Here is a 225,241-nt window from a genome sequence, read left to right as displayed (position 1 = left end):
AAGCCCCGGCCCATCATAAAAGCAGCGCTGGAGCTTCACCGCCTCCCTGCAGCCGGCCATTTCGGAAAGGAGACGTGCTGATGCGCCTCACCCGCGTCCTGACAGTTCTGCTGCTCGAGCCGTTCGTATCGGATGCATCGATGACGCTGCTGGATTTTCTGGAAATCAGTTGGTCCATCGGGGCCGCGGGCCGTGTCGCCACCGATGTCAAAGAGGTGCTGGCTACGCTAGGCAAACCCAATCATGCGCATGTGCTGGTCATCGACTCCATGGACGCCCCGGACCATGACATGCCAGCCCTGATAAAGCAGCTGAAATCCCAGCACAGGACCGGCGTCGTCGTGGTGGTCAAAGACCCTGCGCAACGCCGTCAGGCGCTTGCCGCAGGTGCGGACGAATGCATCCTCCTGCCCATGCACAAGCAGAAATTCTTGAAATGCATGCAGGACCTGCTGAGCCGCTACGACACCGCGCCCCTGACGGCAGATCCGCGTCCGCCGGAAGCCCGCAGGACAAGCCGCCCGCTTTCGCATGACGCTCGCCGCGCCGCCAAGGCGCCGCCCAAGCGGCAGGGCGCGGGCACGACGGCCTGCAGGGAAGGCCTGCCGCAGTCCCGCCCCCTTGAACATGCGGACGCTGGATACAAGCAGGCAGCAGTCCCGTGGCTGCTGGATGAGGACCACAGCCGGCTGACCATGCCAAATGGGCGGGATGTCTTTCTGACCCAGGACGAGAAGAAATTTCTCGGCCTATTGTTTCGTACCGAGCATGGGTGCCTTGGATGGGCCCAGCTTGCGCACGCGAAAAAATGCATCGGCGAACTACGCGACACTTTTGCCACCACCGCCGGCCTATTGCACCGCAAATGCCGGGATGCCGGCTGCATGCTGCCCTTGCATTGCGACTGGCGGTATGGCTATGTTTTTTTCAAACCTTTCGCCATTTGGAAGCCTTCATTAATGCGCTGAATTTTCAACTTGGGAAATGGCGATTATTTTCATGGCGACAGAAACAATTCAGCAACAAATATGGCCAAATAGATCGCTTCATGCCCATGAGTTACATTCAGTCACCAAACTATCGCCGCTTTGACGCCTGCCACGATGCTTTGCCGTCCCGCCCAACATGGTCCACGGACTGGCAGAGTGCACTGTCGTGCACTCCAGCATCAAGGCCTGAACCCCCTCTGGTGGATGATCGGTGCAAAGCCGGACCAGCTTGTTGATTGACATCGGCTCGGCGGTTTTCCAACCCCTGTTCAGGAGCTGCGGCCTATCAAGGCATGACACGATCTGGCGGACCGGGACGCGATCATGTGCCTTGCGACGAATAAAGAAATATGAATGCGAAGAGGTACTGGACCGGGTGATGGGAACAAAACCAGCATCCAATCCTTTAATAATAAAGGGACACCCTCGTTAGAAAAACGAGTTTGTACCGCATTTTTTACCAGCTTCGTGCATGCTGGCAAGACGAAGACTGGTGTTCATCAGTGTCGCGTGCCACCATCGCTCGAAGCGCTTACATTGAACGTAGCTAATCATTTAGCATTCCCTATAGGAAGTTTAAATATCATAAACGTCCCCTTAGGAGTGCCTGACTCTAATCCACTAAAATTTTAGATATAATGACTCTCTTGAGGGCGCAAAACTATTTTTATGACTCTACTGAGAGTACTTGTGCCTCAATTAACAGCCCCCATACCCGTTGAACGCGCCATCCGGAAACTCGGCAGCGACATTTCCTTGGCTCGCCGGCGCCGCCACATCTCCCAGGCTTCTCTGGCCGAGCGCATGGGTGCCTCCTTGTCCACCGTGCGCCGCATGGAGAAAGGCGACATGCGCATTCCCATCCACTTTTTCGCCCGCGCACTGCATGTCTTCGGTGAAATCCAGACGCTTGAGCACCTGCTGGATACGCCAAACGATGAAATCGGCCTTACGTTGATGGACGAGCGCCTACCCAAACGGATTCGCAGCAAGCCCGGCGGCATGAACTGCCCCCGAAAGTTGGACATGAATCCAACCTTCGGGGGGCAGTTCACTAGAATCTGTCTATCAGTTGTTTTTGATGCGTGTATGCGTCGTGTTGTGACAATCACAAGGCGGGCGAGACGCGCACTTGGAGCACAGGAGTGAAAGCAGACAAAGCCATCGCGACGTACCGGCGCATGCGGGCGCAGCCGCTGTGGCGCCTGCTTGCCTCGAACACTGGACCTACCGTCATCGGCCTGCTTCAGGCCCATCTTTACGAGAGAGAGCGAAGTCTTCCTGCCTCCATTTTTCACGAACGAATCGCAAGAGATCTGGAAGAGCTACGCGCCCAAGGCGAAGACTTCCCCCAAACGGCACAAGCGTACGTCGCCAGCTGGCTTGCCGATGGGTACCTGGAGCGACGCTTCCCGGCTGGGGCTTCAGAAGAGGAATATGAACTCTCCACGGCCGCCGTCGAAGCCATTCGATTTGTCTCCGGCCTGGAGCAGCCGCACTCAGCCGCAACCGAAAGCCGCCTGACGCTTGTTATCGAGGCACTAGCCCGGCTTGCCGAGGACACCGACACCAACAAATTCCGTCGCATAGACCGGCTCATGGCCGAGCAAGCCCGCATCGATAAGGAGATAGACGTCATCCAGAAGGGGCAGATGCGCGTGCTGCCCCACGCAACGGCGCTGGAGCGCACGCGGGAGATCATCACGTTGGCTGATGATCTTGCAGGTGATTTCCGACGCGTCCGCGATCAGTTCGACCAGCTCAATCGAGATCTCCGTGAACGCATCATGGACAACGATGGCAATCGGGGGATGTGCTGGATTCACTGTTCGCCGGAATCGACCTGATTTCAGAGAGCGACGCCGGAAGGACTTTCTCCGCTTTCTGGCGATTGCTTACGGACCCAGAACAGGCCGCTACGCTTGATCAGGCCCTTGATAGCGTCATGTCGCGGGAGTTCGTGGGGCAGCTCGAAGCCAAGGAGCGACGATTCCTTCTTCGGCTGACGCGGACCCTTCTCGAGCAGGGCGGCATGGTTCACGAGGTGCTCCAGACCTTCGCGCGCAGCCTGAAGCACTTCGTCCAGAGTCGTGAATACCTCGAGCAACGCCGACTCAATCACCTTCTGAAAGACGCTCAGCGAGCAGCACTCGCCCTGAAGGACGAAGTCAGGGCCACAGAAACCCTCCAGTACACGCTTGAGCTCACGAGCAGCCGTTTGCGCTCCTTGTCTCAATGGGTGCTGTACGACCCCTCCCTACAAGCTTTGCCCGGCCAAATGGCGGAAGGGGATGCCCCACCAATCGACCTGGAGTCCGTCAGCGAACTGGTCGCCCAATCCGAGATCGACTTCCGAATATTGAAGGCCAACGTGCTGGCGGTCCTGGAGCAACGGTCCCAGGCATCCATCGCTGACGTGCTGGAGCAGTTCCCCGCTGCACAGGGTTTGGGCAGCGTCGTCGGCCTGCTTGCATTGGGCAGTCGGCATGGTTTCAAAGCCGACCATAGCGAAACCGTAGGCTGGGTTGGAGGCGACGACGAGCGTCGTAGCGCCCGAATTCCAAAGATCTTCTTTTTGAGGGAGCGGGCCAATGAACTGGTCTGAGAACGACGAAGCGGCAATGCCAGCCGAAGCACAAGCGCCAGATGCTTCGCAGGCATCTGCTAACACCCTTTTCATGGGTGACAGCGGCGAGTTGGCGCTGGATACCCGGCGCGCCCTGGTGCAGCTACTGGCGGGACCTTCGCTCGACGGACGTCGGCATCCAAAGCTCTGGCCGATATTGGTGCGAGACGAAGCGGTGATACGTCGGCGCCTTGCCGAACTGTTTCTCGAACTGGTCATCGACCGGGACGTACAAGTTGCCTTCACCCGTCAGGCTGATACCGGCGACCTTGAAGTGCCACTCCTGCTGCGTCGCGCGCAGCTGACCTTCATTGACTCCATTCTTCTGCTTCACCTTCGCCAGCGATTGACCCAAGCGGACTCGCAGGGCGATCGTGCCGTGGTGTCGACTGACGAGATCATGGAGTTTCTTACCCTCTATGAGCGTGCCTCCAACACCGACCGCGCAGGGTTCGTGAAACGTGTTCATGCATCCATCGAGAAGATCAAGAAGCACAGCATCCTCCAGAGAATTCGCTCGAGTGAAGATCGTTTCGAGATTTCGCCAACGCTGAAGCTCCTCTTCTCTGCAGAAGAAATACAAGCCCTGACCCACTTGTATCAGCGCATGGCCGCCGGTGAGACGCCAGCGCAACTGGCTCAGACTGAGTCCGATGAGGAGGCCGACCAATGATCTCGGCCCCCCAAACCGCGTCCTTGTTCGCCCGGGAGCAATTCCGGATGACTCGCCTGCAGGTTTACAACTGGGGCACTTTTTCTGACCTGCATGACATACCGATCAGCGAACGAGGCTTTCTGTTTGTCGGTCGATCAGGGGCTGGGAAATCGACGCTTCTCGACGCTTTTTCGGCGTTGCTGGTGCCACCTCGCTGGATTGACTTCAACGCTGCCGCGCGGGAGGCTGACCGTAGTGGCCGTGACCGAAACCTCGTCACCTACGTACGTGGGGCATGGGCCGAACAGAAGGATGGGGAGTCGGGTGAGATCGCCACCCGCTACTTGCGCTCGGGGACAACGTGGTCTGCCCTGGCACTGACCTACCAGAACGCATTGGGCCAGTCTGTGGTGCTGGTTCAGGTGTTCTGGCTTCGCGGCAATGCGAATGGAAGCACCGACGTCAAACGCCACTACCTTGTCCTGGAGCGGGCCTTTGACCTGCGCGAGCTGGAGGACTTCGGTCAATCCAACTTCGACATCCGAAAGCTCAAGCAGTCTTTCCCCGAGGCGTTCGCTCGCGACGAGTTTCGTCCCTATTGCGAACGATTCTGCCGCCTGCTCGGTATCGAGAGTGAAATGGCGTTGCGTTTGCTGCACAAGACCCAGTCGGCCAAAAATCTCGGCGACCTCAATACCTTCCTGCGCGACTTCATGCTCGACAAGCCCGAGACCTTCGAGGTGGCGGATCGCTTGGTCAGCGAATTTGGTGAACTCAATGCTGCCCACCAGGCGGTAGTGACAGCTCGCGAGCAGGTTCAAACGCTCGCGCCAGCGCGGGAGCAGTATCAGCGCAGAGATTCGTTGATGCTGCAACGCAATGGGCTGGATGAGCTTCGGCTGGGCGTTGATGGCTACCGCGAAACCCGTCGCATTGAACTCCTCAAGCAGCATGTCGAGTCCCTGGAGGTGCAAGCCAGCGGCTCGGAAGGTGAAGTAAGTCGACGTCAGAGCATCCTGGATAACCACACCACAACCTTGCGCAATCTGGAGCGACAGCACCGTGAAGCAGGCGGTGATCAGATCGAGCAATGGGAAGCAGAGAAATCTGGTCTGGAGGGCCAGCGCACGGATCGCCTGCGCAAACGCGGCCAGGCTGAAGATGCGTGCACGAAGCTTGGCTGGAGCCTCCCGGATTCGCCTCAGGCCTTCGCTGAACTGTTGGGCAACGCGCGGCAGGAAGTCGAAAACTGGGAGCAGCGCAGCAACGAGAACCGCGAAAAACAGTTCCGCTTGGCAGGTCAAAAGAAAGACGCTGAGACGGCATTTTCGCAAGCGGTGAAGGAGGTGCAGGCACTCCAGCGCCAGCCATCGAGCATTCCTGCCGATATGCTCGAAATGCGCCGAGACATCACCGCAGCTATTGGGATATCGGAATCGGCTCTGCCCTTCGTCGGCGAACTCATTGAGGTGAAGTCTGACGAGGCCGAGTGGCAAGGTGCCATCGAGCGCGTACTGCACGGATTTGCGCTCTCACTCTTGGTGGACGAACGCCAGTATTCGGCGCTGGCCAATTACATCAACAACACCCATCTTGGGCAGCGTCTGGTGTACTACCGAACTGGCCGCTCGGAGACCTGGCAGGCGAAGCCCATCGGCGCTAACTCGCTCGTCCTGAAGCTGAGCGTCAAGGAAGGTACGTATGCCGATTGGCTGCAGGCCGAGCTACGGCAACGATTCGATTACGCGTGCGTCGACTCCATTCAGTCGTTCAGGAGCGCTGATCGAGCCATCACCCGTGAGGGCCAGGTCAAGCACAGCAAAACCCGGCACGAGAAAGACGACCGGAGAAGTGTCGGCGACCGACGAAACTGGGTACTCGGGTTCGATAACCGCGAGAAGCTTGGGCTCTTTCAAGCACAGGCCCAGGAGCTGGCTGCGACGATTACGCGCCTCGGGGGAGAAATCGAAACCCTCGCCGACCAAGACAAGAATCGTGCGACCCGAGCGATTCAGTGCCAAACCTTGGTGAATCTCCAGTGGCAGGAAATTGATGTAGTACCGTTGCTTGACCGCATTTCCACCATCGAACAACAGATTCGCGAAGCGCGGGAGGGCAATACAGCCCTACTGCAAATCAGTGAGCGGATCGACAAGCAAAAGAACTTGGTTGATCAAGCAGACAAGGATCTCCGAGAAGCCAAGGTCGCGCATGACTCAGTTCTCAAGCAGATCAACGACGGCACGCAGAAGCTTGAATCGCTCCTTCAAGATGCTTCCAGAGTTCCATTGACTCCCCACCAGATCCAGGGGCTCGACGAACGATTCACCAAGCAGTCAGACGCGATCAGGCTCGAAAGCCTCGACAAGGTAGCAACCGCTGTTGAGAGAGGGCTCAACACAGAAATCGGTGAGATCAAAGATGAGATCGGCAATTGCGAGAAGGAAATTGAAGCACGTTTTGCCGATTTCAAACGGCAGTGGCCAATGGATGCTGTGGACATGGACACGAGCCTAGCCAGCGCAGCGGACTTTTTCGCCAAGTTGATTCGACTGGAAACGGATGGCCTGCCCGCCTATGAGCAGCGATTCTTCGAACTGCTGCAGAACCAAAGCCACCAGAATCTGGCGGCACTGTCCACCTACCTGAACGATGCGCGCAAAGCCATCCTAGAGCGGATGGATCTGGTCAACGACAGTCTTGGCCAGGTGCCGTTCAACCAAAGCGCCAATCAACGTACCTATCTCCACATCGACGCCAGTGACCGGCAGCTTGTCGACGTCAAGGAGTTCAAGCAGGAGATCCAGCAGGCACTTAGCCATGCGTGGACGGAGGATCGCGAGTTTGCCGAGGCGCGGTTCCTGGCCCTGCGGCGACTTGTTGATCGACTCGCCAGTCAGGACCCCGAGCAGAAACGCTGGCGCGAGACTGTGCTCGACGTTCGACAGCATGTTGAGTTTATCGGACGGGAGATTGATGAAAGCGGCGTGGAGGTCGAAATTTACCGCAGCGGTGCTGGCAAATCAGGCGGTCAACGGCAGAAGCTGGCCACCACGTGCTTGGCCGCGGCCCTGCGGTATCAGCTGGGAGGGAACGACCACGGCGTGCCGATGTATGCGCCCGTCGTGCTTGATGAAGCCTTCGACAAGGCCGACAACGAGTTCACCGCTTTGGCGATGAACATCTTTACCAATTTCGGATTTCAAATGGTGGTCGCTACGCCGCTGAAGTCCGTCATGACCCTCGAACCATTCATCGGTGGCGCCTGCTTCGTAGATATCAGCGACCGGCGGGTGTCAGGCGTCCTGTTGATCGAGTACGACGGCGACCGCCAGCGGTTGAAGCTGCCGAAGCACGCTCGAGAGGAGGCTAGCGTTGAAGCTTCCTGAAGATGTTTGGCAGTTTCTTGCCCGTCGCTTTCAGAGCAAACACCGCGAGTGGTTGATCGGTGATGCTAGCGAGAGCCAATGGCCGCTGGAAGTTCCGCTCGGCATACCGACGGAACAGGCTGCGCTAAGGCAAGTCGACGGCGTTCGCGCTTGGGTGAGTGCATGGCAAGGCTGGCAAGGAGTCGGCACCCTGTCCTGGTGTGAGCGCCGGTGGAAAGCGCTTGGCGTCCAGCGACTGCCTGAGAAACTGGCGTTACGAGGCCCTGAAGATGTTGCCCTGTGGATTGGGGAATCCGCACGGTGGGCGCGTGCCCAGTCTCGCTATCAGACGCTCACTGCTCGCTGGCCGGTACTGGCGCAGCAGTTGCCGAGATATTTTGATGTCCTCGCTGACTACGGCGATGCCGATTTTAGTCGGCTGGCAGAAATGCTGGATTGGATCAGTCTCAATCCGAAATCAAATCTCTACCCACGACAAATGCCGGTTGCCGGGGCCGACAGCAAGTGGCTGGATTCTAGAAAGGGCCTCATCTCTGACTTGGTTGCGACGCTCCAAGGTGACCCGACAGGAGAGCGCGACTTTTTTAGACGCTGCGGTTTGAGGGCACAGCCGCAGTTAATGCGCATGCGCGTTCTAGACCCAGAGCTGAGAGCCCGTTTGGGCGGTCTTGGCGATATCTCTGCTCCTTGTGAGGAGGTGGCAAGCATTGGCATACGACCAAAGAATGTCTTCGTTGTTGAGAACCTTCAAACCGGACTTGCTTTTGATGACCTGCCAGGGGCGGTTGTGATCATGCGATTGGGTTACGCGGTTGACGTTTTGGGACAGCTTCCATGGCTACAACAGGCGCAATGTATCTACTGGGGTGACATTGATACGCATGGCTTTTCCATTCTTAATCGAGCCAGAACATACATCCCTAGCCTGAAGACTGTGCTTATGGATGAGTCAACGCTGATGAGTCATCGTGATTTATGGGTCGAAGAGAAAGACCAGCACTCTTCCACAGAACTCCCACTACTCAAAAGTACCGAACAAAAGCTCTATCAGTCGATCAAGGGAAATGCCTGGGGTCAACAAGTCCGCCTCGAACAGGAGCGGATACGCTGGGATGTGGCGTGGAATGCCATACAGGCAAGTATTCGATGACCCGGGATCGAGAGGTCAGTCGTGAATGGAAATCGATGGGACCAGCCGGGCGTGCCCCACAAGGGATGGCACTGCGTGGATGTCGTCGATCTGCGGGCCGACGGCGAGCCGGCAGACGAAACCGATTACGCGACCTGTCAGATCTGCGGCAACGAGAAGATCCGCTACGTCCACATCATGGAGCACCCGGATCTGGACGAGAATTTCGAAGTCGGGTGCGTCTGCGCCGAGAAGATGAGCGGCGACTACGAGGGGCCGAAGCGGCGTGAGGCCAAGCTGCGCAACCGCGCCGTCCGACGCACTCGATGGCTACAGCGCAAGTGGCGGGTCTTCGCCAAGGGCAACAGCTTTCTGAATGTCGACGGCCATAACCTCGGCGTGCAGCCGACGAAGACAAAGCGATGGGGAGATCAGATCGACAGCCGTTTCAGTGCAAAGACCTATGCCTCCAAGGACGAGGCGAAGCTGGCGCTGTTCGATGACTTCCGGGCGGCGACCCGGGATGACGAGCGGTTGTGGGCTAGCGACCGAGCAAGGAAATAGTTTGATGGTCGAAGCGGGTAAGGAGGGATTGCTTGCCCTGCTACGTGACAGTAGATGGAGCGTTGGCTAGCAGATCAAGCAACACTTCTGAAATACGGTTGACCACCGGTTCCGTTTGATTGCGGCGCGAGTCGAGCAAGGGACACAGCATCAAGGCCATTCGCTTCACTTGGGAATGGCACGATGGGACAGACCAACCGCCGCGCATCCGCCTGGCCTTCGCTGGCCGTGTCGCTCTCGGCCCTGCAACCCGCCATTGCCGAGGACACTCCGGAGCGTGAGCAGATCGCCGCGCTCGCCCGCCAGCTCAATCTGATCGACCGCCTCGCCGAGCACGCCGCCAGTACCGCTCCGCAGGAACGCGCCCGCTATCACTTCGACTACGCCCGACTGCGCTCAGACCTGAAGCGCGTTCGCGCCGGCCTGCAGGACTACCTCGTGCCCCAGCGCGCCCAGCCGCGCGATCCCGTCCCGCTGGCCGGCGATTACGTCCGCCGTGACGGCGCCGCCGACGACGAGGAGCCATCGCCATGACGCCCTCTGCCGATCAGGTCGCCGCCTTCCAGGCCAACGGCGGCTTCGCGCCTTCGGCCGTCTCTGCCGTGGTACTCGCTTTCGTGTTCGCCGTGTTGCTGCCGTGGGGCGTGTGGGCCATGCGCACCGCCTACGTCGGCTGGGCCGAGCACCGCATCACCGAGCGTCAGTTTCTCGCCGTCGTCGTGCGCTTCGTGACGATTTACCTGGTACTGACCTTCTTCCTCCTCTCCTGACCGTCACGAAAGGCCAAACGCCATGAAGAACTACGGCTACGACATCGTGCTGCTGATCGCGCTGCTCGTGGTCGCCTCGATGTTCGTCGGTGTCTGCTATCACGCCTACACGCGCTACTCGGAGATCCACACCGGCCGCGCCACCTGGGGCCAGTTCGGCCTGACGGTCGCCGTGGGCGCGATCCTGCTGGTGGTCGGCATTTGGCTGCTCACCAAAGCCACCGGCGTGCTGTAAGGGTGGCAAGCGATGGCCGTCCCTTCGGAGCCTCCGCGCGACACGTTGGTGACCTTCCTGCCGCCTCGCTGCGCCCCCTGGCCGGCCGGCGTGCTGATGGAGACCGACGCCTCGACGGACCACTCCCGCACGCCGCGCACGGCCTGGCCCTACGACGCGACCCGCGATGCGGGGCTGGCACAGGTCGACCCGGACCTGCTGACCCGCGTCGGGCGCTGAGCGGGCTTCCTGTCGCAGAGCGAGGTCAATGACTCGGCGATCCGCGCCGTCGTCTCGCCGCGACAGCAGAAGATGAACCGGGGCGCCGTCTACACCGATTACGGAGGTCAGATCGACAAGACGCTGCCGAACGTCGTCACGCGCGGCGCGGGCGACCTGGGGCCGACCGTAGGCTCGCTGGCCTTCTTCCCCGCGATGGACGTGGTGCGCCAGGCGCTGCCGATGGCGCTGACGATGCTCAAGATGACGCTCGTCATCTGCATCCCGCTGGTGCTGCTGATCGGCACCTACGCCTGAAGACGGTGATGACGGTGAGCTGCGTCCAGTTCGCGCTGTTCTTCGTGGACTTCTGGTTCCAGCTCGCGCGCTGGATCGACAGCACGATCCTTGATGCCCTCTATGGCTGGAGATTCGGGGCAAATCGGCCGCACACCAACTTCGATCCCCTGATCGGCCTGAACAACGCCTTCGGGGACATGCTGCCGAACTTCGTCATAGCAACGATGTTCAGTTGGTGGTCATGCTCATATGCCTCGGCTTCAGTGGTGCCTCACCTCGCGGAGCGGCCGGCCGTGGCCTGCCCTCCAGCATAGACCGCGATCAGGAGGGCGGGTTGCGGCCGGCAGAGGCGGGTGGCTCGATCCGCAGATCGATTAGATTCCGCACGATAAATCAAACCTTATGCTACTTTCCCTGCGCGTTCTTGCAATGGCTCTAGGGGTCGATTGGATTTTGTGTTATTTTTATAACATGAATGGAAATTCTCGGCACCAGGTAATCAAGCGACTGCAGGCAGGACTCCCCCGCGGGGCGCCGTTCGACCTTGCCACCCTGAGCCAGTTCGGGGTGTCGCCCCAGCTCGCCGCCCACTATGCCGACGGCGGGTGGCTCGTGCGCCTGGCCCATGGCGTCTATGCCTTCCCGAACGATGAGTTCGGGGTCTACGGTGCGCTGAAGTTTCTGCAACAACGCGTGCCCGGCCTGCACGTCGGCGGCAAGAGCGCCCTGGCCCTGCAGGGGGTGCGGCACAACCTGGGCAGTCGGGAGGCGCTGGTGCTGTGGGGCGACGGTCGCTTCGCGTTGCCGGCCTGGTTCACTTCGCGCTTTCCGGCCCGCTACGTCCACGCCCGCCTGTTCGACTGGCCGGACACGGCGCTGGCCGGCAAGACCCTGACCACGCCGCCTGGCCTGCCCGAGGATCTGCGGGTGGCAGCCCCCGAGCGTGCCGTGCTGGAGCTGCTGTACGAAGCCGGCGTCAAGCAAAGCCTCGAAGAGGCCCGCAACCTCTTCGATGGACTGCGTTCCCCCCGCAAGGACTTGCTCGGGCAACTGCTGTCCTGTTGCGCCAGCGTGAAGGCCGTGCGCCTGTTCCTGACCTGGGCGCGCGAGACCAGCCTCGTGAATGTCAATGCCCTGCTGGAGCAGTACCCGGTTCGCACCGGCAGCAACACGCGCTGGATGAGCCGGCTCGATGACGGCACCCTGCTGAGCCTGAGACCTCATGGATAAGACCTACGCGGACACCGTTCGCCTGCTGCTGGCCGTCGCGCCCGACGTGTTCGCCAACGACATCTTCGCCATGAAGGGCGGCACGGCCATCAACCTCTTCGTGCGGGACATGCCGCGCCTGTCGGTGGACATCGACGTGGTGTACCTCCCGTGACAGACGCCGCGCGACGAAGCGCTGCAAGCCATCAACCAGGAGCTGGCCGCCATCACCACGCGCCTTGCACCGCTGGGCGTGCAGACACGCCTGGTTCGCGCCAAGGACCTGGGGGACACCAAACTGATCGTCGAGAACGATGCCAGCCAGGTGAAGATCGAGGTCAACGTCGTGTTCCGAGGCAGCGTGCTGCCCGTCGAGCGGCGGCCGCTGAGCGCCAAGACCAGCGATCTGTTCGGCGTCGAGCTCGAGCTGCCGGTTCTGGCACCGGACGAGCTGTACGCCAGCAAGCTGGTGGCCGCGCTGGATCGGCAGCACCCCCGCGACCTGTTCGACGTGTGGCAGCTCTACGAATCGGGCGACATCAGCGACGGCATGGTCGAGTGCTTCGTGATCTATCTGGCGGGCCACAACCGGCCGCCCCACGAAGTGCTGTTCGGCAACGACAAGGACATCGCCGGCGAGTACGAGCGGGCCTTTGCCGGCATGACCGAAGTGGGCTGCTCCCTGGAGACACTGCTCGACGCTCGCGCCAGGGTGCGGCGCGAGCTGCCACAGCGACTGAGCAGCGCGCACAAGCAGTTTCTGAGCGGGCTGGTGCGCGCAGAACCGGACTGGTCGCTGGTGCAATGCCAACACGCCGCTCAACTGCCGGCACTGCGCTGGAAGCTCGCCAATCTCGAAACCTTCCGCAAGCGCCGTCCCGACGACTTCGCAGCGCAATCCGCCGCTCTCGACACCGGCTTGGGCCAGAGCTGACGAACATCCCGCAGCGCCCCAATGCCGGGATTGCCCCATGCCGCATTCATCGTGGCACCCGCGCAGCTGCGGCCCTATACCCAAAGGCTTCCGACAAAGGCCAAAGGGCTGAGAAGGGGCAAAGGAAGGGCGCCAAGGGGAAAGGCCCTATCCTGAAAAGGCCAAAGGCGCCCCCGAGCAGCCCGTCATCCCGGGTTCGCCATGCTCTCGCTGTTCCAGCGCAAAAGGGTGCCACCCACCGCCGCGCAGTCCACGGCCGATGAACCATGGCGCATGACCGTACAGCGCGTGTTCGAGAACGCGCTGCAGGAGCGAAAGCAAACGGCGGAAACATTCGATGTGGCGATGACGCTGGTTGCCGCCGGGTATGGGGTCGCCATTGCGCCTGCCGCGAGACTGGCGAGCTACCTACGCCGAGGCATCGCCGTGCGGCCGCTGGTCCGCGCACCAACGATCGTGATGGCTTACCTGCTCCGCCACAACGCTTCCTTGTCGGACACACAGGCAAGATTCGCTCGCCGCGCGCGCTTGGTGTCCTGACAGACGCGCGGGGATCGCGGTTTCGCCACGATCCCGCATTCCTGCCGCTAGGCGACTCCGACTCGCAGCGGGATCCATTCGCTTTCCTTCACGGCTGTGCTCACTGCCATGACGAGCTTGTCGAGACTGCCGGCCGTCACGCCCTCCAGTGCCGAACGCCCCCTCAGCATCGAGCGCAGTTGCAGCCGTGCATAGTAGATCTGCCAAGGGTCCGCGCCCCTGGTCAGCTTCGGGACGGACTGGGTCAGCTCCTGCTTGAATGGGTCGAGGTGCCAATCCGGCACGCGCTGGCCGCGGTTGCCCACGTTCAACGCCAGCAAGTTGCCTGCCTTGATCTCGTAGCTGATCCACCTGCGGGATTTGCCCGCCATCTTGGCAAACGCAGCGACGGGAAGGTTGTGCGGCGCCTCGAAGACATCGAACAGCTCCATTCTCTCGCGCTGAATGTCCGAAGGCACCAGCGGCGCGGCCGCTCTAGGGGCCGGAACCGCCGGCAGCCGATGTACCGCAGCCCATACCAACGGCATGGCGTCACCCGGCCTCTTCACGAGCAGGATTGGCGAAGCGGCAACCGGCGTGGAGGGTGCGCTTGCGGCTTGCTCACTCGGGAATGCGGGCACGCCTTCCAAATGCACGGTGAGCGGCATGCTGGCCGCCTCGACCTGGTTCTGCTCGAAGAGATCGAGCCGATCGGCCCAGTCCTGCATCATGCGGCGACGCTGCTCCACGTACTCGGCATGGTTGTAGGTCGCGCTTACCTTGTTGGGATCGACATGCGAGAGCTGTGCATCCACCCAGACCTTCGGGTAGCCGATCTCGTTGAACGCAGTGGACATCGTGCTCGACAGCGGCACGATGTAGGGCGGGATGTCCTTCGGCTGCTGCCGCTTCTTGCGCATATCCAACTGGAGTTGCTTCACGACGTCGGGCGGGATGATCCACAACCGGGCCCGGCACGATCACCAGCGCGTAGCGGAACAGTTGGTTGAACCACGTCCTGACTTTCTCGGCGACGGAACGCGCCTTGCGCTTCTCGATCTTGGCGATCACCTCCAAGAGGTCGGGACGCTTGATCTCATAGACCGACCGCTTGCCCAAGGCAGGCAGCACATCCTTGTCGAAGATGCGCGGAAGTATCGAAAGGGTCGTCTGCCGGCCTTCCTTGAGGCTGAGCCCGCGATGCTTGAGCCACTTGCGATACACCGCCTCGAAGGTGTTCTCGTCGGCGAGCCGGACAGCGGTGCGCTTCTGCTTGCGGTGAACGCGAGGATTGGTGCCTTTGGCCAGCGGGGCGCGCGCTTCGTCGCGCAGGCCGCGGGCCTCGCGAAGCGTCGCCTCCGGGTAGGTGCCGGGCGACCTCCGCTTCTGCTTGCCCGCGGAAGTGCCAAGTCCTGCCCCCTGCAGCCGTGACGGCCAGGGAGAGGCCATTCAAGTCAGGGAGGGTGTGTGCCTTGCCAGTTGCCCTGGCCTGTCGAACGGCCAGGCCTGAGCGTGCCATGGTCTTGCTCCTGAACATGAGTCAGGAACCAGATGCTGGTCACGTCGACCTCGCCCCTCCATCAACAATCCGGAATCAGCCGCGTCCGCAAAAATGGGCTTGTTTGTGGACTTAAAAGTCCCGGCTGTAGGCGGTTCGCAGTGGACCACGGCAGAACGTCAAAGAGAGGAAAATCCCTTGTATGGCAATGACTTGCAGACTCTCTTGGACTTCTGCGGAAGTCCGCAGAATGATGCGGTGGAGCGGGTGATGGGAATCGAACCCACGCTTGAGGCTTGGGAAGCCGCCGTTCTACCATTGAACTACACCCGGCCTGAATTGCGCCGCAAGAGGCCGAGCGGCCGGACGCGAAGGGAAAAAAATTATAGCGCGATCTTCGCTCCGTGCGCACGCGGAAAAAGCGGTTTTTTCATGCGCGGGAGCATGAAATCGGCGGCAAGACTCACTACAATGAAGGTTTCCCGATTTTTAGCTGATACGCGTGTCATCGCCGATGTCCCGCGCCTTATCCCATGACCTCGAGCACCGAAAAACAATCACTCCTGTCGCCCAGCGTATCAACCAGCAATTCGGGCGAAACGCACATCCGCAGCTTCGTGCATCGGCGCGCCCACATCACGCCCAGCCAGGAAGAAGCGCTGGCGCGCCTGCTGCCGCAGTGGTCCGTGCCCTACCGCGACGGCACGCTGAACCTGGAGGCGACCTTCGGCAACGCCAACCCCGTGATCCTCGAAATCGGCTTCGGCATGGGCGAGACCACCCAGACGATCGCCCAGGCCCGCCCCGGCGACAATTTCCTGGGCGTGGAGGTGTTCAATGCCGGCGTAGGCGCCCTGCTCAAGCGCATCGACGAAAACCAGATCAGCAATATCCGCATCATCCAGCACGACGCCGTGGAAGTGGTGCGCGACATGATCCGCCCCGGCACCCTGGCCGGCATCCACATCTACTTCCCCGACCCCTGGCCCAAGAAGCGCCACCACAAGCGCCGCCTGGTGCAGCCGCCCTTCATCCAGCTGCTGGTCAGCCGCCTGCAGAAAGGCGGCTACATCCATTGCGCCACGGACTGGGAGAACTACGCCGAGCAGATGCTCGAGGTGCTGTCGGCCGAACCCATGCTGAGCAATACCCACGAGGCCTATGCGCCGCGCCCCGACTTCCGTCCACTGACCAAATTCGAGAACCGCGGGCTGCGCCTGGGCCACGGCGTCTGGGACCTGATCTTCACCCGCAACGACGAACCCGTTCCTGAACTCACCTGGCCGAGGAAAGAACCATGACCGCGCGCCTGTCCCCCCCCATCGAACCCTACGCCCAGGGCATATTGCACACGGACGACGGTCACCACATCTACTGGGAGCTCTGCGGCCACCCGCAGGGCAAGCCGGCCATCTTCCTGCACGGCGGCCCGGGCTCGGGCTGCTCGGTCGATCACCGCCGCCTGTTCGACCCGCAGAAATACAATGTGCTGCTGTTCGACCAGCGCGGCTGCGGGCGCTCCTACCCGCACGCCAGCCTGGAAAACAATACCACCTGGCACCTAGTGGCCGACATCGAGCGCCTGCGCCAGGAAAAGCTCAAGGCCGACAAGGCGCTGCTCTTTGGCGGCTCCTGGGGCTCCACGCTGGCGCTGGCCTATGCCCAGACCCATCCCGAACACGTCAGCGAACTGGTCGTGCGCGGCATCTTCATGGCCCGTCCGCAGGAGCTGCACTGGTTCTACCAGGAAGGCGCCTCGCAGCTCTTTCCCGACCTGTGGGAGCGCTACCTTGCGCCCATCCCCGAGAATGAACGCCAGGACCTGATCACGGCCTACCACAAGCGCCTGACCGGCGACAATCCAGCCGAGCAGCTGCGCGCCGCCCATGCCTGGTCCCAGTGGGAAAGCAGCACCATCACCCTGCTACCCAGCCAGGCGCACATGGATGCACTTTCCACCGACAAGGCGGCGCTGGCCTTCGCGCGCATCGAGAACCACTACTTCATGCACCACGGCTTCCTGGAGCCGGACCAGCTGCTGAAAAACGCCCACCGGCTGCATGGGATTCCCGGCGTGATCGTGCAGGGACGCTATGATGTCTGCACGCCCGCCCATACCGCATGGCAGCTGCACCGCGCCTGGCCACAAGCCGAATTCCACATGGTGCCCGATGCCGGCCATGCCTACGACGAACCGGGCATCCTGGCGCAACTGCTGAACGCCACCCAGAAATTTGCCATCTGAAACACCTGCCCGGACCGATGCCGGGCCACGTCCAGAGACAATCATGAACATCATCCTGAACGGCCAGAACAAGACACTGGCGAACGCCGACACCATCTCCGCGCTGATCGCCCAGCTGGGCTACGAGAACAAGCGCATCGCCGTGGAACTGAACGGCGACATCGTGCCCAAAAGCCAGCACGCCACCACCGCCATCAAGGACTCGGACACCATCGAAATCGTGGTGGCCGTGGGCGGAGGCTGATTTTCCAGGGCGAAAATGCACAATTGCTGACATTCGCGCAGAGCGACGCTCCCTAGGAACGGGCATAATGGACGGGTCGGCGCCGACAGGCGGCCGGTCAGACACCACCCTTACTTAGGAGCAGAACAATGGGCGTATTCAGTTTTCTAAAAGAAGTCGGTGAAAAGATTTTCGGCGCCAACGAAGCCAAGGCCGCCACCGCCGACGAACTCCGGAAAGAACTGGACAAGCACCAACTGTCCGCTGAAGGTCTGAACATCGCCGTGGACGGCGACAAGGTCACCGTCAGCGGCCAGGCGGCCTCGACGGAACAGGCCGAGAAAATCGTACTGGCCCTGGGCAACACGCTGGGCGTCTCCCAGGTGGACAACCAGTTGAGCGTCGCGCAGCCCGCCCCCGAAGCCACCATGTACACCGTGCAAAAGGGCGACACCCTGTGGAAGATCGCCGAAGCGCACTACGGCAAGGCCAACGGCGCCAAGTACAACGTGATCTTCGAGGCCAACAAGCCCATGCTGAGCCATCCCGACAAGATCTACCCCGGCCAGGTGCTGCGCATCCCCGCGCTGTAAGACCACTTGTTCGCCAGCAGCAAAAACGCCCGCGGTCGCGGGCGTTTTTTCATCAGGGCGTCTATGGGTCAGCGAAAACCCTTGAAGCCGTTCTTGGCCAGGCCCTTGAGCGCACCCATGCCGCCCAGGCCGCGCATCATCTTGGCCATGCCGCCTTTCTTCATCTGCTTCATCATGCCCTGCATCTGCTCGAACTGGTTGAGCAGGCGATTGACCTCCTGCACCGTGACGCCCGAGCCGGCGGCGATGCGGCGCTTGCGCGATGCCTTGAGCAGCTCGGGCTTGGCGCGTTCGGCTGGCGTCATGGAATTCAGGATGCCTTCGGTGCGGCGCAGCTGCTGTTCGGCCTGCCCGCCCTGCAACTGGGCGGCCGCCTGGGAGAACTGGGCGGGCAGCTTCTCCAGCAGGGAGCCCATGTCGCCCAGCTTCTTGACCTGCTGCAGCTGGTCGCGGAAATCGTTCAGGTCGAACTTGTCGCCGGACTTGATCTTGTCGGTGATCTTCTGGGCTTCGGCAATGTCGATATTGCGCTGGGCCTGCTCCACCAGGGACACGATGTCACCCATGCCCAGCACGCGCTGGGCCATGCGCTCGGGGTGGAAGGGCTCCAGGCCGTCCAGTTTCTCGGACACGCCCACGAACTTCAGGGGCTTGCCCGCGACGTGGCGCACCGACAGGGCTGCACCGCCGCGCGCGTCGCCGTCCAGCTTGGTCAGCACCACGCCGGTCAGCGGCAGTGCGTCCGCAAAGGCCTTGGCCACATTGACCGCGTCCTGGCCCTGCATGGCGTCGACCACGAACAAGGTCTCGATGGGAGTCAGCAGATCGTACAGGGCGCGGATTTCGCGCATCATGGCCTCGTCCACGCCCAGGCGGCCGGCCGTGTCGACGATCAGCACGTCGAAGTGGTGGCGCTTGGCATGGTCCAGCGCGTTGCGGGCGATATCCTCGGGCTTCTGGCTGGGGTCGGACGGCAGGAACTCCACGCCGACCTGGCCCGCCACGGTCTTGAGCTGTTCGATGGCGGCCGGACGATACACGTCGGCGCTGACCACCAGCACCTTTTTCTTGCCCGTCTTGCGGCCATGCTGGATGTGCCCGCCTTCGGACAGCCACTTGGCCAGCTTGCCGGTGGTGGTGGTCTTGCCGGCGCCCTGCAGGCCCGCCATCAGGATGACGGCCGGGGGCTGCGCGGCCAGCGACAGTTCGCTGGCGGCCTCGCCCAGGTCCCCGCCCATCAGGGCGGTCAGCTCCTGGTGGACCACGCCCACCAGCGCCTGGCCGGGGTTCAGGCTGTCGGCCACCTCCAGGCCCAGCGCCTTCTCCTTGACCCGCGCCACGAAGTCGCGCACCACGGGCAGCGCCACATCGGCCTCCAGCAGGGCCAGGCGGACTTCCCGCAGCATGTCCTGGGTGTTGGACTCGGTCAGGCGAGCCTGTCCGCGCATGGTTTTCACCACGCGGGACATACGCTGGGTCAGATTTTCAAACATAGGGGTGGGTTCGCTTAAACTAGGTTATCGTGTGGTCTACGAATAAGAATAAAATGGCCGCTTGGGGTACGCCCCGTACTGTCTTTCAGGAAATCCGGGACTTATGTCTGCAAGTATTGTATTTCACTTGCTCGCCGCGCTGGCATACATCGTGCTTTCGATCTCGCTGTGGCGTCCGCTGACACAAGGCAGCGCCCGCACGGCGCTGAATGCGCCCAGCCGGGTCGCGCTGCTGTGCGCCATCATCGTGCACGGCGCGGGCCTGCTGCTGACCATCGTGCTGCCGCACGGCCTGCACCTGAGCTGGGCGCTGGCGCTGTCGGCCGCCATCTGGCTGGGCATGGTGGTCTTCTGGTTCCAGAGCCTGTATCTGCGGCTGGACAGCCTGCTACTGATTCTACTGCCTGCGGCCACGGTGGTCAGCCTGCTGGCCATTGCTTTTCCGCAAGGCCACATCGTCAACCATGCCGGCAACGAGTGGCTGCGCATCCACCTGATGATCGCCCTGGTGGCCTACGGCCTGAGCACGGTGGCCGCCCTGCACGCCATCCTGATGACCGCGCTGGACCGCCAGCTGCACCGCCCCATCCAGCAGGAAGAGCATCGCGGCCTGCTCAGCCGCGCCCTGGACACCATGCCGCCCCTGCTGGTCCAGGAAGAACTGCTGTTTCGCCTGATCCGCGTCTCCTTCTTCATCCTGACCCTGACCATCCTCAGCGGCGCCGCCGTTTCCCTGGCCGTGGACGGCAAATTGCTGCCTGCAGACCACAAAACCATCTTCACCCTGCTGTCCTGGGTTACATTTGGTGGCTTATTATGGGGACGAAAACAGTACGGATGGCGCGGCCGCATCGCCTTGCGCTGGACGCTGGCAGGCTTTGCCTTCCTGCTCCTGGCCTACACGGGCAGCCGTTTCGTGCTGGAAGTGATTCTGCAGCGAGGGACAATTGGGTAAAGCGTTATTCTGGGTGATCGTCATTCTGGCGGGCATGATCATTGCCCGCATCGTGTCGCAAAGCAGGGCCCGCAAGAAGAACCCGCCCAGCCCCGCCATGCGCCCGCCGCGCGCGCGCGGCGGCACCGAACCCATGGTGCGCTGCGCCCACTGCGGCATACACCTGCCCCGCTCCGAAGCACTGATGAGCAACCATCACACCTGGTGCAGCCTGGAGCATGCCAAGCGCGGTCCGCGTCAATAGAACGCCATGGCCCGCATGCACCACGCCTACGACCTGGACCGGCAGGGCTGGCTGATGCCCCACGCCAACGTGACGCGCGCACTCTCGCCCAACCACGACGAGCGGCCCGAAGGCGACGCCCCGACGCTGCTCGTGCTGCACAACATCAGCCTGCCGCCCAACGAATTCGGCGGCCCCTACATCCGCGACTTCTTCCAGAACCGCCTGGACTTCAGCGCTCATCCCTGGTTCGAGAACATACGCGAGCTGAAAGTGTCGGCGCACTTCCTGATCCAGCGCAACGGCCACATCATCCAGTTCGTGCCCACCACGCGGCGCGCCTGGCACGCCGGCGTCTCCCGTTTCCAGGATCGCGAACGCTGCAATGATTTTTCCATCGGCATAGAGCTGGAAGGCAGCGATTTCGTGCCCTTCACGGAAGCGCAATACCGGGAACTGGCGCGCCTGAGCCGCGCCCTGCGCATGCGCCACAGCCTGCGCCACGTGCGCGGCCACGAACACATCGCGCCCGGCCGCAAGACCGACCCCGGCCCGCATTTCGACTGGCGCCGCCTGGCGCGCGAGCACGGCTGGCCGGCGGCCGCCCTGCCCGAGGACGCTCAGGACCGGTAAAGCACATCCGGCCCGATGGCCGCCAGGTCGTTGCACCCCGTCAAGGCCATGGCCACCTCCAGCTCCGCCCGCAGAATGTGCAGGACATGAGCCACCCCGGCCGCGCCCGCGGCCGCCAGGCCGTAGACATAAGGCCGGCCCACCAGCACCGCCTTGGCGCCCAACGCCAGGGCCTTGAGCACATCCGTCCCGCGCCGTATGCCGCCGTCCATCAGGACCGGCGCGCGCCCCTGGACGGCTTGACACACCTGCGCCAGCACATCCAGGGCCGTGGGCACGCCATCCAGGTTGCGGCCGCCGTGATTGGACACCACCACGCCCGCCGCGCCGCTCTCCAGCGCCCGTACGGCGTCCCTGGGCCGCATCACACCCTTGACCAGCACCGGCAGGCGGCTTTCCCGCGCCAGCCAGGCCAGATCATCCCAGGTCGGAGCCAGATCCAGCAGGCCGCTGCCGAACAGCGGGCTGCTGCCGGCCGCGCCCAGCACCGCGCCCAGCGTGCCGGCGCCGCGCAGATTCACGGCCTCGACATCCGGCGGCAAGGCGAAGCCGGCGCGCTGCTCGCGATTGCGCACGCCGTTGACGGCGGCATCCACCGTGAACACCAGCGCCCGGTAGCCTGCCGCCTCCACCCTGCGCAGCAGCTCCAGCATGAAATCGCGATCCGCGTGCCAGTACCACTGCGCCCACAAGGGCGCGTGGGCATGGGCGGCGATATCCTCGAAGGAATGGCTGGCTTCCATGCTGATGATGCTGACCGCGCCCATGGCGCCCGCCCCCAGCACGCTGGCCAGCTCGCCTTGCGGGTGCGCCAGGCGCTGATAGGCCACGGGGGCGAGCAGAATGGGGTAGGCCAGGCTCTGGCCCAGCAGCTCCAGCCGCGTCGAGGGCTGGTCGAACTGGCCCAACGCCGCCGGCCACAGCTTCCAGCGACGGTAACTGTCCAGATTGTCCCGCACAGTCAGCTCGTCGGCCGCACCGCCGCTGATGTAAGCCCACGCGCCTCGCGCCCTGCGCTCGCGGGCACTAAGGTTCGTAGTCGGCCAGGCTGGCGATGTCGGCGGGTATGCTGGCCAGAGGCGGGAGACGGTCTTGCGGCATGGTCTTCAGGCTCCAGTGGATCAGACGTCGCTCCATTCGCGCAGCAGATTATGGTAGATGCCGGTCAGGCGGGACAGCTCCTGCGGGTCGGCCCCCTGCCCGGCCAGTTGCTGGATGCTTTGGTCCAGCTCCCAGAGCAGCTTGCGCTGATGCGCGTGGCGCACCATGCTCTGCGTCCAGAAGAAGGACGCGTAGCGCGTACCTTTGGTGACCGGCTCGACACGGTGCAGGCTGGTGCCCGGGTAGACCACCATGTGCCCGGCGGGCAGCTTGACCGACTGGCTTGCGTAGACGTCTTCGATGATCAGCTCGCCGCCTTCGTATTCGTCCGGGTCGCTGAAGAACAGCGTCGCGGACACGTCCGTGCGCAAGCGCTGGCTGGTGCCCGGCACGGTGAAGATGGCGTTGTCGATGTGATTGCCGTACTGTCCCCCGCCCTCGTAGCGGTTGAAGCGCGGCGGCAGCATGCGCAGCGGCAGGGCGGCGGCGATGAAGCCGCTGTGCTGGCCGAGCACATGCATCAGGAATTCGCCCATCTGGCGGGCCATGGGATGATCCAGCGGCAACTGCAGGTTGCTCTTGCTCTGCTGGGCCAGGTAGCCCGCCGTCTTGCGCCCATCCTCCCACTGCGCCTGCTCCAGCGCCTGGCGGCATTCGCGCAGTTGTTCGGCGTTCAGGACATCGGGGCGGGTGATCAGCATGGGGCACCGGCAGGACAAATATGAAAAAGGCCTTGGCCGGCCCGAAAAAGGACGGGCCGCCCCGAAGGGCGGCCCGTCCCGCTCTACATCGAAACGACGTGCTTACTCGAAGCGGTAGGTCGCATTCAGCATATAGGAGCGGCCGGGGCCCACGTTGGCGAAAATGCCGACGTGGGAAGCATCATACATGCGCACGTTGCTGATGTTGTTCACATTGAACTGCAAGGCGATGTTCTTGTTCACGTCGTAGCGCGCCATGGCATCGTAACGCCAGTAGGACGGCAGCTTCAACTCATTGGCGTCGTCCACGAAGCGCTTGCCCACATACGTGGCGCCCGCGCCCAGCGTCAGCTCGGGCAGGACCTTGTAGGTCGTCCAGACGTTGAAGCTCTGCTTGGCGATGAACTTCATCTGATTGCCGTCATAGACGTTGGCGCCATTGCGGTACTTCTTGATCTTGGGATCCAGGTAGGTATAGCCGGCCCAGAGGTTCCACTTGGGCGTGATGGCGCCGGCCGCGCCCAGTTCCAGGCCGCGCACCCGGTTGCTGCCGCTCAGGGACACATCGCCCGTCAGCGGGTCGGTGGAGCGCGCATCCTTCTTGTCGGTCTGGAAGATGGCCGCCGTCAGGGACAGTTTCTCGTCCGCCACGTCCCACTTGGTGCCCAGCTCCCAACTCTGGCTGCGCTCAGGCTTCAGCTCGCGTATGGCTGCTCCCCCCGCAGGGCCGTCAGCGCCGCCCGCCTGCCCCAGGTTCTCGCCGGTCGGATTGGACGAAGTGCCGTAGCTCAGGTAGATGGATCCATTGGGCGCCGGCTTGTACACCACGCCCAACTGGTAGTTCCACATGTCGTCCTTGCGCGAGTCCTTCGTATTGTCCGCTTCGAAACGATCAAAACGCAGGCCGCCGTTCACCATCCACTGGTCATTGATGGTGATGGTGTCAAAGACATAGGCCGAACGCGTTTTTATGTCGCCGGTCTTGGTCTTGGGGCCGTATTGCAGGGAGTAGCTGTAATCGCGGTTGGGGTTCGGGTTGTAGAAGGAATCCGTGTCGCGGCCCGGGCCGCCCGTCATGGCCTTGTTGAAGATTTCCTCCTTGCTGAATTCCACGCCGGCCACGATGTCATGCTTGAGCGAACCCGTATTGAAGCTGCCGTAGATGTCGGTCTGGTTGACCAGGGATTCGGACACGCGATAGTTCAGGCGGTCGTCGCGGCGGAACTGCAGGCCTTCGCCTTCGGTCGCGCAGGCGCCGCCCGAAGCGGCCGTGCAATTGTCGAAGGACGGGCGCGTCATCAGGTAGTGGTTCAGCGTCTTGCTGTAACGCGTCACGTTGCGCACGGTGAAGCGGTCGTTCAGGTCGTGCTCGATATCCGCCGAGGCGGTATCCGCGGTGTACTTGCGGAAGTCCACATTGCGGCGGCCGTAGAAATTGTCACGGTCCGCCTCCAGGGGCGTGACGCGGCCGGGATTGGCGGCATTCTTGAACGGGAAGCCCAGGTCCGGCATGTCCTTGTTCTCCAGTCGGGAATAGGACAGGGTGACGCGGGTCGGCGTGCCCAGGCCGAAAGCGATGGAAGGCGCGATGCCCCAGCGATCGATCTTGACGCCGTCGCGGCCGGGAACGTCCCCGCCCATGCGCATCAGGTTCAGGCGGATGGCGCCCGTTTCGGAAAAGGCGTAGTTGCCGTCGGCCGTGAACCGGTGCTGGTCGGAGGTGCCGTAGCCTGCCTGCACTTCGAAGAAGTCCTTCAGCTTGGGAGTTTTCGTAACCAGGTTCAGGCTGCCGCCGGTGCCGCCGCGCCCGGTAAAGGCCGAGCTGGGCCCCTTGAGGGCTTCCACGGACTCCAGGTTGAAGGTGTCGTGCGAGGCGCGCGCGTAGTCGCGCACGCCGTCGATGAAGATGTCGGTACTGGCTTCGTAGCCGCGAATGAAGGGGCGGTCGCCCACGGGCGTGCCGCCCTCGCCGGAACCCAGCGTGATGCCGGGCGTCGTGCGCAGCACATCCTGCAGGGACGTGGCGCCGCGGTCCTTGATGACCTCTTCGGGAATCACGGTGATGGAGCGCGGCGTGTTCAGCAAGGACTCGGAAAACTTGACCGATTGCGCCTTGTGGGCCTGGAAGCCGTCAATATCGTTGGCGCCGGAGGAACCCTGCACACGGATGGATTTCAGTTCGGTCACGCCGGGGTCGGCGGATTGGGCCAGGGCGGGGCTGGCCAGGGCCGTGAAAAGAGCAGCGGACAAGACCGTCTCGGCAAATCGGCGAGGCGGCTGGGCAGAGATAAAAGACATCACCAGCTCCGGGATAGGTATACCGCTTTTTAAAGGCAAAAGCTCTCCCCTTACACGCCGAAAGCCGGGTGATGGAAGATGTTTGCGTCTAAAGCGTGTGGTTGGTATTAGCGACGCTAATGTTAATCATTCTTATTATCGAACCCAAGCAGAAATTGACGTTTTCCTGAATTCAGGCATTTGAAAGCTGCTTCTTATCTGAAAATGTTGCGGATACGCATCAAAATACGTATGAAAACGACTCTTGTTCCTTGTCAATTCCAAACCCTGCGATGAAGGGGCTGAGCACTTGAACACGGCGTCCTCCTGTCACGCAAGCATGGAAAAGCCCCGCTCCCTTTTCAGGAAGCGGGGCCTGGCCCGTCAAGACGGAAGGGGCTTTACAGGTTCAGCAGCAGTCGATTGACGCGCTTGACGAAGCTGGCGGGATCCTGCAGGGATGCGCCTTCAGCCAGCATGGCCTGCTCCAGCAGCAACAAGGCCCATTCGTCGAACTGGGCGTCGTCGGCAGCCTGCACTTTGGCGATCAGTTCATGGTCGGGGTTGATCTCCAGTATGGGCTTGACCTCCGGCGCCTGCTGGCCGGCCGCCTGCAGCATGCGCAGCAGGTGCGGGCTGAGCTCGTTGGCATCCACCACCACGCAGGCGGGCGAATCCACCAGACGCGCCGTGATGCGTACTTCCTTGACCTTCTCGCCCAGGGAGGCCTGCAGGCGCTCCACCAGAGGCTTGAAGGTCTCGGCCACTTCGGCCTGATGCTTCTTTTCCTCTTCGTCGGCCAACGCGTCCAGGTCCAGGCCGCCCTTGGCCACGGACACCAGGGGCTTGCCCTCGAATTCGCGCAGGTAGGACAGCATCCATTCGTCCACGCGGTCGGACATCAGCAGCACTTCGATGCCTTTCTTGCGGAACACTTCCAGGTGCGGGCTGTTCGCGGCGGCGGCGAAGGAATCGGCCGTGACGTAGTAGATCTTGTCCTGGCCTTCCTTCATGCGGCCTATGTAATCGGCAAAGGACACGGTCTGGGCCGAGCCCTCCTGGTGCGTGGAGGCAAAGCGCAGCAAGGCGGCGATGCGCGCCTGGTTGCCCAGGTCCTCGCCCGTGCCTTCCTTGAGGACCTGGCCGAACTGGCTCCAGAATTCGGCGTACTGTTCGGGCTGGTTCTCCGCCAGGTCTTCCAGCAGGGACAGAACGCGCTTGGCGCTGCCTTCGCGGATGGCGCGCACGTCACGGCTTTCCTGGAGGATTTCGCGCGACACGTTCAGCGGCAGGTCGGCCGAATCGATGACCCCGCGCACGAAGCGCAGGTAGGCGGGCAGCAGTTGTTCGGCGTCGTCCATGATGAAGACGCGCTTGACGTACAGCTTCACGCCGCGGCGCGCGTCCCGGTCCCACAAGTCGAAAGGCGCATGCTTGGGCACGAACAGCAACTGGGTGTATTCGCTGCGGCCTTCGACGCGGTTATGCGTCCAGGCCAGGGGATTGTCGTAGTCGTGGGCGATGTGCTTGTAGAACTCCTGGTACTGCTCGTCGGTGATCTCGGACTTGGATCGCGTCCACAGGGCGCTTGCCTGGTTGACGCTTTCCCACTCGTCCCCCTTGACCTGCTCCTTCTTGTCCTCGTCCCATTCTTCCTTGCGCATCTGCACGGGCAGGGAAATGTGGTCGGAATAGCGGCGCAGCACGCTGCGCAGGCGCCAGCCGTCCAGGAAATCATCCTCGCCCTCGCGCAGGTGCAGGGTGATGGTGGTGCCGCGCTCGGCTTTTTCCGCGGCGGCAATGGTGAATTCGCCTTCCCCGGTCGACTCCCACAGCACGGCTTCCTGGTCCTGGCCGGCGCGGCGCGTCAGCACGGAGACCTTGTCGGCCACGATGAAGGACGAATAGAAGCCCACGCCGAACTGGCCGATGAGCTGGGTGTCCTTCTGCTTGTCGCCGGTCAGCTGGGAAAAGAATTCCTTGGTACCCGAACGCGCAATGGTGCCCAGGTTGGCGATGGCTTCCTCGCGCGACATGCCGATGCCGTTGTCGGCGATGGTGATGGTGCGCTGTTCCTTGTCGAAATCCACGCGGATGCGCAGCTCGGCGTCGCCCTGCAGCAGGGCGGGATTGTCGAGGGCTTCGAAGCGCAGCTTGTCGCAGGCGTCGGACGCATTGGATACCAGCTCGCGCAGGAAGATTTCCTTGTTGCTGTACAGCGAGTGGATCATCAGGTGCAACAGCTGTTTGACTTCAGCCTGGAAACCCAGGGTTTCGGACATATTCGCAGTGTCGGTCTGGCTCATGGTGATGAAGCAAAGAATGGTTGAATGCCACGCGCCTTCAGCGCGCCCTATCTCAGGCAGATAGGGGCGGGGCGCGGTATTTCAAGAGGGGGACTCAGGCGGAAGGGCCGGAAGTCAGGGCGACCACTCCGCCCACCATGACCAGGCAGCCCAGCAGGCGCCAGGCGTTGACCTTTTCGCGCAGCACCACCATGCCCAGGATGGCGCCGGCCATCATGGACATCTCGCGGGCCGGGGCCACCATGGACAGCGGCGCGCCCATGCCCAGGGCCTGCAGCACCAGGATGTAGGACAGGGGCGAGAGCAGCCCCACGCCGGCGGCCAGCTTCCAATAAGGCTTGAGGCGGACGAAGCCCGCCCGTCCCTGCCGGGCGATATAGGGCGAGAGCATGCTCACGCGCAGCACATTGCTGAACCAGTCCAGCAGGAAGGGGGAGATCAGCAGCACCTTGACGCCATAGGCGTCGACCACGGTGTAGCCGGCGATCAGCAGGCCGGTCTGCACGCCCCAGCGCACGCCCTTCAAGGCGGCGGGATTCAGGAAGCGGCGCAAATGGCCCTGGGTGGCGATCAGCAGGATGCCCGCCACCACCATCAGGATGCCCAGCACGCCCAGCGGGCGCACCGGCTCGCCCAGCAGGATGAAGGCGCCGACCGAGGACAGCATGGGCCCGGTGCCGCGCGCGATGGGATAGACCACGGACAGGTCCGCCACCTGATAGCCTTTCTGCAGGCTGAGGCTGTAGCCCATGTGAAGCAGGGAGCTGAGCACCAGGCAGGCGACCGTGGCCGTGTTCCAGGGCATGTTTCCCTGGGTGACGAGCACCCAGACCATGACGGGGAAATAGAACAGGATGGCGAACAGCGAGTAGGCGAAGACGAAGTGCGCCCCCGCCGAGGCGGCCCGCTTGGACAGGAGATTCCAGCTCGCATGGATGAACGCGGCGACGATCACCAGCAATAAAGCGGACCAGGACATGAAGTTTTCGCAAGCCGACGGCAAAACGAAAACTATACGCCTCCTTCAGGCCGCAGGCCACCGCTCCAGGCGCTGGCGGATCCGGGATTCGAATGCGCCGATCCGCCGGGGCGTCAGCGTTTCGCTGCGGTACAGGGACAGAAAGTCCAGCCGGGCCTGCGGCGCGCACGCTCCCAGCAGCGCCCGGCGCAAGACCCGGCGCACGGGCTGGCGCATCAGCAATTGGTCCACCCAGCCGGCCGAGCCCAGCGTGGTGATGGCCGCAACGTGACGCAGGTTCTCCAGGCGCGGCCGTATGGGGCCCAGGTCGTCGGCATGGTCGAAGGCCACGCCGGGGCTCCAGACCCGGTCGAACCAGCCCTTGAGCATGGCGGGAAAGCCGAACCACCAGGTCGGGAAGCACAGCACCAGGCCTTCGGCCTGGAACAGTCCCTGGTGCAGATGGTTTCGCTGCACGGACGCGTCCTTGCTGTAGTAGGCGCCGCGCTCCATCGCGCTGAGCGCCGGATCGAAACCATGCGCATACAGATCCAGCAGGTCCACGCGGTGGCCGCCGCGACGCAGTTCATCCGCCGCCACGCCGGCAAGGTGATGACAGAGACTATGCCGCACGGGGTGGGCCAGCACGATCAGGCAACGCATGGATCAACGCTCCTTGAAAACCGGATCCAGTCTGTTGTACGGCGCGTCGAATCCGCGTAAAGACGGCACGCTGCCGCCGCAAGCCGACAAGAGTAAGATGAATGGGATCTGTTTTCAATGGAGGCACGTATGAGCACGCTGCTGTATGTCGATTTTCCCTACGCCGGCCCCTGGGGCGCGGACATGAGCGCCGCCATGCGCGAGCTGGCCGAATCCATCGCCCGGGAGCCGGGCCTGATCTGGAAGATCTGGACCGAGAACCAGGCCGAACGCAAGGCCGGCGGGGTCTACCTGTTCACCGACCGGGCCAATGCCCTGGCCTACCTGGACATGCACACGCGGCGGCTGAACAGTTTCGGCATAGACGGCGTGGACGGCCGCCTGTTCGACGTCAACCAGCCCCTGAGCGACATCGACCACGGGCCGGTCTGATCACCCGGTGACGTCCGGCCGCGCGCCCTATACACTGGCGTTTCGCCCGCGGCAGACAAACCAATGCGCCCACACACATTGCACGCCATAGACACGGAGTCCATATCATGAGTCAACTGGAAACCATCAAGGTCCTGGGAATTTGCGGCAGCCTGCGCAAGCAGTCCTTCAATGCCGCCCTGCTGCGCTGCGCCGAACGCCTGGCGCCCGAGCACATGCAATTCACCCATGCTCAGATCGGCGACATCCCCCTGTACGACGATGACGTCTTCCAGCAAGGTTTTCCGGAACCGGTCCAGCGCCTGCGCCAGCAGATCGCCCAGGCCGACGCGCTGCTGTTCGTCACGCCCGAATACAACTACTCCATGCCCGGCGTGCTGAAGAACGCCATCGACTGGGCCTCGCGCGGCGCGGACCAGCCCTTCGCCCACAAGCCGGCGGCCATCATGGGCGCCAGCGCCGGGCGCCTGGGCACGGCCCGGGCGCAGTATCACCTGCGCCAGACCCTGGTCTTCCTGAACGTGCATCCCCTGAACCAGCCCGAAATCATGATTCCGACCGCGCAGAACCTGATCAACGACCAGGGCGAACTGCACGACGAAGCCACCGAAGGCTACATCCGCAAGCAATTGCTGGCCCTGGAGCACTGGACCCGCCGGCTCCAGTCCCGCTGACGTCCTTCACGCCCTAAAGCCCGCCCAGCAGATCGTTTTCGTTCAGGAGATCGAAGACGATCTGCACATTGGCCTCCAGCCCGCGCCGCACGGCGGCGGGCACGGTCTGCCGCGTCTTGCGGCACAGCCCCGGCATGGGCTGCAGCTCTATCGTCAAGCCGCGCACGGTGCGCACCTCCGCCGCGCCTATTTCCACGCGCAGCTCCACCCCCAACAGATCCTTCAGCCTTTGCTGCATGTGGCGCAGGTCGTCCAGGCTGCGCAGGGCTTCCAGCCGCGCCAGCAGCTTTTTTTCTTCTTCGCGCGTCAATTGCAGGATGCGCATATCCTGGCCGGCCTGCTCCAGCAGCAGTTCGCGCTGGCATTCACAGGCGCCGGGAGGACAGGGCTGGCGCAAAGGCATGATGCTCACTCTCCGGACAAGACGAAACGGGCTTACGGCGATCCGGGCCTGACGGCCCCTATGGACTGATTCTAATCAAAGCGCGCGCCGGGCGCAGCCTGCGCGCCGGCAGCCTTGACGGCTGTTTCACGGACGGCTGGCTACATTCAGCCTGCGTTCATCTGCAACGCCCTCCTGCTTTCCAGAATCAACCATAGGATGACGTCTCGTGACCACCCCCCCCCCCCCTGCCCCGCCTGCGAGTCCTTGCCGCCCTGCTGGCCTCCTCCTGCGCCGGCGCGGCCCATGCGGTCGATTTCAGCCTCGGCGCCGGCGTGGGCTATGCCCCGAAATATGAAGGCGCCAGCAAGTACGAATTCAGCCCCTTCCCCGTCCTGAGCATCAGCGGCGAGAACTGGTTCATCGGCGGCAAAGGCAACGGTCCGGCCGCCGGGCTGCAATACAGCATCACTCCGGAATGGACGACCGGCGTCTTCGTCGGCCTGCAGGGCGGGCGAAAGGAAAAAAACGGCGACCGCCTGTTCGGCACCGAGGAAATCAAGAACCACGGCGTGGGCGGCGTGTTCACGGAATATCAAATAGGCCGCTTCGGCGTGGGCCTGACCTATTACCAGGCCTTCAAGCGCCAATCCGGCAGCGGCGCCCTGCTGGACCTGTCCTACCAGGTCTGGGAATCGGCCTCGGGCGACACCTCGCTGAGCTTCGAGGCCAACGCCCACTGGAGCAGCAAGAAAGCCATGAATACCTGGTTCGGCGTGACCCAGGCCGAGGCCATGGCCAGCGGCGGAAAGCTGACTCCCTATGAACTGAAAGGCGGCATGCGCTCTTACGGAGTGTCGGCGACCCTGAGCCATCAGTTCGCCCCGCGCTGGAACGCCTCCCTGAGCGTGGGCATGCAATCGCTGGCCGGCAAGACCAAGGACAGCCCGCTGGTGGAAAAACGCAATGCCGCGGTGGGTTCGCTGAGCATTGCGTATCAGTTCTGAGCCTGGGCGTCGCGGGCCCGGCAGGACAATTTGCGCCCGAAAAGGCTGCCCGCCCGCGCCAGGGCGGGCAGCCACATGGCGTTCAGGCCGTCAGTTCCACGGCCTTGAAGTCCACCGGCACGTCCAGCGCCACGTTCACGTAGTTGGTGAACAGGTTCAGCGCCGTCACGGCGATCAGCTCCACCACCTGGCCTTCATCGAAACCGGCCTGGCGCACGGCCTGCACGTCGGCCTCGGATACCTGGCCGCGCTTGTCGACCAGCTTGAGCACGAAGGCCAGCGCGGCCGCGGTGCGCGGGTCGTCGGACTGGCCTTTCTGGGCCTTGGCCAGCGTTTCCTCGCTGAGCCCGGCCTTGCCGCCCAGGGCGGTGTGCGCAGCCAGGCAATATTCGCACCGGTTGCGGTCGGCGATGGCCACGGCCAGTTGCTCGCCCAGCCTGGCGCCCAGGGTGCCGCTGCCCAGCGCGCCGAACGAGCCCCACATGCTGCGCAGAGCGGCGGGCGACAGGGAAACCGTGCGGAACATGGCAGGCACGGCGCCGAATGCTTTCTGGATATCCTGCAAGGCGGGCTGGCTGGCGGCAGGGGCCTGGGCGGGCTCGGGCAAAGACAGACGGGACATGATGTTCTCCTGGTAAAGCGGGCCGGCGGCCCGGAAAGACGTCCGGATGGACTGGAAACAGTGTCTCGCCAAATTCGAGACCATTGGATAACATTCATCCATAGAAGTTATCTTTCCATCCAAGGACTGGGGCATCATGAATCTGGACCGACTCTCGCTGCTGCTGGAACAATTCCGCGTGCGCGCCCACCTGTTCCATAACGGCCCCCTGTGCGGCGTGACGCGCTTTGCCGCCCAGCCGGGCCGGGCCTTCCTGCACATCCTGCGGTGCGGCGAGCTCACCGTGCGCCATGATGCGCGCGATCCCTTGCCCCGGACCCTGCGGATCGAGCGGCCCAGCCTGATCTTCTACCCCCGCCCGCTGGAGCACGCTTTCCACAACCCGCCGCAGGACGGCTCGGACTTCACCTGCGCCACGCTGGACTTCGACGGCGGCGAGCAGCATCCCCTGGCCCGTTCCCTGCCCGACCTGATCGTGGTGCCGCTGGACGACATTCCCGGCCTGCGGCAGGCGCTGGAGCTGCTGTTCGCCGAAACCGAGTCCGTGCGCTGCGGACACCGATTGCTGGCCGACCGACTGTTCGAGATCGTGCTGCTGCAGCTGCTGCGCTGGCTGTTCGACCATCCCGACCGCTGCGCCATCCCCGTGGGCCTGTTCCGCGGGCTGTCGCATCCGCCGGTCGCGCGCGCCCTGCTTGCCATCCAGGCGGATCCCGGGCGCAACTGGACGGTACAGTCCCTGGCCCGGGAAGCGGGCCTGTCGCGCAGCGCTTTTGCCGCGCAGTTCAAGCACTGGGTCGGCGACACGCCCGCCGACTATCTGGCCCAGTGGCGCCTGGCCCTGGCCTGCCAGCGGCTGGGACAGGGCCAGTCTGCCAAGCGCATCGCCATCGACCTGGGCTACGCCAACCCCTCCGCGCTCTCGCGCCTGTTCCGCCAGAAGACGGGCCGGTCCATCCGCGACTGGATGGCTTCACGCCGCACGGGCTGATCGATTGCGCTCCAGCACGGCCAGGAAATTGGCGACTGCCGGATTGGGGTTGTCCCAGACACATGCGCACATCAGCCCCGCCCCGCTATCGCCCGCCTCCAGCAGGGGCAGATAGACCAGGGTGTCGGTGCGCAGGCGCGCCAGCGACGCCGGCACCAGCGCGGGCGCGATGCCGGCCTCCACCAGGGTCAGCACGGTGGGCACCAGACTTTCCTGCACGAAGCGGGGCAGGCAGCCGGAGCGCTGCAGCATGCGCTGCAAGAGCAGATGAAAGTAACGCGATTTCTGGCGCGAATATGACACCAGTTCATAGGAGAAGGCCTGCGCCAGCGTCAGCCCCTGCGCATGCAACGCGGCGCGCGGATCGTCGCGCCGCAGCACGAACCTCATGGGCTCGGATTCCACCAGTCGCGGATTCAGATCCGGCACGGCGAAGGACGGGCGTATCAGGGCCACGTCCACCCGCCGCTCGTACAAAGCGGCAGGCATGTCGCTGGAATTCATCTCGTGCACCTGCATGTCCACTTGGGGATAGGCCTGGCGGAAACAGTACAGGTGCCGCGAGACCCCCGCATAGGCGCTGCTGGGCGTCAAGGCGATGCGCAACAAGCCGGTTTCGCCGCGATGAACCTGCTGCACGGCCTGCACGGTCTGTTCCAGCTCGGCGCCGATCAGGCGCAGGCGGCGCTGCAGTTCTTCGCCCGCGGCCGTCAGGCGCACCGAACGGGTGGTGCGCATGAACAAGGTGGCGCCCACCTGCTCTTCCAGACGCCGGATGGCCTGGCTGAGCGGCGGCTGCGTCATGAACAGGCGCTGGGCGGCGCGGCCGAAGTGCAATTCCTCGGCCGCCACCATGAACATGTCTGCCAGTTTCGAATCCAGCATATCGCCTCCAATTAAGTCTTTTAAGATATCAATTTTGATTATTTTTAATATTAGACAACATAATTTTACATCTCTACCATGGCCCCTGAATCATATGAACAACGGGGCCGGCCGACGCGCCATGACGCGCAAACCAGCCCATCGCAGGAGATGAACATGATCCCATTCACCCATCGCGCCGCTTGGCTGGCAGGCCTGCTGTCGGCCGCCTTGCTCGCCCCCGCGGCCGCTTCGGCCCAGGCCGCCTACCCATCGCAGCCCATCACCTTCGTGGTGCCTTACGCCGCGGGCGGCAGCTCCGACACCCGTTCGCGCCAGCTGGCCCAGAAGATGAGCGAAACGCTGGGCGTGACCATCGTGGTCGAAAACAAGCCCGGCGCCAGCGGCAACATCGGCACCAGCATGATTGCCCGCGCCAAGCCCGACGGCTACACGATAGGCCTGGGCAACTTCGGCCCCATGTCCGTGAACAAGGCCCTGTACGGCAGCAACCTGCCTTTCGATCCGCAGCAGGACCTGCAGCCCATCGCCCTGATCGAGCGCGGCGCCCTGGCGCTGGGCGTGAACAGCGCCTCGCCCTACAAGAAGCTGGCCGACCTGATCCAGGACGGCAAGCAGAACCCCAACAAGCTGGACTACGCCTCCACCGGCGCGGGCGGGGCCTCGCACCTGCTGACCGAACAGTTCAAGAGCACCGCCGGCTTCGATGCCGTGCACGTCCCCTACCGCGGCGGCGCCCCCGCCTCCAACGACTTGCTGGCCGGCAACATCTCCTTCTACCTGGAGCTGGCCAGCCTGTTCCTGCCGCACATGCAGGCCGACGCGCCGCGCCTGCGCATCCTGGGCGTGACCTCCGAAGAACGCGTCAAGGCCCTGCCCGACACGCCTACCTTCAAGGAGCAGGGCGTGGACCTGGTGGCCTCCAACTGGTTCGGCGTGGTGGCCCCCGCCGGCTTGCCCGCCGACATCGTGGAAAAGCTGAACCAGGCCGTCAACCAAGCCTTGCAGGACGAGAGCTACCGCAAGATCGTGGAATCGCAGGGCGCTGAAGTCGTGGGCGGAACGCCGGAGGAATTCGCCGCATTCATCCAGCAGGAGAGCGAGCGCTGGGGGAAACTGATCTCCGAGCAGAACATATCCATCCAGTAAGCGTTCCGGCATAGCTTCATGACTTCCAAGCAGCAAACACTGGCCGACCAGGACCAGGCCATCAAGGCCTGGGCCTGGCTGGCCGAGCCTGCCGACCGCCTTCCCGGCTCCTCGGACGGCCCCTTGTCCGGCGTCACCTTCGGCGTGAAGGACGTGATGGACGTTAAAGGCATGCCCACGCGCTATGGCGCCAAGCTGCCCCATGCACTGCCGGCCGAGCGCGACGCCGCCTGTGTGGCCCTGCTGCGCCGGGCCGGCGCCGTTCCCCTGGGCAAGACCGTCACGGCCGAGTTCGCCTACGCGGCGCCCGGCCCGACCCGCAATCCCCTGAACCTCGAACACACGCCGGGCGGTTCCTCCAGCGGCTCGGCCGCCGCCGTGGCCGCCGGCATGGCGGACTTCGCGCTGGGCACCCAGACCGGCGGCTCCATGATGCGTCCGGCAGCCTTCACCGGCGTGCTGGGCTACAAGCCCAGCTTCGGTGCCGTGCATCGCGGCGGCCTGTTCCTGCTGTGCGACAGCCTGGACACCATAGGCTGCTTCAGCCGCGACCTGCCCCTGCTGCGGCGCGTGGCATCGGTGCTGCAGCCCTTGCCGGCGCCCGTGGCGCCCCGTTCGCCCCGCATCGCCGTGCTGAGCGGACAGGAACTGGGGCCGATCGAGCCCGCCGCCCTGCAGGCCCTGGACCAGGGCTGCCTGCATCTGGAGAGGCAAGGAGCGGTGATCCAGCGCCTGGCGCCGGATCCCCAGCTGCACGAATTGCTGGAGCTGCACGGCCGCATCATGCTCTATGAAATGGCTCGCAGCCTGCTGCCCGTCTGGCAGGCCGCGCCGGACGCGCTGAGGCCGGTGACGGTCGATGCGGTGCGCAAGGGCCTGGCCCTGGATCCGCTGGACTATCACGACTGGCAGGCCCGGCGCCGCCTTCTGCAGCGCGAATGGGAACAACGCTACGGCGACTACGACGCCCTGCTGACGCCCGCCGCGCCCGGCCCCGCTCCGCAAGGCCTGCACAGCACCGGCTCCTCCGTGCTGAACCGCCCCTGGTCGCTGCTGGGCTGGCCCACCCTGAGCCTGCCCGCTCCGGCGCCGCACGGCCCTCTTCCCCTGGGCCTGCAACTGATAGGCCGCCCCCAGCAGGACGGCGCCCTGCTGGACCTGGCCACGCTGCTGGTCTGATCCCTCCTGCCCCGGCCCTGCGCGGGCCGGGAAATCGGCGCTTTCTTGAGCCTGCTCAAGACACCCTGAATCCCGAACATTTCAAGCGGCAAGCAGTGCTCTATCATTGAAGACATGGCCGCTGCAGCGCGCGTGCGCCTACTTTCTCCCGTGCCCTGCGGCGACCGGCCTCCTGTTCAAACCGGATCCCTGTCATGCGCCGCCCCATTCTTCTCGTACTATCCGCCTTCTTCCTGATCTGGGCCGTGGAAGCCCTGTGGCTGTCCCCGTCGCCGCCGGGAGACGGACTGTGGGTGATGCGCCAGGAAGGCATGCTGCTGACCGGCATCCTGGCGCTGGGCGCCATGACGGCCATCATGATCCTGGCCTTGCGCCCCCGCCGCCTGGAACCCTGGCTGGGCGGCATGGACAAGGCCTTCGGACTGCACAAGTGGCTGGGAATCATCGCCATACTCCTGAGCCTGGCCCACTGGCTGGCCAAGCAGTCCAAGCCCGTGATCACCGCCGCCATCGGCACCACGGGCAGGCTGGCCAAGACGCCCGTGCCCGAGTGGGTCAGCCTGCTCAAGCCCTACGCCAAGACCGTGGGCGAATGGACCTTCTACGCCCTGATCCTGATGCTGATCATCACGCTGGCGCGCCGCACGGTCTCCTACAAGCGCTGGTACTGGCTGCACCGCTTCATGCCTCTGGCCTATCTGCTGCTGGTGTTCCACGGCGTGGTGCTGACCCCGCCCGGCTACTGGAGCGGTCCGGGCGGCTGGCTGCTGGCGCTGACCATGGCGGCCGGCACGATCGCCGCGCTGGTGCAGCTGGCGCGCGACCTGCGGCCCGCCTACCCTCATGCGGGCACGGTGCGGTCCTGTACGCTGCGCGGCGACGTGCTGGAACTGCAATGCCGCATGGATGAATCCTGGCCCGGACACCAGGCCGGGCAATTCGCCTTCCTGCGCCTGGCCGGCGATCAGGAATCCCACCCCTTCACCCTGTCCGACGCGGACCGCGGCGACCACACCGTCCGTTTCCACATCAAGCAGCTGGGCGACTGGACGCGAGGCCTGCCCGGACGCCTGCAGCCAGGACAGGCCGTGGAGCTGGACGGGCCCTACGGCCGCTTCGTGCCTCCCGACCATGACGACGGCGCCGTGCACGTCTGGATAGGCGCGGGCGTGGGCGCCACGCCCTTCCTGTCCTGGCTGGGACAGGTCCACCAGGACGGCCACGCACCCCAGGCCTGGCTGCAATACGCCTGCCGGCGCCCCGACGATCCCCTGGCCGAAGCCCTGAAAGATGCAGCCGCCGCCCATCCCGATGTGCGCCTGGACATCTATGCCGAAGGCCGCCGCTGGACGGCGCAGGAAGTCCTCAAGCTGTTCCAGGCCGGCAAGCCGCTGCACGTCTGGTTCTGCGGCCCGGCGGCCATGGGCCGTCAGTTGCAGCAGGCGCTCAAGCAAACCCTGCCGCCGGGTTCCTGGACGCTGCACAAGGAGCATTTCGAGTTCCGCTGAGGCGCCGCGCGACGGCGCACGGTCATGAACACGACATCAAACTGACTTATTATCTGTCCGGACTGCCGCAGATCATCGTCAGGAGGACGCCATGCACGCATTTCAGACCATCAATCCGGACGAGATCCTCAACACCCTGGTCAGCCTGACCGTCGCCTTCCTGATGGGCGGCATCGTGGGCTTCGAGCGGCAGTACCGCCAGCGCACGGCCGGCCTGCGGACCAATGTGCTGGTGTGCGTGGGCGCGGCCATTTTCGTGGACATGGCCTTTCGCATCGCCGGTGCGGACGGCGCCGTGCGCGTGGTGGCTTATGTGGTGTCGGGCGTGGGCTTCCTGGGCGCGGGCGTCATCATGCGCGAGGAAGGCCATGTGCGCGGACTGAACACGGCCGCCACGCTCTGGGGCTCGGCCGCCATCGGCGCCTGTGCGGGCGCGGACCTGATCGTGGAGGCCGTGCTCGCCACCCTTTTCGTGCTGGCCGCCAATACCTTGCTGCGCCCCGTGGTCAACGGCATCAACCGGATGCCGGTGGACGCCCAGGCCAGCGAAATCACGCACATCATCCACATCATCACGCCGGCGACGCAGCGCCAGGCCGCCACCCAGGCGCTGGAAGAAGTGCTGGAGCACGAAAACTACCCGCTGGGCGAACTGGAAATCAGCCCCTTCGCCGACGAGCTGGTGGAGATCAAGGCCACGCTGATGGCCACGTCCATAGACCCGCGCGACAGCGACCGCCTGCAGGCCCTGCTGTCCGCCCATCCCGCCATCCAGCAGGTCTACTGGGAGACCAGCACGTCGGAGTGATCGCCCACCGGCACGTGGACTTGCAGGCGCAAGTGCTTGTCCTGGTCCACGATCAGCGTCGTGTGCTCGTACTGGCGCGCCGGCTCGCCCTCCAGGCGAAACCAGGCCTTGCCGTGGCAGGGCTGGTGCACCTCGTGCTGGCGCCACAGGCTCTTGAATTCCGGTGATACGCGCTCCAGCTCCGCGACCAGTTCGACGAAATCGGGAGCCTGCTGGGCGGCCGCGAAATCGCGGCGGAACCCGGCCACCAGGTTCTGCAACTGTTCGTCCCTGTCCTGCATGCGCTCGCGCGTCAAATCGTCGGTGAACAGCATCCAGAGGCGATTGCGCCTTCCGGCCGGCTGGCGCTCGAAATCGAACAGGGCCTGGGCGGCCTGATTCCAGGCCAGCACGTCCCAACGCAGGTTCAGGATGTAGGCGGGGTGGGGATGCAGATCGTGCATCAGGCGCTGCACCAGAGGCGGCACCTGGCACCAGGTCTTGGCGGACTCCACGGGCGGACGCTGGCAGGCCAGCAGGAACAGATGCCGCCGTCCAGCCGCATCCAGACGAAAAACCTGGGCAAGTCGCTCCAGGAAGGCTTCGGACACGCCGATCTCGCGCCCTTGCTCCAGCCAGGTATACCAGGCCAGGCCCACGCCGGCCAATGCGGCCACTTCCTCGCGGCGCAGGCCGGGCGTGCGCCGGCGCGCGCCCACCGGCAGGCCGTAGTCGGCCGGCTCCAGGCTGCGCCGCCGGGCCTGCAGGAACTGGGCCAGGGCATGACGGGTTCGGGGCTTGCTCATCTAGTGGGATCCATGGCGCGGGGACAATCAGGGAGTGACTTTCAGTAATAGCATAAACAAGTAAATTGTAATAGCTATCAGGCTCTCCCAGAATGGAATTCCTACAAGGAGTTCCCATGGTTTCACGTTCCGCTTCCCCTCTGGCGCTGGCGCTTCTGATGGCCGCCGCCTTTCTGTCTGTCTTCGATCTTTTCGTGGTCAACGTCGCCTTGCCCAGTTTGCAAACTTCCCTGCAGGCCAGCCTGGGTCAGGCCGGCCTGGTCGTGGCCGCCTACGAGCTGAGCTTTGGCATGGCGCTGATCAGCAGCAGCCGGCTGGGCGACCGCCATGGCCGGCGGCGACTGTTCGGCTGGGGAGTGGCCAGCTTCAGCGCGGCTTCCGTGCTCTGTGGCCTGGCGCCCGACATCACGCTGCTGATCCTGGCCCGCATCCTGCAAGGCGCCACCGCGGCGCTGATGTTTCCGCAGGTCTACGCCATCCTGAGAGTCAGCGTTCCGGCCGGACGGCAGCGCGCAGCCTTCGCCTGCCTGGGCGCCGTCCTGGGCCTGGCCGCCCTCAGCGGCCAGGTGGCGGGCGGGTGGCTGCTGCAGGCCAATATCCTGGACCTGGGCTGGCGCCTGATCTTCCTGATCAATCTGCCGGTCGGCCTGTTGATACTGCTTCTGTTGCGCCGCATTCCCGAAAGCCGCGAGCCCGACGGCGCCCGCCTGGATCCCTGGGCCGCGGCCGCGCTGGCGCTGGGCGTCTTCGGCGTGCTGCTGGGCCTGATGGAAGGTCCCGCCCGCCACTGGCCCGCCTGGAGCCTGGCGAGCCTGCTGGGCGGCGCGGCGGTGCTGCTCCTGACCGCCCGCCGGCAGCAGGCGTTGCAGGAGCTGGGGCGCCCCGTGCTGCTGGACATGCGCCTGCTGCGCCGACCCGACTTCAGCCAGGCCAGCGTGCTGGTGGTGCTGCTGTACTCCACGGCGAGCTCTTTCTTCATCAGCTTCGCGCTGCTGAGCCAGGGCGGACTGGGCCTGACGCCCATGCAGGCCGGCCTGCTGTTCGCCCCCGCCAGCGCGGCCTTCATGCTGGCGTCCCTGGCCGCCCCCGTGCTGGTGCGGCGCCTGGGCAACGGCGCCATCCTGCTGGGCGGCCTGCTGCACATCGCTGCGTTCGGCGGGCTGCTCGCCCATGCCTGGCCTGGAGACGCCTCGTCCGGCACGGGCGCGTTGCAGGTCCTGCTCATCGCGCTGGGCTGCGCCCAGGGCCTGACCATGACGCCCTTGCTGAACCTGGTGCTGGGCCGGGTGCCCGTGGAACAGGCGGGCTCGGCCGCGGGCCTGCTGTCCACCTTGCAGCAAGTGGGCGCGGCGCTGGGCGTTTGCGCCATCACCCTGCTCTATGCTCCCGCCCTGGCGGCCGGCCCCCGGTTGACCAGCCATCTGGACGGATTCCTGCAGGTCCAGGTCTACAACGTGCTGGCGGCCGTGTGCGTGACCTTGCTGCTGTTTCGGCATACCCGGCCCGCCGCCGACACGCGTCCAAAGGATGCGGGCTTTACTTCGACCTGCTCGAAGGCTGGAACGACCCCACCTTGGCGCCCAGGCCCACGGCAAAGCGATTCCAGCTGTTGATCTGCGTGATGGCCAAGGTCAGGTCGGCGATCTCCCGGTCCGAGAAATGCGTTTTCAGCTCCTGCACCAGGGCTGGATCAGGATGCCTCCGGGCCAGGGTGGTCAACGCCTCGGCCCAGGCCAGGGCGGCGCGCTCGGCGGCGCTGTAGAACGGCGCCTCGCGCCAGGCGGCCAGCAGGTGCAGGCGCTGCTCGGTCTCGCCGCCGGCGCGCGCGTCCTTGGAGTGCATGTCCAGACAATAGGCGCAGCCATTGATCTGCGAGACGCGCAGCTTGACCAGTTCCAGCAGGGGCAGGTTCAGGGCCTCGGTGCGCGCCGACTCCAGGTACGCTTCCACGCCGTGCATGACATTGACGGCTCCGGGCGCAGCCTGATAATAATTGACGGATATAGTCATGATGATCTCCTTGGATGGTTGAAGCCGGCCCCTCGGCCGGCCCGCATTCATAGCCTACCCGGCCCCATCGCCGCCCGATTGTACTTTTGCGACAGACACGACATGCTGACTGCCCGGCCCCTGCTGTATCGCTGCTGCCCGCCCAGCCCGGACCTGGCGCCGCATGTGTCCCTGCACTGGAGCATGCAGGGCGACCTGCCTGCCGGCGTGGTGCGCGAAGAGTACCTGCACCCCGAAGGCGGCTGCGGACTGATCTTCAACCAGGGCGATTCCATGCAGCTCAACGGCCGCGTCCATGGCGCCCGCCGGTGGATCAACGGACCGTCCAGCCGCAGCGCGGTCATCGCCTTGCAAGGCCGGGTGCGCCTGGCCGGCGTGCGCTTCCTGCCCGGCGCGGGCCGCCTGCTGTTGCAGGCCCCCTTGCATGAACTGCTCAACCACAGCCTGGACAGCGGCGATTTCCCCTTGCCGGCCGCGGCGGAAGCCCTATGGCAGGAGCTTCCGCTGGACGATCTGGCGCAACAGAAGCAGCGCGTGGAACAAGGCCTGCGACTGCTGCTGGCGCGCCCGCAAGCCACGGCGGAGGCAGCCTCCCGGCAGGTCAGCCAGGAGCTGCAGAACCTGTCGCAGCGCCTGCGTCATCCCGCCCTGCCCGTTGAACGCAACGCGCCGGCCCAGCCGCGTCAGGTTCAGCGTCTGTTCCGGGACCACGTGGGCATTGCGCCCCATCAGTATTTTTCGCAATTGCGGGCTCAACTGGCGCGCGAACGCATCAAGGCGCTGGGGCCGGACGGCACCCTGACCGAGATAGCCCACGAACTGGACTTCCATGACCAGGCCCATTTCATCCGCGACTTCCAGCGCATCGTGGGCCTGACGCCGGGCCAGTATCGTCGCCGGCAGGACCGCAAGCGCCAGCCCTAGGATGAGCAGGACAAGCGCCCGTCACGACGGCGAAGGCATTTGAAGATCGACGCGGCTCAGCCTTCGAGCCGCGCCGCCGGATCCTGGCGGGAGTAGCGGCGCAGCAATTCATACCATTGCGGCAAGGCTTCGGCCAAGGGAATGGGGTCGATGAAAAAAGCCTCGGAACGGACGGCGAAGAACTCGGCGTGATCGGTGGCGGCATAGGGGTCCAGCGGCAACTGCTCGTACCAGGGCAAGGCGGCCTCGGACTCGGGATCCACATCGGGCGGGATGGCATCCTCCACGGCGGTCAAGGCCCGCTCGAAGGCCTCGAAGGATTCTTCCAGGACCTGCCGCCAATGGCGCACGGACAGGTCCGCATAGCCATGCAGAGGGGGCACGCCGTCGGCCTGCCCGCCCAGCAGGTCCAGCTTGTGCGCGAACTCGTGGATGACCACGTTCATGCCCGTCTCGCCATAGGGTCCGCTCTGCTCCCAGGAAAGAATCACCGGCCCGCCGTCCCAGGCCTCGCCGGAGGCCGGCATCATGTATTCGTGGACCACGCCGGCCTCGTCCACGTCCTGATGGGGAATCATGAATTGCCCGGGATACAGCACGATTTCCGTCCAGCCCTCGTACAGGGCCGGATCCAGGTTCAGGATGGGCAAGGCGGCCTGCACCGCGATGGACAGCATCATCTCGTCCGTGACGACCAGGCCCCGCACGCCCGTGAACTGCTTGCTGGCCAGCAGCCAGGCGGCGCGCTGGCGCAGGCTGTCCAGCTCCGACGCGCTCAGCCCGTCCAGGAAATCGTGCTCGCGCACGGCCTGCTCCCATTGGGCCTCGCCAATCGACGCCAGGGTCTGCTCCACGCGGCTCTGGCGCGCCCCGCGCCCGCTCAGCCAGGCAAACATCAGCTTATCTCCACGGGCGCATGGCCCGACATGAATCCGGACGGATGAAAACGAAAAACACGTCTGTCCGGCAGGACGTGGCCCCGCTATTTTATCCAGTCGCCTGCCTTTTTGACGGCCGGCCGGATCCTGTCATGCGTCGCCATCCTCCCGGACAGCGGGATAACGCTGGATTAGAATACGTACATGGACAAGCTACGACTGGACAAATGGCTATGGGCGGCGCGCTTCTACAAGACACGCAGCCTGGCTTCGGAGGAAATCAGCAAAGGCCGGGTGCTGGTCAACCAGCAAGCCGCCAAGCCCGCGCGCGAAGTCGCGCCCGGCGACCTGATCACCCTGCGCAAGGAGGACCCGCCCATGCACGTGCGCGTGACGGCCCTGAGCGGCGTGCGTGGACCGGCGCCCGTGGCCCGCCAGCTGTACCAGGAAACAGAAGAAAGCAGCGCGGCCCGCGCCCGCGCCGCCGAAATGCGCCGCCTGGCGCCGGAACCCGCCCTGGACTACGACGCCGGCCGCCCGACCAAGCGCGACCGGCGCCAGATGCAGATCCTGCGGGGCAAGTAGCCTGCGCCTACCGGTCCGCCGGCTTGAACCCGTCCCGGTTGGGCATCTTCACCTGCGGCAGGCTGGCCTGGTCCATGACCTGGTCCGGCTGGATGGCGCCCGCCCTGGACAGAATATAGGCCGCCAGGGCATAGACCTCGTCGTTGCTCAGGCTGCCCGGCGCGGTGAAGGGCATGGCGCGTTTGGTGTAGTCGAACAGCGTGGTGGCGTAAGGCCAGTAGCTCTCCACCGTCTTGACCGGGGGCCCGCTTGCGGCGGCCAGGGTGCCGCGCCCGCCGATCAGCCGGTCGCCGATGCCTCCCTCCAGATTGGCGCCGTGACAGGCCATGCAATGCTGGGCGTACAGTTTTTCACCCTGCTGCACCGTGCCCGATCCCTTGGGCAGGCCTCGCCCGTCCGGCAGCGGCGAGACGAAATGCTCCAGCTCCGCATCGGTCGCGGGCTGGCCGAACCCGTAGACATGCGCCTGCTGCGCCGATGCCGCGCCACAGGCCGCCGCCAGGAGCGCGGCCAGACAGGTTCTAGTCATGATGAACATTGGACACCTCCCCGGATGACGCGACCTTCCAGCTCTGTATGCCGTTCAGGTGATACACGGACGCCAGCCCCCGCTCCTTGACCAGTTGGGCAATGCTGGGCTGCACATAGCCCGTCTCGTCCGTACAGCGGCTTTGCAGGACGGCTTCCTTGCCATCCCATTCCCAGGGCAGGGAGAAGCGCGTATGGCAGATGGGCAGCACAGGACCGTGCAGCACGGCGTCGCGCCAGCTTCGCCCGCCGTCCACGGACACTTCGACCCGCTTGATCGCGCCGCGCCCCGACCAGGCCAGCCCCGAGATCTCATAGAAACCGGGCTCGCGCAGCACCATTTCCCCGGAAGGAAAGGTGATGACGGACTTGGCCTCCATCAGGAAGGAAAACTGCAGGGCGCTGCCGTCGGGCATCAGATCGGTGTACTTGGACGTTTCCTCGCGCGTCATGAAAGGGGTGTCGGAAACCTCAAGCCGCCGCAGCCACTTGATGGACATATTGCCCTCGTAGCCCGGCACGAACAAGCGCAGGGGATAACCCTGCTCCGGCCGGAGCGCTTCGCCGTTCTGCCCGTAGGCCAGCAGGCAGTCATGCATGGCTTTCTCCAGCGGAATGCTGCGCGTCATGACGGCGGCGTCCCCGCCTTCGGCCAGCAGACATTTCGCCCCTGGCCTCACTCCCACTTCATTGAGCACGGTGGCCAGCGGCACGCCCACCCACTCCGAGGTGGACGTCAGCCCATGGGTTCCCTGCACGGTCTTCATTGTCGGCTTGGACCATTCCGTCAGGCCATTGCCCGAGCATTCCATGAACATCAAGCGCGACAGGGCCGGAAAGCGGCGCAGGTCCCCCATGGAATATTTGCGCGCCTGCTTGACCATGCCATGCACGAACAAGGTGTGCGTGGCCGGATCAATGGTGGCGATGCCGCCGTGGTGCCGTTCATAATGCAATCCGGAAGGCGTGATGATCCCCATGCTGTTCTGCAAGGGCGTGAAGCTCCAGGACGATTCGGTGGTCTTGGTTGCGTAGCGAGTGCGCACTTCCTTCTCGACCTGCGACCGGGCGCCATAACCACCATCATCCACCCCCACCCCGACGCCCTGGACTCGCGTGGCGTCCGGCGGAACGGTTCGCTCTATGGCCCCCGGCGTAGCCGCCTGCGCCAGGCCCCCGGCCGTGCCGGCTACGGCCAAGGCTCCCAGCATGAAGCGGCGGCGCGGCGGCAGGCTATGGGGATTGGGGCCGTCGCCGTGGAAATAAGGCGATGCGGGGTCCTGGCGTTCCTGCTCCAGGAACTGCGCTTCCAGCTGCTGCAACTGGACATGGCTGCGCTTGAGGGTCGCGCTGTCGCCATGACGGTTTGCGTCACTCATAAACGTCCTCCCTTCGGGTTCAGGTACGGCTTATGAACTACAAAACGTGCAGGCGAGCGCGCCCTGCACCATCCCGCGCACGACGGCGAGATGGCGTCAGCGTAGTCCGCAATAGTTGAACTGCCAACTATTGAATACCCAGGTATACAGCGCCACGAAAGCGCAATCTGCCACCTGTTGTCGGCACTGCAAAACTTGTTACCAGCCATCTCCCCAGGGGGCTGGAGCGCTCTTCCTGTTGCACGCCGTTGCTCATGCAACGGCTCGGCCGGGAAGCAGGCCGCTAGGATTAGAGCCGCCTTGAACCGGCACGGAATCATCACCTTCTCCTGGGGAGAACCACATGTCCTGCACCACTTTGCGCGCCCGTCTCGCCCGCCTGGCCTTGCTGGCCAGCGCCGCCCTGGCCCTGACCGCCTGCGCCTACGAAGACCCGTACTACGGAGGCTACTATGAAGGCGGCTATTACGAGGACGGCTACCACGGCGGCCGCCACTACGATGACGAGGACTGGCGGATGCGCGAATACCGCCGCCAGCAGGCCGAACACCGGCGCGAGATGCGCCGCCATCAGCAGGAACGGCAGCGCCATATCGAACGCCAGCAACGCGAACAGCAGCGCCAGATCCGTGAACAGCAAGCCGAACACCGGCGCCAACAGCAGGAAATGAATCGCCAGCACCGGGAGTGGCAGCGCCAGCAGGAAAAACGGCGCCGGCAGCAGGACGAAGCGCATCGCCGACACCGTTGGCAGGGCTAGAAACGGCCTTCAGCACAAGGCTATAGCCCCCGGCTGATATATCAAACCTCCCGTTAATATATGAGCAATATCAAGGGTTTACACCATTGATCGATCTTCACCGCTAAAGCTATAAACCTAAATCAATTACATGCATACGCATGGAAATGCTTTTAGGAGACCTGGGCATGAAGATCACTGCGGTACGCGCCATTCCCTTGAACGTGCCATTCGAATTCAACGGCGGCGGCATACGCAAGCCCTCCAACCTGGCGGTCTGCCATGTGGAGATCGAGACGGACGAAGGCATCACCGGCTACGGCCTGACCGCCATCACCGAAGAACATCCCGTGGCCAGCGCCGTGAACGACATCCTGGCCGCGGACCTGATCGGCCAGGATCCGCTGAACACCGAACGGCTGTGGGACCGCATGTACTGGAACGTCTGCCCGCGCGGCCAATCCGGCTACGGCATGCACGCCATCTCGGCCCTGGACATCGCCCTGTGGGACATCAAGGGCAAGGCCCTGGGCCAGCCCGTCTGGAAGCTGCTGGGCGGCGCGCGTGAACAGATCCCCGCCTACGCCACCTTCGGCTTCTCCTTTCTGCAGGACGAAGAGCTGGTGCAGGTGGCGCGCGCCTGCGTGGACCAGGGCTTCCGGGGCCTGAAGATGGTGGTGGGCCACAACGGCCTGCAGCGCCGCGACGAGCCGCGCCCCCTGCCGGATGTGATCCGCCAGGACATCCGGCGCATGAGGCTGGTGCGCGAAGCCATCCCCGCCGAAGTCGGCCTGTACATCGACGGCAACTGCAGCCTGGACTACTTCCACGCCCAGGAGATCGCCCGCGCCGCCCGCGACCTGGACGTGGGCTTCTTCGAAGAACCCATCACGCAGAACGATGCCGGCCGACTGCGCGAACTGCGCCGCCAGACCGGCATCACCATCGCCGCCGGCCAGAACGAGGGCCAGGCCTATCGCTTCCGCGACCTGCTGATGCACCAGGCGGTGGACATCGTGCAGCCCAATGTGCTGATTTCCGGCGGCTTCACGCAATCGCGCAAGATCTTCGGCCTGGCCGAAAGCTTCAACGCCTCGGTGGCCAACGGCGGCGCCTTCCCGTCCCACAACGGCCGCCTGCACAGCGGCCTGCTGAACGGCGGCGAAGTCGAATGGCACCTGGCCGCCAGCGCCATGATGGCCGAGATCTACACCGGACTGCCCCAGCCCGACCAGGGCTGGATGCGCATGCCGCAGGCGCCCGGCCTGGGCCTGACGCCGCGGCTGGACCAGATCGACAAGCTGCGCCGTCTTCCCGGCAGTCTCGGAAACGGCAAAGGCTGACCAACCCCACCTGAGAGGTAAGCAGACATGAAACCGTGGTCCCGTGTTGTTGTTGTCCTCAGTCTTTTCCTGGCCGGCGCGCAAGGCCCTGGCCGCCCCGCCCGCCTGGGCCGAACGACCGGTGCGCCTGATCGTGCCCTCCGCCGCCGGCGGCTCCGGCGACACACTGGCCCGCCCCTGGCCGAGGCCCTGGGCCAGCAGATCGGCCAGACCGTGGTCGTGGAAAACAAGGGCGGCGTGGGCGGCGTGCTGGGCGCGAGCATGGTGGCCAGCTCCAGCCCCGCCGACAATCAGCTGCTGTTCGGCGCGGTGCACCACACCATCGCCCCGGCCGTGCTGAAGAACTTCCCCTACGATACCCGCAAGGACCTGAAGGCCGTGACCCTGATCGCGGCCATGCCCAACGTGCTGGTGGTCAATGCCGCATCGCCCTACCACAGCGTGAACGACCTGCTGGCCGCCGCGCGCCAGGGCAAGGGCGTGAACTACGGCACCAGCGGCGTGGGCACCATGCTGCACCTGATGGCCGGCAAGCTGGAAAAACTCTCCGGCACGACCATGACGCCGGTGCACTACAAAGGCAGCGGACCGGCCGTCATGGCGCTCATCGGCGGGGACCAGATCGACTTCATGTTCGAGACCATGCCTTCGGCCGTGGCGCAGATACGCAACGGCCGCCTGCGAGCCCTGGCCGTCTCCAGCCCCGAGCGCGCCCGGGCCCTGCCCGACGTGCCCACCTTGAAGGAACTGGGCATGGACGAGCTGAGCGCCCAGACCTGGTACGGCATCTTCATGCAGGGCGAGGTTCCGGAGGCCACCGTGCAAAGCGTGGCCGGCGCCATCCACCAGGCCCTGCAGACCGAAAAAATCCAGGCCATCTGGCAGACCAACGGCGCGCAGGTGCAGTCCAACAGCCCGGCCGAGTTCACGGCCTATGTGGACCAGGAGCTGAATTACTGGGCAGATACCGTGCAGACGCTGGGGCTGAGCAACTTCTGAGGCCCTGCGCGCCTGCGGGCCGCGTCTTCCGGCCTTGCCTTTGGGCCTGGCTATTCCTGACGCTTTGGCGCTGTTCAACCACCCCCGCGCCTGCCATGCCCTCCACCTTTCACCCCTACCCCGAACTCGCCGCCCAACTGCTGCCCCACTCCAGCGGCTGCGACGGCGACGGCTCGCACGATCTTTCCCATCTGCAGCGCGTCTGGAAGAACGTGTGCGCCATCCAGTCGGAAGAAGGCGGCGATCTGCGCCTGCTGCTGGCCGCCGCCCTGCTGCACGACTGCGTGGCCGTGGAGAAGAGTTCGCCGCTGCGCGCCCAGGCATCCACGCTGGCGGCTGAGAAAGCCGGGCGCATCCTGGCGGACCTGGGCTGGAGCGCGCCGGACCAGGAAGCGGTCATGCACGCCGTGCGGACGCACAGCTTTTCCGCCGGGCTGCCGCCCCTCAGTCTGGAAGCCCGCATCCTGCAGGATGCGGACCGCCTGGACGCCATCGGTGCGCTGGGCATCGCCCGCTGCTTCTATACGGCCGGGCGCATGGGCTCCAGCCTGTATCATCCGCAGGATCCCGAAGCCCAGGACCGCCCTCTGGACGATGCGCGCTATGCGCTGGATCATTTCTCCGCCAAGCTGCTGAAGCTGGCCGAAGGCTTTCAGACGGAAACCGGCCAAAGGCTTGCCCGGGAACGCCAGGCGCGCATGCAGCGCTACCTGCGGGAACTGCTCGACGAATTATGACGCCCGCCAGGCCACGCGGACCTTGATCGTCCGGCAGGCCTAGAGTTCGGTGTATTTCTTGTTCGTGCCGCGCACCTTGTCGGCAGGGTACTTCTGCGCGTTCTTGGCGATCTTGCGGGTGACCGCTTCGTTCATGTCCACGCCCAGCACATGGGCCAGCCGGCTCAGGTAGATCTGCACGTCGGCCAGTTCGTCGCGCACCGCCTCGGCCGTGCGCGGATCGGCGCCTACCCCGCGCGATTGCTCTTCCGTCAGCCACTGGAAGATTTCCACCAGTTCGCCGACTTCGTTGGTCAGGGCCATGGCCAGGTTCTTGGGGCTGTGGAACTGTTCCCAATCGCGTTCGCGCGCGAATTCGGCCACTTTGGCGTTCAGGGCGGACAATTCGATCAGGAGACGATCGGAGGACGGATCAGGCACGGCGCAAATCATAAAAATTGGGAGACTAACGCATACTAAGACCAGCGGCGGCGCGGCGCAATGCCGGCCTGGACATTTGACGACTGAAACGATTTGCCACATAATCAGGAATGATTCTCATTCAAAATCATGTCTTCTGCATCCTCCGATCAATGGCACATCCACGCCGGCACTCCCGAGCTGAACATCAGCGGCGGGCTGCTGCGCGTGCAGCCGGGCCAGACCATCACCGAGGAAAATGAGGCTGGCTTGAAACTGGTGCTGTTGCTGGGCGGCGGCGCCGTGCGCTACCGCATGTCCCAGGCGCCCGCCGCCCAGTTGCAAGGCCCGGCCCTGCATTTGAGCCTGAGCAGCCGGCCTTTCGTCGTCAATCACAGCTTCCATGCCGATACGCCCGTGCATTATGTGGCCATACGCATGCCCGAGCAGGCCCTGGAGAATTGGCTGGACATGGACGCCGCGGACTGGAGCCGTCGCCAGGGCTCGCCCGCAGGGCCGTTCATCCTGGACAGCCAGGCCGACAAGCCCCTGCAGGCTCTGGCGCGCCAGCTACTGCTGTGCCCGCTGCAGGGCGGCTTGCGGCAGTTGTACCTGTCGGGCAAGGCGCTGGAGCTGACCGCCACCGTGCTGGCGACGCTGGACGCGCGATCGACAGCGAGCTCTGCAGCGAGCATCAACTTGCCGGCCCGGCAGCGCGACTGCCTGCAGCAGGCGCGCGCGCTCTTGCTGCAGGAGCTGTCCCAGCCGCCTGGCCTGGATTGGCTGGCCGCCCGGGTCGGCCTGAGCGTCACGCTCCTGACGCGGGGCTTTCGTCAGATGTTCGGCATGAGCGTCTACGAATTCGTGCGCGAACAACGCCTGGAACAAGCCTACCGCATGCTGGCGACCGGCGCCTGCAGCGTATCGCAGGCGGCCGGCGCCTGCGGTTACAGCGATTCGCACTTCTCCAAGATTTTCCAGAAACGCTACGGCGTCCCTCCCCGCGCCCTGCGCCGCTGAACCACCTGCATACCGGCCAGCGCCAGACAAATACCGGCCAGAGCCAATGGTGGCGGCACGCTCTACATAGAATAGATGAGATTGATTATCAATAACAATTTCATGTAGAGAGAAGCTTTCGTGGACATCTTCCCGTCTCGCCGCCCGTCCTGCGCTCCCGCGGGCTTGTCGGCCCTTCTGCTGATCAGCCCCGCTGCGTTCGCCCAGGCCAATCCCGAAGTCAGCCAGTTGCCCGGCATCGTGGTCTCCGCCCAGCGCGACAACGCTCCCACGCTGATGAAAGGCGCGCAAACCCTGAAGGAAACCCCGCAGTCGGTGACCATCATCACCCGCGAGCGCATGGACCAGCAGAACCTGCAGAGCCTGGACGAAGTCCTGCAGCATGCGCCCGGCATCACCGTGCAGCCTTACCAGTTGCTGACGACCGGCTACTATGCGCGCGGCTTCAAGATCGACTCTTTCCAGCAGGACGGCGTGCCCATCCAGATGGGCCAGATGGCCAGCCCGCCCCAGGACATGGGCATCTACGAGCGCGTGGAGATCCTGCGCGGGGCCAACGGCCTGATGCAGGGCGCCGGCAATCCCGCCGCCACGGTGAACCTGGTGCCCAAGCGTGCGCCGCGCGAGTTCCTGGCCCAGGGCGAGCTGTCCGCAGGCAGCTGGAATCGTTATCGCGGCCTGGTCGACGTGGGCGGCCCCGTCAACGAAAGCGGCAGCCTGCGGGCCCGCATCGTGGCAAGCCATGAGGATCGCGGATTCTTCTACGATGTGGCGGGCCAAAAATCCAGCAATTTCCACCTTCTCTTATACACATCTCACGCTCCCGTCGGCCCCTTCCGACGAGTAGCTGACCCTGGGGCTGCAACACCAGCGCATCCGCTCCACCACCACGATGGCGGGCGTGCCCTTCTACCGCGACGGCACGGACATCGGCCTGCCGCGCTCCACCTATCTGGACGTGGACTGGGACCGCTTCGACTGGGACACGACCCGCGTCTTTGGCGGCATCGAGCACAACTTCAGCAATGAATGGACCGCCAGGCTCAACCTGAACCACCAGAAAGGGGATTCCGCCCTGAAATACGCCGGCGCCAACGGCGCGGTCGACCCCTTGACCGGGACCGGTCCGCGCCTGACGGGCGGAGCCTATAAGTTCGAGAACAGCCAGACCAGCGCGGACGGCTACCTGACCGGCCCCTTCACCCTGCTGGGCCGCCGTCACGAAGCCACAGTGGGCATGAACTACCAGCGCACCAGCCTGGAGCAGTTCTCGGGCAACTTCCTCACGCCCGTGAACCAGCCGGTGAACATCTGGGACTGGAACCCCGGCAGCATCCCCGAACCCGCCGTCGGCCCCTATGTCTCCCGCGGCCCGACGACAACGACGCAATCGGGGCTTTATGCGGTGGGCCGCTTCTCGCTGGCCGACCCGCTCAAGCTGGTCGCGGGCCTGCGCCTGAGCCAGTGGAAGCAGGAAGGCGCGGGCGTCTCCAGCAAGGTCAGCAATGAATGGACGCCCTATGGCGGCCTCATCCTGGACATCACGCCGCATTGGTCCGTCTATGCCAGCTATGCGCAGGTCTTCCAGCCGCAGACGCAGACCACCTGGGACGGCCAGGCCCTGGATCCCGTCAAGGGCGCCAACCTGGAAGCCGGCATCAAGGGCGAATTGCTGGACGGCCGCATCAACAGCAGCCTGGCCTTCTTCAACATCCGCCAGCGCAATCGCGCCCAGGTGGATCCGGCCTACCCTTGCGCGGGCATGAGCTGCTTCTATGTCAGCGGCGGCGAAGTGGAAAGCCAGGGCGTGGAAGCCGAAATCAGCGGCCAGCCCCTGCCGGGCCTGGACCTGTCGCTGGCCTATACCTACAACACGACCAAATACCTGAAGGATGCCCAATCGCAGGGCCAGCCCTTTGCCAGCTTCACGCCCAAGCATATCGCACGGCTCTGGGCCAACTACACCTTTCCCTGGGACAACGGCCGCCTGAGCGCCGGCCTGGGCGTGCAGGCGCAAAGCGCCTACACCGTGCAGTCCGGCGGCTTGACCCTGCGCCAGGGCGGCTACGCGCTGGCCAACGCGCGGCTGGGCTATCGCATCAACCGGAGCCTGAGCGCCGCCCTGCATGTCAACAACCTGTTCGACCGGCGCTACTACCAAAGCCTGTCCGGGCCGCAATGGAACAACCGCTATGGCGAGCCGCGCAACGTCATGCTGACGCTGCGGGCCGAGTACTGACATGCGTCTTCCCGGCTTTGGTGGCCGGGCCCGGGGCCTGCTGGCCCTGGGCCTGGCGCCGCTGCTCAGTACGGGGCTGGCCGCGGGCGTCGCCGCCTGGGGTCCCGGCTCGGACGCCCTGAACCGGCTGTACGCCGGCCTGTTCATCGGCGTGCTGGCCCAATGCCTGCTGCTGGCGGCCTGCCTGACCATCCGCCGCCCCGCCGGCCTGCCGCTGCGCCGCGCGCTCTCGGCCAGCCACGCCTGGACGGGAGCCGTCCTGGGCGCCATGCTGTTCGTCATCTGTTTGAGCGGGGCGCTTGCGGTGCTCAAGCCCGAGCTGCACAACTGGGAAATGCCCTCTGAGCGCCGGCATCCATCCGTCACGCTCGATCTGGACGACATGCTGGCGCAAGGGCTGGCGGCCTTCCCCCATGCGGACGTCCTGCAGCTGGACCTGCCCGCAGATGGACAGGTACAGGCGCGCGTCCAGCCGGCCGGGCCGCCGCAAGGCGCCCAGAACGCGTCCGCAGCCCTGGCATTTCCGCCCCAGGCTCCGGTCCACGGCAAGCTGACCGGGCTGCTGACCGGATTGCACAATACCTTGTACGCGGGCTTTCCCGGCCGCATCCTGGTCAGCCTGTTCGGCTTCGCCCTGGGCGCGCTCGTCCTGGGCGGGGTGTTGCTGCACCCGCGCCAGGGCGCCGGCCTGCTGCGCCTGCGCCTGCGGTCCGGCCTGCGCGTCCTGGCGTATGACGCCCACAAGCTGCTGGGCCTGTGGCTGGCGCCCCTGCTTTTTCTGATCGCCGCCACCGGCATCTTCTCCGGCCTGGGCGCGCTGGCCACCGTCCAGCTGGCGCCCTGCGCCTTCCCGGAGCAACCCCGGCAAGCCATGCAGGCGCTGATGCAGCCCTACGAACGGCCCGCCGCCGGCCAGGCCGCGTCCATGTCCAGCCTGAACGAATTGCTGGACCGCCACCGCCAGGCCCACCCCGCCTTCCTGATCCAAGGCGTGACCGTCCACCACTGGGGCGACGCGCACGCCTACGCCACGCTGCGCGGGGCGGCCCGCGGGCAATTGAGCACCGCCCTCTTCGAACGCTATCACTACGCCCTGACCGACCTTGCCCTGCTGCGGCACGACAGCGCGGCCCAGCGCGGCGCGTTCACCCAGGCCTTCATCGCCGTCCAGCCCCTGCATTTCGCCCAGTACGGCGGCGCGGTCAGCCGCTGGCTGCACGCCCTGGCTGGGCTGGCCGGCGCAACATTGGCCGCCAGCGGAGTCTGGCTGTGGCTGGCGCGGCACGGCGCGAATTCATTCCGTCGACCCTGGCTCAGCGGCGCGATGCTGGGCCTGCTGCTGGCCTGCTGCACCCTGTTCGCCATCACGGCCCTGACGCCCGACTCCTGGCCTGCGCGGGCGCGCTGGCAGGCCTGGAGCTTCGGCCTGGCCTGGTTCGGCGTCCTGCTGTACGGCCTGCTGCCGGCCCGGCGCCGCGCCTCTCGGCCGGCCGGCCTGTTGCGGCTGGCCTCCCTGCTGCTGAGCGTGGCCGTCGCCGCCAGTCTGGCAAGACAGTGGGGCGGCGCGCTGCAAGCCGAGCTGCCGGCCCTGTTCATCAATCTTCTCCTGTCGGCGGCCGCCGCCTCGCTCTGGCGGCTGGCCCGACGCCTTTCTCTTGGAACGCCATGACATCCAGATCCTCCACCCCCGCCGCCTTCACCCTATCCCAGACCCTGGCCGCGCTGCAGGCCGACGCCACAGTGCAGCTCCTGCCCTTCCACGAGCGCGGCCGGGCCCGCGCCGACTGGCTCATCGGCATCCGCATGTTCTCGGACAACGCCTCCGTGCACGGCAGCCACTGGGAACGCCACCCTCGGGGCGATGAAATCCTGACCCTGCTGGAAGGCTGTCTGCACGTCATCCTGGAAGGTTCCCAGGCCGATACGCGCCTGACCCTACAGCCCAACCAGTCCTCCGTCGTGCCGCGCGGCTGCTTGCACCGCCTGGAAGTGGCCGAGCCCGGACGCCTGCTGTTCATCACGCCCACCACAGGCAGCGAGCACCGCTTGCGCAAGGAAGCCTGACATGACCAAGACCGCATCAAACCGGCCCGCCCTGCTCTGGCCCCTGATCGCCTGCCTGTACATTTCCCAAGGCGTCCCGTTCGGACTGGCCATGGAAGCCCTGCCCGCCGCCTTGCGCCATGCCGGCGCCGAACTGGCGGCGCTGGCCTGGCTGCCGCTGGTCGGCCTGCCCTGGGTGCTGAAATGGAGCTGGGCCTCCCGGGTGGACAATCATTGGCATCAACGCCTGGGACGCCGCCGCAGCTGGATCATTCCCATGCAGTCACTGGTCCTGGCCTGCCTGCTCGGGGTCTGGATGCTGGGGATCTCGGCCGCCACCCTGCCCTGGCTGCTGGCGCTGGCGGTGGCCGCGTCCCTGGCCAGCGCCACCCAGGACGTGGCCACCGACGCGCTGGTGGCCGAGCAGTTCCCGGCCTCTTCCCTGCCCGCGGCCAACGCCGTGCAGGTAGCCAGCACCATGGTGGGATTCTTCTACGGCGGGCCGGTATTCCTGATGATCTACGGCAAATTGGGACAGGCGGCGGCCATGCTTGCGCTGGCGCTGCCCATCTCAGCCAGTCTCTCGCTGGTGCTGGCCTGGCGCGAGCCGGCCGTGCAGGCATCGGGCCAGTCGGGCAAGGCCAGCCTGCGGCATTTCCTCCTGTCGGGCCGCAGCGCCTGGGGGCTGATCGCCGCGGCCTTCCTCTCCGCCGTGACCGTGGTCGCCTGCCACGGCCTGGGGAAACTCCTGCTGGTCGATGCGCATTGGCCGCTGACCAAAATCGGCCAGATCGGCATGCTGGGCGGTGCGGTGACCATCGTGCTGGGTTGCGGCGGCGGCGCCTGGCTGGTGCGCCGGCTGGGCGCCTGGCCGGCCTTTCACGCCGGCATCGCCGCTGCCGGAACGGCCGCCGCCATCTGGGCCTGGCTGGCATGGCAAGCGCCGGCGCTGCCGCTGGCCGCGGTCTGGACGGCCACCTTGCTGGCCAGCTTCGGCGCCGGCAGCGCTTCGGTCGCCGTCATGACGGCGGCCATGCGCTTTGCCCATTCCCGCCATCAGGCGGGCACCGACATGACCATGGTGCAAAGCATGCGCGATCTGGGCGAGATGGCCGCCTCATCCTCGCTGATCGCCCTGGCCGCCGGGGTGGGCTACACGCAGGGCTTTCTGCTGGGCTTGGTACTGGCCATGCTGACGCTGATACTGGTGCCAGCCCTGCTGGGCGCACGTTCCGCAAGAGCCGGGGTGCAATCCCGGCCCTGAAGTGGCTACGTCGCCCGGGCCAGCCCGGCCATCAGGCGGTCCAGCGCATTGGCGAATTCACGGCGGTCAGTCTGGCTGAAAGGCGGCGGGCCGCCGATGTCGACGCCTGCGCCGCGCAGCTCCTCCATCATGTCGCGCATGGCCAGCCGCTCGCCGATGGAGCCGGCGTCCAGGCGCTCGCCGCGCGGGCTGAGCACCAGCGCCTGCCGGGCCAGCACCTGCGCCGCCAGGGGAATGTCGGCCGTGATCACCAGGTCGCCCGCGCCCACGTGCTGGACGATGTAGTCATCGGCCACATCGAAGCCGCGCGGCACCTGGACGGCGCGCAGCCATGGCGAGGGCGGGGTGCGCAGCATCTGGTTGGCCACCAGCGTCAGGCGCCGTTCCCAGCGCTGGGCGGCGCGATACAGGATATCCTTGACCACCGCCGGGCAGGCGTCGGCATCCACCCAGATGTGCATGGATCAACGCTCCAGGGCCTGGGCCAGCAGGCGGTCGACCAGTTCGTTCATGGCCACGCCCTCGGCCGCCGCGCGTGCGCGCAAGGCATCGATCACGGGCTGGGTCAGCTTGACCGGGAAGGAGACCAGTCCGGCCGCCTGGTCCAGGCGGCGCTGTTCGCGCCGGTCGGGCACGACGGCTTCGCCGGCAAAGCGGGCCGGCGGCGTGGCCGCCTTCATCTTGCCCATCAGCTTCAGGGCCTTGTTTTTTTCGAGATCAGTTCGTTTCATGTGCTTTCCGCCAAGATCCGGCATGCCCGCCTGGAAGAAGCGGACTGCGCATGGCGGGCGCCATGTGCCGGCATGGCATGCATACTGCTCAGGACGGCCGCAAAAGTCCAGGCATTTATGGCGGCGCGCAGCGGCCTGAAACAAAAATGCCCCCACGCTGCGCCTTCGGCTTGCTGCCCCCCGAGGGGGTGCTTTTTACCTTGGGGCGGCCCGGCGGTAAAAAATACCCCCGCGCTGCGCCTTCGGCTTGCTGCCCCCCGAGGGGGTGCTTTTACCTTGGGGCGGCCCGGCGGTAAAAAATGCCCCCACGCTGCGCAGGCTGATCGCCTGCCTGCTGCCCGCGTCGCGGCTTGCATGCCGCTCGGATTCGCCAGCCGCGCTACTCCTGCGCGCCGGCATCGGCACGCACGATGCCGCAGCGTTTGTGCGCCCGCATGACAACGGCGACATCGCTGTTGAGCACCCCCTCCATTTCTCCAAGGCGGCGCGTGACGACATCCCAGAGCTGGGTGCTGTCGCGGCACAGCACATGCCAGAAAAGCTGCGAGGGGCCGCTGGTGCCGAAGAGGCAGCGGGTATTGGGGTCCTGCGCCAGATGCGCGGCCAGGGCGTTGACTGCCTGCGGACGCACCTGCACCGACACCACCGCCTCGACCGGGAACCCCACCAGTGCGGGCTCGACCTCGACCCGGAACGACAGCGCCCGCCGCTCCACCAGATGCTGCAACAGGCGCTGCGCGGTCGGCTCGCTCACGCCGGCGTGCTCGGCCAGTTCGGCCAGGCTGGCCCGGCCATCGCGCTTGAGCCGGGCCGCGATTCGCTGCTCGGCCTCGGTCAGCACCGCCGGAGGGCTGACCGGCGCTGCCCCCGCGTCGGCGGCGTGTTGCGCCTGGATGCGCCACTGACCCGCGCGCCGGAAAGAGCGCAGCACCAGACGCGCATCGACATGCTCCACCCCCGCCATGGACGGCAGGATGCGTGTCACCAGCTCGGGCATGTCGGCTTCGTCGGCCAGCGTCAGCTCCGCCATCAGGTCGGCGGAGCCGGCCAGCGTCACGACCAATTGGCAGTTCTCCAGCCGCGCCAGCTCCTCGGCCACCTCCGGCACCTGTCCGGCGCGGCAGCGGATCCAGGCATGCAGCACCACGCCCCGCCCCGCAGCCAGGGGATCGGTTTCAGCGACCACGCGCAAGGCATCCGCTTCCAGAAGGCGTTTGATGCGCCGCGCCACCGTGCGCTCGGCGATGCCGGCCGCCGCGCCCAGCTCGCGCCAGGAGGCGCGCGGTTCGGCCTGCAGGGCGATCAGGCAGGCGAGATCGGTGTCATCGAGTGTTGGCATTAAGGGCTTACCCTTACTTGACGTGACAATATTCATCAAATTAACCTTCCGAAATTGCTAAAAACAAAAACTTTAAACTTATTTTTGTCCAAAAATAAACTTCCTCGAGGATTTCATGAGCACTCCCTCCCATCAACCGAGCGCCGTGCAGGGAGCCGCCGCTGCCCCGGTCTCACGCGCCCGCACCATCCTGGCCGGTAGTGTAGGCAATGCCGTCGAATGGTTCGACTGGACCATCTACGCCTCCTTCGCCATCTTTTTCTCCAGTCAGTTCTTCCCCGAAGGCAATGACACCGCGGCCCTGCTGGCCACCTTCGGCATCTTCGCGGTGGGCTTTTTCATGCGCCCGATCGGCGGCTGGCTGCTCGGCATCTTTTCCGACCGCTACGGCCGCAAGGCGGCGCTGGGGCTGACCATCCTGATGATGGCGGGCGGCTCGCTCATTATCGCCGTAACGCCCACCTATGCCTCCATCGGCCTGGCCGCCCCGCTGCTGCTGACCGCCGCGCGCCTGCTGCAAGGCCTGTCGCTGGGTGGAGAGTATGCCTCGGCCACGACCTTCCTGGCTGAAATGGCGCCGCCCAAGCGCCGCGGTTTCTATTCCAGCTTTGTATTCTTCAGCGCCGCCGTCGGCATTCTTGCGGCTTCGGCCGTAGGCTGGATCCTCACCTCCCTGTTGAGCAAGGCGGAAATGGCCGCCTGGGGCTGGCGCATCCCCTTCCTGCTGGGCGCGCTGGGCGGCGTGGCCGGCCTGTGGATCCGCCGCTCCATCCCCGAGACCGAAGCCTTCGCCGAGAGCAGGAAAGCCGGCGTCGAGAAGCAGCCGCTGCGCACCCTGCTGCGCGAACACCCCGTGGAAGTGCTGCGCATCGTCGGCTTCTCCGTCCTGACGACCTTCGCGTTCTACATTTTCGTGGCCTATGTGCCCACCTACGCCATCCGCCACGTGCAGGCCGACCCCAAGGTGGCCTTCGCCGCCAACACCGTGGCGCTGATCGTCTTCATGCTGGTGCAGCCCCTGTTCGGCGCGCTGTCGGATCGCATCGGCCGCAGGCCGCAGCTGATCGTCTTTGCCGCCGGCTACCTGCTGTTCTTCTACCCGCTGATGAGCACGCTGGGCCCGTCTTTCGGCTCCATCCTGCTGGTGGAACTGTTCGGCCTGGTCCTTTACGCCATGTACACCTCCATAGCCCCGGCCATCATGTCCGAGCAGTTTCCTACCAGCGTGCGCGCCGTCGGCATCGGCACGCCCTATAACCTGATGGTGGCGCTGCTGGGCGGCACCACGCCCTATCTGCTCACCTGGCTGCAGAGCAACGGCCTGGAACGCTGGTTCTTCTACTACGTGCTGGCCGGCGCGGTGATTACGCTGTTCACCTTCATCCGCATGCCGGAGACGGTAGGCCAGAAGCTGCGTTGACCGCTCCTGCCCCGCCCGGCGGCGCCCCCGGGGCGCGCACGACCCGCTTGCGCGGGTCTTGTCCATTTTCAGGAAACCCCATGTCAGAACAAGATACCGCCCTACATTTCCGAGACGCACTTGAGATCGGCCGCGAGATCCGGCAAGGCCGACTGAGCGCGCGGCAGGTCGCCACGCATTTTCTGGACCGCATCGAGCGCGCCGCCGCCCTCAACGCCTTCAGCGTCGTCACCGCCGAACGCGCCCTGGCCCAGGCCGATGCCGCCGACCGCCTGCTGGCGGCCGGCATCGTGCTGGGCCCCTTTCATGGCGTGCCTGTCGCGGTCAAGGACAGCGTGCAATGGGAAGGCACCGAAGCAACGCTGGGCTCGCAGGCCCGCGCCGGGCAGCTCAGCACCGAGACCGCCGCCGCGCTGCGCCTGCTGGCCGCGCAAGGCATGGTCGTGCTGGGCAAGACCCGCATGACCGAGTTCGCCTTCGGCCTGTCGGGCCAGAATGCCACCCAGGGCACCGCGCGCAACCCCTGGGATGCGACCGTGGCCCGCGCCCCGGGCGGCTCTTCCAGCGGCTGCGGCGTGGCCGTGGCCGCCGGTCTGGCGCCCATCGCCATCGGCGGGGACACCGGCGGCTCGGTGCGCGCGCCCGCCACCCTCAACGGCCTGGTGGGCTACAAACCCTCCACGGGCGTGATCAGCCGCGCCGGCAGCCTGCCGCTCTCCGACACGCTGGACGTCCTGGGTCCTCTCGCCCGCAGCGTGGCCGACGCCCGTCAACTTGTCGCGGTCCTGTCGGGGCCGGACATCGCCGACCCCGCCACCCTCGCGCTGCCGGCGACTTGCGTGGCCGCCCTGCGCCGGCCCCCGCCCCCACGCGCGGCCCCATCGCCTTGCTCGCGCCCGAAGCCTGGCCGGCCGCCCTGGACAGCGCCACGCAGACCCTCTGGCAACAGGCTCTGGACCGTCTGCGGCAGGCCAGCCTGGACCTCCAGGTCTGGATGCCGCCGCCGTCGCTCTCCTTTGCGCGCATGGCCGAAGACAACTCGATCGTGCTGGCCTACGAAGCCTATCGCTACTACGGCGAACTGGCGTCGAACCCCGAGCTGCCTCTGTGGCGCGTGGTGCGCGAGCGCATCGCCGCGGGCGGGCGCATCGACGCCGCCGACTACGAAGCCGCCCTGCAGCGGCGCAGCGTCGACATGCAGGCCTTCGCCCACGCCATGCAGGGCCGCGCCGCCCTGCTCATGCCCGCCTGCGACCAGGCCGCTCAGGCCCTGGACCCCGACGACCTGCGCCACACCGGCCTGGGCAAGCTCCTGCGCCCCGGCAACTTCCTGGGTGCGGCCGCCATCTCGCTGCCCAGCGGCTTTGACGGCCAGGGCCTGCCTACCGGCGTGCAACTCATGGCGCCCAGCGGCCAGGACGCCGCGCTGCTGGACAGCGCCCGCATCGTCGAAGGCATCCTCGGCCGGCCCTCGCGCCATCCCGACCTCGCAGCCTGGGGCCTCTGAAACGACAACAGGCGCGGCGCCGGACCACGACGCCCAGCGCTTCCACATCCATGGCCTGGGGCGGCGCAGCCCAGCGAACGACCGGGCTGGAATCGGCGTCAAAAAAACCCGCTGAATGAACTGACCCCCGAAAGTTGGACATTGATCCAACCTTCGGGGGTTTTACATGGCGAAATATGATGTGGACTTCAAGCTGGAAGTGGCACGGGACTATTGGTCCGGGTCGCTAGGGGCCCGGGCATTGGCCGGGCGATATGGGCTCGATCATGGGACGGTGCGCCGCTGGGCCGCGCAGTACCGAGAGCATGGCGAGGCGGGATTGCACAAGAAGCACAGCGGTCACTACGGCGCCGAGTTCAAGCTGTCCGTGTTGAGTCGGATGTGGCAAGAGGGCTTGTCTTGTCGCCAAGCCGCGGCGCGGTTCGACGTGCGCGGCGGCCATGGCGTCGTGAGGCGGTGGGAACGCGAGTATCATGAAGGGGGCCTTCGCGCCCTGACCCCCAACCCTCGCCCAGGCCGCTCCCCGACGATGAAATCCCCCAAACCCCCAACCCTTACGCCTTCGCCCTGCGAGGACACGCGCACGCTGGAGCAGTTGCGCCAAGAGAACGAATATCTGCGCGCGGAGAATGCGTACTTAAAAAAATTGAGGGCCTTGCGTCAGGAAAAAGCGCTGGCCGCGCAGAAAAAGCGCGGGTCGTGCTCGAATTGAGGCAAGGCCACACCTTGGCCGTGCTGCTGAAGGTGGCCGGGCTGTCGCGCAGCACGTTCTACTACCAGGCCAAGGCACTGGGCGCGGCCGATCCCTGCGCCGGGCTGAAGGCGCGCATCCGCGCGCTGTACGACCAGCACCAGGGCCGCTATGGCTACCGGCGCATCACGGCGGCGCTGCGCCGGGCCGGTGAGCTCATCAACCACAAGGCCGTCCAGCGCGTGATGCAGACGCTGGGACTGAAGTCCTTGGTGCGCCCGAAGAAATACCGTTCGTACCGAGGCGAGCAGGGCCGTGTGGCGCCGAACCTGCTGACGCGCCAGTTCCAGGCCGACAGGCCCAACCAGAAGTGGGTGACGGATGTGACCGAGTTCAAGGTCGGCGCCGACAAGCTGTACCTCTCGCCGGTGATGGATCTGTACAACGGCGAGATCGTGGCCTACGAGACCAGCCTGCGCCCCGTGTTCCAGCTCGTGGGCAGCATGCTCCAGAAAGCGCTGGCCCGGCTCGCACCCACGGATCGCCCGCTGCTGCACTCCGATCAGGGCTGGCAGTACCAGCAGCCCCAGTACCGGCGTCTGCTCGCTGAGCAAGGCGTGATTCAGAGCATGTCGCGCAAGGGAAACTGCCTGGACAATGCCGCCATGGAAAGCTTCTTCGGTACGCTCAAGGCCGAGTTCTTCCACCTGAACCGCTTCGAGAGCATCGAGCAGCTCCAGGCCGGCATCGGCCAGTACATCCACTACTACAATCACGAACGCATCAAGCTCAAGCTAAAAGGCCTGAGCCCGGTGCAGTACCGAGCTCAGGCCTTCGGGCTTTAGGCTCTGACCGTCCAACTTTTGGGGGTCAGTTCAGAAAGCGGGTTTTTTTGTCGAGCCGGGGAATCAGTCCTGACGGTCGGTGACTTCCACCAGGTGGTAGCCGAACTGCGTCTTGACGGGGCCCTGGACCACGCCCACGGGAGCGCTGAACACGACTTGATCAAATTCGGGAACCATCTGGCCGCGGCCGAAGGTGCCCAGTTCGCCGCCCATGCGGGACGAGGGGCAACTGGAATTTTCCTTGGCCACCTGGCCAAAGTCGGCGCCGGCTTCGATGGCGGCTTTCAGTTCGTTCGCTTTGGCTTCTGTGCTGACCAGGATGTGGCGTGCGGAGGCTTGTGCCATGATGTACTCCTTTTTGGAAAATCATTCCAGCTTAACCCAGAACCGGCCCGGGCGCGAAGCCCCAGGGCCGGCTCGGGCTCAGTCGTATCAGGCCTGGACCGCCTTGCGCTTGCGCGCCGCCAGCGCCCGGCCCAGCACCACGATCAGGATGGCGCCTATCGCCTCGGCGATCAGCTTGGTGGTGGTGGATGGAGCGCCGAAATGCTCCACGAAGACCACGTCGGTCACCAGCATGCCGCCGGCGATCCAGCCCAGCAGCGCGGCGCCGAAGGTGACCACGATGGGGAAGCGGTCGATGAGCTTGAGCACCAGGGTGCTGCCCCAGATGATGATGGGCACGCTGACCACCAGGCCGAAGATCACCAGGCCGATCTGGTGGTCGGGGTTGGCGGTCTGGGCGGCGCCGGCGATGGCGATCACATTGTCCAGGCTCATGACGAAGTCCGCCACGATGATGGTCTTGATGGCCTTCCACAAGGTTGCGCCGCCTTCGATGTTGCCGTGCGCGTCATCGTCGGGCAGCAGCAGCTTCACGCCTATCCACACCAGCAGCAAGGCGCCCACGATCTTCAGGTACGGCACCGCCAGCAATGTCAGCGCGAACGCGATCAGCACCACGCGCAGGCCGATGGCCCCCGCCGTACCCCACAAAATGCCCTGCATGCGCTGCTTGGCCGGCAGATTCCGGCACGCCAGCGCGATCACCACGGCGTTGTCGCCCCCCAGCAGGATGTCGATCATGATGATCTGGAACACTGCCGCCCAACTGATAGTCTGCAAAAGCTCAAGCATCTGTTGCCCGCCTCTTCAAGTTTTTTAATGGAAACCAGACAGCCATCTCGCAGAGCCCGCTACGTGCAGGAATCGCCCGCGCACGACGCAAAACAAAATGGCCTGTTCCACCAGGGACACAGGCCATCTCGATTGAGGAGAGTTCGCCTTGCCCATGATGGCAAGGTCTTGCTTGCAACCATTTGGTTGCCCGGGCACCGGGAATGCGCAGATGACTGCAACACTGCCGTAATGACGATGCGCCGGAAAGTAAGCTACTCCCCTTGATAGGCGCAAAGTATAGCGGTCTTATGACGAACTGAAAAGCTTTCGATGCGCGAATCCCCCCGGCCCTTGTCCAGGATGCGGGCGCCGGACCAGTACACCGGCCGCGCATCGCCTAGATGCACTTGAGCGCGCCGACGTCCCCGGTGTAGGGAAAACGCAATTCCTCGTAGCCGAAGGGCTGGAAATGCACGGTCAGGCCGTCCTCGTTGGGCAGGATCACCGCGTAGCTGGCCGGCTCGAAGGCGGACGTGGCCGCGCCCGGACGCTCCAGGTCCAGCTCGTGCTGGTGATTGGTGCCGCTGACGGTCACGAAGGGAAAGCCGTTCCAGGTTCCGGCCGCGCAGCGGTGCACGTGGCCGGAGAACAGGTGCACGGGCGCGGGATGGGCCTTGAGCAGGGGCAGCATCTGTTCCGCATTGCTCAGGCGCAGCCAGTCCATGGATGGATACTGCAGGGCCGGCAAGGGGTGGTGCGAGAACAGCAGCACCGGCCCGGCATGGCGTTCCATCTCGCGCCGCAGCCAGCCCAGGCGGGCTTCGCACAGGTAGCCGTTGGTGTAGCCGTCCTGCAGGGTGTCCAGGTAAATGGCCCGCCAGTCGCCCAGCGTCTCGGCATGCTGCACGAAACCCGGAAGCTCCGTGCGCGCATCGGGAAAGACGTTCCAGAAGGCATGCCGGCTGTCGTGATTGCCCATCAGCAGGCGCACCGGCGGAATCAGGTCCTGCAGGCCCTCGCGCAAGCGCTCATAGGCCAGGGGATGGCCGGCATGGGTCAGGTCGCCGGTCAGCACGCACAGGTCCGCATCCGCGTGGTGACGGTTGATGTGCCGCACGCAGTTGCGCAGCCGGTCCGCGGGATCCGAGCCGAACAGCAGGCCGTCGGGCGGGGTGATGTGCAGGTCCGAGAACTGGATGATTTTCATGAAAGCTCCTTAACGTATGCCGGCGCGCAGGAAAGCCTGCATGAACTGCTTCTGGAACAGCAGAAAGCCCAGCAGCAACGGCAAGATGGTCATCAGCGTGGCCGCGCTGATCAGGGAAATGCTGACCCCGCTTTCCGGCGCGCCGAACAGGGACAGCCCCACGGTCAGCGGCCGGGTGTGCTCGGAGCTGCTGATGACCAGCGGCCAGAGGAAGTTGTTCCAGTGCGTGGACACGGACACGAGCGCATAGGCCAGATATACCGGCTTGACCAGCGGCACATAGACGCGCCACAGCACGCCCAGGCGGCTGCAGCCTTCCAGGCGGGCGGCGTCCTCCAGCTCGCGCGGCACCTGCTTGAAAGCCTGGCGCAGCAGGAAGACGCCGAAGGCGCTGGCCATATAGGGCACGCCCATGCCCCAGACCGTATCCGTCCAGCCCAGCAAGGCGACCATGCAGTAATTTTCCACGATCAGCACCTCGGGCAGGATGAACAATTGCAACAGCAGCAGCATGAACAGGACCTGGCTGCCGAAGAAGCGAAAACGCGCGAAGGCATAGGCGGCCAGGGTGCAGAGCAGGAACTGGCCGGCCAGGATAACGGCGACCAGCAGCGTGGTGTTGAAGATGTAGCGCATCCAGGGCGCACGTTCCCATGCCGCGCCGAAATTGGCCAGCGTCCAGCCCGAAGTCAGATCGAAGCGCAAGGCCGCCGACGGGTCGCGGAACGCCGCCCAGCAAGCGTACAGCAAAGGCGCGATCCACAGCAGCGCCAGCATGTGCGCGCCCAATGTATCCAGGGACGGCAGGCTGGACGCGCGGCGTGTAGCGGGGGCGGTAAGAACAGTATCCATGGCGTTCACTGGTAATGCACGCGCCGTTCGGCGTAGCGGAATTGGAAGACGGCGATCAAGCCCAAGGCCAGCAGCAGGCCCACGGTCAGCACGGCGGCGCTGGGCGTGTCCATGTAGGCGAAGGCGGTTTCCCATATCCAGTACAGCATCAGCTTGGATGCGTTGTTGGGGCCGCCCTTGGTCAGGATGAACAAGTGATCCACCAGCTTGACCGAATTGATCAACGCATTGATCAGGATGAACAGGGTCGTGGGAGCCAGCAGCGGCAGCAGCACGCGCCGACCGTACTGCCAGCGGCTGGCGCCTTCCAGCCGGGCGGCATCGCGCAGCTCGGGCGGAATGGTCTGCAGGGCCGCCAGGTAGAAGATCATGAAAAAACCCGCTTCCTTCCAGATGGTCACCACCATGACCGCGCCCAGAGCCGTCTGCGGCTGGCCCAGCCAGTTGGTGGCGCCCTGGCCGAACAGGCGGGCGATCTGGTCCAGCAGGCCCAGGTCCGGCGTGTAGAAGAACAGCCACAGGTTCGCGGCGGCAATCATGGGCAGCATGGTGGGCGTGAAATACGCGCAGCGCACCCAGGCCCGCATGCTCATGGCGCGGTTGGCCCACAAGGCCATCAGCAGCGCCAGGACCATGGACACGGGAATGACGATAGCCGCGTACCAGAGGTTGTTCTTGAGCACCAGCCAGAAGGTCGGGTCGGCCAGCACCGCATCGTAGTTGTCCAGTCCGACGAACTGGGCGGGACGGCGCGCCGTCCCCTTGCTTTGCAGGCTGGACCAGAACGTGTGCAGCGCCGGAATGAAGGCGAACACGCTCAGCAGCACAAACAGCGGCGTCAGCAACAGGTAGGCGAACACCCATTCTTTACGCAGCACACGCAATGGTTCAGCCATCACAGCACCCGCTTAGTTGAAAGGACGCAGCAGGCGCTCGGCCGCCGCCTGAGCCTCGTCCAGGGCCGCCTGGGGCGTCTTGGCATTGGTCAGCGCCGCCTGCACGGCATTGGACAGCAGTTCGCGCACGCGGGCGGTTTCGTAGGTGGCGAACTCGGGCGAGGCCACCGCCAGCTGGTCGCGGGCGACCAGGGCCTGCGGGAAGGACTTGGCGTAGTCGGTCAGCGCGGGGGTTTCATAGGCAGCGGGGCTGATGCCCACGTGGCCCGTGGCCATGGGCCATTTGGCGGCGCGCTCGGGCGCGGTCATCCAGCGCACGAAGCCCAGCGCGGCCTTCTTCTGCTCCTCGCTGGCGCCCTTGAAGAGGTAGAAGTTGCCGCCGCCGGTGGGCGAGGCCGCTTTTTCCTTGGCCGGCAGCATGGCCACGCCGAAATCGAACTTGGCCTCGTTCTTGACGGCCGTCAGGTTGCCCGTGGTGTGCCACATCATGGCCGTTTGGCCTTGCACGAAGGCCTGGCGCAGCGTGCCCCATTCTATGGTGCCGGTCGGGCTGACCTTGTGCTTGTAGGCCAGGTCATGGAAGAACTGCAGGGCTTGCACCGACTTGGGATCGTTGAAATAGACCTTGTTGCCGTCCTCGTTCATCAGCTGGCGGCCGTTCTGCAGGGCCAGGGCCTGGAACATCCAATAGGGATAGCCGGTGGACGGGATCATCAGGCCGTGGCGCTTGTCCGTGGTCAGCTTCTTGGCCGTCTGCACCAGTTCGTCCCAGGTCTTGGGAGGCTGGTCGGGATCCAGGCCCGCTTCGCGGAACAGATCCTTGTTGTAGAACATGACGATGGTCGAGCGCTGGAAGGGAATCCCCCAGACCTTGCCTTCCAGGGTGCCGTTGGCCATCAGTGCGGGATAGAAGCTCTTGAGCCACTCCTGGCTGGCCGCATCCCGAGCCACGTCGCTGAAGGCTTCGACCAGGCCCTGCTCGACCAGGTCGTGGGTGTCCAGCGCGCCCAGCACGCACAGCTGCACGGGCTCGCCGGCGCGCAGCGCCGACAGGGCGCGCACGCGGGTTTCGTCGTAATTGCCGGAGTACACGGCCTTGACCTTCACATCGGGATTCTCGGCCTGGAAATCCTTGATCAGGCCGTCCACCACCTCGGTCAAGGGGCCGCCGACCGCGATGGGGTAGTACATGGTCAGTTCCACCGCGCTGTGGGCATTGGCGCCCAGGCCCATCAACAGGGCGCTGGAGGTGGCAAGCAGATATTTCTTCAACATGAGAGACTCGCTGGAACGTTAGTCGGTGAATGCATGGGACGGCGACGGCAGGCGCGCCCCGCTGTCCTGGTTAAAGTAAAAAGCATGGGCGGGATCCCAACTCAGGCCGCAGCGAGCGCCCGCCTCGACGCTGCGGCTGTGCGGCGCGCGCACGATCAGGGTGCGGCCATCGTTCAGCCGCACATAGACATACGCATCCGCACCCTGGAACTCCTGGTGCACGACCGTGACCGCGACGGTCTCGTCCGTCGCTTCCTGCAAGCGCAGGTTCTCGGGTCGCACGCCCACCAGCACGCGGTGCGGCTGGTCGAACTGCCGGCGCGCGGGCCACAGACTCAGGGGAACGTGATCGCTGTGGATCATCATCATGGGCGGGCTGCCGATGAAGCCGGCGGTGAAGACGCTGTTCGGCTCGCCGTACAGGTCCCGGGCGGCGCCCTGCTGCTCGATGCGCCCGGCATTGAGCAGCACGACGTGGTCCGCCATGCCCATGGCCTCGGTCTGATCGTGCGTCACGTACACCACCGTCAGGCCCAGGCGCTGCTGCAGGGCGCGGATCTCGTGGCGCACGGTGTGGCGCAGCTTGGCGTCCAGATTGGACAGGGGCTCGTCCATCAGGCAGATGCGGTGGCCCGACACGATGCTGCGCGCCAGCGCCACGCGCTGGCGCTGGCCGCCGGATAATTGGCCGGGCTTGCGCTCCTCCAGCCCTTCCAGATTGGTCAGGGCCAGGGCTTCGCGCAGGCGCTCCCGCTGCTGCTTGCGGTCGGCGCGGCGCACCTGCAGGCCGAACAGGATGTTGTCGGCCACGTTCAGGTGGGGAAACAGGGCGTAGGACTGGAAGACCATGCTCAGCCCGCGCCGGGCCGGCTCCAGCTGGGTGGCGTCCTGGCCATCGATCAGCAGGCGGCCCTGGTCAGGCGTTTCCAGCCCGGCGATGATGCGCAGCAGCGTGGATTTGCCGCAGCCCGAAGGGCCCAGCAGGGCCGTGAATTTGCCTTCCTGGATGGACAGGTCCATCTGCCTGAGCACGGCCTGCTCGCCCCAGGACTTGCCTATGCCCTGCAATTCGATGGCGGCGCGGCTCATGGCAGCACCTCGTCGGCGATGACGACCCGCACCCGCGTCGGAATCCGCGCCCGGTACGGTTCCGGGATGGCCTGGTCGCACACCAGGACATCCACGTCTTCCAGCGAGCCGCTGCGCACCGGGGCGCGGCGGCCGAACTTGGTGTGGTCCAGCACCAGGATGCGCACGCGGCAATTGCCGCGCAGCGCTTTGTGGCAATCGGATTCGGCCATATCGAAATCCAGCAGGGCGCCGTCCGAATCGAAGCCGCCCACCCCGGACACGCCGAAGTCCGCCTTGAAACTGTTGAAGAGGCGCTCGGCCTCCGGCCCCAGTATTTCCGGGTTGGGCTGGCGCAGCTGTCCGCCCGCCAGAACCACGCGGTGGCTCGGGTTGTGCGTCAGCGCCAGGGCGGCGCTGATATTGTTGGTGACCACCGTCAGGTCCTGGTGGTCGGCCAGGGCCAGCGCGACCTGCTCGGGCGTGGTTCCGAAACCCAGCAGCACGCTGGCGCCCGGCGGAATCAGGCCGGCCACGGCGCGGCCGATGCGAGCCTTCGCCTGGAGCTGGGTGATGCGGCGCGTCTGGAAGGACACATTGCGCTCGGCCGCGTTCAACTCCGCGCCGCCATGGCGGCGGCGCACCAGATCGGCCTCGTACAGGTGGTTCAGGTCGCGGCGTATGGTCTGCGGCGTCACCCCGAAGTGCGAGGCCAGACCGTCCACCGACACCGCCCCCTGGGCCCGCAGCAAGTCAACAATAATGCTCTGCCGAACGGAAAGATTCATAACACTGCACGTTGGTTTCGTTCGAATACCAGGCAGTGTAGAAATCCCAGGTTACGGGCCGGTTACGCTCAGATGAAAGTTTTATGACGGATAAATGTTCGTATGAACATGCATGGCTGGGCAGCAGCCCGGCCCTGTTGCGAGATCGGACGTGAATGGCCGCCCTGCACCGCAGGGCGGCGAGGACGCCACGGCGGAGCTCCCCGCCCTGTCCGCTTACCTGCCGGCCTGCCCCGCGCGCCACTCGCGCACGGCCTTCAAGGTGTTGTTCACATGGTCGTCGGGCTCCATCGCCGTGTATTCGTAGATGATCCGGCCTTCGGGCGAGATCACATACGAGATGCGCGTGGCGCGTTCCGACTGCGCGCCCATGCCCGCATCGTAGGCGCGTATCACCTTGCCGCCCGGATCCGCACCCACCGCGAACTTGCTGCCGCAGGGCCCCGTGGAAAACTCCTTCAAGGTGTCGATGTCGTCGGCCGACAGACCGATGACCGTGGCCCCCAGCGCCTTGTAGTCGGCTATGGCTTCGGCGAAGGTGTGCGCCTCCACGGTGCAGCCCTGGGTGAAGGCGGCCGGATAGAAGTACAGCACCACCGGGCCCTTCTGCAGCGCCCGGCTCATGGAAAAATCAAAGGTCTTGCCCGCCAGGGCCGCCTGCACCGTGAAATCCGGCGCCGGCGCTCCCACCGCCAGCGCCGCCTGCGCGCCGGGCGCGCCCGCCATCAGGGCGATGCCCAGGAAAAGTCCTGCCATTGCGTTTTTCATGCTGTCGCCTCCGTGCCGCAAGATTGAACCAGGAATCAGCGTAAGCCCGTTGGCCGGCTCAATACAAGCCTTGCGCAGGATCCGGAAAACAGTCCGGACGGCATGCCGCTCTAACACGTCCGGACCGCGGCCATGGGGTAATATCCAGTGTGCACATGTGAAAAAAATGAGAACATCACTGCACAATAAGCAAGCAATAAAAGGAGACACCCTATGAAGATCCACCGTTTTCTGCGCCCCCTGCTGGCCGCCGCGCTGCTGGGCGGAGCGTTCGCCGTCCAGGCCCCAGTCAACATGATGCTGCCGGCCAACCCGGGCGGCGGCTGGGACTCCACCGGCCGACAGGCCATGCACGCCATGAACGAGGCCGGCATCTACACCGGCACGGTCAGCTTCACCAACAAGGGCGGCGCGGGCGGCACCATAGGCCTGGCGGACTTCCAGCGTTCGCAGAAAGGCAAGGCCGACGCGCTGGCCGTGTTCGGCGCGATCACGGTGGGCTCCATCTCCATGAACAAGTCGCCCATAGACCTGAGCAAGTTCAAGCCGGTGGCGCGCCTGACGGCCGAATACCTGGTGCTGGCCGTGAAAGCCGATGCACCCTACAAGACCCTGGACGAGTTCGTGCAGGCCCTGAAGGCCAATCCCGGCGGCATGCCCGTGGGCGGCGGCTCGGCCGGAGGAGTGGACCACATCGCGCTGGCCCTGCTGGCGCAGAAAGGCCAGGTGCCGGTGTCCGCCCTGAACTACATTCCCCAGGCGGGCGGCGCCGACACCGTGACGGGCATCGTCAATGGCACCCTGAAGGCCGGCATTTCGGGCGCGTCCGAATTCCAGCAGTTCGCCGACAGCGGCCGCATCCGCATCCTGGCCGTGTCCTCCGACAAACGCATGAAGGGCCTGGACAACGTGCCCACCTTCAAGGAGGCGGGCTACGACGGGGAGATCGCCAACTGGCGCGGCATCCGGGGCTCGGTGGACATGCCCGACGAAAACTACCGCCAATGGGTGGAGCGCTTCACCAAGTTGAACGACAGCCCGCAGTGGCACGCCACCATGGAGCGCCTGGGCTGGGAGCCCTACTTCCTGAGTGGCGAGGCCTTCGGCGAGTTCATCCAGGCTGAAAGCCAGCGCATCAACACCATCCTGCAAGACGCAGGCCTGGTCAAGTAAGACTGCGGAGGCTGTCCATGACGTCTGCATCCCGACAGCCCTGGTGGCTGGGGCTGGCGGTCATCCTGACGGGGGCCGTCTGTCTGTACGCATCCTCCTCCCTGACCCTGTCCGCGCAGTACGCCGCCATAGGCCCGGGCCTGTTCGTGGCCCTGGTCGGGGCGGGCCTGGTCGCGCTGGGCATTCTGCTGTTGTTCCAGATGGCCCGCGGCGCGGCTTTTGACGAAGAGGAACGGGCCGCCGACCCCGGCATGGACAAGGGACCGTTCCTGACCGTGCTGCTGGCCGCCGTGCTGCCCTCCCTGACCATGGAGCAGCTGGGCCTGCCGCTGACCGCCGCCGTCTGCTTCATGCTGGTGGCGCGCGCCCTGGGTTCGCGCCGCATCCTGCTGGACGTGGTCTCGGGCTTCGTGCTGGGCAGCGCATGCTGGTTCCTGTTCGGCCGGCTCGGCCTGCAACTGGGCGGCTTCCTACCATTGGCGGGGGTGTGATGGATACATTGTCCTTGCTGCTGCACGGCTTCGGCGTGGCCCTGCAGCCCATGAACCTGATGTGGGCCCTGCTCGGCTCCGTGCTGGGCACGGCCATCGGCATCCTGCCGGGCATAGGCCCGGCGCTGACCATCGCGCTGCTGCTGCCGGTGACCGTGTCGGTGGGGCCGGTGTCGGCCTTCATCATGTTCGCCGGCGTGCTCTACGGCGCCATGTACGGCGGCTCGACCACCGCCATCCTGATCAACACGCCCGGCGAAGCCGGCTCCATGATGACGGCGCTGGAAGGCAACAAGATGGCCCGGCGCGGGCGCGGCGCGGCCGCCCTGGCCACGGCGGCCATCGGCTCCTTCATCGCCGGCACCCTGGCCACCCTGGCGCTGACCTTCGCCGCCCCCGCAGTGGCCGAACTGGCCTTCATCTTCACCCCCGCCGACTACTTCGCCCTGACCATCATGGCCTTCACCTCCGTGGCCGTGGTCATGGGGGCCTCGCGCGTGCGCGGCTTCATTTCCCGGTTCCTGGGCCTGGCCCTGGGCGTGGTCGGCATCGACGCCATGACGGGGCAGCCGCGCATGACGTTCGGCATACCCGACCTGCTGGACGGCGTGGAGCTGACCGTGGTGCTGGTGTCCGTGTTCGCCGTGGGCGAAATCCTTTATGTGGCCAGCCGCTACCGCCATCAAAGCGAGGAAATCATCCCGATCCGCGGCAAGGCCTTCCTGACCAGGGACGAATGGCGCCGCTCCTGGAAGCCCTGGCTGCGCGGCACGGTGATCGGCTTTCCCATGGGCGCCATTCCAGGCGGCGGGTCCGAACTGCCCACCATGCTGTCCTATTCCCTGGAAAAGAACCTGTCCAGCCACAAGGAGGAGTTCGGCAAGGGCGCCATCGAAGGCGTGGCCGGGCCCGAAGCGGCCAACAATGCGGCCGCCGCCGGCATCCTGGTGCCGCTGCTGACCCTGGGTCTGCCGACCTCCGCCACGGCGCAGGCTTCGTCCAGGTGGCCGCCGGGGGCTCCGCCCACGCCGATGGCGCCAATGGTGTCATTGCCCACCTTGACGGGCACGCCGCCGCCCAGCAGCAGAAAGCCCTGGATGTCGCCCAGATTGGCGGCGCCGGCGTTCTTCTGGGAACCCTCCAGCATGGCGCTGGTCAGGTTGCGGGCCGAGGCGGAGGTAAAGGCCTTGTCGATGCTGGCGCTTACGGTGTGAGGACCGGCCTGGTCGGCGCGCTGAAAGGCGCGCAGCACGCCGGCGCGATCCACCACGGCGGCCGATACGTTGTAGCCTTTGGCCGAGCATTGCTTGACGGTCTCGGCGGCCAGGCGGCCGGCCAGGGCGACTTCCTGGTGCTGCTCCACAGCCCCATCGCCGTCAGCTTCTACGTCGTGGCCGCACTGTTCCTGACCGTGCCCTGGCTGCTGAAACGTGTACAGCGCTAAGAACGCAGTCCGTTGCCCGACGCAATCCCGTGGCTTGCCAGGAGGGGCGCCACGTGAATAAAGGCGCCCCTGACGATACGGCCGTCCGGCTTTACCTGGACCGCTGGAACCTGACGCCGGATGGACCCGCCCTGCGCACGCCCAGCTCCACGCTGGCGCCCGTGCGGCGCGACGGAACGTCGGCCATGCTGAAGATCGCCCACGCCGCCGAGGAACAGATCGGCAACGGCCTGATGGTCTGGTGGAACGGGCGCGGGGCCGCCCCCATCCTGGCGCACGACGACCACGCCCTGCTGATGGAACGGGCCTTGGGCGGACAATCCCTGGAGCGCATGGCGACCCAGGGGCAGGACGAGCAAGCAAGCGGGCTGCTGTGCGCCGCCCTGGCCCGCCTGCACGAGCCGCGCGCCGCTCCCCTGCCCAAGCTGACGCCACTGCAGTCCTGGTTCCGGGATCTGCTGGCTGCCGACCCGGTCGCCTGCCCCATGCTGAAGCGCAGCGCCCAGGCGGCGCGCCGCCTGCTGGACGAACCACAGGATATTGGCGTGCTGCACGGCGACATGCACCACGGCAATCTGCTGGATTTCGGGCCGTCAGGCTGGCTGGCCATCGACCCCAAGGGCCTGCACGGCGAGCGCGGCTTCGACTATGCCAACCTGTTCTGCAATCCGGACCCCGCCACGGCCCTGGCCTTTTTTCACCGCCGCCTGCAGCAGGTCGTACGGACCGGCGGCCTGGACCGCCGCCGTCTGCTGCAATGGATCCTGGCCTGGAGCGGCCTGTCCGCGCTCTGGCTGATGCAAGACGGAATGGACGCCGCAGGCCGGCTGGATGTGGGACGGATGGCGGCGCACGAGCTGGACCTGCCTGTTTGATCAGGCAAAGAACCACGACCCTTTCTACCTGAACGCCCCAGAACCGCACATGCATCAATCTGACGCTTTCAAGGCTCGAAAGCCAGCGCCTTCTGCCGACCTGCATTCTCCACTTTATTCTTCAGGGCCTATGTAGTAACGTTGCCACGTAGGCCCGTAATTCTTTCTGGAGACGCCCATGACCGTGACGACTTTGTCCAGCCGGGAGCTGAACCACGACCTGGGACATGCTAAAAAGGCAGCGCAACAAGGTCCTGTCATCATCACTGATCGCGGCAAGCCCGCCCATGTCCTCATGAGCTACGAACTGTACCAACGCCTGATCGGCCAGCAACGCAGCCTGGTCGACGCCCTGGCCATGCCCGGCCTGGCGCAGATCGACTTCGATCCCGCACCCAGCCGCATCCACGGCAAGCCGGCCGACCTGTCCTGATGTTCATCCTGGACACCAACGTCATCTCCGAACTGCGCAAGGCGGGCGACAACAAGGCCCATCCCGCCGTCGTCGACTGGATCGCCGCCCGCAGCGCCCAGGATTTCTTCCTGTCCTCCATCACGCTGATGGAACTGGAAATGGGCGTGCTGCGCATCGAACGCCGCGACGCGCGCCAGGGCGCCCTGCTCAGGCGGTGGCTGGACACGCGCGTGCTGCCCGAATTCGACGGCCGCATCCTGCCTGTGGACGACGCCGTGGCCCTGCGCTGCGCCCGCCTGCACATTCCCGATCCCCGCTCCGAACGCGACGCCCTGATCGCCGCCACCGCCCTGGTGCACGGCATGACGCTGGCCACGCGCAACACGGCGGATTTCAGGGCAACGGGGGTCAGATTGGTCGATCCCTGGGCGAGCGCCTGACAAGCTCGCCCGGCCTGTTCCTGCCGGTTCACAAATCCCCGTACAATCGCCAGCGGCGTCGCCCCTCTTGGGCAGGCCATGCGCGAAACAGGGACGAGCATAGGCAAGCATCGCCGCACCACAGAACAGGCACAAACCATGACAGAGCACCAAGCCGCCCAGCCCGGCCCGTCCGACATTCCGCCCGCCCGGCGCTGGCCCTGGCTGAGCATTCTGCTGGCCCTGACCCTGCTGGCCTGCCACGGCTGGCAGCTCCATCAGGCGGATGCACTAGGGCTGTCCGGTTCGACGCTGATAACGGAACTGGGCGCCAACGTCGCTCTCCTGAGCGCCACGGGCGATTACTGGCGTCTGCCCGCCAGCCTGTTCCTGCACCAGTCCTGGGAGCACCTGCTGCAGAACCTGCTCGTCCTGCTGGCCGTGGGCCTGGCCCTGGAGGCCATCCTGTCCCGCTGGGCCCTGCTGGCGATTTTCACGGCAGGGGGGATATTCGCCGCGTGGGTGTCGGCCTTCGTGCACTTCGACTACACCGTCCAGACCCTGCTGGGCGGCGCCCGCCAAGTAATCTATGTCAGCACAGGCGCTTCAGGCGCCATCCTCAGCCTGACCGGCGCGGCGCTGATCCTGGCGCTGGCCGCCCAATGGAACGGCCGGACCTCTGCGCACACCAGAAGCCTGATGCGCAGCGCCCTGTTCGTATCCGTGCTGACCCTGGGCTACGGCATGGTGGACACGAGCATCGACAATACCGCCCATATCGCGGGGTTCGGCTTCGGCCTGCTGGCCGGCATGGTGATCGCCGTGTCGCAGTATGCCTCCAGGCCCGCGTTGCTGCTGGGCTCCGGGCTGCTCGCCCTGGGCGTGACGGGCCTGATCGCCTGGACGGGCTATCAAGGCATCCGGCAGAACCCCTCCGCGCAGGATCTGCGGCGGATCACCCTGGACATGCAGAGCGAAGCAACCAGAAGCCGCGACCAGAAGCGCCTGTCGGCTGCCGAGCAGGAAGGGTTGCCTCCGGCCGCCAGCGCCGAGGCGGCGCAAGGCCTCGTGATCCAGGAGCCATTCGTGGGCAGCGTCTACACCGCCGGCTCGGCGGACCGCCTGCACCTGCTGAAGAACTACGACGAATCCGAAGCCAAGGAGTTCGACCTGAGCACCGGCCGCGTGGTCTCTACCTGGGCTCGCCATTCCTATCCGGACGGCATGACCTGGGGTTGTCCGCACAAATCCTGTTTCGGCGTCGGCGTCGCCGACCTGCACATCGATGCCCGGCAGGCGTATTTCGCCAATCTGCTCAAAGGCGAGGTCAGCCGCGTGGACATGGCGTCCGGCAAAATGCTGTTCAGCACGCCCACGGGTTCCTTCCCGAGCCGCCTGCTGGTGCACGGGAACGTGATCTACGCCTATGACTGGGCGGCCGCCACGCTGACGCTGCTGGACGCCCGGAACGGCAAAGTACTGCAGACCCTTGCACTGGACGACGAGAAGGATGCCCGGTACCGGTGGCCTCATGGCGACACGCTGGCCTTGTCGCAAGACCAGACCCGACTGTACCTGCTGAGCCCATACGGCCGGGTCCATGTCTACGACTTGGCGGCGCGTACGCTGACGCCCTGGGCAATGCCAGCGGGCTCTTCCAGCCCGTACTGGCGGTTCCTGGGCGTCGATCCCGACCGCGTGGTGCGCATGGGCACGGACGGCCTGGGCCGGGTGTGGCTGCTGCATGCCGATGGCGTGTCCTATCCGGACGAAAACCAGCGCGGTCCTGCCATCCTCTACAAACTGCCTCGACAGCAGCGCTACCTGACCGACACATTCATGGACGCGGACGGGCGGCACGGCCTGATCCTGTCCATCCTGGACGGCTACATCGCCGCCAGTTCCGCCCAGACCGGCAGGCTGCTGCGCCTGTATCCCCTGGCCTTCCCCGCGTCCTCGCTGCTGGTCATGGACATTCTGGACAAACAGCGCTTCTATGTCGCCGGCCGCGAGGGAGTCCAGATCTTCGACATAGACCAGGCCTTGCGCGCCGACCCGATCGCCACCGACTACCAGCGGCTGCTGGACGACGAGCGCAAACGCATCAGCGCCCTGAACCCGGCCTGAACCGCGCTTTTCCTGCTGCGCGCGCCTGAACAGGCGTGTGCACAGCAGTTATTTTCCGCGGAAATCCCGAAACTCCCCCGACTTGGCCGCTCATCCAGAAAAACCGCTTCCACGCGGTCTCTTTTTCACAAAACAAGTACGAAGAAATCCCTCTGTTGGGCTTTTCGCAGCAGCGTTGCCGCAACGTAAAATACATGCCTGCTCAAGCACTTCAAGAAAAAATATTCTACGCATCAAGGAATCAAGCATGTACATGTTTCTGCCATTTCTGCTGGCACTGGGCGCGACCCTCGGCGTGCTGGTTGGCAAGACAAGATTCGGTTATGCCATGTGGGCGACGTTGGTCCTCATCACCCTTCTCTCGTTCGAGTACCACGTAAGCGACCCGCTGGCCCTTTCTTTCTAAGACGCGACGATGAAACACCCCGTTCAGCCGGCCAGCCCCCTGGCCGTGAGTACGCTCATGAATACGCTCGGCCTTTTGGGCATCTGCGTCGCGCTCTTGATCGCTTTTTATTACCAGCTTGCGAAGTCGGAACTGCCGTGCCCCCTTTGCCTGCTCCAGCGAGCCGGCCTGATCATTGTCGGCTGCGGATTCCTGTTCAATGTCCGCCTGGGCGTCAGAGGCGCCCACTACGGCATGGTGCTGGCAGGTTGCGTCATCACCGGCCTGATTGCCGTGCGGCAGGTATTCCTGCACATCCTGCCGGGCGACGCCGGCTATGGCTCCGCCTTTCTCGGCCTGCACTTTTACACCTGGGCCTTGGTCGCCGCCATCCTGACCGTGCTTGCCGTCGGCGTCATGCTGAGCCTGGGCGACCGGGAGTTCCGCACGCTGAAGCTGCCGGCCCTTTCGGGCTTGAGCAAGGCCGTCGGCGTGCTGTTCGTCATCCTGATCGCGGCTAATCTTATTTCCACCATCCTCGAATGCGGAACCGGGCAATGCGAGGACGATCCGGTCAGCTATCAACTGCTGGAATGGACCCGCAGGTGAGCCCGCACCGGGCGCGGAATACTGCAGCCCGACGCTCAGGTCGGGCATGAGGAGGGGACCGACGCCTCGTCCTTAGTTCTACAATCAAGGATTTGCGAGGCGCCGCCGCATGCGGCGCCCTGTCCATGATGGTTCTTCCGTTCCGGCACAGCCGCCCTTCGTTTCCAGGGGGCTTCCTATGAATTCTCCCTCCACTACCCGACGCCCGCTCCACCCCGCCTGGGGCATTGCCCTCGTGGCGCTGATCGCCCTGGTCGGCCTGTATTACGTGAAGTGGTCGCCCTACTACGACCGCGCCTTCGTGGCGGCCCAGACCCACTCCATCGGCAGTTCCATCCTGACGGACGCCAGCGGCGCCGTGCCGGCGCCATCCTTCCAGGCCGCGCTGGACTACGCCATGGCCTATGGCAAGGCCATCTGGAAAGCCCTGCTGCTGGGCCTGTTGCTGGGTTCGGCCATCCAGACCCTGCTGCCGCCGCAGTGGATCATCCGCTGGCTGGGCGGCTTTGGCGCGGGCAGCGTCGTGAAAGGCAGCCTGCTGGCCATTCCCGGCATGATGTGCACCTGCTGCGCCGCGCCGGTCGTCAGCAGCCTGCGGCAGTGCCGGGCCGCCCCCGGCAGCGCGGCCGCCTTCTGGCTGGGCAACACCATGCTCAATCCCGCCACCCTGATCTTCATGGGCTTCGTGCTGGGCTGGCATTGGGTCGGACTGCGGCTGGGACTGGGCATCGTCATGGTGCTGGGCCTGGGCTGGCTTATCAACCGCCTGAACCGCGGCAACAGCGCCACTGTGGAGGTGCCGGCCGCCGATATGGACCCCGCCGGCCTGCACGCCGGCCTCTTGCTGCTGCGCTGGGCGCGCAGCTTCGGCCGCATGGCGCTGCGCCTGCTGCCGGAGTACGTGATCCTGGTCCTGCTGCTGGGTGCCGCCCGCACCTGGCTGTTTCCCGTGATGGACATGAGCATGGACAACAGCCTGGCCTGGATCCTGGGCGCGGCCGTCGCCGGCGCCCTGTTCGTCATCCCCACGGCCGGCGAAGTCCCCATCGTCCAGGCCATGCTGGCCCTGGGCGTGGCCGCGGGCCCCGCCGCCGCCCTGCTCATGACCCTGCCCCCCATCAGCCTGCCCTCCCTGATCGCCGTCTCCCGCTCATTCCGCCGCACGGACCTGGCGGTGCTGCTGATAGGCGTGATCGGGATGGGGATGCTGGCGGGCGGAGTGGCTGTATTCTTGAGTTTCTAAAGTCGCAAGCCGTGCATGCCGGCACCATGGGTCTGTTCGCCACCGATGCTTTATGCATCACAGGGCGCCAGTTACACTAATCCGGTCTTTCCCGCATGCATCGCACACTCGATTGAGTCGAACTCCAAACTCCAGCCCCCTGCCGCCGGTACTCGCCGGCCCCATCCTGCGGCGCCTTGAGCCTGACCGCCTTGTGCTCTGGCTCGTCGGCAGCGCACCGCTGCGCCTGACTCTGCTGCTCGAACCCAGCGGCGAACCGGCCCGTCAGGTATCGCTGGACGCCACGTGCTGCCGCCTCCTTCCCATCGGCCGCCACGCCTATCTGCATTTGATCGACGTGAGCCTGCCTGAGCCCCTGCCGCAGGACGCGCTGATCCACTACGATCTGATCGTCACCGCAGAGGACGGCCGGCAAGCCGGCATTGCGCAATGGGCGCCGCACCTGCTCCATGATGGCGCAACGCGCCCCAGCCTGGTGCTGCGCAGCCGCGCGGACAACATCCTCTACGGCTCGTGCCGCAAGCCGCATCATCGCTCCGCCGACGGGCTCGCGCGCGCCGACGGCCTGCTGGCCGGCCAGATCGTCCAGGCCGACGCCCGGCCCGCCATGCTCATGCTGTGCGGCGACCAGGTCTATGCGGACGACGTGGCCGGCCCCATGCTTGCAATGATCCATGCGCTGATCCAGCGCCTTGGCCTGTACGGCGAGCGCCTGGACGGCGCCGTCGTCTCCGACAGCGCCGAGCTTTACGCCCATCCCGCCGGCTATTACCGCCGCGAGGATTTGCTGCCTGCCTTCAAATCCAACGAGGCCTTGCGCGAACGCTTCTTCGGCGGCGTGGAAAAACCCATCTTCACCACGGCCAATGCGCACAACCACCTTGTGACGCTGGCCGAAGTGCTGGCCATGTATCTGCTCGTCTGGTCGCCCGTGCCCTGGCAGCTCCTGCCCGAGCCCGAAATGCCCGCCCTGGATGCCGAACACATGCAGCGCTGGCAACGCGAACTCGGGGCCCTGCAGGGTTTCCGCCAGGAGCTGCCCCGCGCCGCGCGCCTGCTCGCCCACGTCCAGACGCGCATGCTCTCTGTTGACCACGACATCACCGACCACTGGAACCTTTCGGCCAAATGTGTATCCACGGCCTACGGGCATCCATTCCCGCGGCGCATCGTGGGCAACGCCCTGATCGCCTACATGCTGTGCCAGGGCTGGGGCAACCGGCCCGACGTCTTCGGCGCCGTGCTCGACGACACGGATGCCCTGATGGCCGCGCCCGACGACAAGGGCCGGCTCGACGCCGCGGCGCAGGATGCGCTGGTCGATCGTCTCCTGTCGTTCAAGCGATGGGATTATGTATTGCGGACTCAGCCCACCGTCATCGTGCTCGACACGCGCACGCGCCGCTGGCGCAGCCGTCGCCTGCCCAGCCGCCCCTCGGGACTGATGGATTGGGAATCGCTGGTCGAGCTGCAGCATGAACTGCTGGATGAAACAGCCGCCGTGATCGTCTCCCCAACCCCCATGTTCGGCGTCAAGCTGATCGAGGTCATTCAACGGATCTGCACCTACGCCGGCCATGCGCTGACCGTCGACGCGGAAAACTGGATGGCGCACCGCGGCGCGGCCAGCGTCATGCTGAACATCTTTCGCCACTCCCGCACGCCCGGCAACTACGTCATCCTGTCGGGCGACGTGCACTACTCCTTTGCCTACGACGTGCAGGTGCGCGACAGCGACCGCATGCCGCACATCTGGCAGATCACCAGCAGCGGCATCAAGAACGAATTCCCGCGCCGGCTGCTGGACTGGCTGGACCGCCTGAACCGCTGGCTGTACGCGCCGCGCTCGCCCCTGAACTGGTTCACCCAGCGCCGCGACCTCGCCATCGTCCCGCGCCTGCCCGATCGCCGCCGCCGCGGCGAACGCGTGTGGAACGGTTCGGGCATAGGCCAGGTCTGGCTGGACGCCCAGGGCCGCCCCTCCCGCATCCTGCAGCACAACGCCGACGGCCAACCGTCCACTCAATTCCTGAAGCCCGAACAAGACCAGCCCGAAGTGGCGGCCGACAAGCAACCGGCCACGGACGCCTAGTCAAGGCTGATCAGCCCGTCTCATCGGGAGCCGCGGCAGCGCCTGCCGCCGCCCAGGATGGCGCACCTATGGCGCGACGGCTGCGAACACCTGCTGCGTATCCTGGAGCGCAACATGGACAGATCACGAAGAGCCGAAAAGATCTCTCCAGCGTCAGCCAGTATCTTGTTAAGCTTGCATTGGCGCACTCGATGCCGAATAGGCAGGAACAGGAGCAAGAAGCAAATGAGAAAATTTTTCGTCAATACAGGCCTTGTTGTCCTGGGCCTTTCTACGTGGCCCCATGCGTGGGCAGACACCGCCAAGCCATGCAAAACCGGCTCGACGGCGGAAAAGCCCGGCTACGAGACGGGCGCCGTGGACAAGCGATTCAAATTCGGCGGCACTCCGGCGCCTCGGGCTTTGCCGATGCAGCCCGGCGCGCAAGCGCCCTCGAAAGACAAACAGGATTCCATCTTCGGAGACGGATCGAAAATATCGAAAGAATTCCGAGTCCAGGAAGAAAAGAATCGTGGCTACACAGGCACTCGATCAGTAAAAGCCTCGAACGGCGACATCGAGTTCAGCATTACGCAGGATGACCGCAATCCCAGCAGCCACGCGGGGCAACCATCCATCTTCGGATCGAGCGGCTACAACAACGGCCGCCCCCCCGGCATGCAGCCCGGCCCGACCGTGGACGACATCATGACGGGTAATCGGAATTTCAGGAGATAAGGCAAAGCGGGGGCTTTCGCCTTTGGGGCTTGGCGCACATTACAGATGAACCGGGCTGACGCCTGGCCCACCCGACGGACAAGCTGGTTTTCTTGAGGTTTTTGTGCCGGCCCCTCAACTAGTAACCCCTCGTTTAGTGCTTCGTCATTGGCGCGATAGCGACCTGATCGCTTGCGCCAAGATGAATGCCGACGCCCGGGTCATGGAATTCTTTCCATCACCGCTCATCCGACAGGCCAGCGATGCGCTCGCCCTGCGAATCAGAACCGGATTGCAGGAAAACCCATTTGGCCTATGGGCAGTTGAAATACCGGGTTCTGCTGACTTTGCCGGTTTCATCGGCTTGGGCATACCCTGGTTCGAAGCGCCGTTCATGCCCGCCATCGAGATCGGCTGGCGCTTGGCCAGTGATTTCTGGGGAAAAGGCTATGCCACCGAAGGGGCTCGCGAAGTGTTGAGATATGGCTTTGAGGAACTACGGCTCAAGGAGATCGTGTCCTTCACAGCCACAAACAACGTCCGGTCCCAGCGAGTCATGACACGCATCGGCCTCGCCCACAAAAAAAGCGATGATTTCGATCATCCCGCACTTCCAGAGGGACACCCCCTGCGCCGCCATGTGCTTTATCGCCTCAAGCGCGAACATTGGGCTGAGTCATCTGTGCGGCGTTGAAGGCTCGGACACGCGCATGCCCGTTTCGAAGACGATACGAACGACCCAGATACCAGCGGTGAGTTCAGAAATGGTCGCCGGAGCCAAAATCGAACCGGCACGCCTTGCCGCAGGAGAAGTTGAACTGAGATGTGGGGTTAGATAGCCCCTGCCTGCATCTGAACCGATAGCGCCGGCCTCGGCTCCGCCGCCTGCAGCCACGCTGCGCAGCCCGCCGGCGAACTCGTTCCGCTGACGTAGAGCGCGCCGGATCCATATAAGGCGAGACGCTCTCGCAACGAGAGGCCCTGCAGGACCCAGACGCCGCCGGCGCGGTCCGTCCAGACGATGCGAGCGTCGGTCCCGCCCAGCGCCTGGAGCAGACCCGCGGCCGATGCGTTCGGCCGCAGCGCCACTACCGTCGTGTCATTGTCGCCGCGCAGGGGAAAGAGATTGGCTGCGGCAGCGCAGCTTAACGCGACGGCCAGCAGGCCGACGCCGACGCGGGAGCGCCTCTTCGGCGGACCGCCGCCCGCGGACCGGCCGCGCCAGCCCACGAAAAACGGCGCCAGCCCAAACACCACCAGCCATGCCACATCCCAGACCAGCGGCATGTCCGAGCCCATACGGATGCGGTGAATGCCGATGATCCAGTGCGAGAACAGCGCATCGACGATGTGCCACATGCCGAAGCCCATCCAGAACACCGGCCACAAGGGACGCAAGGACGCCGCCGGTGCGCTTTTCCACACCCGGTAAAGAGTCCACAGGCCGAACGCGGCCAGCACGTACATGAAGGCATGGAACAGGCCGTCCGCGGCCACCTGCATGCGCAGATCCCCCAGGATCCCGGTCTGGATTGCCGACAGCAAGTGATGCCACTGCAGGATCTGGTGCAACAGGATGCCGTCGAAGAAGCCTCCCATCGCGAAGCCCAGCAGCGCGCCAGCGCGGCGCACGCCGCGCTCGGACGCGTCCAGGGAGGGCGCCACGTCCACGCCTTACCCCGGATTCTTCGGACCGCTGCGCTTTTCCAACACGGCAGGCGTGTCGTCGGCGGGTTTGAATACGCCCGAGTCCTCATCCCCGTGCGGATTCGGCGAGCCGTCGAATTGCGTCGCCTTGCGGCCGGCAGGCTCCGCTTGGCTCTCTTGTTCGCGCCGGTCTTTCGACTGTTTCAGATCCTTTTGCACACGCAAGGCAATGTCGACCTGGGATTCGCTGCTCGGCTCGGGCGCCTTGCTAGATGGCTGCTGCTGCGGGTCGCTATTGTGTGATGGCTTCATGGTCGTCTCCGTTATTGCTTACAAAGCGCCCTCTAGCAAACGTCGTACCCGGCTGCGCAGACTCCAGGTCAAGCGCCGCCGACGCCGCGCACAACCTTGCCTGTCCCGCCACAGGCATCGCACGGCTTCTGATCGACCTTGCCGCTGCCGTTGCAGGCGGGGCAAGCGACCTCGCCGGTGCCGGGCGTGCCGGGAGACGCCTGGTCTCCAGGATTCATGTCTTCGGGAGTGGGAGTCGTCATCATGGCCTCCAGTCGACAGGGAGGGCATACGTGCAGCCGCTAGACTTCCCCGTCGGTAAATTCCGCACTTTATTCCGCCCAGGGCCGCGATGCGGCCCTGGCGCCCTGCGCTTATCGCTTGGCCTGCGTGTCTGGATCTTCAGAGCGCGCAAGAAAACTTTGCACCAGGGCGGGCGAGTGCTCTTCCAGCCATTGCGCCATGGCCCGCTCTTCCCCCAGGATGCGCTGGCACACCGCAGCGGTCTCCATGTCGCCGAGGAAGTCGGCCGCATCCTTGAGCTGGGTATAAGCCGCTATTTCCAGATTCTCGAAAGCGAAGCTGAACATCGCGCCCTTGACCACCTCGTCGGAAGCGAAAACGCCCGAGAAGCCCTGGAAAGCAGCCATGACCTTGCCGGTCAGGTCCTTGAGCAGCGACGTATCGCCGCCACGCCGCTCGATGCACGTGCGCACCAGCCGCTGCTGCTCGCGGGTTTCATCGATGTGGCGCTGGATGCGCATCCGCAGTTCCGGATAACTTTCGATGCGCGAGAGCATGCTGCTCAGCATGGTTTCAGATTGCTCCTCCATGGCATGCGCATCCCTGAGCCAGTCCATCAAGTGCTCGTTCGCACGTGAGTCATTTCTATCCATAGCATCCTCCAGTCAGTTTGCCTCCCCGCAACTGCGGCAGGCTGCCGGCCTCCAGCATGCGGCGTTCCCACGGGATGGGCTGGGCGCTATCGGTGCGATGAAATGTTGGTCAGGACGGGGGGGTTTTTGCTGTGGAGGGTGGGGTCGGCTTGGTTTGGCGGTGTGATACTGAGGCTGAGGACGGCCTGTCTTTCACCAGTCCTAGATCCTTAATTTGTTTGTTATGACTAGAGCTGGGCGCGTCAGTGCTTCAATGCACAGCAGGGAAGATTTTTAGATAGTGCCCGGGGTCGGAATCGCACCGACACGCTTTGCGGCGGAGAATTTTGAGTTAGCTCGCTACACAGAATGATAGCTGAAATCCAGAGTAAGCAATATAAGGTACAGATATCTGAAGTCGATGCGGCAGCAGCGCTTGTGAAAAATTTAGGGTAAGTGGTCGTATCTTGTCAGTGTACCCGCCGGGTATCTGAAGCACGTCATCTTTCTTTGATTGGCGTATTGTTATCATGGAGCTAGTCACGCTTAGGCACTCTGAGCTTCTAGCCAATTCATAATTTCGCCACCTAAGACTTGGATGTAACGCGAAATATAGCTGCAAAGTATATGAGGATACTTTTTATCAATTGATACCTTCTCACCAATAAAATAATAACCAATAGATACTATTTCTGGATTTTCATTATTTTTATAACGAGTTCTATCCGCTTCGCAAAGATAAGCCTTTTTTTCTATTATAGCTCTGATGGCTTCGGCTTCTTTTGACAGTTGAAGCATACCTCCCGCATGCATTAAACAGTTTCTAATTTTTTGTGAGCTTTTAATCTGCTCATACATTATAATTTTTTCAGGCGCTATTCCTATTCTTCTAAAATAATTAAATATTTTCTCAATGCCTATACCTTTGACAGATGAGAACTCTATACCGGACACCTCTTCCGTTGCGATTGCAAGTTGCAAAATATAAGCCTCAAAGATAGAAAGCGCAGAGAAGAGATTACCGGATGAAATCATGTATGGGTAGGTGTTTTCCCAGCGACGCCCATGAATCGCTGCGCGTGCGGCGATGAATTCTGAATATTTTTCGGCATCGGGAAAATAATAAGCAATTTTTTCTCTTCGATCGACTTTTCATGACTGATAGTGTAATGGCTTTTCCAAACAAAATCCATTATATCGTTCCATTCCTGTCTCGCGCTCGCCAATATTTTAGAAATATTATATAAACACCTTTTTGGCGGAGACATCTTGTCTTTCTCGATCAGCTCTTTTACGAAAGCATTTATTAAGTCTTCCCTAACCATCTCAAATACCCCCTCTTCAGCTGCTTGATAATATTACTTAAAATTATTCTGCCTCTATCTGTGGCTCTACCTCCGGTTCCGGATCAGGAAGAGCATAGGTGTTTAGCCAATCGATAACCACTTCGGCATATTGTGTAATCAACGACCGGGTATATTCAATCAGTTCGTTAAGCTCACGGCTTCCTGGAGCTGTAAAAGAGGCTCCATGTCCGATTGCATTTCTCATTCCTACTAAGCCGCCAAGCTTAGATAGGTCGAGTTTTTGATACGAGCTCATTGCAGCCAAGCCTAACGCTTCAGCGTTAACGGTGACCACCGCGTCATTAACATTGGAGTAAGTAAGGACAAGGTCTTTTACATCTTGTTTGGAAGGGAACGGCTGTTGGTGCCACGCATCGAGGCTTCCCAAGACTTTCGAGGATAGATGGAAACCACCCTTTGTTATTTTTTTCGATAATCCTGAAGTTTGCTGAAACACAGAATCTTCTCGCTCTAGCTCTATAACATCTCTAACAATGTCAATGAAGCTTTTGAAGAAGTCAGCTTTTCTTAACCAGAAAGCGCGAATTTCAGGCGGGCAGTCCACCGCCCTCGCTGTACTCTCTCTAATCGACTTCAGACATAGTGAAGTCCATATTGAAAAACACCGTTCCCAGACAGAATACAGCATAGGAACTGCCATTAGTCTGACAGCCTCTGGGTGAGCAGCTTCAGCGCGGACGATATCATTGACACGATTTATCATCGCAAGGCATTCATCGTCTCTTACGTAGATGATTTCAGCTATGTAATCTTTCCTGGTTTTGGCGATAAACATACCTCAAACTCCGTCTTTTTTTTCGCCAAAATTAAACCAACTCTGACCCAACTCCAAGCGCGCTTGATGTTTTTTTCTAGTATTTGAACCTGCGCCTGTTACGTCCTTGATACCTTCGCTCTGAAGGAGCTCTGCAATCTTAGCTTTCAGCTTTGCGCGATCCAGCCGAACCGTCTGCAGGTTCTGATAAATTCCATAGCTTACAATATCGAAAAGATTAGAGCTAAATTGCCCCTGTGCTCGTCCGTCACGCCAGAAACGGAACGCCTCTCCGTTTGGATATGCTGAGGAAATTAGTTCAAATGTTTCAATTACTTTATTTTGTGCCGATCGGTCAAAATTAAATTTTCCCTCTGACGAATACTCCATAAAGTCATCGAGGAACTCTACAACCGAATGCTTAAGTGGCTGCTGGCTGTGCCCGTTCGCAAGTAAGCGTAAGATCAATTCTTCTGTACCCATTCTTTTTGCTTGATCTTCGCTAAGTTTCAGAGCTATTTGGACGCACTGTTCGCTAGCTAATTCTCGCAAAATGTTGGGAAAGTTATGACCAAAGAGCCGTGCTGAGCAGTTTCTTATCTCTTGGTCTGAAAGAACAGATCCTGATCGGTTTAATCGTTTAAATACATGAAATCGAGCACGTTGGGAAGATTCTTTCTCCAGGACTATAATTGGGATGCGAGTGTACCGTAGAGTCCTGGTTAGAGTCTCTGGTAATGTTGATAAAGAAAATCCCTCAAGTGAACCTACTAGTGGAGCGCCTTGAAGTAGGGTACCAACTTCAAGATTATTTTGCTCTGCCTCATTGGTTTCAGGTGTTGCTTGAATTGAAGATTCAAATAATTCCGAAGAAAAAAATTTCAACAATGTGCTTAAGCGTTGAAGTCCATCAATGACGTCTGTTTTCCCGTCTGGATTAGTTGCAAAAAACACAGGTGGGGTGGGGATATTTAACAAAAGCGATTCGATGTACTCTGATTGCCTAACTAAATCCCACCTAAAAAGACGCTGATACTCTGGATCAATTCTAAGATCTCCTCTCTTATAGGTAGCCAAGAGATCGCTAATGGTTGTTGTGTAAGAGTCGGTTTTTAACTCGTTACGATGGTTGTTAACATCATCCAAGACGCTCATGTTAACTCCGTGTTAATAGTATAGCAGATTCAGTTGTTAATTTTCTTTGGCTGTAAGTTTTGGAATTTTTATTAATAAGTCTTATGGGATTTTTCTTTGCATAATGAAATATTTTATGAAGCCTCAGCCCTTCCTTGTCAGCCATCTCTGTAATTATTCTCGGCAAATTATTGTGTATTTCTTTATAATATGAGTCTTGAGCTACGATACAGACTCGCGCCCCCGGCTTACACACTCGACTCATCTCGGAAATAGCAGCGCTTAAATCTGAGAAATAGTTATAATGAGAGTAAAAATAATAAGTTTTAGAAGCTTTCGATGGGTGATGAAAGATTTGATCCAAGAGCTTTTCGCAAGTAGCCCCCATTTCTGCGGGACCGCTAAACAATCTGGCTTTGTTGCTATAGTACTTCCCATCAAGGAGGAGCGAGTTGAGGCGTAGGAAGCTAGTCCAAGCGACTCTAAGACAAGTAGCTCAGGTAGTGTCGCTCTAGCATAATCAAGACGGGTACAATAAGGTGGCGAAGTTAATATGCTATCAACGCTTCTGTCGGCTAACTGAATTCTCTTCGCATCGCCTAGACTGCAAACCGCACGCGGAATGGTCGACGAAGCGGGCCCTTGGATGATTAGATGGCCAATTCTTTCCATCGACTGAGTGAATAGGGTTCGGATTATACGGACGGATGCACAGATTTTGTCTTCGTTTGATTTGGGAAGCTTAGTCCAGGTCGGGTTTGATGTCCCCAGCGGAATTAGCATTTTTCTGATAGTGTTGAATAAGCCAACATAAAACACGGCGGCGAGTGGAGAGATTTCGCTGACGCTTTTTGCTCCGTCGGTTGGGACGGTTGTGGATACCAAGTGCTCCCAAATGCTAGCAGCATAATTGGATAAAATAGCTGCAGTATTAACAGTAAAAATTTCTGCTAATGGATTATTTTTTTTAAATGGTCGGCTCTTGATTGCTGAATTTGAAATTTTTTTGTTAGCGGACCAATTGATCCAGCTTCGTGTGGTACGGCCAAATTTGATTTTGATACAATAACCATTACCGGATTGAGATCATACCCGATTGTAGAAGCAGGAAAGCTTTTAGCAAGACTGGTAGTTGTGCCTGCTCCGTTCCATGGATCCAAAATAGAAAAATCATCACCATTTTTTAGCCACTTGGCCGCATCCATGGCGAAGCTTGATGAAAATCCAGCATAGTAAGGGTAGAGCTCTGAGGCTCTACTTTTCAGGGTTCTAGGGCGGACTGGATTTGCAAAGGGCGTCATAAGTCTTGCGCGGGCTCGGGTAGATCGAACATAAGGATCTTATCAGAACCGAAGGCGTTCGGCTGGCGATGGATGTGTCACCGCTTCAGGAGGAAACTGCCCATCCGCCTAATGGGACAAGGCTCCCTGAGCCACGTACATGAAAATGACTCGGAGCCAACAATGTGCGCTGACAACGGGCTGATACGTCTTGCCGGCTTGCCAGGCGAGTCCCCCAGCTTACTCGATTTTCTACCTTTCGAAGCTGGCACGAATCGCGTCACTCACCAAATCTGTGCGCCTAACGAACAGAAGGCTAAGCGTCTCCATTCGCTCCACTGTTACCGGCTCATGATGACCTTCATTCATGCGCCTGACAATCTTGTTAAGGTTTCGGTCAAGAGTAGGCGATTGTTAGTTAGATCCACCTAAGGCATCGATTTCGGACATGCACAACTGTAGTTCATGGGTCAGCCCAGCACGGAGGGCGTCAACAACACACCGCCGCGCAGGGCAGCGCTCAGCGTGAGCACGCTCCTTTAATAGCGGATTTTTCGGTCTTAGTCAGCAGGATTTCGAAGCGTTCCTTTTTCTCTAACACTTTCTGCTTACTGATAGCTTCGCGGTTGTAGAGTTTTAGTAGCTGATTCTCAATAATTTTCCTGAGTGCAGCCTCCGGTTTTTTTTATCTAGACTGTTGCAATAAGCAATCCATCGCGCTTTCACGTCTTCATCATGATGAACATTTATGGATCGTCTTAATTTCTTCATGACAGCCTTTTAGAATTTTTTTTCAAAAGTAGATTTTTTAAATTTTGCGCGCATAATCTCACAGCGGCTAAGCACAATGCATGGGCTGCGTTGTAGGCAAGGTCAAAGCGGCTTTCAAGTGACAGCGTCGTATTCAGCGCATCGCGCAGTCGGGCGTGGCCGGAGCGGATCAGGCCTTCGAACTCCTTCTTGTCCGGAGGCTCGGCCCGTAAAGGCTTGCCTGGGCCGGCAAGGTTTTCAAATGCCGAGGTCATTGCTTTCCCCTATGAGCCAGATCTTGGGTTGCTCCATGACACGAGTCAGGAACGACTCCTGGTTCGCTAGACGCTTGCCAAACTCTTCACGCGTCAAAATCGTAGGGTTTACGGGGCGGCCGAGCTTGACGCTGGCTTCTTCCAGGGCGGAGAACAGTTCTCCGTAGCCGATCTCGTCACTGATCAGCATCAAATCGATATCGCTGCTGGCAGTATCAGTTTTCTTGGCGACGGAACCATACACAAAAGCAGCCGTTATTTTGGAGGACATGAGCGCTAGCGCCTGTCGTATGGGTTCCGCCAAGCCGGATGTCTTCTGGATGATTGAACACAGCTCAGCGAAGATCGGCGAATCTGGGTTGGCTTGATAGTGCTTCTGATTACCAACCGATTTAACGGTAATCAGGCCGCTGCCGGCCAGTGTCGCCAGCTCACGTTGTACAGCCCCAGAACCACTGGCCGCCAGGCTGATCACTTCGTTTGCGTAAAAACTGCGTTTGGGCTGGCCATACAAAATGCCCAGCACCCGTTGTTTGGTGCCGGAAAATAAGGCATCGGACAGGCTGCGTGGCGTTGATGTAGTGACATTGGTACCCATATTGGGTTTTATCATACCCATTTTGGGTTTAGCTGGCTAGTGCTGTGCTTCGCTCCACTGCGAACCCTTTGCCCTCCCCAGTAGGCACGGCTAAACATGCCCAAATGCTGGTGTCGCTGGCTGCGGGACTCGCTTGACCATCATACGCATCTGCACGCAGATCAGTTAACTGATGACTCCCAAAAACTCGCCTACTACCCGATAGCGGTGTTCGTCGTCTTCCTTGCTGAGTTCAATTGCGGCCAGCGCGGGGTTGGTTGACCGAGGCTTCAACAAAATCTGCAGATTTTCAGTACCGTCTTCGGTCCGCGCTTTGAAGCTTTGATACTCCTTGACTGTGTAACGCGAGCCCGCGTCGCCGTCTTGGGCATCGGCACATTCCACCAGCACGATTTTCCCATTCCGGCTGCCTCCAGGATTCAAGCGAAACAGGCAGACAGCGCCGTCGGGGATGATCTTATTCATGGATTCGCCTACCACATGGCAGGCAAAAATATTCTTGCCCACGGGCATGCCCTCAGGCACGGGCACCCAGTTTTCATGTTCGACATGCTGAAGCGCACTGAAGCCGCCTGCAGCGGCTCGTAGATCATAGAGAGGAACCGCGTTGACGTATGGCTCCAGCGACTTCGCAGGTCCTGGAAACGCAATGACATTGTTTTTATAGCTTTCTACATGCCGCTTCAGGTAGTTTCGCAAACCATCGTCGCAAGCGTAGACAAACGTGCCGCGTATGCCCCGCAGCATGATGGTCCGGTATATGTTCAGTATGTATTGCTTGAGCTCATCCGGATCCTTAATAGTCTGCTTTCCGTTTCGATCATGATACTTGTCCTTTTCGATGACAATCTGATCCAGCCTTTCGTCATAGCGAATTTCATGACCAAAGATGACTCCGGTGTAGTTCAGATCATAGCCCTGGGTGGTATGGATGCAGCCCACTTCACCCTCGGCGCCCTTCGCATTGATCCAGTCCTCATTCGTACTGTTCCATCGCAGCCGAACATCACCGATCTCAATGTCATACAAGTCCGGTTTTTTTCTGGAAACCCAGCTCCATGAATAGCCTGCCACCAAGCGTGCCAGGCCATAGCTATTATTTCTGTGCTCGATCTCCCTCAGCATGTCGGACAGTTCATCGAAGACCAGAAATTCGTACTTGCTTGAGCTGAATTTCTTGCCTGCGGGAAGTCGCATGTTCAGAAGGTCGTCAACGAACTGCACATAGTGCAGCCCCGCGCGAACCCGAAACTGGGAAACCAGTGTCATGACCCTGCTGTCTGGCGAAGACTTGATGTCGTCGAAGTCCGATGCGTTGGCATCGGATGGCTTGATGCTCTGGTTCGGATCGTAGAAGAAGACGGCCTTATCTGATCGGCGGGTAACCCAATCCACCTCGCTGCACGTGCTTTTATCCAAACCAAGAGCGGCGCAGGCCTTGTCGAAAGCACCGTAATATGCCCCCAGGTTGACGCGTTTGCGCAAGCGGTGCGACTCATCCACCAGGACAATGTCGTAGCGCTGCCTCGCCAACTCCGAAGGACTGATGACCATACTGGGATGCAGGCCGGCAACATTCTCGAATGCCTTCTTCAATGTGCGTCGGAACGAGTTCATTGGCACCACCAAGGCCATGCGCGGGTATGGGAGACGCTGCTTAAGCTGACGCAGAAGATCTCGCAATTCCTTTTCTTCTTCGGAAAACTCACGCAGATACAACTCTTCAAGATCGGAATGAATGAGCTTGAAAAGGAATATCGCCAGTACCGACTTCCCGGTCCCGGCGCCGCCTTGGACTACGATATTTTTCAGCCCGGGGTCAACCAGAGCCCGCATTATCTGGATCAGTCTTTGCTGTTGATCAGCCGACAGGCACTTGTACGGCGAATACTTGAAAACGTCTGAATTGTCGATGGCTTCAATCGACTTTTGTGCAATTCCGTGCCTGCGCAGCCTGTCCCAGGTTTCACGAAATATCTTGGAATAGAGTTCGTCCCTCTGATAGTAGTTATGGTCGCTCAAGCCCAGGTTGCCGTTCAGTAAATTGAAACGGCCGTCAGCTGACATGTACTTTATGAGGGAGGACTCGATGTCGAGTGTCGCCGACTTATTGAAACGTTCACTGCTGACAAGGTGCACCGTCGTCAAGGATTGTTTCTGGGGGTGCTTAAGATGCGTGCCCAAGCGAGTGATCGTGTCCGTGGTCTCGCCGACGTAGGCACGGCATGTTTTCTCATCGCTAAGGATATACACGAGCGGCCAGTTGTTGGCCGCGTATGCATCGGTCTCAATTTCCGTCAGAGCTTCTGCGGAAAACCTATAGCGGTTCACTTCGACAAGGTGGGTCTGACTCATAGCTCGTTGTATTTTTTTGCGGTTCCCTTTGCCTTGCTTACTGGGTACTTTTCTTCATTCTTTTCGATTTTTTCTAGAATGATCTTCTCTATGTCGAAGTTGTACGCATCGGACAGCAGCAGCGCATAGGCCAGGACATCGGCAAGCTCTTCCTTCACCTTCTCAGGGTCGGCGGCTTCAGGCGCCTTCCATAGAAACGCCTCCAGCAGTTCACTGGCCTCGATGCTGAGCGCCAAGGCCAGATCTTTAGGATTGTGGAATTGCTGCCAGTTTCGCTCATCACGGAACCGGCGCAGCCGCTGAATGACTTGATCCATTTCCTGCCTTTTCCTGAATAAGGTTGCTGGAATGGATGATAGCCTGCCCGGCGGCGAGCTGCACTTTTGTGCTCGACGCTTCGCCACAGTACCGAAACCGTACCTGGCTCATCAACCTGGAGAATGATCTGGTCTCAGGGAAAAACTTAAAATCGCACTAGCTGCGTGTCAATACTAGGGATTTAGAGATGGTGCCCGGGGCCGGAATCGAACCGGCACGCCTTGCGGCGGGGGATTTTGAGTTGGGGATCTACAGTGTTCGTACAGGCAAATGGGGCGAATTCTCGCGTAGGTTGAAATAGGTAAAACTACTTGTGAATCAGTAGGTTGGCGTATTTTTCCTGAATCGGTGAAAACTGGTCACTGTACCGGTACTGTACCGAATTTCGGTACAGTTGTATCCCTGGCACAGTCTTCGGTACTTTCAGATTCTCCGGACACTCCGGTTTTAACGTGATTGTGAAAAATTTTTATCTGTATGATTAATCGAATCGCGAACGTTCCTCATCGATCTCCTCGCGCTCAATTGATCTGTCTAAGTATTCGATCTCACTCTCGATCCAATGCACGACCTCAAACTCGAATCCAGCGGCCAGCCATTCTCGCATCTTCTCTCGTTTGCGCCGCAAATAAGCACTTGTTGGTCCTGTCCATCCGCCCGAATGAAAAGTTGCCCCGATTCCATTTTGGACACCGTCTAGGTGCCCATATCTTGACAACAATCCTCGAGTTAATTGTCCACCTCCTTCATCATCCAAAGTGGCTGGCGCTGCGTGCGCTATCAATGCTGCTCTTGAGGATGGGTCTTCTTCAATCCACTGGAATATTTCTGCGACTGGCAGATCAACGATTGCGCCTCGTGGCTGTGTATCGCTAAAGCCACCTAAGCCCCCCTTTAGCCAACTGAATAAATCGCTACGCCATTTTGGGAGTGTCCTCTCAAAATGAGTCTTTACTATCTTCCATGTTCCTGAGGGATTCGCTTGGACTAGCTTATTAGCTATTTCTACAACATTGGAGGCGTAGCTCAATCGATAATTTTTCCCCATTGCCACGAGCAGCGCATCCAATAGCAGCGGAATGTAACTCGGATCCCAAGCGATGAGTTTCAAGCACACATTCTTCCAATGATACGTGCACGTCGACCCCTCGCTGTCGATGGCTATTGAGCGCGAAGTTGCCCCGAATACAAAATCTGGATTGAATGGTGTTGCATCGTCAAAGGGTATTAAGTCCAGTAACTCTACCAATTGAAATAGTGATTCAGAAGTATTCTTTTCACTCAATAGGGAAAGCAACTTCGCAACTCTGGCAGAAGGAATCTCTTCGATCCTACGCCCAACCCGCAGCGCTCCGAACACATTTGGATCTATCCAACTCATTTCCAGTGCGCTTAGGCACCGAGCGAATAATTCATCATCATAATCGGAGTGAAGAGCGATAGTCGCCCCTAGCCAAGCCGAGTCTTCAGCGTTCAAAAAAGCTCTAAGTTTAGAAAAATAGAAGGACGGATCGAGCTCTCGAAGTCCCGACATATACCCATGCAAGCACACTTGATGCTTCGTTTCCAGTGTTCGCTGGGTGAGTACAGGAAAGAAAACGTGTCCGGGATCACTTTGTGCCAACTTGTCGCCAAAATACCATAGTGCGGGAGTGCCCTTCGTTGGCGCAAGCTGGTCTAAAAGGTGGCTGAGTCCGTCTGGCGTCCTAGCAATGCGGCAAACCAAGGCGTCGACGAGTGCCTTGGCACGACTTTTATTCCTGCCTCGTCGCTGACGAAAATCGTTGTCCCATTCAAGCCACTCTACATCAATCACATATCGCCGAAATCTGCTCGCTAACTCGCTTTGTGTAGCGGCGCTCAGCCCGATGTAATCTGGTGGAAATATCGGGATCTTTATTTTTGACTCCGTATTCTCTGTAATGCCAGAAAAACGAATTCAATTTCCCCGGCTCCATCGTCGTGTCGTCAATAAGACGATCCAAAACAATGAAGGCTAATTCTGTACATGGCGGAATATGAATCTGTTGCTCTACAGCATCTAGTAATGCCAGATTAAGATCAGTCCGAAACTCAGGCGGCCAATTTTGGGTTTCTTCGACTAAAGCTTGGAAATACAAATACTGCGCTTGCCACCAGTCGCCATATGTGCCGGGAATCCAGAGGTTAGCCCTCTCTTTCAACCCTTGATACTCGGGACCAACGATCCTGAACCCTCTGCTGCGAGTGTCAAGTGCAGCCTGCATTGCCTTGAGGGCGAGTTTGCGCTCTGCCGTCCCTCTCGCACGCAAAAGCTGGAGCATTGCCGGAAGCCTGACCTCGGGAGAGGCTTCAGTCGCAGCGGCTTCCGGTCCGATTCGAAACAAGCCAACAAGAGTTCCAGTTGCATTGTTGGAAAAATCCGCATTCTCATTAACGGCGAATTTGGTTAAAACCTGAATCGCCCGGACCGTGTAAGTTGGCCAGACGGCAATTTTTTCCAGAGCCCACACCAGGTTTTGTCTGTTGTCTTTAAAGTCCAAAAGGTCCTGATCCGTCCACGTATTCACGGTAGTTTCGAGAAGCCTTAAAACCGCACCCGGATTGGCTTCTGCCAAAATAGACATGAATCGTGAGCCTTTCTCCGACGTTAAAGCGGCTCTCTGAGAAAAAACTCCGTCTACTCGAAGGATTTCATTGGTGATGTGCGTCGTTGCGGCATGGCCTGCAAACTTGAACATATTCATGAACCAGGCATGTAAAGTCTCTGGCATGCTGGAAAATGTCTCGATAAAATCGAACCCCCTACCATACTGCTCCCAAAATTGCCTCCATAAATAAATATGAAGCGCTTTGGGTACGAAAAACAATGTCCTGCTTCCCTGGAGTACTCTGCGCGCACGTAGAGTCTGGATGATTTCTTGGAACCTTGCCCATCCAATCGTAGGGTCTGCCTTGCGGATTTGTTCGGCAATATATACGGCTTCGCTACCCACCGGATCCTCATAACCAAATCGGCTAAACAAGGCTAAATGCTGCGTGACGCAGTCTATTTGTCGGGTTGTGACTTCATTCTTGCCGCTGTAACCGTGCAGGAATCGCGTCCAAATCGGCACCGTCGATGGTGGCTTCAACAGATCTTGAGGGTTTGCCCGCAGATTGTCCGCAACTGCCTGGGCAACACGTGGAGAACCTTCGCAAATTTGGACCCAGCGATCAAGTTCGTTTGAGTCGCCGACGCGATTAGCGAGGATCTTTCTGATCGTCTCGTCGGATAGTCGCGGAACGTTAAGGCGTTCAATTTCCTCGTCGAAAGTTTCGTCTCTTCCGTGATCAAGTGTTACTAGCTTCATTTGACCGCAGCGGGACTTCAAGTGTCTCCAGATATCTGACATCTCTGGCTCTTGAAGCTCATCAATTACAAGCACCAAAGGCCTGCTATAGCCCGATCTTATTAGTTGGCGGAAAAGTTTGGTCTGTCCAAACAGTGCTCCATGTTGGACATAGAGTACATAGGGAGCAATATTCTCGTCTTTTACGGCTTCGAGGACTATGCGAGTTTTGCCTAGACCTGGTTCACCCAGTACTCGGAAATGCTTAACTTCGCCCTGCAACCCTTTGCGAATCTGAGATATTAATTCATTCTGCTCCGTGGATATCTCGAACACATTTGCCATATGTGCATCATGTTGCCATTCTTCAAGGACCAATGCCTCTTGAATCGGATCTGTTGCGAGCAAAGATGCTGTTCCTGGATATCGCTCCGCAAACTCTGAAAGTTGGCTGGCACCAAGAACTTCTAATAGACCTTCGTAGTCAGGGTAACCCACTTCAGCCAATACTGAAGCGATCTCGCTTCGCGCGGTATTGCGTTGTTCGGGGGTTAGATCATGGCCGGTGCAAATAATTGTATAGAATCCACGGCGGCGTACAAGTCGCTCCACTTCAGTGTAAAGCTGTCCCTTGCTATCCAGAAGCTCCCCTTTAATGCTGCTCTTTGTCCAGGGCTTAAATGATGTGCCGGATTTAATCTGGAACCCAGTAAGGCCTGCCTGAAAGATGCAATCGCTAGGAACCGTCCTGTTCGGTGAGGCATTAATTTCGGCGTCGATGCCACCATCCGCAGTAGTAAGTCGACTCGATATTGTCAAAGCGCTCGGGCTTATTCGAGCATAGGCGCATTCAGATCGCAGGATAGACCTAATTACAACTACCGCTCTCTCTGCGGTTAGTGAAGTAACTGACGTGATTGGAACGTCCAAGATGGTGTTCATCTAAATCCTTGGCAGTCAAGTCCTGTTCACTGCTCGGAGGGAAGTCCTCTATGCCGTCCGCCGCAGCAGCATGGAAATGCGCTCACGCTTTATCGGTTTGTGAATTGTCGAAATAGTGGAGAACGCAGCTGGCTTCGCAGTCTTGTTCTCTCGGGACCTTATATTGGCTTATGGGTAACACAAAACCCGGCGACAGCCTATCCTGCACTAGTCCCCAAATCCTAAATTTCTTCGTCATGACGAAGACTTTGGGAGCGTTAACGCGTCAGCGCGCGGCTGCACAAACTCTTGCAGGCTGATCTGACCATCGATGAAACGCTGGGCGTGGGCCTCATCTGCTTCACTGAGCGAGAAACCTTCTAGACTGACGGAGGCCCGCGCGTAGTTAACAGCCGATTGGCGTCGACCGCGTTCGGCATCTGATATGGTTTTGTGGGGCTGTAACCCGCATTTATCTTCGCCAGCCATGGTGTCCCCTTGCTGTAGGTAACTCGATTTTACAAGAGGTACGAGTACTTTGGTTTAGGTACACGCAACCTCCAGGGCGCTGCGCTGAAATTGTCTTGTTTTACTTGCTATGGATCGCCTGTATTGGCCGCGTACTCGCCTGCGTCGTAGTTTCCAAAGAGGCTTTGCCTCTCTGGACTCTCCACCCTCGCCGGCGGGAGCCTCGGGAGCAGGGGTTGCGGGCCCTTGGCCCGGACCCCCTGCCCCCGGGCATAGCGTGGGGCGCTCCTGCCGCGTCAAGGGGCCGTGTCCTCGCCCTGTGGGCTGCGGGCCGCACCAACCCCTTGACCCGTCATCCGCTCGACGGCACTGCTACTGACGTCGTTTGGCCGGAAGAGGTGTCAAGGGCGGGACCGGAAGCCGCAGCCCGAAGCGCAGCTCAGGGAACGGGTGAGGATCCCGGGCGAAGCCTTCACCCTTGATGCCTCTGGAAGCCATGCAGCCTGTCGGCCGGGGGAGGAACAAGGCGAAGCCGCTCGGCCTGCCCCGCGGCCAGTCCGGCAAGAACGGACGCGGGATGCAACCGAAGGGGTTGCCCAAGCGTAGCGCGGAGATATGTGCGCCCATGAATGAAAAGGCCTCGCTGATGGCGAGGCCGATGCGGACGCAACATGCACATCACTTACCGTTGACGGAGCCGCCTGTTGCCGGTCCCCAGTTCTTGCCCATGTTCTGCAAGACGTGTTGCCGATAGGCTGGGTTCCACATGGTGTTGCCTGCAATCATGTGGTTGGTTCGGCCAGCAGTAACCATCATGCCCGACTGCATATCGCGGCGAGTCGTCTTAGGATTCACCACATTGCCAATACCCTGCGCCATGCTCCTGAATGTCACAGCGTCAAAGGCGATGCCGCCAGCCAGTCTCGCCCCTAAGCCACTCGTTTTTCTCTGCGCGAAGAAGATGATCAAGGCAAGAACGATGATCTGCACAAACGAACTGATGGGATTGTCCGTGGTCGTACTTATTACCCTGTCGAACAGCGCCTTGAATAGCGCCACACCGACAGACACGACAACCATTGTGATGGCAATTTCAAGGATGTAGGCCAGTGCCTGCTCAAACCATTTGTCGAACCATTTCGCGGTGACTGGAAACATTAGCGCCGCGATAAACAGTGGTCCGAGACCAAGCATTATTCCGAGACCGAGCTTTGCCATGATGATGGTCGCGGCCGCAGGCAAATGAATAAGAAACACGGCAATGGCCATCATGAGTGCATTCAGGGCATCCCAGAACATATGACCTAGTTCGTAGAACTCGCGCTTTGCGACTTTGCCTAGCATGTCGTAAGCCACGTTAAGCCCTTTGTCCGCCGAGTTATCCAGAACCTGATAGATGCTCGTCGCTTGAGCGCTAGACGTGGACATGATGTCGGCCAGGCCTGTCTCCAGACCTTGAATGGCCGACACGACGGTAGCCGTGTAGGAATCAGTCGTCATGCAGAATGCCGTGATGATGAGGATCTTCATGCACTGCTTGATGAAGGTCTGAAAGGGAGCTTCAACCGCGCCCGCGCTGATGGCGTAGCCAGTCAAGGTGATGTACAGCGTGACGCCGGTCAGCATCAGCATTTGAAAGCCGAGGATGACGTTTGAAGCGGTTTCCGATACGAAGGTGTTCAGCATCGCATCGACGCTGCTGCCTATCCACTGGAATAAGGCGAATCCCATGTTATTGACCTCCCTTGAGCGGATTGATCGGTGTCAGGTCGAAATAGCCCCGCTTGTCGACGGCCAGATGGTTTGCCGCTGTCTTGGCGTTGATGCAGTTGGCGGATGCGGCGAACTCGCCAGGACTGGCTTCGCACTTCGCGATCATCGCGTTGCGTTCGGGGGCATGCGCCTTGTACCAATCGACGGTTTGAGCGGGGGTGTTTTCGCCGCAAGCTACCAGCGTGAGCGCGATGAAGAAAGGGAAGAGGATGTTTTTCATTTATGCGCCTCGCCTGCGTTGATGATGTCGAGTGCGTGGGCCACTTCGGCGGCCTCAATGATGCGTAACGCTGCAAGGGTTCGTACGACGCTTTCGCGCATGCCGCCCCATGTCGGCTGTGTGAAGCGATTTGGCGCGTTTGTCCAAACGATGCCGATGCACGCAATGGATGTGGCGGCAGACAGGATGATGTTCATCCAAGGCGGTAACGGTTCTTCATCAACGAACGGCAGTGTGAATCCAAACCAGCCCATAGCCGCGTAGTAGGCCGTGAAAACAGCCATACCGATAGCCACGACATCAAGAGTTCTCATCAGCGGCGCACGCCGCAAAAGCTCTCGGTAATACTCGGGACTCAGGCGGCGAGCGCAAGCCCAGAAGCGATAGATGGCAAGGCATAGCATTACCACTGGAACCAGTGTGATTGCGTAGAACGGAGCCATGATGTTCTCCTTAGTGTGCAAGCGGGTTGAAGACTTGAAGAGTGGGGTAGCTCCGTTTATCAACAATCTTTGCGTTGATCTCCTTCCGCCGTTGCTGCTGTAGGCGTTCTTCGGCTGCCGCGGCCATCTGGTCCATCTGTAGCTTGGTCTGCTCGTTCTGAATCATGGCCTGCTCGGCCGCGATGCGACCTTGCAGTTCGGCAATGGCTTTCGGGTCCTGTGTCTGGTTTATCTGCTGCATCAACTGGTCGATTTGGCTAAGGCGGTTTTTCGCCGCATCGTAGGCGTCGAGCGCGAAGGCTTTGTCTTGCGCACCTTTGACGGCTTGCGCTTCGTAGCTCGTGCGTTGCTCCGTCGAGGCTAAGCCGGCGCAGGCGTCATACACCTTGTTGTCGTTGTAGATGGACTCAGCGCGCCCGCTCAGGCCGGCATAGCCGCCTGATTTCACGCTGTCATAGACGTCTTGCCAGTCTTGCGGCAGGTAGTCACGCAGCTGCGGGTTGTTGAACAGTTCGCCCATGCCGCGCGCGCCAGTGACCGCAGCGTATTGCTGCTTCATCTGGTCGATCTGGCTGACCATCTGGTCGTACTGCATCTTCCACTTCGCCATCGTTTCGATCTGGTTTTCCGCGCTCTTGGCGATGGAAGCGCCATCTGTCACGGGGATTTGTGCGAAGGCGGCCGACGACGCGGCAATGCCGACGGCCAGAATGCAAGAGGCTGATAGTTTCTTCATGTTCGCCACTCCTGAGAGGTTGAGGGCGAACGTAGGACCGTGCGGTCCGGTCTGTCGGTCTGTTCAGGGACCGCGCCCAGTACGACAAAGCGTTCTTGGGGCGACTAAGCGGCCGATCTGCTCTCGGCGGTCGGAACCCTTCTTTTCGGGTCGGCACCCGGTACGCTAGGCGTCCTTGGGGCGGTGCAACGTTCGTTGTGGTTAAAGGTACAACCGAAGTTGATTGTACTTAGGGTAAATGCAAAGTAGTTTCCGACTACGGCGACCACGCGCGACGGTCAATGATGATGCGGTCCGATAGATACGAGATGTTCGCCAGTTCCGCCAAGGCCATTTCTACGGTTCGGAACCGGTACGGTCGACCCTTGTCGTCCATGACGCGGTGCTCTGTAGTGCCGTCCTGCACGGCCAAGGCAAAGCCCTTCCAGTAGTGCGCATACAGAATGACCTGTACATCACCGGTGCGCGCTGGATCATCACAGTAGTCTTGCAGCGCGTCGTAGCGTAAAGCCATCTTATGGTCCTTCTTGCGCAATCAATCAACGGCTCAGGTCGCCTTTGCCTGGATGGTTGGTCTTGTCCTGTTGCTGGACATCCTTGATCACTTCTGTGCTGCGCTGGCTACGCTGTGGGACCTGTAGCGTCCTGTCCTGCGAGGGATCAAGGAACCGAACAATTTCCAGGGCAAGCGATTTGTCCTCCATGCCACCAGCGGCCAAGGCTTTCGCAATGTGCCCGTAGCCATTCCTGATGGTACGTGAAACGCCGGAAAGCTTGCGTTGTTCCCGCTCGGCCGCCTTAGTGCTCTTGCCGCGCTTGGCGGCATGTCGCGTCGCCTGCTTGACCGTAGTGTGCGTGTTAGACCGTGCCCTACGCGGTGTGGCATTGGCCTCGATGCCTTGTTCACGCAGCGCCTCGGCGAAGCGTTCCCTCCATCGTTGCAGGTCCGCCTTTCGTGGGTTGAGCCGGCTACCGTCGAGACCGAGCGCCTTAACGCAAAGGTGGCCGTGGGGATGGGCTTCGTCGTCATGGATGGCGAAGACATACGCGTGGTTGGCGCCGAACTCCGTTTTCGCGAATGCACGGATAGCGTCATTCACTGCGCGTCGATCGGTGCCGGGTGGCATGGACAGCACGATATTGAACGTTTCACGGCGCGAGCCGTTATCAGGCAACCCGTACTGGCCGCTTTTCCATTCGTCGCGCACGTCCTGCACGGCCTCACGGCCAAGGATGACTTCACCGTCTTCATTCTCCAACGCTACCAGGCCGTTGCGCGATATGTAGTCGAGGTGCGCTTTCACCTGCGCGATGCCTTTGCCACCGCCGGAGATTTTCACCATGACTTCGGGCGCTTTGCGAGTGGTCAGCATCAACTTGTCGCGTACCCGGGCGCTGCCGGTCAATAGCAGAGGCGTAGAGGGCGGCGAAGTACGTGATCGCGTCACCGTGCGCTTAATGCCTTGGCTGGTCACGGGCTTGGTATAGATGCGTTCGCCCCAGTCCTTCAAAATTCCATCGATGACCAGACTCATTCCAGCCTCCAGCGGTCAATGTTGGCGCGCATGATGTCTGCCACCCGCGCGGTGTGGGTTTTGATATGACGGGTCAGTGTGTCGATACGCTCAGCGGTTACCACCGTCTCCAGCGCGCGTCCTGCGTTCATATGCCGGGCGATCTGGTTCAGGTTGCGACCGATTGCCAGCAGCCGTGAATTCGATTCGCCCAGCGTCCGTAGCTCTGTCATGCCGAACTGCGGTTCGCCGCTGAGATTGGCCCGTATCAGGTGGATGACCCAGCGATTGGCTGACATGCCCTGCTGCAAGGCTAGTGCTTCGATACGGGCATATTCCGTCTCGGTCAGGCGGAGTTCCAAGCGGCGACGCGAAGTATCGGGCTGCTCGTGTTTTGATGGAGTGGGCGAAGCGTCCGTTGCCGAACCGTTGAGAAGGCGGACAATGATCTGCCGCCGGCCGTCGCTGGGCGTGCTGCCTTGTCGAAGACAAAGTGCCTGCCAACGCTGCTTCAGATCACCATCCAGGCGGATGCTGAGTGTGGTCTTGCGCGTCATTTCGGCATCCTCGTATGCAGCTCCAGTTGGGCTTTGATTTCTTGAAGCCGGGCTTGGGATTCAGCTTTGCTGAGTGGTGCTGATTCCGAAGCGCGCGACATATCTTGGGTCGCTGCCAGGCGTTCTCTTCTGGTCGCTATCGGGATGCCAGCAGACGGCACGAATCCCCCTGTGCGGTGGCGTTCAAGGATTCCTTTGAAATAGGCGACCTTCGTCTTTCTGATGGTTCCGGGTGTCTTGATGGCCCCGTCCAGTTCGTCAAGCAATGCTTGCGCATCAGCTGATTGGACGTCGGTAAGCAAGTTTTGGATCGACAGTTTCTCAGCGGGGACCAGCGCGGTAGGGTACTGAAGATCGTCGTCGGTTCTCGTTGTAGTAGTAGGGTTATAGATAGGGTTAGTGTTAGTAGTAGTGTTACCCGGCCCCCTGCCCATACCCTGGTGATAGGCTGTCGCTGGGGTATGCCCGTTGCTAATCGATTGATTTCTATGGATGTCTTTTGCTTCGGCCGGAATGGACGTCCGGCCGTCGTCTGGGCCCGCATAGGGTGTCGATAGCCTATATGGACCGTATCCAAGGGCTTTGGCTACCGTATTGCGCAGCGGATCCTCGGTAGGCAGTCGATCGATAAAGTCATTCACGTAAGCGTCACGCCAGCCTTGGGGTAGTGCCGCTATTTGCTCGAGTGTCTTTTTCCTAAGGGTTGTTGCCACTGCCATCTTGGCGGAATTGTGGTCCCACCAATCTTTGATCCAAATGTAATTCGCCTGCGGGTCAAAATCCAAGATGCCAGCATCGATGAGACGACGCATCACTGGCATTAGTTGTGAATCGGGGTCCCAGCCCATTTCTGAGGCTGCAACGCGAATGACGATTTCGTAGGCGCCGATGACATTGCTGAATGGCGATGTCAGGAAATAGAACAGCGCATAGCGGTCTTCGACCGTGCAGCCTGACAGGCGATTTGAGCGCCATATCTGGTCGTTGATGGTTCTTTGCCGACTCATGCGCGCGGCCCCCGCGTAGCGACCTCTGCGGGCGTGATTTCATCGTCTGCCGGCTGTTCCAGATTCAGGGCTTCTGTGACCTGCATCGTCCGAAAATAAACGCGGCGGCCGACCCGCAGCATGGCCGGTTTCAGCTTGCGTGAAAAGTCGGTATCGGTATAAAGCGCCATGCGGACGCCATCCGGAGATCGGCCTAGCAAGGTGGCAACGTCAACGATGCTCATCAACGGCCCAAACCGTCCCAACAAATATTCTCCAGTAGTCATTCCTATGCCTCACAAGTTCACCGTAGGTAATGCCAGTCTTTACCGTGAAGGCATGGTTGTCAAACTTAAGTCATTGATTTTAAAGACCAAAATAGGTCTTCGGCGAAGGCCAAATTGGCGTGTCGTCAAATGCCAAGATGGGGCATATTGGATTTTCACAAATGGGCAGGCGGTGCCAAACTGATCTGAAAGCAACAATTTATGAGCGACCAAGGAAACCCGGTGTTCAGCACGAAAATCGTGTGTAGGCCAGGAAAAAATTTGTGGGAGATTTGCAACGAACAAATATGCGGGGCTCTGCTTCTACAAAAGATGAAGCCCTGTGGCTTTGCTGCCGCGGATGTCGTCGAGTCTAGGGGAGTGCTTTTGTTTGAGGTAACACCGGCCTCATCGGGTAGGAAGCATGTATCGATCGGTGTTAGGTTGCTCGATGGTGATCTCTCAAACACTGAGCTGGAAGGGCGTGTACTAAGGTTTTCCCGAGTTAGCTGCTCAATGTTTTACGGCTATAACCCCTTGCACCGGTCCGCGCTGGGATGGAGAGATGAGCAAAGAAAAACAACGAAAAGAGAAACTGTCTATTTATTTGGCGAAGGAGAGTATAAATAATGTCGAGGCTCTTATAAAAACTGAAGATGCCAAAGATCCAGTGTTTATAGACGTTGCCGAGAGTAAAGTTATCCTGTACGTCAAGCGGGAGATACCTCGTCCTCCGCCACCTTGGACAAAATTATTCAGCAATGCAGCAGAGCTTCCGGAGAGCTTATTCGGTTCTACTCAGAACGTCGGTGCGGTTGCTGTGTTTGAGCGTGAAACGCGTTTTTATTTGCTAACTTTTGGCTCCGGATATCATCTGGTTAAAACCGAGCATGTCGAGCGCGACTTCGGGTTGAGGGTGACATTGACATCAGTCGATCCTGACAAACTAAGGAGTGTCGATAAGGCAAGTTACGATCACAATCCGTTGAACTCTCGCACTCAGAGTAGTACGGAGGTTGATATTTTCGAGTTGCAGATGGATTCTGAACTCGAATTGCTTTATGCCGTAACAGGCGTCTCTCGAGTTCCAATGTTTGGAGCTCATGTAACAGGAAGGGACGCTTTCACCATAGCCGTCGATACGGACCTTGCTGGGATACCGGCCATATTGGACGAAGCGCTTAAGCGGTATATTAGTCCTCTGCCCCCAGAATTCGAGTGGGTCGACAATATTCGTCGCGTCAAAGATGCTGAGTTGATCGCCGTCTTGGATAGTTGCCTTGATGATGAGCTAATCAGGCCCGCGAGTGCAGTTATTTGGCTCGGAGAGCCTGAGGTCGTCGACTGGGAGGCACAAATAGGATATTCATTCGATCAGTACCAAAACACCTTGAGACACGTTGTTTTGCGACTGGATGACCTAGTGTCATATCTCAACAGTCATAATCGGCCTGTGAATGTCGAGACGCTGAAAACGCAGTTGATCCATATTAATAATTCGGAGTATCAATCAACTCGTTGTTGGAGTGCCTATCGCTGTTTGTATGTAGAACTTGCGTTGGGGAATGAGCGTTATATGCTTAGAAACGGGGTTTGGTTTCAGGCAGAGCCAGACTTTGTGGCAAAGGTCGATTCGTATCTGGCTGGCATTGAAATCTATCCGTTCGATTTTCCTATTTATGCGTTTGATCGTGAGGAGGATTACAACGATGCTCTTGCGGCGAATGACGGCGAGTTCTCTTTGATGGATAAAAAGAACACGAAATTGGGTGGTCGGTACGACAAGATTGAGTTTTGTGATTTGATTCGCAATGGCACGGACTTAATTCATGTGAAGTACTATCGGAGTTCAGGAACGCTGAGCCACCTTTTTGCCCAAGGATTCGTTGCTGCCGAAGCCTTTATGAAAGATGAGGATTTCCGATGTAAGTTGAATGAAAAATTACCTGCATCGATTAAGTTGCCGAACCCCGAGATAAGACCGCAGGCGGCCGGATACACTATCGTATATGCAATCGCGACCACTAAGACGTTGCCCACCGAATTGCCATTCTTCTCAAAAGTGACCCTGAGAAATGCGCTCAAGACGCTTCGTGCTCTTGATTACAAGGTGCATCTTGCAAAGATTGACGTGGATCCGGCGCTAATCGTTAAAAAAAGGTGTAAGCCCAAGAAGGCGACACGACGACCATAGGACGCAACCTGCTGGTTCGCCCTCAGGGACGTTGAGATGTGTCTAGATCCTTTGTCACGGCGGCTGCGGTTGTTGTTGCAGTGATGCGGTCCAGCTTCTGCACCAGATCCTCCGCGCGAAGATGCGTGTAGCGCTTGAGCATCTGCATCGACTTGTGGCCGCTGATGGCCGACACCTCCTGATCGCTCAAGCCGGCTTCCACGAACCGGCTGACAGCCTCGTGTCGCAGGTCGTGAAAGCGGAAGTCTTCAACGCCCGCTGCTCGCTTGGCATCGGTCCATGCTTTGTCGAACAGGTAGGGGCGTCGTATGCCATCCCGGCCGGGTTCGCCGAAGAACACCAGTTCGGTTTCGGCGGGGCGCACGGGGTTGGCAAGGGCCTCGGTGAACACGCGCGTTGCCTCGGCAGTCAGCGGGACGGTACGAGGCGAAGAGTTCTTGGTGTGCTCCAGCCGAACGACTCGCCGCTCGATGTCCACTTGCCGAATACGCAGCGTCGCAATCTCGGACAGCCGCATGCCGGTTTGAACGGCAATGCGGACGATCCATCCGAACATCGGGTTGGAGTGCCTGTCCACGGCTTGTAGCAGGCGGGTCTGTTCTTCGGGAGTCAATCGCCGGTTGCGGCCCGAGCCTGGGGCAGGGCGGCGAATGTTGGACACGGGATTGAAGGGCAGGCCGATGCCCCATTCCTTGATCGCGACGGTGAACAGGTGGCCCAGCAGTGCCAGTTCCAAGCGTACCGTGTTGTTACTGCGAGGCCGTAGCTTGCCATTCTCGTCCGGGTCGCCCGCCAGTCGCATGTCACGGAACTGCGCCACGATCTCAGCGTTCAGGGCTGCCAGCGAGTACTTGCCAAGGTGGCGGATGATGACCTGTGCTTTCTTGTGTTCGCCGGCTTGGGTCGAGGCCCGCTTGGTGGGCGTGACTTCCTTGAGGTAGCGGGTCAGTGCCGCTTCGACGGTCATGCGCTCGGCCGGCGCCCGCTGGATGTATACGCCGCGCACCATTTCGTCTTCGGTACGGCGCGCCCAGTCTTCGGCATCCCGCTTGGTGCGGAACGTCTTGGCCGTGGCCGGCCAGCCAGTCTTGCGAATGAGGGCTTTCCAAGTGCTCGAGGACGTCTTAACAATCGTAGCCATGAGTACTCCGTATGGGGCTAGCGCCGCATCACTGTACCGAAACTGTACCTGACCACAATTTTAGGAAAATCCCCCGGTGCGGGGCTTGTACTGCGAAATCTTCTAATGGCTTGAATTAGCAGAAGATTTGGGGATGGTGCCCGGGGCCGGAATCGAACCGGCACGCCTTGCGGCGGGGGATTTTGAGTCCCCTGCGTCTACCAATTTCACCACCCGGGCTGCGTGTGGCACCTGGGAATCCAGGTGTGGAAGGGAAGATGCGTATTATACGCAGGTTTCGGGCTGGTGTGACAAGCCTGGTTCGGGCTTTTTTGATACAGACGGGCGGGCGCCCGCGTGGGCTGGGCCTTGGCGGGCCCTGCCCCATGCAAAAGGCCCGGCTATTGCCGGGCCGTTTGTGTGGAATGCGGGGTTCATTTCTGAAACGGATTCAATCGACTTCCACGGGCGGGTGCGCGGCTTCGCCGTTGCGTATCCACTCCCGCCAGATGGCGACCAGCAGGGCCATCAGCACCGGGCCGATGAACAGGCCGACGATGCCCATGGTCTGCACGCCGCCGACCAGGCCGAAGAAGGTGGGCAGGAAGGGCAGCTTCACGGGGCCGCCGACCAGGCGCGGGCGCAGGGTCTTGTCCACGATGAACAGTTCGATGGAGCCCCACAGGAACAGGCCCACGCCGGCGACCAGGTGGCCGGAGCCCACCAGGTACAGCGACACCAGGGTGAAGGACAGCGGCGCCCCGCCCGGGATCAGGGCCATGAAGCCGGTGATGACGCCCAGCAGCACGGGCGAAGGCACGCCGGCGATCCAGTAGGCGATGCCCAGCACCACGCCCTCGCCCAGGGCGATCAGGCCCATGCCGGTGACGGTGGAGTTGACGGTGGCGGGCACCACGCGGGAAAACCGCCGCCAGCGGCCGGGCAGGATGCGCTCGCCCACGATGTCCAGCTGGCCCAGCAGGCGGTCTCCGTCCTTGAAGATGAAGAACAGGGTGATCAGCATGAACAGCACGGTCAGCAGCAGGTGGAACACATTGCCCGTGGCCGACAGCACCATGCGGTAGATATTGCCCAGGTGCTGGCCGCTGACCATCTCCACCATTTCGCCCAGGGCGTGCGGTTCGCCCAGGTAGGTCTGCCAGTATTCCGTCAGGCGCTCGCCCACCAGGGGCATGGCCTTGATCCATTCGGGTGTGGGCGTGCCGTAGCGATTGGCCGCCAGCGCCCAGGTGATGAAGCTGCCGGCCTCCTTGATGGCGAAGGACAGGGCCAGCGACAACGGCACGATCAGGACCAGGGTGATGATGAGCAGCGCGATGCTGGCCGACAAGGCCGTGCGGCCGTGGCAGTACGCCACCAGATGCTTGTACAGCGGCCAGCTGGCCAGGCCGATGATCAGCGCCGCCAGCACGGGAACCAGAAAACCACTCAGGAAATACACGCCCGCGGCAAGCAGGAGCAGCAGCAGCCAGCGGGCGATCAGGAATGCGGGTAAGACAGGTTGCATATAGCGTGGTGACCCTCGAGTCTGGTTGTCTAGAACTCTGGCCTTGCGGCCGGAGCTTCTTCGCCACGATGCGGCGGCGCTTTATGCGCCGCATCAATACCGCCTTGCCTGGCTTCGCCATGTACGGCGAGGCCGGCGCAAAGACGCGTGGCCAGGGCGTGGGCCGGTGCCCGGAGAGGGTTTGACAATAGCATGATAGAAGCAGGCCGAATACCCGTTTTCCATTGAAAAGCTGAGCTTATTTTACGCCCATACTGACGGTAAGCTGAAAGCCAATATCGGTTCGGACTATGAAATAAGCCCGATCAGCTCCCCTGTAGCCACGCAGATCCGGCCAGTACCTCTACATCACCTATAAAAGACGAAGAATAAAAAAAGCCGGGGTGACCCGGCTTTTTGTCAGCATCACGCTCAAGGCGCTACTGGCAGCGCCCGCTTGTGGGCGGAAGCGCGATAGGTGCGCAGAATGGTCTGTACGGCGTCCTCGTCTATGGTCTTGCCTTCCAGGAAGTCGTCGATCTGGTCGTAGCTGACGCCGAAGGCGTCTTCGTCGGGCTTCAGGGGAGTCAAGGTTTCCAGGTCGGCGGTGGGCACTTTGTAGACCAGCGGATCCGGCGCACCCATGGCGGAAGCCAGTGCGCGCACGCGCCGCTTGTTCAGGCCTGCCAGGGGCGTGATGTCGGCCGCGCCGTCGCCGAACTTGGTGAAGAAGCCCATCAAGGCTTCGGCGGCATGGTCCGTGCCCACCACCAGCCCCGAACGGGCGCCGGCAATGGCGTATTGGGCGATCATGCGCTGGCGCGCCTTGATATTGCCCACCAGGAAATCCTGGTGCGCCGCGTCGCGGAAGGTCAGGCCGGAGGCCAGAAGTTGGTCCAGCATGGCGTCCGTGGCCGGCTTGATGTTGACGACCAGAGTATGGTCGGGCTTGATCACGGCCAGGCCGCCCTGCGCGTCGGCTTCGTCGGCCTGCTCGCCATAGGGCAGGCGCACCGCGAAGAACTCCGCCTGGTGGCCCTGACGGCGCGCCTGCTCAACGGCGCGCTGCGCCAGGCAGCCAGCCGCCAGCGAGTCCACGCCGCCGCTGATGCCCAGCACCAGGCTGCAGGTGCCGGTGCGTTGCAGATAGTCGCTCAGGAAGGTCACGCGACGCTCGATCTCCTGTCGGGCGTCGAACGAGTCGGTCAGGCCGAGCTCGGCACGGATACGTTGTTGCAGGGCGCGTTGATCATCAGTCATGGCGCAGGCTCTCGCAGCGAAGTGAACAATGCCCTCATTGTAAAGGACAGGCCAGCCCATGCTGTTCAAGAGCCTGTCTCCCGGAGCGTCAATTGGTAACAGCGCAGCCATGAAAAAACCCCACCCCGCCCGTGGCGGAATGGGGTCTGCGGCCAGGCGCTACGGCCTACTTGTCCAGTTGCAAGACGTCGCGCACGGCGCCGCGGTCGGCCGAGGTGGCCAGGGCGGCGTAGGCCTTCAGGGCCTGCGACACCACGCGTTCGCGCTTGGCGGGCTTCCAGGCCTTGGCGCCGCGTGATTGCATTTCGGCGCGACGGGCGGCCAGCTCTTCGTCGGAGATGGCCAGGTGGATGCGGCGGTTCGGGATGTCGATCTCGATGGTGTCGCCGTCCTGCACCAGGGCGATGTTGCCGCCTTCGGCCGCTTCAGGAGAAGCGTGGCCGATCACCAGGCCGGACGAACCGCCGGAGAAACGGCCGTCCGTCAGCAGGGCCGAGCTCTTGCCCAGGCCCATGGACTTCAGGTAGGACGTGGGATACAGCATTTCCTGCATGCCGGGGCCGCCCTTGGGGCCTTCGTAGCGGATGATGACCACGTCGCCGGCCTTGACCTCGCCGCCCAGGATGGCTTCCACGGAGTCTTCCTGGCTTTCGTAGACGCGGGCCTTGCCGGTGAAGGTCAGGATGCTTTCATCCACGCCGGCCGTCTTGACGATGCAGCCGTTGACGGCCAGGTTGCCGTACAGCACGGCCAGGCCGCCGTCCTGCGAGTAGGCGTTGGCCTTGTCGCGGATGCAGCCATTGGCGCGGTCGGTGTCCAGGGTTTCGTAGTAGCGGTCCTGGCTGAAGGCCACCTGCGTGGGGATGCCGCCGGGCGAGGCGCGGTAAAAGTCGCTGACCGCCTTGACGTTGTCGCCCATGATGTCCCAGCGCTTGATGGCTTCGCGAAGCGTGCCGCTGTGCACATTACCCACGTCCAGGTTCAGCAAGTCGGCGCGGCCGAGTTCGGCCAGGATGGCCATGATGCCGCCGGCGCGGTGCACGTCTTCCATGTGGTAGTCGGGCGTGGCGGGCGCCACCTTGCACAGGCAGGGCACGCGGCGCGAGATGCGGTCGATGTCGGCCATGGTGAAATCCACGCCGGCTTCCTGCGCGGCGGCCAGCAGGTGTAGCACCGTGTTGGTGGAGCCGCCCATGGCCACGTCCAGGGTCATGGCGTTCTCGAAGGCGCCGAAGCTGGCGATGTTGCGCGGCAGCACGGATTCGTCGTCCTGTTCGTAATAGCGCTTGGCCAGGTCCACGATCAGGCTGCCGGCGCGCTCGAACAGGCCGCGGCGACGGGCGTGCGTGGCCACGATGGAGCCGTTGCCGGGCAGGGACAGGCCCAGGGCCTCGGTCAGGCAGTTCATGGAGTTGGCGGTGAACATGCCCGAGCAGGAGCCGCAGGTCGGACAGGCGCTGCGTTCCACGGTTTCCGCCTGTTCGTCGGAAATGTTGGGGTCGGCCGCCTGGATCATGGCGTCCACCAGGTCCAGCTTCTGCACTACGGTCTTGCCGTCGGGCGAGTAGACCTTGCCGGCTTCCATGGGACCGCCCGAGACGAAGACCACGGGGATGTTCAGGCGCAGGGCGGCCATCAGCATGCCGGGGGTGATCTTGTCGCAGTTGGAGATGCACACCATGGCGTCGGCGCAGTGCGCATTGACCATGTATTCCACGGAGTCGGCGATCAGTTCGCGCGAAGGCAGCGAGTACAGCATGCCGCCGTGCCCCATGGCGATGCCGTCGTCCACGGCGATGGTGTTGAATTCCTTGGCCACGCCGCCGGCCGCTTCGATCTGGCGGGCGACCAGTTGCCCCAGGTCCTTCAGGTGCACGTGACCGGGCACGAACTGCGTGAACGAATTCACCACCGCGATGATGGGCTTGGAGAAATCGTCGTCTTTCATACCGGTGGCGCGCCACAGGGCACGCGCGCCGGCCATGTTGCGACCGTGGGTCGACGTACGGGAGCGATATTGGGGCATTACTGTTCTCTGGACAAAAAACTGTGTAAAGATATCTATGATAATCGTCCGCAGGCGCTTTGTGCGCGCCAGGGGGCTGGTAACCATCATATGGCTCCCCGTATCCCGGCGCGGCTCTCCTGCCCGTATGCTGCAAACACCTCAACTGACTACAGGAGACGTATCATGCCGCAGGCCGTGCCTGACCTTTCCAACCTGCTCCGCCAGGACATCCGCTTTCTGGGCAAGGCCCTGGGCGAAGTCATCCGAGACAGCGAAGGAAAGGCCACCTTCAATCTGATCGAAGGCCTGCGCCGGGCCGCCGTGGGCTTTCGGCGCGAGCACGATCCGCGGCAGGCGCGCATCCTGGAGCAGGACATCCCCGCGCTCAGCGACACCCAGGCGCGCTCGGTGGCGCGCGCCTTCGCCTATTTCCTGCACCTGTCCAACATCGCCGAGGACCGCGACCAGAACCGGCGTCGCCTGGAGCACCGCCCCGAACAACTGCCCGGCAGCCTGCAGCACGCCATCCGGGCCCTGATGGACGAAGGCCTGAGCGCCCGCAAGATCCGGCGCTATCTGCAGGAAGCCTGCGTGATGCCGGTGCTGACGGCCCACCCCACGGAAGTGCAACGCCAGAGCACGCTGGCCGTGCACATGGCCATCGCCGCCGAACTGCACAGCCTGGACCACGACGCCACCGAGGCCCGGACGGCGCGCATCCAGGAAAAACTGACCGGCCTGGTCTCGCTGCTGTGGCAGACGCGCATGCTGCGCGAGCACCGCCTGACGGTGCTGGACGAGATCGACAATGCCCTGGCCTACTACGGCTCCACGTTCCTGCCCACCATCCCGCAGCTCTACCGCGACCTGGACCGGCTGCTGGACAAGCCCGGCAAGAGCCTGCTGGACCAGAAGGCCCGCCCCCTGCCCGCCTTCCTGCGCATGGGCAGCTGGATCGGCGGCGATCGGGACGGCAACCCCAACGTGGGGCCCGACACGGTGGAACAAGCGGTGCTGCGCCAGGCCACCTGCGTGCTGCGCCACTACCTGGAACAGATACGCCTGCTGGGCACCGAAATATCCGTATCCGACGGCCTGAGCCGCGTCAGCAAGGAGCTGGCCGCCCTGTCGGCCCGCAGCCAGGACCCGTCGCCACACCGGCTGGACGAGCCCTACCGGCGCAGCATCATCCATGTGTAGGCGCGCATGGCCGCCACCGCCCAGGCCCTGCTGGGCCACGGGCTGGCCGCCCGCCCCCCCTACCCCGCCGAGCCCTATGCCACGCCCCAGGAGTTCGCCGCCGAACTGCAGGTGATCGCCGACTCCCTGGCCGACAACAAGGGCGGCGCCATCGCGGGCCTGCGCCTGAACGCGCTGATCCAGGCCGTGGAGGTCTTCGGCTTCCACCTGGCCACCCTGGACCTGCGGCAAAGTTCGGACGTGCACGAGCGCGTCCTGGACGAGCTGTTCCGCGTCGCAGGCACCGAGTTCGACGGCCAGCCCGTCAGCTACCGGCACCTGTCCGAAGAAGACCGCATCACCCTGCTGCGCTCGGAATTGCGCCACCACCGCCCGCTGGTCTCGCCCTGGTATCACTATTCCGAAGAGACGGAAAAAGAACTGTCCATCCTGCGCAAGGCCGCCGAATGCCGCCGCCGCTTCGGCGCGCGGGCCATCGAACAGACCATCGTCTCGCACACCGAAACCCTCAGCGACCTGCTGGAAGTGCTGGTGCTGCAGCAGGAGACCGGGCTGATCGTGCCCGGCTCCAGCCACCCCGACCAGCAAGGCCTGATGGTCGTGCCGCTGTTCGAGACCATCCCCGACCTGGAACGCGGCCCCGAAATCATGCAGGAATGGCTGGACATGCCCGAGATCCGCCAGCGCGTGCGCCATGCGCAGAACAGCGTGCAGGAAGTCATGCTGGGCTATTCCGACAGCAACAAGGACGGCGGCTATCTGACTTCCAACTGGACGCTGTACCGCGCCGAGCGCGAGTTCGCACAGGTCTTCGCGCGCCGCAAGGTGCGCCTGCGCCTGTTCCACGGCCGGGGCGGTTCAGTGGGCCGGGGCGGCGGCTCCAGCTTCGACGCCATCCTGGCGCAGCCGCCCGGCACCGTGAATGGCCAGATCCGCCTGACCGAGCAGGGCGAGATGATCCAGAGCCGCTACAAGGACGCCGACGTAGGCCGCTGGCACCTGGAGCTGTTCGTGGCCGCCACGCTGGAAGCCAGCCTGGGCAGTCGCAACCATGGCCGACCCAGCGACGACGAGCAGTTGGCCGCCTACGGCCAGGCCATGGCCTGGATGTCTGAGCAGGCGCACCAGAGCTATCGCCAGCTGGTCTACGGCACCGAACATTTCGACCAGTACTTCTTCCAGTCCACGCCCATCCAGGAAATCGCCGGCCTGAACATCGGCTCGCGCCCCTCCTCGCGCAAGGCCACCCAGCGCATCGAAGACCTGCGCGCCATCCCATGGAGCTTCTCCTGGGCCCAGTGCCGCCTGCCCATACCGGGCTGGTACGGCGTGGGTACGGCGCTGAGCCGCTACCTGGAATACGGCGTGCCCGACGACGGCCTGACCCGCCAGCAGCGCCTGGAACAGTTGCAGAAAATGGCCAGCGACTGGCCCTTCTTCCGCACCCTGCTGTCCAATATGGAACAGGTGCTGGCCAAAACGGACCTGGACATCGCCGCCAAGTACGCCGGCCTGGTCAAGGACGAAGCCTTGCGCGAACACGTCTTCAATCAGATCCGCCACGAGTTCCACCTGACCGTGGAAATGTTCCGCCAGGTCACGGGGCACGAGCTCCTGGCCCGCGACCAGGCCCTGCAGGACGCCCTGGCCGAGCGCTTCGCCTACATCGATCCGCTCAATCACCTGCAGGTGGAATTGCTGCGCCGTCATCGCGGCCAGAGCGAAAAAGCCCGCAAGGCCATACGCAATGGGGTGAACAAGCAGCACGTCATCCACCTGACCATCAACGGCATCGCGGCCGGCCTGCGGAACTCCGGCTGAGGCAAGAGCAAAGCGTCTTATTTATAACTTTTAAATATAAGCTAATTTCCAAAAGAAGTTAAAGCAGTACAATTCCTGTATCGGAATTCTTCTTTTGATCGAATGCGGGCCTGGCGCAAGCCGGGCCCGCGTCATTGAGCTTATGACGCTTGCCATCATTCTGGGCCTGTTGACCGGCCTGTTACTGGGATTGACGGGCGCAGGCGGCGGCATCCTGGCCGTTCCCGCCCTGATGCTGGGCCTGGGCTACGACATGACGTCCGCCGCCCCGGTGGCGCTGCTGGCCGTGGGCGCCGCTGCCCTGGTAGGCGCACTGGACGGCCTGCACAAGCACATCGTGCGCTATCGCGCCGCCGTCTTCATGGCCCTCATGGGCGCCTTGATGACATCCGCCGGCATACGCATCAGCCATGCCCTGCCGGAACAACTGCTGGTCACGATGTTCGCCGTCATCATGCTGTGGATCGCCGGCAAGATGCTGCGCCGACCTGCTGAACGCGCCCAAAGCCTGCCGCCCTGCCGCCTGAATCCGGACACCGGCCGGTTGCGCTGGACCGGCGCGGGCACGGCCACGTTGGCCGGCATCGGCGCCGTGGCCGGCCTGTTCTCCGGCATGCTGGGCGTGGGCGGCGGTTTCCTGATCGTGCCGGCGCTCAAACGCTTCAGCAACCTGGGCATGCACAGCATCGTGGCCACCTCATTGATGCTGATCGCCCTGATCTCGCTCAGCGCCTCGGCCATCAGCCTGGCCCACGGCACGCTCATTCCCGCCAGCGGCTGGGTTTTCGTAGGCGCAGCCATGGCCGGCATGGCGCTGGGCCGGCAACTGGCTCCGCACATCGCGCCCGAACGCCTGCAGCAGGGCTTTTCTGTGCTGACGGCCGTGGTGGCCGTGATCATGCTGGCGCGCAGTTATTTGCTGTAATTTTCAATCAATTTGGCTATTAATCATTCTAAGCGGCCAGCCATGGAATTTCGAACCGTCAAAGAAAAACCGGCAAAGAAGCAAAAAACATTCATTTTTTATCAAATAATGCCAAAACGAATTGACACCAAGATTACATTAAATCAAATAAAATATAAAACGCAAACCATGAAAACGACACCAAAGAGCTTGTTGATCTAGAGTTTGCTAGTACGAATACGCAGGAAAATAATAATAGCTTTAACAGCTTCTCGTGGCATGCATTTTCTGAAAATACAGCGATGATCAATCAAGGAGTAAATCCATGAAGATTAGTTCGAATAATTGCTATACATATATAAATCATAAATCCAAAAAACATTCAGAAAATAGCCAAATAAACAAAGGTTTTTCAGACGCACTGACTGCAACCACAGCCAGCAAGAAAAATACTGGGACAACACAGATTGATTTCACGAAAATGTCGAATATTGAAATGTTCAATTGGATGAACAATCAAATAAAAAACGGTGAAATCTCTCTAGACGAAAGTTTTCCATTTTTGGCAATGACAATAAGGATCCCAGTAAGCAGCAATGTCACTGAGCTTACACACGAGAAGATTAATTTTATTGAGAAAATACGTGACGGTATAGCAGGTGCTCGATCGAGAAACGATGAAAACACCCTGAAAATGCTAGAAAAAGCTATGGCTGTCATACAGCGATTTCAAGGACAAGCCATTGGTGTTGACGCTCACGCTTAAAGCACGCAGCTACTTGTTCTAGTTCATGCGCACAGGCTGCCGGCCGGCTCGCCGGGGTTGATCAGGTAGCGGCTGAACGAGCCGCTGTCGTCGCGCGGCCGCACGGCCACGATGCGCTGCACGATATGGTCGGGATTGGACTGGAAGCCGTGCTCGTAGGCCACGATGTCCAGGTCGGCGCACCAGCGCAGCAGCTCGCCCGGTTGCAACAGAAAATCGGGATTGCGCGGCGTGTTGTACTGCTCGTTGCCCACCCCGAAGGTTTCGTAGATCAGCACGCCGCCCGGCTCCAGGCTTTCCAGCAGCGTGGGCATCAGCGGCCGCCACAAGTATTTGGTGACCACTACCGCGTCGAAGCGCCGGCCCGCGAAAGGCCAGGGACCGTTCTCGATGTCCGCCTGGACGATTTCCCCATAGGGCGCGCTGGCAGCCACGGCCTCCGGGTCGCGGTCCACGCCGATCACGGTGTGTCCGCGCTGCGCCAGCCAGCGCGCGTTGCGCCCCCGGCCGCAGGCCACGTCCAGCACCGTGCCGGGATTGGAGGCCAGATGGGCCCATTGCCGCATCCACGCGCTGGCTTCTCCCGTGTCTTTCATCGTCGTCTCCCCTCGATATCCGGATAAAAACGCACATGGTAGCGCAGGATGCGCCATGGCGACCCGGTCATCGGATTGCAGCATGGCCTGGGCTACAATCGGGGCAGTTCCCACCCTCCTTTCCGACGGCGTATGAAGACCCTGCTGCGCAAGCCCGTCCTGCTGATGGCCGTGCTGTGCCTGCCTCTCTGGATCATTTTCGGCAATTTCATCCTGGCCGCCGCGGCGTCCATCCTGATTGCCATGCTGGTCGGCATGCTGCGCACCCTGCAGCAACTGTCCCGCGCCCGGGACGCCCGCTCCGGCCCAGCCTCCAGCGCCGACTCCGAACCGCCCAACGACACGCCTCATTGACGCCATGAATGTACTGTCCGCCCCCTCCCTGCCCCACGGCCTGCCTCCTCTGTCGGACGAGCTCAAGGCCCACCTGGACCAGGTCAACCGCTACCTGCTGGAGCGCATCGAGGACGAAGACGGCTTCCTGCCCTTCGACCAATGGATGCATCATGCCCTGTACGCGCCGGGCCTGGGCTACTACACGGGCGGCAGCACCAAGTTCGGCGGCATGCTGCCCACAGGCGACTTCACCACGGCCCCGGAGCTCTCGCCCCTGTTCGCCCAGACGCTCAGCCGCCAGGTCTCCCAGATCCTGTACGCCAGCCAGTCGGTCTCCATCCTGGAATTCGGCGCCGGCAGCGGCGCCCTGGCCGAAGCATTGATCACGGAACTGCGCCGCCACGACATCGACCCCATCTATTCCATCCTGGAAGTCTCGCCCGACCTGCGCCAGCGCCAGCAGCAGCGCCTGGCTCCCTTGCAGGCGCGCGTCAACTGGCTGGACAGCGCGCCGCCCGACTTCAAGGGCTGCGTCATCGCCAACAAGTCCTGGACGCCATGCCCGCCAGCCTGTTCACCTTCAGCCAGGACGAGCAGGTGCTGGAAGTGGGCGTGATCGCCGCCGACGACAGCACCGCGGGCGGCCTGCCCGCGCCCTTCTACCTGGCCACCCGCCCCGCCCCGGAGCACCTGGCGCACCTGGTGGCCGAGCGCGTGGAGCCCAATCCCTTCTATCTGTCGGAAATCAATCTGCAAGCCGAAGCCTGGGTGCGCAGCATGGGCTCCTGGCTGAGCCGCGGCGCGGCCATCCTGGTGGACTATGGCTTTCCGCGCCACGAGTACTACCATCCCCAGCGCAGCCAGGGCACCCTGATGTGCCATTTCCGCCATCTGGCGCACGCCGAACCCCTGGTGCTGGCCGGCCTGCAGGACATCACCACCCACGTGGACTTCACCGCCATGGCCGACGCGGCCCTGGAAGGCGGACTGGACGTGCTGGGCTACACCACGCAGGCGCGTTTCCTGATGAACTGCGGCATCGCCAACTACCTGGCCACCCCGCCCGAGGACACCTCCCCCGTCGTCCAGCAGCAATGGGCGCGCACCATGGCCTCGGCCAACAGGCTTCTGTCCGAAGCCGAAATGGGCGAATTGTTCAAGGTGCTGCTGGTCGGCCGCCACATGGCCTCGCCTCTGATGGGGAACATGAGCGGGGACCGGCGTGACCGGCTGTAAGAAGGGTTTGTTGCAGATTCAGTAGAATGGATCTGTTGATCGATAGCAGAATGGGACTTTGTAAAGACGCCGTTCAAGGAGCTCGAGGGGCAGGCTGGGCTGACTGCTTGCCGGTGCTGCGCACCGGTGCCCTGGTCGGTCCACGTAGCCGGGCGCGTCGTTAACTCCGGCGGGTTGCTCGCCTCCCAGGCGAGCAACAAGCGCCGCCGTCGAACAGAACGACGCTTAGCTCCCGTCCCAGCGTCCCGCCTGCGGCAAGCCGTCTGACCCGCCCTACCTGCCCCTCGAGCTCCTTGAACGGCTCACAATGCCCACTGTATCGATCACCCTGCATGATTTGCTTCAGCACACTTCAAAGATGGGGCTACTGCTGCAGTTGGACTGATGCATTGTCAATTCGGCATGCATGGCCCTTCGCAAAACCCATCCCCGCTATCAATCAGTCGCCTCGCCCCAATAAAAATTGCAGGGCATCCAGATAAAAGCGGCCAGTATCAGGCCGCCCTCTCCATGGCCTCAAGCCGCGCAGCGCGTACGGCTTCGCGGATCCGGCCCGGTTCCTTCGTGTAGCGAGCCGCCACCGCGCCGGCGTCCACCGCCGCCATGGCCTGGCGCAGGTGCTCCCAGTCGTCCACCGGCACATCCCGCAGGCAGGCCGCGGCGGACAGCAGCTCGGCAAAGCGGCCCGGCTTGCGCAAGGCGTCCAGATGCTCCATGACGCCCAGCGCCTGTTCCACCCGGCGGCGCGGCTGCAGCAAGGCGGAATCCGCCAGGAGCACGGGCAGCAGGCGGGCCTGGTCCTTCCATTCGGACGGCGCCCGGACCTGGACCGCGACTTCGGCGGGGTATTCGGAAACATGGCACAGGATGGCGAAACGCCCCGCCATGGGCAGGCCGCGATCACAGGCCGCCTGCACCCGTTCGCCGACCTCGTCGGTGTAGGCCAGGCCGGGCATGACGCGCTCCAGCGCGCCCACTTCCCGCAGAACCTCGAACATGCGCGCCGGACGCTGCGCCGCCAGACCCTTGGCCAATTCCATGTAGACCCGCTCGGCCACCAGTTCGTCGACCTCGCCCTGCTCCACCAGCTCCCGCGCCAAGGCCCAGGTATCGTCCGCCACCTGGAACTGCGTGAAGCGCGCGGCAAAGCGCGCCAGCCGCAGCAGGCGCACCGGGTCCTCGCTGAAAGCCGTGCCCACATGCCGCAACAGGCGCGCCTGCAGGTCGGCCAAGCCGTTCAGGGGATCCTGCAGGCGACCCTGCTTGTCCACGGCCATGGCATTGATGGTCAGGTCGCGGCGGCGCAGGTCGTCGGCCAGGGTGACATCCGTGCCGGTATAGAAAGTGAAGCCCTTGTAGCCTCGGCCCGACTTGCGTTCGGTGCGGGCCAGGGCGAATTCTTCCTTGGTGCGCGGATTCAGGAAGACAGGGAAATCCCCGCCCACCGGCACGAAACCGCGTTCGGCCAAGTCCTCGGGACGCGCGCCCACCACCACCCAGTCCCGGTCGCCGGCCGGCAGGTCCAGCAAGGCGTCGCGCACCGCGCCGCCCACCACATAGACATCCAGCCCCTCCAGCAAGGGGTCCGGGCGGCCCATGATGGCGGCCAGGGCCGCCTGCTGGCGGGCGTCGAGCATGGCGTCCGCCATCAGGGCAGCGATGCGGTGGTGACGCCGCTGGGGCTGACCGAGCCCAGGCGCGCCTTGAGCGACTGGTGCTGGCCGCTGAACAGCATGGAGTAATACGTGGCGTTGGACAGCACGTTCTTCACATACAGGCGTGTTTCCGTGAAGGGGATGGTCTCCGCGAAGATGGCGCCTTCCACCGTGCCGTTCAGGCGCGAACGCCACTGGATGGGGCGTCCGGGGCCGGCATTGTAGCCGGCCGAGGCCAATACCTGGGAGCCGCCCAGCTGGCCCAGCACCATGTTCAGGTAATTGGTGCCCAGCACCGTGTGCACTTCGACTTCGTTCACGCGCGCGGGCGAGAACTCCGTCATGCCTATTTTCTTGGCCACCCAGCGCGCCGTGGCCGGCATCAGTTGCATCAGGCCGGATGCGCCCACGCCGGAGCGCGCATCGGTGATGAAGCGCGATTCCTGGCGGATCAGGCCGTACACCCAGGCCGGATCCAGGTTGATGGACTTGGCCTGTTCGGTGACGCGGCCCTCGAACGGCGCGATGAAGCGCTGGCTGAAGTCGATCTCGTTCTTGGTCAGCAGGGAGGTGTTCACGACGCGGTCGTAGATGTGCTGCTCGCGGGCGAACTCAGCCGCCGCGCGCAACTGGCGGTCGTTCATGCCGCGCAGCGCGAAGTTCCATTCAGGCACGGCTTCGGGACGCCAGCCCAGCTTGAACAGCTCCACGGCCCGCAACAGGCCGGCGTTGGTGCGCGCATCCTGCATGTCCTGCGGGGTCAGCGGCGCGGGCTGGGGGGGCAGCGTCGGAGTCAGGCCCAGTTCTTCGGTGGCCAGCTGGCCATAGAAGTTCAGGTCGCCCGTGATGGACTGGAATTCGGCCCGCGCCTGCTCCTTGTGGCCCAGGGCCTGCTGGGCGCGGGCGTGCCAGTACACCCAGACGGGTTCGGCGCGCTGGGCCGGGCCCATCTTGTTGACGGCGGCGGCCACCTGCTTCCAGTCGATCTGGGCTTCGCGCAGTTCGGCGCGCACCTGCCAGGCATGGTTGTAGTCCGTCATGGGCGTGCGGCCGGAGCGCCGGTACCACTTGGTTGCGTCATTTTCCACGCGCAAGGCGCTTAACAGGCCGATCTGTCTTCGGCGGCAGTGCAGGTTGTGCAGGAGAGTCTTGCCGGCCCAGGTCCGGTCTATGTAGGCGGCGGCCTTCTCGCGGTCGCCGCGGGCCAGCCGCGACAGGGCCAGCGTCACCAGCTCGGGATTGACGTTACTGCGCCCGGCCTGCTGGTCCAGCCACTTCTGCGGCGAGGCCATCAAGGCGGTGTAGTCCTTCATCTGCGGGCCGGTGAAGATGATGGCGGCCAGCCGGCGGGCCTGTTCGGGCTTGCCGTTCTCCAGGGCTTCGCGCATCAGGTCGCGCACCTGGTGGGTGCTGATGACCTTGCGGGCGTACAGCTGGTCCAATGCCGACCAGCAGGCGCGGCTGGGCGCAAAGGAATCCAGCAGATCGGTGACGTTCACGCCCTCGCCGGCCACGTTCTGCGCCAGCGCGACGGAACACTTGACCATGGACGTGGGCGCCTCCACCGGCCAGAGTTCACGCACCAGCTTGTAGTTGCCGGCGCGCGCCGCCGCCACGATCCAGTCGGATTTCAGGCGATTGGCCAGGTATTCGTCCTGGTTGCCGGCCAGGAACAGGCGCACCTGATCGTCGGGCACGGGCAGGGAGTCGTCCTGCAGGATGCGACGCAGGCGCCAGTATTCGGCATAGGAGCCCAGTACGGGATCGTCGGCGGCCACGGGCGCCAGCGCATCGAGCGCGGCCCAGCGCTTGGCGTTGACGGCTTCGCGGGCTTCGATCAAGGCCTGGCGCGCCACGGGCGGAACCGGAGGCAGGCTGTCCCAGCGGCGCGCGGCCTCCTTGGCCGGCGGCAGTGCAGGCGCAGCCAGGGCAATCTGCTGGGCCGGGGCGGGCGTAGTGGCCTGGGCCTGGGGCTGCTCGGCGCCGGCGCAGCCCGCCAGTCCCACGGCCACCACCAGCAAGGTGCTCAGCGAAGGGCGCTGGAAAGCAGGCGGCGTGCCCCAGCCACGTGTTTTCTGGTACTTTAGCTGATCGATACCCATTGTGACGGCCTTTAAAAAATCACCCATGATTCAGAACGTAGAGCATAACGCAGTCGACCTGCGCACGCGACTAAAAGACCTGCGTGCAGGGCAGCCCTCCATCGAGACCAACCGGGGCGGCCTGCTGATCCGGGGCCGCCTGTTCACCTGGCTGGCCACCAACCGCAGCCGCCTGCGCGAGCAGGGCCGGCCGGAGCCGAAAACCATCGCCGCCTTCTGGCCGGTGCAGGGCGAACCGGACCTGCGTCCCCTGCTGGCCCAATGGGTGGAGGAAGAAGGACTGAACGTCTGCCTGCCCGTCGTGGAACAGCCCGACTCACCGCTGGTCTTTCGCGAATGGACCCCGGACACTCCCATGGAAAAGGGCCGCTACGACATCCAGATCCCGGTGTCGCAAGAAGCCCCGCCGCCCGACATCGTGCTGGTGCCCACGCTGGGCTACACCCGCCAGGGCGATCGCGTGGGCTATGGCAAAGGATATTACGACCGCACGCTGGCCGCGCTCAAGCAGCAGGGCCACGCCTTCACCAGCGTGGGCATCGCCTGGGCGGTGGGCGATCTGTCCGGCACGGCCTACCAGCCCGCCCCCACGACCAGCGGCTGGACACCATCCTGACCGACAAGGGCTGGGCGGTGCCCGCGCCGGAACTGTAGGCCGGCAGGCAAGGACAGCCTTTTAAAAAGAAAACCCGCCGGGCTTGCGCCGGGCGGGTTTTTCAATGGGCGGCAGGAAAGGATCAGCGCCAGTTCAGATTGGGCACGATGGCCATGCTGGCGTCCGCCCCGTTCAGCGTGTACATGTGCAGGCCGGGCGCGCCGCCGTCCAGAAGATCCTGGCACAGGCGCGAGATCACATCGATGCCGAAGGCGCGTATGGACGCGCGATCGTCGCCGAAGTCCGCCAGGCGCAGGCGTATCCAGCGCGGCACTTCCGCGCCGCACATATTGGAAAAACGCAGCAGTTGCGCCGAGTTGGTGATGGGCATGATGCCGGGGATGATGGGCACCGTGACTCCCTTGGCCCGGGCGCGCTCCACGAAGCTGAAGTAGGCGTCCGGGTTGAAGAAGTACTGGGTGATCGCCCCGTGCGCGCCCGCCTTCACCTTGGTCACGAAATGCGCCAGATCGTCCTCGAAGCCGGTGGCCTGGGGATGCATTTCAGGGTAGGCGGCCACTTCGATGTGGAAATGATCGCCGTAGCGCTCGCGGATGAAGGCCACCAGGTCGCTGGCGTAGCGCAGCTCGCCTGCGCCGCCACCCATGCCCGAAGGCAGGTCGCCGCGCAGGGCCACGATGCGCCGTATGCCCTGCTGGCGATAGCTGTCCAGCAGCTCGGCCAGCTGTTCGCGGTTGGCGCCGATGCAGGACAGGTGCGGGGCCACGTCGAACCCCAGCTTCTGCAGCAGTTCCACGGCGCCGACCGTGCCCGCGCGCGTGGAGCCGCCCGCGCCGAAGGTGACGCTGACATAGGCCGGATTCAGGCCGATCAGGGATTTGGCCGAGCGCACGAGCTTTTCCTGGGCCGCGATGTCGCGCGGCGGGAAGAACTCGAGGCTCAGCGTTTGCTTATTTGTCATTTGACCAACAATCCAGACAGCAGCCCGGAGACCAGGCTGTAGACGATAGCCCCGATGACCGCCCACCAGAACCCGTTGACCTGGAAGCCTTTGAGGATGGAGCCGGCGAACCAGAACACCAGTGCATTGAGCACCAGCAGGAACAATCCCAGGGTCACGATGGTGATGGGCAGCGTCAGCAGCACCAGCACGGGCTTGACCAGCGTATTGAGCAGGCCCAGCACCAGCGCAGCGATCAGCGCCGAGCCAAAGGACGCCACGGTGATGCCGGGCAGGATATAGGCGACAACCAGCAAGGCGACAGCGTTCAGGATCCAGACGAGTAGCAAGGTCATGATAGGACTCAAAAAACGGCGTGCGAAGACGCGCGGGCGTGGACTTAGTAGCGGTAGTGCTCAGGCTTGAAGGGGCCCTGCACCGGCACGCTGATGTAATCCGCCTGCTCCTGGGACAAGGTGGTCAGGTTCACACCCAGTTTCTTCAGGTGCAGACGGGCGACTTTCTCATCCAGGTGCTTGGGCAGTACATATACTTTACCCGTTTCATAGGCGTCGCCGCGCGTGAACAGCTCGATCTGGGCAATGGTCTGGTTGGTGAAGGAGGCGGACATCACGAACGAGGGGTGGCCGGTGGCGCAGCCCAGGTTCACCAGACGGCCTTGGGCCAGCAGGATGATGCGCTTGCCGTCGGGGAAGATGATGTGGTCGACCTGCGGCTTGATTTCTTCCCACTCCAGGTCTTCCACGGACGCGACGTCGATTTCGTTGTCGAAATGGCCGATGTTGCAGACGATGGCCTGGTCCTTCATGCGCTCCATGTGCGAGCGGTTGATGACGTGGTAGTTGCCGGTGGCGGTCACGAAGATGTCGGCCTTGTCGGCGGCTTCTTCCATGGTGACCACACGGTAGCCTTCCATGGAGGCCTGCAGGGCGCAGATCGGGTCGATCTCGGTGACCCACACCTGGGCGCGCAGCGCGGCCAGGGCCTGGGCGCAGCCCTTGCCCACGTCGCCGAAGCCGCAGACCACGGCGATCTTGCCGGCCACCATGACGTCGGTGGCGCGCTTGATGCCGTCCACCAGGGATTCGCGGCAGCCGTACAGATTGTCGAACTTGGACTTGGTCACCGAGTCGTTCACGTTGATGGCGGGGAAGGCCAGCTCGCCCTTCTGGGACATCTGGTACAGACGGTGCACGCCGGTGGTGGTTTCCTCGGTCACGCCCTTGATCTGGGCCAGGCGGGTGGAATACCAGGTCTTGTCCGTTTCCAGGCGGGCGCGGATGGCGGCGAACAGCACGCGCTCTTCCTCGCTGCCGGGATTGTCCAGCACGGACAGGTCTTTTTCGGCGCGCGCGCCCAGGTGCAGCAGCAGCGTGGCGTCGCCGCCGTCGTCCAGGATCATGTTGGCCTGCTCGCCGGGCCAGTTGAAGATTTCGTGGGTGTACTGCCAGTATTCTTCCAGGGATTCGCCCTTGACGGCGAAGACCGGCGTGCCGGTGGCGGCGATGGCGGCGGCGGCGTGGTCCTGGGTGGAGAAGATGTTGCACGATGCCCAGCGCACTTCGGCGCCCAGGGCCTTCAGAGTCTCGATCAGCACCCCGGTCTGGATGGTCATGTGCAGGCTGCCGGCGATGCGGGCGCCCTTCAGGGGCTGGGAAGCGGCGAATTCCTCGCGGGTGGCCATCAGGCCGGGCATTTCGGTTTCGGCGATGGCCAGTTCGCGGCGGCCCCAGTCGGCCAGGGAGATGTCGGCGATTTTGTAATCAGAAAAAGTCACAGTTGGGCTCCGTAATACGGCACGCAGACTGCGACGCGAGCGATGCGGCCCGCCAGCAGCCTGCCGTGCAGGTCGTGGCGAGCGTCGTTCTTGTGGGCGGCGATGCGCCCATCCATGATCCGAGCCTGGCAAGACGCACGGGTCTTGTCGCAACGCCCCTCGGGCATGGAAATGATGCGGGTAATTGTACTCGTTTGCGTCGCCTTGGGAAGCGGGCGCCGCGGGGAGAGATCAATATTTGTTGCGGCGCGGGTAGCCCTGGGCGGTGATGCGGTCCCAGACCAGATCCTTTTCGTCCTGGCTCATGAAGACCCAGTTGGCCACCTCCATGGCGGTGCGCCCGCAGCCCCGGCAGATGTCGTCATACAGCGTGGAGCAGACGGCCACGCACGGCGAGTCCCGGCGGGTCAGGCGGCGGTCTTCGTCCTGTCGCTTATATGCACCCCACGCTTCCGGAGGAGTTCAGGGTGCTCATGGACAAAATAATAGCATTGGCCGGGGGCCGGATCCGCGCATGACCCTGCTGCCGGCAGGCTTGTGGCGGATTGGCCTCAGACAAAAAGAAAAGCCGCCCGCAGGCGGCTTTTTCCTTGCAGGGCAAGGAGTTAGATGGCGTGACGCAGCACCTGGGCCTTGTCGGTGGCTTCCCAGCTGAACTCGGGTTCGCTGCGGCCGAAGTGGCCGTAGGCCGCCGTCTTGGCGTAGATGGGCCGTTGCAGGTCCAGCATCTCGATGATGCCGCGCGGACGCAGGTCGAAGTGGGCGCGCACCAGCTTGGCGATCTCGGCGTCGGGGATCACGCCCGTGCCTTCGGTGTAGATCGTGATGTTGATGGGCTCGGCCACGCCGATGGCATAGCTGAGCTGCACCTGGCACTGGCGCGCCAGGCCGGCGGCCACGATGTTCTTGGCCACGTAGCGCGCCGCGTAGGCGGCCGAGCGGTCCACCTTGGACGGATCCTTGCCGGAGAAGGCGCCGCCGCCGTGCGGGCATGCGCCGCCGTAGGTGTCCACGATGATCTTGCGCCCGGTCAGGCCGCAGTCGCCCTGCGGACCGCCGATCACGAACTTGCCGGTGGGGTTGACCAGGAAGCGGGTTTTTTCGGACAGCAGGTCCTCGGGGATGCAGGGACGGATGATGTGTTCGATGACGGCCTGGCGGATGTCTTCCTGGGAGATGTCGGGGGCGTGCTGCGTGGACAGCACCACGGTGTCCACTTCCACGGGGCGGCCGTCCACGTAGCGGAAGGTGACCTGCGACTTGGCGTCCGGGCGCAGCCAGGCCAGGCGGCCGTCCTTGCGCAGTTCGCTCTGGCGCTGCACCAGGCGGTGGGCGTACCAGATGGGCGCGGGCATCAGGTCGGGGGTCTCGTCGCAGGCGTAGCCGAACATCAGGCCCTGGTCGCCGGCGCCCTGGTTCAGGATTTCTTCGGGACTGCGGTCCACGCCCTGGGCGATGTCGGGCGACTGCTTGTCGTAGGCCACCAGCACGGCGCAGGATTTGTAGTCGATGCCGTAGTCGCCGTTGTCATAGCCGATGCGCTTGATGGTGTCGCGCGCCACCTGGATGTAGTCCACGTTGGCGTGCGTGGTGATCTCGCCGGCCAGCACGACCAGGCCGGTGTTGCACAGGGTCTCGGCGGCGACGCGGGCCTGGGGGTCCTGCTCGAAGATGGCGTCCAGGATGGCGTCGGAGATCTGGTCCGCGACCTTGTCGGGATGGCCTTCGGAAACGGATTCGGACGTGAAGAGGAAATCGTTGTTGACCACAGCGTTGCTTCCTTGGGTAAGGGCTGAAGCTTCAGCCCGAGGTTGAACAAACTGCGTTGCACCTCGGAGCCAGCGATGTGGTTACGATAGACGGGGCGCGACGCTTTAGCGGTTTATTGTGGACGGCAGGGCCGCCCTATCGCTCCGCAAGTTGTCGTTTAACTCAGCGATACAATCCATTTTAAGCGAAAATACGCAGTTGTTTCAGCAAAACCTACTTTTCATAGGATTGTCCGGCCCATGTTAGCCGCTCTCTTGCGCCTGGCGGCTCGTCTGCCCCTACCCGTGCTGCACCTGCTGGGCAAGACGGCGGGGCGGCTGGTGTACGCATTTCCCGGCCGCACCCGCCGCCGCCTGCAGGCCAATTGCCGCCAGGCCGGCTACGACGTCCCCGCCTTCTTTCGCCGGGCGGCCGGACACACCGGCGCCATGATTCTGGAGACCCCGCGCGTCTGGCTGCATCCGGCCGATTGCGTGGCCCGCTGCACGGTGGACGACATGGCGCTTCTGCGCGCCGCCCATGCCGAGGGGCGCGGCGTGCTCTACCTGACGCCGCACCTGGGCTGCTTCGAGATCACCGCCCGCTACATGGCGGGCCTGGGACCGCTGACCGTCATGTTCCGCCCGCCGCGCCAGGCGTTCCTGGAGCCGCTGATGACGGAGTCGCGCGAGTTGCCCGGCCTGCACGCCGTGCCCGCCAACATGAAGGGGGTGCGCGAATTCGTGCGCGCCTTCCGCCAGGGCCAGTCGGTGGGCATGCTGCCCGACCAGGTGCCCAGCGGCGGCGACGGCGTCTGGGCGCCCTTCTTCGGCCGCCCCGCCCTGACCATGACCCTGGCCGGCAAGCTGGCTCGCCAGTCCGGCGCGCCCGTCATCGTGACCGCCGCCGAGCGCCTGCCCAAGGGGCGCGGCTGGCGCATCCACAACCTGCGCCTGCCCGAGCCGCTGCCCGAGGATCCCGCCGCACTGGCCACCTTGATCAACCAGTCCATGGAAACGCTGATCCGGCGCTTCCCCGAGCAGTACCTGTGGGGCTACAACCGCTACAAGATCCCGCACGACGCGCCTCCCATTCCCACCGAATCGACGCCATGAGTTTCAATTCCTACCCGCTGCTCAAGTCCATCTTCACCTATTTCGGACGGGCCTCGGTACGCCAGCGCCAGCGCTGGGGCGCCGTGCTGGGCTGGCTGACCCATCGCCTGGCCGGCCGGCGCCGCCACATCGTGCGCACCAATCTGGACCTGTGCTTTCCGGATGAACCCGAGAGCACGCGGCGCGCCTGGGAAAAACAGCATTTCCGGCTGCTGGCCCAGTCCTACCTGGACCGCGGCCTGCTCTGGTTCGGCCTGCCCAGCACCATCCTGAAAACGCTCGAGCTGAGCGGCGAGGAGCACATCACCCGTGCCCTGGAACAGGGGCGGCGCGTCATGCTGCTGGTGCCCCATTTCCTGGGCATGGATGCGGCCGGCACGCGCCTGTCCATGTCCATCTCGCCGCTGGTGGCCTTCTACACGCCGCAGCGCGACCCGAACGTGGACCGCCTGATGTACGAAGGCCGCAGCCGTTTTTCGGACGTGCCGCTGATCTCCCGCAAGGACGGCATACGCGGCCTGATGCGCGCCCTGCAGAAAGGACAGCCCATCTACTATCTGCCCGACATGGACTTCGGCATCAAGGGGGCGGCCTTCGTGCCTTTCTTCAATGTGCCGGCCGCCACTCTGCTGTCCACGGCGCAGATCGCCCGCAACCAGGACGCCGTCGTCATCCCCGTCATCTCCCGGCTGGACGCCCGGACCGGCCACTACCACGTCCAGGTGCTCGAACCCATGGCGGACTTCCCCGGTGAGGACTCCCTGGAAGAAGCCACGGCGCGCATGAACGCCTTGATCGAAAAATACGTGCGCGAGGATCCGCCGCAGTATTATTGGGTGCATCGACGCTTCAAGACCCGGCCCGAAGGCCAGCCTCGCATTTACTGAACGACATCATGAACCGCCCCGCCCCCCTCCCCCGCCGCATCCCTGTGGCGCTTCACCAAGATGCATGGCGCGGGCAACGATTTCGTCATGCTGGACGGCGTCAACCAGCGACTGGACGTCACTCCCGAAAGGGCGCGCGCACTGGCGGACCGCCACTTCGGCATCGGCGCCGACCAGATCCTGCTGGTGGAGCCCGCGCAGTCCGCGGACGCGGACTTCCGCTACCGCATCTTCAATGCCGACGGCGGCGAAGTGGAGCACTGCGGCAACGGCGCGCGCTGCTTCGTGCGCTTCGTGCACGAGCAGGGCCTGTCCGCGGCCAATCCGCTGCGGGCGCAGATCCGCACCGGCGTCATCACCCTGAACGACGATCCCGAACTGGGCGTGGAAGTGGACATGGGCGTGACGCGCTTTGCGCCTGCCGACGTGGATTTCGACGCGCAAGGGCTGGAGCACGCCGCCCAGGGCCAGGACACGCTCTGGATGCTGCCCGTGCCCGGCCAGGACGCGCCCGCGGCCTTGTCGCTGGTGTCCATCTCCAATCCGCATGCGGTGCAGGTGGTGAAAGACGTGCAGAACGCGCCGGTCCGGACCGTGGGCCCCTTCATCGAATCGCATCCGCGCTTCGCCCGCAAGGTCAACGCCGGCTTCATGCAGGTGGTGGATCCCCACCACATCCGCCTGCGCGTCTATGAACGCGGCGCGGGCGAGACGCTCGCCTGCGGCACCGGGGCCTGCGCGGCCGTGGTGGCGGGCATACGGCGGGGATTGCTCCAGAGTCCGGTTGTCGTGGATACTCGCGGAGGCGCCCTGCGCGTCCAGTGGGACGGACGGCAACTGCGCATGAGCGGCCCGGCCCAGACTGTTTTCGACGGTCAGGTCGATATCGACGCGCTGTGCGCGTCCTTAGCCAGAAAGGAAACCTTCTAGACATGGATACCCCCAGCCTCAGCGCCGCGGACGTGGCCCAGTTCCTGAAAGCCAATCCTGATTTCTTCGACGCCCACGCCGACATCTTCGCCAACCTCATGGTGCCGCATCCGCACCAGAGCCGCGCCATCTCCCTGGGCGAGCGTCAGATCCTGCTGCTGCGCGACCGCGGCAAGAAAACCGAACGCCAGCTGGCCACCCTGGTCGCCAACGCCCGCGGCAATGAAAAGATCTCGCGCCTGCTGCACCAGTGGAACTGCCAGATGCTGGCCGAACCCGACCCCGCAGCCCTGCCGGAACTGATCTGCCGCAGCCTGGAGCGCATCTTCGAGATGCCCGTGGTGCGCCTGCATTGCTGGAATCCCGACGAAGTGCTGGCCGACGACCCGATCGCCGGCTGGGCCCACACCCTGTCCAAGCCTTGCTGCGGAGCGCGGCGCAACGAAGAATTCCTGGCGGAACTCCAGCAGGACGCCCAGTCGGCGGCCATCGTGCCCCTGAAGCAGCCCGGCGACGAGCAGCTCTTCGGCCTGCTGGTGCTGGGCTCCCCCGAAGCGGACCGCTTCACGGCCGACATGGGCACGGACTTCCTGGAAGGCATAGGCGAGCTGTGCAGCGCGGCGCTCAGCCGCCAGCAGGCGCGCACCGCCGCCGCCGAACCCGAATGCCCGGCTTGACCACGCGCCTGCGCGCAGACCTCGCCGTCAACGGCGAGGTCAAACAAGGCCAGACCGAAACGGCGCTGAAAGCGCCCCTGAATCGTGGCGGGGAAGCTCCGGCCGACAGGCCGGAAGCCCTCACCGAGCCCATGCAGCGCTGGCTGCATCTGCTGGCGCACGAAAAACGCTATTCAGACCACACGCTGCAAGCCTACCGCCGCGACCTGGGCCATCTGCTGGCCCAGCACCCGCAACGCGACCCCGACAGCCTGAACGAGACCGAACTGCGCCAGGCCGCCGCCGGCCTGCACGGCCAGGGGCTGGCTCCGCGCAGCCTGGCCCGCATCCTGGCCGCCTGGCGCGGCTATTATCAATGGCGGACCCGCCAGCAGGGCTGGCCGCGCAACCCGGCCGCAGGCCTGCGCGCCCCCAAGGCGGGCCGGCCGCTGCCCAAGGCGCTGTCGGTGGACCAGACCCAGCATTTGCTGGACAGGCCCGCCGCGCCCGTGCAGGACGACCCCATGGCCTGGCGCGACCAGGCCATGTTCGAACTGTTCTATTCCAGCGGCCTGCGCCTGTCCGAACTGGTCAGCCTGGACGTGCATTACCGGCAGGAGGGCGACTACCAGTCGCAAAGCTGGCTGCTGCTGGATGAAGGAGAATTGGTCGTGACCGGCAAGGGCGGCAAGCAGCGCCGCCTGCCCATAGGGCAAAAAGCACTGCACGCCCTGCGCCAGTGGCTGGAGGGCCGCGCCGTCCCCGCCGCGCTGGCGCACGACCCCGACGCCCGCGCAGCCCTTTTCCTGGGCGCGCGCGGCGCGCGCATCCACCCTCGCGTGGTGCAGCAGCAATTGGAAAAATACGCGCGCGCCAGCGGCATGCCCGTGCACGTGCACCCGCACAGCCTGCGCCACAGCTTCGCCAGCCACCTGCTGCAGTCGGCGCAGGACCTGCGCGCCGTGCAGGAGCTGCTGGGCCACGCGAATATCTCCACCACGCAGATCTACACCCGCCTGGACTTCCAGCACCTGGCCCAGGCCTACGACCAGGCCCACCCTCGGGCGCGCCGCAAGAACGGCGGCCATCAGGACTGAGGTTCTTCGCGGATTTCCGGGCATGGGCTCGCCGGCAGCTAGAAGAAGCGCGAATGAAGCCGACTTTCGAAGGTGTGCCGGCCCCGTTCGGACTGACGGCCCTGGCGCCGGGCTTGAACGGCGGTTTCTCGAGTTTGCACCCTGCCCATCAATGGACAGCGGCCCCAAAAATGCTGCGAAGCACCCAGACTAGGGCGTCAGGGCCTCGATCAGCTTGTCGGTGTTCCACTTCATCATGCCCAGGTAGCTGTCCGCGCCCGAGCCGGGTTTGCCCAGCGCGTCCGAATACAGCGTGCCGCCGACCTTGGCGCCGGTTTCGCGGGCCACCTGCTCCACCAGGCGCGGACTGACGGTGTTTTCCACGAAGATGGCATGGATGTTCTCGCGCCGCGCCTGCTCGATGACCTGCGCGATTTCGCGCGCCGAGGGCTCCGCCTGGCTGGACACGCCCACCAGGGAAATGAAGGTGATGCCGTATTCCTTGCCCAGGTAGGCGAAGGCGTCGTGCGAGGTGATGACCTTGCGCTGCTCGGCGGGGATGGCCTGCAGGCGCGACTTGATGCTCTGATCGAGCTGCTGGGCGCGTTGGGCGTAGTCCTGCGCGCGCCGCTGGTAATAGTCCGCATTGGCCGGATCCGCCTGGGACAGCCCCTGGGCGATGTTGCTGATGTAGGTCTGCGCCAGGCTCAGGCTTTGCCAGGCGTGCGGATCCTGGCTGCCATGGCTGTGCGCATGGGGCGGCTCGGCCGCCTGCTCCTTGCCGTGGCCATGCCCATGGTCATGATCGTGATCGTGATCATGGGCATGATCATGCCCGTCGTCATGGTCCTGGCCGGATTCATGCGCGTGATCATGCCCGCCCTCGAAAGCCAGGGCGTCTATGCCCTGGGTGGCCACCACCTGCGCCCCCCGGTAGCCGGCCGATTGCTGCAGGCGCGGCAGCCAGGCCTCGAAATCCAGGCCGTTGATCACCAGCAGCTGGGCCGAGGCCAGCGTCTTGGCGTCGCTGGGGCGTGGCTCGAAGGAGTGGGCGTCGCCATTGGCCGGCACGATGGCGCTGGCCATCACTTTGTCGCCGCCGATCTCGCGCACCATGTCGTTCAGAATGGAGAAACTGCTGACGACGCGCAGCGGCTCGGCCTGTGCCGGCAAGGCCAGGGCCAGCAGGCTCAGCGACAGCAGCGCGCCGGCCCGGTTGAAAACTCGAACGTTCATGATTCATGCTCCAGAAGTGAGGCCATGCGCCGTCGCCGCGCCCGGAACGAAGACCAGGCGCGCACCAGGCCGCCGTGCGGCCCGAAACCGACGGACAGGAAATAGAACGCCCCGGCCGCCAGGATGATGGCGGGCGATGCCGGCACGTTGTAGTAATACGAGAACAGCAGCCCCAGGTAGGAGCTGACCATGCCCAGCACGGCCGCCACGATCATCTGTCGGCCCACGGAATAGACCCAGAAGCGCGCCGAGGCCGCCGGCAACATCATGATGCCCACCACCATCAGGGTGCCCAGCACCTGGAAGCCCGACACCAGGGTGATGACCAGCATGAACAGAAAGGCCATGTGCGCCAGCGAGCCGCGCCCGCCCTGGGTGCGCAGGAAAATGGGGTCCAGGCATTCAAGCACCAGGGGCCGGAAGATCAGGGCCAGCAGCGCCAGCGTGACCGAGCTGCTGCCGGTGACCAGCAGCAGCGAGGCGTCATCCAGCCCCAGCACCGTGCCGAACAGCACGTGGATCAAGTCCATGTTGGAGCCGCGCAATGACACCAGCAGCACCCCCAGGCCCAGGGAGACCAGGTAAAAGGCGGCAAAGCTCGCGTCCTCGCGCTGCGGCGTCAGGCGCGCGACCAGGCCGGCCAGCAAGGCCACCGCGATGCCGGTGATCATGCCGCCCAGCGCCATGGCGCCCAGCGACAGGCCGGCCGTCAGAAAGCCCACCGCCACGCCGGGCAGGATGGCGTGCGCCATGGCGTCGCCCATCAGGCTCATGCGGCGCAGCACCAGGAAGATGCCCAATGGGCCGGCGGCCGCCGCCAGGGCGAAGGAGCCCGCCAGAGCGCGCTGCATGAAGCCGTAGTCGGCGAAGGGGCTGAACAGGAAATCCCAGAGCGCGCTCACAGGTAGTCTCCGGCGCACAGGTGGCGTGCCAGGTGCAGATGCTCGGGCGTGATCACGGAATCTGTCCGGCCCCAGGCCACGACCTGCCCGGCCAGCAGCAGGGACTGCGGGAAGAAGGCGCGCACCATGTCCAGATCGTGCAGCACGGCGATCACGGTGCGGCCCTGCTCGTGCCATTGGCAGATCAAGGCCATCAGCTCGTCCGAGGTCGCCTTGTCCACCGCCGCGAAAGGCTCGTCCAGCAGCAGCACCTGGGCGTCGTGCATGATCATGCGGGCGAACAGCGCCCGCTGCAGCTGGCCGCCCGACAGCGTGCCGATGGAGCGGCGCGCGAAGTCGGCCAGCCCGACCTGCTCCAGAGCGTGGGCGATGCGCTCGCGCTCCTGGCGCGAGAAGCCGCCGAAGGCGCCCACGCGCTTCCAGGCGCCCATGGCCACCAGGTCATGCACGGTGATGGGGAAGGTCTTGTCCAGGTCGCCCATCTGCGGCAGCAGGGCCAGCTCGTCGTTGACGGCCGGATCCAGTGCGATGCGCCCTTTGAGCGGATTGATCTGCCCGCTCAGGCCCTTGAGCAGCGTGGACTTGCCCGCGCCGTTGGGGCCCACGACCGCGGTCAGCGAGCCGCGCGTGAAGCGCCCGCTGATGTCGCGCAAGGCGATCTTGTCCTTCCAGCCCAGGGCCACATGGTCCAGCTCGATCAGGGTCTGCTGCATTGCGTCACCACCAGCCCAGGGCCCAGGATGTCAGCGCCCACAGGGCGGCGACCACGCACAGGGCGGCCAGCAGGCGCTGGCCGGCGGAGGCCAGCAGCAAGGAGCGGCGCGGCGCCGGGCTGCGGGGCGCGGGAGAAAATTGAGGACAGGACATGAAAAAGGGATAATGCGGCAAAGGCGGATAATATTTTATTCTTGCCATAATGTTATAACATAACAAATACACTGAACAAGCGCCCATGCCTGTGCACATCCTCACGCCCCACGCCATCGAACATCAGCTGCCGATAGCCGAAAAGCTGTGCCTGCAGCGCGGCAAGCGGCTGACCTCGATACGCCGGCAGGTGCTGGAAATTCTGATCCAGGCCCAGCGCAGCCTGAAGGCCTATGAACTGCTGGACCGCGTGCGCGAGTTCCAGCCCGGCGCCAAGCCGCCCACCGTCTACCGCGCCCTGGACTTCCTGACCGAGGAGGGCCTGATCCACCGCCTGGACGCAGTCAATGCCTGGACGGCCTGCGTGGACGCCGGCGGCCATCCGCACGACCTGCTGATCGTGTGCACCCAGTGCGGCACGGTGGTGGAACTGTGCGCTCCGGCGCTCAGCCAGAAGCTGGCCGACTGCGTGCGCGACGCCGGCTTCGCCCTGTCCGGCCACGAAACCGAACTGCGCGCGCTGTGCCAGCGCTGCGCCCAGGGGCAAAGCGCTCGAAAACCCTTATCTGCCGCCTAAAACGTGGTGTTTTGCCCTCAATCAGTATATATTTCCCGATCTACTGGCAAACCGTCGCGCTGTTAGGATCACCGCCGTTTGCCGAACGGGCAAGGCTGTGATGTAATCGCACGTTGTTTTTGAGCGGATCAAACAAGCACAGGACGTCGCGGTCACGCCGTGCCCTGTACTCTTGCCATCCGCCTCTGCGAGGCCTGTTATGAACGCCGCATTAGATCTGAAGAAAATGGTCCCGGTCACTATCCTGACCGGCTTTCTGGTCGCAGGTAAGACCACGCTGCTCAAGCGCATCCTGTCCGAATACCATGGCCAGCGCATCGCCGTCATCGAGAACGAATTCGGGCCCGAAGGCATCGACAACGATCTGCTGGTGCAGGACACCGAAGAGGAAATCGTCGAGCTGAGCAACGGCTGCGTGTGCTGCACGGTGCGCGGCGACCTGATGCGCACCCTGAACGATCTGCGCCTGCGCCGCCAGTCCGGCGAACTGAACTTCGAGCGTGTCATCATCGAGACCACGGGCATGGCCAATCCCGGCCCCGTCTGCCAGACCTTCTTCATGGACGACGACATCGCCGAGTACTACCGGCTCGACGCGGTCATCACCATCGTGGACGCCAAGCACGGCATGGCCACCCTGGACCGCCAGGAAGAAGCCCAGAAGCAGGTCGGCTTCGCCGACAAGCTGCTGGTCTCCAAGAAGGACCTGCGCCGCCAGCTGGACACCGAGCCCCTGCGCGCCCGCCTGGTGCGCATCAACCCGCGCGCCACCATCACGCCGGTCAACTTCGGCGAGACCAACATCCAGGACCTGCTGGAGGTCAGCGGCTTCAACCTGAACTCCATCCTGGACATCGATCCGGACTTCCTGGCGGCCGAACACCCCGACGCCGCCCACGACCACGATCATCACCACGATCACGATGAAGGCGACTGCGGTCCGAACTGCGGCCACCATCATCACCACGAACATGCGGCCCACAACGATGAAATCGGGGCTTTCGTCTTCCGCTCGGACCGCCCCTTCGATCCCGAGCGCCTGGAAGACTTCCTGTCGGGCATCGTCCAGGTCTTCGGGCCGGACCTGATGCGCTACAAGGGCATTCTGTACCTGAAGGGCATCAATCGCCGCATGCTGTTCCAGGGCGTGCACATGATGATGAGCGCCGAGCCCGGCACCGCCTGGCTGGCCAAGGAAAAGAAAGGCAACAAAATGGTCTTCATTGGCCGCAAGCTGCCGCAGGATATCTTCACCCAAGGCCTGGAGAACTGCCTGGCCTGAAGTTATTTCTCATTCAGTAAATGCGGAGCGATTGCGCGTGACGAGAGTTACAGGCTCCCAGACGTCAACAAGAGGTAAGCATCATGGCAACGAAGTCACATGACAGTACTACGACCCTGCTGACCGAGCAGGAGCTTTTGGCGATGCCTGAGTCGGACTATATGAACCCCGCACAGCTGGAGTTCTTCAAGCACCGCCTGCGCCAGCTGGAACAGGAAATCCTGGCCAACGCCGGCGCCACCACGGAGAACCTGCGCGAGACCCAGTTCGTCCCCGATCCGGCCGACCGCGCCACGATCGAAGAAGAACACGCGCTGGAGCTGCGCACGCGCGACCGCGAGCGCAAGCTGCTCAAGAAGGTGCAGCAGTCCATCGCCCTGATCGAATCGGGCGAGTACGGCTGGTGCGAGGAGACGGGCGAGCCCATCGGCATCCCCCGCCTGCTGGCCCGCCCCACCGCCACGCTGTCCCTGGAAGCCCAGGAACGCCGCGAGAAGCGCCAGAAGATGTTCGGCGACTGACCCTGGCCCGCCGCATTTCTGCACAAGCCCCTGCCGACATGGACTGGCGGGGGCTTTTTTTGGCTTGCGGGCCGGCGCGGGGAGCGGGCCGGCGGCCCGCGGCGCCTCGCGCTGTGCCCCAGGCGACTCCGGTACAAATTCCCGCCTTGAAATTCTCTTGCTCATCCCCAGATTGGAGACTTAAAGGAAGGAACTCATGGAACAATTTCACGCCACTACCATTGTCTGCGTGCGCCGCGGCGACCAGGTCGCCATTGGCGGTGACGGCCAGGTCACCCTGGGCAACATCGTCATCAAGGGCACGGCCCGGAAAATCCGCCGTCTGTACAACGACAGCATCCTGGCAGGCTTTGCCGGAGCCACCGCCGACGCCTTCACCCTTCAGGAACGCTTCGAGGCCAAGCTGGAAAAGCACCAGGGCAACCTGCTGCGCGCCGCCGTCGAACTGACGCGCGACTGGCGCACGGACCGCGTGCTGCGCCGCCTGGAAGCCATGCTGCTGGTGGCGGACAAGGAACACACCCTGGTGCTGACCGGCAACGGCGACGTGCTCGAACCCGAACACGGGCTGGCGGCCATCGGCTCGGGCGGCGCCTACGCCCAGTCGGCCGCCCTGGCGCTGCTGCAGAACACCACCATGGCGCCGGCCGAGATCGTCAAGAAGTCGCTGGAGATCGCCGGCGACCTGTGCATCTACACCAATCAGAACCACATCGTCGAAACACTCTGACCTGCCGGACACGCACCATGTCTACCACCAACATGACTCCCGGAGAGATCGTCTCCGAACTGGACAAGCACATCGTCGGCCAGGGCAAGGCCAAGCGCTCCGTGGCCGTGGCCCTGCGCAACCGCTGGCGCCGCCAGCAGGTGGCCGAGCCCCTGCGCAGCGAGATCGTGCCCAAGAACATCCTCATGATCGGGCCCACCGGCGTGGGCAAGACCGAGATCGCCCGCCGCCTGGCCAAGCTGGCCAACGCGCCCTTCATCAAGGTCGAGGCCACCAAGTTCCCTGAAGTGGGCTATGTGGGCCGCGACGTGGAAACCATCATCCGCGATCTGGTGGACATCTCCGTCAAGCAGACCCGCGAAATCGAAATGCGCCGCGTGCGCATCCAGGCCGAGGAAGCCGCCGAGGACCGCATCCTGGACGTGCTGGTGCCGCCCTCGCGCGACGCCCACGGCATGCCCCAGCGCGAGGACAATTCCGCCCGCCAGGTGTTCCGCAAGCGCCTGCGCGAAGGCAAGCTGGACGACACCGAAATCGAGATCGAAATGGCCCAGGCCATGCCCCGCATGGAGATCATGGCGCCGCCCGGCATGGAAGAGATGACCGAGCAGCTGCGCAGCATGTTCTCCTGGCTGGGCCAGGACAAGACCAAGGCGCGCAAGCTGACCGTCAAGGAAGCCTTCAAGCAACTGACCGAAGAAGAAGCCGCGCGCCGCGTCAACGAGGACGAGCTGCGCATGGCCGCCGTGGCCAATGCCGAACAGAACGGCATCGTGTTCCTGGACGAGATCGACAAGATCACGGCCCGCAGCGAGAACCAGGGCGGCAGCGGCGACGTGTCCCGCCAGGGCGTGCAGCGCGACCTGCTGCCGCTGGTCGAGGGCACCGCCGTCACCACCAAGTACGGCGTGGTGCGCACCGACCATATCCTGTTCATCGCCTCGGGCGCCTTCCACCTGTCCCGACCCTCGGACCTGATCCCCGAGCTGCAGGGCCGCTTCCCGATCCGCGTGGAGCTGGAATCGCTCAGCGCCGAGGACTTCGTGCAGATCCTGTCGGCCACGGATTCGTCCCTGACCAAGCAGTACACGGCCCTGCTGGGCACCGAGGACGTCCATCTGGACTTCCGCCCCGACGGCATCCGGCGCATGGCCGAGCTGGCCTTCGACGTCAACGAACGCACCGAGAACATCGGCGCGCGCCGCCTGTACACCGTCATGGAAAAGCTGCTGGAGGAGCTGTCCTACAGCGCCGGCAGCCATGGCGCGCAGTCCGTGGTGATCGACGCCGATTACGTCAACCGCCAGCTGCAGGAAACCGCCGCCAGCCAGGACCTGGCGCGCTACGTGCTGTAAGGCGCCGCTCCCGCCGCATGGAAAAGGGCCCCTTCAAGGGGCCCTTTCCGCATCCGACGCCGGAGGATCAGGACTTCTCGATCTTGGTGACGATGTAGTCGCCGTCGGTGCGCTGGGCGGTGAACTTCACCTTGTCGCCCGGATTGATGCCGGCCAGCAAGGCCGGATCGATCTTGTAGACCAGCGTCATGGCCGGCAGCTGCAGGGCGTCGATGGCGCCATGCTTGAGGGTGATCTTGCCGGCGGCCGCATCCACCCGGCGCACCTCTCCCGATGCGCTGGCTTCCTGGGCCTGCGCCACCACCACGTATGCCGCCGTGGCGGCCAGACCCAGGGCTCCCGCCAGCAGTACGCTGCGTTGAGTGGTCCAAGTCATGTCAATCTCCTGCAAATTGGGCAGGGCCGGACAAATGGCCCATAATGCCTGTTTCCAGACGGTTACGCCGTCCGCTTCCAATCAAGCATAACGCCAAACTACAGCAAAAGCATGAGCGAATTTATCAAAGGGTATACGCTTCGCCCCGCCCGCCCCGCCGACATCCCCGCCATCCTGGGGCTGATGCGCGACCTGGCCGCCTTCGAGAAACTGGAGCATATCTTCAGCGCCACTCCCGAATCGCTGCGCAACAGCTTCTTTGCCGACGAACCCAGCGCCTACTGCCTGGTCATCACCCCTGAAGACCAGCCGGACACGCCGATCTCCTACATCATGTGGTTCTACAACTACTCCAGCTTCCTGGACCGGCGCGGCATCTACCTGGAAGACCTGTACATCGACCCGGCGCACCGCAAGCAGGGCCTGGGCGCCGCCGTGCTGCGCCACCTGGCCAAGCTGGCCGTGGAACAGGGCTGCGGGCGCTTCGAATGGGTGGTGCTGGACTGGAACAAGAACGCCATCGACTTCTACGAGCACCAGGGCGCGCAGATCCTGCACGACTGGCGCGTGGCGCGCGTCACCGGCGAAGCCCTGCAGCGCCTGGCCGACGGCCGCCCCGCCCCCGCCACCGCATAGGCCCGCCATGTCGATCCGACTTTCCATCATCAGCACGCGCACCGGCGACGACGGCACCACGGGCCTGGGCGACGGCAGCCGCCTGCCCAAGAGCGCCCCCCTGATCCATGCCCTGGGCGACGTAGACGAGCTCAACAGCCAGATCGGCGTGCTGCGCACGCTGGCGCTGCCGGCCGACGTGGACGCCCTGCTGTCCGACATCCAGCATGATTTGTTCGACATGGGCGCCGAGCTGTGCATTCCCGGGCACCAGGTGATCGCCGCCGGCCATGTGGAGCGCCTGGACCAGGCTATCCGCCATTACAACGAACCGCTGGGCAAGCTGCAGGAATTCATCCTGCCCGGCGGCAGTCCCGCCGCGGCCTGCGCCCACGTGGTGCGCTGCGTGGCGCGCCGCGCCGAGCGCAGCGTGGTGGCGGTCCCGGCCGAGGCCCTGCCGCAGGAAGGCCCGCGCCTGTACCTGAACCGCCTGTCCGATCTGATGTTCGTACTGGCGCGCAGCCTGAACCGGCACGCCGGGCGCTCCGACGTGCTGTGGCAGCCCAAGCGGGCGCAAAACACCTAGGCGAAGCGGCCTAGACCTGATCGATGCGGGTGAGGGCGGCGAAGCGGAACTGCGGCTCGCCCGTGGGGTCTTCGTAGACCTGCCATTTCAGCGACTGGCTCCCCACCTGGATGTCCGCGGTGGCCAGCGTGTTTTCCGCATCGCTGTCGTCGGGCGCGCAGCGCCAGATGGGATATTGCGCATGGTGCTGGTCCGACATCACCGCCAGCGGGTCCAGCGCCGCGCCGGACTGCGCGAGCAACTGGTCCCCGCGCTCCTGGCGCAGCCGGGACGACTGGGTGATGCGCTGTTCGAATCCCTGCATGGCTTCATGCACGGCATGATTGGCGTGCAGGCTGTTCTGCATGATGGTGGTGACCGACACGGCCTGCGAGCTGAATTCCACGCTGAGCAGGCGCGCATCGCTGCGCTGGGCCAGGCTGAGGTGGAAGGCGCCGGCGCGCGGATGATCGCGCAGGACGGCCACGGCCTGGTCCAGGTCGGGCTGGTCCAGCATGGCGCGCGTCAGCACCATGCGCGGCACGCCGGGCTCCACCTGGCGGGCGCGCACATTGTTGACCGTCATGGCCAGTCCCGCCTGGGTAACGGCGAAGGTGTGGCCCGGCACCGAAGCCGGATACACGAAGGACACGAAGGACATGCCGCTGTCGGGGATGAACTTGGCCACGCCGCAATGGCCGGCAAAGCCCGGATCGCCGTCCTCGTTGTGCACGATGCGCGGCTGCCCTTCCCCGGGCATCTGCACCGTGGTGCAGCCATCGGGAGCCATCGCCCAGAGATCGCCTCGGCAGTTCCAGAGCAGCACGTCTTCGAAAGGCAGCTCCAGCCCCAGGGCCAGCCCCTGCAGCTCGGTCCATATTCGGGGGAAATAGCGTTCGGTGAATTCAGCCATGCGGCGAGCCTGGTCGCTGCCCTTCCATTGCATGATCCCCTGCCAGGAGGCCGAATGGATCAGATAGGCATGGGCGGCAGGCGCGCCGAAACGTCCCAGGGAATGGCCGATTTCTTTGGGGCCACCGCTCAACTCCAGGTAGGACAACTTAGCCATCGTGTCTATTTCCAGTAGGCACCGGATTGGTGCAATTGATTTTCGGCCAGCTCGATGCCGCTCACGGCCTTGCGTCCGGCCTTGGCCAGGACGTGCTCCACCAGCACCTCCACCAGAGCCTGGGCGGCCACGCCCGATGGAAAGAACGAGGGCACGTCGGTCCCAAACAATAATGTGCTGTCGGCCTCCAGCGCAATAGGGGCGAGCAGGCTGTCGCAAATGGCCAGCAGGCGCGCCCCGGCCTGGCGCGCGGCGCGGTGCGCCAGCACGCTTTCCTGGGAATAAGGCGCAAAGCCGAACAGGACCAGCACATCATCCTTGTCCAGGGCGCGCAGGTCCATCTCCAGCGTGCCGGCGTCGCCGCGCAGCAGCGCGGCGGTAGTCCGGAACAGGCGGTACTGATAATGAAGGGCGAAAGCGGGCGCGAACGAGGCCCGGAAACCGGCCACGTACACGCGCCGGGCGCGGCTGAGCAATTCCACCGCGGCCGGCGGGCGTGCCTGGTTCAAGTCGCGCAAGGCCGCCAGATTGTCCATCTGGGCGGCCAGGGTCTGGTCGAAGCGATCCGGTTTGTGCCGGTTGCGCACCACCTCCCGAGCCTGGTCCGCATAGCGGCGCGGCCCCTGGCCGTGGAGGGCCTGCGTGAACACCGCCTTGAGCTCCCCCCAGCCCGCGTAGCCCAGGGATTGCGCCAGGCGCAGCAAGGTGGCCGGCTGCACGCCCGCCTGGGCGGCGATCTGGCGCATGGACAGCAGGGGCACCTGGTCGGCATGGTCGAGCAGATGGCGCGCGCCCACCTGGAACTGGGGAGACATGGCGGAGAATTCCGCCTGGAGGCGCTGCGTCAGGGTGCTCAGGGTAGTCATGGACAGACGGGGCGAGAGGCAATTCATAAAGTATATCGTGCGCAAAAGCGGCAAAAGGGCAACAGTGGAGAGTTTTATCCCGGCCTTGCGCCGTTCCGTTGATGATTTATTCGTTGAAAGTATTATTATTTAATCAACAGTTGTTGAAAACATCCTGCTGTCCAACTTCCCACGGATCCGCGCCATGACTCATGTGTTCCATCGCAACCCCAGGCAGACGCTGCCCTATGCCGTCAAAGGCGACGGCATCGCCATCGTAGACCGCGACGGCAAGCGCTACATCGACGCCAGCGGCGGCGCCGCCGTCTCCTGCCTGGGCCATAGCCATCCGGCCGTCATCCAGGCCATCAAGCGGCAACTGGACGAGATCGCCTACGCGCACACCTCCTTCTTCACCAGCCAGGCCGCCGAGGACCTGGCCGATTTCCTGGCCGAGCGCGCCCCCGGCGACCTGAACCACGTCTATTTCCTGTCCGGGGGCTCCGAAGCCGTGGAAGCCAGCCTGAAGCTGGCGCGCCAGTACTTCGTGGAGACCGGCCAGCCCGAACGCCGCATCTTCATCGCCCGCCGCCAGAGCTACCACGGCAATACCCTGGGCGCCCTGGCCATAGGCGGCAATGAATGGCGGCGCCAGCCCTTCCTGCCCCTGCTGGCGCAGGCGCACCATGTGTCGCCCTGCTACCCCTACCGCGACCAGCGCGCCGATGAAAGCGCCGAGCAGTACGCCGACCGCCTGGCGCAGGAACTGGACGAGACCATCCGGGAGCTGGGACCGCAGAATGTGGCGGCCTTCGTGGCCGAGACGGTCGTGGGCGCCACGGCCGGCGCCCTTGCGCCGGTAGGCGATTACCTGCGCAAGATCCGCGCGGTGTGCGACCGCCACGGCGTGCTGCTGATCCTGGACGAGGTGATGTCCGGCATGGGCCGCACCGGCCACCTGTTCGCCTGCGAAGAAGATGGCGTGACGCCCGACATACTGGCCATCGCCAAGGGCCTGGGCGCGGGCTACCAGCCCATCGGCGCCATGATCGCCAGCGACCGCATCTACCAGGCCGTCCTGGACGGCTCGGGCTTCTTCCAGCACGGCCACACCTACATGGGCCACGCCACCGCCTGCGCGGGCGCGCTGGCGGTGCAGCGCGCCATCGAGCAGGACGATCTGCTGGCCAATGTGCGCGCCCGCGGCGAGCAATTGCGCGCCGAACTGCATGCCGCCCTGGACAGCCACCCAAACGTGGGCGACATTCGCGGACGAGGCTTGTTCGTGGGCATCGAACTGGTGCAGGACAAGGCCGGCAAGCAAGTGCTGGACCCCGCCCTGAAGACGCACGCGAAGCTGAAGAAGCAGGCCTTCGAGAACGGCCTGATGATCTACCCCATGGGCGGCACCATAGACGGCGTGCACGGCGACCATATCCTGCTCGCCCCGCCCTTCATCTGCACGCCCGAGGACATCAGCCGCATCGTACAGTTGCTGACGCAAACCATCGAGACCGTGCTGCCCCGCCAGGCACCCAACGCCGGCTTTTGACGAGGAGAACCATGGCCCGCCTGCCTTACGCCAATCTTGCCGCCCCCGATGCCGCCGCCCTGGTGGAACAGATCATCGCCGAGCGCGGCAGCGTGCTGCATCTGTACCAGATGCTGCTGCACAGCCCGCCCATCGCGCGCGGCTGGCTCAAGCACCTGACCGGCATCCGTCACCACAATTCGCTGCCCGGCGATCTGCGCGAGCTGGTCATCATGCGCGTCGCCATCCTGAACCGCGCGCCCTACGAGGCCGACCAGCACGCCCCCATCGCCCTGAAGGAAGGCATGAGCCAGGCGCAACTGGACGCCCTGCCCCACTGGGAGGATTCGGACCTGTTCAGCGCGGCCCAGCGCGCCGTGCTGGCCTACACCGACGCCATGACGCGCAACGTGCAGGTCGAAGACCCCGTCTTCCAGGAAGTGCGCCGCCATTTCGACGAGCGCCTGACTGTGGAGCTGACGGCGACCATCGCCACCTACAACATGGTCTCGCGCTTTCTGGAGGCCCTGCAGATCCACTCCCACGACGCGCGTTAAGGTGAATCGGCCCCCGCGGCCGACAGGCGGCGGGCCAGAAATTCCACGAAGAGCCGCAGCTTGGGCGGCAGGTGCCGCGTAGGCGGATACAGCGCCCAGGCCGCTCCGCAATAATTGGTGCGGAAGTCCCAGTCCGGCAGGACCTGCACGATGCGCCCCTCCCGCAGGGCGGCCCCGGCCACGAAGCAGGGCAGACTGCCTATGCCCAGACCGCGCTCGACCGCGTCCAGCCGAACGCCCGTATGATTGGCGGCGTAACGGCCGCGTACGGTCACGCTGACGGCGCGGCCCGCCTTGCTGAACCGCCAGCGTGCATCTCCCGGCTCCTCTCCCAGATAGATGCAATCGTGCTCGCGCAACTGCTGCGGATGCGCGGGCGCGCCCCTGCGCGCCAGATAGCCGGGACTGGCGAACAGACTATGGGTGATGTCCGTCAAGCGGCGCCCCATCAGGCCCGGCGGAGGCTGGTCGGTGATGCGGATGGCCAGGTCGAGCTGATCGTCGATCAGGTCCGCATACCGGTCGTCCAGCCGCATGAGGATGTCCACCTTGGGATGGGCTTGCAGAAAATCGGGAATGTGCGGATGGATCAGGAAACGCCCCGCGGCCTTGGGCACGCTCAGGCGGATCTGGCCTTGCGCTTCGTCGTGGAACTGGCCCGACGCTTCCAGAACCGCGTGGGCGCAGGCCAGCATGTCGCGCGCATGGCCGTAGACGACCTGGCCGCTGTCGCTCAGGCGCAGCTTGCGCGTGGTTCTTTGCAGCACGCGCGTCCCCAAGCCCTTCTCCAGGCGAGCCACGGACCGGCTCACTGCCGAAGGCGTGGACCCGAGCTGGCGCGAGGCTTCCGAGAAGCTGCCCGTCTCCACCACTTTGACGAATACTGCCATATCGCTCATCAGCGAGCTCAGATTATTTGTGCTCATGGGGAACAAATTATTGTCCTGGACAGGTGATTATCACGGCAAGCACCGGCTTCTACAATGAGGACGGACACACCATCAGACGCAAAAACCCATGACACGCAAACTGTATCTGAACAGTCATGACCTGCAGGGCCAGGCCATCGTTCTCGATTGCCGGCCTGCCGGAGACGATCGCTATGCGATCCGGCTGGATCAGACGCTGTTCCATCCGCAGGGAGGAGGCCAGCCCAGCGACGGCGGTTACCTCAATGACCTCCCTGTCCTGCACGTGATGCAGGATGAACACGGCCATGTCATCCATCTAGTGACAGAGCCCCTGCCGCCAGGGCCAGCCACGATGCGGGTCGACGCCCCCCGACGGGAGCGACACGCCCGCCTGCATACCGCCGGGCACTTGATCGGGCATATCCTGGCCCGCGCCGGCTGGCGCCCCATCAAAGCACACCACTGGCCTGGAGAGTGCAAAGTCGTCCTTGCCGGCCCCGGGGCCGACCACCTGCCCGATCCGGACTGGCTGCAAGGCGCGTGCGCCGCCGCCATCTTGCGCAACTTGCCTGTCCAGGCGATCCTGCAAGAGGACGGCCGGCGCACTGTCCGCATCCAGGACCTGGGCGACTTCCCGTGCGCCGGCACCCACGTGCGGGGGACTGGCGAACTGGACGGGCTCCAGATCGTGAGCGTCCAGTTCAAGAAAGACACCCTGACTGTCCGCTATGACCTCGCCTCAGAAGCCTGAGCCATAAAAAACCCCGGCCTTGCGGCCGGGGCTTGCGGGCGTACCGGGTACGCCAGAGCGCAATCAGATCATGGACTTGCCGCTCTTGCGGGCCTCGATCAAATCACGCGCCAGGTTCGCGACCAGGATCAGCAGGATCACGGCCGAGATCGCCGGCCAGACCAGGATGTACAGGGTCAACCACATGATGTTCTCCTTGCAATAGGGGTTCAGGCGCGCGCCGATGCGGGCTCGCCCTGCTGTCCGGGCGCTTCCTTGCCCAGCATGCGCGCTTCTTCGTAATGGAAGGAAGTGACGCGCTCGGCCAGCACCGAGAAATCGAAACGCTCCTGGCTGCGCAGGCTCAGGGCCACGCAGACCACGGCGCTTACGCCATAGGCGGTCAGGGAGCCGGTCAGCACGATGTACTCGCGCAGCGCGCCTACGAAATTAGGCAGCATGATCAGGGTGGCGATCACGCCCAGCGCGATGGCGATCCTGCTGCGGAAAAAAGCGAAGGCCATCAGCCCTATCACCACGCCGCCGCCGATGGACGCGCAGATCTCGTAGAACACGGCCACCGCGCCCTGGATGGGCACCAGTTCGAAGCGCACGATGGTGAACAGCACCACGGCGCTGAGCACCGACCAGGTGAAGGCCTTGTTGGTCACGCGGTCCCAGTAGAAGCTGGCGATCACGGGGAACACGATGGCGCCCCAGAGCGCACCCACGAATACCAGCATCACCAGGATGTCCAGGCGCAGGCTGGCGAAGATCACGCCCACCATGGTCGCCACGATCATGGTGGCGCGCCCCCACCAGAGCATGCGCTGGGGGTTGGGGCGGCCGCGCGCCACGTTCTTGGCGTAGACGTCGGTCATCATGATGGCCGACAGGGCCGCCAGGTCCGAGTCCGCCGTGGAAGACAAGGAGCCCACCACCAGGATGAAGAACAGCGCGATGCCGAAGGGCGGCAGATACGTGGAGGCCATCTGCGGGATGATGTTGTTCATGTTGCCGTCGGCCGGCTGCAGTCCGGTGAACAGGGCCAGCAGGCCCAGCATGCCCAGGCCGATCACCACCGCGCCGTAGCCCACGGTGGCGGTCAGGAACGTGGACTTGATCAGGTCCTCGCGCACCGCGAACAGGCGCTGGGCGATGGTCTGGTTGCCGATGGCGTAGGCCAGCACCGCGACGAAGTACGGCGCGCCCTGCTCCAGGATGGCCTTGGTGGAATAGAAGTCGGCCTGCTCCGCATCCAGGCGCCACATATTGGCCTGCAGCATCTCGGTGCCGCCGGCGTTGTAGAAGATCAGCGGGATGATCACCACGGCCGACAGGATCATGGCCACCAGCTGGGCGAAGTCCGTCATGACCGAAGCCCTGAAGCCCGACCACAGCGTGTAGGACAGCACGCCCAGCCCGGCGATCAGCACGCCCTGGATGAAGGACAGGGGGCTGAGCACGGACACCAGCGCGCCGGCCGCCGTGAAGTTGACCATCAGGCTGATGCAGCTTCCCACGATATTGGAGACGGCCATGATCATCTGGCTGGAGGCGCCGTGGCGGGCATGCACCACTTCGGCCAGCGTGTGGGCCTGCGGCGCCAGCTTGCGAAAGCGCCGCCCGAAGGGGTAGATGAACAGGATCATCAGGGCGCCCCAGAAGCCGTAGTGCAGCGGCCCCGACAGGCCGTACTTGAAGCCCGAGGTCGCGCTGGCATAGAACGAAGCCGCCCAGATCCAGGTGGCGATCATGCTCGCGGCCGACAGGCCGAAGCCCACGGCGCTGTTGGACACCATGTAGCCGTCCACGTTTTCTTTCTTTTGACCGATCAGCAGCGACATCAGGAACGTCGCGCCGTAGAAACCGACCAGCAGCAGCAAGGCCGTGGTCGTCGAGAGTTGAAAAAACTCCGCCTCTTGCATGTCTTTTTTCCTTCCTCTTCTGCGCGCCGGCCGCCGCGAAGGCAGACGGACACGCATGCGTGCCGATTCCGCCTGAGCGCGCTGGGCGGCACTGATCCCATGTGGACCGACACACCCGAAGCCGAAAATGACGCGCGCACACGAGCGCCCATGCTTTTCTCGTGAAAAAGCAAGGCGATGAGCAAGACACACCGCAAGGTGCCTTACATCACGGCAAGCCTGCAGGCCTTACAGACTGGAGAAGGGCCAGAGTCATGCCGCTCTGTTGCTGGCCGGAGCCTGGAGGCGTCCGGCTGATTGTTCCACGACCGGGAGGGTCGGGTGGGGTGTTTCGGCCTGTGAAGCCGGGCTGCTGTGCAGCAGCCTGTTGATGGACCAGCCGTATTTCCGGCTTGCCTGGCAAGCGGAAATGCGGCCCGTTCCGGATGCTGGCCTGAATGGCCAGAGACATGAAGTATACAGATTTAAAATTTAATGGTCTAGTTCATGCTTTTTAAGCATTGATACAAGCAGCAAATCATTGCTGGTGAATGCATTCAGGAAGACTCTTCCTCCAGGCAGGCGCGCGCCTGTTCCTGGCTGGCCGGCTGTACCTTGCCCACGAAGGCGTAGCCCTCGCCGCGCACCGAACGTATGGGCAGCTCTTCCCCGAAGGAGGTCAGCTTGCGCTTGAGCCGGCTGATGAGCACGTCCACCGAGCGGGCCGTGGTCTCACGCCCGGTCTCCGAAGGAAACAGGCGGTCACGCTCGACCGTATCCGGGCAATAGGCGAACAGCATCTGCATGATGCGCCGCTCGCCGCGCGTCAGCATGACCGAATGGCCCAGAGGCGTGATCAGACGCCAGCCGTTCTCGCGCAACTCCCATTCCTGCGACACTGCAGCCTGTCCCGCGTCCAGGGCGGCCGGAGCCGATGCGCCCGCTCTGGCCGCGCCGCCCGTCTGCAGGCTTTGCCTGAAGGCGCGGCCGCGGCGACGCAAGGCCTGCACGCCCGCCACCACTTCCACCGGCAGGGCGCCCGCATCGAAGCAGGCGTCGGCGCCCACCAGCAGCAAATGGCCGCGCTCCAGGCCGGCCACGCTCTCGGCGCGCAGAATGATCACGCCTGCGGCCGGAAAATCGGCCCGCAGGCGGTTGACGTACAGAAACACGCTGTCGGACTGGAAGCGCAGGGCGCAGACCACGTCCGTAGAGTCGGTGCGCGCCGCGGCCAGGCATTCATCCATGGACCCAAAGGCCTGTATGCGTACCCCCCACTGTTCAGACTCGGAAGCGATCGTCTGCAACATCGCTTCGTCGTCGTACAACAGAAACACCTGCTCCATCGTCATAGTCTCATTCCTTGCTGCTCCCGGCCGGCGCTTTCTTCAATGTCGTTATTCATCCTTGTATGCGCCGCAACAGTTGTTGGGCAGCAGCGTCGTCCGGCACGGCCAGGTAGATGCTGCCCTGGTTCATGGGCCCCCCGATGCGCGCCACATGCGCCACCTGGTCGTCCATGACCAGGATCAGCAAGGCGCCGACATTGCTCGCGCTGACCTCGGCCAGCTTGCGGGCGCCCAGGGCGTTGAGATCGAACTGCACCAGGTGCCTGCCTTGCGCCGTGCGCACGGTCGCCACCCGGGTCAGGTCCGTGCGCTGCACGATGACCTGGGGGTACAGCCACAGGGGGCCGGCCGGGCCGTCCACCTGTACCAGTCCCTGGGTCGGCTGGGGCATGCCCACGAAAAAATCCACCTGAGGCGCGCGCGCCGGCACCGGCGTCTGGGACGCCAGAAAGCTGCGCGTGCCGTCCTCGGACTCCACCTCGCGAGGCGCCTGGAGCGCGGGCGGCGTCAAGTCCGCGCCGCCCAGCGAAGCCTGCGGGCCCGTCGTCTGGCAGCCGGCCAGCGCCGCCAGGAACAGAAGGCCCAGCAGGCGCAGCATGGCGAACCCGGCGCGCATGATCAGCTCCGTGCCGAAATGTCGACGCGCCGGTTAGGCTTGAGGCAGGCCAGCAGCTCGCTGCGCTGCGTCTGGGTGCAATTGACCAGCGGTTGCGATTCGCCGGCGCCCGTCACCGTCATGCGCGTGCCGTCGAGCCCCTGCGCGCGCAGCTCATTGGCCACGGCCTGGGCGCGCTGCTCGGACAGACGCTGGTTGTAGGCCTGGGCGCCCAGGCGGTCGGTATGCCCCACCACCTGCACGCTGCTGTAAGGCTGCTTCCGCAGCTCGGCGGCGATGCGCGCCACCTCCTGGCGGCCTGCGGACGAGAGCTGGGCGCTATCGAAGGCGAACAGCACGTCCGCACCCAGGCTGAAATCGCGCTGCGCGGGCGCCGCCTGGCCGGTCTTGAGCAGGTCCGCGCAAGCCGGATCCTTCCACAGGAAGCTCTGGGCGCGCTTGTCCGAATCGAACAGGACCTTGTACTGGCAGCTGACATCGCCCTGGGGAGTGCGGAAGTGGAACCAGTAGTCCCATTCGCGCACGCCGACCAGGCCTTCGCTGAAATGCGGCCGGCCCAGCAGGTTGTACAGCTGGTCCTTGGTCATGCCGCGGTCCACCATGCGCAGGTTGTCCAGGTTGGGATAGGACCCGTTCTTGAAGGTCGCATGCTGCGGGTTTGGCCACACGGGCTCCTGCGTGGCGCCCTTGTCGTCCACGCGGCTCAAGTTGCCGCATGCGGCCAGCATCATCGAGGCGGCCAGCGCCAGCGCGCCTTTGCCAACATTCTTCAGTGTCTTGTGCATTCTTTCTTCTCCGTTCCGGACGGGCCGGGCGGCCATCGTTCCGGACTTGCGAAACCGGGCCGGGCCCGGCGAACGGGTCGCGCGCCGAAGCGACGCGACCCTGCCATTCACAGTCTTACCACTGGTAGCCCACGCCTACCGAGCCGCCGTAGTCGCCGCGGGACGAGCCGGCGACCGTGCCCTTGAGCACCCAGCTGCCGTTGTCGGACACCGTGGACAGGCCCATGGCGTAGCCGCTCTCGCCGTTCCAGGCGCCGCCGGCCACCGAGAACATGCTCTTGCCCGGCATGTAGGCCTGCGGCAGGCCGGCCGTTGCCAGCGCGGCCGCAATGCCCGCATTGGCCCGGTTCTCGACCTTGTTGATGCGGCCGTCCAGGTGATTGATCTGCCCCTGGATGTTGGCCGTGGCCTGACCCAGCTGGCGTACGTTCACGGCGTCCTGGGGCGCCTTGCCGTCCGCGACGTTGCTGATGGTCTTGTCGTGCATGTCGATGCCGTTCTGGTTGATGGTCGGGCCGTTCTCGATCTTCAGCTCGTTCGTGGTCACCGATTTGGCCACCACGCTGTTGACCTTGATGTCCTGCGCCAGCGCCACCTTCACATCCAGGCCCGAACGGGTGATCTCGATGTTGTCGCCGTTCAGGAACTGGACGGTCGAGCCGGGAGCCACCTTGTCGGCCACATCGCCATTGGTCCGGATGTTCCAGCCCGCGCTGGCCACCTGGCCGATGTTGTCGATCTTGTTGTCCAGGCCGCCCAAAGCGTCGTTGACGTTGTTGTAGGTGTTGCCGCCCACGTTCAGCTCCGTCACCAGCTTGCCGTTCTCGAACCTGGAACCGACGCCCATGCCCTGAGCGATGCTGTCGCCCATGTCGGAGATCTGGCTGCCGTTGACCGCATCCGTGCTGTTGGAGGAGATATCGCCGCGCGCCACATTGGTGATGCCGGTGCCGCCGGTGCGGCCGCCATCGGTGGACTTGTCGCCCTCCATGGAGACCTTGCCCTTGTTGACGGTGCCGTCGCTGTTCAGGTCGTACTTGACGGCGCGGTCGGTCAGGTTCTGCTCCACCTGCTTGAGCTGGCTCACGTTCACCGCATCCGTATCGGCCGTGCCGGCCGCCACGTTGGTGATCTTGTGCCCGCCGGCATTGATGCCCTGCTGGTTGATCACCACATCGAAGGCCTTCAAGCCATTGCTGGTCAGCGCCACGTTGTCGCCCACGCTGAAGCCCTTGTTGTTCATCACGATGGAAGGCTTGCCGTCTTCGTCCAGAACAACCACCCCATCCTTGTTCATGGTGGTGTTGCCGGTCTTGACGCTGTTCAGGTCCAGATCATCGTTCAGCGCGATTGTCAGCTTGCCGTCCTGGGCATGGGTGGCGATGTTGCTGTTGCTGCCTTCCACGACCAGGGTTTCGCCCAGCTTGCGATCTGTCGTCGAACCGTCCGATCCCTTGAAGGTCAGCGGATTGTTGTTGATGACGTTCTGCGAGCTGTTGTCCACGTACTCCTTGTTCACGATGTGCGTGTTCTCGGTGATGGGGCCGTCGTAATGAACATCGCCGCCCTGGTTCACCGTGAAGTGATCGCCCAGCTTGGTCACGCCGGTCGTCGTCAAGTTGTTCAGGATGGTGTCGCCGTTCACGGTCAGGTTCTGGTTGACCGTCACGTTCTCGACCTTCAGATCATCGTTCAGCGCGATGGTCAGCTTGCCGTCCTTGGCCTCGGTCGTGATGTTGCCGTTGCTGCCCACCACTTCCAGCGTCTCGCCCAGCTTGCGCTCGGTCGTCGAGCCATCCGAACCCTTGAAGGTCAGCGGATTGTTGTCGATCACGGCCTGCGAGCTGTTGTCCACGTACTCCTTGTTCACGATGTGGGTGTTCTCGGTGATGGGGCCGTCGTAATGAACATCGCCGCCCTGGTTCACCGTGAAGTGATCGCCCAGCCTGGTCACGCCGGTCGCCGTCAGGTTATTGACCGTGGTGTTGCCCTGGACCGTCACATTGGTCAGTGCCAGGTCCTTGGACAGCGTCAGGTTCACGTCCGTGCCGGTCTGCGTCAGCACGATGTTGCCGTCCGAGCTGGACAGGTCCACCTTGCCGCCGGGGGCGACCTTGCAGCCGGGTCCCCGTTGGTACCCAGGTTCCAGCCTGCATTGGCCGTCGCTTCCACATCCCTCAACTGGCCCAGATTGACCGCATGGTCGTTCTGCGTGCCGTCGGCCAGGTTGGTGATCTGCTTGCCGCCCATATTGATGCCGCCGCCGTTGATCACCGGACCGCCGTTGTTGATGGTCAGGCTGTCAGCCGTCAGGTTCTTGTTCAGCGCCACGGTCAGCGTATCGGTGCCATCGGCTGTCGTGGTGATGTTGCTGTCGCCCTTGACCAGCAGCTTCTGACCCAGGTCGCGATGCACGTCCGTGCCGCCGTCCGCGCCGAAGTTCATGCCCTTGGCCGTCAGCGTGTTCTCGGTCTGGGTCAACTGGCTCATGTTGACCGCATCGGTCGGGTCGGTGCCCGCGGCCACATTGGTGATCTTGTTGCCGCCCATGTTCACCGTCGTGCCGTTCTTGACCGTCAGGCTGCCTTCATTGACCACCAGCGTGCCGTTGCCGGCGTTCACGTTCTTCAGAATCGTGTCGCCCGTCGCGGTCAGGTTGTTCACCGTCGTGTTGCCGCTGACCTCCACATTGGTCAGCTTCAGGTCGTCAGCCAGCTTGAAGGCCACGTCCGTGCCGGTCTGCGTCAGCACGATGTTGCCGTCCGAGTTGGACAGGTCCACCTTGCCGCCGGGGGCGACCTTTGCAGCCGGGTCCCCGTTGGTGCCCAGGTTCCAGCCTGCATTGGCCGTCGCTTCCACATCCTTCAACTGGCCCAGATTGACCGCATGGTCGTTCTGCGTGCCGTCGGCCAGGTTGGTGATCTGCTTGCCGCCCATATTGATGCCGCCGCCGTTGATCACCGGACCGCCGTTGTTGATGGTCAGGCTGTCAGCCGTCAGGTTCTTGTTCAGCGCCACGGTCAGCGTATCGGCGCCATCGGCTGTCGTGGTGATGTTGCTGTCGCCCTTGACCAGCAGCTTCTGACCCAGGTCGCGATGCACGTCCGTGCCGCCGTCCGCGCCGAAGTTCATGCCCTTGGCCGTCAGCGTGTTCTCGGTCTGGGTCAACTGGCTCATGTTGACCGCATCGGTCGGGTCGGTGCCCGCGGCCACATTGGTGATCTTGTTGCCGCCCATGTTCACCGTCGTGCCGTTCTTGACCGTCAGGCTGCCTTCATTGACCACCAGCGTGCCGTTGCCGGCGTTCACGTTCTTCAGAATCGTGTCGCCCGTCGCGGTCAGGTTGTTCACCGTCGTGTTGCCGCTGACCTCCACATTGGTCAGCTTCAGGTCGTCAGCCAGCTTGAAGGCCACGTCCGTGCCGGTCTGCGTCAGCACGATGTTGCCGTCCGAGTTGGACAGGTCCACCTTGCCGCCGGGGGCGACCTTGCAGCCGGGTCCCCGTTGGTGCCCAGGTTCCAGCCTGCATTGGCCGTCGCTTCCACATCCTTCAACTGGCCCAGATTGACTGCATGGTCGTTCTGCGTGCCGTCGGCCAGGTTGGTGATCTGCTTGCCGCCCATATTGATGCCGCCGCCATTGATCACGGGACCGCCGTTGTTGATGGTCAGGCTGTCCGCGGTCAGGTTGTTGGCCAGCAGGATCTCCATCTCGCCCGCACTGTTCACACTGGTGCGGATATTGCTGGTGTTGGCGGCCGCGCTGGACGCCAGCGTACCCTTGATCACCTGGGTTTCACCCAGCTTGCGCGGAGTCGAGCCCGTATTGCCCTGGAAGGTGATGGGCTTGTTCTCCACCTGGTACAACTGGGAGCCGTTGACGGCGTCCTTGCTGGTGGAGGAGACCGTGCCGTCGGCCACATTGGTGATCTTCTGGCCGCCCATGTCGGCGCCCTTGAAGTGCGGCGTCTCGGCGAACTGGATCTGCAACTGACCATTCACAGCCTGCGTGCGCACGTTGGCGCCGCTGTAGTTGCCGGCCGTGGTCGCGCCGCCCAGGATCTCCAGGCGCTGGCCCAGGTCCTTGTGAATCGTGGTGCCGGTATTGGCCGCGTTGTAGTTGTTGCCCGAGTAGTTCGTGCCACGCGTCGTCAACACATCATCCAGCTTTTTCAACTGGGCCACGTTGACGGCGTCCGTGTCCGCCTGGCCGCCGGCCAGATTGGTGATGCGGCGGTTCTGCGAACCATTGCCCACCGATACGACGCCCTGTATGGCTTCCTGGTTGGTGATATTGGTATAGGCGGATACCGAGCTGCTGTAGGAGGCCGCGGTGGTGGATCCCGCGCCCAGCGCGACGGCGCCGGCAGCCGACGCCGCGCTGCCCGCGCCCAGAGCAATACCATTAGCGGCATTCGTTCCGGCGACGGCGCCATTGCCGATGGCGATGGAGTTCTGCGCCGAGGCGCGCGCGTCCGTGCCCCAAGCCTGGGCCGAGCCGGCCAGGGCCTGGGCATTGGAGCCCAGGGCGGACGCATCGGCCTGCATGGCCTTGGCGCCCGCGCCTACCGCCATGGAACGATCCTCATGCGCGTCGGAATCCGCCCCGATGCCGATAGCTTCGGCTCCGTGGTAGACATACTTCTTGCCGTCATTGCCCAGGTCGACTTCTTCGACCCAGCCGGTATTGGCCTTGTCGCCCACCGCGACCGAGCGGTGCCCCGGCGCGGTCGAAGCCGAACCAACGCCGACCGAATTGTTGGAACGCGTACTGCTGCCCGCGCCCATGGCCAGCGAACTGCTGCCGGCCACATTGGCATTGACGCCCAAGGCGGTCGACGAGCTGCCCGACACCGTGGCGCCGGTGCCCAGAGCCTGGCTGTCCTTGCCGGCCTTGGTCACGTGCGCCCCCACCCCGATGGCCGTGCCGCGTATGCCTTCGTCATAGGCATTGCGGCCCATGGCGATGCCCTCCAGGCGATTGACGCGCGCCGTATCGCCGATGGCGATGCCGCCGTGCGCATACTCATTGGCGTCGGCCATGACCTCGGAGTTGTGTCCCAAGGCCACCGCGAAATTGGCATTGTCCGCGGTGCGCGCGCCCTGACCCATCGCAATGGCGCCTTCCGCTTCCGAAGCGGCGCCGGCGCCCACGGCGGTGGCGCCCAGGCCGACCGCAGCCGTATTGGCGCCCAAGGCCGTCGTCAGGTTGGCTTCCAGCAGGCCGCCCGCCGTCGAGTTCAGGCCGATGGACGTGCTGCCATCGCCCGATGCGCGGGCGATGGGGCCAATGGCGATGGCATCCGAACCAGTGGCGCCATCATTGTTGATATTGGGATTGGAATTGGGCGAATTCACGCTGACGTAACGCATGCGTTTTTCCATCAGCGAGGATTCCAGGCTATCCAGTTGTCCTTTGTTGACGGCGTCGGACGCCGCCGTGCCGGCGGCCACATTGGTGATGCGCACCGGCGCGCCCGTGGCGCTGTCCAGGTCGATCAAGGTGCGGTCCGTGTTGGAGTACGTGACCGCGTTCAGGCCGGTGACCGCGTCGGCAACGCCCGTACGCATGGCCTGCAAGGCCGAGCCCACCGAACTGTAGTTGTGATCGACGCCATTTTCATCCCGGATCGTGAAGACCGGCCCGGTCATCACGCCATTGGCGTCCCAATCCAGATTGCCGCCAATGACGGATTCCAGATTGCCATGCAGTTGCTTGAGCTGGCTGACGTTGACCGCATCCGTGTCCAGACGGCCCGCCGCCACATTGCTCAGGCGACGCTCGCCGTTCACCGTGCCGAAGGAAACGCTGGAGGAAGGCAGAAAGGCGCCGCTGGGCGCGCCATAACCAGCGCCGGTGGTGGCGACCGACTGCGAATTGGCGCCGATGGCCACGCTGTTGGAATGCGTCACCCGCGCTTTGTCGCCCAGAGCCACGCCGCCGCCGGCAGCCTGGGTCGCAGTACCGGCATAGACCAGCGCCTGATTGCCGATGGCGATGCCGCCTATGTCGTAGTCCGCCACGGTGGCCTTGGAGCCCAGGGCCACCGAGCTGTCAGCGCCCGAGCGGGAACGCTCGCCGATCGCCACCGCATGCTGGGCGTTGACTGCTGGCGCCAGAGGATCCCCGGTACCCGTCTGACCGGGCAGGTAGTTGGCGCCATAGCCAATGCTGATGGTGCGCTCGCCAGTCAGGCTCTGGCCGGCCTCACGGCCGATCGATACGGTATCGTCGCCGGTCACGCCGCTGCCGGCTTTGTAGCCCATGGCTACGTTGTAGCCGCCCGACACGTTCTGGCCGGACAGGCCGCCCACGGACACGTGACCGAAGCGGTTGCCCACCACCGGAGAGCTGGAATTGGCGCCTGCGCCCTCGCCGATGGCCACGCCGCTTTGCGTATTGCTGACCGCGCCCGCGCCCAGAGCGACCGAGTTGGAGCCCACGGCGCGCGCGCCGCTGCCGCCGGCCAAGGAAGCGCCGCCGCTGGCCTGAGCCGTGGCGCCCAGCGCCGTGGCGCCGGCGCCGCCGGCGCGCGCGCCCGCGCCCAACGCCGTACCGGAGGCAGCGTGCACCGAGGCTCCCGAGCCCAAGGCCGTGCCGCTCACGCCGTCTTGCGTAATCACGGCGCCGTTCCCCAGTGCAACACCGTTATCGGCCAACAGGGCGACGTCAGCCTGATTGCCGATGGCCACGGCATTGTCCGCCTTGGCCATGGCCTTGTTGCCGATGGCAACCGTGTTGTCCACATCCAGAGGACTGGTGGCTTTGCCGGCCTCGCTGCCGATCGCAACGTTATTGCTGCCTGCAATCTGCTGGCCTGCCTGGTTGCCCAAGGCGACCAGACCCGCGCCCGTACTGCCGGTTCCCGCATCCCTGCCCGCAGACACGCCCTTCGTCCCGGTATTGCCCGTACCGCCGCGCGCGCCCAGGGCGCCCGTTTCCTTGCCAGCCGCCTGCGCCTGCAGGCCGGCTGCCAACGCAGCTTCACCCGCCGCAGAGGCCTGGGGTCCGATGGCGATCGCATCCGTGCCGCCCGCCGTCGAATCCGCCTTGGTGGAGTTGGCATGGAAATACTTCATGCCATTGCCCGAATTCAAGGCGTTGTAAAGTACTTTGCCGGAAATCGCTTCCGTGCTGGTGGCGCTGACCACGCCGTCCGCCAGCCCCGATATCTTGTTGTTGTTCACGTTGACGGCGCGCAGGCTGCTGGCGCCGGTGGCCGTCAAGGTCCCGGTAGTCACGCCGCTGGCATTCAATTGATGTGCCTGCACGGCGCCGTTGATGATGGCACTGCCTGCGGTCAGTTGATTGGCGACGGTGGCGGAGTCGGCCTGCAGATTGCCCTGCACCACCGCCGAGCCGGCGCTGAGCTGGCCGGTGAATTCCCCGGTCGCGCCCTTGATGGCGCCCGTAGCCGTCACTGAATCAACCGGCAGGTCGGGGTTCAATGCAACGGTCACCTCGCCGTTGTTCTGTGTCAGCGCAATATTGCTGCCCGAGTTCAGCGCGAAGGCGCCGCCGGGCGCCACATGAAAGGCGGCTCCGTTGTCCACGCTCAAGTCCCAGCCATCCACAGCCTGGGCAGCGGCCGGACGCGCCAGCAGCCCCGCGCTCAGCAGCGCCAGCATCACGGCGCCCAGCTTCCAGCTCAATCCCTGAGTCGGCCCGAAAGCCGCATCCATCCCCATCGTCGTCCCGGTGCTGCGCTTGCCACGGGCTTTGGTGTTCTCAGCCACGGCAACAAACGTACCGGTCTGCTCACTCCAAATCGACTTATAGACTTTGTTCATGATCTCTACACCCAAAAAGGAAATTAGCGGTGCGCCCTCCCCGCCTCCCCTCCGCGCGGCCGCGCGTCGATGTTTTTCAGGCGCAACAAGTCCCCTCGCCCTGGTTCCGGCGATAAATTGGATTTGTCGTGTTGGAAAGACTTACTGAATCAACTGGATGGATTCAGACGGTTTTATTTTCTTACCTTCTCAGAAACCAAACTTTTGATTTCCTGCGAAAGACTTTTGATTTCCCGCAAATCAACATCAAGAACAGTTAATTTTCTAATTTAAAAATTGATTCAAAGTTTAGTACGGTGCCGGCGTCGGTAGATGGACGGGGAGAAGCCGCTGTACTGCCGGAACGCCGTGGCGAAGTTCGCAGGATTGATGTAGCCCGACTCGGCCGCCACGCTGGTGACGGCCAGGTCTGTTTGACTTAGCAGAGTCATGGCATGGCGCATGCGCGTTGATCGTACGAAATCGTGCACCGTCAAGCCGGTCGTCTGTTTGAATTCGTCATTCAAGCGCCGCTCGCTGGCGCCAAAGAGGGCCGCCAGGTATTCGGCGGACAGGGGCTCGGACAGGTTGTCGCGGATGTACTGCTGGACGGCTTCAACCATGAGGTTGCGGGGCAGGTCTTCTTCCCGGCGAATGATATTGTCAGATTCCTGACCAAGTTCTTTTTCACGATCGGCCTCGCGCAGATTCAAATGCAGCCTGAGCCGCTCCACCACCAGCTTTTCGTCAGTCTTATTGAAAATGAAATCGCGCGCGCCGCTGCGCAAGGCCTGGAGCTGGCTTTCCGCGCAGGCGACCGAGGACAGGAACAGCACGGGAATGGCCGCGGTCAGAGGATTGGCGCGCAGCATGCGCATGAACATGTCGCCGCGCAGACGAGGCAATTCGTATTCGCTCAAGACGATATCGGGTCGCAGAGACTGGCAACGCGCCAGGCCCTGCTGGGCGTTCAGCGCAAAACTGATGCGGGAGAAGCAGGACCTCAGCAGGGCCGTCAGTTCGGAGACCCCTTGCCGGTTCGGGGGTTATGACCAGGATGTGGGCATCAGACGTGGCATACATGACAATCAACCAGAAAGGGCGAGCGAAACGCTCTTGTTCTTAGCTGATTAACATTCTAATTACTAAAAAACTGATTCCATTACTTTTTACTTTAATTGACTTTTCCCCATTTCAATAAATTTCAATAAAAAATTACATTGTTTCGTTGCGTTACTCATAACACATCGAATTCAAATTCAAATGCAATGAAATAATTCCACAATCCATTATTTCGTTCTTAATTTTTCACAAACATTGCTGAAATGCAAAAAAAGATACTAAACAACACAAAGTTCAGGCAATAAAAAACCCCGCTTAGGCGGGGTTTCGATTTGTGGCGCCGGCGTCACTGGTCATGGATGCAGGCATATCCAGCTTGCGCCAGCACCTCCAGAGGCCCCAGCTCGCGCACGATGTCGATCTGTTCGGGGGTGCGCACATAGATGCAGCCCGCGTAGGACAAAGCATTGATGGAAATACCTTCCACCAGTTCCGTGGAGCGCGGCACCACCAGCATCCAGCCGCAGCCTGCCAGCACATTATGTGCAGGCAGCAGGCCGTCCTGGCCGGGCTTCAGGTCCAGCAGGGAGCAGGCCTGCCTATGGGCCTGCAACAAGCTGTCGGCCAGCAAGGCTTCGTCGTCCGTATCGGCCAAGCGGATGAAGCAATGCGCAAACGGCAAGGCCGCATGGCGACGGGTGGCGCCGGGCGCGGCGCCGGCCGGCAGGCCGTCCAGGTACAAGGCCAGAGTCCCGTTGCCCGGCGCCGCCGGCACCCATTGCGTATGCTTATGACGCTGGCTGGCGCCGGCAGGCCCGCCGCCGTTGTAAAAGCCCAGGCCGCCGCAGGCCGCCAGGAAATGCGCCAGCACGCGCAGATCCGTGTCGCGCAAGGGGCTGAGCTGCTCGGAAAACACCTTGTCCGCCAGCACCAGATGCAGCTCGCACACCGCGAACTTGTTCAGCACGATGTTGTGCGTGGCGCTGGCGTCATCCACGGTCAGCGCGGGATCCGGAGGCAGGAAAGGATTGAAGTTGGGATCGCGCGGGCCGCCGGGAATGGACACCTTGGCGGCGTCCTTGGCCGCCAGCGTGGACACCCAGCGCACATGAAAGGGCAAGCCCTGTTCAACGATCAGTTCCTCCTGGGCCTGCACGGGCAGCAGGTCGCCGCTGGCCAACGCCGACTGGCTCAAGCGTTTCAGACGCTGCAACAACTCCTCGTTCATGACTCCTCCTTGCGTGTTCAAGTTGTATAGTGACCCTTATTGTAGGCAAGTCGAGGCCCGAAACCTCCGCTGCCCCTTCATCCGGTTTTTTCCCTTCTTTTTATACTCAGGAGAACTTTATGTCCGGCATCCGCCGCATCGCCAGCCCGCTGCCATTGCCCTTTTCCCGCGCCACCATCGCCGGCGGCTTCCTGTTCCTGTCCGGCCAGATTCCCTATGACGCACAAGGCCAGGTGGTGCGCGGCTCCATCCAGGACCAGACCCATGCCGTGTTCGATCGCCTGATCGAAGGCCTGGCGCTGGCCAACGCCACCCTGGCCGACGTGGTCAAGGCCACGGTGTGGCTGTCGGACATGGCGCTGTTCGAGGATTTCAACAAAGTCTATGCCGAGCGCTTCGGCGACACGCTGCCCACCCGCTCGCTGGTGCAGGCCAAGCTTGCCAAGAACGTGGACGTGGAAATCGAAGTCCAGGCCTGGATCGGCGATCGCGCCTGATCCATCCGCCTTCGGACAAGACACAGAAAATAACGCATGAGCTCCAGGGCTATGGCACACTGGACCTTCCATTCATAGCCAGGACACTCAAGGAGAATTCCATGCGTTTCTTTGCCTTGACCCGCGGCGGCCTGCTGGCCGCCGCCCTGCTGGGCGCAGGCCTGACCGGCGCCCAGGCAGCGGACGCAGCCGCTTCCAATTCCCAGGCCTCGGCCATCAAACGCTATGCCAGCGATTCGCCCATGCCCTTCTCGCGCGCCGTACAGGCCGGGGGCTTTCTGTTCCTGTCGGGTCAGATCCCCATCAACGACAAGGGCGAGATCGTGCGCGGCAGCATCCAGGACCAGACCAACGCCGCCCTGGACCGCATCGAAGAAACCCTGGCGCTGGCCGGCGCGGACCTGAGCAATGTGGTCAAGGCCAATGTCTGGCTCTCCGACATGGCCTTGTTCGACGAATTCAACAAGACCTACAAGGAGCGCCTGGGCAGCAATTTTCCCACCCGCTCGCTGGTGCAGTCCAAGCTGGCTGCCGGCGTGGACGTTGAAATCGAATTCCAGGCCTGGATAGGCGACAAGGCGCCGCCCGCCCAGAAATAACGCCACTATAGGCATACGGATATGAGCGACCGCGACCCTGCCCACGCAGCTTGTATGGCACACTAGGCGCTCATTCAAGAATGAAGCATCCCGCGCCAGGCTCTCGAGCCTGGCGTTTTCATGCCTTTTCGGAATTTCCATGATCTACGCGATTACCGCTCTGTTCGTCTTTCAACTGCTTGGCGAGATCCTGGTGCAGGCGCTCTCCCTGCCCCTGCCCGGCCCTCTGGCCGGCATGCTGCTCCTGGCCGTGGCCTTTTTCCTGCGCGGCGGCGTGCCCGCCGCCATGGAACAGACCGCCGGCTCCATGCTGCAGCACCTGATGCTGCTGTTCATTCCCGCCGTCACCGGCGTCATGATGTACTTTGACCACGTGGCCAAGGAATGGCAGCCCTTCCTGATCGCCACGCTGGGCGGCACGCTCATCACCCTGGTGGTGACCGCCGTGGTGCTCAACCGCCTGCTGAAGAATCATAAGGAAGACCAGAAATGAAAGACGGCCTTTTCCAGATCTGGGTCTTCCTGTCCAGTTCGCCCCTGCTGTGGCTGGCGCTGACGTTCTCCGTCTATGCCGGCTCGGTCTGGGTGTACCGCCAATGCGGCAGCACGCCCTTTCTGCTGCCCATCCTGACTTCCGTGGTGGTGATCGTCAGCCTGCTGCTGCTGACCGGCACGCCCTACCCCGTCTATTTCGAAGGCGCCAAGTTCATCCACTTCCTGATCGGCCCGGCCACCGTGGCCCTGGCCGTGCCGCTCTACAGCCAGCTGCGGCAATTGCGCAGGATATGGAAGCCCGTCTGCATCGCGCTGCTGATCGGCTCGGTGACCGCCATCGTCAGCACGGTGCTGATCGCGTGGGCGCTGGGCGCGTCCCTGGAAACCGTGATCTCGCTGGCGCCGCGCTCGGCCACCATGCCCATCGCCATGGCGCTGGCCGACCATTTCGGCGGCCAGGCCTCGCTGGCGGCGGTGGCCGTGGCCATGACCGGCATCGTGGGCACCATCGTCGCCCCGCCGCTGCTCAATCTACTGCGCATCGACCGTCCCGAGGCGCGCGGCTTCGCCGTGGGCGTGACCGCCCATGCCATCGGCACGGCCCGCGCCCTGCAGGTGCATGAAACCATCGGCGCCTTCTCGGCCCTGGGCATGAGCCTGAACGGCATCCTGACCGCCGTCCTGATGCCCTTGCTGCCCTTTCTGCTGCGCTGGCTGGGGCTGGTGTAGCCGCTCCGTCTGTCAGATCCGCGACGCGGTCAGCGCCACTCGTCGCGGTATACGAAGCGCGGCATCTGCCAGTTCAGGCGCAGGGCCAGCATGCGGAAGCCCAGCCCGATGGACATGGGCGCCAGCAGGGCCACGTAGGGATTCAGGTCCAGGTGCATGGCGCCCAGGTACAGGGCGCCGGTCAGCATGGACACGCTGGCGTACATTTCCTTACGCAGCAGCAAGGGAATGTCGTTGCACAGGATGTCGCGCAACACGCCGCCGGCGCAGCCGGTGATCATGCCGCTGAGCAGCACCACGGTGATGGGCAGGTTCATCTCCAGGGCGATCTGGCAGCCGATCACCGTGAACACCACCAGGCCCATGGCGTCCAGCAGCAGGAACAGGCTGTGCAGGCGGCGCATGACGGGCGCGATCAGCGCCGTCAGCAGGGCCGCGCCGGCCGTGATCCACAAGTATTCCGGGTGCTTCACCCAGGTCAGCGGGTAATGTCCGAGCAGGACGTCGCGCACCGAACCGCCGCCCAGAGCGGTCACGCAGGCGATGGTGCACACGCCCACCCAGTCCATGTCGCGACGGCCGGCGGCCAGCGCGGCGGTCATGGCCTCGGCCGTGATGGCAATGATGTAGAGCACAAGTAAAAGCATGGCGGTCAGGCATCCAACTGGTTGATAAGGCGCCGGTAGCCGCGCAACATCAGCAGCCCCGGCAGAGCGATCAGCACGGTGCAGATGAAAAAGACCGGCCAGCCCAGGGACTGGACCAGCACAGGCGTCAACGGCCCGGCCAGGTAGGTGCGCCCCACCGCCGACAAGGCCGACAACAAGGCGAACTGGGTGGCCGAATAGCCCCGGTTGCACAAGGCCATGAGCAGCGCCACGAAAGCCGCCGTGCCCAGGCCGCCGCACAGATTCTCCAGAGCCACCACCACGCTCATCAGCACCATGGAGGGACTGCTCTGGACGGCGATGAACCAATAGCCCAGGTTGGAGACCGCCTGCAGCAGCCCGAACACCATCAGGGCCCGGTACAGTCCGAGCCGCGCCATGACGGCCCCGCCCAGCAGGGCGCCCACCACCGTGGCGGCCAGGCCGAACACCTTGTTGATGGTGCCCACTTCCGACAGCGAAAAGCCGGCGGCGCGGATGAGAAAGGTGGTGGACAAGGCCCCGGCGAACGCGTCGCCCAGCTTGTAGAGCACGATCAGCAGCAGTATGCCCCAGGCGCCGGGCCGCGAAAAGAACTCGGCCAGCGGGGCGGCGACCGCTTCGGACAGGCTGCGCGGGGCGCGGCTGTCCAGCTCCGGCTCGGGCGAAATCAGGGTGACCAGCGCGCACAGGGCCATGAACAGGCCCATGAGCAGATAGGTGTTGGACCAGCCCAGCCAGCGGTCGGCCAGGATCAGGGCCAGGCCGCCGGAGGCGATCATGGCCAGCCGGTAGCCCATGACCTTGACGGCGGCCCCGGCGGCGCGCTCCGGCGCGCGCAGCACATCCGTGCTGTAAGCATCGAAGGCGATGTCCTGCGTGGCCGAAAGAAAAGCCACCCACACGGCCAGCAGGGCCAGGGCGGTCAGATGCGTGCCCGGAGAGAACAGGCCCATGGCGGCGATCGAGGCCGCCAGCAGAAGCTGCGTCAGCAGGATCCAGCCGCGGCGCCGGCCCAGGAAAGGCGGCGCGTAGCGGTCCACCAGGGGCGCCCAGAGAAACTTCAGCGTGTAGGCCGAGCCGACCAGCGTCAGAAAGCCGATTTCAGTCAGCGAAACATTCTCGACGGTCGCCCAGGCCTGCAGAGTGCCGGACACCAGCGCCAGGGGCAGGCCGCTGGCGAACCCCAGAATCAGCAGAGGCAGGACTCGGGGACTGGCGTAGACATGGGACACGGACAGCCTCAGCGCTGGGAAGAGAGAAAATGAGGGGATTCGAAGCGATACACCGCCAGGGTGCTGCGCCAGCCGGGCAGCACGCGCACCTCGGCGCGGTCATTGAAGGCCGCGCGGTGCGTGATGCGCAGGCCCAGCGAACTGGCCAGGTCCTGGAAGTCCTTCATGGTGCACAGGTGGATGTTGGGCGTGTCGTACCACTGGTAGGGCATCTCGCCGGTGACCGGCATGCGCCCGCGCAGGATGGCCCAGCCATGCGGCCAGTAGCCGAAATTCGGAAAGGACACGATGCCGTAGCGGGCGACGCGCGCCATCTCGCGCAGGATGTGCTCGGTATGGTGCATGGACTGCAGCGTCTTGGACAGCACCACGGTGTCGAACTGCAGGTCGCTGAACAGCGCCAGCCCTTCTTCCAGGTTCTGCTGGATGACGGGCACGCCGCGCCGCACGGAAGCGATCACGGACTCGTCGTCCAACTCCACCCCGGTGCCCGCGACCTGGCGCGTATCGCGCAGGTGGGCCAGCAGGGCGCCGTCGCTGCAGCCCAGGTCCAGCACCTGCGAGCCGGGTTCTATCCACTGGGCGATGCGCAGCAGGTCCTGGCGCAGCGCAGGCTTGTTTTCCGAAATGACAGCAGACATCAGGCCAGCACTCCCGTGGTACGTTGACGCGCCGGCAGGCCCAGCGATGACGCGATCTGATCATAATACCCCTGCACGATGGCGTGATAGCGGGCGTCCTCCAGCAGGAAGGCGTCATGCCCGTGCGGCGCATCGATTTCGGCGTAGGTGACCTGGCGGCGGTTCTTGAGCAGCGCCTGCACGATCTCGCGCGAGCGCTCGGGCGAGAACCGCCAGTCCGTGCTGAAGGACACCACCAGGAACTTGGCCCGGACCTGTTCCAGCGCCTTGGCAAGGTCGCCCTGGTGATGGCGCGAGGGGTCGAAATAATCCAGGGCCCGCGTGATGATCAGGTAGGTGTTGGCATCGAAGTAGCGCGAGAACTTTTCTCCCTGGTAGCGCAGGTAGGACTCGACCTCGAACTCCACGCCATAGTTGTAGTGGAACTCGCCGCCTTCGGCGGGCGCGCGCTGGGTGCGGCCGAATTTCTCGGCCATCACGGTGTCGGACAGGTAGGTGATGTGTCCCACCATGCGCGCCACGGCCAGGCCGGCCTTGGGCACCACGCCATGCTCGTAGTAGTTGCCGCCATGGAACTGGGGGTCGGACAGGATGGCGCTGCGCGCCACTTCGTTGAAGGCGATGTTCTGGGCCGACAGGCGCGGCGTGCTGGCGATGACCACGCAATTTTCGACGCGCTCGGGGCAGCTGATGGCCCAACTGAGCGCCTGCATGCCGCCCAGCGACCCGCCCATGACGGCGGCGAACTTGCGGATGCCGAAATAGTCGGCCAGGCGCGCCTGGGCGCGCACCCAGTCCTCCACGGTCAGCACGGGGAAGTCCGCGCCCCAGGGCTTGCCCGTGGCCGGATTGATGCTGGACGGGCCGGTCGAGCCGAAGCAGGACCCGATGTTGTTCACGCCGATGACAAAGAAACGGTCCGTGTCCACGGCCTTGCCGGGGCCGACCATATTGTCCCACCAGCCGCGGTTCTTCGGATCGTCCTCGTAGTAGCCGGCGACGTGGTGCGAGGCGTTCAGGGCGTGGCAGACCAGGACCGCATTGCTGCGTTCGTCATTCAGGCGCCCATAGGTTTCCACGGCCAGTTCATAGCCGGGCAGCACCTGTCCGCTGCTCAGGCGCAGGGGTTCGTCAAAGGCGATGAGTTCGGGTTGCACGGGGCCCACGGAGCCTTCGGGGATCAGACCGCAGGATGGGCGAGACGCGCCGTTGTCGGCGCAAGGGACGGATTCAGTGGCCATCAGGACCTCTTTAGCTGGATTTATGGAGCGCCCGCAAGCGGATCAGGCAAATCGGCGCAAAACGTATAGCGGGAAAGTTTAGCACTGCGCCCGCCCGGCGTCCAAATCAAGGGAAAGGCACCGCCAAAAATGACCTACGGTATCCGCAGAAAATCCTCAGTGCTTTGATTCAAATCATTATTTTCAGGCTTATCAGTATGCCGGCTGCGGTAGAAATTAGTTACATTGCCCCGATGTCCACCACGACCGCAAAAGGAATAGCTTTACCGTGACGCACTTAACTTCACGCGAGCAGTCCTGCCTGAACTGGGCTGCCCATGGCAAGACCAGCTGGGAAATCAGCATCATCCTGGGCATCACTGAACGCACCATCAACTTCCACTTCCAGAACGCCTACGCCAAGCTGGGCGTCTACAGCCGCCAGGCGGCCATCACCCTGGCGCTGCAGCAGCGCCTGATCAGCGGCGATCCGACGAGCGAGCCAAGCCGTCAAAAAAGACCTTCGCCTGCTCGGCGTCCGGCGTCTTCCCGGAATCCGTCATGACAAAGCCCTCCACCAGCCAGCCGGGCTCCACGCGCACCATGCCCTGCATGCGCAGGACCGTGCCGCCCACGTCGCGTCCCATGGAAAAGATTTCACCGGGCGCGGGCAGGGCCGGCGGCGCCTGGCCGGGCGCCTGCCCGGCGGGCACGAACTTCTGGCGCAGCGAATCCTGGACGGCCTGATAGAGCCGCATCCGGGCCGCCTCGTCCTGCTGCAGCTCCGGCGGCAGCAGCGCATGGCCCACGGTGTAGATCTGGCCGCCGGCGGCGGCCGTGGTCAGGTAGAAATCCAGCCTGTGGCGTTCGAAATCCAGCGGACGGTGGCTGGTGACGGGCTTGCCCGGCAGCATGGCCGGCAGGTCCGTATGCTCGAGCCGGACCTGGCGCCAGTTGAACTCCGGACTGCAGGCGGTCAAGGCCAGGGCGGCCGCCATCGCGGCCAGGGTGCGCCAGATAAGTTTCATGATATTTCCGTATCCTGTCTCGTGCTTTTGCCGCGGCGGCGCAGCGCCGGCTTTATACTCGCCTTCCAAAGAACCAGTTCCAAGCCCGCCGATCTCATGCAACTTAACAAAGCGGACGGGCTCGGACTACTATTTATAATCGGGCAGATGCCCATTGAACAGCCCCGGACCACGCGCCCGATCCTGAAAGTGGGAAACACCGACATGACGACCAGCCACCACCGCCAGCTTGCCCTGCAACAGAATCCCGACATCCTGCGAGGCATTTTGCGCGGTATCGAAAAAGAAGGCCTGCGCGTGGACGCGCAAGGCCGGCTGGCCCGCACGCCCCACCCGCAGGCCGTGGGCTCGGCCCTGACCAATGAACGCATCACCACGGATTACGCGGAAAGCCTGCTGGAGCTGATCACCCGGCCGCATACGCGGGTCGAGGACCTGCTGCAGGAGCTGCGCGACATCCACACCTTCGTGGCCGGCAAGCTGGACCAGGAAATGATCTGGAACCAGTCCATGCCCGCGACCCTGCCGGACGAAAAGGACATCGCGATCGCCTGGTACGGCACGTCCAACACCGGCATGCTCAAGCATGTCTACCGGCGCGGCCTGGCCGAGCGCTACGGCAAGACCATGCAGTGCATTGCCGGCGTGCACTACAACTTCTCGCTGCCCGACGCCATCTGGCCGCTGCTGGGCGCGCCGGGCGAGAGCCTGCAGGACCAGCGCTCCAACGGCTACCTGGCCCTGATCCGCAACTTCACGCGGCACTCCTGGCTGCTGATGTACCTGTTCGGCGCTTCTCCCGCCCTGGCCTCCAGCTTTCTGCACGGCCGGCCCAGCACCCTGGACCATGTTGACGCCGACACCCTGACCATGCCCTGGGCGACCAGCCTGCGCATGAGCGATCTGGGCTACCACAACAAGGAAGCCCAGGCCGAGCTGCAGCTTTGCTACAACGACCTGGACACCTTCGTGATGCGCATGTATCACGCCGCCGTCACGCCCTGGCCCGACTACGAGAAGATCGGCACGCATCGCGACGGCGAATGGATACAACTGAACACCCACATCCTGCAGATCGAGAACGAGTACTACTCCAGCATCCGCCCAAAACGCACCACGGCCCGTTGCGAGCGGCCCGCCACGGCGCTGGCCCAGCGCGGGGTGGAATACATCGAAGTGCGCTGCATGGACATAGACCCCGAATCGCCCGTGGGCATCTCCGAGCAGACCTGTCGCTTCCTGGACACCTTCCTGCTGTACTGCGCCGCCGAGGACAGCCCCTACTTCCCCGACGGCGGCTATTGCCAGGACAGCAAGAACAACTTCGCCACCGTGGTGCGCGAAGGACGCCGCCCCGGCCTGACGCTGATCAACCAGCAGAAGCAGGTCGTCACCCTGCAGGATTGGGGCCGCGACGTGCTGCAGGAGCTGCTGCCCTACGCCCGCCTGCTGGACCAGGCCCTGGACACCCAGGCCCACACGCAGGCCGTGCAGGCGCAACTGGGCAAGCTCGTCGATCCCGAACAGACGCCGTCCGCCCAGTTGCTGGCCCGCCTGCGCGAAAGCGGCCTGAGCTTCCACGATTACTCCCTGCAACGCAGCCGCGAGCACCACGCCGCCCTGCTGTCCGAGCCGCTGCAGCCTGCCGCACAGGCCGCCTACGAGGAACAGGCCGCCGAATCACTGCTGGAACAGGCGCGCATCGAGGCGCGCGACGAGGTTCCCTTCGAAGAATACGTGCGGCTCTACGAACGCAACCTGGTCCCGCCGGAACTGCAGCCCGACTGACCTCTCCTCTCCAACCGCCCGGCCCTGCCGGGCGGTTTTCATTTCCGCCTTGCTGGAAGCACCAGCCTGTCCGCTATGTCCCTGCGCTGGGCCGGGTCATTCCGTCTGCGCACACAAATTGTTATGTTATAACATCACAATTTTTAACGACCAAGCGCAGAAAACCATGCAAGCCACTCCCCGTCCCTTGTCGCTGGCCCTGGCCCTGACGATCAGTCCCCTGGCCCAGGCGGCCGGCCAGCCGCCCGTCGCCCAGCTGGAAGCCATCCGCATCTCCGCCAGCCCGCTGGCGTTGAGCCAGCAGGAACTGCTCTCGCCCACCACGGTGCTGCAAGGCCCCAGCCTGGACCTGCGCCGCGCCGCCACCCTGGGACAGCTGTTGGACGGCGAGCCCGGCATCCATTCCGACACGTTCGGCGCCGGCGCCAGCCGACCCGTGATCCGCGGCCAGACCGCGCCGCGCGTCAAGGTATTGAGCGACGGATCGGATGTCATGGACGCTTCGGCGGTTTCGCCCGACCATGCCGTTACGGTGGACACCTGGCTGGCCGAACGCGTGGAAGTGCTGCGCGGGCCTGCCGCCCTGCTGTACGGCGGCGGGGCCATCGGCGGCGTGGTCAATGTGCTGGATCGCAAGATCCCCAGCGCCATTCCCGAGAACGGCTTCGAAGGCTCGGCCCAGGCGCAGGGCTCCACCGCCGACCGGGGACGCGCCGGCGCCGTGGAGCTGACGGCCGGCCAAGGCAATGTGGCCGTGCACGTCGAAGGCGCTTCGCGCCGCGGCCGCGACTATCGCGTGCCGGACTGGACCGACGGCCGCGTCAAGGACTCGAATGCGCGCAGCGACACCGCCAGCGTGGGCCTGTCCTTCATCGGCGAGCGCGGCTACATCGGCGCGGCCTACTCCTATCGCGACGACGTCTACGGCCTGCCCGGCCACAGCCACGAGTACGAAGACTGCCATCCGCACGGCGCCACGCTGCATTGCGGCGGCCACGGCCACGATCACGGCCATGACCATGGGCACGATCATGATCACGAACACGCTCATGAGCATTCGGCCACCGCCCATCTGCGCAGCGAGCGCTTCGACCTGCGCGGCGAGCTGCGCGATCCGCTGCGGGGCTTTCAGCGCGCCCGCCTGCGCGCCGGCGTCACCGATTACCGCCATGTGGAAAAAGACGGCGACGTGGACGGCACCCGCTTCAGCAACCGCGGCTACGACGGCCGCCTGGAGCTGGAACATCGCCCCCTGGGCCCCTTCAGCGGGGTGATCGGCCTGCAGACCGCCCTGTCCGATTTCGAATCCCGGGGCGGCAGCGAGGACTTCATCCCCAAGACCCGCAGCCGCAGCCACGGCCTGTTCATCCTGGAGAACCTGCGCTGGCGGGACTGGCGCTTCGAATTCGGCGCGCGCCAGGAATGGCAGACCATCACGCCCGACTCCCCGCGCCTGGAACGCCGCAAGGGCACGGCCAGCTCGCTGTCGGCCGGCGCGGTGTGGGACTTTGCGCCGCAGTATGCCGCCAGCCTGTCGATCTCGCGCTCTCAGCGTCTTCCCAATGCGCAGGAGCTGTACGCCCGCGGGGTGCACTTCGCCACCCTGAGCTATGAACGCGGCGATGCCGACCTGGGCCGCGAGACCAGCCACAACGTGGACCTGGGCCTGCAAAAGCACGCCGGCGACCTGCGATTCGACCTGCGCGCCTTCTATACCCGCAGCAAAGGCTATATCTACGGCCGCACCCTGGACCGGCACGAGGACTTCAGCCTGATCCAGTACAGCCAGGATGACGCCCGGTTCTGGGGCCTGGAAGGCAAGGTGTCCTATCCCGTGCGCCGCTGGGCCACCGTCAGCGTGTTCGGCGACGTGGTGCGCGGTAAACTGCTGAATCCGGACCGGAACCTGCCGCGCATGCCGGCCGCCCGCCTGGGCGTGCGCGCCGATCTGGACTGGCGCAACTGGTCGGGCTTCGTGGATTACACGCACACCTTCGCCCAGGGCCGCCTGGCCGAGTTCGAGCAGCGCTCGCCGTCCTACGGCATGCTGGGCGCCGGCGTCAGCTACCGGGGCCGACTGGACCAGACCGACTACACCCTGTACCTGAGAGGAAGCAACTTGCTGGACAAACTGGCCTACAACCACACCTCCTTCATCGCCCGCCAGGCGCCCTTGATGGGCCGCAACATCATGGCCGGGGTCAAGGTGGAATTTTGAGCGCGACTGCGATCCATACCGGCAGCCGCCTGTTCCAGGTCGTGGCCGACATGCAGGGCGAACAGCCCTGGGGCCGCTTCCTGGACGCGGGCACGGGCCGGGGCTCCATGAACTGGCTGCTGACCCTGCCCACGGATGGCTGGACCGCCGTTACCGGCGCGCAGGGCATGGCCGAGCAGGTCAGGCGCGAGCTGGGCGAACGGCAGCGCCCCCAGGACAGGCTGGTGGTGGGCAACTGGACCGATCCGGCCCTGCTTGAAGGCGAATGCTTCGACACCGTACTGGCCGACTATCTGCTGGGCGCGATGGACGGCTTCGCCCCCTATGCCCAGGACCAGCTCTTCGCCCGTTTGCGTCCCCTGACCGGCCGGCGCCTGTACGTCATCGGCCTGGAGCCCTATGTGCCCTACTCGGCCGCCGACCCGGCAGGAGCGCTGGTGGTGGAGATAGGCCGCCTGCGCGACGCCTGCCTGCTGCTGGCGGGCGAACGTCCCTACCGCGAATACCCCATGGACTGGGTGCTGCGCCACCTGCGCCTGGCCGGATTCCGCTGCGTGGATGCGCAGCGCTTCGGCATACGCTACGGCGAGCGCTTCATCCATGGCCAGCTGGACATGTGCGCGCAACGCCTGCGCCGGCTGCGCGACCGCAGCCTGGCCCTGGCCCTGTCCGAGCACGTGGAGGAGCTGCGCCGCCGCGCGCTGGCCCTGTGCCAGGCCGAAGGCGGACTGCGCCACGGCCATGATTACGTGATCTGCGCCGAGCCGGCCTGACATCCGCGCCCAAAACAACACATGCAACGACACATGCGTGCGATATGGGCACAGATGAGCAAAAATAGGCCTACAATACTGGGCATTGCCATCCATACTCGACATCAGGCGGCAGCGCCGCCTGCCTTTTCAACTTACGGAGCACACCATGCCGGACGATCCCGAACCGGGGCAACGTCGGCCTGACGCTCTGCCTGCCTGACACATGATGCCGGGCGGCCAGAAGCCATGCCGCCGCCCGCCCCTTGCGCCTTATCCGCGCGTCCCGCCTGCCGCCCTGCGCAGGCCGGGCGCGAGCCGTGCCGCCCGGCCCGCCCCGCGGGCCCAAGACGACAAGGACCGACATCATGTTCAACTTCGCCTTTCTGAACCTGGGCAAGACGCCCCATTGCCTGAGCCTGGACACCCAGGGCCGCTGCCTGCGCGAGCTGGAGACGGAACTGCGCCGGGCGGCGCGCCAATGCGGCCTGCGCCTGCACTCCTGCCAGCGCCTGAGCCGTCCCGCCGCTGATCCGGCCGACAAGACCTGGCGCCTGCGCGTGGAATTCAAGGCCCGCGCCAGCCAGACCCATCGCTTCATGCAGGCGTTCATGGGCCAGGCCGGCGCCTTGCCCTTGCGCCAGGTCCGGCTGGAACGCGTCGCTCGCGGGCGCCGTTCATGAACTGTCATCATTTTGTTATAAGCACTATCCACATCACTGCCTATATGTGATGACGGGCCTACCGTAACCGAAGATGCGCCCGCGCATCCTGCGCGGCGCGCCCTTCATCACCAGGCCCACGATGCAGACACAATCCACCACCTCCGGCTCCTGGCTGGCCCGCCAGCCTCTGAACAAACAGCTTTTCCTGGCCTGCACCCTGGCGACCGCCGTGGTCATGGCGCTGATCGGCGCCGTCATGGCCTGGCAAAGCCAGCAGGTCGCCATCGCCAACGTGCGCGCGGCCAACCTGGACTCCCTGGACGCTTTCAATCGTCCGCTGCAGTTGACCTACAACATGGCCATGGAGCGCAGCCAGTCCCTGTATCCGGTGCTGCTGCGCTACCTGGGCGGGACGCCCGCGCCTGCCGATCCGCAGGCCATCGAGCACGACACGGGCGAGGCGCCGGAGCTGGGCGTGCAGGGCCTGGCCGTCAACGGGCGCAACGACCTGATGTCCAGCGTGACCGGCCTGCAGGCCGAGATCCTGGCGCGCAGCGGGCGCAACTGGTATCGCATCGCCTCCGCCCTGCATCCGCAGAAGCTGGGCCTGTTGCCCGCGAACCATCCGCTGCTGGACGAACTGGCCCGCGGCGAACCCGCCGCCAACATCGAAAGCCAGGGCGACAAATGGTTCGCCACCTATGCCCATCCCCTGCGCGACGAGGCCGGCCGCCTGTACGGCAGCATCCTCACCCGTATCGACGTCAGCGCCCAGGTCAATCCGCTGCTGGAGGAGATCAAGACCTTCAAGCTGGCGACCTACGGCACCATCAGCATCGTCAAGGCCACGGCCGACGGCCGGGACTGGGTGCGCATCGGCGGCGCCTACGGCAAGCCCGGCAGCCTGCTCAGCAAGGACAACCCGCCCCAGGACTTCGACGCCTTCAAGAAGGCCTTCCAGCAGAAACAGGGCGTAGAGCGCCTGATCATCGACGGCAGATCCGTCTTCCTGGCCTGGCGCACCATCGAGAACTGGGGCTGGATCGTCTACGGCTTCGGCGCGGCCGACGACTTCCTGGCGCAGAACCGCGAACAGACCTGGATCCAGCTGGGCATGATGCTGGCCGGCACCCTGGTCATCGCCCTGCTGGTGGGCGTGACGGCGGCGCGCACGCTGCGGCCCGTGCGTCATGTCGTCGACGGCATGGGCCAGCTGGGCCGGGGCGTGCTGAACTCGCCCATGCCGGGCTTTCCGCCGAACAGCCGCAATGAAGTCCACATCCTGCTGGAGAGCCTGCACCGCTCCAAGGCGGGCCTGCGCCAGGCCTTCGGCCAGGTGCGCGACAGCGTGGGCGAGATCAACGTGGGCATCAGCGAGATCGCCGCGGGCAACACCGACCTGTCCGCCCGCACGGAACAGCAGGCCGCCTCCCTGCAGGAGACGGCTTCCAGCATGGAGCAGCTTGCCTCGACGGTGCGCCAGAACGCGGACCACGCGCGCCAGGCCAGTTCGCTGGCCGAAGAGGCCTCGGCCATCGCCCAGCAAGGCGGCGCCGCCGTGTCCAATGTGGTGAGCACCATGGAACGCATCTCGCAAAGCTCGGGACGCATCGGCGAAATCGTCAATGTGATCGACGGCATCGCCTTCCAGACCAACATCCTGGCGCTGAATGCGGCCGTGGAAGCCGCGCGGGCCGGCGAGCAGGGCAAAGGCTTCGCCGTGGTGGCCGGCGAGGTGCGCTCGCTGGCCCAGCGCAGCGCCGAGGCCGCGCGCGAGATCAAGGACCTGATCGAACACTCCGGCGCCGAAGTCGACAGCGGCGCCCGCCTGGTATCCGAGGCCGGCGCCACCATGGACAGGCTGCTGGATGCGGTCGAGTCCGTGACCGTCCTGATGAAGGAAATCGCGTCCGCCTCCCAGGAGCAGTCCAGCGGCATCGACCAGGTCAACATCGCCGTCGCGCAGATGGACGCCGGCACGCAGCAGAACGCGGCCCTGGTCGAAGAAGCCGCCACCGCCGCCCAGTCCCTGCAGAACGAGGCGCACCGCCTGGCCCGGATCGTGGCCCGCTTCAAGACCGAGGAACGCCCCGAGGAAGCGGGACCGGCAGGCTACCTGGACCGAAGAGCGGGCTTGGCCGCGTGCCTGGCGGGCGGACAACCCGGGCGCTGAACCCGTCTGCTTGCCGTATCACGATGCGGACGCGCTTCCTGCCCCGCATCGAACCGGCCCGGGTCGCCCCCCCCTGGATGCAAGGCGATGACCTGCCACGCCACGAGGGCTGGCAGCCTGGACGTCGAAGCCGTCTGACTGAACGACAAAAGCAGCGCGGCTTTGTGCAAAAGCATGTGGCTCACCGCCGCTTCTGGTCCTCCAGCGTCACTTCCTTCTGGGCCCGCCGCTCCGCTTCGGGCCAGGAGCTCTTGATGTAGGCCAGCGCCGCGACGATGTCTTCGTCGGGCAGGATGCCGGCGTAGGCCGGCATGTCGCTGCGGTAGCCTTCGGGCGCCGTGCGGCCGGGGACCAGGCCGTGGCGGGTGATGTCCAGCAGCACCGCGTCAGAATGGTGCCAGGTGTGGCCGCTGGCATCGTGCGGCGGCGCCGGCAGACGGCCGTCGGGCAGGCGCCGGCGCCAGTCGGGCTGGCCTTCCAGCTGCGCGCCGTGACAGGCCGCGCAGTTCTGCGCATAGACCGTCTTGCCCCGCAGGACCAGGACTTCATCGTCCGGGGAAATATAGGATGCGCCGGCGCCTGTGCGCATTGCGTACACGACCAGCGCGACGGCACAGGCCGCCGCGGCCGCAAGCCACAGGGCCAGTTTCTTTTTTGGCATGGGACAAATGATCCGGATCAACTGTTTGGCGACATCCGGACCTTAACACGGCGGGCGGGCCAGGGGCGCAGGCGATAAAAAAGGCAGCCTTGCGGCTGCCTTGGCAGATGCCAACAAGCGGCGCGCCGCTTGCGACAATAACAGGCCGTGCATGAAAGCAAGCCTTTGAATTCTGGCGCGACCGACAGGAATCGAACCTGTATCGAGAGCTTCGGAAACTCTAATTCTATCCATTGAACTACGGTCGCCAAGACGGCTATTGTAGCCTGAGTTTGAATTTTTTTTCAGCAACTATCAGCGAAGGCCATGGCCGGCTTTGCAAGATGCGAATACAAGAGCGGCACACTTCGCTATAATTGGAGGTTGCGCACCTGGGTACGTGCCTTGACACGCGCCCGCTCGCACGAATTTTCGCAGGCGCAAGCCTTCGCTGGTGGCCATTGTTGGCCCTCCCGTCTTTTCTTGTACGAACTCGCAGGATCCGATAATGAGCAACACGGAACAAAAACCCGAAGAACACAACGAGGGTCACAACGCCATGATCAAAACCCCTAAACAATTGCTCGTGACCGTGGCTCTGGCTTTCCTGGTGCCCATCGCGATCATTGTCATGCTGGTCAATCTGGTCACGGCCACCATGGGCACGGGCGCCGGCTCGGACGCCCTGACCCCTGAAGCCATCGCCGAACGCATCCAGCCCGTGGCGGGCTTCAAGCTGGTCGACGCCAATGCCGTCAAGGAACTGAAGACCGGCCAGCAAGTGTACGAGACCACCTGTACCGCATGCCACGCCGCCGGCATCGCCGGCGCGCCCAAGTTCGGCGACAAGGGTGCCTGGGGCGGCCTGATCAAGCAGGGCCAGGATACGCTGGTCGACGCCGCCATCCACGGCATCCGCGCCATGCCTCCCAAGGGCGGCAACCCCTCGCTGGACGACGTTGAAGTGGCTCGCGCGGTGGTCTACATGGCCAACGCCGCCGGCGCCGACTTCAAGGAACCCGAAGCTCCCGGCGCCGCGGGCGACCAGGAAGCCAAGGCCGACGCCAAGCCCGCCGACGTGAACACCGCTCCCAAGGCGACCGAAGCGCCCAAGGCCGCCGAGCCCGCCGCCGGCAAGCCTGCCGCCGCCGCTGCCCAGGACACCGCCAAGGTGGATCCCGCCGGCATCAAGCTGTACGACACCGTCTGCTTCGCCTGCCACGCCGCCGGCGTGGCCGGTGCGCCCAAGTTCGGCGACCAGGCTGCCTGGAAGCCCTACATCGAGACCGGCATGGACACCATGGTCCAGAAGGCCATCCACGGCGTGGGCGCCATGCCTCCCCGCGGCGGCTCGCAAGCCTCGGACGAAGAAATCCGCGCTGCCGTGCAGCACATGGTCAACGCCGCCAAATAATCCCGGCGCCGTCCACGAAAAAGCCCGCTGTAATAAAGCGGGCTTTTTTCATGCGCCCGGGCAACGGGCCCAAGGCCCTGAGCCTATTGCGCCCGGCACTGGGGCAAAGCCCTCAGGGACAGACCCAGTTGCACGCGACGCTGCAGCCAGGGGCTGGCGCGATAGCGCATGTCGCCCGTCACCGCCTGCAGGTTGCGCAGCACATCGAGCAGATCGGCCGCGCCCACGGCGTCGCCCATGGACAAGGGGCCGTTGTGCGGATAGCCCAGGCCCAGACGCACGGCGGCGTCGATGTCCGAAGGGGTGGCGATCTGCTGCTGCGCGATGTCGCAGGCGATATTCACGATGGTGGCCACCAGCCGCTGGGCCACGAAGCCGGCCGAATCCTCGATCACGCTGACGGCGGTGCCGTCGCGAGCCAGCAAGGCCCAGGCCTGGTCGCGCCATTGCGGCGAGGTCGCGGCCGAACACATCAGCACGCGGCGGCGGCCCTGCTCCAGGCCGAACAAGGTGTCCAGGGCCACGCTGCGGGCCGGGTCCAGGCCGTGGCGGGCCACCAGCGTGGCCACGTCCTCGCCATAAGGCGTCAGCAGGATCAGGGCGCCGGCGGGCGGATCGGCCTGTTCGGGCGCCAGCGTCGCGCCCAGGCGCTCGAGCAGCTCGCGCGCGCGCTCGTACCCTTGCGCATGGTAGGGAGCCACCCAGACGGGCGCGGCCTGCTCGAGCACAGGCACGGCAGGCTCGTCAGGAACCTGCTTCTTGCCGTCCACATAGGTGTAGAAGCCTTCCCCGTTCTTGCGGCCGAACAGCTTGCCGGCATGGCGGACCGCCGTAATGGGTGAAGGACGGAAGCGCGGCTCGTCGTAGAACTGGCGATAGATGGACTCCATCACCGGATGGGACACATCCAATGCGGTCAGGTCCAGCAGCTCGAACGGCCCCATGCGGAACCCCGCCTGCTCGCGCATGATGGCGTCCACCTGATAAAAGGGCGCGACGCACTCCTGGGCGATCTTCAGGCCCTCGATGTTCATGCCGCGCCCGGCGTGGTTGACGATGAAGCCGGGCATGTCCTTGGCGCGCACGGGCGTGTGCCCCATCTCGCGCGAGACCTGCATCAAGGCGTCGCCCACCTCGGGCCGCGTGCGCAGGCCGTCTATGACTTCCACCACCTTCATCAGGGGCACGGGATTGAAGAAGTGGTAGCCCGCCACGCGTTCCGGATGGCGGCAGGCCTGGGCGATGGCGGTGATGGACAGGGACGAGGTATTGGAAGCCAGCACGCAGTCGGGCGCGACGATGTCCTCCAACTGCTGCAAGAGGCCCTGCTTGACGTCCAGCCGCTCCACGATCGCTTCCACGACCAGATCGGCGCCGGCCAGCGCCTGGAGGTCCGGGGCCACCTGCAGGCCCGCCTGGGCCGCCTGCACCTGTTCGGCGCTGAGCTTGCCCTTTTCCTGCAGCCGGCTCCAGACCGAGTGCAGGTCCGCCAGGGCGGCCTGCACGGAATCGGGGTTCACGTCGTACAGCAGCACCTGCTTGCCCGCCTGGGCGGCAATCTGGGCAATGCCGCGCCCCATGGCGCCGGCCCCGACGATGGCGATGGTTTGTATCTGTTTCATGTCTCGCAACCTGATCAATAAGCAATGAAAATATCGGCGCGCCGCCCCTAGTTGGACAGGACGGCGTCAATGTCTTCCGGCCCCAGCTCCAGCACCCGCGCCAGCACCTGGCGGGTATGCTCGCCCAGGCGCGGCGGCGCGCTGCGGTATTGGACCGGCGTGTCGGACAGGCGCAGGGGGCTGGCCACCGAGGGCACGCTGTCGCCGTCCGGGCGCGGCAAGTCCAGGCGCAGGCCGCGCGCCTGCACCTGCGGATCCTCGTAGACCTGCGCCATGGTGTTGATGGGTCCGGCCGGCACGCCCGCGGCCTCCAGGGCCTGCAGCCAGGCGTCGCGCGAACGGGTGCGCATGACCTGCGCCAACAGCGGCACCAGCTCCTCGCGGTGCACCACCCGGCCCGCATTGCGCGCAAAGCGCGGGTCCTGCGCCCATTCGGGATGACCCAGTTCCTGGGCGAAGCTGCGGAACTGGGCGTCGTTGCCCACCGCCACGATCAGATGGCCGTCGCTGGCGGCGAACACCTGATAGGGCACCAGGTTCTGGTGCGCGTTGCCGGGCCGCTGCGGCGCCTGCCCCGTTGCCAGGAAATTCATGTTCTGGTTGGCCATCATGGCCACCTGGCAATCGAGCAGGGCAATGTCCAGATGCTGGCCCAGGCCGCTGCGCTGACGCTCCAGCACGGCCGCCAGGACGGCCACCGTGGCGTACATGCCGGTCATGACGTCCGCGACAGCGACGCCCGCCTTCTGCGGTTCGCCGCCGGGCTCGCCCGTCAGGGACATCAGGCCGCCCAGCCCCTGGATCATGAAGTCGTAGCCGGGCCGGGCCGCATAGGGCCCGGTCTGCCCGAAGCCGGTGATGGAGCAATAGATCAGGCCCGGGTTGAGCGCCTTGAGCGACTCGTAGTCCAGCCCGTATTTCTTCAGCCCGCCCACCTTGAAGTTCTCCACCAGGATGTCGCTGCGGGCCGCCAGGCGGCGCGCCAGGTCGGCGCCCGCCGGGGTGGCGATGTCCAGGGCGACGGATTCCTTGTTGCGGTTGGCAGCGCCGAAATAGGCGGCGTCGGCCGTGTCCGCCCCGTGGGCGTCTTTCAGGTACGGAGGCCCCCAGCCGCGGGTGTCGTCCCCGGCGCCGGGACGCTCGATCTTGATGACTTCAGCGCCCAGGTCAGCCAGGTTCTGGGTGCACCAGGGCCCGGCCAGCACGCGCGTCAGGTCCAGCACGCGCAATCCGGCCAAGGGGGAGGTTCGTACGGTCGTGGTCATAAAAAAGCAGCGATCCAGTTAAGCGTTCAATTCTGCATCATTGAAGACAGTCCGGCGTGCGGACAGGTCAAAATGCTCATGCAATGGTCGTTTCGCCGCCGGCGCTCGTTTGCGAAGCCGTCTGCGCGCAGGCGCTGAAAACCATCCTAGAATAGCCACAATAGATGGTCAGCGGCAGATGTTCCTAAGGACCTGCTCACTGTCTTTTCAGAGCGACCGTCGCTCCTGCCAGCCTTTGGATGCAGGGCGCAGGCGGGCCGCCGGCCCGGCAGGCACCACGAAAGGACATTGAACAGGTTCTCAAAACCCCGCTCAGGCTTGCCGGCGGGGCGCGCATTCCGTTTCCAGGAGACCCGGCTCATGCCTTCGACCTTGACTCAGCAGCTCTACCAGTCCCTGTCCCTGCCCGTCATGGCGGCGCCCATGTTCATCGTGTCCTGCCCCGCGCTGGTCATCGCCCAGTGCGCCAGCGGCATCATAGGCTCGGTGCCCGCCTTGAACGCGCGGCCCCAGGAACGCCTCAAGGACTGGCTGGACGAGATCGACGCCGCCCTGGCCGACCTGCGCGAGCGGCATCCCGAGCGCCGCATCGCCCCCTACGCCATCAACCACATCATCCACCAGTCCAACGACAGGCTGGAGCAGGACCTGGCGGTCTGCGCCGACCATCGCGTGCCGCTGGTCATCACCAGCCTGCGCGCGCCCCAGGAAATCGTCCCGCAGGTGCACGCCTGGGGCGGCAAGGTCTTTCACGACGTCACCACCCTGCGGCACGCGGAAAAAGCCCTGGAGGCCGGCGTGGACGGCCTGATCGTGGTCGCCGCCGGCGCCGGCGGCCATGCCGGCACGCTCAGCCCCTTCGTGCTGGTCAACGAGATCCGCCGCATCTTCGACGGCCCCATCGCCCTGTCCGGCGCCATGACGCGCGGGCACGACATCCTGGCCGCGCAGGCCATGGGCGCCGACCTGGCCTACATCGGCACGCGCTTCATCGCCAGCACCGAGGCCAACGCCTCCGAGGAATACAAGGACATGATCGTGCGCGGCCGCGCCGCCGACATCGTCTACACGCCTTTCTTCACCGGCATTCCGGGCAACTACCTGAAGGACAGCATACGCGCCGCCGGCCTGGATCCGGAACGCCTGGACCCGGAACACGCGGCCAACACGAACTTCGGTTCGGGCCTGAGCAAGGCCTGGCGCGACATCTGGGGGGCCGGCCAGGGCATAGGCGGCATCGACGCCGTGCAGCCCACGGCCGACATCGTGGCCCAGCTGCAGGCCGAGTACCGGCAGGCCCGGCAGGCACTGCTGGATTCCCCCTTTTCCTGACCCGTCCGCAGGAGACCGTCATGATACGCACCCATATTGCCGAACACTGGCTGGAAATCACGCTGGACCGCCCCGAACGGCGCAACGCCCTGACCAACGCCATGTACGACGAGCTGGCCGAGCAGATCCGGCAGGCCGACCGGAACACCCAGTGGCGCGCCCTGATCCTGAACGGAGCCGGAGAGCATTTCTGCGCCGGCAACGACCTGTCCGAACTGTCCAGCGTGCGGACGGACGAGGAGCCGCCCGCCATCCGCTTCCTCAAGAGCCTGGTGCAGGCCGACATTCCCATCATCGTCGCCGTGGAGGGCCATGCGGTGGGCATAGGCGTCACGCTGCTGCTGCATGCGGACTTCGTCTTCGCCGCCCGCGACGCCCGGCTGCGCATGCCCTTCACCGCCCTGGGCCTGTGCCCGGAAGGCGCGTCCAGCCACCTTCTGGCCCAGATCGTGGGGCCGCGCCGGGCTAGCCAGTGGCTTCTCCAGTCGCAGGCCTTCACGGCCGAGCAGGCCATGCAGGACGGCCTGCTCACCGAACTCACCGATCCGGGCAACAGCCTGGAGGCGGCGCGCGCCTGCGCGCGTACGCTGGCCGAACAGCCGCCCCTGGCTCTGCGGGCCAGCAAAAGACTGCTGCGCGCGCCCCAGCGCCAGACCCTGCTGGAGGTGCTGGAACGCGAGCGCCAGCTCTTCCTGCAATTGCTGCAAAGCGACGAAGCCCGCCAGATCCTGGCGCAGATGGCGGCCCGCCGCAACCCGGGCTGAGCGGGAGCCGTTTTAGTTAAACCATCAAGCATCAATTCGGACCTGCGGCCGTGGCGCCACAGCCAAACCCTTGGCTGGCATGGCTTACGGGCAAATCGGGGGAGGCGGGAATTTTTTTTGCCCGATCGCAAAAAAATTCTTGCGCGAGAAAAAAAAAGCGGTATTTTATTTTTTGCGCTGCAACAAATGCAGCGCTTCACAACGTTCTTTGCGGATGCCCCCCATGACAAAGTCCTGTCTCCCCCAAGCCCAAGGCTTGTACCACCCCGCCAATGAACACGACGCCTGCGGCGTCGGCTTTATTGCACACATCAAAGGCCAGGCGAGCCACGCCATCATCACCCAAGGCCTGAAAATCCTCGAAAACCTGGACCACCGCGGCGCAGTGGGAGCCGATCCCCTGATGGGCGACGGCGCAGGCATCCTCATCCAGATCCCCGACCAGTTGTATCGCGAAGAGATGGCGGCCCAGGGCGTGACCCTGCCGCCGCCCGGCGAATACGGCGTGGCCATGGTATTCCTGCCCAAGGAGACCGCCTCGCGCCTGGCCTGCGAGCAGGAGCTGGAACGCGCCGTGCGCGCCGAAGGGCAGGTGCTGCTGGGCTGGCGCGACGTGCCCGTGGACACCACCATGCCCATGTCGCCCACCGTCAAGGCCAATGAGCCCGTGATCCGCCAGCTGTTCATCGGCCGCGGCCCGGACGTCATGGTGCCCGACGCCCTGGAGCGCAAGCTGTACGTCATACGCAAGACCGCCAGCCATGCCATCCACCGCATGCAGCTGGCCCACGGACAGGAATACTTCGTGCCTTCGGCCTCGGTGCGCACCGTGGTCTACAAAGGCCTGCTGCTGGCCGACCAGGTCGGCCGCTATTACCGCGACCTGGCCGACACCCGCGCCTGTTCCGCCCTGGCGCTGGTGCACCAGCGCTTCTCCACCAACACCTTCCCCGCCTGGCCGCTGGCCCACCCCTACCGCCTGATCGCCCACAACGGCGAGATCAACACCGTGCAGGGCAACTTCAACTGGCTGCGCGCCCGCGAAGGCACCATGGAATCGGCCGTGCTGGGCGCCGACCTGCAAAAGCTCTACCCCATCGTCTACGAAGGCCAGTCGGACACGGCCACCTTCGACAACTGCCTGGAGCTGCTGGTGATGTCCGGCTACTCCCTGCCCCACGCCATGATGATCATGATGCCCGAGGCCTGGGAGCAGCACGCCGAGATGGACGAGAGCCGGCGCGCCTTCTACGAATACTACGCCGCGCAGATGGAGCCCTGGGACGGCCCGGCCGCCATGGCCTTCACCGACGGCCTGCAGATCGGCGCCCTGCTCGATCGCAATGGCCTGCGCCCGGCCCGCTACGTCATCACCGACGACGACATGATCGTGCTGGCCTCCGAGGCCGGCACCCTGCCCATACCCGAACACCGCATCGTCAAGAAATGGCGCCTGCAGCCGGGCAAGATGCTGCTCGTCGACCTGGAGCAGGGCCGCATCATAGCCGACGCCGAGATCAAGTCCCAGCTGGCCAACGCCCACCCCTACAAGCAGTGGATCGACCGCCTGCGCCTGCGCCTGGATTCGCTGCCGGGCGTGCCCGGCGTGCGCACCCAGCTGTCCGAGCGCGACCTGCTGGACCAGCAGCAGGCCTTCGGCTGGACCCAGGAAGACCTGAAAGTGGTGCTGCAGCCCATGGCCGGCAAAGGCGAGGAAGCCACCGGCTCCATGGGCAACGACGCCCCCCTGGCCGTGCTGTCCGACAAGCCCAAGACCTTCTACAACTATTTCCGCCAGTTGTTCGCCCAGGTCACCAACCCGCCCATCGATCCGATCCGCGAGCAGATGGTGATGTCGCTGGTGTCCTTCATCGGCCCCAAGCCCAACCTGCTGGACATCAACAACGTCAATCCGCCCCTGCGCCTGGAAGTGTCCCAGCCCATCCTGAGCCCGGCCGAGATGAACCAGATCCGCCGCGTGGAGCAGGCCAGCAACGGCAAGTTCCGCAGCTTCGAGCTGGACATCACCTATCCGCGCGCCTGGGGCCGCGAAGGCATCGAGGCCAGCGTGGCCGCGCTGTGCGCCCGCGCGGCCGATGCCGTGCGCAGCGGCTACAACATCCTGATCATCACCGATCGCCGCATCGACGCCGAGCATGTCGCCATTCCGGCGCTGCTGGCCACCTCGGCCATCCACCAGCACCTGATCCGCGCCGGCCTGCGCACCCGCACCGGCCTGGTGGTGGAAACCGGTTCGGCCCGCGAAGTGCACCATTTCGCGCTGCTGGGCGGCTACGGCGCCGAAGCCATGCACCCCTGGCTGGCCTTCGAGACCCTGCAGCACCTGGCCCAGGATCCGGCCAGCGGCATTGCGGCGGCCACCGCGGAAAGCTTCTACATCAAGGCCATCAACAAGGGCCTGTACAAGGTCATGTCCAAGATGGGCATCTCCACCTATATGTCCTACACCGGCGCGCAGATCTTCGAGGCCATCGGCCTGTCGCGCTCGCTGATCGACAAGTATTTCGTGGGCACCGCCTGTCCCATCGAGGGCATAGACATCTTCACCGTGGCCGAGGAGGCCCTGCGCCAGCACCAGGCCGCCTACGGCAACGACCCGGTGCTGCAGAACCACCTGGAGGCGGGCGGCGAGTACGCCGTGCGCGTGCGCGGCGAAGAACACATGTGGACGCCGGACTCCATCGCCAAGCTGCAGCATTCCACCCGCGCCAACAATTACGGCACCTACAAGGAATATGCGCGCCTGATCAATGACCAGAGCCGCCGCCACATGACGCTGCGCGGCCTGTTCGAATTCCGCCTGGATCCGGCGCGCGCCATCCCGCTGGACGAAGTCGAGCCCGCCAGCGAGATCGTCAAGCGTTTTGCGACCGGAGCCATGTCGCTGGGCTCCATCTCCACCGAAGCCCACGCCGTGCTGGCCGTGGCCATGAACCGCATCGGCGGCAAGTCCAACACCGGCGAAGGCGGCGAGGACGAGCGCCGCTACGAGCACGGGATGCAGCACGGCGCCAGCGGCATCCGCCAGGGCGGCAGGCGGGCCGGCGTCCTGGGCGAGGACCGCGTGGTCGCCCACGTGGAGCTGCAGGAGAACGACTCCCTGCGCTCGCGCATCAAGCAGGTGGCCTCGGGCCGCTTCGGCGTCTCGGCCGAATACCTGTGCAGCGCCGACCAGATCCAGATCAAGATGGCCCAGGGCGCCAAGCCCGGCGAGGGCGGCCAGCTGCCCGGCCACAAGGTGTCCGAGTACATCGCCAAGCTGCGCTATTCCGTGCCCGGCGTGGGCCTGATCTCGCCCCCGCCGCATCACGACATCTATTCCATCGAGGATCTGGCCCAGCTGATCCACGACCTGAAGAACGTCAACGCCAGCGCCGACATCTCGGTCAAGCTGGTCTCCAAGGTGGGCGTGGGCACGGTGGCCGCCGGCGTGGCCAAGGCCAAGGCCGACCACGTGGTGATCGCCGGCCATGACGGCGGCACCGGCGCCTCCCCCATTTCCTCCATCAAGCATGCCGGCACCCCCTGGGAGCTGGGCCTGGCCGAAACCCAGCAGACCCTGCTGCTGAACCGCCTGCGCAGCCGCATCCGCGTGCAGGCCGACGGCCAGATGAAGACCGGCCGCGACGTGGTCATAGGCGCGCTGCTGGGCGCGGACGAATTCGGCTTCGCCACCGCCCCGCTGGTCGTGGAAGGCTGCATCATGATGCGCAAGTGCCACCTGAACACCTGTCCGGTGGGCGTGGCCACGCAGGATCCCGTCCTGCGCCGCAAGTTCCAGGGCAAGCCCGAACACGTGGTGAACTACTTCTTCTTCGTGGCCGAGGAAGTGCGCGAACTGATGGCCCAATTGGGCGTGCGGCGCTTCGACGACATGGTCGGACGCAGCGACTGGCTGGACATGCGCGCCGGCGTGGAGCACTGGAAGGCGCGCGGCCTGGACTTCTCGCGCCTGCTGCACCGCGTGGACACGGACGAGTCCCCGCGCCAGATCGGCGTGCAGGACCACGGCCTGGAGCACGCGCTGGACCTGCAACTGATCGAACGCAGCGCCGTCACCCTGAACGAAGGCAAGCCGCTGTCCTTCATCACCCCGGTGCGCAACCGCAACCGCAGCGTGGGAGCCATGCTTTCGGGCGTGTTCACCAAGAAATACGGCCACCGCGGCCTGCCCGACGACACCCTGCACATCCAGTGCAACGGCACGGCGGGCCAGAGCTTCGGCGCCTTCCTGGCTCGCGGCATCACCCTGGACCTGGTGGGCGAGGCCAACGACTACGTGGGCAAGGGCCTGTCGGGCGGCCGCATCATCGTGCGCTCGCCCAATGACTTCCGCGGCTACGGCCCCGAGCACATCATCGTGGGCAACACCGTCCTGTACGGCGCCCTGGCCGGCTCGGCCTATTTCAACGGCGTGGCCGGCGAACGCTTCGCCGTGCGCAACTCCGGCGCCAGCGCGGTGGTCGAGGGCGTGGGCGACCACGGCTGCGAATACATGACCGGCGGCACCGTGGTGGTGCTGGGCCAGGTGGGCCGCAACTTCGCGGCCGGCATGTCCGGCGGCGTGGCCTATGTCTGGGATCCGGAGCGCCGCCTGCAATTGCGCTGCAATCCCGGCATGGTGGACCTGGAGCCGGTGCTGAGCAAAGCCGACCAGGAAATGCAGAGCGACATCTCCAGTTGGCACAGCCGCAGCCCGGACACGGGCCGGCAGACGGACGAGGCCATTCTGCGCGGCCTGATCGAGGACCACTTCCGCGCCACCGGCAGCTTCCAGGCGCGCGAGTTGCTCAGCAACTGGGACAGCGCCCGCCAGCAGTTCGTGAAATTGATTCCGCGCGAGTACCGCCGCGCGCTGACCGAGCTGTGGCAGCCGCCGCAGGAGGCGCCCGCGCAGGACAAGCCCGCCCGCAAGAGCAGCAAAACCCGCAGTTCGGCTTCGGCCTGAACCCTTCCCATCACCATCAGGAAACGGAAACATCATGGGAAAGACCACTGGATTTCTTGAATACCAACGTTTGCAGGAAGCGGTCGAGGCGCCCCTGACGCGGGTCAAGCACTGGAAGGAGTTCGTCCAGGCCCTGGACGACAAGCAGGCGGGCGTGCAGGCGGCCCGCTGCATGGACTGCGGCATCCCCTTCTGCCACAACGGCTGCCCGGTGAACAACATCATTCCGGACTGGAACGATCTGGTCTACCGGCAGCAGTGGCGGCAGGCGCTGGATGTCCTACACTCCACCAACAACTTCCCCGAAGTCACCGGCCGCATCTGCCCGGCGCCCTGCGAGGCGGCCTGTACGCTGAACATCGACCGCATGCCGGTGGGCATCAAGTCCATCGAGCACGCCATCATCGACAAGGGCTGGGAGAACGGCTGGGTCGTGCCCCAGCCGCCCAGCCAGAAGACCGGCAAGCGCGTGGCCGTCGTCGGCTCCGGACCGGCGGGCCCGGCCTGCGCCCAGCAGTTGGCGCGCGTCGGCCCCCAGGTCCCGGTGTACGACTAGAGCGACCGCATCGGCGGCCTGATGCGCTACGGCATCCCCGACTTCAAGCTGGACAAGCACCTGCTGGACCGCCGCATCGCCCAGATGGAGGCCGAAGGCGTGGAATTCCGCCCGTCCACCTACATCGGCCGGGCCGAGGACGCGGCCGCCCGCGAGCCGGGCCTGACGGTGCTCTCGCCCGCGGACCTGGATCAGCAGTTCGACGCCATCGTGCTGGCCGGCGGCGCCGAGACCCCCCGCATGCTGGATGTGCCCGGCAGCGAGCTGAGCGGCGTGCATCCGGCCATGGACTTTCTGCGCATCCAGAACAAGCAGGTGGCCGGCGACCGCGGCAAGCCCGCCATCAGCGCCAAGGACAAGCACGTCATCGTGATCGGCGGCGGGGACACCGGCTCGGACTGCGTGGGCACCAGCAATCGCCAGGGCGCCAAGTCCGTGACCCAGTTCGAACTGATGCCGCGTCCGCCCGAGCAGGAGGACACCGCCCTGGTCTGGCCCTACTGGCCTGCCAAGCTGCGCACGTCCTCATCCCACGAGGAAGGCTGCGAGCGCGACTGGGCCATCAGCACCGTGGGCCTGGACGGCAAGGACGGCCAGGTCCGGCAGTTGCGCGCCGTGCGCGTGCAATGGCAGACCGACCCCGAGACCGGCCGCATGAGCATGGCGCCCGTGGAAGGGTCGGAGATGACCTTCCCCGCCGACCTGGTGCTGCTGGCCATGGGCTTTGTCTCGCCCGTGCGCCAGGTGCTGGACGCCTTCGAACTGCAGCCCGACGGACGCGGCAACGTGGCCGCCAGCACCGAGGACTACCAGACCGGCCGCGCCAAGGTCTTTGCCGCCGGCGACATGCGCCGCGGCCAGTCGCTGATCGTCTGGGCCATCCGCGAAGGCCGCCAATGCGCGCACTCCGTGGACCAGTTCCTGATGGGCAGCTCCACCCTGCCGCGCTGACCTGGCCTCACCCCGCCTCGAGAACCCGTCCGCATTGCGGGCGGGTTTTTTTGTCCGGACTGGTATTTCCACGCAGGACAATCGCTGCCTTGCGCCGTAGCCCCGCGCGCTGAAAACCCGCAAGCTGGCGACTATGCTTTGCGAGGTCTTCATGAATGTGCAGGACAGTTGCTACCGCCGGCTTTTTTCTCATCGCGTGCTGCTCCAGGCCCTGGCAAGAGCCGTCCTTGCGGGTCCTCTCCTGCAGCGCTGGCGGTTGGATCAGGCACAGCCTGCCTCGCCTGTCTATGTCGGCCCCGACCTGCAGAACCGCCAAGCCGATCTGGTCTGGAACATTCCTGCGCGGCAGGGCGGACAGAATCCCATCGCGCTGCTGATCGAACACCAGTCCCAGCCGGACCATGCCATGCCGCTGCGCATGCTTACCTATACCGTGCTGCACTATCAGGCCTTGCAGCGCGCCTATCCCCGCCGCAAGCAAAAACTGCCCTGGCTGCTGCCTGTCATCCTCTATAGCGGCCGGCGCCCCTGGCCCCAGCCTGTCCGCATCCAGAATCTGATCGATGCAGCACCAAGTCCGTGGCTGGAGTGCCACAGGCCTCGGCAGGATATTTTGCTTTTCGACCAGAAAAAACAGGTTTTTACAGGCTTATTGCCGCCTGAAGATCCATTGATGTTGATTTGCCAAATGGAGCACAACCAGGGCCTGGTTCATCTAGCGGACTTGCTGCACACTGCTCATTGCACCCTGCCCGACCCGTGCCTGCAGCGAGACCTGGCAATCTGGGTCAACCGCGTGCTCCTGCCCCGCCATCTCCCCCACTTGACTCTGCCTCGTTTTGACCAACTGCTGGAGATCCAAGCCATGCTCATCGATCATTCATATTCCTGGACTCATCAATGGCTGGCGCAAGGACGGCAGCAAGGTATTCAGAAAGGCCTGCAAGAAGGCAGGCGGAATGGACGCCTGCAATCCTACCGTTCCCTGCTCAGCCGCCAGATGCGCCATAAATTCGGCCGTCTTTCCCAAGCCCATTGGGAGCTGCTCGCCCAGGCCGATCTGGCCCAATTGCAGGCCTGGAGCATCCGGCTGCTGCAGGCTCAAACCTTGGAAGAGGTCTTCAGCCCGTCTCCTGACCGTTCACCAAAACCTCGGTTTTGAGCAGGCCCCCCGGCGATGCGCATGCGGCCGGCTTTATCGCCCCGCCCTCTTGGCGTCATCTGACGTTTTCCTGAACCGACGCGCAGCAGCCTGACGCCATCGGCGCGGCAAGGCATGTCTGACTGACTGACTGACTGACTGACTGATAAGCCAGTTCATGATTTCTGGCTATTTTTTCATGAAACCTAGGGTTTTCCCTAAAAAACCACAACCCTAGGAACACCTAGGGTTTACCCTTGCTTTAACCCTAGGGAAAACCCTATAATGAAATCTCTTTCAGTCAGACCTTCACCATAAAGGCAAACGAAATGTCTACCATGACCACTTACTCGCACTACATCCACTGGAGTGACGCTGTTGAGCGTGGGGTTATGCAGCATGCCCTGGAAAACGGTGAATCCGTGTCTCTCGTAGCGCTGACCAAGGAAGGCTCGTCGCTGATCTCCCGCGCCGCGCGTACTGTGTTCAACTATCTCGTCAGCGTTACCCGTGCATTGGACGAAGCCCGCATCCGCGACGCTCGCATGTCGGCCTGCTACTGGTAATCCACGCAACACCGCTGTACACCGCAACCAGATCATCGGTTGATGTTGAAAAGCCTGCTGATTCAGCAGGCTTTTGTTTTTTCCGGACCTAAGTCCTGTTGAGCAGGTTCTTGAGCATGTCCAGGCGCTGCTTGGGACTCATGGCCGCCTGAGCCGGATCTTCCTGGGCGGCGGGTTCTTCGATCTTCATCTCGTCCACGAAGCGCGAGCGCTCTCGCACCAGGTTCTCCCGGGCGCGGCGGCGCTTCTTGCACCAGGTCAGGCGCAGGCTGCGCTGGGCTCGCGTGATGCCCACGTACATCAGGCGGCGCTCTTCCTGGATGCGCTGCGCCAGGACCTCGGCTTCGCGCTCCGGCGCGATGTCCTCGTCATCCCGTCCCACGTGCGGCAGCAAGCCCTCTTCCACGCCCACCAGAAACACATGCGGATACTCCAGGCCCTTGGAGGCATGCAGCGTGGACAGCTTGACCGCATCGGGGTCTTCGTCCTCGCCGCGCTCCAGCATGGTAATGAGCGCCACGCGCTGGACCAGGTCGTTCAGGCTGAGCTGGTCGTCCAGCGCCTTGGCCTTGAGCCAGGTGACCAGTTCCAGCACGTTTTCCCAACGGGTCTGGGCGGGGCGCTCATCGAACATGTCGTACAGATAGCGTTCGTAGTCGATGGCCCGCAGCAACTCGCCCAGCAATTCGCTGACGGCGGTTTCATGTTCCTCCAAATCGCTGTCCACCCGGTCGGCCCGTTGCTGGATGCGCTGGATGAACTGGGCGAAGACCTGCAAGGGTTCGAGCTGGCGCTCCGGCAGGCGATCGGTCAGGGCGATCTGGAAGACGGCGGCGAACAGGGACAGTTTCTGTTCGGCGGCGAACTGGCCCAGCACCTGCAAAGTGGCCTGCCCGATGCCGCGCCGCGGCGTGGTGGCCGCGCGGATGAAGGCCGGATCGTCCTCGTCGTTGGCGATCAGGCGCAGATAGGCCAGGATGTCGCGCACCTCGGCCTTGTCGAAAAAGCTTTGGCCGCCCGAGATCGTATAGGGGATGCGCAGATTGCGCAGGGCCTGCTCGAATACGCGCGCCTGGTGGTTGCCGCGATACAGGATGGCGAAGTCGCGCCATTGCGCCTGGCGCTCGAAGCGTTCGGCCGACAGGCGTATGGCCACCGATTCGGCCTCGGCCTGTTCGTCGTCGGCGGCGCTGACCTGGATGGGCTCGCCATAACCCAGGTCCGACCAGAGCTTCTTGCCGAACACCACCGGATTGTTGCCGATGACATTGTTGGCGGCGTGCAGGATGCGCTGCACGGAACGGTAGTTCTGCTCCAGCTTGATGACGCGCAGCGTCGGGTAATCGGTTGGCAGCTGGGCCAGGTTTTCCACCGTGGCGCCGCGCCAGGCGTAGATGGCCTGATCGTCGTCGCCCACCACGGTGAACATGGCGCGCTGCCCGGTCAGGCTGCGCACCAGCCGGTACTGGCACAGATTGGTATCCTGGTATTCATCCACCAGCAGGTACTGCACCCGGTGCTGCCAGCGTTCGCGCACCTCGGGATTTTCTTCCATCAGTTGGGCGGGCAGGCGGATCAGGTCATCGAAATCCACCGACTGATAGGCGATCAGGGTGGCGGCGTAGCTGCGGTAGACCCGGGCGGCCTCGATCTGGCTGGGCGAGCTGGCGGCGCGCTCGGCCTCGTCCGGCCCCATCAGGGCGTTCTTCCACAGGGAAATTTCCTGCTGCACGGCTTTCAGGCGCGCCTTGTCGGTCGTGGCCAGCAGTTCCTGGATGATGGCCAGCGCGTCGTTCGAATCCAGGATGGAAAAGCGCGGCTTCAGGCCCACATGCTGAGCTTCTTCGCGCAGCATGCGCAGGCCCAGCGAGTGGAAGGTGCTGACGGTCAGGCCGCGCAGCAGCTTGGGGTCCACCAGGGCCCGGATGCGCTCGTTCATCTCGCGCGCCGCCTTGTTGGTGAAGGTGAGCGCCACCACCTGCCGGCCGCTGTAGCCGCATTCGCGCAGCAGATAGGCGATCTTCTGGGTGATCACCCGCGTCTTGCCGCTGCCCGCGCCCGCCAGGACCAGGCAGGGCCCGTCCATGTAGAGCACCGCCTGGCGCTGCATGGCGTTCAGGTCGGTGGGAACCGTGTGACCGGGCGTGGGCAATGGGTTGGACATTCAGGGCCTGCCAATACTATTCAAGGAGCTCGCGTTCGAGCCAAAGCGGATTGGGTGCAAGGCGGCCGCCGCAGCAAGGCCGGATGCCTTGAAAGGGTGGGCAAGGCAAAGAACGGTCCGCTCTGGCTCGAACCCTTCGGGCAGGCATGAAAGCCCCTTCCACTCGGTGTTGCACATCTTGTGCGTATCGACATACGCACCACGACGTACGCCTTGATTGAAAGGGGCTTTCATGCCTTCGCGCCTCCTTGAATAATATTGACAGGCCCTAGATTTCAAGCGGATCGACTTCGATGGTGATGCGGATTTTCTGCTGTCGGGCCAGTTCCGCGACCCGGGGCGCCCAATGGCGCACGAACGCCTGCAAGGCCGGCCTGTGCACGCTTTCTAGGAGCAGCTGGGCGCGTTCCACCCTGGCCACCCGCACCACGCGCAACGGTACAGGATCATACAGGAAGACCTGGTCGGCGCCGGGATAATCCTGGGGATGTTCTTCGGGCAGGCGGCGCGCCTGCGTCAGCAGGCGTATGGCGTCGGCCAGTTGGGCCGCCTCGGCGGACAGCAGCACCTGATAGGCGAAAGGCGGCAGGCCCACGGACTCGCGCTCGGAGAGGGCCGCCTGGGCAAAGCCGATGTAATCGTGGCGCACCAGGCTCTGGTAGACGGCCTGCTCCGGGTAGCCGGTCTGGATGATGACGTCCGCGCCTTCCGTGTGGCGGCCGGCGCGGCCGGCTACCTGCATCAACTGGGCGAACAGGCGCTCCGGCGCGCGGAAATCGTGGGCGAACAGGGTGGCGTCGGCATTGAGCACGCCCACCACGCTGAGCCGGGTGAAGTCATGCCCCTTGGCCACCATCTGCGTGCCCACCATGATGTCGACCGCGCCCGCGTGCACCTGCTCGAACAACTGCTGGGCGCTGCCCTTCAGGCGCGTGCTGTCGGCATCGATGCGGGCGATGCGCGCCGACGGGAAATGTTCGCCCAGGAACTCCTCGATGCGCTGCGTGCCCCTGCCCATGGGCTGCAGGTCCTGGTCGCCGCAGTCGGGGCAGGCGCGCGGGACCGGCGCCTGGTAGCCGCAATGGTGGCATTGCAGATTATGGCGATAGCCCGATTGCCGATGCAGCACGGTATACACCGTGCAGCGCGGACACTGCGACAGCCAGCCGCAGGAGGCGCAATGCAGCACGGGCGCATAGCCGCGCCGGTTGATGAACACCAGAGACTGTTCGCCCCGATCCAGGCGGGCCTCCAGCGCATCGAGCAATTGCGGCGAAAAACCCGATTCCAGGCGCAGGCGGCGCGTATCCACCAGTCGCACCCGGGGCAGCGACACGGCCCGCGCGCGGTTGGGCAGACTGAGCAGCGCGTAGCGCCCCTGGCGGGCATGATTCCAGCTTTCCAGAGAGGGCGTGGCCGAGCCCAGCACCACCGGAATCTTCAGGTCATGGCCGCGCCAGACGGCCAGGTCGCGTGCCGAGTAGCGCAAGCCGTCCTGCTGCTTGTAGGACGTGTCGTGTTCTTCGTCCACGATGATCAGGCCCAGTTCGGGCATGGGCGTGAAGATGGACAGGCGCGTCCCCAGCAGGATGCGCGCTTGGCCGCTGGCCACCCGCAGCCAGGCGCGCAGCCGATCGCCTTCGGACAGGCCGCTGTGCAGCACGGCCAGCACGTCGCCCGGCAGCACGCGCGCCAGACGGGCGCGCATCACCTGCTCGAACTGAGGCGTCAGATTGATTTCCGGGACCATGAACAGCACTTGGCGGCCCGCCGCCAGCACCTGTTCCAGCGCGCGCATATAGACTTCCGTCTTGCCGCTGCCGGTGACGCCGTGCAGCAGTACGCAGCCGCCCTCGCCCGCGGCCAGGATGCCGTCCACCGCCGCCTGTTGCTCGGGATTCAGCGTGGGCAGCAGGTCGGGGTCGACGGGCTCGACCTGGCGCGGCTTGCGCTTGGCCATGCGGCGCACCGGTCCGCCCGCAGAGCGCTTGCCCAGATAGGCGGAAGGCTTGCGCAGCGGTCCGGGCAACGCCGGCATCATGACTTCGCCCAGAGGACGGTGATAGTACGCGGCGGCGAAACGCGCCATGCGCAGCCAGTCGGGCGGGAAAGGCGGCAAATCGTCCAGGACCTGATCGATGGGCTTGACCTGCTCGGGCGGATAGGAAGGCTGCTGCGGCAGGGCGACCACCACGCCTATCATCTGCCGCCGTCCGAAGGTGACGATGACCCTCTGGCCGACTTGCACCGCGTCGGAATGCTGGTAGTCGAAGACCCCGTCCAGGGGCACGTCCAGCGCGACGTGCAGCCAGCAGGGTCCTTCGACGCGTTCAGTAGCCGGGGAAGGGGTGGCGGCGGGATCGGCAGTCATGGAATGACCCTGGTAGAGAGGCGAAAAAGGCTGAAAGCCTGATAACTCAAGGCCTTACAGAACTGTGGATAACTTTGGGGAAAATGAGATGAATAAACTGGGAAAAGATGCAAGCACAGATACAATTTAATTGCCCGGATCATTGATTTTCAGTAAAAACTTTAAATATCAATAAGTTATTGGCTAATATTAAAATCAAATCTGGAATGCAGGTGTATCGTGGCGGGAAGACAAGGTGTGCATAACCCTGGCTCGCCGCCGCCAGGGAGGCGGCGAGCCAGGTCCGTCAGACGCCGTGGAAGCGGCGGCTGTAGGAATGCACTTCGTCGACCAGGATGCCGACGGCCTCGGGGTCCGTGAAGCGCGAAATGCCGTGGCCGAAGTTGAACACATGGCCGCCTTTCCCCACCGGGCCGAAGTCCTCCAGCACGCGACGGGCCTCCGAACGGATGGCGGCTTCGCCGCCGAACATGCTCATGGGGTCCAGGTTGCCCTGGAAGGCCACCTTGTCCTGGACGCGGGCGCGGGCGCGCGTCAGGTTGACGGTCCAGTCCACGCCCACGGCGTCGGCTCCGCAGGCGGCGATGTCTTCCAGCCATTGGCCGCCGCCTTTGGTGAAAACGATGACGGGCACGCGGCGGCCGTCATGCTCGCGGATCAGGCCGTCCACCACCTGGCGGGTGTACTGCAGGGAGAACTGCTGGAACAGGGAGTCCGACAGCACGCCGCCCCAGCTATCGAACAGCATGACGGCCTGGGCGCCGGCGCGGATCTGGGCGTTCAGGTAGTGCTGCGTGGTGCGGGCGTTGATCTCCAGCATGCGGTGCATGAGGTCCGGACGCTGGTACAGCATGCTCTTGACCAGGCGGTAGTCGTCCGACCCCTGGCCTTCCACCATGTAGCAGGCGATGGTCCAGGGGCTGCCGGCAAAGCCGATGAGCGGCACCTTGCCGTCCAGCTCCTTGCGGATCAGGGACACGGCGTCGAACACGTACTGCAGCTTGCCCAGGTCAGGGACTTCCAGGGCCTGCACGTCGGCTTCGGTGCGCACGGGACGGGCGAAGCGCGGCCCTTCGCCGGCCACGAAATCCAGGCCCAGGCCCATGGCGTCGGGCACGGTGAGGATGTCCGAGAACAGGATGGCGGCGTCCAGCCCGAAGCGGCGCAAGGGCTGCAGCGTGACTTCGCAGGCGAATTCGGGATTTTGTGCCAGCCCCATGAACGATCCGGCCTGCGCGCGCGTGGCGTTGTATTCAGGCAGGTAGCGGCCCGCCTGGCGCATCAGCCAGATGGGCGTATAAGGAACAGGTTCACGCAGCAGCGAACGCAGCAAGACATCGTTTTTCAGTTGAGGTAAAGACACGGCAATCCCTATTCAAAAATGCCTGTTGATTTTAACCATCGTGTTCTTCGTTTGGGTTTGACGCGGATCGAAAGCGCGAGGCATCGATGTGGTGCTTGCGCATCAGGGCCCAGAAAGCACGCCGGTGCTTTTGCGCGGAGCGGGCCGCCATGGCGATGTTGCCGCTGTGGCGGTCGAGGGCGGCGTGGATATAGGCCTGCTCGAAGCGGGCGACGATGCGCCCCTTGGCTTCCTTGAAGGATTCCTGGCTGCACGCATAGCGCGACGCCACGGCCGCCGCGTAGGCGTCCAGGGTGGTGCCTTCCTGCTGCAGGATGGTCTGCGACAGGCGCTGCTCCGTCGGGCCGGGGTGCAGGACCAGATCCTGGCACTCCTGCACCCTATAGTGTAGCCGACCCGGCTGCCGCGGTTCAGTCACGCCCGACGGCCCGGCGTACAGGCGATGGCGATTGATGCGGGCGCGCAGGTCTTCCAGGCACAAGGGTTCGCGCACGTAGTCGGCCAGGCCCAGTTGGAGCAGGTCCAGGAGCGCGGCCGCCTTGATGTGGCGCACCATGCCGAAGACGGGTATGGGCAGGCTTGCCTGCGCGGCCGACAGGGCCCGGCGGGTGCTGGCCAATGTGGCTTCCTCGATGGGGATGAGGCAGGCGTCGAAGCGCAGCAGCAGGGCCGAGGAGCGACGCAGGAACAGGTAGTCCTGGTCGGGATGGGGCGCGGGCGGGGCCAGCAGCGCGTGCAGTTGCAGGCGTTCGCAGGCCGGGGTCGCAGCCAGCAGATCGTCGGCCCAGCCGGGGCGGGTATGGAGAAGGACGCAGTCCAGATGATGACGCATGGGGGCATTCCTTGAGACGGCGGGCGGGCCACGCCGGCCGCCCGATTCATGTCTTCTAGGATAGGGAGCGCCACCTGTCGGAAACAGTCGGAATTCTGTCTACGTAACTTTACTTAATCGGCCCCGATCCGGGAGCGCCGCCACTCCGTGGGCGAGACCCCGAAGCGGCGCCGGAAGGCGTGGCTGAACACCGCGGCGTCGGAAAAGCCGACCTGCCAGGCCAGTTCGCTGATCTGGCGCCCCGGATTGCCATCGGCCAGCATCTGGCAGGCCCGCTCCAGGCGGGCGGCCAGAATGTAGTCGGCCGGCGCCTGCCCCTGCCGCTCGAACAGCTTGTACAGATAGCGGCGCGATATGCGGAACTGCGCGGCCAGCGCCTGGGCCGTCAGGCCCGGATCGCCCAGATGCGCCTGGATGTGCTGCTGGATCTGCAGCAACTGGCCGCGCCGCACCTCGTCCAGGGCCGATTCCGCGGGCGCCGCACGCCCTTCGGCCAGGCTCAGGCCCATCATGCGGATCACGGTGTCCGACAGCTCGGCCAGCGCCGAGGCCGGCAGACTGCCGCGCTCCTCCAGGCCCAGCCGCAGCATGTCCATCGCGATGCGGGCCGGTCCGGTGGCTGCGGAAAAGGACCGCGCCACCGCGTCGCGCAGCCAGGGCTGCCAGGACAGCAGGCGCTCCTCCTGGAACTGCAGCACCAGGAAGTGCGACTGGTCTTCCACCGAGACTTCGTAGGGCCGGGTGGTGTCGTAGATCCCCCACTGCCCGGCCTGCAGCACGCTGCGGCGATTGTCCTGCTCGATCTGGCTGCTGCCGCTCAATTGCAGCGTCACCTTGTACAGGGCCTGCTCGGACTGGTTGGCCAGGGCCTGCGTGCGGCGCACGCGCTGGGCGCTGGTGCGCAGTTCGGTGATGCCGACCGCGCCCAGGCGGTCGCTGGCGGCCAGGTTGCAGAAGCCGCGCCGCGAGGCCGGCTGGATCTCCAGCGGCACGAAATAGTCGCACACCACTTCCTGCCAGGCCGCCAGGCTCTTGAAGGAGGAAGAAGGAGTGCGCAATAACATGGACATTGCCTGAAGGCCGGATGCGGCCGCCGCCGTTGTTCGGGAACCGGGACGCACCGGAGCGCCCCCGCCGATTTTTATAACTTTAAAAAATACAAGCGTCTACGGTCGTTAACCCGGCCCCCTCAGCGTTCCATGGAGCCGTAGGTGTACGGCGCGGGCTCCAGCCCCATCTCCTGCAATTGCCGGGTCAAGGCGGTGCGCGCCTGCAGGACGTCGTCAAAGCGCAGGCGGCGCGAGGCCCCGACCTCCGCGGACGTGAAGGGCTTGTAGTCCGGGGTGATGTCCTCGGGGCTGTACTTGGCCACGATCCAGTTCAGCACCCGGGCCAGCTCCGCATTGTCCAACTGCGACTGGGCCGCGCCCGGCACCCGTATCATGTATTGCCGCCCGGCGGGCAGGCGCGTGAACAACCCGATGGACTGGTTGAAATCCGGAATGCCGCGATGCGACAGGCCGCGGCCGTCGTAGCGATGGCAGCCCGCGCACTGCAGCATGTAGTCCTTGAAGGCCTGGGAGCTTTGCAGGTAGTCGCCCGTCCCCGTCATTTCCTCCTGGGCGCCGGCGAGCGGCGCCAGCGCCAGCAGCAAGGCGCCCCAGCAGGCCAGGCGCAAACGTGTGAACACAGTCAATGCCTCCTTGTCGCCGGGCGCCCCGCAAGGCGGCCCGGCCCCTATCCGGCCCGCGGGCCTGTCAGTTCTTGGCCAGCCCCACCAGCACCGACGTGGTGCAGTGGAACGTGCTGTTCTCGTTGGCCATGCACCAGTTGACGTCATTGTGCAGGAAGAACTCGTAGCCCGGCCGCTCGCGCGTCTGGGTATTGCACTGGCACCGGCCGCAGGCCGTCTTGCCGCAGCAATCGTGGTAGCTGATCAGGTAGTCCTTGCCGTCATGCGGATTGTGGCAGGTGCCGATCCACGAAATGGGCGAAGGCGTGGAGCCGGGCGGGCAGGTGGTCGTGGTGCCGCCGCAGCAGGAACACAGAAAGCCGTCCACCGCGCAATGCCGCCAGTAATCGCAGGAATTCAGCTCCTCCTCGCTGACCGAATCCAGGTCCAGGCTGGGGTGCCCGCCGCCGGCGGCGCGGGCCACCGGCAGCACGGGCAGCACGAACGCCGAGCCCACCATCATCTTGCCCACGGTGCGCAGCATGCTGCGGCGCGACGCCTTGTGGGCCACCGAACGGGAGAAGGCCTCCCCGAATTTATCCAGCCAACGCATTGACGTTCTCCTTACGTGATACCTGCACTTCCTTCATGCCGGCGCCCGCAGCCAGGTATTCCTGGGCCGAGGCCACGCCCAGCTCCTTGGCGTTGAACAGGCTCTCGAGCTGTTCACGCGAATTGACCAGCCCCTTGGCCCGCACCACGCCGGCCTCGTCGATCAGCACGGCATAGGGCAGCTTGCTGATCTGGAAGCCCATGCCCAACTGCGTGGACAACACGTAGGGGAAGGCGTCCAGCTGGGCCTTCTGGTAGAAGGCCAGGTGCTCGGGCATCTCGCCGTCGCTGGCCAGCACGATGTCCACCCATTGACCTTCCGAGCCCTGGATGGACTTCAGGATGGGCAGCAGCTTCTTGCACACCGGGCAGGTGGGCGACATGAAGAAGATCAGCTGGCTGCGGGGCCGCGCCACGCCCACCGACACGGGGCGCCCGCGCAGGTCCTGCAACTCCAGCACCGGCGCGGCATCGCCCACCTGGGGTCCCTTGTCCATGGTCAGCGCGCCCATGGGGGCCACGCGTTCGTACAGCACGCCGATCTGGCGCGACAGGGCGAGCACGACCAGCACCAGCGCCAGCACGACCACCCACAGAATGACATTGGAAATCATCAAAGCTGTCATGTTTGTCTCCTAGGACTTCTGCATATTCTGGAATTTGAGATGCGACTCGATCACCTGGTTGGCCGCGTGGTACAGGCCCAGCAGCGCCAGCGTCGCGCCGAAAAAGGTCAGGCCGTCCACCCAGGCCAGCTCGCGCGAACTCTGGCCCGCCCAGCCGCCGCCGGCCAGCGCCAGCAGGACCAGCAACGCGTTGCGCCCCACCAGCCACCAGGACAGGCCGGCCGACGATTCGCCCAGGCCCGAGCAGCCGCAATCCACGTCGCGCCGGCCGCGCAGCAGGTTCAGCACGATGCCGGCGCTGGCCACGGCCAGAACCGCCAGCGCCAGCGCCGCGCCGGCCTGGCGGCTGGCCGGCCACAGCAGCAGAGGCGCCGCCAGAGCCTCGCCGGCCACGAAAGCCACGGAAAACGGCCGCAGCAGCGTTTCGGGCAACAGGCGATAGCCGCCCACCGCCGCCTCGAACAGGCCGAAGTGGCGCAGCTTGTCCAACGCCCCCAGCCCCATCAGCACCGCCAGGCAGGCGACGCTGGCATAGATCAGGACCGGATCCATGTCAGGCCCCTCCCGATGGATGCGGCTGGACCTGCAGGGATGCCTCGGCGGCGTTCTCGATGGTGCGCAGGTGCTTGGGCTCGGGCTGGCTGATGTCGTAGACATGGACGTTGCCGCCGTCCAGGGTCAACAGCCGGTTCGCCTTCTGGTCTATGCTCATGGACAGGGCGTCGCGGCCCGGGATGCGCGCCACGCGCTTGTGGGTCCTGGTGTCCATGACCCAGATCTCGGCGGCCGGGAATTTGTGCGTGCCTTCCTTGCCGTCCGGGTGCATCAGCACGTACAGGCGGCCGCTGGCCTGGTGCATGCCGGTCAGGTTGTAGCCGCCGGGCACCCAGCCCTTGGCCCGGTCCTCGTCGGTCAGCAGCGACCAGGGCTCCTCGAGTTTCAGTTCCTCGCCGCTGAAGTCCGCCGTGTAGACATTGCCGTAGAAAGACACGAAGCTGACCTTGTCCTTCTGCAAGGCGGGCGCGATGAAGATCGGATCGTCCTTGGTCGAGAACATGGGCTTGCTGCGCGACTGGCTGGCCACCTTGCCGTCCTCGCCCAGATTGATGGTCAGCAAGGCGCCGTCCCCGCAGATGGTCATGAAGCTGCGCGGGCGGTTGGGCTGGGGGATCACGCTCCAGCAGCCGGCGGCGGCGGTGATGTCCTGTACGTAGTCGCCCTTGGCCACGTCCACCACCCCGATCGAGGTGGCGGGCGAGGCGTTCTGCAGCACGATGAAGCGTCCGTCCGTGGTCTGGCGGAACATGCCGTCGTAGTTCAGGCCCTGCACGCGCTTCGGGGGAACGATGATCTCCTTGTCGAAGGTCAGCTTGTCGGCGTCCCAGACTTCCACCACGTCGGTGCGCTTGCCGCGCGTGACCCGCTCGTGATAGGTCGTCATGGTGTAGATCTTCCTGCCGTCGTTGGACAGCTGCACGTGGCCGTTGAAGGACGTGGGCACCAGCCCCAGGAACTTGCCGTTGGTGACGTCGTAGACGTGCACGCGGCTTTCGGTCAGGTGGTTGAACACCGAATCCATCACATAGATGCGGTTTTCCCTGGGCGCCGCCACGCTGTGGCCGCCGGTCAGCACTTCGCGCGGCTTGTCCTGCGCCTGCGCCCCGCCTGCCAGGGCCAGCAGGCCGACCAGGGTCGCGGCGGCTGTTTTTCTGAACATGGACTTCATTTGACGTCTCTCCTCATTCGCGGCCACGCATTCAGAACGCGTAGACATAACGGAACTGCAGGCCGCGCATGCGCGGGCCGTTCTCGACTTTCAGATCATGGATGTACTGCAGCTGCACCTGATGCGCATCGGTCAGCTGATGAGTGATCTCCGCCGCCAGCTGGTGGTTGCGCGCCCGGCTGACCACGGTCTCGCCGGCTATCCGCTCGCGCCCGCCGGTCTCATAGCGGTAGCGCAGGCCCACGTAGGTGGTCTCGGTCAGATTGGTCGAGGCCAGGGCCATCAGGCGGATGGCCGGGTCCTTCTTCAGGGTCTGGCCGTAGTAATTGTCGTTCTTGCCGAAGAACTCGAATTCCGCCACGCCTTCCAGGAACGAAGATTCGCCGAATCCTTTCACAATGGCGAAGTCCTGGATGGTGCTCCAGCGGTTCTTGCCCGCCGAGATGTCCGCGCGCGAACCGTGGTATCGGCCGGTGGGAAGCGTGACGAAAGGCTCCCAGGCGAACCAGAAGCGGTTCTCGGGATCGTTGTGCAGCAAAACGGCCGCTCCCGCCGTCACGTCGCCGATGCCGGTCAGGCGATCGCGCGGCTCGCCCGGGATGTCCATCGTCGTGCGAAAGCCAGGCACGATCAGCTCGTACTGCACCGTCTTGCCGGCCAGCTCGCGAAAGTGCATCTGGCGATAGATCAGGCCCTGCACGCCCAGCTTGGGGCTGTCGTCCAGGCGCGAGCCTCTTTCATAAAAGCCATGCGACTTCATGCCGGCCATGTAGACCGCCAGCAGGTTGGTCCCCACCGGGGCCGGGATCCAGTCCCTGACGCTGGGGTCGCCCGCGACGGCCGTCCCGGCGCACAACCCGCACAAGGCGAGCGCGGCGCCTGCGCGCCGAAATGTTGCGTGCATTTTCCTGTCTCCTCATGAAAGGCGCGGGCGGTATCGTTATAGTGCCCGCGCCCGTATCCCTCGTTAAGCGGCCGGATAGGCCATGCAGACCGACTTGGTCTCCAGGTAGGCCTCCACGGCGGCCCGGCCGTGCTCGCGGCCCAGGCCCGACTGCTTGTAGCCGCCGAAAGGCATGCCGGGGTCCAGCATGTTGTGGGTGTTGACCCAGACCGTGCCGGCCTTGATGCCCGAGACCAGCCGCTGCACGCGGGCCACATCCTGGCTCCAGACGCTCGCGCCCAGGCCGTAGTCCGTGTCATTGGCCAGGGCCAGCGCCTGCGCCTCGGTCTCGAAGGACGTCGCCACCACCACGGGCCCGAAGATTTCCTCGCGCATGATGCGCGCATCCGGCGCCACGTCGGCGAACACGGTGGGCCGCACGAAATAGCCCTGCTCGGGACGCGCGCCCTCGCCGGCCAGCATGCGGCCGCCCTGCTGGCGGCCCAGCTCGATGTAGGACTGCACGCGCTGCTGGTGGCGGGCGGAGATCAGGGGCGCGATCTGGGTGGATTCGTCAAAGCCCGAACCCAGCTTCATGGACGCGGCCAGGTCGGCCACGCCCTGCACCACGCGGTCATAGATGCCCTTCTGCACATACAGGCGCGAGCCCGCCGTGCAGACCTGGCCCTGGTTGAAGAAGATGGCATTGGCGGCGCCCTGGATGGCCGCATCCACGTCGCAGTCGTCCATGACGACGACCGGCGACTTGCCGCCCAGCTCCAGCGACATGCGCTTCATGCCGTCCACGGCCTGGTGGCCGATCAGCTTGCCCACTTCGGTGGAGCCGGTGAAGGACACCTTGTCCACGCCGGGATGCGCCACCAGAGCGGCGCCGGTGCTCTCGCCCCGGCCGGTGATCACGTTGATGACGCCGGGCGGAAAGCCGGCGTCCAGCGCCAGCTCGGCCAGGCGTATGGCCGTCAGCGGCGTTTCCTCGGCGGGCTTGAGCACCACGGTGCAGCCGGCCGCCATGGCCGGCGCGATCTTCCACACCGCCATCAGCAGGGGGAAGTTCCAGGGCACGATGGCGCCCACCACGCCCACCGGCTCGGGGCGCGTGTAGGCGTGATAGCGCACGCCGGGCGGAAAAGCGATGGAGGGCGAGAGCAGCTCGCCGCTGATCTTGGTGGCCCAGCCGGCCATGTAGCGCAGCCACTGGGCGCTGGCGGCCACTTCCAGGCCGTAGGACAAGAACAGCAGCTTGCCGTTGTTGAGGGTTTCCAGGCGAGCCAGCTCGTCGCCGTGCTGCTCGACCAGGTCGGCCAGGCGCAGCAACAGGCGCTCGCGCTGGGCGGGCAGCATCCGCGCCCACTCGCCCTGCTCCAGCGCCTGGCGGGCGGCGCGCACGGCGCGGTCCACGCCCTGGGCCCCGGCTTCGGGCTGGTGCGCAATGAGCTGCGCGGTGGCGGGGTCGTACACCGGAATGCGCTCGCCCTGGGAGTGGCTGACGGCCTGGCCGTCGATGATCATGTGTTCGCGAATCGCGGTCCGCTCGGGTCTCTCGTCCTGGCCCATGTTCTGTCTCCACACGCAATGGTTGTGATTCTGGATGGGGCCAGTATAGGAAGGAGAAAGCCGCCGAACTTGCGATTCTGTGCACGGCGACTTGTCGATTTGGGTACGGAGTGCGAGACGGCTTGCGCTAGAGCAGATCCAGCTCCAGCTGGCTGGGCAGGCTGTCATGGATGCGGCCCTGCCCGCAGGCGCGCACGCGCCGCTCGAAATGCAGCAGGGTGGCCTTGCGATGCAGGCCGGAGCTGAAACCGGTCAGGCCGCCGTCCGCCCCCTGCACGCGATGGCAGGGCACGACCACGCAAATGGGGTTCAGGCCGCAGGCCTGCCCCACCGCGCGCATCGCCTTGGGACGGCCCAGGTGCTCGGCCATCTGGCCATAGGTCCAGGTCTGGCCGTAGGGAATGGTCCGCAAGGCCTGCCAGACCTGCCGCTGGAATTCGGTGCCCTGCAAACTGAGGGGCAGGTCGAAATCCTGGCGGCGGCCTTCGAAGTAGTCGTCCAGTTGCGCCCGCACCGGCCCGGCCAGGGAGGGATCGTCCACCAGGCCGGCCAATTGCGACGGCGCCAGCCCGTGGACGGCGTCCTCTTCGAAGTCCAGGCGCAGCAAGGCGCCTTGCGGGTCCGCCACCAGGCGCATGGCGCCCAGCGGCGTCTCGAAACGGGCCGTGCGCAGTCCGGCGTAGGCAAACATGGCGATTCTCTTGTGTAGGGAAATACAGTTGATGATACCGCGCCCACGACAAGGGACACAGCAAGACACCAGGCAATCTCCCGAATGCGGCCGCGGTGCCCGGGGAATGCCAGTACAGGCCGGCATTCGACAATACATCCACTACTACAATCACGAGCGCATCAAGGTCAAACTAGAAAGCCTGGGCCCGGTGCTGCACCGGGCCCAGGCTTTCTCAACTTAACCCGGCTTTTTAACCCACCCGACTTTTTGGGTCGATTCAACGCGCGGGCCAAGGTCTAGCTGCAGTACTGCGATAAAGCTCAGATACCGCCCATCAGCATGTATTTGACGACCATGTAGTCGTCCAGGCCGTAATGCGAGCCTTCGCGGCCCAGGCCGGATTGCTTCACGCCGCCGAAAGGCGCGGCCTCGTTGGACAGCAGGCCGGAATTGATGGCGACCATGCCGTATTCCAGGGCCTCGGCCACGCGCCAGACGCGGCCGATGTCGCGGCTGTAGAAGTAGGAGGCCAGGCCGAACTGGTGTCGTTGGCCATGGTGATGACCTCTTCTTCCGTGCTGAAGCGGAACAGCGGCGCCAGCGGGCCGAAGGTCTCTTCCTTGGCGACCTGCATGTCCGGGGTGACGTCGGCCACCACGGTGGGCTGGAAGAACAGGCCGCCCAGCTCATGGGACTGGCCGCCCAGCAACACGCGCGCACCCTTGGAGACGGCGTCAGCTATATGCTCGCGCACCTTGTCCACGGCGGCCTGCTCGACCAGCGGGCCTTGCAGCACACCTTCATCCATGCCGTTGCCCACCTTCAGGCGCGACACGGCCGCCACCAGTTTTTCGGCGAATGCGTCATACACCTTGTCATGCACGTACAGGCGGTTGGCGCAGACGCAGGTCTGGCCCATGTTGCGGAACTTGCTGGCCAGCGCGCCCTCCACGGCGGCGTCCAGGTCCGCGTCCTCGAACACGATGAAAGGCGCATTGCCGCCCAGCTCCAGCGAGATCTTCTTGATCTGCGCGGCGCTCTGCTGCATCAGCAGGCGGCCGATCTCGGTCGAGCCGGTGAAGCTGACCTTGCGCACCAGCGGATTGCTGGTCATCTCGCCGCCGATGGCCGAGGCCGAGCCGGTGATGACCGAGAACACGCCCGCGGGCACGCCGGCCTCTTCGGCCAGGGCGGCCAGGGCGAAGGCGGAGTACGGCGTCTGGGTGGCGGGCTTGACCACGATGGTGCAGCCGGCCGCCAGGGCCGCGCCCACCTTGCGGGTGATCATGGACGAGGGGAAGTTCCAGGGGGTGATGGCCGCGCACACGCCCACCGGCTCCTTGGTGACCACGATGCGGCGATCGCCCGCCGGTCCGGGAATGGTGTCGCCGTAGGCGCGCTTGGCTTCCTCGCCGTACCACTCCAGGTAGGAGGCGCCGTAGGCGATCTCGCCCATGGACTCGGCCAGGGGCTTGCCCTGCTCGGCCGTCATGATGCGTGCCAGGTCCTCCTGGTTCGCCATGACCAGGTCGAACCAGCGGCGCAGGATGACGGCGCGGGCCTTGGCCGTCAGGGCGCGCCAGCCGGCCCAGGCCTGGTTGGCGGCCTCGATGGCGCGCCGGGTTTCCTCAGCGCCCATCCTGGGAATGGTGCCGATCTGCTCGCCCGTGGCCGGATTGCTCACCGCGATGCTCTGGCCCGAGTCGGCATCCACCCATTGGCCATTGATGTACGCCTGCTGGCGCAGCAATTCCATTCGTTTCAGTTGCAGCATTTCGCTTTCCTTGTGCCGGCCCGGCCGGCGGGATGACATTAAATGTGTAGCGCCCGGCCGTAGGCGGCCAGCACGGCTTCGTGCATGGCTTCGGACTGGGTCGGATGGGCGAAGACCGTGTGCATCAGGTCCTCTTCCGTGGTCTCCAGGCCCATGGCGATGGCGTAGCCCTGGATCATCTCGGTCACTTCGTCGCCCACCATGTGCGCGCCCAGCAGCTCGCCGCTCTGCTCGTCGAAGATCACCTTGACGAAGCCCTCGGTCGAACCCATGGCCAGCGCCTTGCCGTTGGCCATGAAGGGAAAACGGCCCACGCGCACGGCGCGCCCGCCGGCCTTGGCCTGTGTTTCGGTCAGGCCCACGTGCGCCACCTGCGGATGGCTGTAGGTGCAGGCCGGGATGGCGTCGGCGTTCAGCGGCGCGGGATTCAGCCCGGCGATGTGTTCCACGCAGATCACGGCTTCGTGCGAAGCCTTGTGCGCCAGCCAGGGCGCGCCGGCCACGTCGCCGATGGCGTACACGCCGGGCTCGCCGGTCGCGCAGAAGGCATCGGTCACGATGTGGCTGCGATCCACCTTGACGGCCGTGCCCTCCAGGCCCAGCTCTTCCACATTGCCCACGATGCCAGCGGCCACCAGCACCACGTCGGCCTGCACGCTCTGCGCCGCGCCGGGACCCTGCAAATCCAGCTTCCAGCTGCCGTCGGCTTGCCTGCCGCTGGCGACGATGCGCGTGCCGGTGTGCAGCTCGATGCCGTCCTTCTTCAGGGACGCGGCCACGTGGGCGGACACTTCCTCGTCCTCGGCCGCCAGGATGCGATCGCCCATCTCGATGACGCGCACCTGCGCGCCCATGGCGCGATAAAAGCTCGCGAATTCGATGCCGATGACGCCGGCGCCGATCACGGCCAGGCGCGTGGGCACGGCCTTGGGGACCAGCGCTTCGCGATAGCTCCAGACCGCCTGCCCGTCCGCGGGAGAATCGGGCAGGCTGCGGGCGCGCGCGCCCGTGGCCAGGATCACGTGGCGCGCCAGCACGGTCTGCTCGCCGGACTCGGTGCGCACGCTCAGGCGGTTCCGGCCCGCCTGGCGGCCGCCCAGCCGGCCGTGACCGTTGAGCACGGTCACGCCGTTCTTCTTCATCAGGTGGCTCACGCCGCGCTGCAGCTGCGCGGACACCGAGCGCGACCGCGCCACGACGGCCTGCAGGTCCACGCTGACGCCTTGCGCCTGTATGCCGAAGCCGCTGGACTGCGTCATCAGGCGCAGCACGTCGGCCGAGCGCAGCAGGGCCTTGGTGGGGATGCAGCCCCAGTTCAGGCAGATGCCGCCCATATGGGCTTTTTCCACCACGGCGGTGCGCAGGCCCAGCTGGGCGGCGCGGATGGCGGCCACATAGCCGCCGGGGCCGCCGCCCACCACCACTACATTGAAATTCTGTTCAGCCATGGCAGTCTCAGATCAGCGCGGACAAGGGGTTTTCGACGATGCGCTTGAACACGCCCAGCCAGCGGGCCGCCAGGGCGCCGTCGATGGCGCGGTGGTCCACGGACAGGGTCACGGTCATCATCTGGGCGATGGCCATCTGGCCGTCCTCGACAATCACGCGCTGGCTGGCTGCGCCCACGGCCAGGATGGCGGCCTGGGGCGGATTGATGATGGCGGCGAACTCGTCCACGCCGAACATGCCCAGATTGCTGATGGTGAAGCTGCCCCCCTGATGCTCGGCGGGCTGCAGCTTGCCGGCGCGGGCGCGCTCGGCCAGGCCGGCCACGCTGCGGCTGATGTCGGAAATGGATGCGCGGTCCGCGCCCTTGACCACGGGGGTCAGCAGGCCGGTGTCGGTGGACACGGCTACGGAAATGTCCACGTCCTTGTACTGGCGCAGGGCCTCATCGGTCCAGCTCACGTTCATCTCGGGCATTTCGCGCAGCGCGGCGGCCACGGCCTTGATGATGAAATCGTTCACCGACACCTTGCGCGGCGCGGCGGCGTTGACCTGGGCGCGCAGCGCCAGCAGCGCGTCCATGCGGCAGTCGGCGCGCAGGTAGAAATGCGGCACGCTGGACTTGCTCTCGGTCAGGCGGCGCGCAATGGTGCGGCGCATGGCGCTGTGCGGCACGTCGGTGTAATTGCCGGCAGCCGGGGCGGCCGCGGCAGGAGCGGCGGCAGGCGCCGCAACGGGAGCTGGCGCTGCCACGGGACGGGCGGCGCTCTGCGCCTGCAGCACGTCGCGCTTGATGATGCGGCCGCGCGGACCGCTGCCGCTCAGCGCGGCCAGATCCAGATTGGCCTCGCGGGCCAGGCGGCGCGCCAGGGGGCTGGCGAAGATGCGCCCGCCGGCCTGAACCGCCGCAACGGGAGCGGACGCCGCCGCGGGAGCCGCTTCAGCGGCAGGCGCCGCGGCAGGAGCGGCCTCGCCCGCGGCCGCTTCCGCATCCACGCCGGCCAGGGCGGCCTGCAATTGGGCATCGCCTTCGCCCTGGGCCAGCAGCACGCCGATGGGCGCGCCCACCTCGGCCGTCCGGCCGGCGGGCACCAGGATGCGGGCCAGCACGCCGGCGCTTTCCGCATTCATTTCGACGATGGCTTTTTCGGTTTCGATCTCCAGCAGCACGTCGCCCACGGCGACGGCCTCGCCTTCCTGCTTGCTCCAGGCCACGATGAGGGCGCCGTCGTCGCCCGTCGCCACGCCGGGCATTGTCAATACAGTGGCCATGACTTCAGTTCCTCTTGTCCAGGTCGTTTCGGTATTCGCGGATGTCGGCGTATTCCACCAGCTCCAGCACATTGCCTTCGGGGTCGCGGCAGAAGGCCAGGTACACGCCGGGTCGCACCTCGATGCGTCCGGGCCCCGTCATGAACGAGGCGCCGGCCGCCTGCAGGCGGGCGATGGCGGCGTCGATGTCCGCGACGATGAAGGTCAGGTAGGACGAGGTGGGCCGATCCAGGATCCATTCGGTGGGCGCGGGCAGCTCGCCCGCCTCCACGGCCTGGATCAGCTTGATGCGCTCGCCGTAGGACGTCTGCAGGCGGACCACGGTGTAGCCGGCGGCCGACATGGCGGCGGCGCGGGCCTTGTCGGCCGGCACCACGAATTCGCTGACGAACTGGAAGTCCAGCACGTCTTCGTAGAAGCGGCGCAGGGCCGGCAGGTCGCGGCAGCTGATGCCCACTTCCAGGGGGGAAACCATCTTCATGTTCATGATCACAGTCCTTGTTCGCGCATCACGCGCTCCAGGCCTTCCACGACTTCTTCCGTGCGAGCGCAGGCGGCGCGCTCGAGCACCTTGGAGATGCTGGGGGAGGCTTCGCCGCCGGTCACTCGCTGGATGGGCTGGTCCAGCCAGTCGAAGAAGCGGCGCTGGATCTCGTCGGCCAGCCAGCCGCCGTAGGACGTGCCCACCGAACCCTGCTCGACGATCAGCACATTGTTGGTCTTGCGGATGCTTTGGCCGATGGTGTCCCAGTCCAGGCTGGCGCGGTCCAGCCAGCGCAGGTCGATGACTTCGGCGTCCACGCCGGTCTGCTCCACGGCCTCCAGCGTGTGCTGGACCATGGACAGGTAGGTCAGCACCGTCACGGCCTGGCCTTCGCGGCGCACGGCCGCCTTGCCGAAGGGCAGGCAGTAGTCCAGGTCGTCCACGGGAGCCAGGCCCGAGGAGGCGTACAGGTCCACGTGTTCGATGACCAGCACGGGGTCGTTCAGCTTCAGGGCGGCGTTCATCAGGCCCACGTAGTCGAAAGGCGTGGACGGGGCCACGATGCGCCAGCCGGGGCTGGTGGCGTAGATGCCGGCCGGGTCCATGGAGTGCTGCGAACCGTAGCCGCTGCCCATGGCCACCTTGCTGCGCAGCACCAGGGGCACGGCCATGTCGCCGCCGAACATGTGGCGGGCCTTGCCGATCTGGTTGAACACCTGGTCGGCCGCCACCCACATGAAGTCGGGGTACATGAACTCGACCACGGGACGGTAGCGGCCGTCCATGGCCAGGCCGCCGCCCAGGCCGGCGAAGGCGTTCTCGCTGATGGGCGTGCCCAGGATGCGGTCCGGGAAACGCTCGGCCAGGCCGCGCGTGGCGCCGTTGGTGCCGCCTTTCAGGCGATGCACGTCCTCGCCCATCACCACCACTCCGGGGTCGGTCTCCATGCGGCGGCCCATGACATCGGCCACCACGTCGATGAACTTGCGTTCCTGCAACTGGCCGGAAAAGGTGGCCTGTTCTTCGGTGCGCACGCCTTCCAGTTCGCTCAGGTCGCCGCGCAGGCCCACGTCGCGGAAACCGGGCTCGGGCCACAGTTCGGGGCGGATGCGGCGCTTGTTCTTCTTGCCGGCCGGATCGGCCTCGACCAGGGCGGCCACGGCCTGCTTCAGGCAAGCCTGGATGCGGGCGCGCAGTTGCGCAACCTCGTCGGCGCTGATCAGGCCCAGCTCCTGCATCTTGCGGCCCATCAGGTCCAGCGGGTCGCGCTCGCGCCACTGCTGCTCTTCTTCCTTGCTGCGGTAGCCGAAGGCGCTGCCGGGGAAGCCGCCGTTCTGATGGTAGAAGCGGTACAGGTCCGCTTCCACGATGGTGGGGCCCTTGCCGGCGCGCATGTGCTCGACCGCCTGCTCCATGGCCAGGTGCACGGCCAGCGGATTCATGCCGTCCACTTTCCAGCTGGGGATGTTGAAGGCCTGGCCGCGGGCCGACAGGCGCGGCTCGGCGGTGGACTCTTCCACATTGGTGGACACGGCGTAGCGATTGTTCTCGATGAAGAAGCACAGCGGCAGCTTCCAGGCGGCTGCCAGGTTCATGGTCTCCAGCGCGGAGCCGATGTTCACGGCGCCGTCGCCGAAGTAGGTCACGGCCACGGCATCGGTGCCGGCATGCTTGTGCGCCCAGGCGGCGCCGGCGGCCAGCGGAATGCCGCCGCCCACGATGGCGTTGGTGCCCAGCACGCCCGCTTCGTCCCAGCGCAGGTGCATGGAGCCGCCGCGGCCCTTGCAAAAGCCCTGGGCCAGGCCCAGGATCTCGGCCAGCGTGCGCTGCAGCAGCGCGTCCACGGCGGGGCTCAGCTCGGCCTTGGGATCAAAGCCGGCGGGCTGCAGATGGGCCAGCGCCTTGCTCAGGAACTGATGGTGGCCGCGGTGCGAGCCGTTGATCTGGTCGGCGGTCTTCAGTTGCACCAGCGAGCCGGCCGCCCCGCCTTCCTGGCCGATGCTGGAGTGCGCGGGGCCGTGCACCAGGCCTTCCATGGCCAGTTCCACCACGGTCTCCTCGAAGGCGCGGATCATGTGCACGTGCGTCAGCAACGTGCCCAGCAGGGCCGGATCGGCTTTTTTCCAGTCCTCGTCGGTCACGCGGAATTCGACCCACTGCGCGCCGGATTGCAAAGAAGTAATTTCTGGCATGAGTATTCTCTTGGGTAGGGTGTTCGTGCGGCTCAGATGTAGCTGTAGGAGGACCAGCCTCCGTCGGCCACGATGACCTGGCCATTGATGAAGGAGGACTGGTCGGAGGCCAGGAAGAGCGCCAGGGCGGCGATCTCCTGCGGCTCGCCGATGCGGCCCATGGGCGTGCGCTTGCTGAGCGCCTCCAGGTCCATGCGGCCCGCCTTGCACAGCTCCTCCACCAGCGCGGTCTTGATGTAGCCCGGGGCGATGGCGTTGACGCGCAGGCCCGAGGCGGCCCATTCGATGGCCAGCACCTTGGTCAGCATGGCCACGGCGGCCTTGCTGGTGCAGTAGGCGGCGCGGTTGGGCGCGGCCACCACGCCGTACATGGACGACAGGTTCAGGATCGTGCCCGAGCCCTGCTCCAGCATGCGCCGGCCGGCGGCCTGCGCGCAGTAGAAGACGCCGTTGACGTTGATGTCCATGGCCTTGCGCCAGTTCTCGCCGGACAGCTCCAGCGTGGGCATGTTCATGGAGATGCCGGCATTGTTGATCAGCACGTCCAGTTGGCCGTGCCGGCCCACGATGCCGTCGATGGCCGCCTGGACGGCGGCTTCGTCGTTGACCCCGGCCAGCCAGGTGCTGGCCTTGGCCTGCGGCGCGACCTCCAGGATCTGGCCACGCGCGGCCTCCAGGTTGGCGGCGTTGATGTCCAGCAGCGCCACCTGCGCGCCGTTGGCCGCGAAGGACAGCGCGGTGGCCAGGCCTATCCCGCTGCCCGCGCCCGTGATCAGGACGACCTTGTCCTTCAGGTCCAGGAATGTTTTGCCCTGCGCCAGGCGCGCCAGGGTGTCCAACGACATGCTCGTGCTCATACAGCTAACCAGTCTTTCAGTAGTCGGGGGTTGTCCAGCAAGGCGTCCGGCGTGCCCTGGAACACCACGTTGCCGTGGCCCAGCACGCATACGCCGGTCGAAATCTTCATGGCGATGGTCAGCTTCTGCTCGACCAGGATCACCGACACCCCGCGCCGGTGTATCTCTTCGATGGCTTCGCCCACGACGGTCACGATCTTGGGCGCCAGCCCTTCTGTAGGCTCGTCGATCAGGATCAGGCGGGGATTGCCCAGCAGGGAGCGGCACATGGTCAGCATCTGCTGCTCGCCGCCGGACAGATTGCCGGCCTGGGTGTTGCGGCGCTCCTTCAGGCGCGGGAAGAAGTCGAACATCTGCTCCATGGTCCAACTGGGCGCGTCGCTGCGCGCCGGCTGCATGCCCATGACCAGGTTCTCTTCCACGCTCAGGTTGCCGAAGACATCGCGCTCCTCGGGCACGAAGGCCACGCCGGCGCGCGCGATCTGGTAGGCGGACTTGCCGGCCAGCTCCTTGCCGGCCAGCGTGACGCTGCCCGCGCTGGGCTTGAGCATGCCCATGATGGCCTTGAGGGTGGTCGAGCGGCCAGTGCGTTGCGGCCCAGCAGGCTGACCACTTCGCGCTCGCCCACATCGAAACTCACGCCGTGCAGGATGTGGCTCTTGCCGTAGTGGGCGTGCAGGCCCTGGACCGACAGCAAAGGTTGGGAAGGCGTCGATGTCATGCCTGTACCTCCGTGCCCAGGTAGGCTTCCTGGACCAGCTTGTTGTTGCGGATTTCCTCGGGCGTGCCCGTGGCGATGATCTGGCCGTAGACCAGCACGCTGATGCGGTCGCTCAGGGAGAAGACCACGTCCATGTCGTGCTCCACGATCATCAGCGAACGCCCCTGGCTCAGCTCCTTGATCAGTTGCGTGGTGTAGTCGGTCTCTTCGCGCGACATGCCGGCCATGGGCTCGTCCAGCAGCAGCACCTTGGGCTCGGAGGCCAGGGCGATGCCGATCTCCAGCGAACGCTGTTCGGAATAGCTCAGTTCGCCCGACAGGGTGTCGCGGTGCGCCGTCAGGCGCACGCGCTCGAGCAACTGCTCGGCCTCCTGGTTGACCGCGCGCATCCTGGAGACGCGGCGCCAGAAGTTGTAGTCCAGGCCGTGGCGGCGCATCACGCCCAGGCGCAGGTTCTCGAACACGCTCAGTCCGGGAAACACATTGGTGATCTGGAAGGAACGCGCCAGTCCCTGGCGGTTGATCAGGCGCGGCTCCATGTCGTGGATGGGCTTGTCGCCCAGCAGGATCCGGCCCGTGGTGGGATGGAAATAGCCCGAGATCAGGTGGAACAGCGTGGACTTGCCCGCGCCGTTGGGCCCGATGATGGCATGGCGTTCGCCCTCGATGAGCTGCAGGTTGACGCCGCGGATGATGTGCGCCTCGCCGAAGTGCTTGTTGACATCGGTCAGGGTCAGCGCGATGCGTTGTGCGGATTGGGTCATGGCGATCACTCCTCGTTGATGGCGTGCCATTTGCGGGTCAGGCCGACCGTGATGGCGGTGCCGATCAGGATCAGCGCCACGGGCAGCAGCCAGGTCGCGGCGGCGCCGGGCAGCCAGTCCTGGCGGAACACGGCCACGGCGGGGCAGGCGCCGCCGGCGCCCAGGCGGGCCGGGTAGTCCGGGCCCAGGAGGCGTGCCAGGAGCGCCACGCCGAACACCACGCCGGCGCCCGCGACCAGGATGCCCGCCAGCCAGCCCAGCAGGAAAGCGAAGCGCGTGGCCATGGAATGGCGCTCGCGCCCGCGGTGCCACCACTGAACGATGCTGAACAGGCCGGCCGGCAGGAACATCATGACCAGCACGAAGATGATCCCCTGGTACAGCAGCCAGGAGCGGGTCATGTCGGACACGGCGTAGCCGAAGAAGCTCATCACGGCCGCGCCCATGGCGGGGCCGAAGAAGCTGCCTATGCCGCCGATGTAGGAATTGAGCACGGCCTGGGTGGACAGCGTCATGTCGAACAGCACGTAGTTGGCCGCTTCGTTGTTCAGCGCCTGCAGGCCGCCGGCCAGGCCGGTGAAGGTCGCGGATACGGTGAACACCAGCACGCGCAGCGTGTGCACGTTGTAGCCCAGGAAGCGCAGGCGGTTGGTGTTCTCGCGCAGGCCGTTGCACAGGCGGCCCAGCGGCGTGCGGGTGAAGTAGAACAGCAGGGCCACGGCCAGCAGCACCCACGCCAGGGTCATGTAGTACACCTGGATGGAATCGCCGAAATCAAAGCCCCAGGCCGGCATGCGCATGGCGGACACGCCGCCTTCCCCGCCGAACACGTCTTTCAGGTGCGGGGCCAGGGCATGCAGCAGCTCGGCCAGGGCCAGGGTGATCATGGAAAAATACACGCCGCTGCGCTGGGTGGAGAACCAGCCGGCCACCAGGCCCAGCAGGCAGCCGCCCACGGCGCCGATCAGCGGCAGCAGGGGCGTGGGCATCAGGCCCCCGCCGTCCACCGCATTCATGGCGTGGATGGTGGCGAAGGTGCCGATGGCGAAGTAGGCGGAATGGCCGAAGGACAGCATGCCGCCCTGGCCGGCCAGCACATTGAAGGCCGTGGCGAACAGCACGGCGATCAGCATCTGGATGGCCGCATTCAGCAGCGAGGCGCTCAGGTAATACGGCGCGGCGAACAGGGCGAGCGCCAGAACGAGCAGGATAAGCAGAGAACGTTTCAAGGCACTACTCCCGGTTGCCCATCAGGCCCGATGGACGCACTAACAAGACCAGCAACATCAGCAGGAACGGAATGGTCGCGGACAGGGACGAGACCTTCAGCGTCAGCAGGCCGCCCGCTTCCCGGGCCCAGTCGCCGGCGCCGAACAGGCCCAGCAGGTCCGCCAGGCTCCAGTCGATGCCCACCGAGAAGGACGAGACCAGGCCGATGATCAACGAAGACAGCATGGCACCGCCCAGCGAGCCCAGGCCGCCCACCACCACGACCACGAACACCAGCACGCCCAGCTCCAGGGCCATGTTGGGATTGGTGGTGTAGAAGGCGCCGGCCACGGCGCCGGCCAGGCCGGCCAGGCCCGCGCCCACGCCGAACACGCCCATGAACACCATGGGCACGTTATGGCCCAGGGCCTCGACCATGCGCGGCTTGTAGATGGCCGAGCGCACCACGATGCCCACGCGCGTCTTGGTCAGCAGCAGATAGACCAGGCCGAACATCAGCAGCGAGACGCCGCCGATCAGCAGGCGGTAGAAGGGATAATCGGTGCCGAAGATGGAAAAGGCCGAGAAGTTCAGCTCCGCGGGCACGCGGTAGTCCACGGGATAATTGCCGTAGAACAGCTTGATGGCTTCCGTGGCAATGAAGGAGATGCCGAAGGTCAGCAGCAACTGGTGACCATGGCCGTAGCGGTGCACGCGGCGCAGCATGTAGCGCTCCACGAACGCGCCGATCAGCCCGACCAGGATGGGGGAGATGATGATGGCGGGCCAGAAGCCCACGCTTTTCTGCAGCGTGTAGGCCAGGTAGGCGCCTATCATGTAGAAGGATGTGTGGGCGAAATTGAGCACGCCCATCATGCCGAAAATCAGGGTCAGTCCCGCCGAAACCATGAACAGCAGCAAACCGTAGATGCTGCCGTTCAAAAGCGACACGATAAAAAATTCCATACGAATACCTTTCTGTGGCCAGAACGCTGGCATGCACCGCCCTTGCCGGCGTGGCGCAAGGCGCGCGGGCGGGGCGTCTAAGGCTTAAGGGGAGAACAAGGCCGGCCCTGGGCGGGCCGGCCCGGGCGCCGGTCAGGCCGGGCGCTTCATCTTGCAGGTGGTTTCCACCGGATTGACGGCGTCGGGACCGCTCAGGAACTTCACGACTTCAAAGCCCATGTCGGTGCCGTCCACGGCATGCTTGGCTTCGCGCGAGACCTTGGAGACCACGATGGGCAGCATGACCTGGTGGTCTTCGGCGCGGATCGAGGTCGGGCCCATGGGCGAATCGATGGTGACTTTCTCCAGGTTCAGGGCCAGATCGGTCACGTTCAGCTTGCCGTCCTTGGCGGGCGTGTTCTTCAGGGCCTCGCCCACCATCTGCATGCCGAACACCGTCTGGGGTTCCACATAGGTCGGATAGTGGCCGGTCTTGGCCTTGTAGTCCTCGGCAAAGGCCAGGGTCTTGTCGTTGGTGTCGATGTTGTAGGCGTGGGCGATGTAGTGGCCCAGAGCCAGGTCGCCGGCATTGGCGATGTTGCCGGGCTGGTCCAGGAACACCGTGCCGAAACGCAGCTTCAGGCCCGCATCGCGGGTGGCTTTCATCAGCAGCAGCAAGTCGTTGGACCAGTTGCCGGTGATGACGGTCTCGGCGCCGCTGGCCTTGATGCGGCTGGCGTAGGGCGAGAAGTCCTGGATGCGGTTCACGTCGTGCAGGGTCTTTTCGACCACGGTGTAGCCGCCGGCGGCCGCGTTCTGCTCGATGGCCTTCTGCCTGTCCGCGCCCCAGGAATAGTTCTGGTTCATGGAATAGACCTTGGTGCCCAGCTCGTTCACTTCTTTCATGGCCGCGACCAGCGCCTTGACGCGGATCGGAGCGTTGGTGGTGAAGCGGAAATGGTAGAAGTGGCACTTCTCGGCCGTCAGTTCCAGCGCTTCGCCGCCCATGTTCAGGTACAGCACTTCCTTGCCGGGATTGCGCAGATTGTATTTGCGCACGTCTTCGGTGATCTGTCCGGACACGGCCGAGGACGAGCCCTGGATGATGATGCGCGCGCCGTCGGCGATCGCCGCCTTGACCTTGTCGGAGGCGCCTGCGGGACCGCCCTGGTTGTCGTACTCCATGACCTGGATGGCTTCGCCATTCCAGCCGCCGGCCTGGTTGATGTAGTCGAGCTGGTATTTCACCGCCGTGCGGTACAGCAGACCCGTGGAAGCCTGGGGACCCGAGAGGGTTTCCGCCAGAGCCGCGTTCAGGGGCTCGGCGCTTGCCGTGCCGAAAGCCATCAGGCCGGTCACCGTCATGGCCAGCGCCAATTTTGTCAATTTCACGCTCTCATCTCCAAAAGGGGTAAGGAATTTACCGGGAAGCAGGTTCACCGACGGTCGTTCCGCACCGGGAACAGGCCTGGCACAAGGTCTGTTGTATAGGACATGAAAGCCAGATTCTGCGTAGGTAAACTCTTTTTTATAGATAACTTGTCTGATAAGATTTGCCAACTTATCTGACAAGTGAAAAATTCTACACTACGCAAAAAATCAGTGTCAACGAAGCGCCCGGCGAAATCCGGCAAACACCGCTTCGGGGGTCGAATCCCGTGGAAAATCAATAGCTTGTCTATATAGGTAGAAACCCTAACACGGAGTAGAGATGATCAGTTTCAAGGGACAGACTGTATTGATTACCGGCGCGGCCGGCGGCATAGGCCGGGCCGTGGCCCTGCAGATGGCGGGGGCCGGCGCGGCGATCGCGCTCAGCGACATCAATCGCGAAGCGCTGGACTCCCTGGCCGCCGAAATCCGCGCCCTGGGCGCGGCGGCCAGCGTGCACGTCACCGGCGTCAGCCGTCAGGAAGACTGCCTGCGCACCGCTCAGGAAGCGGCGCAGCAGCACGGCGGCATCGACCATCTGGTGCACTCGGCCGGCATCTATCCCGAAGTGCTGGTCAAGGACATGAGCGCCGAACAGTGGCGCCGCCTCATGCAGATCAACCTGGATGGCACGTTCTTCATCTGCCAGGCCGTGATCCCTTACTTGCGCGAGCGCAGCTCCATCGTCAACCTGGCCTCGGTGGCCGGCCACAAGGGCAGCCATTCGCACGCCCACTATTCCGCATCCAAGGGCGCAGTCTCCAGCTTCAGCAAGAGCCTGGCCCTGGAGCTGGCGCCGCGCACACGCGTCAACATCGTGGCCCCCGGCATCATCGAGACGCCCATGACGGCCGACCTGCTGCGCGCCAAGGGCCGGGCCCTGCTCGATGCCACGCCCCTGCGCCGTTTCGGCACCGCCGAGGAGGTGGCCGGCGCCATCGTGTTCCTGTGCTCGGACCTGGCCTCCTTCGTCAACGCCGAGACGATCCACGTCAACGGCGGCCTGTATATTGTTTAAGATACGCTGCGCGCATGCCGCCCCGCGGGGCGGCATGTTCACGACAATAACCCTGTAGGAAGACAACACCTCTTATGGCAGGACGCAAACTAAACGCCGCCTTGTCCACCCCCATCGTCGACTGGCTCAAGGCCGAGATCGACGCGGGCCGTCTGCAGGCCGACGACAAGCTGCCCAGCGAAGCCCAGCTCTGCGAGCGCTTCGCGGTCAGCCGCTCGGTCGTGCGGGAAGCCTTGTCGCAACTGAAGTCCGAAGGCCTGGTGCGCTCGCACCAGGGGCGCGGGGTCTTCGTCAATGCGCGCGGCACCCGCCGCACCTTCAGCCTGGACCCGTCCGCGCTGAGCGACACCAAGAACCTGGGCCACGTCATCGAGCTGCTGGTGGCCATCGAGGCGGCCGCCGCCCGGCACGCCGCCGAGCGGCACACGCCCGAGGACCTGAAGAAGATCCGCCAGGCCCTGATCGGCATGGAGTACGCCATCGCCTGCGACCAGTTGGGCGACGAGGAGGACTTCGCCTTTCACCAGGCCATCGTGGACGCCACCCACAATCCGCACTTCGTCACCCTGAACGAGTACCTGGAGCAGCACGTGCGCCGCCTGATCCGCCAGGCGCGCAGCAATACAGCCCAGTATCACCACAACCTGATCAAGGACGTGCAGGCCGAGCATCAGGCCATCGTGCAGGCCATCGAGAGCCGCGACCCGGCGGCCGCCGCCGACGCCGCCGAGCGCCATCTGCGCAATGCGGCCAAGCGGCTGAACACCTACATCGAGAACTGCGCCCGACCGCTCCGATGGGAAAGCCGCCGCCAGGCGGTTTTTTTTGATTTTTTCGCGTAATTCCAGGGGGCAATTTGCCAGGTCGATAACGAAATTGGTTTTTGCAGACACCGTTCAAGGTGCAGGAAGATCTGACGGGGCTGACGGCTTGCCGGCGCTGCGCGCCGGTGCCCTGGTCGGGGCGCGCGGCCGGGCGCGTCGTTAACTCCGGCGGGTTGCTCGCCCCCCAGGCGAGCAACAAGCGCCGCCGTCGAACAGAACGACGCTTGCACCCCGTCCCCGCGCCCCGCCTGCGGCAAGCCATCTGACCCGCTCCGTCCGCTCTTCCCGCGCCTTGAACGGCTCAAAATGCCGATGACATCGACCCGGCCACAGGCATCATTCACCAAACAGAAAGCGGGATGCGGGGGCGGGAGGCAAGGGGCGTGCTGCTCGAACAAGACTCCGCCGTTTGGGCCAAATACTGCGGCCTGCCTCACGAGAACCCGAACTTTTCCCCGCTTGGCCCAAACGGCTTGCCAAATACGGGGGAATCCCCGCAAATCCGCGCAGAGCCTTTTTTATTCAATACCCGAAATACGCCACCATATGCCGCACTTGCTCATCGAGCATGTGCTTGCCAAGGTGGATGCGGCAGCCGGCGGCGTGGGCGGCGTGCAGCAGGGCCGTCATCTCGGGCTTCATGATGATCTCGGCCACCAGTTGCCCCGGCTGCAGGGTGGCGGCCTCCAGCGGCAGGGCGTCGCCCTCTTTCATGCCCAGGGAAGTCGCATTGACGATGATGTCATAGCCGGTCGCGTCGGCCGTCCCCAGGGCGAAATCCACGTCCGGGAAAGAGGGCTGCACGCGGTCCAGCACGTCCTGGGCCTTGGAGGCCGTGCGGTTGGCCACGGCCAGACGGGCCACGCCGGCTTGCGCCAGGGCGAAGGCGATGGCGCCGGCCGCGCCGCCCGCGCCCAGCAGCAGGACGCGGCGTCCGCGCGGATCGTTGCCCTGCGCGATCAAGCCGCTGACAAAGCCAGCTCCGTCGAACATATCCCCTTCCAACGTGCCGTCGGGCAGGCGGCGTATGGTGTTGACGGAACCAATCGCCTCGCCGGCCGGGCCCAGCGTGTCGCATAGCGCGGCCACGTCGATCTTGTGCGGTACCGTGACGATGATGCCGCCCAGGTTCTTCATCTGGCGAAAAGCCTGCATGACGGCGGGCAGCCCCTCGGGTCCCACGTGCATGGGCACCATGACGGCGTCGATGCCGTGCTCGGCGAAATAGGCGTTCAGGACTTCGGGCGTGCGAACCTGGGAGACGGGATCGGCAATGATGCCGAAAAGGCGGGTGGAACCGGTAATTGTCGTCATCGGCTTGTAAAACTAAACGAAAACAAGATAGAAAACGACTGTACCACGCCACATGTCAGACAAGTCAAAAACAAGTTGCGGGGCGGATTCAGGCCTCGCGCAGATGGATTCACGCCTGGGGCTGCGGTGAAGAACCGGCCTCCTGCACAGCACCCGCCTTGTTCCGCGCGCTCCTGCTCCTGTTTCATGCGGCTCAGCAGGCTGTGCAGCATTTCCGTGGACAGGCCGTGCAGCACCAGGCGGTAGCCGGCCCGCAGAGTGGACATGGGTACCAGAGGGTGGCCGTTGTTCACCAGGATCAGGTGCTCGGGCGCCTGCAGGATGCGGGCGGCGTAGATGCCTATGGTCTCGTCCAGTTGCAGGGAGTTGGCGGCGCGCCAGAAATCGTTGTCGGTCAGCAGCAACTGGTACAGCGGCGTGAACAGCTCGATGGCGCTTTGCAGGTCCATCTTGTTCAGCCGGCCCTGCGGCATGTCGGCCAGCGCCAGCGGCACGGGCCCGATCATGGAGAAGTCCACCC

General features: G+C 64.0%; 204 protein-coding genes, 3 tRNA genes, 16 pseudogenes and 2 riboswitches (1 of these 225 running past the window's edge). Of the genes and pseudogenes, 102 read left to right on the top strand and 121 right to left on the bottom strand.

The window, feature by feature from the left end:
- Positions 1-74: 74 nt before the first annotated feature.
- From ACWPWO_RS02990 to ACWPWO_RS02925, 14 genes and pseudogenes are all read left to right on the top strand, one after another.
- Positions 75-968, top strand: a complete 894-nt coding sequence (locus ACWPWO_RS02990; protein WP_454004305.1) for a hypothetical protein — start codon at positions 75-77, stop codon at positions 966-968.
- A gap of 690 nt (positions 969-1,658) precedes the next feature.
- Positions 1,659-2,138, top strand: a complete 480-nt coding sequence (locus ACWPWO_RS02985) for a helix-turn-helix domain-containing protein (protein ID WP_454004303.1) — start codon at positions 1,659-1,661, stop codon at positions 2,136-2,138.
- 32 nt (positions 2,139-2,170) lie between these two features.
- A pseudogene (locus ACWPWO_RS02980) lies at positions 2,171-3,594 on the top strand (DUF3375 domain-containing protein).
- A complete protein-coding gene (locus ACWPWO_RS02975) occupies positions 3,581-4,288 on the top strand; it encodes a DUF4194 domain-containing protein (RefSeq protein ID WP_454004301.1) in 708 nt (235 codons plus the stop codon). The pseudogene ACWPWO_RS02980 and the gene ACWPWO_RS02975 overlap by 14 nt, the downstream one beginning before the upstream one ends.
- Positions 4,285-7,659 carry an ATP-binding protein gene (locus ACWPWO_RS02970; protein ID WP_454004299.1) on the top strand — a complete coding sequence of 1,125 codons (3,375 nt, stop codon included), beginning with the start codon at positions 4,285-4,287 and terminating at the stop codon, positions 7,657-7,659. The genes ACWPWO_RS02975 and ACWPWO_RS02970 overlap by 4 nt, the downstream gene beginning before the upstream one ends.
- Positions 7,646-8,809: a Wadjet anti-phage system protein JetD domain-containing protein gene (locus ACWPWO_RS02965; RefSeq protein WP_454004297.1), complete on the top strand. Its 1,164-nt coding sequence runs from the start codon at positions 7,646-7,648 to the stop codon at positions 8,807-8,809. The genes ACWPWO_RS02970 and ACWPWO_RS02965 overlap by 14 nt, the downstream gene beginning before the upstream one ends.
- A 75-nt stretch (positions 8,810-8,884) precedes the next feature.
- A complete protein-coding gene (locus ACWPWO_RS02960) occupies positions 8,885-9,352 on the top strand; it encodes a hypothetical protein (RefSeq protein WP_454004295.1) in 468 nt (155 codons plus the stop codon).
- A 183-nt stretch (positions 9,353-9,535) separates the two neighbouring features.
- Complete coding sequence (locus ACWPWO_RS02955; protein ID WP_454004293.1) at positions 9,536-9,886, top strand: integrative conjugative element protein, RAQPRD family; 351 nt, start codon at positions 9,536-9,538, stop codon at positions 9,884-9,886.
- Positions 9,883-10,122, top strand: a complete 240-nt coding sequence (locus ACWPWO_RS02950; RefSeq protein WP_454004291.1) for a TIGR03758 family integrating conjugative element protein — start codon at positions 9,883-9,885, stop codon at positions 10,120-10,122. Before ACWPWO_RS02955 ends, ACWPWO_RS02950 begins: the two co-directional genes overlap by 4 nt.
- A gap of 22 nt (positions 10,123-10,144) precedes the next feature.
- Positions 10,145-10,357, top strand: a pseudogene (locus ACWPWO_RS02945) (TIGR03745 family integrating conjugative element membrane protein); the annotation flags it as partial.
- Positions 10,358-10,471: 114 nt separating this feature from the next.
- Positions 10,472-11,085 (top strand): annotated as a pseudogene (locus tag ACWPWO_RS02940) (conjugal transfer protein TraG N-terminal domain-containing protein); the annotation flags it as partial.
- 241 nt (positions 11,086-11,326) lie between these two features.
- A complete protein-coding gene (locus ACWPWO_RS02935) occupies positions 11,327-12,085 on the top strand; it encodes a type IV toxin-antitoxin system AbiEi family antitoxin domain-containing protein (RefSeq protein ID WP_454004289.1) in 759 nt (252 codons plus the stop codon).
- Positions 12,078-12,998, top strand: a pseudogene (locus ACWPWO_RS02930) (nucleotidyl transferase AbiEii/AbiGii toxin family protein). The gene ACWPWO_RS02935 and the pseudogene ACWPWO_RS02930 overlap by 8 nt, the downstream one beginning before the upstream one ends.
- 231 nt (positions 12,999-13,229) lie before the next feature.
- A pseudogene (locus tag ACWPWO_RS02925) lies at positions 13,230-13,538 on the top strand (LysR substrate-binding domain-containing protein); the annotation flags it as partial.
- A 47-nt stretch (positions 13,539-13,585) separates the two neighbouring features.
- On the opposite strand, the pseudogene ACWPWO_RS02920 reads toward ACWPWO_RS02925, so the two are convergent.
- Together ACWPWO_RS02920 and ACWPWO_RS02915 are read right to left on the bottom strand one after the other, a co-directional pair.
- Positions 13,586-15,036: pseudogene (locus tag ACWPWO_RS02920) on the bottom strand (tyrosine-type recombinase/integrase).
- A gap of 238 nt (positions 15,037-15,274) precedes the next feature.
- Positions 15,275-15,349: transfer RNA gene (locus tag ACWPWO_RS02915), tRNA-Gly, on the bottom strand.
- 199 nt (positions 15,350-15,548) lie between these two features.
- Between ACWPWO_RS02915 and trmB the strand changes: the two genes are divergently transcribed.
- The 4 genes from trmB to lysM all read left to right on the top strand — a co-directional run bounded on the left by trmB (position 15,549) and on the right by lysM (position 18,076).
- Positions 15,549-16,316, top strand: a complete 768-nt coding sequence (gene trmB / locus ACWPWO_RS02910; RefSeq protein ID WP_454004287.1) for a tRNA (guanosine(46)-N7)-methyltransferase TrmB — start codon at positions 15,549-15,551, stop codon at positions 16,314-16,316.
- Positions 16,313-17,260 (top strand): prolyl aminopeptidase, encoded by a 948-nt coding sequence (pip, locus tag ACWPWO_RS02905; protein WP_454004285.1) that lies wholly within the window; start codon positions 16,313-16,315, stop codon positions 17,258-17,260. Before trmB ends, pip begins: the two co-directional genes overlap by 4 nt.
- A gap of 43 nt (positions 17,261-17,303) precedes the next feature.
- Positions 17,304-17,504: a sulfur carrier protein ThiS gene (gene thiS, locus ACWPWO_RS02900; RefSeq protein WP_454004283.1), complete on the top strand. Its 201-nt coding sequence runs from the start codon at positions 17,304-17,306 to the stop codon at positions 17,502-17,504.
- 128 nt (positions 17,505-17,632) lie between these two features.
- Positions 17,633-18,076: a peptidoglycan-binding protein LysM gene (lysM, locus tag ACWPWO_RS02895; protein WP_394063947.1), complete on the top strand. Its 444-nt coding sequence runs from the start codon at positions 17,633-17,635 to the stop codon at positions 18,074-18,076.
- 68 nt (positions 18,077-18,144) lie between these two features.
- On the opposite strand, the gene ffh is transcribed toward lysM, so the two are convergent.
- A complete protein-coding gene (ffh, locus tag ACWPWO_RS02890; protein WP_454004280.1) occupies positions 18,145-19,569 on the bottom strand; it encodes a signal recognition particle protein in 1,425 nt (474 codons plus the stop codon).
- A gap of 103 nt (positions 19,570-19,672) precedes the next feature.
- Between ffh and ACWPWO_RS02885 the strand changes: the two genes are divergently transcribed.
- Genes ACWPWO_RS02885 through ampD form a run of 3 tightly spaced genes read left to right on the top strand, consistent with a single transcriptional unit; the run spans position 19,673 to position 21,380 of the window.
- Positions 19,673-20,524, top strand: a complete 852-nt coding sequence (locus ACWPWO_RS02885; RefSeq protein WP_454004278.1) for a cytochrome C assembly family protein — start codon at positions 19,673-19,675, stop codon at positions 20,522-20,524.
- The gene (locus ACWPWO_RS02880; protein WP_454004276.1) at positions 20,517-20,768 is read left to right on the top strand and encodes a PP0621 family protein; all 252 of its coding nucleotides are present in this window, start codon (positions 20,517-20,519) and stop codon (positions 20,766-20,768) included. Before ACWPWO_RS02885 ends, ACWPWO_RS02880 begins: the two co-directional genes overlap by 8 nt.
- A gap of 6 nt (positions 20,769-20,774) precedes the next feature.
- A complete protein-coding gene (ampD, locus tag ACWPWO_RS02875) occupies positions 20,775-21,380 on the top strand; it encodes a 1,6-anhydro-N-acetylmuramyl-L-alanine amidase AmpD (RefSeq protein ID WP_454004274.1) in 606 nt (201 codons plus the stop codon).
- On the opposite strand, the gene ACWPWO_RS02870 is transcribed toward ampD, so the two are convergent.
- The 6 genes from ACWPWO_RS02870 to ACWPWO_RS02845 all read right to left on the bottom strand — a co-directional run bounded on the left by ACWPWO_RS02870 (position 21,368) and on the right by ACWPWO_RS02845 (position 29,386).
- On the bottom strand, positions 21,368-22,345 hold the full coding sequence (locus tag ACWPWO_RS02870) for an alpha-hydroxy acid oxidase (RefSeq protein WP_454006246.1): 978 nt from the start codon (positions 22,343-22,345) through the stop codon (positions 21,368-21,370). The two genes, ampD and ACWPWO_RS02870, sit on opposite strands and share 13 nt — an antisense overlap.
- 156 nt (positions 22,346-22,501) lie before the next feature.
- Entirely contained in the window at positions 22,502-23,182 is a 681-nt protein-coding gene (locus ACWPWO_RS02865; RefSeq protein ID WP_454004272.1) for a Fe2+-dependent dioxygenase, read from the bottom strand.
- 102 nt (positions 23,183-23,284) lie between these two features.
- The gene (locus ACWPWO_RS02860; protein WP_454004270.1) at positions 23,285-25,480 is read right to left on the bottom strand and encodes a TonB-dependent receptor; all 2,196 of its coding nucleotides are present in this window, start codon (positions 25,478-25,480) and stop codon (positions 23,285-23,287) included.
- Between the two features lie 380 nt (positions 25,481-25,860).
- Positions 25,861-27,765, bottom strand: coding sequence for a molecular chaperone HtpG (htpG, locus tag ACWPWO_RS02855; RefSeq protein WP_454004268.1), 1,905 nt, complete (start codon positions 27,763-27,765; stop codon positions 25,861-25,863).
- 94 nt (positions 27,766-27,859) lie between these two features.
- Positions 27,860-28,744, bottom strand: coding sequence for an EamA family transporter (locus tag ACWPWO_RS02850; RefSeq protein ID WP_394063929.1), 885 nt, complete (start codon positions 28,742-28,744; stop codon positions 27,860-27,862).
- A 45-nt stretch (positions 28,745-28,789) separates the two neighbouring features.
- Positions 28,790-29,386, bottom strand: coding sequence for an NAD(P)H-dependent oxidoreductase (locus tag ACWPWO_RS02845; RefSeq protein ID WP_454004266.1), 597 nt, complete (start codon positions 29,384-29,386; stop codon positions 28,790-28,792).
- 129 nt (positions 29,387-29,515) lie between these two features.
- Between ACWPWO_RS02845 and ACWPWO_RS02840 the strand changes: the two genes are divergently transcribed.
- Both ACWPWO_RS02840 and ACWPWO_RS02835 read left to right on the top strand, forming a co-directional pair.
- A complete protein-coding gene (locus ACWPWO_RS02840) occupies positions 29,516-29,818 on the top strand; it encodes a monooxygenase (protein WP_454004264.1) in 303 nt (100 codons plus the stop codon).
- Between the two features lie 107 nt (positions 29,819-29,925).
- Positions 29,926-30,492 carry an NADPH-dependent FMN reductase gene (locus ACWPWO_RS02835; protein WP_454004262.1) on the top strand — a complete coding sequence of 189 codons (567 nt, stop codon included), beginning with the start codon at positions 29,926-29,928 and terminating at the stop codon, positions 30,490-30,492.
- 13 nt (positions 30,493-30,505) lie between these two features.
- Here ACWPWO_RS02835 and ACWPWO_RS02830 read toward each other — a convergent pair whose 3' ends face one another.
- Positions 30,506-30,895 carry a hypothetical protein gene (locus ACWPWO_RS02830; RefSeq protein ID WP_394063921.1) on the bottom strand — a complete coding sequence of 130 codons (390 nt, stop codon included), beginning with the start codon at positions 30,893-30,895 and terminating at the stop codon, positions 30,506-30,508.
- A gap of 314 nt (positions 30,896-31,209) precedes the next feature.
- Here ACWPWO_RS02830 and ACWPWO_RS02825 point away from each other — a divergent pair, with 314 nt between their 5' ends.
- Positions 31,210-31,881 carry a MipA/OmpV family protein gene (locus tag ACWPWO_RS02825; protein ID WP_454004260.1) on the top strand — a complete coding sequence of 224 codons (672 nt, stop codon included), beginning with the start codon at positions 31,210-31,212 and terminating at the stop codon, positions 31,879-31,881.
- Between the two features lie 82 nt (positions 31,882-31,963).
- On the opposite strand, the gene ACWPWO_RS02820 is transcribed toward ACWPWO_RS02825, so the two are convergent.
- A complete protein-coding gene (locus ACWPWO_RS02820) occupies positions 31,964-32,503 on the bottom strand; it encodes a carboxymuconolactone decarboxylase family protein (protein WP_394063917.1) in 540 nt (179 codons plus the stop codon).
- A gap of 136 nt (positions 32,504-32,639) precedes the next feature.
- On the opposite strand from ACWPWO_RS02820, the gene ACWPWO_RS02815 reads away from it, so the two are divergent.
- On the top strand, positions 32,640-33,494 hold the full coding sequence (locus tag ACWPWO_RS02815) for an AraC family transcriptional regulator (RefSeq protein WP_454004258.1): 855 nt from the start codon (positions 32,640-32,642) through the stop codon (positions 33,492-33,494).
- On the opposite strand, the gene ACWPWO_RS02810 is transcribed toward ACWPWO_RS02815, so the two are convergent.
- A complete protein-coding gene (locus ACWPWO_RS02810) occupies positions 33,477-34,379 on the bottom strand; it encodes a LysR substrate-binding domain-containing protein (protein ID WP_454004256.1) in 903 nt (300 codons plus the stop codon). The genes ACWPWO_RS02815 and ACWPWO_RS02810 overlap by 18 nt on opposite strands.
- 156 nt (positions 34,380-34,535) lie before the next feature.
- On the opposite strand from ACWPWO_RS02810, the gene ACWPWO_RS02805 reads away from it, so the two are divergent.
- From ACWPWO_RS02805 to ACWPWO_RS02790, 4 genes are all read left to right on the top strand, one after another.
- Positions 34,536-35,528 carry a Bug family tripartite tricarboxylate transporter substrate binding protein gene (locus ACWPWO_RS02805; protein ID WP_454004254.1) on the top strand — a complete coding sequence of 331 codons (993 nt, stop codon included), beginning with the start codon at positions 34,536-34,538 and terminating at the stop codon, positions 35,526-35,528.
- A gap of 18 nt (positions 35,529-35,546) precedes the next feature.
- Positions 35,547-36,707 carry an amidase gene (locus tag ACWPWO_RS02800; RefSeq protein ID WP_394063910.1) on the top strand — a complete coding sequence of 387 codons (1,161 nt, stop codon included), beginning with the start codon at positions 35,547-35,549 and terminating at the stop codon, positions 36,705-36,707.
- A 194-nt stretch (positions 36,708-36,901) separates the two neighbouring features.
- Entirely contained in the window at positions 36,902-38,215 is a 1,314-nt protein-coding gene (locus tag ACWPWO_RS02795) for a ferredoxin reductase family protein (protein WP_454004251.1), read from the top strand.
- 91 nt (positions 38,216-38,306) lie between these two features.
- Positions 38,307-39,023, top strand: coding sequence for an MgtC/SapB family protein (locus ACWPWO_RS02790; protein ID WP_394063906.1), 717 nt, complete (start codon positions 38,307-38,309; stop codon positions 39,021-39,023).
- Here the strand turns inward: ACWPWO_RS02790 and ACWPWO_RS02785 are convergent.
- Positions 38,996-39,808 (bottom strand): helix-turn-helix transcriptional regulator, encoded by an 813-nt coding sequence (locus tag ACWPWO_RS02785; RefSeq protein WP_454004249.1) that lies wholly within the window; start codon positions 39,806-39,808, stop codon positions 38,996-38,998. The two genes, ACWPWO_RS02790 and ACWPWO_RS02785, sit on opposite strands and share 28 nt — an antisense overlap.
- Before the next feature lie 116 nt (positions 39,809-39,924).
- Between ACWPWO_RS02785 and ACWPWO_RS02780 the strand changes: the two genes are divergently transcribed.
- Positions 39,925-41,421, top strand: a complete 1,497-nt coding sequence (locus ACWPWO_RS02780) for an MFS transporter (protein WP_454004247.1) — start codon at positions 39,925-39,927, stop codon at positions 41,419-41,421.
- Here ACWPWO_RS02780 and ACWPWO_RS02775 read toward each other — a convergent pair.
- Positions 41,345-41,818 (bottom strand): carboxymuconolactone decarboxylase family protein, encoded by a 474-nt coding sequence (locus ACWPWO_RS02775; protein ID WP_454004245.1) that lies wholly within the window; start codon positions 41,816-41,818, stop codon positions 41,345-41,347. The two genes, ACWPWO_RS02780 and ACWPWO_RS02775, sit on opposite strands and share 77 nt — an antisense overlap.
- 102 nt (positions 41,819-41,920) lie before the next feature.
- On the opposite strand from ACWPWO_RS02775, the gene ACWPWO_RS02770 reads away from it, so the two are divergent.
- The gene (locus ACWPWO_RS02770) at positions 41,921-42,742 is read left to right on the top strand and encodes an AraC family transcriptional regulator (protein WP_454004243.1); all 822 of its coding nucleotides are present in this window, start codon (positions 41,921-41,923) and stop codon (positions 42,740-42,742) included.
- Between the two features lie 56 nt (positions 42,743-42,798).
- On the opposite strand, the gene ACWPWO_RS02765 is transcribed toward ACWPWO_RS02770, so the two are convergent.
- A complete protein-coding gene (locus ACWPWO_RS02765; protein ID WP_454004241.1) occupies positions 42,799-43,638 on the bottom strand; it encodes a M90 family metallopeptidase in 840 nt (279 codons plus the stop codon).
- A gap of 186 nt (positions 43,639-43,824) precedes the next feature.
- Here ACWPWO_RS02765 and ACWPWO_RS02760 point away from each other — a divergent pair, with 186 nt between their 5' ends.
- Positions 43,825-44,205 (top strand): RNA-binding S4 domain-containing protein, encoded by a 381-nt coding sequence (locus ACWPWO_RS02760; RefSeq protein ID WP_394063894.1) that lies wholly within the window; start codon positions 43,825-43,827, stop codon positions 44,203-44,205.
- A 7-nt stretch (positions 44,206-44,212) separates the two neighbouring features.
- On the opposite strand, the gene ACWPWO_RS02755 is transcribed toward ACWPWO_RS02760, so the two are convergent.
- The gene (locus tag ACWPWO_RS02755; RefSeq protein ID WP_454004239.1) at positions 44,213-44,734 is read right to left on the bottom strand and encodes a c-type cytochrome; all 522 of its coding nucleotides are present in this window, start codon (positions 44,732-44,734) and stop codon (positions 44,213-44,215) included.
- A complete protein-coding gene (gene soxC, locus ACWPWO_RS02750) occupies positions 44,727-45,944 on the bottom strand; it encodes a sulfite dehydrogenase (RefSeq protein WP_454006243.1) in 1,218 nt (405 codons plus the stop codon). Before soxC ends, ACWPWO_RS02755 begins: the two co-directional genes overlap by 8 nt.
- Positions 45,945-46,455: 511 nt before the next feature.
- Here soxC and ACWPWO_RS02745 point away from each other — a divergent pair.
- The 4 genes from ACWPWO_RS02745 (at position 46,456) to ACWPWO_RS02730 (ending at position 49,930) form a co-directional block, all read left to right on the top strand.
- Positions 46,456-46,872, top strand: a complete 417-nt coding sequence (locus tag ACWPWO_RS02745) for a hypothetical protein (RefSeq protein ID WP_454004238.1) — start codon at positions 46,456-46,458, stop codon at positions 46,870-46,872.
- Between the two features lie 167 nt (positions 46,873-47,039).
- Positions 47,040-48,194, top strand: coding sequence for a mandelate racemase/muconate lactonizing enzyme family protein (locus tag ACWPWO_RS02740; protein WP_454004236.1), 1,155 nt, complete (start codon positions 47,040-47,042; stop codon positions 48,192-48,194).
- Between the two features lie 27 nt (positions 48,195-48,221).
- Positions 48,222-49,193 carry a Bug family tripartite tricarboxylate transporter substrate binding protein gene (locus ACWPWO_RS02735; RefSeq protein WP_454004234.1) on the top strand — a complete coding sequence of 324 codons (972 nt, stop codon included), beginning with the start codon at positions 48,222-48,224 and terminating at the stop codon, positions 49,191-49,193.
- Positions 49,194-49,288: 95 nt separating this feature from the next.
- Entirely contained in the window at positions 49,289-49,930 is a 642-nt protein-coding gene (locus ACWPWO_RS02730; RefSeq protein ID WP_454004232.1) for an HD domain-containing protein, read from the top strand.
- Positions 49,931-49,969: 39 nt separating this feature from the next.
- Here the strand turns inward: ACWPWO_RS02730 and ACWPWO_RS02725 are convergent, their stop codons facing one another.
- Positions 49,970-50,350 (bottom strand): nucleotide pyrophosphohydrolase, encoded by a 381-nt coding sequence (locus ACWPWO_RS02725; protein ID WP_454004230.1) that lies wholly within the window; start codon positions 50,348-50,350, stop codon positions 49,970-49,972.
- A gap of 129 nt (positions 50,351-50,479) precedes the next feature.
- Between ACWPWO_RS02725 and ACWPWO_RS02720 the strand changes: the two genes are divergently transcribed.
- From ACWPWO_RS02720 to ACWPWO_RS02695, 6 genes and pseudogenes are all read left to right on the top strand, one after another.
- Positions 50,480-51,349 carry a helix-turn-helix transcriptional regulator gene (locus ACWPWO_RS02720; protein ID WP_454004228.1) on the top strand — a complete coding sequence of 290 codons (870 nt, stop codon included), beginning with the start codon at positions 50,480-50,482 and terminating at the stop codon, positions 51,347-51,349.
- Positions 51,350-51,625: 276 nt separating this feature from the next.
- Positions 51,626-51,880 (top strand): annotated as a pseudogene (locus tag ACWPWO_RS02715) (TonB-dependent receptor plug domain-containing protein); the annotation flags it as partial.
- A gap of 370 nt (positions 51,881-52,250) precedes the next feature.
- Complete coding sequence (locus ACWPWO_RS02710; RefSeq protein WP_454004226.1) at positions 52,251-53,588, top strand: TonB-dependent siderophore receptor; 1,338 nt, start codon at positions 52,251-52,253, stop codon at positions 53,586-53,588.
- Position 53,589: 1 nt separating this feature from the next.
- Positions 53,590-55,257, top strand: coding sequence for a PepSY-associated TM helix domain-containing protein (locus ACWPWO_RS02705; protein ID WP_454004224.1), 1,668 nt, complete (start codon positions 53,590-53,592; stop codon positions 55,255-55,257).
- On the top strand, positions 55,254-55,652 hold the full coding sequence (locus ACWPWO_RS02700; RefSeq protein WP_454004222.1) for a cupin domain-containing protein: 399 nt from the start codon (positions 55,254-55,256) through the stop codon (positions 55,650-55,652). Before ACWPWO_RS02705 ends, ACWPWO_RS02700 begins: the two co-directional genes overlap by 4 nt.
- A gap of 1 nt (position 55,653) precedes the next feature.
- Positions 55,654-56,895, top strand: a complete 1,242-nt coding sequence (locus tag ACWPWO_RS02695) for a RhtX/FptX family siderophore transporter (protein WP_454004220.1) — start codon at positions 55,654-55,656, stop codon at positions 56,893-56,895.
- Positions 56,896-56,900: 5 nt separating this feature from the next.
- Here ACWPWO_RS02695 and ACWPWO_RS02690 read toward each other — a convergent pair whose 3' ends face one another.
- The 3 genes from ACWPWO_RS02690 to ACWPWO_RS02680 all read right to left on the bottom strand — a co-directional run bounded on the left by ACWPWO_RS02690 (position 56,901) and on the right by ACWPWO_RS02680 (position 59,001).
- Positions 56,901-57,356, bottom strand: coding sequence for a YaiI/YqxD family protein (locus ACWPWO_RS02690; RefSeq protein ID WP_454004218.1), 456 nt, complete (start codon positions 57,354-57,356; stop codon positions 56,901-56,903).
- A 3-nt stretch (positions 57,357-57,359) separates the two neighbouring features.
- On the bottom strand, positions 57,360-57,626 hold the full coding sequence (locus ACWPWO_RS02685; protein ID WP_394063869.1) for a hypothetical protein: 267 nt from the start codon (positions 57,624-57,626) through the stop codon (positions 57,360-57,362).
- A gap of 379 nt (positions 57,627-58,005) precedes the next feature.
- Positions 58,006-59,001: an Lrp/AsnC family transcriptional regulator gene (locus tag ACWPWO_RS02680; protein WP_454004217.1), complete on the bottom strand. Its 996-nt coding sequence runs from the start codon at positions 58,999-59,001 to the stop codon at positions 58,006-58,008.
- Positions 59,002-59,080: 79 nt separating this feature from the next.
- Here ACWPWO_RS02680 and ACWPWO_RS02675 point away from each other — a divergent pair, with 79 nt between their 5' ends.
- The 4 genes and pseudogenes from ACWPWO_RS02675 to ACWPWO_RS02660 all read left to right on the top strand — a co-directional run bounded on the left by ACWPWO_RS02675 (position 59,081) and on the right by ACWPWO_RS02660 (position 63,428).
- Positions 59,081-60,385, top strand: coding sequence for an MFS transporter (locus tag ACWPWO_RS02675; protein ID WP_454004215.1), 1,305 nt, complete (start codon positions 59,081-59,083; stop codon positions 60,383-60,385).
- 80 nt (positions 60,386-60,465) lie between these two features.
- Positions 60,466-61,155: pseudogene (locus tag ACWPWO_RS02670) on the top strand (amidase); the annotation flags it as partial.
- Between the two features lie 65 nt (positions 61,156-61,220).
- The gene (locus ACWPWO_RS02665; protein WP_454004213.1) at positions 61,221-61,892 is read left to right on the top strand and encodes an amidase family protein; all 672 of its coding nucleotides are present in this window, start codon (positions 61,221-61,223) and stop codon (positions 61,890-61,892) included.
- Positions 61,893-62,058: 166 nt separating this feature from the next.
- Positions 62,059-63,428 (top strand): IS3 family transposase gene (locus ACWPWO_RS02660; RefSeq protein WP_454004211.1). Its coding sequence is split into 2 segments (ribosomal slippage): positions 62,059-62,547 and positions 62,550-63,428, totalling 1,368 coding nucleotides; the frame shifts between segments, so codons are not numbered across the junction.
- 63 nt (positions 63,429-63,491) lie between these two features.
- Here the strand turns inward: ACWPWO_RS02660 and ACWPWO_RS02655 are convergent.
- From ACWPWO_RS02655 to ACWPWO_RS02615, 9 genes are all read right to left on the bottom strand, one after another.
- Complete coding sequence (locus ACWPWO_RS02655; RefSeq protein ID WP_394063861.1) at positions 63,492-63,773, bottom strand: peptidylprolyl isomerase; 282 nt, start codon at positions 63,771-63,773, stop codon at positions 63,492-63,494.
- Positions 63,774-63,860: 87 nt separating this feature from the next.
- The gene (locus ACWPWO_RS02650; protein WP_454004209.1) at positions 63,861-64,565 is read right to left on the bottom strand and encodes a TerC family protein; all 705 of its coding nucleotides are present in this window, start codon (positions 64,563-64,565) and stop codon (positions 63,861-63,863) included.
- 379 nt (positions 64,566-64,944) lie between these two features.
- Positions 64,945-65,754, bottom strand: coding sequence for a phosphodiesterase (locus ACWPWO_RS02645; protein ID WP_454004207.1), 810 nt, complete (start codon positions 65,752-65,754; stop codon positions 64,945-64,947).
- A 9-nt stretch (positions 65,755-65,763) separates the two neighbouring features.
- Positions 65,764-66,606: a carbohydrate ABC transporter permease gene (locus ACWPWO_RS02640; protein ID WP_454004205.1), complete on the bottom strand. Its 843-nt coding sequence runs from the start codon at positions 66,604-66,606 to the stop codon at positions 65,764-65,766.
- Positions 66,607-66,611: 5 nt separating this feature from the next.
- Positions 66,612-67,502, bottom strand: coding sequence for a carbohydrate ABC transporter permease (locus tag ACWPWO_RS02635; RefSeq protein ID WP_454004203.1), 891 nt, complete (start codon positions 67,500-67,502; stop codon positions 66,612-66,614).
- Between the two features lie 12 nt (positions 67,503-67,514).
- Complete coding sequence (locus ACWPWO_RS02630) at positions 67,515-68,777, bottom strand: ABC transporter substrate-binding protein (protein WP_454004201.1); 1,263 nt, start codon at positions 68,775-68,777, stop codon at positions 67,515-67,517.
- Between the two features lie 18 nt (positions 68,778-68,795).
- On the bottom strand, positions 68,796-69,866 hold the full coding sequence (locus ACWPWO_RS02625; protein WP_454004200.1) for an ABC transporter ATP-binding protein: 1,071 nt from the start codon (positions 69,864-69,866) through the stop codon (positions 68,796-68,798).
- Positions 69,863-70,633 carry a DeoR/GlpR family DNA-binding transcription regulator gene (locus tag ACWPWO_RS02620; RefSeq protein ID WP_454004198.1) on the bottom strand — a complete coding sequence of 257 codons (771 nt, stop codon included), beginning with the start codon at positions 70,631-70,633 and terminating at the stop codon, positions 69,863-69,865. Before ACWPWO_RS02620 ends, ACWPWO_RS02625 begins: the two co-directional genes overlap by 4 nt.
- A gap of 216 nt (positions 70,634-70,849) precedes the next feature.
- Positions 70,850-71,389: a peroxiredoxin gene (locus ACWPWO_RS02615; RefSeq protein ID WP_454004196.1), complete on the bottom strand. Its 540-nt coding sequence runs from the start codon at positions 71,387-71,389 to the stop codon at positions 70,850-70,852.
- Positions 71,390-71,614: 225 nt separating this feature from the next.
- On the opposite strand from ACWPWO_RS02615, the gene ACWPWO_RS02610 reads away from it, so the two are divergent.
- The 3 genes and pseudogenes from ACWPWO_RS02610 to ACWPWO_RS02600 all read left to right on the top strand — a co-directional run.
- Positions 71,615-72,574, top strand: coding sequence for a Bug family tripartite tricarboxylate transporter substrate binding protein (locus tag ACWPWO_RS02610; protein WP_454004195.1), 960 nt, complete (start codon positions 71,615-71,617; stop codon positions 72,572-72,574).
- A 17-nt stretch (positions 72,575-72,591) separates the two neighbouring features.
- Positions 72,592-73,065 carry a tripartite tricarboxylate transporter TctB family protein gene (locus ACWPWO_RS02605; protein WP_454004193.1) on the top strand — a complete coding sequence of 158 codons (474 nt, stop codon included), beginning with the start codon at positions 72,592-72,594 and terminating at the stop codon, positions 73,063-73,065.
- A pseudogene (locus ACWPWO_RS02600) lies at positions 73,065-74,054 on the top strand (tripartite tricarboxylate transporter permease); the annotation flags it as partial. The gene ACWPWO_RS02605 and the pseudogene ACWPWO_RS02600, both read left to right, overlap by 1 nt.
- Positions 74,055-74,101: 47 nt before the next feature.
- Here the strand turns inward: ACWPWO_RS02600 and ACWPWO_RS02595 are convergent.
- Positions 74,102-74,428, bottom strand: a pseudogene (locus tag ACWPWO_RS02595) (GlcG/HbpS family heme-binding protein); the annotation flags it as partial.
- Between ACWPWO_RS02595 and ACWPWO_RS02590 the strand changes: the two are divergent.
- From ACWPWO_RS02590 to ACWPWO_RS02540, 11 genes are all read left to right on the top strand, one after another.
- Complete coding sequence (locus ACWPWO_RS02590) at positions 74,369-74,509, top strand: hypothetical protein (RefSeq protein WP_454006337.1); 141 nt, start codon at positions 74,369-74,371, stop codon at positions 74,507-74,509. The pseudogene ACWPWO_RS02595 and the gene ACWPWO_RS02590 overlap by 60 nt on opposite strands.
- Before the next feature lie 53 nt (positions 74,510-74,562).
- Positions 74,563-75,384, top strand: coding sequence for an aminoglycoside phosphotransferase family protein (locus ACWPWO_RS02585; protein ID WP_454004191.1), 822 nt, complete (start codon positions 74,563-74,565; stop codon positions 75,382-75,384).
- Between the two features lie 178 nt (positions 75,385-75,562).
- Complete coding sequence (locus tag ACWPWO_RS02580) at positions 75,563-75,817, top strand: type II toxin-antitoxin system Phd/YefM family antitoxin (protein ID WP_454004189.1); 255 nt, start codon at positions 75,563-75,565, stop codon at positions 75,815-75,817.
- The gene (locus tag ACWPWO_RS02575; RefSeq protein ID WP_454006241.1) at positions 75,814-76,239 is read left to right on the top strand and encodes a PIN domain-containing protein; all 426 of its coding nucleotides are present in this window, start codon (positions 75,814-75,816) and stop codon (positions 76,237-76,239) included. Before ACWPWO_RS02580 ends, ACWPWO_RS02575 begins: the two co-directional genes overlap by 4 nt.
- Before the next feature lie 138 nt (positions 76,240-76,377).
- Complete coding sequence (locus ACWPWO_RS02570; protein WP_454004187.1) at positions 76,378-78,345, top strand: rhomboid family intramembrane serine protease; 1,968 nt, start codon at positions 76,378-76,380, stop codon at positions 78,343-78,345.
- Between the two features lie 247 nt (positions 78,346-78,592).
- On the top strand, positions 78,593-78,751 hold the full coding sequence (locus ACWPWO_RS02565) for a DUF5993 family protein (protein WP_454004185.1): 159 nt from the start codon (positions 78,593-78,595) through the stop codon (positions 78,749-78,751).
- Between the two features lie 57 nt (positions 78,752-78,808).
- A complete protein-coding gene (locus tag ACWPWO_RS02560; RefSeq protein WP_454004183.1) occupies positions 78,809-79,339 on the top strand; it encodes a disulfide bond formation protein B in 531 nt (176 codons plus the stop codon).
- Positions 79,340-79,517: 178 nt separating this feature from the next.
- The gene (locus ACWPWO_RS02555) at positions 79,518-80,582 is read left to right on the top strand and encodes a permease (RefSeq protein WP_454004181.1); all 1,065 of its coding nucleotides are present in this window, start codon (positions 79,518-79,520) and stop codon (positions 80,580-80,582) included.
- Positions 80,583-80,634: 52 nt separating this feature from the next.
- On the top strand, positions 80,635-82,674 hold the full coding sequence (locus tag ACWPWO_RS02550; RefSeq protein WP_454004179.1) for an alkaline phosphatase family protein: 2,040 nt from the start codon (positions 80,635-80,637) through the stop codon (positions 82,672-82,674).
- A 225-nt stretch (positions 82,675-82,899) separates the two neighbouring features.
- Entirely contained in the window at positions 82,900-83,391 is a 492-nt protein-coding gene (locus ACWPWO_RS02545) for a hypothetical protein (RefSeq protein WP_454004177.1), read from the top strand.
- A 103-nt stretch (positions 83,392-83,494) separates the two neighbouring features.
- Positions 83,495-84,064 (top strand): GNAT family N-acetyltransferase, encoded by a 570-nt coding sequence (locus tag ACWPWO_RS02540; protein ID WP_454004175.1) that lies wholly within the window; start codon positions 83,495-83,497, stop codon positions 84,062-84,064.
- Positions 84,065-84,201: 137 nt separating this feature from the next.
- On the opposite strand, the gene ACWPWO_RS02535 is transcribed toward ACWPWO_RS02540, so the two are convergent.
- The 24 genes from ACWPWO_RS02535 to ACWPWO_RS02420 all read right to left on the bottom strand — a co-directional run bounded on the left by ACWPWO_RS02535 (position 84,202) and on the right by ACWPWO_RS02420 (position 106,188).
- A complete protein-coding gene (locus ACWPWO_RS02535) occupies positions 84,202-85,035 on the bottom strand; it encodes a DUF2243 domain-containing protein (protein WP_454004173.1) in 834 nt (277 codons plus the stop codon).
- A gap of 9 nt (positions 85,036-85,044) precedes the next feature.
- Positions 85,045-85,329, bottom strand: a complete 285-nt coding sequence (locus tag ACWPWO_RS02530; protein WP_454004171.1) for a hypothetical protein — start codon at positions 85,327-85,329, stop codon at positions 85,045-85,047.
- Between the two features lie 68 nt (positions 85,330-85,397).
- On the bottom strand, positions 85,398-85,574 hold the full coding sequence (locus ACWPWO_RS02525; RefSeq protein WP_454004169.1) for a hypothetical protein: 177 nt from the start codon (positions 85,572-85,574) through the stop codon (positions 85,398-85,400).
- A 108-nt stretch (positions 85,575-85,682) separates the two neighbouring features.
- Complete coding sequence (locus tag ACWPWO_RS02520) at positions 85,683-86,204, bottom strand: ferritin-like domain-containing protein (RefSeq protein ID WP_394063812.1); 522 nt, start codon at positions 86,202-86,204, stop codon at positions 85,683-85,685.
- Positions 86,205-86,729: 525 nt separating this feature from the next.
- On the bottom strand, positions 86,730-87,218 hold the full coding sequence (locus ACWPWO_RS02515; RefSeq protein ID WP_454004166.1) for a hypothetical protein: 489 nt from the start codon (positions 87,216-87,218) through the stop codon (positions 86,730-86,732).
- Positions 87,219-87,551: 333 nt separating this feature from the next.
- Positions 87,552-88,325 (bottom strand): HEPN domain-containing protein, encoded by a 774-nt coding sequence (locus ACWPWO_RS02510; protein WP_454004164.1) that lies wholly within the window; start codon positions 88,323-88,325, stop codon positions 87,552-87,554.
- 3 nt (positions 88,326-88,328) lie between these two features.
- Entirely contained in the window at positions 88,329-89,459 is a 1,131-nt protein-coding gene (locus ACWPWO_RS02505; protein WP_454004162.1) for a DUF262 domain-containing protein, read from the bottom strand.
- Between the two features lie 929 nt (positions 89,460-90,388).
- On the bottom strand, positions 90,389-90,739 hold the full coding sequence (locus tag ACWPWO_RS02500) for a hypothetical protein (protein WP_454004160.1): 351 nt from the start codon (positions 90,737-90,739) through the stop codon (positions 90,389-90,391).
- A gap of 746 nt (positions 90,740-91,485) precedes the next feature.
- Positions 91,486-91,743 (bottom strand): hypothetical protein, encoded by a 258-nt coding sequence (locus ACWPWO_RS02495; RefSeq protein WP_454004158.1) that lies wholly within the window; start codon positions 91,741-91,743, stop codon positions 91,486-91,488.
- Complete coding sequence (locus tag ACWPWO_RS02490; RefSeq protein WP_454004156.1) at positions 91,727-92,341, bottom strand: nucleotidyltransferase domain-containing protein; 615 nt, start codon at positions 92,339-92,341, stop codon at positions 91,727-91,729. Before ACWPWO_RS02490 ends, ACWPWO_RS02495 begins: the two co-directional genes overlap by 17 nt.
- Before the next feature lie 165 nt (positions 92,342-92,506).
- On the bottom strand, positions 92,507-94,696 hold the full coding sequence (locus ACWPWO_RS02485) for a DNA/RNA helicase domain-containing protein (RefSeq protein ID WP_454004154.1): 2,190 nt from the start codon (positions 94,694-94,696) through the stop codon (positions 92,507-92,509).
- Entirely contained in the window at positions 94,693-95,100 is a 408-nt protein-coding gene (locus ACWPWO_RS02480; protein ID WP_454004152.1) for a nucleotide pyrophosphohydrolase, read from the bottom strand. The genes ACWPWO_RS02485 and ACWPWO_RS02480 overlap by 4 nt, the downstream gene beginning before the upstream one ends.
- Before the next feature lie 395 nt (positions 95,101-95,495).
- Entirely contained in the window at positions 95,496-96,830 is a 1,335-nt protein-coding gene (locus ACWPWO_RS02475) for a hypothetical protein (protein WP_454004150.1), read from the bottom strand.
- The gene (locus tag ACWPWO_RS02470) at positions 96,823-99,267 is read right to left on the bottom strand and encodes a hypothetical protein (RefSeq protein ID WP_454004149.1); all 2,445 of its coding nucleotides are present in this window, start codon (positions 99,265-99,267) and stop codon (positions 96,823-96,825) included. The genes ACWPWO_RS02475 and ACWPWO_RS02470 overlap by 8 nt, the downstream gene beginning before the upstream one ends.
- Positions 99,268-99,501: 234 nt before the next feature.
- Positions 99,502-99,735 carry an antitoxin VbhA family protein gene (locus ACWPWO_RS02465; protein ID WP_155865362.1) on the bottom strand — a complete coding sequence of 78 codons (234 nt, stop codon included), beginning with the start codon at positions 99,733-99,735 and terminating at the stop codon, positions 99,502-99,504.
- Positions 99,736-100,392: 657 nt separating this feature from the next.
- The gene (locus ACWPWO_RS02460) at positions 100,393-101,445 is read right to left on the bottom strand and encodes a type IV secretion system protein (RefSeq protein ID WP_068958467.1); all 1,053 of its coding nucleotides are present in this window, start codon (positions 101,443-101,445) and stop codon (positions 100,393-100,395) included.
- A gap of 1 nt (position 101,446) precedes the next feature.
- Positions 101,447-101,707, bottom strand: coding sequence for an EexN family lipoprotein (locus tag ACWPWO_RS02455; RefSeq protein ID WP_454004146.1), 261 nt, complete (start codon positions 101,705-101,707; stop codon positions 101,447-101,449).
- Positions 101,704-102,150: a hypothetical protein gene (locus ACWPWO_RS02450; protein WP_454004144.1), complete on the bottom strand. Its 447-nt coding sequence runs from the start codon at positions 102,148-102,150 to the stop codon at positions 101,704-101,706. The genes ACWPWO_RS02455 and ACWPWO_RS02450 overlap by 4 nt, the downstream gene beginning before the upstream one ends.
- 10 nt (positions 102,151-102,160) lie before the next feature.
- Entirely contained in the window at positions 102,161-102,886 is a 726-nt protein-coding gene (gene virB5 / locus ACWPWO_RS02445; protein WP_454004142.1) for a P-type DNA transfer protein VirB5, read from the bottom strand.
- A gap of 256 nt (positions 102,887-103,142) precedes the next feature.
- Positions 103,143-103,400 carry a hypothetical protein gene (locus tag ACWPWO_RS02440; RefSeq protein ID WP_231838575.1) on the bottom strand — a complete coding sequence of 86 codons (258 nt, stop codon included), beginning with the start codon at positions 103,398-103,400 and terminating at the stop codon, positions 103,143-103,145.
- A 25-nt stretch (positions 103,401-103,425) separates the two neighbouring features.
- Positions 103,426-104,421: a relaxase/mobilization nuclease domain-containing protein gene (locus ACWPWO_RS02435; protein ID WP_006385715.1), complete on the bottom strand. Its 996-nt coding sequence runs from the start codon at positions 104,419-104,421 to the stop codon at positions 103,426-103,428.
- Positions 104,418-104,957: a hypothetical protein gene (locus tag ACWPWO_RS02430; protein WP_454004139.1), complete on the bottom strand. Its 540-nt coding sequence runs from the start codon at positions 104,955-104,957 to the stop codon at positions 104,418-104,420. Before ACWPWO_RS02430 ends, ACWPWO_RS02435 begins: the two co-directional genes overlap by 4 nt.
- A complete protein-coding gene (locus tag ACWPWO_RS02425) occupies positions 104,954-105,964 on the bottom strand; it encodes a hypothetical protein (RefSeq protein ID WP_080969338.1) in 1,011 nt (336 codons plus the stop codon). Before ACWPWO_RS02425 ends, ACWPWO_RS02430 begins: the two co-directional genes overlap by 4 nt.
- Positions 105,961-106,188, bottom strand: coding sequence for a hypothetical protein (locus ACWPWO_RS02420; protein ID WP_006385718.1), 228 nt, complete (start codon positions 106,186-106,188; stop codon positions 105,961-105,963). Before ACWPWO_RS02420 ends, ACWPWO_RS02425 begins: the two co-directional genes overlap by 4 nt.
- A gap of 586 nt (positions 106,189-106,774) precedes the next feature.
- On the opposite strand from ACWPWO_RS02420, the gene ACWPWO_RS02415 reads away from it, so the two are divergent.
- Positions 106,775-108,403 carry a TIGR04141 family sporadically distributed protein gene (locus ACWPWO_RS02415; RefSeq protein ID WP_454004137.1) on the top strand — a complete coding sequence of 543 codons (1,629 nt, stop codon included), beginning with the start codon at positions 106,775-106,777 and terminating at the stop codon, positions 108,401-108,403.
- Positions 108,404-108,425: 22 nt separating this feature from the next.
- Here the strand turns inward: ACWPWO_RS02415 and ACWPWO_RS02410 are convergent, their stop codons facing one another.
- The 5 genes from ACWPWO_RS02410 to ilvD form a co-directional block, all read right to left on the bottom strand.
- Positions 108,426-109,544 carry a site-specific integrase gene (locus tag ACWPWO_RS02410; RefSeq protein WP_454004136.1) on the bottom strand — a complete coding sequence of 373 codons (1,119 nt, stop codon included), beginning with the start codon at positions 109,542-109,544 and terminating at the stop codon, positions 108,426-108,428.
- 134 nt (positions 109,545-109,678) lie between these two features.
- Positions 109,679-109,763, bottom strand: a tRNA-Leu gene (locus ACWPWO_RS02405).
- A 211-nt stretch (positions 109,764-109,974) separates the two neighbouring features.
- Positions 109,975-111,051: an AI-2E family transporter gene (locus tag ACWPWO_RS02400; RefSeq protein ID WP_454004135.1), complete on the bottom strand. Its 1,077-nt coding sequence runs from the start codon at positions 111,049-111,051 to the stop codon at positions 109,975-109,977.
- 411 nt (positions 111,052-111,462) lie between these two features.
- Positions 111,463-112,290 (bottom strand): ammonia-dependent NAD(+) synthetase, encoded by an 828-nt coding sequence (gene nadE, locus ACWPWO_RS02395; protein WP_454004134.1) that lies wholly within the window; start codon positions 112,288-112,290, stop codon positions 111,463-111,465.
- Positions 112,291-112,456: 166 nt separating this feature from the next.
- Positions 112,457-114,316: a dihydroxy-acid dehydratase gene (gene ilvD / locus ACWPWO_RS02390; RefSeq protein WP_454004132.1), complete on the bottom strand. Its 1,860-nt coding sequence runs from the start codon at positions 114,314-114,316 to the stop codon at positions 112,457-112,459.
- A 165-nt stretch (positions 114,317-114,481) separates the two neighbouring features.
- Between ilvD and ppc the strand changes: the two are divergent.
- The 3 genes and pseudogenes from ppc to ACWPWO_RS02375 all read left to right on the top strand — a co-directional run bounded on the left by ppc (position 114,482) and on the right by ACWPWO_RS02375 (position 118,989).
- Positions 114,482-117,319, top strand: a pseudogene (gene ppc / locus ACWPWO_RS02385) (phosphoenolpyruvate carboxylase).
- Positions 117,320-117,461: 142 nt separating this feature from the next.
- Entirely contained in the window at positions 117,462-118,244 is a 783-nt protein-coding gene (locus ACWPWO_RS02380) for a sulfite exporter TauE/SafE family protein (RefSeq protein ID WP_454004130.1), read from the top strand.
- A gap of 304 nt (positions 118,245-118,548) precedes the next feature.
- Entirely contained in the window at positions 118,549-118,989 is a 441-nt protein-coding gene (locus tag ACWPWO_RS02375; RefSeq protein ID WP_454004128.1) for a hypothetical protein, read from the top strand.
- 23 nt (positions 118,990-119,012) lie between these two features.
- On the opposite strand, the gene ACWPWO_RS02370 is transcribed toward ACWPWO_RS02375, so the two are convergent.
- Complete coding sequence (locus ACWPWO_RS02370) at positions 119,013-119,585, bottom strand: class I SAM-dependent methyltransferase (protein ID WP_394063770.1); 573 nt, start codon at positions 119,583-119,585, stop codon at positions 119,013-119,015.
- Between the two features lie 132 nt (positions 119,586-119,717).
- On the opposite strand from ACWPWO_RS02370, the gene ACWPWO_RS02365 reads away from it, so the two are divergent.
- Entirely contained in the window at positions 119,718-119,939 is a 222-nt protein-coding gene (locus ACWPWO_RS02365) for a hypothetical protein (RefSeq protein WP_394063768.1), read from the top strand.
- Positions 119,940-119,943: 4 nt separating this feature from the next.
- Positions 119,944-121,157, top strand: a pseudogene (locus ACWPWO_RS02360) (class I SAM-dependent methyltransferase).
- A 494-nt stretch (positions 121,158-121,651) separates the two neighbouring features.
- Here the strand turns inward: ACWPWO_RS02360 and ACWPWO_RS02355 are convergent.
- Positions 121,652-122,794, bottom strand: a complete 1,143-nt coding sequence (locus ACWPWO_RS02355) for a CCA tRNA nucleotidyltransferase (protein WP_454004127.1) — start codon at positions 122,792-122,794, stop codon at positions 121,652-121,654.
- Between the two features lie 11 nt (positions 122,795-122,805).
- Positions 122,806-124,914 (bottom strand): transglycosylase SLT domain-containing protein, encoded by a 2,109-nt coding sequence (locus ACWPWO_RS02350; RefSeq protein ID WP_454004126.1) that lies wholly within the window; start codon positions 124,912-124,914, stop codon positions 122,806-122,808.
- Positions 124,915-124,939: 25 nt separating this feature from the next.
- Between ACWPWO_RS02350 and ACWPWO_RS02345 the strand changes: the two genes are divergently transcribed.
- A complete protein-coding gene (locus ACWPWO_RS02345) occupies positions 124,940-125,530 on the top strand; it encodes a 5-formyltetrahydrofolate cyclo-ligase (RefSeq protein WP_454004125.1) in 591 nt (196 codons plus the stop codon).
- Between the two features lie 121 nt (positions 125,531-125,651).
- On the opposite strand, the gene metF is transcribed toward ACWPWO_RS02345, so the two are convergent.
- From metF to metK, 5 genes are all read right to left on the bottom strand, one after another.
- A complete protein-coding gene (metF, locus tag ACWPWO_RS02340; protein ID WP_394063760.1) occupies positions 125,652-126,491 on the bottom strand; it encodes a methylenetetrahydrofolate reductase [NAD(P)H] in 840 nt (279 codons plus the stop codon).
- Positions 126,488-126,826: a phage holin family protein gene (locus tag ACWPWO_RS02335; protein ID WP_394063758.1), complete on the bottom strand. Its 339-nt coding sequence runs from the start codon at positions 126,824-126,826 to the stop codon at positions 126,488-126,490. The genes metF and ACWPWO_RS02335 overlap by 4 nt, the downstream gene beginning before the upstream one ends.
- Positions 126,827-126,870: 44 nt before the next feature.
- Positions 126,871-128,268, bottom strand: coding sequence for an adenosylhomocysteinase (gene ahcY, locus ACWPWO_RS02330; RefSeq protein ID WP_454004124.1), 1,398 nt, complete (start codon positions 128,266-128,268; stop codon positions 126,871-126,873).
- A gap of 72 nt (positions 128,269-128,340) precedes the next feature.
- Positions 128,341-128,435, bottom strand: a riboswitch (S-adenosyl-L-homocysteine riboswitch).
- Between the two features lie 64 nt (positions 128,436-128,499).
- The gene (locus tag ACWPWO_RS02325) at positions 128,500-128,679 is read right to left on the bottom strand and encodes a DUF1289 domain-containing protein (protein ID WP_454006239.1); all 180 of its coding nucleotides are present in this window, start codon (positions 128,677-128,679) and stop codon (positions 128,500-128,502) included.
- A gap of 194 nt (positions 128,680-128,873) precedes the next feature.
- Positions 128,874-130,037, bottom strand: a complete 1,164-nt coding sequence (gene metK, locus ACWPWO_RS02320) for a methionine adenosyltransferase (protein ID WP_454004123.1) — start codon at positions 130,035-130,037, stop codon at positions 128,874-128,876.
- 240 nt (positions 130,038-130,277) lie between these two features.
- On the opposite strand from metK, the gene ACWPWO_RS02315 reads away from it, so the two are divergent.
- The 5 genes from ACWPWO_RS02315 (at position 130,278) to xerC (ending at position 134,702) form a co-directional block, all read left to right on the top strand.
- A complete protein-coding gene (locus ACWPWO_RS02315; RefSeq protein ID WP_454004122.1) occupies positions 130,278-131,132 on the top strand; it encodes a lysophospholipid acyltransferase family protein in 855 nt (284 codons plus the stop codon).
- Complete coding sequence (locus tag ACWPWO_RS02310; protein WP_454004121.1) at positions 131,129-132,019, top strand: lysophospholipid acyltransferase family protein; 891 nt, start codon at positions 131,129-131,131, stop codon at positions 132,017-132,019. The genes ACWPWO_RS02315 and ACWPWO_RS02310 overlap by 4 nt, the downstream gene beginning before the upstream one ends.
- 60 nt (positions 132,020-132,079) lie before the next feature.
- The gene (dapF, locus tag ACWPWO_RS02305; RefSeq protein WP_454004119.1) at positions 132,080-132,949 is read left to right on the top strand and encodes a diaminopimelate epimerase; all 870 of its coding nucleotides are present in this window, start codon (positions 132,080-132,082) and stop codon (positions 132,947-132,949) included.
- Positions 132,950-132,951: 2 nt separating this feature from the next.
- Positions 132,952-133,626 carry a DUF484 family protein gene (locus ACWPWO_RS02300; RefSeq protein WP_454004117.1) on the top strand — a complete coding sequence of 225 codons (675 nt, stop codon included), beginning with the start codon at positions 132,952-132,954 and terminating at the stop codon, positions 133,624-133,626.
- 131 nt (positions 133,627-133,757) lie between these two features.
- Complete coding sequence (gene xerC, locus ACWPWO_RS02295) at positions 133,758-134,702, top strand: tyrosine recombinase XerC (protein WP_454006237.1); 945 nt, start codon at positions 133,758-133,760, stop codon at positions 134,700-134,702.
- A 189-nt stretch (positions 134,703-134,891) separates the two neighbouring features.
- Here xerC and ACWPWO_RS02290 read toward each other — a convergent pair whose 3' ends face one another.
- The 4 genes from ACWPWO_RS02290 to ACWPWO_RS02275 are packed head-to-tail and all read right to left on the bottom strand — an operon-like array spanning position 134,892 to position 137,686.
- Positions 134,892-135,917: a metal ABC transporter substrate-binding protein gene (locus ACWPWO_RS02290; protein WP_454004115.1), complete on the bottom strand. Its 1,026-nt coding sequence runs from the start codon at positions 135,915-135,917 to the stop codon at positions 134,892-134,894.
- Complete coding sequence (locus tag ACWPWO_RS02285; RefSeq protein ID WP_454006235.1) at positions 135,914-136,768, bottom strand: metal ABC transporter permease; 855 nt, start codon at positions 136,766-136,768, stop codon at positions 135,914-135,916. The genes ACWPWO_RS02290 and ACWPWO_RS02285 overlap by 4 nt, the downstream gene beginning before the upstream one ends.
- A 47-nt stretch (positions 136,769-136,815) precedes the next feature.
- The gene (locus ACWPWO_RS02280; protein WP_394063744.1) at positions 136,816-137,532 is read right to left on the bottom strand and encodes a metal ABC transporter ATP-binding protein; all 717 of its coding nucleotides are present in this window, start codon (positions 137,530-137,532) and stop codon (positions 136,816-136,818) included.
- A gap of 4 nt (positions 137,533-137,536) precedes the next feature.
- The gene (locus ACWPWO_RS02275; protein ID WP_394063742.1) at positions 137,537-137,686 is read right to left on the bottom strand and encodes a hypothetical protein; all 150 of its coding nucleotides are present in this window, start codon (positions 137,684-137,686) and stop codon (positions 137,537-137,539) included.
- Positions 137,687-137,771: 85 nt separating this feature from the next.
- On the opposite strand from ACWPWO_RS02275, the gene ACWPWO_RS02270 reads away from it, so the two are divergent.
- The 5 genes from ACWPWO_RS02270 (at position 137,772) to hslU (ending at position 142,151) form a co-directional block, all read left to right on the top strand.
- Positions 137,772-138,263: a Fur family transcriptional regulator gene (locus tag ACWPWO_RS02270; RefSeq protein WP_454004112.1), complete on the top strand. Its 492-nt coding sequence runs from the start codon at positions 137,772-137,774 to the stop codon at positions 138,261-138,263.
- Between the two features lie 199 nt (positions 138,264-138,462).
- Positions 138,463-139,545 (top strand): CobW family GTP-binding protein, encoded by a 1,083-nt coding sequence (locus ACWPWO_RS02265; RefSeq protein WP_454004110.1) that lies wholly within the window; start codon positions 138,463-138,465, stop codon positions 139,543-139,545.
- Between the two features lie 83 nt (positions 139,546-139,628).
- A complete protein-coding gene (gene dksA, locus ACWPWO_RS02260) occupies positions 139,629-140,066 on the top strand; it encodes an RNA polymerase-binding protein DksA (RefSeq protein WP_394063737.1) in 438 nt (145 codons plus the stop codon).
- 196 nt (positions 140,067-140,262) lie between these two features.
- On the top strand, positions 140,263-140,796 hold the full coding sequence (hslV, locus tag ACWPWO_RS02255) for an ATP-dependent protease subunit HslV (protein ID WP_394063735.1): 534 nt from the start codon (positions 140,263-140,265) through the stop codon (positions 140,794-140,796).
- Positions 140,797-140,813: 17 nt separating this feature from the next.
- Positions 140,814-142,151: an ATP-dependent protease ATPase subunit HslU gene (hslU, locus tag ACWPWO_RS02250; protein WP_454004107.1), complete on the top strand. Its 1,338-nt coding sequence runs from the start codon at positions 140,814-140,816 to the stop codon at positions 142,149-142,151.
- 67 nt (positions 142,152-142,218) lie between these two features.
- On the opposite strand, the gene ACWPWO_RS02245 is transcribed toward hslU, so the two are convergent.
- Positions 142,219-142,527: a copper-binding protein gene (locus tag ACWPWO_RS02245; protein ID WP_394063731.1), complete on the bottom strand. Its 309-nt coding sequence runs from the start codon at positions 142,525-142,527 to the stop codon at positions 142,219-142,221.
- 111 nt (positions 142,528-142,638) lie between these two features.
- On the opposite strand from ACWPWO_RS02245, the gene ACWPWO_RS02240 reads away from it, so the two are divergent.
- Together ACWPWO_RS02240 and ACWPWO_RS02235 are read left to right on the top strand one after the other, a co-directional pair.
- Positions 142,639-143,163, top strand: coding sequence for an N-acetyltransferase family protein (locus ACWPWO_RS02240; RefSeq protein ID WP_454004104.1), 525 nt, complete (start codon positions 142,639-142,641; stop codon positions 143,161-143,163).
- A 7-nt stretch (positions 143,164-143,170) separates the two neighbouring features.
- Complete coding sequence (locus ACWPWO_RS02235) at positions 143,171-143,728, top strand: cob(I)yrinic acid a,c-diamide adenosyltransferase (RefSeq protein ID WP_454004102.1); 558 nt, start codon at positions 143,171-143,173, stop codon at positions 143,726-143,728.
- 10 nt (positions 143,729-143,738) lie between these two features.
- On the opposite strand, the gene ACWPWO_RS02230 is transcribed toward ACWPWO_RS02235, so the two are convergent.
- Both ACWPWO_RS02230 and ACWPWO_RS02225 read right to left on the bottom strand, forming a co-directional pair.
- Positions 143,739-144,776, bottom strand: coding sequence for a C45 family autoproteolytic acyltransferase/hydolase (locus ACWPWO_RS02230; protein ID WP_454004100.1), 1,038 nt, complete (start codon positions 144,774-144,776; stop codon positions 143,739-143,741).
- Between the two features lie 5 nt (positions 144,777-144,781).
- Positions 144,782-145,642, bottom strand: coding sequence for a MurR/RpiR family transcriptional regulator (locus ACWPWO_RS02225; protein WP_454004098.1), 861 nt, complete (start codon positions 145,640-145,642; stop codon positions 144,782-144,784).
- A gap of 184 nt (positions 145,643-145,826) precedes the next feature.
- Here ACWPWO_RS02225 and ACWPWO_RS02220 point away from each other — a divergent pair, with 184 nt between their 5' ends.
- Entirely contained in the window at positions 145,827-147,173 is a 1,347-nt protein-coding gene (locus tag ACWPWO_RS02220) for an aspartate aminotransferase family protein (RefSeq protein WP_454004096.1), read from the top strand.
- Positions 147,174-147,184: 11 nt separating this feature from the next.
- A complete protein-coding gene (locus tag ACWPWO_RS02215; RefSeq protein ID WP_454004095.1) occupies positions 147,185-147,709 on the top strand; it encodes a carboxymuconolactone decarboxylase family protein in 525 nt (174 codons plus the stop codon).
- Here the strand turns inward: ACWPWO_RS02215 and ACWPWO_RS02210 are convergent.
- Complete coding sequence (locus ACWPWO_RS02210) at positions 147,706-148,635, bottom strand: LysR family transcriptional regulator (RefSeq protein ID WP_454004093.1); 930 nt, start codon at positions 148,633-148,635, stop codon at positions 147,706-147,708. The two genes, ACWPWO_RS02215 and ACWPWO_RS02210, sit on opposite strands and share 4 nt — an antisense overlap.
- A 91-nt stretch (positions 148,636-148,726) precedes the next feature.
- On the opposite strand from ACWPWO_RS02210, the gene ACWPWO_RS02205 reads away from it, so the two are divergent.
- Positions 148,727-149,371 (top strand): hypothetical protein, encoded by a 645-nt coding sequence (locus tag ACWPWO_RS02205; RefSeq protein WP_454004091.1) that lies wholly within the window; start codon positions 148,727-148,729, stop codon positions 149,369-149,371.
- A gap of 63 nt (positions 149,372-149,434) precedes the next feature.
- Here the strand turns inward: ACWPWO_RS02205 and ACWPWO_RS02200 are convergent, their stop codons facing one another.
- The 10 genes from ACWPWO_RS02200 to ACWPWO_RS02155 all read right to left on the bottom strand — a co-directional run bounded on the left by ACWPWO_RS02200 (position 149,435) and on the right by ACWPWO_RS02155 (position 164,066).
- On the bottom strand, positions 149,435-149,557 hold the full coding sequence (locus ACWPWO_RS02200) for a putative transporter small subunit (protein WP_454004089.1): 123 nt from the start codon (positions 149,555-149,557) through the stop codon (positions 149,435-149,437).
- A 23-nt stretch (positions 149,558-149,580) separates the two neighbouring features.
- Positions 149,581-151,278, bottom strand: coding sequence for a sodium:solute symporter family protein (locus ACWPWO_RS02195; protein WP_454004088.1), 1,698 nt, complete (start codon positions 151,276-151,278; stop codon positions 149,581-149,583).
- A gap of 536 nt (positions 151,279-151,814) precedes the next feature.
- Entirely contained in the window at positions 151,815-152,609 is a 795-nt protein-coding gene (locus ACWPWO_RS02190; protein ID WP_454004086.1) for a winged helix-turn-helix domain-containing protein, read from the bottom strand.
- Positions 152,610-152,658: 49 nt separating this feature from the next.
- A complete protein-coding gene (locus ACWPWO_RS02185; RefSeq protein ID WP_454004084.1) occupies positions 152,659-153,222 on the bottom strand; it encodes a SecDF P1 head subdomain-containing protein in 564 nt (187 codons plus the stop codon).
- A 2-nt stretch (positions 153,223-153,224) separates the two neighbouring features.
- Positions 153,225-154,007: an OmpA family protein gene (locus ACWPWO_RS02180; protein WP_454004082.1), complete on the bottom strand. Its 783-nt coding sequence runs from the start codon at positions 154,005-154,007 to the stop codon at positions 153,225-153,227.
- Between the two features lie 115 nt (positions 154,008-154,122).
- Positions 154,123-156,102 (bottom strand): YadA family autotransporter adhesin, encoded by a 1,980-nt coding sequence (locus tag ACWPWO_RS02175; RefSeq protein ID WP_454004080.1) that lies wholly within the window; start codon positions 156,100-156,102, stop codon positions 154,123-154,125.
- Entirely contained in the window at positions 156,066-157,475 is a 1,410-nt protein-coding gene (locus ACWPWO_RS02170) for a hypothetical protein (RefSeq protein WP_454004078.1), read from the bottom strand. Before ACWPWO_RS02170 ends, ACWPWO_RS02175 begins: the two co-directional genes overlap by 37 nt.
- A complete protein-coding gene (locus ACWPWO_RS02165; RefSeq protein ID WP_454004076.1) occupies positions 157,439-161,797 on the bottom strand; it encodes an ESPR-type extended signal peptide-containing protein in 4,359 nt (1,452 codons plus the stop codon). The genes ACWPWO_RS02170 and ACWPWO_RS02165 overlap by 37 nt, the downstream gene beginning before the upstream one ends.
- A gap of 281 nt (positions 161,798-162,078) precedes the next feature.
- Positions 162,079-162,732 (bottom strand): helix-turn-helix domain-containing protein, encoded by a 654-nt coding sequence (locus tag ACWPWO_RS02160; protein WP_454006233.1) that lies wholly within the window; start codon positions 162,730-162,732, stop codon positions 162,079-162,081.
- A 452-nt stretch (positions 162,733-163,184) separates the two neighbouring features.
- Positions 163,185-164,066: an ATP adenylyltransferase family protein gene (locus tag ACWPWO_RS02155; RefSeq protein ID WP_454004074.1), complete on the bottom strand. Its 882-nt coding sequence runs from the start codon at positions 164,064-164,066 to the stop codon at positions 163,185-163,187.
- Positions 164,067-164,185: 119 nt separating this feature from the next.
- Here ACWPWO_RS02155 and ACWPWO_RS02150 point away from each other — a divergent pair, with 119 nt between their 5' ends.
- From ACWPWO_RS02150 to ACWPWO_RS02135, 4 genes are all read left to right on the top strand, one after another.
- On the top strand, positions 164,186-164,563 hold the full coding sequence (locus ACWPWO_RS02150) for a RidA family protein (protein WP_454004072.1): 378 nt from the start codon (positions 164,186-164,188) through the stop codon (positions 164,561-164,563).
- Positions 164,564-164,805: 242 nt separating this feature from the next.
- Positions 164,806-165,162 (top strand): RidA family protein, encoded by a 357-nt coding sequence (locus ACWPWO_RS02145; protein WP_394065760.1) that lies wholly within the window; start codon positions 164,806-164,808, stop codon positions 165,160-165,162.
- Positions 165,163-165,301: 139 nt separating this feature from the next.
- The gene (locus tag ACWPWO_RS02140; RefSeq protein WP_394063696.1) at positions 165,302-165,655 is read left to right on the top strand and encodes a CidA/LrgA family protein; all 354 of its coding nucleotides are present in this window, start codon (positions 165,302-165,304) and stop codon (positions 165,653-165,655) included.
- Positions 165,652-166,386: an LrgB family protein gene (locus tag ACWPWO_RS02135; protein WP_394063694.1), complete on the top strand. Its 735-nt coding sequence runs from the start codon at positions 165,652-165,654 to the stop codon at positions 166,384-166,386. The genes ACWPWO_RS02140 and ACWPWO_RS02135 overlap by 4 nt, the downstream gene beginning before the upstream one ends.
- 29 nt (positions 166,387-166,415) lie before the next feature.
- Here the strand turns inward: ACWPWO_RS02135 and ACWPWO_RS02130 are convergent, their stop codons facing one another.
- The 4 genes from ACWPWO_RS02130 to metX all read right to left on the bottom strand — a co-directional run bounded on the left by ACWPWO_RS02130 (position 166,416) and on the right by metX (position 170,150).
- Positions 166,416-167,033 carry a trimeric intracellular cation channel family protein gene (locus tag ACWPWO_RS02130; RefSeq protein ID WP_394063692.1) on the bottom strand — a complete coding sequence of 206 codons (618 nt, stop codon included), beginning with the start codon at positions 167,031-167,033 and terminating at the stop codon, positions 166,416-166,418.
- A gap of 5 nt (positions 167,034-167,038) precedes the next feature.
- Complete coding sequence (locus tag ACWPWO_RS02125) at positions 167,039-168,268, bottom strand: muropeptide transporter (protein ID WP_394063690.1); 1,230 nt, start codon at positions 168,266-168,268, stop codon at positions 167,039-167,041.
- An 8-nt stretch (positions 168,269-168,276) separates the two neighbouring features.
- Positions 168,277-168,909, bottom strand: coding sequence for a methionine biosynthesis protein MetW (gene metW, locus ACWPWO_RS02120; protein ID WP_394063689.1), 633 nt, complete (start codon positions 168,907-168,909; stop codon positions 168,277-168,279).
- Positions 168,909-170,150, bottom strand: coding sequence for a homoserine O-succinyltransferase MetX (gene metX, locus ACWPWO_RS02115; protein ID WP_394063687.1), 1,242 nt, complete (start codon positions 170,148-170,150; stop codon positions 168,909-168,911). The genes metW and metX overlap by 1 nt, the downstream gene beginning before the upstream one ends.
- A riboswitch (SAM riboswitch) is annotated at positions 170,140-170,218 on the bottom strand. It overlaps the preceding gene by 11 nt.
- 200 nt (positions 170,219-170,418) lie before the next feature.
- Here metX and ACWPWO_RS02110 point away from each other — a divergent pair.
- A complete protein-coding gene (locus ACWPWO_RS02110; RefSeq protein WP_454004068.1) occupies positions 170,419-170,694 on the top strand; it encodes a response regulator transcription factor in 276 nt (91 codons plus the stop codon).
- Here the strand turns inward: ACWPWO_RS02110 and ACWPWO_RS02105 are convergent.
- Entirely contained in the window at positions 170,609-171,157 is a 549-nt protein-coding gene (locus ACWPWO_RS02105) for a hypothetical protein (protein WP_454004066.1), read from the bottom strand. The two genes, ACWPWO_RS02110 and ACWPWO_RS02105, sit on opposite strands and share 86 nt — an antisense overlap.
- Positions 171,158-171,361: 204 nt before the next feature.
- Here ACWPWO_RS02105 and gshA point away from each other — a divergent pair, with 204 nt between their 5' ends.
- The 5 genes from gshA (at position 171,362) to ACWPWO_RS02080 (ending at position 178,753) form a co-directional block, all read left to right on the top strand.
- Positions 171,362-172,945, top strand: coding sequence for a glutamate--cysteine ligase (gshA, locus tag ACWPWO_RS02100; RefSeq protein ID WP_394063681.1), 1,584 nt, complete (start codon positions 171,362-171,364; stop codon positions 172,943-172,945).
- A 166-nt stretch (positions 172,946-173,111) separates the two neighbouring features.
- On the top strand, positions 173,112-175,163 hold the full coding sequence (locus ACWPWO_RS02095; RefSeq protein WP_454004064.1) for a TonB-dependent receptor domain-containing protein: 2,052 nt from the start codon (positions 173,112-173,114) through the stop codon (positions 175,161-175,163).
- Positions 175,160-175,936 carry a class I SAM-dependent methyltransferase gene (locus tag ACWPWO_RS02090; protein ID WP_454004063.1) on the top strand — a complete coding sequence of 259 codons (777 nt, stop codon included), beginning with the start codon at positions 175,160-175,162 and terminating at the stop codon, positions 175,934-175,936. The genes ACWPWO_RS02095 and ACWPWO_RS02090 overlap by 4 nt, the downstream gene beginning before the upstream one ends.
- 347 nt (positions 175,937-176,283) lie before the next feature.
- A complete protein-coding gene (locus tag ACWPWO_RS02085; protein ID WP_454004061.1) occupies positions 176,284-176,598 on the top strand; it encodes a hypothetical protein in 315 nt (104 codons plus the stop codon).
- 73 nt (positions 176,599-176,671) lie between these two features.
- On the top strand, positions 176,672-178,753 hold the full coding sequence (locus ACWPWO_RS02080; protein ID WP_454004059.1) for a methyl-accepting chemotaxis protein: 2,082 nt from the start codon (positions 176,672-176,674) through the stop codon (positions 178,751-178,753).
- 181 nt (positions 178,754-178,934) lie between these two features.
- On the opposite strand, the gene ACWPWO_RS02075 is transcribed toward ACWPWO_RS02080, so the two are convergent.
- Together ACWPWO_RS02075 and ACWPWO_RS02070 are read right to left on the bottom strand one after the other, a co-directional pair.
- The gene (locus ACWPWO_RS02075; protein ID WP_454004057.1) at positions 178,935-179,414 is read right to left on the bottom strand and encodes a c-type cytochrome; all 480 of its coding nucleotides are present in this window, start codon (positions 179,412-179,414) and stop codon (positions 178,935-178,937) included.
- Between the two features lie 173 nt (positions 179,415-179,587).
- Positions 179,588-179,662 (bottom strand) — tRNA-Arg (locus ACWPWO_RS02070).
- Positions 179,663-179,901: 239 nt separating this feature from the next.
- On the opposite strand from ACWPWO_RS02070, the gene ACWPWO_RS02065 reads away from it, so the two are divergent.
- Complete coding sequence (locus ACWPWO_RS02065; protein WP_454004055.1) at positions 179,902-180,807, top strand: c-type cytochrome; 906 nt, start codon at positions 179,902-179,904, stop codon at positions 180,805-180,807.
- A gap of 83 nt (positions 180,808-180,890) precedes the next feature.
- Here ACWPWO_RS02065 and ACWPWO_RS02060 read toward each other — a convergent pair whose 3' ends face one another.
- A complete protein-coding gene (locus ACWPWO_RS02060) occupies positions 180,891-182,429 on the bottom strand; it encodes a 3-hydroxyacyl-CoA dehydrogenase (RefSeq protein WP_454004054.1) in 1,539 nt (512 codons plus the stop codon).
- Positions 182,430-182,476: 47 nt separating this feature from the next.
- Positions 182,477-183,694 carry a CaiB/BaiF CoA transferase family protein gene (locus tag ACWPWO_RS02055; RefSeq protein ID WP_394063665.1) on the bottom strand — a complete coding sequence of 406 codons (1,218 nt, stop codon included), beginning with the start codon at positions 183,692-183,694 and terminating at the stop codon, positions 182,477-182,479.
- Positions 183,695-184,054: 360 nt separating this feature from the next.
- Between ACWPWO_RS02055 and ACWPWO_RS02050 the strand changes: the two genes are divergently transcribed.
- The 6 genes and pseudogenes from ACWPWO_RS02050 to ACWPWO_RS02025 all read left to right on the top strand — a co-directional run bounded on the left by ACWPWO_RS02050 (position 184,055) and on the right by ACWPWO_RS02025 (position 193,973).
- Positions 184,055-185,026: an NAD(P)H-dependent flavin oxidoreductase gene (locus ACWPWO_RS02050; RefSeq protein ID WP_454004052.1), complete on the top strand. Its 972-nt coding sequence runs from the start codon at positions 184,055-184,057 to the stop codon at positions 185,024-185,026.
- A gap of 20 nt (positions 185,027-185,046) precedes the next feature.
- Complete coding sequence (locus ACWPWO_RS02045; RefSeq protein ID WP_394063661.1) at positions 185,047-185,790, top strand: enoyl-CoA hydratase/isomerase family protein; 744 nt, start codon at positions 185,047-185,049, stop codon at positions 185,788-185,790.
- A gap of 223 nt (positions 185,791-186,013) precedes the next feature.
- Positions 186,014-190,759 (top strand): glutamate synthase-related protein, encoded by a 4,746-nt coding sequence (locus ACWPWO_RS02040; RefSeq protein ID WP_454004050.1) that lies wholly within the window; start codon positions 186,014-186,016, stop codon positions 190,757-190,759.
- A 34-nt stretch (positions 190,760-190,793) separates the two neighbouring features.
- A pseudogene (locus ACWPWO_RS02035) lies at positions 190,794-192,266 on the top strand (glutamate synthase subunit beta).
- A 133-nt stretch (positions 192,267-192,399) separates the two neighbouring features.
- Positions 192,400-193,428: an Rpn family recombination-promoting nuclease/putative transposase gene (locus tag ACWPWO_RS02030; protein WP_454004048.1), complete on the top strand. Its 1,029-nt coding sequence runs from the start codon at positions 192,400-192,402 to the stop codon at positions 193,426-193,428.
- A 308-nt stretch (positions 193,429-193,736) separates the two neighbouring features.
- Positions 193,737-193,973, top strand: coding sequence for a hypothetical protein (locus ACWPWO_RS02025; protein WP_454004046.1), 237 nt, complete (start codon positions 193,737-193,739; stop codon positions 193,971-193,973).
- 88 nt (positions 193,974-194,061) lie between these two features.
- On the opposite strand, the gene ACWPWO_RS02020 is transcribed toward ACWPWO_RS02025, so the two are convergent.
- From ACWPWO_RS02020 to ACWPWO_RS01960, 13 genes are all read right to left on the bottom strand, one after another.
- Positions 194,062-196,137: a UvrD-helicase domain-containing protein gene (locus ACWPWO_RS02020; protein WP_454004044.1), complete on the bottom strand. Its 2,076-nt coding sequence runs from the start codon at positions 196,135-196,137 to the stop codon at positions 194,062-194,064.
- 268 nt (positions 196,138-196,405) lie between these two features.
- Positions 196,406-198,508 (bottom strand): primosomal protein N', encoded by a 2,103-nt coding sequence (locus ACWPWO_RS02015; protein ID WP_454004042.1) that lies wholly within the window; start codon positions 198,506-198,508, stop codon positions 196,406-196,408.
- 286 nt (positions 198,509-198,794) lie between these two features.
- Entirely contained in the window at positions 198,795-199,871 is a 1,077-nt protein-coding gene (hemE, locus tag ACWPWO_RS02010) for a uroporphyrinogen decarboxylase (RefSeq protein ID WP_454004040.1), read from the bottom strand.
- Positions 199,872-199,902: 31 nt separating this feature from the next.
- Positions 199,903-200,703, bottom strand: a complete 801-nt coding sequence (locus tag ACWPWO_RS02005; RefSeq protein ID WP_454004038.1) for a hypothetical protein — start codon at positions 200,701-200,703, stop codon at positions 199,903-199,905.
- 113 nt (positions 200,704-200,816) lie between these two features.
- Positions 200,817-201,767, bottom strand: a complete 951-nt coding sequence (locus ACWPWO_RS02000) for an AraC-like ligand-binding domain-containing protein (protein ID WP_454004036.1) — start codon at positions 201,765-201,767, stop codon at positions 200,817-200,819.
- 125 nt (positions 201,768-201,892) lie between these two features.
- On the bottom strand, positions 201,893-202,393 hold the full coding sequence (locus tag ACWPWO_RS01995; RefSeq protein WP_454004034.1) for a cytochrome C: 501 nt from the start codon (positions 202,391-202,393) through the stop codon (positions 201,893-201,895).
- 67 nt (positions 202,394-202,460) lie between these two features.
- Positions 202,461-202,988, bottom strand: coding sequence for a methylamine dehydrogenase light chain (locus ACWPWO_RS01990; RefSeq protein WP_454004033.1), 528 nt, complete (start codon positions 202,986-202,988; stop codon positions 202,461-202,463).
- Positions 202,972-203,613 carry a methylamine dehydrogenase accessory protein MauD gene (mauD, locus tag ACWPWO_RS01985; protein ID WP_454004031.1) on the bottom strand — a complete coding sequence of 214 codons (642 nt, stop codon included), beginning with the start codon at positions 203,611-203,613 and terminating at the stop codon, positions 202,972-202,974. The genes ACWPWO_RS01990 and mauD overlap by 17 nt, the downstream gene beginning before the upstream one ends.
- Before the next feature lie 9 nt (positions 203,614-203,622).
- Complete coding sequence (locus ACWPWO_RS01980; protein ID WP_454004030.1) at positions 203,623-204,165, bottom strand: MauE/DoxX family redox-associated membrane protein; 543 nt, start codon at positions 204,163-204,165, stop codon at positions 203,623-203,625.
- Position 204,166: 1 nt separating this feature from the next.
- Complete coding sequence (locus ACWPWO_RS01975) at positions 204,167-205,339, bottom strand: amine dehydrogenase large subunit (protein WP_454004028.1); 1,173 nt, start codon at positions 205,337-205,339, stop codon at positions 204,167-204,169.
- A gap of 31 nt (positions 205,340-205,370) precedes the next feature.
- On the bottom strand, positions 205,371-206,243 hold the full coding sequence (locus ACWPWO_RS01970; protein ID WP_454004027.1) for a transporter: 873 nt from the start codon (positions 206,241-206,243) through the stop codon (positions 205,371-205,373).
- A gap of 63 nt (positions 206,244-206,306) precedes the next feature.
- Entirely contained in the window at positions 206,307-207,797 is a 1,491-nt protein-coding gene (locus tag ACWPWO_RS01965; protein WP_454004025.1) for an aldehyde dehydrogenase family protein, read from the bottom strand.
- A 127-nt stretch (positions 207,798-207,924) separates the two neighbouring features.
- Positions 207,925-208,488 (bottom strand): methylated-DNA--[protein]-cysteine S-methyltransferase, encoded by a 564-nt coding sequence (locus tag ACWPWO_RS01960; RefSeq protein ID WP_454004023.1) that lies wholly within the window; start codon positions 208,486-208,488, stop codon positions 207,925-207,927.
- On the opposite strand from ACWPWO_RS01960, the gene ACWPWO_RS01955 reads away from it, so the two are divergent.
- A complete protein-coding gene (locus tag ACWPWO_RS01955; protein WP_454004021.1) occupies positions 208,487-208,711 on the top strand; it encodes an IS3 family transposase in 225 nt (74 codons plus the stop codon). The genes ACWPWO_RS01960 and ACWPWO_RS01955 overlap by 2 nt on opposite strands.
- A gap of 79 nt (positions 208,712-208,790) precedes the next feature.
- On the opposite strand, the pseudogene gabD reads toward ACWPWO_RS01955, so the two are convergent.
- The 11 genes and pseudogenes from gabD to ACWPWO_RS01900 form a co-directional block, all read right to left on the bottom strand.
- Positions 208,791-210,244, bottom strand: a pseudogene (gabD, locus tag ACWPWO_RS01950) (NADP-dependent succinate-semialdehyde dehydrogenase).
- A gap of 38 nt (positions 210,245-210,282) precedes the next feature.
- Entirely contained in the window at positions 210,283-211,692 is a 1,410-nt protein-coding gene (lpdA, locus tag ACWPWO_RS01945) for a dihydrolipoyl dehydrogenase (protein WP_454004019.1), read from the bottom strand.
- Positions 211,693-211,699: 7 nt separating this feature from the next.
- Positions 211,700-212,962 carry a pyruvate dehydrogenase complex dihydrolipoamide acetyltransferase gene (locus tag ACWPWO_RS01940; RefSeq protein ID WP_454004017.1) on the bottom strand — a complete coding sequence of 421 codons (1,263 nt, stop codon included), beginning with the start codon at positions 212,960-212,962 and terminating at the stop codon, positions 211,700-211,702.
- A gap of 4 nt (positions 212,963-212,966) precedes the next feature.
- On the bottom strand, positions 212,967-213,449 hold the full coding sequence (locus ACWPWO_RS01935; protein WP_394063585.1) for a VOC family protein: 483 nt from the start codon (positions 213,447-213,449) through the stop codon (positions 212,967-212,969).
- Positions 213,450-213,451: 2 nt separating this feature from the next.
- Entirely contained in the window at positions 213,452-215,638 is a 2,187-nt protein-coding gene (locus ACWPWO_RS01930) for an alpha-ketoacid dehydrogenase subunit alpha/beta (protein WP_454004015.1), read from the bottom strand.
- Positions 215,639-215,670: 32 nt separating this feature from the next.
- Positions 215,671-216,495, bottom strand: coding sequence for an SDR family NAD(P)-dependent oxidoreductase (locus ACWPWO_RS01925; RefSeq protein ID WP_454004013.1), 825 nt, complete (start codon positions 216,493-216,495; stop codon positions 215,671-215,673).
- Positions 216,492-217,216, bottom strand: a pseudogene (locus tag ACWPWO_RS01920) (ABC transporter ATP-binding protein). The gene ACWPWO_RS01925 and the pseudogene ACWPWO_RS01920 overlap by 4 nt, the downstream one beginning before the upstream one ends.
- Positions 217,213-217,980 (bottom strand): ABC transporter ATP-binding protein, encoded by a 768-nt coding sequence (locus tag ACWPWO_RS01915; RefSeq protein ID WP_454004011.1) that lies wholly within the window; start codon positions 217,978-217,980, stop codon positions 217,213-217,215. Before ACWPWO_RS01915 ends, ACWPWO_RS01920 begins: the two are co-directional and overlap by 4 nt.
- Positions 217,981-217,985: 5 nt before the next feature.
- Positions 217,986-219,209, bottom strand: a complete 1,224-nt coding sequence (locus ACWPWO_RS01910; RefSeq protein ID WP_454004009.1) for a branched-chain amino acid ABC transporter permease — start codon at positions 219,207-219,209, stop codon at positions 217,986-217,988.
- Between the two features lie 4 nt (positions 219,210-219,213).
- Positions 219,214-220,155: a branched-chain amino acid ABC transporter permease gene (locus ACWPWO_RS01905; protein WP_394063573.1), complete on the bottom strand. Its 942-nt coding sequence runs from the start codon at positions 220,153-220,155 to the stop codon at positions 219,214-219,216.
- Between the two features lie 132 nt (positions 220,156-220,287).
- A complete protein-coding gene (locus ACWPWO_RS01900; protein ID WP_454006231.1) occupies positions 220,288-221,499 on the bottom strand; it encodes a branched-chain amino acid ABC transporter substrate-binding protein in 1,212 nt (403 codons plus the stop codon).
- Positions 221,500-221,845: 346 nt separating this feature from the next.
- Here ACWPWO_RS01900 and ACWPWO_RS01895 point away from each other — a divergent pair, with 346 nt between their 5' ends.
- Both ACWPWO_RS01895 and ACWPWO_RS01890 read left to right on the top strand, forming a co-directional pair.
- Positions 221,846-222,583, top strand: a complete 738-nt coding sequence (locus ACWPWO_RS01895; protein ID WP_454004006.1) for an SDR family NAD(P)-dependent oxidoreductase — start codon at positions 221,846-221,848, stop codon at positions 222,581-222,583.
- 74 nt (positions 222,584-222,657) lie between these two features.
- Positions 222,658-223,425, top strand: coding sequence for a FadR/GntR family transcriptional regulator (locus tag ACWPWO_RS01890; RefSeq protein WP_454004004.1), 768 nt, complete (start codon positions 222,658-222,660; stop codon positions 223,423-223,425).
- Positions 223,426-223,929: 504 nt separating this feature from the next.
- Here ACWPWO_RS01890 and ACWPWO_RS01885 read toward each other — a convergent pair.
- Both ACWPWO_RS01885 and ACWPWO_RS01880 read right to left on the bottom strand, forming a co-directional pair.
- Positions 223,930-224,721: a shikimate dehydrogenase family protein gene (locus tag ACWPWO_RS01885; RefSeq protein ID WP_454004002.1), complete on the bottom strand. Its 792-nt coding sequence runs from the start codon at positions 224,719-224,721 to the stop codon at positions 223,930-223,932.
- 161 nt (positions 224,722-224,882) lie between these two features.
- A pseudogene (locus tag ACWPWO_RS01880) lies at positions 224,883-225,241 on the bottom strand (DUF6999 family protein) (its annotated part continues 517 nt past the right edge of the window); the annotation flags it as partial.

It is taken from the genome of Alcaligenes sp. Marseille-Q7550 (assembly GCF_965112015.1).
The sequence above is the reverse complement of the archived record's forward strand: the minus strand, read 5'-3'. Positions and strand labels throughout refer to the sequence as shown.

What these genes read in the sequence shown, in the direction of transcription:
- ACWPWO_RS02030 (WP_454004048.1), top strand. Translation starts at nt 192,400, where the DNA reads ATGCTTTGCGAGGTCTTCATGAATGTGCAGGACAGTTGCTACCGCCGG.
- ACWPWO_RS02005 (WP_454004038.1), bottom strand. Translation starts at nt 200,703, where the DNA reads ATGCGTCATCATCTGGACTGCGTCCTTCTCCATACCCGCCCCGGCTGG.
- ACWPWO_RS02270 (WP_454004112.1), top strand. Translation starts at nt 137,772, where the DNA reads ATGCCTGTGCACATCCTCACGCCCCACGCCATCGAACATCAGCTGCCG.
- ACWPWO_RS02505 (WP_454004162.1), bottom strand. Translation starts at nt 89,459, where the DNA reads ATGAGCGTCTTGGATGATGTTAACAACCATCGTAACGAGTTAAAAACC.
- ACWPWO_RS02470 (WP_454004149.1), bottom strand. Translation starts at nt 99,267, where the DNA reads ATGAACACCATCTTGGACGTTCCAATCACGTCAGTTACTTCACTAACC.
- ACWPWO_RS02065 (WP_454004055.1), top strand. Translation starts at nt 179,902, where the DNA reads ATGAGCAACACGGAACAAAAACCCGAAGAACACAACGAGGGTCACAAC.
- ACWPWO_RS01885 (WP_454004002.1), bottom strand. Translation starts at nt 224,721, where the DNA reads ATGACGACAATTACCGGTTCCACCCGCCTTTTCGGCATCATTGCCGAT.
- ACWPWO_RS02955 (WP_454004293.1), top strand. Translation starts at nt 9,536, where the DNA reads ATGGGACAGACCAACCGCCGCGCATCCGCCTGGCCTTCGCTGGCCGTG.
- ACWPWO_RS02215 (WP_454004095.1), top strand. Translation starts at nt 147,185, where the DNA reads ATGGCCCGCCTGCCTTACGCCAATCTTGCCGCCCCCGATGCCGCCGCC.
- ACWPWO_RS02790 (WP_394063906.1), top strand. Translation starts at nt 38,307, where the DNA reads ATGCACGCATTTCAGACCATCAATCCGGACGAGATCCTCAACACCCTG.
- ACWPWO_RS02380 (WP_454004130.1), top strand. Translation starts at nt 117,462, where the DNA reads ATGACGCTTGCCATCATTCTGGGCCTGTTGACCGGCCTGTTACTGGGA.
- ACWPWO_RS02230 (WP_454004100.1), bottom strand. Translation starts at nt 144,776, where the DNA reads ATGGCTAAGTTGTCCTACCTGGAGTTGAGCGGTGGCCCCAAAGAAATC.
- ACWPWO_RS02690 (WP_454004218.1), bottom strand. Translation starts at nt 57,356, where the DNA reads ATGCACATCTGGGTGGATGCCGACGCCTGCCCGGCGGTGGTCAAGGAT.
- gshA (WP_394063681.1), top strand. Translation starts at nt 171,362, where the DNA reads ATGACGACCAGCCACCACCGCCAGCTTGCCCTGCAACAGAATCCCGAC.
- ACWPWO_RS02560 (WP_454004183.1), top strand. Translation starts at nt 78,809, where the DNA reads ATGAATACGCTCGGCCTTTTGGGCATCTGCGTCGCGCTCTTGATCGCT.
- ACWPWO_RS02500 (WP_454004160.1), bottom strand. Translation starts at nt 90,739, where the DNA reads ATGACGCCCTTTGCAAATCCAGTCCGCCCTAGAACCCTGAAAAGTAGA.
- ACWPWO_RS02195 (WP_454004088.1), bottom strand. Translation starts at nt 151,278, where the DNA reads ATGCAAGAGGCGGAGTTTTTTCAACTCTCGACGACCACGGCCTTGCTG.
- ACWPWO_RS02060 (WP_454004054.1), bottom strand. Translation starts at nt 182,429, where the DNA reads ATGAAACAGATACAAACCATCGCCATCGTCGGGGCCGGCGCCATGGGG.
- ACWPWO_RS02440 (WP_231838575.1), bottom strand. Translation starts at nt 103,400, where the DNA reads ATGGCTTTACGCTACGACGCGCTGCAAGACTACTGTGATGATCCAGCG.
- ACWPWO_RS02130 (WP_394063692.1), bottom strand. Translation starts at nt 167,033, where the DNA reads ATGCTTTTACTTGTGCTCTACATCATTGCCATCACGGCCGAGGCCATG.
- mauD (WP_454004031.1), bottom strand. Translation starts at nt 203,613, where the DNA reads ATGACAGCTTTGATGATTTCCAATGTCATTCTGTGGGTGGTCGTGCTG.
- ACWPWO_RS01970 (WP_454004027.1), bottom strand. Translation starts at nt 206,243, where the DNA reads ATGCACGCAACATTTCGGCGCGCAGGCGCCGCGCTCGCCTTGTGCGGG.
- ACWPWO_RS02210 (WP_454004093.1), bottom strand. Translation starts at nt 148,635, where the DNA reads ATGAGCACAAATAATCTGAGCTCGCTGATGAGCGATATGGCAGTATTC.
- ACWPWO_RS02970 (WP_454004299.1), top strand. Translation starts at nt 4,285, where the DNA reads ATGATCTCGGCCCCCCAAACCGCGTCCTTGTTCGCCCGGGAGCAATTC.
- ACWPWO_RS02620 (WP_454004198.1), bottom strand. Translation starts at nt 70,633, where the DNA reads ATGAATCTTTCCGTTCGGCAGAGCATTATTGTTGACTTGCTGCGGGCC.
- ACWPWO_RS02935 (WP_454004289.1), top strand. Translation starts at nt 11,327, where the DNA reads ATGAATGGAAATTCTCGGCACCAGGTAATCAAGCGACTGCAGGCAGGA.
- virB5 (WP_454004142.1), bottom strand. Translation starts at nt 102,886, where the DNA reads ATGAAGAAACTATCAGCCTCTTGCATTCTGGCCGTCGGCATTGCCGCG.
- ACWPWO_RS02605 (WP_454004193.1), top strand. Translation starts at nt 72,592, where the DNA reads ATGACGTCTGCATCCCGACAGCCCTGGTGGCTGGGGCTGGCGGTCATC.
- ACWPWO_RS01975 (WP_454004028.1), bottom strand. Translation starts at nt 205,339, where the DNA reads ATGAAGTCCATGTTCAGAAAAACAGCCGCCGCGACCCTGGTCGGCCTG.
- ACWPWO_RS02140 (WP_394063696.1), top strand. Translation starts at nt 165,302, where the DNA reads ATGATCTACGCGATTACCGCTCTGTTCGTCTTTCAACTGCTTGGCGAG.
- ACWPWO_RS01905 (WP_394063573.1), bottom strand. Translation starts at nt 220,155, where the DNA reads ATGGAATTTTTTATCGTGTCGCTTTTGAACGGCAGCATCTACGGTTTG.
- ACWPWO_RS02530 (WP_454004171.1), bottom strand. Translation starts at nt 85,329, where the DNA reads ATGAAGCCATCACACAATAGCGACCCGCAGCAGCAGCCATCTAGCAAG.
- ACWPWO_RS02785 (WP_454004249.1), bottom strand. Translation starts at nt 39,808, where the DNA reads ATGAGCAAGCCCCGAACCCGTCATGCCCTGGCCCAGTTCCTGCAGGCC.
- ACWPWO_RS02700 (WP_454004222.1), top strand. Translation starts at nt 55,254, where the DNA reads ATGACATCCAGATCCTCCACCCCCGCCGCCTTCACCCTATCCCAGACC.
- ACWPWO_RS02435 (WP_006385715.1), bottom strand. Translation starts at nt 104,421, where the DNA reads ATGAGTCTGGTCATCGATGGAATTTTGAAGGACTGGGGCGAACGCATC.
- ACWPWO_RS02835 (WP_454004262.1), top strand. Translation starts at nt 29,926, where the DNA reads ATGAGTCAACTGGAAACCATCAAGGTCCTGGGAATTTGCGGCAGCCTG.
- ACWPWO_RS02335 (WP_394063758.1), bottom strand. Translation starts at nt 126,826, where the DNA reads ATGACCTTGCTACTCGTCTGGATCCTGAACGCTGTCGCCTTGCTGGTT.
- ACWPWO_RS02740 (WP_454004236.1), top strand. Translation starts at nt 47,040, where the DNA reads ATGAAGATCACTGCGGTACGCGCCATTCCCTTGAACGTGCCATTCGAA.
- ACWPWO_RS02720 (WP_454004228.1), top strand. Translation starts at nt 50,480, where the DNA reads ATGTCTTCTGCATCCTCCGATCAATGGCACATCCACGCCGGCACTCCC.
- ACWPWO_RS02755 (WP_454004239.1), bottom strand. Translation starts at nt 44,734, where the DNA reads ATGACTAGAACCTGTCTGGCCGCGCTCCTGGCGGCGGCCTGTGGCGCG.
- ACWPWO_RS02205 (WP_454004091.1), top strand. Translation starts at nt 148,727, where the DNA reads ATGACACGCAAACTGTATCTGAACAGTCATGACCTGCAGGGCCAGGCC.
- ACWPWO_RS02350 (WP_454004126.1), bottom strand. Translation starts at nt 124,914, where the DNA reads ATGGGTATCGATCAGCTAAAGTACCAGAAAACACGTGGCTGGGGCACG.
- ACWPWO_RS02645 (WP_454004207.1), bottom strand. Translation starts at nt 65,754, where the DNA reads ATGAAAATCATCCAGTTCTCGGACCTGCACATCACCCCGCCCGACGGC.
- ilvD (WP_454004132.1), bottom strand. Translation starts at nt 114,316, where the DNA reads ATGCCCCAATATCGCTCCCGTACGTCGACCCACGGTCGCAACATGGCC.
- metX (WP_394063687.1), bottom strand. Translation starts at nt 170,150, where the DNA reads ATGGCCACTGAATCCGTCCCTTGCGCCGACAACGGCGCGTCTCGCCCA.
- ACWPWO_RS02465 (WP_155865362.1), bottom strand. Translation starts at nt 99,735, where the DNA reads ATGGCTGGCGAAGATAAATGCGGGTTACAGCCCCACAAAACCATATCA.
- ACWPWO_RS02775 (WP_454004245.1), bottom strand. Translation starts at nt 41,818, where the DNA reads ATGACTATATCCGTCAATTATTATCAGGCTGCGCCCGGAGCCGTCAAT.
- ACWPWO_RS02410 (WP_454004136.1), bottom strand. Translation starts at nt 109,544, where the DNA reads ATGGCTACGATTGTTAAGACGTCCTCGAGCACTTGGAAAGCCCTCATT.
- xerC (WP_454006237.1), top strand. Translation starts at nt 133,758, where the DNA reads ATGCAGCGCTGGCTGCATCTGCTGGCGCACGAAAAACGCTATTCAGAC.
- ACWPWO_RS02490 (WP_454004156.1), bottom strand. Translation starts at nt 92,341, where the DNA reads ATGGGTACCAATGTCACTACATCAACGCCACGCAGCCTGTCCGATGCC.
- ACWPWO_RS02290 (WP_454004115.1), bottom strand. Translation starts at nt 135,917, where the DNA reads ATGAACGTTCGAGTTTTCAACCGGGCCGGCGCGCTGCTGTCGCTGAGC.
- ACWPWO_RS02075 (WP_454004057.1), bottom strand. Translation starts at nt 179,414, where the DNA reads ATGCCAAAAAAGAAACTGGCCCTGTGGCTTGCGGCCGCGGCGGCCTGT.
- ACWPWO_RS02455 (WP_454004146.1), bottom strand. Translation starts at nt 101,707, where the DNA reads ATGAAAAACATCCTCTTCCCTTTCTTCATCGCGCTCACGCTGGTAGCT.
- ACWPWO_RS02135 (WP_394063694.1), top strand. Translation starts at nt 165,652, where the DNA reads ATGAAAGACGGCCTTTTCCAGATCTGGGTCTTCCTGTCCAGTTCGCCC.
- ACWPWO_RS02425 (WP_080969338.1), bottom strand. Translation starts at nt 105,964, where the DNA reads ATGAGTCGGCAAAGAACCATCAACGACCAGATATGGCGCTCAAATCGC.
- ACWPWO_RS02580 (WP_454004189.1), top strand. Translation starts at nt 75,563, where the DNA reads ATGACCGTGACGACTTTGTCCAGCCGGGAGCTGAACCACGACCTGGGA.
- ACWPWO_RS02795 (WP_454004251.1), top strand. Translation starts at nt 36,902, where the DNA reads ATGCGCCGCCCCATTCTTCTCGTACTATCCGCCTTCTTCCTGATCTGG.
- ACWPWO_RS02080 (WP_454004059.1), top strand. Translation starts at nt 176,672, where the DNA reads ATGCGCCCGCGCATCCTGCGCGGCGCGCCCTTCATCACCAGGCCCACG.
- ACWPWO_RS02085 (WP_454004061.1), top strand. Translation starts at nt 176,284, where the DNA reads ATGTTCAACTTCGCCTTTCTGAACCTGGGCAAGACGCCCCATTGCCTG.
- ACWPWO_RS02105 (WP_454004066.1), bottom strand. Translation starts at nt 171,157, where the DNA reads ATGAAACTTATCTGGCGCACCCTGGCCGCGATGGCGGCCGCCCTGGCC.
- ACWPWO_RS02885 (WP_454004278.1), top strand. Translation starts at nt 19,673, where the DNA reads ATGTCTGCAAGTATTGTATTTCACTTGCTCGCCGCGCTGGCATACATC.
- ACWPWO_RS02650 (WP_454004209.1), bottom strand. Translation starts at nt 64,565, where the DNA reads ATGCTTGAGCTTTTGCAGACTATCAGTTGGGCGGCAGTGTTCCAGATC.
- ACWPWO_RS01895 (WP_454004006.1), top strand. Translation starts at nt 221,846, where the DNA reads ATGATCAGTTTCAAGGGACAGACTGTATTGATTACCGGCGCGGCCGGC.
- ACWPWO_RS02730 (WP_454004232.1), top strand. Translation starts at nt 49,289, where the DNA reads ATGCCCTCCACCTTTCACCCCTACCCCGAACTCGCCGCCCAACTGCTG.
- ACWPWO_RS02040 (WP_454004050.1), top strand. Translation starts at nt 186,014, where the DNA reads ATGACAAAGTCCTGTCTCCCCCAAGCCCAAGGCTTGTACCACCCCGCC.
- ACWPWO_RS02630 (WP_454004201.1), bottom strand. Translation starts at nt 68,777, where the DNA reads ATGTTGAAGAAATATCTGCTTGCCACCTCCAGCGCCCTGTTGATGGGC.
- ACWPWO_RS02415 (WP_454004137.1), top strand. Translation starts at nt 106,775, where the DNA reads ATGAGCAAAGAAAAACAACGAAAAGAGAAACTGTCTATTTATTTGGCG.
- ACWPWO_RS02550 (WP_454004179.1), top strand. Translation starts at nt 80,635, where the DNA reads ATGCATCACAGGGCGCCAGTTACACTAATCCGGTCTTTCCCGCATGCA.
- ACWPWO_RS01890 (WP_454004004.1), top strand. Translation starts at nt 222,658, where the DNA reads ATGGCAGGACGCAAACTAAACGCCGCCTTGTCCACCCCCATCGTCGAC.
- ACWPWO_RS01980 (WP_454004030.1), bottom strand. Translation starts at nt 204,165, where the DNA reads ATGGATCCGGTCCTGATCTATGCCAGCGTCGCCTGCCTGGCGGTGCTG.
- ACWPWO_RS02485 (WP_454004154.1), bottom strand. Translation starts at nt 94,696, where the DNA reads ATGAGTCAGACCCACCTTGTCGAAGTGAACCGCTATAGGTTTTCCGCA.
- ACWPWO_RS02800 (WP_394063910.1), top strand. Translation starts at nt 35,547, where the DNA reads ATGACTTCCAAGCAGCAAACACTGGCCGACCAGGACCAGGCCATCAAG.
- ACWPWO_RS01960 (WP_454004023.1), bottom strand. Translation starts at nt 208,488, where the DNA reads ATGTTTGCCTACGCCGGACTGCGCACGGCCCGTTTCGAGACGCCGCTG.
- ACWPWO_RS02805 (WP_454004254.1), top strand. Translation starts at nt 34,536, where the DNA reads ATGATCCCATTCACCCATCGCGCCGCTTGGCTGGCAGGCCTGCTGTCG.
- ACWPWO_RS02680 (WP_454004217.1), bottom strand. Translation starts at nt 59,001, where the DNA reads ATGAATATTGTCACGTCAAGTAAGGGTAAGCCCTTAATGCCAACACTC.
- ACWPWO_RS02400 (WP_454004135.1), bottom strand. Translation starts at nt 111,051, where the DNA reads ATGCAACCTGTCTTACCCGCATTCCTGATCGCCCGCTGGCTGCTGCTG.
- nadE (WP_454004134.1), bottom strand. Translation starts at nt 112,290, where the DNA reads ATGACTGATGATCAACGCGCCCTGCAACAACGTATCCGTGCCGAGCTC.
- ACWPWO_RS02275 (WP_394063742.1), bottom strand. Translation starts at nt 137,686, where the DNA reads ATGTCCTGTCCTCAATTTTCTCCCGCGCCCCGCAGCCCGGCGCCGCGC.
- ACWPWO_RS01900 (WP_454006231.1), bottom strand. Translation starts at nt 221,499, where the DNA reads ATGACGGTGACCGGCCTGATGGCTTTCGGCACGGCAAGCGCCGAGCCC.
- ACWPWO_RS02975 (WP_454004301.1), top strand. Translation starts at nt 3,581, where the DNA reads ATGAACTGGTCTGAGAACGACGAAGCGGCAATGCCAGCCGAAGCACAA.
- ACWPWO_RS02685 (WP_394063869.1), bottom strand. Translation starts at nt 57,626, where the DNA reads ATGAAACGAACTGATCTCGAAAAAAACAAGGCCCTGAAGCTGATGGGC.
- ACWPWO_RS01955 (WP_454004021.1), top strand. Translation starts at nt 208,487, where the DNA reads ATGGCGATTCTCTTGTGTAGGGAAATACAGTTGATGATACCGCGCCCA.
- ACWPWO_RS02365 (WP_394063768.1), top strand. Translation starts at nt 119,718, where the DNA reads ATGAAGACCCTGCTGCGCAAGCCCGTCCTGCTGATGGCCGTGCTGTGC.
- trmB (WP_454004287.1), top strand. Translation starts at nt 15,549, where the DNA reads ATGACCTCGAGCACCGAAAAACAATCACTCCTGTCGCCCAGCGTATCA.
- ACWPWO_RS02315 (WP_454004122.1), top strand. Translation starts at nt 130,278, where the DNA reads ATGTTAGCCGCTCTCTTGCGCCTGGCGGCTCGTCTGCCCCTACCCGTG.
- ACWPWO_RS02450 (WP_454004144.1), bottom strand. Translation starts at nt 102,150, where the DNA reads ATGGCTCCGTTCTACGCAATCACACTGGTTCCAGTGGTAATGCTATGC.
- ACWPWO_RS02150 (WP_454004072.1), top strand. Translation starts at nt 164,186, where the DNA reads ATGTCCGGCATCCGCCGCATCGCCAGCCCGCTGCCATTGCCCTTTTCC.
- ACWPWO_RS02430 (WP_454004139.1), bottom strand. Translation starts at nt 104,957, where the DNA reads ATGACGCGCAAGACCACACTCAGCATCCGCCTGGATGGTGATCTGAAG.
- soxC (WP_454006243.1), bottom strand. Translation starts at nt 45,944, where the DNA reads ATGCTGGGAGCCTTGGCCGTAGCCGGCACGGCCGGGGGCCTGGCGCAG.
- ACWPWO_RS02155 (WP_454004074.1), bottom strand. Translation starts at nt 164,066, where the DNA reads ATGAACGAGGAGTTGTTGCAGCGTCTGAAACGCTTGAGCCAGTCGGCG.
- pip (WP_454004285.1), top strand. Translation starts at nt 16,313, where the DNA reads ATGACCGCGCGCCTGTCCCCCCCCATCGAACCCTACGCCCAGGGCATA.
- ACWPWO_RS02165 (WP_454004076.1), bottom strand. Translation starts at nt 161,797, where the DNA reads ATGAACAAAGTCTATAAGTCGATTTGGAGTGAGCAGACCGGTACGTTT.
- ACWPWO_RS01990 (WP_454004033.1), bottom strand. Translation starts at nt 202,988, where the DNA reads ATGCGTTGGCTGGATAAATTCGGGGAGGCCTTCTCCCGTTCGGTGGCC.
- ACWPWO_RS02495 (WP_454004158.1), bottom strand. Translation starts at nt 91,743, where the DNA reads ATGACCTCGGCATTTGAAAACCTTGCCGGCCCAGGCAAGCCTTTACGG.
- ACWPWO_RS02635 (WP_454004203.1), bottom strand. Translation starts at nt 67,502, where the DNA reads ATGGCTGAACCATTGCGTGTGCTGCGTAAAGAATGGGTGTTCGCCTAC.
- ACWPWO_RS02760 (WP_394063894.1), top strand. Translation starts at nt 43,825, where the DNA reads ATGGACAAGCTACGACTGGACAAATGGCTATGGGCGGCGCGCTTCTAC.
- ACWPWO_RS02615 (WP_454004196.1), bottom strand. Translation starts at nt 71,389, where the DNA reads ATGGCAGGACTTTTCCTGGGCATCGCCCTGATGGCGGGCGCGCCCGGC.
- ACWPWO_RS02985 (WP_454004303.1), top strand. Translation starts at nt 1,659, where the DNA reads ATGACTCTACTGAGAGTACTTGTGCCTCAATTAACAGCCCCCATACCC.
- ACWPWO_RS02200 (WP_454004089.1), bottom strand. Translation starts at nt 149,557, where the DNA reads ATGTGGTTGACCCTGTACATCCTGGTCTGGCCGGCGATCTCGGCCGTG.
- ACWPWO_RS02285 (WP_454006235.1), bottom strand. Translation starts at nt 136,768, where the DNA reads ATGCAGCGCGCTCTGGCGGGCTCCTTCGCCCTGGCGGCGGCCGCCGGC.
- ACWPWO_RS01940 (WP_454004017.1), bottom strand. Translation starts at nt 212,962, where the DNA reads ATGGCCACTGTATTGACAATGCCCGGCGTGGCGACGGGCGACGACGGC.
- ACWPWO_RS02745 (WP_454004238.1), top strand. Translation starts at nt 46,456, where the DNA reads ATGTCCTGCACCACTTTGCGCGCCCGTCTCGCCCGCCTGGCCTTGCTG.
- ACWPWO_RS02190 (WP_454004086.1), bottom strand. Translation starts at nt 152,609, where the DNA reads ATGACGATGGAGCAGGTGTTTCTGTTGTACGACGACGAAGCGATGTTG.
- ACWPWO_RS02780 (WP_454004247.1), top strand. Translation starts at nt 39,925, where the DNA reads ATGGTTTCACGTTCCGCTTCCCCTCTGGCGCTGGCGCTTCTGATGGCC.
- ACWPWO_RS02420 (WP_006385718.1), bottom strand. Translation starts at nt 106,188, where the DNA reads ATGAGCATCGTTGACGTTGCCACCTTGCTAGGCCGATCTCCGGATGGC.
- ACWPWO_RS02355 (WP_454004127.1), bottom strand. Translation starts at nt 122,794, where the DNA reads ATGCTCGACGCCCGCCAGCAGGCGGCCCTGGCCGCCATCATGGGCCGC.
- ACWPWO_RS02245 (WP_394063731.1), bottom strand. Translation starts at nt 142,527, where the DNA reads ATGACTTGGACCACTCAACGCAGCGTACTGCTGGCGGGAGCCCTGGGT.
- ACWPWO_RS02460 (WP_068958467.1), bottom strand. Translation starts at nt 101,445, where the DNA reads ATGGGATTCGCCTTATTCCAGTGGATAGGCAGCAGCGTCGATGCGATG.
- ACWPWO_RS02025 (WP_454004046.1), top strand. Translation starts at nt 193,737, where the DNA reads ATGTCTACCATGACCACTTACTCGCACTACATCCACTGGAGTGACGCT.
- lysM (WP_394063947.1), top strand. Translation starts at nt 17,633, where the DNA reads ATGGGCGTATTCAGTTTTCTAAAAGAAGTCGGTGAAAAGATTTTCGGC.
- ACWPWO_RS01930 (WP_454004015.1), bottom strand. Translation starts at nt 215,638, where the DNA reads ATGCCAGAAATTACTTCTTTGCAATCCGGCGCGCAGTGGGTCGAATTC.
- ACWPWO_RS02865 (WP_454004272.1), bottom strand. Translation starts at nt 23,182, where the DNA reads ATGCTGATCACCCGCCCCGATGTCCTGAACGCCGAACAACTGCGCGAA.
- ACWPWO_RS02180 (WP_454004082.1), bottom strand. Translation starts at nt 154,007, where the DNA reads ATGCACAAGACACTGAAGAATGTTGGCAAAGGCGCGCTGGCGCTGGCC.
- ACWPWO_RS02525 (WP_454004169.1), bottom strand. Translation starts at nt 85,574, where the DNA reads ATGATGACGACTCCCACTCCCGAAGACATGAATCCTGGAGACCAGGCG.
- thiS (WP_454004283.1), top strand. Translation starts at nt 17,304, where the DNA reads ATGAACATCATCCTGAACGGCCAGAACAAGACACTGGCGAACGCCGAC.
- ACWPWO_RS02860 (WP_454004270.1), bottom strand. Translation starts at nt 25,480, where the DNA reads ATGTCTTTTATCTCTGCCCAGCCGCCTCGCCGATTTGCCGAGACGGTC.
- metW (WP_394063689.1), bottom strand. Translation starts at nt 168,909, where the DNA reads ATGTCTGCTGTCATTTCGGAAAACAAGCCTGCGCTGCGCCAGGACCTG.
- ACWPWO_RS02265 (WP_454004110.1), top strand. Translation starts at nt 138,463, where the DNA reads ATGAACGCCGCATTAGATCTGAAGAAAATGGTCCCGGTCACTATCCTG.
- ampD (WP_454004274.1), top strand. Translation starts at nt 20,775, where the DNA reads ATGGCCCGCATGCACCACGCCTACGACCTGGACCGGCAGGGCTGGCTG.
- metF (WP_394063760.1), bottom strand. Translation starts at nt 126,491, where the DNA reads ATGACAAATAAGCAAACGCTGAGCCTCGAGTTCTTCCCGCCGCGCGAC.
- ACWPWO_RS02610 (WP_454004195.1), top strand. Translation starts at nt 71,615, where the DNA reads ATGAAGATCCACCGTTTTCTGCGCCCCCTGCTGGCCGCCGCGCTGCTG.
- ACWPWO_RS02765 (WP_454004241.1), bottom strand. Translation starts at nt 43,638, where the DNA reads ATGTTTGCCTGGCTGAGCGGGCGCGGGGCGCGCCAGAGCCGCGTGGAG.
- ACWPWO_RS02545 (WP_454004177.1), top strand. Translation starts at nt 82,900, where the DNA reads ATGAGAAAATTTTTCGTCAATACAGGCCTTGTTGTCCTGGGCCTTTCT.
- ACWPWO_RS02510 (WP_454004164.1), bottom strand. Translation starts at nt 88,325, where the DNA reads ATGTTTATCGCCAAAACCAGGAAAGATTACATAGCTGAAATCATCTAC.
- ACWPWO_RS02770 (WP_454004243.1), top strand. Translation starts at nt 41,921, where the DNA reads ATGCTGACTGCCCGGCCCCTGCTGTATCGCTGCTGCCCGCCCAGCCCG.
- ACWPWO_RS02345 (WP_454004125.1), top strand. Translation starts at nt 124,940, where the DNA reads ATGATTCAGAACGTAGAGCATAACGCAGTCGACCTGCGCACGCGACTA.
- ACWPWO_RS02950 (WP_454004291.1), top strand. Translation starts at nt 9,883, where the DNA reads ATGACGCCCTCTGCCGATCAGGTCGCCGCCTTCCAGGCCAACGGCGGC.
- ACWPWO_RS02225 (WP_454004098.1), bottom strand. Translation starts at nt 145,642, where the DNA reads ATGACTACCCTGAGCACCCTGACGCAGCGCCTCCAGGCGGAATTCTCC.
- htpG (WP_454004268.1), bottom strand. Translation starts at nt 27,765, where the DNA reads ATGAGCCAGACCGACACTGCGAATATGTCCGAAACCCTGGGTTTCCAG.
- ACWPWO_RS02830 (WP_394063921.1), bottom strand. Translation starts at nt 30,895, where the DNA reads ATGCCTTTGCGCCAGCCCTGTCCTCCCGGCGCCTGTGAATGCCAGCGC.
- ACWPWO_RS02045 (WP_394063661.1), top strand. Translation starts at nt 185,047, where the DNA reads ATGATACGCACCCATATTGCCGAACACTGGCTGGAAATCACGCTGGAC.
- ACWPWO_RS02840 (WP_454004264.1), top strand. Translation starts at nt 29,516, where the DNA reads ATGAGCACGCTGCTGTATGTCGATTTTCCCTACGCCGGCCCCTGGGGC.
- lpdA (WP_454004019.1), bottom strand. Translation starts at nt 211,692, where the DNA reads ATGGCTGAACAGAATTTCAATGTAGTGGTGGTGGGCGGCGGCCCCGGC.
- hslU (WP_454004107.1), top strand. Translation starts at nt 140,814, where the DNA reads ATGTCTACCACCAACATGACTCCCGGAGAGATCGTCTCCGAACTGGAC.
- ACWPWO_RS02815 (WP_454004258.1), top strand. Translation starts at nt 32,640, where the DNA reads ATGAATCTGGACCGACTCTCGCTGCTGCTGGAACAATTCCGCGTGCGC.
- ACWPWO_RS02000 (WP_454004036.1), bottom strand. Translation starts at nt 201,767, where the DNA reads ATGTTATTGCGCACTCCTTCTTCCTCCTTCAAGAGCCTGGCGGCCTGG.
- ACWPWO_RS02370 (WP_394063770.1), bottom strand. Translation starts at nt 119,585, where the DNA reads ATGAAAGACACGGGAGAAGCCAGCGCGTGGATGCGGCAATGGGCCCAT.
- ACWPWO_RS02675 (WP_454004215.1), top strand. Translation starts at nt 59,081, where the DNA reads ATGAGCACTCCCTCCCATCAACCGAGCGCCGTGCAGGGAGCCGCCGCT.
- ACWPWO_RS02515 (WP_454004166.1), bottom strand. Translation starts at nt 87,218, where the DNA reads ATGATTTCATCCGGTAATCTCTTCTCTGCGCTTTCTATCTTTGAGGCT.
- ffh (WP_454004280.1), bottom strand. Translation starts at nt 19,569, where the DNA reads ATGTTTGAAAATCTGACCCAGCGTATGTCCCGCGTGGTGAAAACCATG.
- ACWPWO_RS02145 (WP_394065760.1), top strand. Translation starts at nt 164,806, where the DNA reads ATGCCCTTCTCGCGCGCCGTACAGGCCGGGGGCTTTCTGTTCCTGTCG.
- ACWPWO_RS02055 (WP_394063665.1), bottom strand. Translation starts at nt 183,694, where the DNA reads ATGACCACGACCGTACGAACCTCCCCCTTGGCCGGATTGCGCGTGCTG.
- ACWPWO_RS02095 (WP_454004064.1), top strand. Translation starts at nt 173,112, where the DNA reads ATGCAAGCCACTCCCCGTCCCTTGTCGCTGGCCCTGGCCCTGACGATC.
- ACWPWO_RS02015 (WP_454004042.1), bottom strand. Translation starts at nt 198,508, where the DNA reads ATGACTGCCGATCCCGCCGCCACCCCTTCCCCGGCTACTGAACGCGTC.
- ACWPWO_RS02555 (WP_454004181.1), top strand. Translation starts at nt 79,518, where the DNA reads ATGAATTCTCCCTCCACTACCCGACGCCCGCTCCACCCCGCCTGGGGC.
- ACWPWO_RS02300 (WP_454004117.1), top strand. Translation starts at nt 132,952, where the DNA reads ATGGATACCCCCAGCCTCAGCGCCGCGGACGTGGCCCAGTTCCTGAAA.
- ACWPWO_RS02240 (WP_454004104.1), top strand. Translation starts at nt 142,639, where the DNA reads ATGAGCGAATTTATCAAAGGGTATACGCTTCGCCCCGCCCGCCCCGCC.
- dapF (WP_454004119.1), top strand. Translation starts at nt 132,080, where the DNA reads ATGCATGGCGCGGGCAACGATTTCGTCATGCTGGACGGCGTCAACCAG.
- ACWPWO_RS02020 (WP_454004044.1), bottom strand. Translation starts at nt 196,137, where the DNA reads ATGTCCAACCCATTGCCCACGCCCGGTCACACGGTTCCCACCGACCTG.
- ACWPWO_RS02695 (WP_454004220.1), top strand. Translation starts at nt 55,654, where the DNA reads ATGACCAAGACCGCATCAAACCGGCCCGCCCTGCTCTGGCCCCTGATC.
- ACWPWO_RS02820 (WP_394063917.1), bottom strand. Translation starts at nt 32,503, where the DNA reads ATGTCCCGTCTGTCTTTGCCCGAGCCCGCCCAGGCCCCTGCCGCCAGC.
- hslV (WP_394063735.1), top strand. Translation starts at nt 140,263, where the DNA reads ATGGAACAATTTCACGCCACTACCATTGTCTGCGTGCGCCGCGGCGAC.
- ACWPWO_RS02185 (WP_454004084.1), bottom strand. Translation starts at nt 153,222, where the DNA reads ATGCGCGCCGGGTTCGCCATGCTGCGCCTGCTGGGCCTTCTGTTCCTG.
- ACWPWO_RS02810 (WP_454004256.1), bottom strand. Translation starts at nt 34,379, where the DNA reads ATGCTGGATTCGAAACTGGCAGACATGTTCATGGTGGCGGCCGAGGAA.
- ACWPWO_RS02520 (WP_394063812.1), bottom strand. Translation starts at nt 86,204, where the DNA reads ATGGATAGAAATGACTCACGTGCGAACGAGCACTTGATGGACTGGCTC.
- ACWPWO_RS01925 (WP_454004013.1), bottom strand. Translation starts at nt 216,495, where the DNA reads ATGAGCACGAGCATGTCGTTGGACACCCTGGCGCGCCTGGCGCAGGGC.
- ACWPWO_RS02235 (WP_454004102.1), top strand. Translation starts at nt 143,171, where the DNA reads ATGTCGATCCGACTTTCCATCATCAGCACGCGCACCGGCGACGACGGC.
- ACWPWO_RS02625 (WP_454004200.1), bottom strand. Translation starts at nt 69,866, where the DNA reads ATGAGCCGCGCCGCCATCGAATTGCAGGGCATAGGCAAGTCCTGGGGC.
- ACWPWO_RS01915 (WP_454004011.1), bottom strand. Translation starts at nt 217,980, where the DNA reads ATGACCCAATCCGCACAACGCATCGCGCTGACCCTGACCGATGTCAAC.
- ACWPWO_RS02570 (WP_454004187.1), top strand. Translation starts at nt 76,378, where the DNA reads ATGACAGAGCACCAAGCCGCCCAGCCCGGCCCGTCCGACATTCCGCCC.
- ACWPWO_RS02375 (WP_454004128.1), top strand. Translation starts at nt 118,549, where the DNA reads ATGAAGATTAGTTCGAATAATTGCTATACATATATAAATCATAAATCC.
- ACWPWO_RS02705 (WP_454004224.1), top strand. Translation starts at nt 53,590, where the DNA reads ATGCGTCTTCCCGGCTTTGGTGGCCGGGCCCGGGGCCTGCTGGCCCTG.
- ACWPWO_RS02845 (WP_454004266.1), bottom strand. Translation starts at nt 29,386, where the DNA reads ATGCGTTGCCTGATCGTGCTGGCCCACCCCGTGCGGCATAGTCTCTGT.
- ACWPWO_RS02050 (WP_454004052.1), top strand. Translation starts at nt 184,055, where the DNA reads ATGCCTTCGACCTTGACTCAGCAGCTCTACCAGTCCCTGTCCCTGCCC.
- ACWPWO_RS02640 (WP_454004205.1), bottom strand. Translation starts at nt 66,606, where the DNA reads ATGGATACTGTTCTTACCGCCCCCGCTACACGCCGCGCGTCCAGCCTG.
- ACWPWO_RS01935 (WP_394063585.1), bottom strand. Translation starts at nt 213,449, where the DNA reads ATGAACATGAAGATGGTTTCCCCCCTGGAAGTGGGCATCAGCTGCCGC.
- ACWPWO_RS02735 (WP_454004234.1), top strand. Translation starts at nt 48,222, where the DNA reads ATGAAACCGTGGTCCCGTGTTGTTGTTGTCCTCAGTCTTTTCCTGGCC.
- ACWPWO_RS02565 (WP_454004185.1), top strand. Translation starts at nt 78,593, where the DNA reads ATGTACATGTTTCTGCCATTTCTGCTGGCACTGGGCGCGACCCTCGGC.
- dksA (WP_394063737.1), top strand. Translation starts at nt 139,629, where the DNA reads ATGGCAACGAAGTCACATGACAGTACTACGACCCTGCTGACCGAGCAG.
- ACWPWO_RS02850 (WP_394063929.1), bottom strand. Translation starts at nt 28,744, where the DNA reads ATGTCCTGGTCCGCTTTATTGCTGGTGATCGTCGCCGCGTTCATCCAT.
- ACWPWO_RS02655 (WP_394063861.1), bottom strand. Translation starts at nt 63,773, where the DNA reads ATGGCACAAGCCTCCGCACGCCACATCCTGGTCAGCACAGAAGCCAAA.
- ACWPWO_RS02220 (WP_454004096.1), top strand. Translation starts at nt 145,827, where the DNA reads ATGACTCATGTGTTCCATCGCAACCCCAGGCAGACGCTGCCCTATGCC.
- ACWPWO_RS02280 (WP_394063744.1), bottom strand. Translation starts at nt 137,532, where the DNA reads ATGCAGCAGACCCTGATCGAGCTGGACCATGTGGCCCTGGGCTGGAAG.
- ACWPWO_RS02310 (WP_454004121.1), top strand. Translation starts at nt 131,129, where the DNA reads ATGAGTTTCAATTCCTACCCGCTGCTCAAGTCCATCTTCACCTATTTC.
- ACWPWO_RS01965 (WP_454004025.1), bottom strand. Translation starts at nt 207,797, where the DNA reads ATGGGCCAGGACGAGAGACCCGAGCGGACCGCGATTCGCGAACACATG.